A 230,686-nucleotide genomic window follows, 5' to 3' on the forward strand; every position below is an offset into this window, starting at 1 on the left:
GCTTCCGGGCCGGTCGAGGCCAACGGAAGTAGCCAAACCGTAGACACTGGTGCCTTTATTGGAGGGGACGAGACCAATCAGATGGTTGACGACCTGATCTCCTCCAAACCACTTGATATAGGCACGAGGGAGGGGGCCTCCACCCTGGGAATGCCCCACCAGGTCAACCTTTTCGGCTCCGGTCGCGGCCCGTACTTTCTCAACGTAGTGGGCCAGAAACGCGGCACTGGAACGAATGTCGCCAGCGGTGGCAGCCCATTCGCGATCAGGGTTCGTTTGAATGTTGTAGTTGAAGGTGAATACGCACAGACCGGCCAATTTGAGCTCCGGCGCGTAATATGACCACGTGGCGAATGCGTCCTCACCGGTACCAGGGATGAGGACGACGGGTCGAGTACCTGGCGCAGGCTTACACGTGAAATCGTTAGCTCCCTTTGGATTCGTACCCACATGCGCGTGTGAATACTGGGAAGCCACCGGCCAGGTGCGAAACTGCGGCCCCGTGCCACTCGACGGAACGCCATCCGGGCTGTGCGGAGCAGCGACGCCACCGGGATGATCGGGAGTGATTCCCGAGTCCGTAGCCCATGAGGTGCCGGCTGCCATCGTCATCGGTAGCGCAGTAGCTGCCGCAGTGAGGACGGCAAGAACCGACCTACGTAGCTTGGTAGATCTCATGAATGACACTCCTTGTCGATCAATAACCTGGCTCCTATGCCCAGGCGACGATCACGCTACCGAGGGGATGGTGCATTTCAGTACACCATTGCCAAAACGACCAATTGTGCAGCACAACGGCATCTCAATGCACAGTTTTTCGCTTCACGGTAGGCTCATATGTGTCATTTAACTGACATCTGAACATCCGGTTGAATAATTCATTTCATCATGCGAATGAATGACCGCCCCCATCATCTTCGCTCCGGGTTCGACGGACGATTTCACACCTCGACGCCGCGGAACCCATAACCGCAGTGGCGAGCTGCCCGGGCAAATTGCAGGATCGGATGGAGTGGGGCGTGCGGGGCTCGAACCCGCGACCCAGGGATTATGAGTCCCCTGCTCTGACCGGCTGAGCTAACGCCCCGAGACGAATGATCACCTTACCGGGTTATGCTGATGGCAGCATCCTCCTCGGTCCCGTTATGGCTATGTGACCGTGCTTCGTGCCAGCCGTCGCCAACACTTTTCACCACCCACCGTCCCCGCGAACATCCTCTCTCGTGGGCGATGAGCGGCCTCTTCGGGGCGGAATTACGCCTGATGTGAGGCCAGTTTCCCAGCCTGACGTGACCTGTGCGCCCGAGCGATGATCGCACCGATGACACCAGCCGCGAGCCAGCTGAGGCCCACGATCCGCGTCATCTCCTCGGTCTTCGCCAGGGCGATGAGCAGGGTCAGGGCACCCAGGATCGGGACGACGAGGTGACGCATCCACTTGCGTGAGCCCTCCTTGAACACGCACTGGGCAATGACGTCAGCATGCAGGAAGACGTAGCTCGACAGCGCACCGAAGGTCACCAGGGTCGTCATCGTCTCGACGTGGGAGGCGAAGGTGACGGCCAGGATGACGGTGACGGTGGCGACGACAACGGTGGCCACCCACGGCACACCCTTGGAACTGGTGCGCGAGAGCACCGAGGGCATCACCTTGTCACGAGCCATGGCGAAGACCAGCCGGGCCGTCGACGAATGGGCGACGACCAGGCAGGCGAAGATGGCGACGAAGGCATTGACGACGGTGAAGATCGAGGTGAACCAGCCCGGGCACACCTGATCGACGGTGCGGTAGAAGGCCCGATCGGTCGCCCCGCCGGGAGCGAAGTGCATGGTGTCAGAGACCAGACCGGCGGCCAACACCTGCACCCCGAAGAGGACGGCGAGCAGGCCGACGAGGAGGAGGGTGACGATGCCGACGGCTCGGCCTCCCCCACGGGCCTCCTCGTTCAGGGTGGCGACAGCGTCGAAACCGAGGTAGCTCAGCGCGGCTATGGACACCGCCGAGGCCACCGACACCCACGACGTCCCCGGACGCCACAGGGCATGCCAACTCCACGCCACGTCGCCACTGGCCAACCCTTGCCCGACGCACACCAGGAAGACGGCGATCGTCACCAACTGGATGGCCAGCAGGACGAGGCCAACCCGGGTGGTGACCGTCGCCCCTTGCAGGTTGAGGGCCATGGAGGCCAGCACGAAGACCACGGCGAAGATTCCCGTCGGGACGCTGGGCCAGATGTGGGCCAGGGCGACGGCCGAGAGCACCGTCAACAAGGAAGGCATGAGGATGTAGTCAAGCAGGATGAGCCATCCGGCGATGAACCCGGGGAATCGCCCCAGGGAGAACCGGGTGTACCCGTACACCGATCCGGCAACTGGAAAGCGCAGGGCCATCTCGCGATAGCTGATGGCCGAGAGTCCCATGACGGCAGCGGCCACCAGGTACACCAGCACCGGTACCCCACCGGAGCGGTTAACCACCGGGCCGAAGACGGCGACCGGGGCCATCGGGACGAAGAAGAGCAGTCCGTAGACCAACAGCGAACCGAGGGGAAGCTGACGGTTCAGACTGGGCTGGTAGCCCAGGTCCTCCAACTGGGAGTCGGGGGCGAGGGTTACGCTCACTGAGTTTCTCCCAGTGTCAGGGCCGTCCGCTGAACGGCGCCGGGGTCTTTCCCAATGCCGGCCGGAATGACTCCAGCCAATGGGGCTCCGGCAGCATCCTCGATCTCCTCGAGGTTGCACCTCTCGGCCAGGTCGGGCTCGGCCGGCCAGGACCCGATGATGATGGCGTCGACCTGGTGGCCGCGATCGCGGATCGCATTGCAGGTCAGTCCGGTGTGGTTGAGGGTGCCCAGCACCGAGCGGGTCGCGACGACCACGTGGGGCTCGTGTCCACGGCGTGCCAGGGAATCCATGAGATCGAGGACACCGGCTCCGTCGTTGTCCAGACCGACGAGAACTCCCCCTGCGCCTTCGACGAGAGTGACGTCGTAACCGTCGGAGTCGACAAGGACTCGCGCCGCGACCTCCTCGATGGAAGGAATCGTCATCCCAGCGCGGGCAGCCGACGTCGTCGGGGCCAGCGGCTCAGGACAGCGCGCGTACTCGAGCAGATTCTCGGAATCAATTCCTGCCAGACGTCCTGCGTCATGGACGTCGCCGGGTTCCTCGGGGGCCAAACCGGTTTGGTAGGGCTTGACGATGAGGACGTCCTTGCCGGCCTGCTTCAGGGCCGAGGCGATGACGGCCGTCGTGACGGTCTTGCCGGCATCGGTGTCGGTTCCGGTGACGATGACGATTCCGTCCAGATCGGTGATCTTCATGACTCCTCCAATGACGTGTGTGTCAGCTGATCGGTGACGACTGCCCGCATTCCGGCAGCCATCCCCACCAGGTCGTCCTCGGTGCAGATGTAGGGCGGCATGGCGTAGACGAGGTCGCGGAAGGGGCGCAACCACACCTGGTTCTCGACGGCGGTACGGGTGGCTCGTCTCATGGCGATCGGGCTGTCGACCTGAACAGCTGCGATGGCTCCGAAGACGCGCACGTCGGTGACACCGTCGAGGTCCCGCAGCGGGGTCAGCTCGCGGGACATGACCTCGTTGATCCGGGCGACATCGTCCTGCCATCCGCCCTGGGCGACGATGCCCAGGCTGGCCGCGGTGACAGCGCTGGCCAGTGGGTTGCCCATGAAGGTCGGCCCGTGCATGAGGGACCCGCCCGGGCCTCGACTGACCTCGGTGGCGAGCTCGTCGGAGCACAGCACGGCCGACTGGGTCATGTACCCGCCGGTCATGGACTTCCCGACGACCATGATGTCGGGGACGATGTCGGCCCACTCACAGGCGAAGAGCTTTCCGGTACGACCGAATCCGGTGGCGACCTCGTCAGCGATGAGAACGAGGTCCAGATCGTCAGCGCGCTGGCGGAGGTGCTTCAGACATGCCGGAGACCACGGCCACATGCCGCCCGCCCCCTGCAGGATCGGCTCGACGATGATGCCGGCCAGCTCGTCGCGGTGGGCGTCGACAATATCATCGGTCTGGTCGCACCAGGTCTCGACGGCATCGACATCGGCATCGAAGGAGGGCGGGCGAGGCAGGAAGAGCTGCCGGGGAATCGAGTCGGAGAACATGGCGTGCATGCCGCCGACCGGGTCGCACACGCTCATGGCACCGAGGGTGTCTCCGTGGTAGGCACCACGCAGGGCGGCGATACGAGTACGGGTGAGGGTACCGCCACGCGCAGCAGTGCGCGCAATTTGCACCTGACGAGCCAATTTGAGGCTCACCTCGACACCCACCGAGCCGGAGTCGGCCAGGAAGACCCGATCCAACGGTTCCGGGGCGAGGTCGACGAGGGCCTTGACGGCGTCGACGGCTGCCTGGTGAGTGAGCCCACCGAACATCACATGGCTGAACTGGGAACTCTGACGGCTCACGGCCTCGTCGAGGACAGGGTTGCGGTAACCATGGATCTGGCACCACCACGAGGCCATGCCATCAATGACCTCGTAGCGGTGTTCCCCGTCATGGAGCTGCAACCGGACCCCGTCGGCGGCCGTGACGGCAAGCATCGGATCGGCCCCGACCGTCGGAGCATAGGGGTGCCAGACATGACGTCTGTCGTATTCGAGAAGATGCTGTTCAAGACTCACAGCGAGGAATGCTAGCCGTCACCCTTGAACAGTGTTCAGGAGGGGGTGGAATTGGCCGTCCCGACGGCCTGGAGACCCCTCCTGCAGCTCGTCGAGCCACCGTCGGTGCACCCGATCATCCGTCGTCTCCTCGGGATGGAAGGACAGGGCGAGGATGTTCCCCTGCCTGACACCGACGATGGCCCCACCCGCCTCGCCGGCATCGTCGGGCAGCGTCGAGATGACCTCGACCTCAGGCCCGCTACGGGTGACGATCGGAGCGCGAATGAAGGTGGCGGGGATCCCCTCGCCCACCCCATTGATGTCCAGATGTCCCTCGAAGGAGTCGAGCTGGGATCCGAACGCATTACGACGCACGGTGACGTCGAGCCGTCCGAGAGTCTGCTGGCCTGTGGCGGCGTCCTCCACCTCTGCCGCCAGCACGACGAGACCTGCACAGGTGGCCAGCACCGGAAGGCCTACGGTGATGGCTTCTCGCAGCGGGTCGGCGAGACCGAAGGATCTCATCAGCTTGTCGATGACCGTCGACTCCCCACCGGGCAGGACGATCCCGTCGAGTCCGTCAAGATCAGCCTCCCGACGGACTCGACGGGTCGTCGCGCCGAGGGATTCGAGAACCTCGATGTGCTCAGCGAATCCGCCTTGCAGGGCGACGACCCCAATGAGTGGAGCCACCTCACCAACCCCGCTCGGCCAGACGGTGCGGCGCCGGGACGTCGGCGACATTGATGCCCACCATGGCCTCGCCCAGTCCGCGGGAGACCTCGGCGATGGTGTCGGGATCGTCGTAGGCGGTGGTGGCCTTGACGATGGCAGCGGCGCGGGCAGCAGGATTGCCGGACTTGAAGATGCCAGACCCGACGAAGACACCTTGGGCGCCCATCTGCATGACGAGGGCGGCGTCAGCCGGAGTCGCCACACCACCGGCAACGAAGAGCACCACCGGGAGCTCACCCGTACGAGCCACCTCAGCGACGAGATCGTATGGGGCCTGCAGTTCCTTGGCTGCGACATAGAGCTCGTCAGGAGACATGCTGCTCAGACGTGCCATCTCGGCTCGGATGGTGCGCAGGTGGCGGACGGCCTCCGAGACGTCACCGGTGCCGGCCTCACCCTTGGAGCGGATCATGGCGGCGCCCTCGGTGATGCGACGCAGGGCCTCACCCAGGTTGGTGGCGCCGCAGACGAAGGGGACGTCAAAGGCCCACTTGTCGATATGATTGGCGTAGTCAGCCGGGCTGAGCACCTCGGACTCGTCAATGAAGTCCACCTTGAGGGATTCCAACACCTGGGCCTCGACGAAGTGGCCGATACGAGCCTTGGCCATGACGGGGATGGAGACGGCGTCGATGATTCCCTCGATGAGATCGGGATCACTCATCCGGGCCACTCCGCCCTGGGCGCGGATGTCGGCAGGGACACGTTCCAGGGCCATAACGGCGCAGGCTCCGGCATCCTCGGCGATCCTCGCCTGCTCGGGGGTGACGACGTCCATGATGACGCCGCCCTTGAGCATGTCGGCCAGTCCACGCTTGACCCGCGTGGTCCCAGCGGTAGTTGCATTCTCAGTCATGTACCTCATCGAATCGACGATTGTGGTTCATGACAAGATCCATATATGACCACTTCTGTTGGACCACTTCTCGGATGGACGAGATGAGACCGGATCTCGTCGTCGACGTCCCGCTGGATCTTCCTCAGGATTCCCGGCCGCTCCCGGTGCGGATCTGCGAGGGGGTGCGCGGTCTCATCATGGACGGGGTGCTGGCCCCGGGGGACCATCTGCCAAGTACCAGGGCCTTGTCCGCCCAACTCGGGGTGTCCCGCGGCACGGTCGTCGCCTCCTACGAACAGCTGGAGGCTGAGGGGTACCTCGTCGCAGCGAGCGGGTCGGGCACCCAGGTCAACCCTGATCTGCGAGGTCTCCATCGGCGCTCCACGACGCCGACTCCGTCCCCGTCCCCTCACCATCGCCACGGAATCGATCTGACACCGGGAGCACCTGACACGGCTGGATTGGCGAACTCAGCCTGGCGGTCAGCCTGGCATCGCGCCTGCGTCCAACCGCGCCGGATCACCGATCCGTTGGGGTCCCCTCGGCTGCGTCATGAAGTCGCCGAGCACCTACGTCAGATGCGAAGCCTGCTCGCCAATCCGCGCCAGGTCGTCGTCACCGGTGGTGCCCGCGCCGGACTGGCCGAGCTCATTCAGGTGCTCTGTGACAGGTCCAGACACCTGATGGTCGGGGTCGAGAGCCCTGGGTACCCCAGCCTGAGGAAGGTGCCGACGGCGCTTGGCCATCGCATCGTCGGGCTGCCGACTGATGACCACGGACTTGACCCGGAGGGCCTTCCCACCGGAAGTGACGCGACGAATCTGGATGCGGTGCTCATCACCCCGAGCCATCAGTACCCCTGGGGAGGATCGTTGTCGGCGAGTCGTCGGGCTGCCGTCATCGAGTGGGCCGAGAGGGCGAATTGCTGGATTGTCGAGGATGACTTCGACTCCGAGCTGCGTCACGTCGGCGCTCCCCTTCCGGCGTTGGCGTCCTTGGACGAGGAACACACCATCTTGCTGGGTACCTTCTCGTCGGTACTGACCCCCGCCTTGGGGTGTGGTTATCTGGTGATCCCGCCCGACTTGATGGACCCTTTCGCCGAACAGCGTCAGGCTACCGGGCAGCCTGTTCCCGCCATTGTCCAGGAGGCCGTCGCCGACTACCTGTCGACCGGGGCATTACGGCGTCGCACCCAGCGGATGCGCCAGGTGTACCGACGCCGTCGCCACACCGTCATCGACATTCTCGGGTCGGTGCCAGGTGCGACCTTGCAGCCGATCGACGGTGGGTTGCATGCCGTGTTGCTCTTCGACGGGTCCGAGGAGGACGTCGTCAGACAGTGTCGTCACGAAGGGGTCGGCGTCACTCCCCTGTCGACCTACTGGGGATCAGCTGACGCCGACGCGGCTGGGATCGTGCTGGGTTTCGGAAGCCACGACGACGACACCCTGGCAATGGCCTTGACGACGATCGTTCGGGTGGTCGCCGACCGCACCGATCCGCGAATGAGCCGTCAGTCGACGAGGCCCTCGAAGAGAGCGGTCGACAGGTAGCGCTCACCGGTGTCGGCGATGACGACGACGATCGTCTTGCCGGCGAACTCCGGACGGGCCGCGACCTGGCCAGCGGCCTGCAGAGCGCCACCACCGGAGATGCCGGTGATGATGCCCTCCTCGGCGGCGGCACGGCGGGCGAGAGCAATGGCGTCGTCACCAGGGACGAGCAGGATCTCGTCGACGACGGACTTGTCGAGGTTCTCCGGCACGAAGCCCGGGCCCCAGCCCTGGATCTTGTGCGGCGCCTTCTCTCCCTTGGTGATGACCGGGGACTCGGCGGGCTCGGCGCCGAAGGTCTTCACCTCGGGGTTCTTCTCCTTGAGGTACTTGCCGGCACCGGAGATGGTGCCACCGGTGCCGATGCCGGCGACGATGGCGTCAACCTTGCCCTCGGTGTCGTTCCAGATCTCCTCGCCGGTGGCATCATGATGAACCTCAGGGTTGGCCGGGTTGTCGAACTGGCTGGCCAGGATGGCGCCAGGGGTCTCCTTGACAATTTCGGCGGCCTTGGCGTTGGCCCCCGGAACTCCATCAGCACCCGGGGTGAGCACGAGCTCGGCACCCAGCAGACGAATGATGGCGCGACGCTCCTTGGACATGGTCTCGGGCATGGTGATGATGACCTTGTAGCCGCGAGCCGCGCCGACGAGGGCCAGGCCGACGCCGGTGTTTCCAGAGGTGGCCTCGACGATGGTGCCGCCGGGCTTGAGTTGTCCAGATGCCTCGGCCGCGTCAATGATCGACTTGGCGATGCGGTCCTTGACGCTGGAGGCCGGGTTGTAGAACTCCAGCTTGGCCAACACGGTGGCCTGGGAGTCCGGGAAGAGCTTGTTGATCTTGACCAGCGGAGTGTGGCCGATGAGCTCGGTGATATCGTTGGCGATCGTCGTCATGGTGTCAGTCCTTTCGATTGAGATTCAAGTCCATGGGTGTTCGGAAAATCTCTGTGTGCGTAGGTTGATGCGGGTCATGCCTTTTCGACGGTTATCGTCCAGCCGGCATCACCCACCTTCCGGAAGCCGGTGACCGGACAACCGGCCGTGGCAGCCCATTCCGGGATGGATTCGGTGGCCTGGGTGCAGTCGAAGTTGATCGTCAGACGATCTCCGACTGGCAGCCCGGCGATGGCCTTCTGGGCCTCGACCAGCGGGAACGGGCACACCTGCCCACCGGTCTCGAGAACATGTGTGGTCATGACACTCCTTCAGTGACGGTGGCGGTTGGCAGCGTCCCCAGTGCGGGGTTGCGTCGGGTGAAGCCGAGCACGAAGACCTTCGTGCCGAGGCCCACACCCAGGAACATGAAGAGGAAGGCGATCCATCCCTGGAAGCTGAACTGTGCAGTTTCGACCATCGCGTTGCCGATGGTGCAGCCTCCGGCCCAGCTGGCTCCGATTCCCATTCCGAGCCCTCCGGCGACGGACTTGACGACCTGGGCCGAGTCAGGGACGCGGACCCGAAACTCACCGGAGGCCTTGGCTGCGATGAAGGAGCCGACGAGGATGCCGACCACGAGCAGCACTCCCCAGTCGACGTATGAGGCATCTCCGGTCACCGCCCACTCCAGCAGGTTGCCGGTCGGGGTGGTGATGCCCAGTCCGGCGTGACGACCGGTGGCCTCGCTGAGCGGGTAGGTGATGATCGCGATCACCGAGATGAGGGCGGCGGTGAGGAACGGATGCCACTTGGCCTCGAAGAGCCAGTGTGCGAGGCCGGTCTTCTCCGGCGGGAGGGTGGCGACTTTTCGGGCCGGCTTGCGCAGTTGCCGCCACACCAGGGCTCCGACGACAAGGGCCAACACGATGGTGGGAATCCAGGGTGAGATTCCCAGGGCGGAAATCGTCGTCACCGGGGCCTTGAGGGACCGCACCGACTGGTTGAGCCCCGACAGGGCGCCATACTTCATGGCCGCCGCACCGATGGCATAGAAGACCAGCGCGATCCAGGAGCCGACGAGGCCCTCACCACTGCGGAACCAGGTTCCGGTGGCGCATCCGCCGGCCAGCACGATCGAAACGCCGAAGAGCAGTCCTCCGACGATGACACCGAGCCACGGCAGCGGCTTCCAGGACAGGTGGATGACGCCGAGTTGGGTCAACGTCGTGACGCCGATGGCCTGAATGGCGATCACCAGCAGGAAAGCCGTGATCCAGGTCGTGCTCCTGGCAACCCACACCTGACGAAAGGCATTGGTCACACAGAAGCGACCACGTTGCAGAACAAAGCCGAAAGCAATTCCGACGAGTATGCCGGTAAGAATCATGGAGAATTCCGTTCAGAACAATCCGACGTCACCATTGTGGATTTTCCAAGAACACAGATGGGATCGGATTCAGGGATGGACGTGGTGCGCATGCGAGGTGCGCTGACGTGGGCTCACAACTGACCCGGATGGGGACTGCCACAGGCGCAGAGCCCGGACGACCTCACACGACCGGCGCATGAGCGATCGATATCAGCAACAACACCGACACATCGAACACATCATCATGGTGGAGCTCATGACCGATCGACCGGCACGATTACCCCAGACACGGTGTGTGTTCACCTTCTCGTCCTTCCATTCATGAACCATGATCGATGATTCCGTCACGGCGTTCACCAGCTTTCCCGGGATCTCCCCGGAGCCGCGCCACAACGTTCATCAATGGCGTCTGAGATCATGCAAGCACAGTTGACTTGAGGACTCAAGAAAAAGGCGATTTTGTCCTATAGGGTGAGATTGCGTATCACTTTGTGGAACAAACGCGATCTGCGATGGCATTGAGGAGGGAGGAGACGCCCTCTGTCTGGTCACAGATGATGTCGGCGTGATCGGCCATGGATGGCTGTTCGTCGGAGTAACTCACGACGCGTGCACCGGGGTGACCCTGCCCAATCCACTCCGAGATGACCTCCAGGGCCGGGACGTCACCCAGATCGTCGCCACACATGATGACGACCCGCGGCTCCACCTCGTCGATGAGCTCACGCAGGGCCTGGGCCTTGGTGGTGACGGCGGACTTCAACTCGATGATGTTGCGGCCGTCCTCACAGTGAAGATCGAGCTCCTCGGCGATCTCACGGACTCGCGGTACCGCGCTCGCCAGAGCATGAGCGGGATCCGCGGCCCGACGGGTGTGCAGGGCGACGGCGCGGCCCTTGTCCTCGATCCGGCAGCCGACGTCACGGGGATCCTGCTGGCCGAGCTCCTCGGCAAGCTGCTCGAGACGCCCCTTGGCGATTCGCACCGAGTCCGGCACCTCAGGATCACGCAATGCCCCCGATGCGGCGTCGTAACGCTCCACCCCGTACTGCCCCAGGACGACCAGGTGCTCCAGGCCAGGGACATCGTCGACAGCCGTCATGCGTCGCACTGCGGCGACCTCTCGGCCAGTGACGATGGCCATGGTGGCGAGCTTGCCGTCCATCCGCGACATCGCGTCGCGGGACTCCTGGGCCATCACCGAGTCAGCGGGATCATCGACGATGGGTGCCAGGGTGCCATCGAAGTCCAGGGCGAGAAGCACTGAGCTCGGATCGGCGGCGACAGCGTCGAGAATCCCCCTTCCGGCCTCAGTGAGAGGGGTCCAGGACTTTTCGGTTGGAGCAGGGCGGTCAGTCATGGCCCCATCGTCACACACATCGGTCCCATGGCGGGCCCTCAGCCGCCAAATAGCGAGGATCGTCCTCGGACGGAAACTCCTGCTTGGTAGCGTGAAAGTGGGCCTGCTGTGCAGCAGGACCTCCATGAGAGGTGTGATCAGAGATGTCGGAGACCGTCCAGGACAAGGTTGATTTCCTTGTCATCGCAAACCGCCTACCCGTGGACCGGAAGGTCGACGATGAGGGTAACGTCAGCTGGCAGTCCTCCCCCGGTGGTCTGGTGACGGCGCTTGAGCCGGTCATGCAGCGCAAGGGTGGCGCCTGGATCGGATGGCACGGTGCTCCCGACGAGGTCGTCGAGCCCTTCCACCATGACGGCTACGACATTCACCCGATTCCCCTGAGCGCCCAGGAGGTCGAGGAGTACTACGAGGGATTCTCCAACGCGACGCTGTGGCCGCTGTACCACGACTGCGTCGTCGAGCCGGTGTTCCACCGCGAATGGTGGGAGGCCTACCAGAAGGTCAACAAGCGCTTTGCCGAGCAGGGCGCTGAGCTGGCGGCCGAGGGCGCCACGGTGTGGGTGCAGGATTACCAGCTCAACCTCGTCCCGAAGTACCTGCGCGAGATGCGCCCCGACCTGCGTATCGGCTTCTTCCTCCACATTCCGTTCCCGCCGATCGAGCTCTATAGCCGTCTGCCGTGGCGCGAGGAGCTCGTCGAGGGTCTGCTGGGGGCCGACCTCGTCGGATTCCAGACCCCGGGTGCAGCCGCGAACTTCCTGCGCCTGGCCAAGCGTCGTCCGGGCGTCACGGCCTCTCGCGGTCGCGCTCACACTCCCGACGGACGCGACGTCATTGCTCGCGACTTCCCGATCTCAATCGACTCGCGTGGATTCCACGAGTTGGCCACCTCGGAGAAGGTGCAGGCCGAGGCTGCGAAGTTGCGCGAGGACCTGGGCAACCCGGAGACGATCATCTTCGGCGTCGACCGTCTGGACTACACCAAGGGTCTTCGTCAGCGCATCCGCGCCGTCGGAGAGCTGTTCAAGGAGGGCAAGCTCGATCCTCACGAGGTCGTCTTCCTGCAGCTGGCCACCCCGTCGCGTGAGCGCGTCGAGGAGTACAAGATCCTGCGCGACGACATCAACCAGCTCGTCGGCCAGATCAACTCGAAGGTGGGGACAATCGCCAACCGGGCGCTCGTCTACCGCAACGAGTCGGTGCCTCGTGAAGTCCTCGCCGCCATGTACCAGGTGGCTGATCTCATGCTCGTCACCCCGGTGCGCGACGGCATGAACCTCGTTGCCAAGGAGTACATCGCCTGCCGCTCCAACGACGACTCGGCCTTGGTGCTCTCCGAGTTCGCCGGTGCCGCTCGAGAGCTCAAGCAGGCCTACATGGTCAACCCGTATGACATCGACGGCATGAAGGCCACGATCATGAAGGCCCTCACTGACTCCCCGAGGGTCAAGGCCCGCAAGATGCGCTCCATGCGTCGTCAGGTTTTCGACAAGACGATCGACGTCTGGGCCGATGACTTCCTCACGGAGCTGGAAGGTCGCTGAGCGACAGACGGACACATTGACGTTGACGGCGGCCGGCCGCCGTCAACGTCAATGCTCAATGCTGTCTGGGCATGAAAAATCCCAGCTCCGAAATCGGATCTGGGATGATCTGCGCTCCCCCGACTGGACTCGAACCAGTAACCCTCTGATTAACAGTCAGATGCTCTGCCAATTGAGCTACAGGGGATCAGCGCCCCGGGCGCGAAATGAAACACTAGCAGCGCTCTTCGCCAGATGACAAATCGTTGGCATTTGTCGAGTTCTGGGCAACGGCGCGACCTCGTCAGTTCCACTCCTTCTTGAGAGCGTCAGTGGCCTCCAACACCTTCTGACGGGTCTCGGGGTCATCGAGGTCGGCGGACTCCCGAGCCATCGCGGTCCAGGTGATGGCTCCTTCCGGGACGGCTAGGTGGCCGGCCGGAACACGCCCGGCGATGAGGACGTCTCCGCCACGCACCGGAACGGTTCGGGTCGCGGCGATCGACTCGGTGACCCGCGCTCGAAACACCTCAGGGATCTTGCCGGGCTTCTCCAACACCGCCGAGGCACCAGATCCGTCCAGGAAGTCCCAGGTCAGCGTCGCGGTGTCGCCATTCCAGCCGCCATGGACGATCTCGTGCCAGGCGACCGCGGAGTCCGTCTCGTCGGTCAGGATGACGAGCCCCTCCGTCACCGCGATGACGGTCGCCCTCTCTCCTCTCCCGCAGGCGAGCACCTTGACGTCGTCGAACCCGAGTACGGCTCGCACTCGGGTCATCTCCTCAGAACTGGGCCCTTTCGTCCACCACATGGCGTCCATCCTGTCACGCCGCCCCAGCCTGCTGCAGATGACGTCGCAGCCGATCCAGTGCCCTCTGCTCGATCCGCCGGACGCTGGAGGCGGACATCCCCATCTCCTCGCCCACCGCCTCGAAACTCATGGGTTCTCCCTCGAATCCATGACGCAATGCCACGACTTGCCGTTCCTGCCCCGCCAGCACGGCAAGCAGGTGGAGTTCCGGGCGGACTGGTCGTCCTCGTGGGGCCGCCACGTGTTCGAGGACGTCGCTGTCGACCTCCCAACACTCGGCGCGCCGCTGCTCAACCCACATGACGTCCTTGCCCATGCACTCGGCAATCGCCTCGCTGGTCGGCACCTGCCGGGACCGCGTCGTCAACTCCTCCTCGACTCGGGCGACCTCGGCTGACTCCCTCATCGCGGCCCGGGACCTGGCGCCACGCAGGCGGACAACCTCCTCGCCGACACGACGACGGATCCAGGTCCAGGCGACCGTCGAGAATCGAGCCCCTCGGCGCTCGTCGTACCTCTCGACCGCCTCTCCCAGCCCCACGCAGCCGGCCTGGATGAGATCCTCGACGCTGCATCGATAGGTCGCAGCAGCTTGACGAGCCTGGGTGAGCACCATCGCGAGCATCTGTCGCCAGAGCTCCTGCCTGGCTACTGCTCCGTCGTCGGAAATCGCGTTCAACTCGGAGACGGTGACCGGTGTCGTAGCCAGGAACCGTCCGGACAAGATGGCATCAGCAATCACCCCGGCATCGAGTCTGCGAAAGAGCTCGCGCTCATCGGCAAGGTCCAGGGCGACGACATCGTCGATGAAATCCGTGTATCTCATGGTCTGACGATGACTCGCCCCGGGCCACGGTGGAACCCTTCCGCGGTGATCTGTGGACGGCGAATGAGCTGTCCACAGATGTCACATCAGGCTGAGGTCGCTCCACCAGCGAGAATGAGACTCTTGCGCAGCGCCTCGAGGGTCACCAGGTCGGAGAACATCGCGTCGTAGAGCTTACGATCCTGGTTCGGGTTGGTGCGTTGCAGGCGAGACTTGAGGTTGGCGATGTCGTCAGTGATGGACAGCAATCGCACCCGCGCGGCGTACGCAGCGGCGTAGCTCTGGTCCGGCTCCTCGCGCAAGATGGGCTCGACGAGGAGGGCCACCTCGAGCTGTTTCACCTGCGGGTCGCTCGTCGCCTTACCGACTTCCTCGGCCCAGTTCTCCTGACCACGAGGCACTGACAGGATGGCCTCGAAAACCGCCTGGTAGGCGGGGTGACGCAGGTCCTCGACCTCGACCTGGTCCCAGTCCTCGTCGAAGAGATCGGGGTATTGCAGGACAAGTTTGAGGAATCCGCGCTCCACGGACAGCGAGATGTCGGCCGGGTCGGGCGACGGGATACCAGCGGGTTGCTGGGGCTGGGGCGGAGGCACCACCGTCACGGCATGATGTTGCTTGCCGGCACGGGACACCTCACGACGCACCAGATCGATGTCGGCACCCACCACCTGGGAGAGCTCGCGCAGATAACCATCGACCAAGGACTGGTCACGAATACTCGTCACGAGCGGGGCTGCAGCCCTGACCGCGGCGACGCGTCCATCCGCTCGGTCGAGGTCGAACTGGCTGACCGTGTTCTCCATGACGTAGCGGTACAGCGGAATCCGTCGGGCCACCAATTCCCGAACCGCCTCCGGGCCGCGCTGCATGAGAAGGTCGCACGGGTCAAGGCCGGTGGGCTCTATGGCCACATAGGTCTGGGCGGAGAACTGCTTGTCACCACGGAACACCTTGAGGGCGGCCTTCTGGCCGGCGGCGTCACCGTCAAAGGTGAAGATGACCTCGCCATTGAGGGAACCGCTGTTGCCCATGAGCCGTTGGATGAGTCGGGTATGGTCCTCACCGAACGCGGTTCCACAGGCCGCGACAGCTGTGTCGATGCCGGACAGGTGCGCCGCCATGACGTCCGTGTACCCCTCGACGATGACAGCCTGACTCTTCTTGCCGATGTTGGCCCGAGCCATGTCCAAGCCATAGAGGACGTGCGACTTCTTGTAGACCGGGGTCTCGGGGGTGTTGACGTACTTGGCCGGCAGGCGATCGTCGTCATAGATCCGACGGGCCCCGAAACCCAGCACGGATTTTCCGGAATCCTTGATCGGCCACAACACACGTCCCTGGAAGAAGTCCCAGCCCTGGGATCGCACCAGGCCGGACTCGATGAGGGCCTTGGGTGTGAACCCTTTGGCCAACAGGTGGTCGCGCAGCACGTGGCCGCCGCGCGGCGCATATCCCATCCCGAACTGCACCGCGGCATCCTGGGAGAATCCGCGCCCGGCGACGAAATCTCGGGCTATCTGACCTTCCTTCGTCGACATCTGGGCCTGGAAGAACTCTGCGGCTGCCTCGTTGGCGGCCAGGATCTGCATGCGTAGACCTGGTTCCAGCCCGGGGCGACCGTCGTCGACGATGCGCAGCTGTACACCAACCTTGTCGGCGAGACGCTGGACGGCCTCGACGAAGGTGAGGTTGTCGATCTTCTGGACGAAGGAGATGGTGTCGCCACCTTCCCCACACCCGAAACAGTAGAACAGCCCACGGGAAGGGGTCACCTGGAAACTGGGCGTCTTCTCGTCGTGGAAGGGGCACAGCCCCTTCAGGGAACCGCCGCCGGCATTGCGCAGGGCCACATATTCGCCGACGACCTCGTCGATCCGAGCGCGTTCCCGGACCAGCGCGATGTCCTCCTCGTTGATCCGGCCAGCCATGCCCACGATCCTACCCATCTGCGCAGGACATGCTATCCATGCATGCAGGTGAGCCAAATTGGTGCCAAACTTTCCGCCGTGACAGTGAACCCCACCTGGCAGCTCGCCCTGGCGATGATCATGCTCGTCGTGCTGGCCGTCGTCGCCTCACTCCTTGGACGTCTGGGCATCGCCAAGTCGTCCGTGATCGCGTCAATCCGCGCCGTCGTGCAGCTCGGAATCGTCTCCGTCATCCTCGTCTATGCCCTCGCCCATCTGTGGGCTGCTTGCCTGTTCACCCTGCTGATGTTCGCCATCGCGGTTCGCACGACGGCGAATCGTTCCGGAGTCGGCAGGGCCTGGATCTGGGCCGCGGTGGCCATGCTTGCCGGGGTGATTCCGGTCCTCCTCATCATCTTCGCGACGGGTTGCGCGCCGTTCAGCCCCGCTTCCCTCATCCCGGTGGCCGGCATCATCATCGGCAACATCATGAGCGGTCACACCCTGGCATGCCGCCGTTTCTTCGCTGACCTGCGCGAGGGAATCGGCGTCTTCGAGGCTGGTCTGGCCGTCGGTTTCCCGCGTCGGGACGCCATCGCTCTGGTGACCGAACCGAGCGTCACGGAATCCGTGTTGCCCACCGTGGACCGCACGGCGACCGTCGGTCTGGTGACCTTGCCGGGCGCCTTCGTCGGTGTGCTGCTCGGTGGCGGTTCGGCTCTCCAGGCCGGTGCTGCCCAGGTCCTCGTCCTCATCGGCATCCTGGCGGGCCAGACCGTCACCGTGGTGGTGGCGCACGAACTGGTCAAGAGGGCGAAGCTGTTGCCCGATGATCTGGCGGGCAAGCTACACCCGTGACAACACCCTGATCAACGCCCCCTGACAGTTGTCAGAAACCCCTGCCCATACCCTTGGGCAGCCGGCTGCGATCCCATCCCAGCAGCTGGGTTGCCCGGGAGAAGGCGAACTGATCGGTCATTCCCCCCACATATGCCACGACCTGATGGATTCGGTCGGCATCGGTCTCGAGGAATTCGGCCGGCACATCATCAATGTGTCCCTGGTAGTACGCGACCAATCCGTGCAGAACCTCGATGACGGCCTCCGACTGCCCCAATGACTCGGGCCTGGTGTAGATCCGCTCATAGTTGAAGGCCCTGAGGGCCGCCAGGGCGTCCGCGACGTCGGCTGCCATCCCCACCCGTCCAGTTGCGCAGGTGGTGTCGACGACGGACCGGATGAAGACCGACAACTGTGTGCGCCGATCCGTCCCAGCCACCTCGACGACGACCTGCGGCAGATCCGCGACGGTGACGATCCCCGCCTTGATAGCGTCTTCCAGGTCATGGGCGCAATAGGCGATCCGGTCGGCGAACGAGACGACCTCCCCCTCGACGGTGCTGGGGGCCGGACGCGACCAGGAATGGTTACGGACACCGTCCAGGGTCTCCGCGCACAGATTGAGACTCGCCAGACTGACGTCCGCGCCCCACGGCCCGTGATCGAAACCCTCCGGGATGAAGGCGTCGAAAGCCTGCTCCGACGCGTGACCTCCCGGTCCATGGCCGCAGTCGTGCCCCAGTGCCATGGCGTCGGCCAGGGTGACATTAGCTCCGATGCCGGCCGCGATGGATCGAGCCACCTGGGCCACCTCGAGGGCGTGGGTCAGGCGGGTGCGCTGGTGATCAGTGGGATGGACGACGACCTGGGTCTTGCCTGCCAGTCGCCGGAAAGACGTCGAGTGGACGATCCGGTCCCGATCCCGCTCGAAGCAGGTCCGCTCGGGATCCGGCTCCTCCGGGATGGCGCGGTTCCCTGCGCCGTGGGCACTAGTGGCTCCCGGACGCAGGAGGAGGTTCTCCCTCTCCTCCCGAATCTCCCGTCCGACGACCTCTCCGGCCTCGATTCGTACGCCACCTGACGGATGGGCATGGACGACGTCATCAACGCCGCGATGACCGGCCATCGTCAGGGCCCAGGCCCGGGCACGTTCTCCCACTTCGGACATGGTTCCATCCTGTCCCACCTCGGCCCGTGGGACCAGACCCGGGTGGGATCAGCCCCCGGAAGCGTCAATCTCGGCGGCCGACAGATCGTCGTCGAGGGTGCGCGAGTCCAGCCAACCGTGGGGCATGACGACCTTGCGACGCGGGGTGCCCTGGCGGCCACGTGCCTTACCGAGTTCCTTGACGGGAAAGGGCGCATCGTGGTCGAGGGTGGCCAGCAGTGCGTCGAGTTCCTCGAAGCTGGAGATCTGCCCCAAGGCGTGACGGGTCTCCCCACCCACTGGAAAACCCTTGAGGTACCAGGCCATGTGCTTTCGCATGTCAACCAGGCCATGGATGCCCTGATACCTCACGAGCAACTCGGCGTGACGTCGGATCATCGTACAGACCTCACCCAGGGCCGGCAGGGTGGTCGTGTCGCGACCGGCGAAGGCGTCTGCTAGGTCGCGGAAGAGCCAGGGACGGCCCAGGCAACCGCGTCCGACCTCCACGCCAGCGCATCCGGTCTGCTCGACCATCGCCATGGCGTCTCTGGGCTCCCAGATGTCGCCGTTTCCGATGACCGGGACGTCGACGGTCTCGACGAGGTCGCCGATGGCCTCCCAGTGGGAGTGCCCGGCATAGGCCTCGGCGACGGTGCGAGCGTGCAGGCACACCGCAGCCGCCCCGGAGTCGACGGCGAGGCGGGCAGAGTCGAGGTAGGTGATGTGGTCGGGGTCGATGCCGATACGGGTCTTGACGGTGACGGGAACTCCGTGGGCGTCGCCGGCCTGGACGGCAGCGGAGACGACCGCGGCGAACCGGTCGAGCTTCCAGGGCAGGACTCCCCCGCCGCCTTTGCGAGTGACCTTCGGTACCGGGCAGCCGAAGTTGAGATCGACATGGTTGACCCCGTACTTCTCGCACAGGATCGACGTGGCCTCACCGACCATTCCGGGGTCGACCCCGTAGAGCTGCACGGAACGGACATCCTCGCAGTCAGCGAAGGCGAGCATGTCGTGGGTCTTGTGGTCACCATGGACCAGGCCGCGAGAGGTGATCATCTCGCAGACGTAGAGCCCTGCCCCCTGCTCGGCACACAGCTGACGGAAAGCGGCATTGGTGACACCGGCCATCGGTGCCAACACCACCGGGGTGTCCACCGAAACGGTGCCGCCAGAAGGCGCGGTCAAGGTCAGAGGGTTGGAAGGCACTCGCCCATGGTAGACGTGGCACACCGGCTCGACCGAAACCGTCGTGCCCGCCCCGTGGCACCACAAGCCGCCGCAAACGGCCTCGCCACACCATCCCGGCGACGAGCCGCGACGGGCTTCCCACTACCCTCGTGCTGTGAGCACCCCTGATGAGACCGCATCCACCAGCGAGCGTTGGGCCCGCCCGATCCCCCGGATCGGCGACACCACCTCCTCGGCCACTCGCGCCGCTGATCCCGCTGGGTGGTCCCTGGGTGACCAGGTGCAGCAGGGGCTCGACACCGCCATCGACGCCCGCCGTGACATCCGTCGTTACCGCAACGACGACGTCCCCGAAGACCTCGTCAATACCGTCCTGTGGGCTGGCCACCGCGCCCCCAGCGTCGGTCACAGCCAGCCGTGGCGGTTCATCGTGGTGCGTGACGCCGACACCCGCGATCGTGCCGCCGTCATGGCCGACCGGGAGCGACTGCGTCAGGCCGACTTGCTGACCCCGGATCGTCGCGCCCGGCTCCTCGATCTCCAGCTCGAGGGGATCCGTGAGGCCCCGGTCGGCGTCGTCGTGGCCTGCGATCGTCGCACCCCGGCGTCGGGGGTGCTGGGACGCAACACCTTCACCGACGCCGACATGTGGAGTTGTGCCTGCGCCGTGGAGAACATGTGGCTGGCTGCCCGCGCCCACGGACTCGGAATGGGATGGGTGACCCTCTTCCAGCCAGAGGAACTCGCCGCCCTGCTTCACCTGCCCGAGGGGGTGGAGACCCTCGGCTGGTTGTGCCTGGGGTGGCCTGACGAACGTCCCCCGGCCCCGGGACTCGAGCGACGCGGCTGGTCCCGTCGGCTCCCGCTGGCCGACGTCACCCTGGCCGATCGCTGGCCCGACGACGATCAGCCCGAGGCCCCCGTCTCTGCTCTTCGGGAGACCCTGCACTCACCTGACCGCCATCGGGTGGTAGCAGCCCACGACGATGCCGACCAGCTCCTCACCCCGCCTGGATCTCTCGGCCTGCTCGACCAGACCCTGGACCGCGTCGAAGCCGCAGGCGGAACTGAGATCACGGGCGGCACCCTCGTCCTCGTCGGGGCGGACCACCCGGTCGCCGACCTGGAGGTGACGGCCTTCGACCCCACAGTGACCCATGACGTCATGGCTGCCTCGGTTGCCGGAACGGGGCTCGGCGTGTCGACGGCCACGGCCGCGGAGCTCTCCCATCTCGTTGTTGACGCCGGTGTCGCACAGCCAGTGGAGGGTGCTCGCTCCATGCGCGTTCCCGGAGAACGCGGTGATCTTCTGCATACCGACGCCATGACCCCAGCCCAGGTCGAGGCCCTGCTGCGCGATGGTCGGGCCCTGGGCAAGGAGGCTGCCGAGGCCGGCCTGGTGTGCCTGGGAGAGGTCGGTGTCGGAAACACCACCGTTGCCACGGCTCTGGCCTGCGCCCTCACCGGTCTGGCTCCCACGAAGGCCGTCGGCCTAGGAGCCAGCAGCGACACCGCCATGGTTGAGCGCAAGGCTGATGTCATCACAGCTGCGCTGGCCCGCACCCAGGCCGGCCCCAACGACCCCGAGCATCTCCTGGCATCCCTCGGCGGACCGGAGTTCGTCGTCCTCGCCGGAGTGTGTCTAGGGGCCGCCCAGGCCGGGTCCCCCGTCGTCCTGGACGGGCTGGCCACCAGCGTCGCAGCCCTCATCGCCACCAAACTCTCGCCAGGTCTCCACGGCTGGCTCGTCGCCTCCCACGCGTCCCGGGAGCACGCTCACCAAGCCGTGCTGGCCGAGCTTGGGGTGGAACCCCTCATGGAATTGCGGATGCGAGCCGGTGAGGGTGTCGGCGCATGTCTTGGAGCCCAGATGATCCTCACTGGTCTTCAAGTGCGACGGACGGCCGCGCGCACGCGTTGAACTCAGCTGAGGCGTCTGGTTGAGCCACTGGGTCGCAAGGGTTCAGTCAGGCCTCAGGACTCATTGTCCCGTGAGGTTGTCCCGTGACGCCGGGCGCAGCACTGCGAAGGGATCGGTGACCTCGTAGTCGTGTCGGGTGAAGGTCCAGGTGGCCGGTGGCCGGCCTCCTCTTTCCCCCGACTCCTCCAGGTGACCGGTCTTGACGATCTGGCCACGACGACGCAGCACTCGCGAGAGGTTCGTGACGTCGACGTCATGGCCCAGACAAGCGCAATAGATGTCGCGCAACTGGGCCAGGGTGAACTCTGCAGGCGCAAGGGCATGGGCGATGTTGGTGTAGGAGATCTTGCCACGCAGCCTGACGACGGCTTCCCCGACGGCCTGCGCATGGTCGAAGGCCATCGGTACGGACTCCCGCACAGGCAGCCAGCGCGCTCCCCCGCCAGCCTCGACGTCGGGGGCCACCAGACCGAGGTATGTCGTCGCGACCGTCCTCTCGAAGGGGTCACGTCCCGGCTCGGAGCGCGTGGACAACTGCTCGTGGTGACCCAACAGTGAGACGTCCAACAGACCCTTGAGGTGGCGGACGACGGCCTGCTCCATGGTCTCACAGACCTCGAGTGGCCCACCGGGCAGAGCAGGCATCCCGGTGAACGGTTCGCGAGCACGATCTTTGACCACCACCTCGAGATCATCCCCCGCGACCCTGACGACGACGACCAGCACCTCGTGACGATACTTCGCCACCCCGCGCTGGTCTCGATAGGTCGGACGCGGGGCGGAATCTCCGGCGTCTCCGTGAGCCGTTGTCATCACGGAGTCAGCTTATCCGGATGCCTCGACGATCCCATTTTCGTCTCCGAGACGAGTAGTTCTAGACTAGACGTCGATTACCTGAAAGGAGTCGTTCCCGTGACCACCGACTGCGCCACTACCCGAGTTTCCTCGACCTGGGCCGACACTGTCCGTCGCCTCGCAAAGGAGCGCGACGCGATCATCCTCGCCCACAACTACCAGGCCCCCGAGATCCAGGACGTGGCTGACCACGTCGGCGACTCCCTGGCCCTCGCGCGCCTGGCCGCCAAGAGCTCGGCAAGCACCATCGTGCTGGCCGGAGTCCACTTCATGGCCGAGACCGCTGCCCTGCTGTGCCCCGACAGGACCGTCCTCATCCCTGACACCCAGGCCGGCTGCTCCCTGGCCGACTCCCTCACCGTCGAACAGCTGCGGGCCTGGAAGGCCGAGCATCCCGACGCTGCCGTCGTCACCTACGTCAACACCACCGCCGAGGTGAAGGCCGAGTCCGACATCTGCTGCACCAGCTCCAATGCCGTCGACGTCGTCAACTCCCTACCTGCCGACCAGGAGATCCTCTTCGGTCCTGACCAGTTCCTCGGTGCCCATGTGCGCCGCATGACCGGACGCCACAACATCCACGTCTGGATGGGCGAGTGCCACGTGCACGCCGACATCTCCCCCACCGAGCTGTGTGACCAAATCAAGGCCAATCCCGAGGCCGACCTCTACATCCACCCCGAGTGCGGTTGCACGACCAGCGCCCTGTGGCTGACCAGCAATGGCGACCTTCCCCAGGACCGTACCCACGTGTTGTCGACCGGCGGAATGCTCGATGCCGCCCGCGCCACCCGCAACAGCCACGTCCTGGTCGCCACCGAGACCGGCATGCTCCACCAGCTGCGTCAGGCCAATCCCGGCACCACCTTCACCGCGGTCAACCCGGATGCCGTCTGCCCCTTCATGAAGATGATCACTCCGGAGAAACTGCTGCGCTGCCTGGAGACCGGGGCCGAGGCCGTCACCGTCGATCCCGCCCTGGCCGAGAAGGCTCGCAGAGCCGTTGAGCGCATGATCGCCATCGGCGGGACGGCCGCCCCCGTCAAGGAGTCGGCTCATGCCTGAGCATCAATGCGACGTTCTCGTCGTCGGCAGCGGAGCCGCGGGCCTGTCCTGCGCTCTGGCCGCTGCCGAGATCGGGCGCTCCGTGACGATCATGACCCGCGAGGGGATAGACGACTCCTCCACCAATCTGGCGCAGGGTGGTCTGGCTGCGGTCTGGAGCAAGGATGACTCCTTCTCCCTCCATCTCAACGACACCCTCGCGGCAGGTGCTGGGCTGTGCCACCGCGACAACGTCGACGACCTGGTCCACCACGCCCCGGGAGCCCTGCGTCATCTCATGGGCCTCGGAGCTCACTTCGACACCGGGGCCGATGGCGAGCCGGATCTCCACCTCGAAGGGGGCCACCATGCCCGTCGAGTTCTCCATGCCGAATGCGACCGATCCGGACACGAGGTCCATCAGTGCCTCAGCGCTCAGTTGGAGGGAACCGGGATCACCGTCCTGACGGGTACCCGTCTCATCGACCTCATCATCGGTCCGAATGGGGATGTGTGCGGTGTGACGGCTCTGTCTGACGGAAATGCGGTGATGATTCCGGCGCGTTGCGTCGTACTGGCGACCGGGGGCATCGGAGCGCTGTGGTCGGCCACCTCCAACCCCTCGGTGTGTACCGGTGACGGGATGGCGGCAGCCCTGCGCGCCGGACTGACGATCCGCAACCCCGAGTTCATGCAATTCCACCCCACCGTTCTCTTCCTCCCCGGGAACGAGGGCCGATCTCCCCTCATCTCGGAGGCGGTGCGCGGCGAGGGTGCCGTCCTCCTGGACGTCAACGGTCGTCGCATCATGACCGGAGTCCACCCGCTCGCCGACCTCGCACCCCGCGACATCGTCTCCGCCGCCGAGCACGAGGCCATGATCGCCACCGGATCTGACCACGTACTCCTCGACGCGACCGGGTTCGGCGAGGACATGTGGCGGCATCGCTTCCCGACGATCCTGACCAGCTGTCGAGAACACGGCATCGACCCTTGTACCGAGCCGATCCCGGTCGCTCCAGGAGCTCATTACCACTGCGGTGGCATCGCCGCCGGCATGGATGGACGCACCTCGGTCCCCGGCCTGCTGACCGTCGGCGAGGCTGCCTGCACAGGAGTTCACGGGGCCAATCGCCTGGCCTCGAATTCCTTGACCGAGGCCCTCATCGCTGGCGAGCGCAGCGGACGCTGCTCCACCAGTCCCACTGGCCCGCTCTCCCCGACGTCCCACGTCCCTGAGCAGCTGCGCCATCGTCGCTGGCTACCGGGCGAGCATCTGGAGTCCGTGCAGGCCATCATGGACCGCGACGTCTTCATCAGTCGCAATGCCACCGGTCTGCAGCGAGCCCTCCGAGACCTGCACCGGATGACTCCCACCGAGGGTCTCGAAGACGCCACCCTCACCGCGACCAATGCCGCTCTGGTCGCGACAACCCTGGCGATCGCAGCCCTGTGGCGCACGGAGTCCCGGGGAGCTCATCGCCGCAGCGATCATCCGGGTCAGAACCCGTCCTTCCAGCTGCACACTGACTTGCGCCTCGTCGGTGGACGTCCGACGGTCATCACGCGCAGCCAGGAGAGGAGCATCGCATGACCGCACTGCCGCACGATCTGGTCCGCACCATCTCCGAACGCGGGCTCGATCCCGACCTCGTCGTCAGAACCATCGAGGCCTGTCTGGACGAGGACCTGCGCGGCGGCACTGACGTCACCACCGAGTCGATCTTCGGTGGGGCCGCCGGCCGAGCCGACATCAGAGCTCGTCAGAACGGCTGCCTGGCCGGGGTTCCAGTCGCCGCTGCCGTGCTGCACGTCCTCGCCAACCGCACCGGAACCAATATCGAGTTCACCACCCACCACGACGACGGCACCCGGGTCTCCCCCGGCGACGCCGTCGCGACCGTCTCGGGGCCGCTGCGCACCCTGCTGGTGGCAGAGCGCACCATGCTCAACCTGGCCAGTCATCTCTCCGGAGTGGCGACGGCCACCTCCCAGTGGGTTGATGCCCTGGCAAGCACCGACACCAAGGTCCGCGACACCCGTAAGACCGTCCCCGGTCTGCGTGACCTCGACAAGTACGCGGTGCGCTGCGGAGGTGGGCTCAACCATCGCATGGGACTGTCGGATGCTGCCCTCGTCAAGGACAACCACATCGCCGCGGCCGGGTCTCTGACGGCCGCTGTCGAAGCGGTGCGATCCCACCAGCCCGATATCGTCTGCGAGGTGGAGTGTGACACCGTCGACCAGGTGCGCGAGGCCGTCGAGGCAGGTGTGACGACGATTCTGCTCGACAACATGGACGACTCCCTCATGACGGAGTCAGTCAGCATCTGTCGGCCCCTCGGTGTCATCACCGAGGCCTCTGGTGGCCTGACACTCGACCGAGCCAAGGATGTGGCCGCGACCGGGGTCGACTACATAGCGGTGGGTGTCATCACCCATTCCGCCCCGGTGCTCGACCTGGGTCTGGACTTCGACTGAGCCGGATCCCGTACACATCACGCGAGAGGGCTGGTACCCGTCACGGATACCAGCCCTCTCGTCGTCTCAGCTGACCTTTCCAATCAGTTGTCCTTGCTGCGCGCCCCACGGAACCCGGCACGCCAGCGCTCCCGATTGACCCGGGCGACGGCAACCAACGGGATGCTCACCGGGCAGGCCTCGACGCATTCCCCGTAGAGAGAGCAAGGGCCGAAATTCTCGTCGAGGGCATTGACCATGCGACGCGCTCGCTTCGAGCGCTCCTGACGACCCTGCGGCATCATCGCCAGGTGCGAGAGTTTCGCGCCGGCGAAAAGCATGGCAGCACCGTTCGGGCAGGCAGCCACGCAGGCTCCGCATCCGATGCAGGATGCGAAGTCGAGGGCCTGCTCGGCCTCCTTGTGCGGCTGGGGCACCGAGTCGGCGTCGGGAGCGGTTCCCGTCATGACGTCGACGGTTCCGCCGGCCTGCACCAGGCGGTCCAGGCTCGAGCGATCGATGGCCAGGTCACGGATGACCGGGAAGGCCGCCGAGCGGAAGGGTTCGATCTTGAAGTGGGTGATCTCGGGGAAGGCCCTGAGGTGCTGACGGCACGCCGGGGTGTTCGGCAGCGGCCCGTGCGGCTTGCCGTTGACGACGAATCCGCAGCAGCCACACACTCCCTCGCGGCAGTCGGACTCGAAGACGATCGGGTCACCGTCATCCTCGACGATCTGGTCGTTGAGCCGGTCGAGCAACTCGAGGATGCTCCACTCCGGCTCGGCGTCCTCCACGACGTGGCGTTCGAAACGTCCCTTGGCCTTCGGGCCGTCCTGACGCCAAATATCCAATGTCACCCTCATCGGTAATCCCTCACCTGCAGATCGATCAACGAGAACGTCAGCGGCTCGCTGTGGCGAACCTGGGTGCCGTCGGGCCGTGTCTCCCACGCCGAGACCGCGCACCAGTCGTCGTCATTACGTTTGGCCTCGCCAGCTTCGGTGGCGTATTCGGTGCGGAAGTGCGCACCAGCCGATTCCCGGCGGTCCAGGGCGTCGAGGATCATGACCTCGCCGAGTTCGATGAAGTCGGCGACCCGGCCAGCCTTCTCCAGTTCCTGGTTGAGTCGGTCACCACTTCCGACGACTCTGACGTCGCGCCAGAACTCCTCACGCAGCTCACGCACCTTGGACAGACCCTCGAGGAGGCCCGACTCGTCACGCGAGACCCCGCAGTGCTCGTAGAGGATGTCGCCCAGCTTGCGATGGAACCACTCCGGACGGTGGGTCCCCCCACAATTGAGCAGGGCGTCGGTACGCTTCCGGACCCTCTCGATGGCCGCGGTGACCTCGGGAGCATCCAGCGGCAATACTGGCTTCCCGACGAATCCGGCCAGGTAGTTCGGCACCGTCAGGGGCAGGGTGAACCACCCGTCGACGCTGGCCGACAGCAGGGAGTTGGCTCCCAGCCGGTTGGCGCCGTGGTAGTTGTTCGAGGCCTCACCACCGACGAACAGACCCGGGATGGTGCTCATCTGGTCGTAATCGACCCACAGGCCACCCATTGTGAAGTGGGCTCCCGGGGCGATACGCATCGGCACCTCGTAGGGGTTCTCCCCGGTGGCATCGAGGTACATGTCGAAGAGGTTTCCGTAACGCTCCGCAATGGTCTTCTTGCCCAGACGCTGGATGGCATCCCGGAAGTCCAGGTACACCGAGTTCTTGAGCGGGCCCACGCCGTGGCCGCTATCGATCTGAGTCCTGGCGTTGCGGGAGGCGACGTCACGAGGCGTCAGGTTGCCGAAGGCCGGGTACTTGCGCTCCAAGTAGTAGTCACGCTCCTCCTCCGGGATGTCGTTGGCAGGACGGTCGTCACCGGCCTTCCTCGGCACCCAGATCCGGCCGTCATTGCGCAACGACTCACTCATGAGGGTCGTCTTGGACTGCCAGTACGAGCTGACCGGCAGGGCGGTCGGGTGGAACTGCACGAAACAAGGGCTGGCGAAGTAGGCACCTTGACGGTGGGCCCGCCAGGTCGCGGTGGCGTTGGATCCCTTGGCCAGGGTCGACCAGTGGTAGACCGACCCGTATCCGCCGGTGCACAGGATGACGACGTGAGCCGTCCAAGCCCTGACCTCACCGGTGAGCAGGTCACGAGTGACGATGCCCTGAGCCTTGCCGTCGGCGACGATGAGGTCGAGCATCTCGGTTCGGTTGTGCATCGTCACCGATCCGGCGTCGATCTGGGCCTGCAAGGCCTGAGAACAGGCAACCTCGAGCTGCTGACCAGTCTCACCACGGGTGTAGTAGGTGCGAGAGACCTGCACGCCGCCGAAGGATCGGGTGGCCAACTGACCGCCGTACTCGCGGGCGAACGGAGCGCCGATGGCATACATGTGGTCGATGACCTGTACAGACTCGGTGCCGAGTCGAACGACATCGGCCTCACGGCCTCGGTAGTCGCCTCCCTTGACGGTGTCCTTGACGAACCTCTTGAGGGAGTCGCCGTCAACCTTGCGGGACCGAGCGGCGTTGATACCGCCCTGAGCGGCCACCGAGTGGGCCCGACGCGGCGAGTCGTGGAAGCAGAAGGAGTCGACGTGGTAGCCGAGCTGCCCCAGGGTCGCGGCGACGCCGGAACCGGACAGTCCAGTTCCCACCACGATGACGTTCATCTTGCGTCGGTTGGCGGGGTTGACCAGCTTGTACTCGCTCTGACGACGGGTCCACGCGGTCAGCGGGTCCCCCTCGGGGGCCTTGCCGTCAAGCTCGTCCCCTACGAGGTATCCGGCCTTCTTCTGAGCCGGCCCAAGGTTGTCGCGGGCCTTGGAACCCTTGCGGGCTGCTCGTCTCGGCACGCTCACCTCAGCCTGACGTGGCTGAGGTTGCTCGGGCTTGACAAGTTCCTTGGCCGGCTCGTCGACAGTCACCTCACCGTGACGTCCGGCAATCTTCTCAAGAGGCTTGATGATGGCACCAATGACGTTTTTCATGAGATCACCCCGGCGAGAATGAGCATGGGAAGTGCGCCGTTGCACACCACGATGGCCAGTGCGATGAGCAGGCCAATCACCGTCCAGACGGCGCGGAGACGACGGCCGGTTCCGCCGAAGTCATTGATGGTGTTGCGCACGCCTTGGCAGATGTGCAACCCGATGATGATCATGACGACGGTGTAGAAGATCGCCATCCACGGCCGCGACAGACTGGCGATGAGGTTCTGGTACGCGGTGATCTGGATGTCAGGAGTTCCCTCGTTGACCGGCCCCTGGAAGGACGCGGACGCGACACCCTTACCCAAGGTCAGGTCAAGGATGTGCACCACGACGAAGGCCAAGATGACGATGCCCGACAGCACCATCGTGCGGGCCCCCCATCCCAACGCCTTCATGTTGTGCCGGGAAAACTTTCCGCGGGCTCGTCGACCCCTTGCCCAGATCGTCAGACCGGCCCACACATGCAGGACCAGACAGACGAGCAGCACGATCCGGAAGCACCACAGCACCCCACCTATGGGGAACAGTGGGTACAGGACCGTGCGGAGAAACTCCGCGTAGGCGTTGTAGTCGTCTGCGCCCATGAAGGCCTTGAGGTTTCCGACCATGTGCACGAAGACGAACAACGCGAAGATCGTCCCCGTGATGGCCATGATCAATTTCAGTGTGACGTTGGAGGGACGCGCTGCGCTGCGCGCACGAATGGCCACGGCATCCCCCCCGCGCTCAAGTTCACGTCGCTCTCGAACGTCAGGCACGCTCATGGAGTCATCACCCTTTCACTGCTGTCCGAACAGCTTAAAGGACGACGTTTTCCTAAGACGCACCGGGGCCGGGATACCTGAGATGGATACCCCGGCCCCACTGTCAGTCGGATTGGTCTGACCAGAGGATCAGCAGCCGAGCAACCTCCCGGCGAGGTAGTCCTCGGCCTTGTCGATGGCGATGCGTTCCTGAGCCATGGTGTCACGGTCCCGCACCGTCACAGCATTGTCGTCAAGACTGTCAAAGTCCACAGTGACACAGAACGGAGTACCAATCTCATCCTGGCGACGGTAACGCTTACCAATGGCCTGAGCATCGTCGAAGTCGACGTTCCACCGCTGACGCAGGCGAGCCGCCAGATCACGAGCCTTCGGAGACAAATCAGAGTTACGGCTGAGCGGCAGCACAGCAGCCTTGACCGGCGAAAGACGCGAATCCAGCTTCAGGACAGTACGCTTATCAACCCCACCCTTGGCATTCGGAGCCTCATCCTCGGTGTACGCGTCAACCATGAACGCCATGAGAGAACGCGTAAGACCAGCCGCCGGCTCAATAACATAAGGCAGGTAACGCTTGTTGTTGGCCTGGTCGTAGTAGGACAGGTCCTTGCCAGAATGCTTCGAATGGGTACCCAGGTCGAAATCGGTGCGATTGGCGATGCCCTCGAGCTCGCCCCAGTCGGAACCGACGAACCCGAACTTGTACTCGATGTCGACGGTACGCTTCGAGTAGTGGGAGAGCTTCTCCTTGGGGTGCTCGTAGTGACGCAGATTGTCCGGGTTGATACCGAGGTCGGTGTACCAGGCAGTGCGGTTGTCAATCCAGTACTGGTGCCACTCCTCGTCGGTGCCGGGCTCGACGAAGAACTCCATCTCCATCTGCTCAAACTCACGGGTGCGGAAGATGAAGTTCCCGGGGGTGATCTCGTTGCGGAAGGACTTACCGGTCTGAGCAATACCGAACGGCGGCTTCTTACGAGCGCTGGTGAGCACGTTCTGGAAGTTCACGAAGATACCCTGGGCGGTCTCGGGACGCAGGTAGTGCAGACCAGACTCGTCCTCGACCGGGCCGAGGTAAGTCTTGAGCATCATGTTGAAGTCACGGGGCTCGGTCCACTGGCCCTTGTTGCCACAATTGGGACAGTTGATCTCCCCCAGAGGGACAGAATCCGGATCGTCGATCCCGTGCTTGGCGGCGTGGCCTTCTTGAAGATGGTCAGCACGCATACGCTTGTGACACGACAGACACTCGGTCAACGGGTCATTGAAGACGCCGACGTGGCCGGACGCGACCCACACATCGCGAGGCAGGACGACCGACGAGTCAAGGCCGACGACGTCGTCACGACAGGTGACCATGTAACGCCACCACTGCCTCTTGATGTTCTCCTTGAGCTCGACGCCGAATGGGCCGTAATCCCAGGCCGCCCGGGTGCCGCCGTAAATCTCGCCGCAGGGGAACACGAATCCGCGACGCTTGCAAAGGTTGATGACGTTGTCGAGTGTGCTGGTGGAGGCCACAGCCGTCCCTTTCTTCCAAGTCCTCATTGAAGTGGACACCCAGATGGCGACTCCGTGAATTCGGCTGAGGCGCTGAGCGTGATTGTAGCCGATAGGGCGCAAATCGTTGCTACCTTTGAGTCTCGATCGACCCATCGAAGGTATGGTGCGCTTTACTAGCTGACAGAAGATACCTGATATGCTAACGTGTGGGCTATCTATGCCGGTTGACGGAATTTGTGACCACTCACAGACTCGATCGCAGCATCGAGAAGGTATAAACCAAGTGAGCGAGGACCGCTTCCAAACTTCGTCATACGTCCAAGTTTAGCGCGGCCACTACGACTGACGCCGAAAAATACCTTGCTGGAAGCGCACATGTGAATTGGCGACTCATATTCTGCCTTGGTTTCGGTCTACCTCATCGCAGCCCCGCACAATGCACCGCAGCACCGCAGTTCCCAGTTTCGGCGAGAGAGCGTTACCATGTCGGTGGGCCCTAGGCCGCTACGCTTCCTCCGTCCGATGCTCGGTACCTCCGTTTTGCCTCTAGGAAGTTCTTAAGTCTCCATGAATGAAGAACGCGCGACTACTGTCAGTTCGATACACCCGGCTCTCCGCCTCACAGGACTGCATCACCACTTCAAGTCAGGGGCCGAGGTCCTCAAGGGTATCGATCTCGATTTCGCACCGGCCACGACGACCGCGATCATGGGACCATCGGGGTCGGGCAAGACAACCCTGCTCAACTGCCTGTCCGGCATGATCCGTCCCAGCTCCGGTCAGGTCCTCTACCGCGGTCAGGATCTTGCGACGATGAGCCAGTCCAAACTCGACTCGCTCCGGCGCAAGGCGTGGGGCTTCATCTTCCAGCAGTACAACCTCATTGATGCCCTCACGGCCATCGAGAATGTCAAGCTGCCGGCTCTCTTCGACGGGACTCGCATGGCTGACGACGTCGCCACCGAGTCGCTGACCCGCGTCGGGCTGGCTGAGTTGGCTCACCGCTACCCCGACAAGATGTCAGGTGGTCAGCAGCAGCGGGTCGCGATCGCCCGAGCCATCGCGACGCACCGGGATGTCCTCTTCGCCGACGAACCGACCGGAGCCCTCGACTCCGAGTCGCGCCGCGAAGTCATGGACAATCTCGTCGCGCTGCCCGAGGTGGGAACCACCCTCGTCATGGTGACCCACGACCCAGTCGTAGCCTCACAAGCCCAGCGAGTCATCTTCCTATACGACGGCCACATCGTTGACGACACGACGGGGTTAAGCCCCCGAGAGATCTCGGACCGCCTGGTGCAGATGGAGGCGCACGCATGATCGCCACGACGCAACTGGCTACTCGTCTCGTGCGGCGTCACCGGGATCTGTATGCAGGCGTCATCGTCACCGTCGTGCTGACGATGCTCATCGGTGGCGCCGAAGTGACACTGGCCTCCGACTTCTCCGACCCCTCCCGGGTGAACGTTCCCGGCGTCAGTGCCGACGAACTCGCCGTGCAGCTGGATAACGTCAGCTGGATCCTGTGGTTCATCGCTATCCTCGCGGTGACGATCTGCGGTTTCATGCTCATATCCATCGTCACCCAAGTCGTCTCCTACCGTCAGCGCGAGTTGGCGATGATGCGCTTGGCCGGCGCGACTCGCCGGCGCCTGGGGTGGCTCATGTTCCTCGAGTGTTTCTTCGTCTCACTCGTGGCCGGCGTGCCCTCGGTGATCGTCGGGGCGCTCCTCACCCCGGCGTTCCTGCGCGGACTGCAGGCCATCAAGTTCTTCGGGCCCAACGTGTCGGTGAGGACCGGGGTCAGCGTCCGGCCACTGCTCATCCTTCTGGTGGTCATGGCTCTGCTGGCAGGGCTGGCCGGTCGCAGAGCCCTTCGACGGATCCCTGACCGCGAGCTCGTCGATTCCCACGACAACACCGTCTCCTCGATGTCGAAGTGGTCCGTCGCCCTGCGCTTGGTCATCGGTGTGGGCGGGATCCTCGCCATCATCTTCCTGGATCCCCAGACCCTCGGCGCCTGGGGCATGCTGGCCCTGCCCTTCCTCGCCATCATCCCGGCCATTGCGCTCGCCCCCCTGCTCGTGCCGGCGGGAGCGTGGCTCGTGGGTCACCTCGTCGGCCTCGTGGCACCGGGATCGGGGCTCCTGGCCGCCAAGCGGTCCTCCAAGGACCGTCTGCGTTACGCACGTCTGGCGACTCCGGTGATCGTGGCGGTGGGCATGATCGGCGGCTTCATGGTCGCGAACGTCCCCGACGAACAGGTGCAGGCTGCCAACTTTCGCGAGGCCGCCCAGTCACAGACCGTCTCCGAGGCGATCAGTCTGGACCAGACTGATCGTGCCGCACAGGCATGGTCAGGGCATGGTGGGGAGGTCGCACGATTCGCGATCCTCTCCCGGCTCGACGACAGCTATTCCTTCGCCGACGTGAAGACCATGGAAAAGCTGACGGGACTGAAGATCATCTCCGGTGACGCGAGCAAGGTCCACGGCACCGACGTCGCGGCCCTCGCGAAGGGGTACAACGTCGGCGACACCATGGACGTGACGGACGCGCAGGGACACAAGCTGACGGCCCACGTCGTAGCGACGTACACGCACCCATTCCTCGAAACCCCGATCATGAGCTGGGACCAGGTGGGCCGCTTCACCAAGGAACCCGACAAGCTCCACACGACGACGTACCTCGACGGCTTGGACGCCTCGGCGGCCGAGCAGGTTGCGACCTCCGCCGGCGCGACTGTGACAACCATGTCCAAGGAGCAGTGGGTCAGCAACGCCATCGCCAAACGCAAGGCGGACTCCTACCAAGGCAATGTGGGCATCTTTGGTACAGTCTACGTCATGTGCCTCGTCTCCGTGATCCAGATGGCCGTGAGCGAAGCCATGGCACGACACCGCGAGTTCCACGTCCTCCACTCGTTGGGGATCGGGATGCGTCGCCTGCTCAACGTCGTAGGTACCGAGACCCTCATCGTCCAGCTGACAGCCGGCGTACTCATCGCGGTGAGCATCACGGCACTGGGGATCGAGTTCGCCACGACCAACGGGACCTCAGCCGGCTCGGCGCTGGCAGAGGTGGCTCCGCTCAGCCTCGAGACGTTCGGATCGATCGTCCTGCTGGCACTCATTGCTCAACTCACCAGCGTCTGGGCTATCAGCCGTCGTAGTGAAAATCGCCAGTAACACCGGCGCTGACAGCAGATCACACCTCCGGCAACCATAACCTCTATCTCCCCGACAGGAATACAGCTCGCTTCAGGAGAAGATGAGTAGAGGACGCAGACCGCGACAGACAAGATGTTAGCTTGACGAGTCTGCCGCTTCCCATTCCTTGATACTAATCGCACACTGACTTCATAGCACTATCACCGGACGGAACGATAGATCTGATACACCCACAAAGCCATTCATGCATCACAGGAAAACTTCATCCGCATAAGGGTTAGTTGCGATCAACTACCTATCAGTAAGGCCCGAGCAATTAGCATCGAAATGCCAGTGAAGAACGCTGATACATTTTCTGGTAGATACCCAAACCATCATCAGACATCCGCCCCGTACTGCGCTCTTACCACGGATAAGATTTCCTAAGCACCAGTCAGAGAATAACTGAATACTTGCAAAAGAGTGATAACCAAGGTTCGCAAGTTTGCCAACAGTAAAAATTCACAGTTAGACAAATTGCTTGCAACGCACACGCCCCAAGATACTCAAAATCTAGCGCAAGTACGAATACAAATAAGCCACTAGGCTAGACCAAATCATTTTAAGAACATGCGGATGAAAACCAGCCCCTCCAAAAGGAAAACTCAGATGCAAAGTTACTAGTTCCCCATGAGAGAGGCGAACGGCAGTTCCCGGGAAGAGGAAAATGCAGCATCTTGTGACCCTACTGTTGCTCGGGAATAGGACGACATCACTTCGCTGAAGCAGCCCCCAGGTCGATGGCGAGCGCATCCATCGAAGTGACGTCATCCTTACAGTTGAGGAGCCGTTGCGCACCTTACTCACGGCTGAGCGCACCATGCTAAGCCTCGTCTCACACTGCCCGGGGTCACGGATATCGCCGCCTAGGTGGGTGACACCCGCAAGACCGTTCCAGTGCTGCGAGTGCTGCAGCAGTACGCGGTGCGTTGTGGCGGGGCGTCACTCACCGGGTGGGGCTGAGCGGCGCCACACTCATCAAGGGCAATCACATCGCCTCGGCGAGATCGGTACCAGTGCTGGACCTGGGGTTCGACCTGCTCAGCCAAGGACCGCCAACCTGTCTGAAAACGTTGCCTCAGGAGCGTGGTAAACGCTCGGCGAGGTAGTCCTCGGCCTTGTCGATGGCGATGCGTTCCTGAGCCATGGTGTCACGGTCCCGCACCGTCACAGCATTGTCGTCAAGACTGTCAAAGTCCACAGTGACACAGAACGGAGTACCAATCTCATCCTGGCGACGGTAACGCTTACCAATGGCCTGAGCATCGTCGAAGTCGACGTTCCACCGCTGACGCAGGCGAGCCGCCAGATCACGAGCCTTCGGAGACAAATCAGAGTTACGGCTGAGCGGCAGCACAGCAGCCTTGACCGGCGAAAGACGCGAATCCAGCTTCAGGACAGTACGCTTATCAACCCCACCCTTGGCATTCGGAGCCTCATCCTCGGTGTACGCGTCAACCATGAACGCCATGAGAGAACGCGTAAGACCAGCCGCCGGCTCAATAACATAAGGCAGGTAACGCTTGTTGTTGGCCTGGTCGTAGTAGGACAGGTCCTTGCCAGAATGCTTCGAATGGGTACCCAGGTCGAAATCGGTGCGATTGGCGATGCCCTCGAGCTCGCCCCAGTCGGAACCGACGAACCCGAACTTGTACTCGATGTCGACGGTACGCTTCGAGTAGTGGGAGAGCTTCTCCTTGGGGTGCTCGTAGTGACGCAGATTGTCCGGGTTGATACCGAGGTCGGTGTACCAGGCAGTGCGGTTGTCAATCCAGTACTGGTGCCACTCCTCGTCGGTGCCGGGCTCGACGAAGAACTCCATCTCCATCTGCTCAAACTCACGGGTGCGGAAGATGAAGTTCCCGGGGGTGATCTCGTTGCGGAAGGACTTACCGGTCTGAGCAATACCGAACGGCGGCTTCTTACGAGCGCTGGTGAGCACGTTCTGGAAGTTCACGAAGATACCCTGGGCGGTCTCGGGACGCAGGTAGTGCAGACCAGACTCGTCCTCGACCGGGCCGAGGTAAGTCTTGAGCATCATGTTGAAGTCACGGGGCTCGGTCCACTGGCCCTTGTTGCCACAATTGGGACAGTTGATCTCCCCCAGAGGGACAGAATCCGGATCGTCGATCCCGTGCTTGGCGGCGTGGCCTTCTTGAAGATGGTCAGCACGCATACGCTTGTGACACGACAGACACTCGGTCAACGGGTCATTGAAGACGCCGACGTGGCCGGACGCGACCCACACATCGCGAGGCAGGACGACCGACGAGTCAAGGCCGACGACGTCGTCACGACAGGTGACCATGTAACGCCACCACTGCCTCTTGATGTTCTCCTTGAGCTCGACGCCGAATGGGCCGTAATCCCAGGCCGCCCGGGTGCCGCCGTAAATCTCGCCGCAGGGGAACACGAATCCGCGACGCTTGCAAAGGTTGATGACGTTGTCGAGTGTGCTGGTGGAGGCCACAGCCGTCCCTTTCTTCCAAGTCCTCATTGGAGTGGACACCCGGATGGTGTCCACGCGGGCAGCGCCACCGACGGATCTACATGTCCAGGCAGCGAGGCCATTGACCAGCCTACCGGTAACCACGCGGCAGCAATCACCACCAACCCCGCCTCGGAGCCGTCCGAGATGGTGCGCCCGGGGTCATCCACAGGATGCTGGGGTACATTTGAGGCAATTCCACGCCCAGCAGTGAGGTGATCATGGTGGAGAATCGGCGGCGTACGACCAAACAGCGCCTTGCCATTCGTGCTCTGTTTGACGACGAGTCGTTCTTCCTCACTGCCCAGCAGGTCCACGACCAACTGAGGGAACGGGGGGACCAGGTCGGTCTGGCCACGGTCTACCGGAACTTGCAGACGATGGCCGAGGACGGCGAGCTCGATGCCATCCGCTCCGAGGATGGCGAGATGACCTACCGACGCTGTTCCTCAGCTCACCACCACCATCTGGTGTGCCGTAATTGCGGCAAGGCTGTCGAGATTGGCCCGGAGAAAATCCTGGAGGACTGGGCGCGCGACATCGCTGCCAAGCACGGGTTCAGCGAGACCGGACACGAATTGGAGTTGTTCGGGATCTGCTCGGAATGCTCGACAAAGCGCGACAATTCCTAATCAGCGGCGCAGCCGCGGGGTGACGAGACCCAGCTCGCAGGCTCGCACCAGCACCTCGAGACGGCTCCGCACTCCCAGTTTCTTCGCCAGATGACCAATACGCTGTTTGACGGCAGACTCACTGAGGCACAGTTCTTCCGCGATGACAGCGTTCGACAGCCCCTCAGCGAGAAGCTTGAGGACGTCGTCGTCGGCGTTAGAGAGTTCCACCGGGTTCATGTCGACCTGACGAGGTGTTGCCTTACCCCCAACCTGGGCCGAGAAGGTCTCGACAACCCCTCGGGCGATCTCTGGTGAAACGGTCACCTGGCCGACCATGACGGCGCGTACCCCAGCGATGACGGCTTCGGGCTCGGACTCCTTGAGGAGGTATCCGGCGGCACCGGCAAGGATGGCCTCGACGACGATGTCCCGGCGGGCGAAGGTGGTCAGGGCGACGACGCGAACAGAAGGATGGCGGGAGACGATCATTCGGGTGGCCGTCAGACCGTCCATCTCAGGCATCTTGAGGTCCATGAGGACGACGTCGGGCAACAGCTGGTCAACGAGCTCGACGGCTTCACGACCGTTGGAGGCCTGGCCGACGACCTCCATCTCCTCGACGCGGGAGAAATAGCCCGCGAGGGCCTGCCTCATGATCGGATGATCGTCAGTGACGACGAGTCGAACTGACATCGCACCTCCTTACGTTACTCACCATCCTCGCATGCCCGAGCAGTCCTCATGACACCGGGTTCGCCCCAGCGCCATTGACGAACAAATGATCACCGTCAGGCCACATTGCCGGCCATGTGGGCAGCCAACCGGCCCATACGCACAGCATGTCGCTGCACGTGTCAGCGACATCCACGCGACTCCCTGCACCCCGTTGTAGATGCCCCCTCCGAAGGGATACATTGTGCCCATGAAGAAAATCATCACCGGCATCGTGGCTGCCTTGGCAGTTAGCTCCTTCTCGATGGCAGCCCCCGCTCAGGCCTCCGCCGAGTCCACCCCTGTTCAGAACGCCGTCAATACACAGCCAAAGGCACATGTCGAGGGAATCATAGAAGGCTTGTGCGCCATCTACCCTAATTGGTGTGACTGATCCCATACCCAATATATAGGCCGTCTGGCCCATGGGGAAACACATCAAATGAATAGTGGTGCGTCTGGACGCCGCCTCATTCCCAAAGGGAGCAGTCGAACCTTTGGTATCACGGTTACCGTCATCACTGTGCTGGTGTTTTCCGGTGCGGACGATCTGCGTGTGGCTGTCGTAACTCACCGATGCGGCAGTACGATGATCTGGCTGGTAGCCACTTACGTCTTCACCACAGTGGCTCTGCTGTGTTGGCAGCGTCCTGCACTACAGGAATTGCTACTGCTTGTCGGCCTGGTCAGTAGCGTCGCCGCGGAAAAGGTCGCATTTAGCATTCCTCTGTTGGTCGTGCTTGCATTCTTCGCCAGCCAACACGGTCTAAGACGCCATTTCATTCCGATTATTATCGGAGCCGCTGTTGTCATGACCCGAGCGACTGCTCACGAAGAACGATGGGCTTCCATCCTATTGGTCGCAGGCCTCGCATGCGGAATCGGTGTCGGATTCGGCTCCGCATTCCGCTGGCTCGATCACCGCCGCGAGCAGGCGGAGGAACAAGCAGCTGACGCCCTCGAACAGGCAGCCCATGCCCACGAGGAAGAACGCCAACAGTTGGCAGCCGAGCTCCACGACGTCGTGGCCAAGGACCTCACCGTCATCACCATGCTGGCGGGTTCCCTTCGTCTCAATACCGCTGACGAAGACGTCATCACGGCGTCGAAGTCCATTGAGACGACCTCCCGGACGGCCCTCGACGACCTTCAGCGCCTGCTCCTGGTGCTGCGAAACCAGAATCTTCCGCTGGTGTCCTCCCCCACCCACGAGGACTCCGTCGAGGCCACCGTGGCAGCCATGGTGACGCGCCTTGAAACCTTGGGATGGCACGTCGATTGGTCGGTTGATTGTAAACCGATGCCGGTGAGCGTTTCCGACGCCGTTAACCGAATCCTCGACGAGTCGACCGCGAACGCGATTAAGCACAATGGCCCGACCACGGCAAAGATCATTGTCCGAGACGATGGCGATGACGTCGTCGCCACCGTCTCCAATCCGGTTACCGGATCCGAGATTGAACCCGTCCGTTCCACCGGGATGGGTATTGCGCGACTCAAGGAGCGGGTCTCCCTGCTCCGTGGTGAGATCTCCATTGGTCTGCGCAATGGTTGGTGGGTCGTCGATGCGCGAATCCCCCGAGCGAAGCCCATTCGCGAAACCTGACAACTACTTTCACACATATGGAAGGGGAGGCCGGTAGGATGCCGGCCTCCTCTTTTTCGTTGTGTCTGGAATCTCAGAAGAGTCCGGCGTTCTGACGGTGATTCATGTCGTTCCAGGTCCACTTCTGGGAATTGATGTCCTGGTCATTCCGCGTGGTGGTGTCATCTGGAAGACGACCAACCTGCGAGGTGGTGATCTCCTGGACGATGCGACCCTCGTGGTGCCGGGTCTGGCCATCGGCGAAGTTGAAGTTGGCGACGACCTGGTTCTCGCCCGAGCGAAGTCCGTTGGCGAGGATCACTCGGAAGGTGCGTGTGGAGGTCGACTCGTCGAACCCGAGATCCGTCACGGTGGCACCGTTGTAGCCCTTGGGAGTGATGACACGGTTGACGTCGGTTGGCCCGGAGACGGTGTGGACCTTGACGATGAACTGTACGACCGGCGAGGGGGCGTAGTAGTTCTTCGTACCGACATTGCTCACGTGCAGCGCTACCAGACCGGGATGCCCCGGCTTCTTGAGCGGGGACACGCTGTACATGACGCTGAGGTCGTGGTCAGGACGAGCCGGAGGCTCGGTATCTGCGGCCTGGGCTGCCAGCGGAGCCGATGCCAACAGTCCAGTGGCGACCAAAGACGCACCGAGTGCACGGAACTTCTTCATCAGTTGTCACCTCCGTTGACGAAGCCATCTCCGCCGGGGACGAGCTCGGTCGGATCGTTGTAGACCTTCACCTGAACAGAGGTCGTGCGAGGAGCGTGACCCTTGAAGGTCCAGGCATTTCCCCAGGTGCCATTCATGAGGCAGCGCTGTTGAGTGCCGGAGAACTGGACGACATGGAAGCCGTAGGTGGCACGGGCAGTCTTGTGAGCCGGCACCTTGTACGGGCCGATGGCCTGACCGGTGTGCCAAGACATCTCCCAAGCTATCGTCGAGCTGATCTTGGCCGTCACGCCGGAGAACTGTCCACCGACGTCACCAGTGACGCTGGCCTTGATGCTCTCGTCCTTGCCCACAGTCTGGGTGAGCGTCAACTCCTCGTCCGTGGTGTTCGTCATCTCGAAGGCCCCGTAGGGCTTGAAGGTGTCACTCACCTGCGAGATCACGGTGCGGTAGTCGCCCCGGTTGCACACCGGATGGTTGTTGCGCCGATTGGCCTTCACCGGTCCACTGGTACTGGTGTGGACGATCGGGACGTTGTAATTGATCGTCGAAGTGTCGTCGTTGTAGCCGCTGTGGGCATGAGCTTGGGAAGCAAAGGACCCAGCAAGGGTGATCCCCGCTCCCACGACACCCAGGGCGCGGCGCGTCCCGTGACCCATCATGTCCGTCTCCTTCTGGTTCGTTGTATCCAGATCCCCATTGGGATCTGATCCGAACGTTATCCAGAGCGGTGATGTAGTACGCCCCACGAGAGCCAACGGAATACTTCGGTACACAACAGTGGAACAAAGGTCTGTCCTCGCCACCCCAGATGGCCAAAAGTTGGGCCCCGGACGGGTCAGCGTTCCAGGAACGGCATCGATCGTAGTCCTCGGTCCATGTGCCAGGACACGAATGCGGCGACAAGCCCCGACCCTTCCCGGATCCTGGGCCACGTCACCTCCCGAGTCGCGGGCCAGTCCCCCACCAGCAGCGCCCGCAGGTAAACGATCGTCTCCTCATGAGGATGCGGGGTGCCAGGAGGCTGACAATTGATGCAGACCACCCCGCCCAGGCTGGGCGAGAACCCAGGGTGCGGGCCGGGCTCTCCGCAGCGGACACAATCGACCAGGTCAGGTGCATATCCCGAGGCCGACAAGGATCGCAACAGGTAGGAGTCCAACACCATCTCAGGTGGCCGTGGACCGTCAGCCGTCCCCCACCCAAGGACCCGCAACGCACCAGCAAGCAACCGATACTGGGCCGGAGCCGGCTCCCGATCCACCGGGACCAGGTGATCGGCGGCCTCGACCATGACCTCTGCGGCTGTGAAGAGCCCATAGTCCTGACGCAGTGGCGCGGAATATGGGTGAAGGCATTCCACCTGAGCGACGACGTCGAGGTTTCGTCCCTGCACCAACTGCAGATCGACGAGGTTGAAAGGGTCCAGCCGGGCTCCGAACTTGCTGGAGGTGCGTCGGACACCTCTGGCCACTGCGCGAATCTTGCCGTGTTCCCGCGACAGCATGGAGACAATGCGATCGGCCTCACCTAGCTTGTGTGTGCGCAGGACGACAGCTTGATCGCGGTAGGTGGGCATGACACCCAGTCTCCCAGCCGCGGTGCGCAACCGAAAATGCTCTGCGCAAAACTGCCATGCCCGGCCTTTCAGGGTGTCCGCCTGCCCTGACGATGCTCCCACCCAGTACCGTTGTCGAGAACCCCACACCAGGAGAAGCCCCATGGACACCTTTGTCGCACTGCTCGGCAGCGTGTGGTACTTGGTGCTTGTGGCAGCCGTCAGTCCGGTCATGATCCTCAATGCCAGCGCCGCCGTGCATGGCCAGAAACAGAACCATGGCTGGGCCTTCGTGTCCGGGGCGGGGTTGGTGCTCGGCGCCATTGGCATCACGAGTTTTGGCTTGCTCGGAAGTGCCGCCACCGACTTCGCCTCCCGTCAGCTGGCCTCCCACGCCGTCGACCGTGTACTGGGCATTCTGCTCTTCCTCTTCGGCTGTTATCTGGCGTGGAAGAAATGGGGATCCCATCGCGTCCAGAAATTCCGACACAAGAAATCGTCAGGTCCGCGATCCACGGGTGCGCACGGCATGTTCACCTGGGGTGCTCTCGGCATGGCCACCAACTTCACGACGATCCCACTGTTTATCTCGTCAAGCCAGCGCATCGGAACATCCGACCTGCCACTCATCGTGCGCATCCTGACCTTCATCGTCACGTGGTGGATCGTCCTCATCCCGGCATGGCTGCCGATCGTTGTCGATCGTCTGCGACCCAATTCCTCGGGTATCTCCGGACGGACTCGAGAACGCATCGGCCATTGGACCAGCGTCGCCTCGATCATCGCCTGTCTCGGCTCGGGAATCATCATCGTCTGGACGACGCTGTGAGGGTCGAAACAGGCTTGCCAGTTGCTGCTGGTCCGTCTGTGCAACATGGGACGTCGGCTGTAACACCACCGTCGGATCCCAAGCGAGCGCAACGCCACTACGCTGTGACCCATGGCTCACACCACACCGCGACCCCCGAAGCGCGGCCCGCTGCCGCACCCGTCCGGAGCTCGTCCTCCGGAACTGCCTCCGGAGCTCATCCCCCGACATGTCGCCATCGTCATGGACGGCAACGGACGGTGGGCCAAGCAGCGCGGCCTCAAACGAACCGAGGGGCACGCCCGTGGTGAGGACGCCCTCTTCGACGTCATCGAGGGGGCCATCGAGATGGGCATCCCCTACCTGAGCGCCTACGCCTTCTCCACCGAGAACTGGAAGCGCTCCCCCGACGAAGTGCGTTGGTTGATGGGGTTCAACCGCGACGTCATCCATCGTCGTCGTGACCAGCTTGACGCCATGGGGGTGCGTATCCGCTGGGCGGGTCGTCACCCCAAGTTGTGGAAGTCGGTCATCAAAGAGTTGGAGTCGGCCGAGCAGCAGTCAGCTGACAACACCGTCCTGACCCTGCAGTTCTGCGTGAACTATGGCGGTCGCGCCGAGATCGTCGACGCGGTGCGAGACATTGCCAGGCTGGCGGCCGAGGGGAAGATCGCTCCGGATCACATCACCGAGAAGAGCTTCCGCACTCACCTCGACGAGCCAGAGATTCCTGACGTCGACCTGTTCTGGCGTTCCTCGGGAGAGCAGCGCACATCGAACTTCCTGTTGTGGCAGTCGGCCTACGCCGAGATGGTGTTCTCCGACGTGCTGTGGCCCGACGTCGATCGCCGAGACCTGTGGGACGCCGTCCTGGAGTACGCGAAGCGGGACCGCAGGTTCGGTGGGGCCGTCCCCAATGAGGTCAGCCCCACCGCCTGATTTTGTTGGTCGCCCATCCTTGGCTGGGTCAGCGACGGGAGCGATTCACCGCGCTGACAACGGCTTTGAGGGAGGCCTGGGTGATGTCGGGATCGATTCCGACACCCCAGAGGATCTGCGAGGTTTCGCCATCTCCGATCTCACACTCGACGTAGGCGGCGGCCTTCGCGGTGCCGCCGGACGTCATGGCGTGCTCGGAGTAGTCGAGCACCTGGACGGCGACGTCGAGGGAGGCCAGGGCGTCGATGAATGCCGAGACCGCACCGTTGCCCTCACCATGGACCTGGGTGCCCTCGTCGTTGTTTCGCAGATTGGCGGTGAGCTGGTAGGAGCCAGACTCCGTGGAGGTCGTGCGGCTGACCAGCTCGATACCGGGCACCTGCAGGTACTCGCGGTTGAACAGGTCCCAGATCTCGTCGTGGGAGATCTCGCGAGCCTGGTCGTCGGTGTAGTTCTGCACCGCGCGGGAGAACTCGATCTGCAGACGACGCGGCAGGTCGACCTGGTGCTCGGTCTTCATCAGGTAGGCCATGCCACCCTTGCCAGACTGACTGTTGACACGGATGACGGCCTCGTAGGTACGACCGAGGTCGTGCGGGTCAACGGGCAGATACGGGGCCTCCCAGCCGATCTCGTTGATGTCAATGCCCTGGTCCTCGGCGCGACGGGCCAGGTCTTCCAGACCCTTCTTAATGGCATCCTGGTGGGAACCGGAGAAGGCGGTGAAGACCAGATCGCCGGAGTAGGGCTGGCGGGCCGGCACTGGCAGACCGGTGCAGTACTCGACGGTGCGGCGGATCTTGGGCATGTCGGAGAAGTCGATACCGGCGTCAACTCCCTGGCTGACGAGGTTCATGCCCAGGGTGACCAGGTCGACGTTGCCGGTGCGCTCGCCGTGGCCGAAGAGACAGCCCTCGACGCGGTCGGCGCCGGCCATCTGAGCGAACTCGGCGGCCGCGACGGCGGTGCCACGGTCGTTGTGCGGGTGCAGGGAGACGCAGACGTTCTCGCGGTCACGGATGTTGCGGCAGAAGTACTCAATCTGGTCGGCGTAGGTGTTCGGGGTGCTCATCTCGACGGTGGCCGGCAGGTTGAGGATGATCTCGCGGTCCGGACCGGGCTGCCAGACGTCCATGACGGAATGGCAGACCTCGATGGCGAAGTCCGTGGAGGTCTGGCTGAAGATTTCCGGGGAGTACTCGTAACCGAACTCGACGTCGTCCAGGTACTTCTCGGCGTACTTGACGACCCACTCGGTGCCCCGGTGAGCCAGGTCGATGCACTGCTGCTCGTCCATCTTGAACACGACCCGGCGAAAGAGCTCGGCGACCGCGTTGTACATGTGGATGGTGGCGCGGTGGGCGCCCACGAGGCTCTGCGCGGTGCGCTCGATGAGGTCCTCACGGGCCTGGGTCAGGACCGAGATGGTGACGTCGTCAGGGACGATGCCGGACTCGACGACCTGACGGACGAAGTCGAAGTCAATCTGGGAGGCCGAGGGGAAACCGATCTCGATCTCCTTGTAGCCCATCTCGATGAGCAGCTCGAACATACGCATCTTGCGAGCCGGGGTCATGGGGTCGATGAGGGACTGATTGCCGTCGCGCAGGTCGGTGGACAGCCAGCGCGGGGCGTGGTCGAGGGTCCTGTCGGGCCAGGTGCGGTCAGGCAGCTTCTGCGGGACGAAGGGCTGGTAGCGACCGATGGGCATCTCACTGGCCAGCTGACAGGGGAGGGGCTGAATTCGCGTCATCAGTAGTGGTCTCTCCGAAAGTGTGTGACTTCTCGGGCAGCCCGATCACCCGCAGCGAGGAGGCCACCCTTTCAACGGGTCTCGCTGCGGCACACAAGCAGGAGCGCGCGCGACATGTGTGTCAGAGTACACCGCAGTCGTGAAACCGTGGGATTCCTCTCAAAATCGACCGAAGACTGACATGGACCGCCGTCGGTGGGACCATCTGGTCATGCTGCTGCTTCACGACGCCCGCATTCTCGACCTGATTGACGGGTCCGCTGGCGAACCCACCGATGTGTTGCTCTCCGATCGCGTCGTCGCGGTCGGTCCGGAGGCCTGGCAACGTGCCGCTGACTCCTCGGAGGCCGTGCGCCGTGTCGACCTGGACGGACGCATCCTCATGCCCGGGCTGTGGGACGAGCACGTCCACGTCGGGCAGTGGGCATTGGCATCCCGAAAATTCCTCGTCAGCCAGACCGCTGGTTACCAACAGGTCCTCGACGAGGTCGCGACACACGTGGAACGACGCGCGGACAGTGACGAGCCCATCCTGCAAGGGTTTGGTTTCCGGTCCTCGGTGTGGGACTCGAACCCGAATGCCGCGCAGCTCGACGCCGTGACCGGCGACCGGGCGGCCGTCCTCGTCTCGGCTGATCTGCACTCGGTGTGGTGCAACACCGCCGCGATGCGCGAACTCGGCGTCCAGGGTGACGGATTCTTCCGCGAGAAGGCCACCTTCGACATCCAGACCCAGCTTTCCCATGTCGATCCCCATGTGCTGGACGGTTGGGTCGGAAGTTGCGGAGGTGCGGCTGCTCGGCTGGGAGTCGTCGGCATCCGCGACATGGAATTCGACACCGACGTCGAGACCTGGGTGCGGCGCGAGGCAGATGGACGCTGTCCGCTGCGAGTCGAGGTGAGCGTCTACCCCGAGTGTCTTGACGAGGCGATCGCGCAAGGACTGGCCACCGGGCAGTCCCCCATCACTGAGAAGCCTGGTCCCAGCCGGGTCGCCATGGGCCCGCTCAAGGTCATCGTCGATGGCTCAATGTCAACGCGCACCGCGTGGTGCATGGATTCATATCCATCGGGTGGTGGACCTGAGGGGGCCGGAATCGACTCGGTCACACCTGAGGACCTCGTCGAGCTCATGAGACGGGCGAAGGCTGCCAACCTGCAGTGTGCGGCCCACGCCATCGGCGATCGCGCCGTCCGGGAGGTCCTCGACGCCTTCGAGACGACCGGCATCTCGGGATCGGTGGAGCACGCCCAGGTCCTCACCGATTCCGACGTCCCCCGGTTCGCGAAGTTGGGAGTGCGAGCCAGCGTCCAGCCCCTGCACATGGTCGATGATCGTGACGCCACCGACGTCATGTGGGCCGACCGCGCCGATCGCTGCTTCCGATTCGCCGACATGGTGGAGGCCGGGGCCGAGTTGGCAATGGGGTCGGATGCCCCGGTCTCCCCAGTCGATCCATGGGGTGCCGTACGGGTGGCCGTCGAGCGGACCGGGGACCTTCGCCCGGGATGGCACATGGAGCATGCCCTCACCGTCTCCCAGGCCTTGCTGTCCAGTACTCGCCAGATCGCCGAGGTGGTCGAGGGCGGGCCGAGCGACGTCATCGCCGTGGGCACCAACCCCTTCGACCTCTCCGGGGAGACACTGGCAGGGTTGACCAGTGACCTGACGATCGTCGGCGGAGAGGTGACGGCCTCAGCCATATGAGGCCGTCATCGGTCTCAGAACCCCAGCCGGTTGAGGTACTTCGGGTCGGACTGCCAATTCGGCAGCACCTTGACCTGCAGGTCCAGATGAGTCGGCGTCCCCAGCAGAGCAGAGATCTGCTGCCTGGCCTGGGTGCCGACCTCCTTGATGTGGGATCCGCGGTGACCGATCATGATTCCCTTCTGAGAGTCACGCTCGACGATGAGGGATGCGTGGACGTCGAGCAGCGGACGGTCCTCCGGCCTTCCCTCACGCAGCCCCATCTCCACGATCTCCACGGCCAGCGAGTGCGGGAGCTCCTCGCGTACACCCTCCAGAGCCGCCTCACGGATGAGCTCGGCGACGAGGGTCTCGGTCGGCTCATCGGTGACCTCTCCGTCCGGGTAGTAGGCCGGCCCCTCTGGCAGCAGGGAGACGATAACGTCGTGCACCTCGTCGACCTGCTCACCGGAGACCGCCGAACAGGGGACGATCGCGGCGAACTCGATGCCGACCTCTTCCTGCATCTTGTCGATGGCGGTGAGGTGCTCAACCATCCGCGCCGAGGAGACCAGATCCGATTTCGTCGCCAGCGCGATGAGTGCAGGCTTCCTGGGAAGGTCGGCGATCTGCTTGACGAGATAGGTGTCTCCCGGCCCGATCCGCTGGTTGGACGGCAGGCACACACCAATGACGTCGACCTGAGTCCAGGTGTCGAAGACGAGGTCGTTGAGGCGTTGGCCCAGCAGGGTGCGCGGTTTGTGGAGTCCGGGGGTATCGATGACGACGATCTGGGAGTTCTCGTCGGTGACGACGCCGCGGATGACGTGGCGGGTCGTCTGGGGCTTCGAGGAGGCGATCGCAATCTTCGAGCCGACCAAGGCATTCGTCAGGGTCGACTTGCCGGCGTTGGGGCGCCCGACGAAGCACACGAACCCGGAATGGAACCCGGAGCGGGTGGACTCGGCCACCCGGGCAGCCACATAGTCGACGTCGGAGATCTCCTCGTCATCACCGTCCATGAGATAGGCCAGCGAGGGCATCTCGTCGTCACTCATCGTCGTCCTCCTCATCGGGGGTTTCCTCGGGGGCCCGCTTCACCAGGCAGGTGTCCACCTGGTGACGTCGCCCGGTTGCCTTCTCGGCGGTGATCTCCAGCCCCTCCCAGATGATGACAGATCCGGGGATCGGGACGACGGACAATTCCTTGGCCATGAGGCCGCCGACGGTCTCGACGTCGTCATCGTCGACCTTGAGGTCGAACAGCTCGCCCAGGTCGTCGACTGGCAAACGCGAGGAAATCCGGAAGACTCCGTCCTCGATCTCCTCGGTGAGGGTGGGCTCGGCGTCGTACTCGTCGACGATCTCGCCGACGATCTCCTCGACGATGTCCTCGATCGTCACCAGGCCAGCAGTGCCACCAAACTCGTCCACGACGATGACGAGGTGATTACGGTCACGCTGCATCTCGCGCAGCACCTGGTCGACCGGCTTGGAATCGGGAACGACGACGGGCGGACGCATGATCGACTCGACGGTCTCGGACGCGTAGCCCTCAGGGTTGTCGAGAACTCGACGCGAGAGGTCCTTGAGGTAGACGACCCCTTGAACATCGTCGAGGCTCTCACCAATGACCGGGACCCGGGAGAATCCGGAACGCAGGGCCAGGGACATGGCCTGACGCAAGTTCTTGGACCGCGGGATGAAGACGACGTCGGTACGCGGGACCATGACCTCCTTGGCAAGGGTGTCACCCAGCTCGAAGACCGAGTGGATCATCTCGCGCTCGCCGGCCTCGATGAGGTCGGAGGCCTCGGCGTAGTCGACCATCTCGCGCAGCTCGGCCTCGGAGGTGAACGGACCCTCGGCGTATCCCTTTCCGGGGGTCAGCGCATTGCCGATGAGGATGAGCAGGGCTGCGATCGGGCCAAGGATCTGCGCCAACACACCCCACGGTCGCGACCAGAAGGTGCAGATGGCGGTGTCATGCTGGCGACCCAGGGTGCGCGGCGCCACTCCCCAGGCCAAGAAATCGACGAAGACCATGATCGCCACGACGACAAGCACCTGCTGCCAGAGCAGATCGAAATGACCGAAGATGAGGAGAGCGACGAGGGCCGTCGCCGTCACCTCGGAAATGACTCTCACCAGCATCGCGGTGTTGATGAAGGGGGCGGGATCGGCCACCATGTCCTGCACTCGCAGGTGAGGCTTCCGCCCATCGGCGGCCAGCTCCTCGGCCTTGGAGTGGGACATATGCTGAAGGGCCGTCTCCATGGCCACGTTGAGGCTTGCCAACACCGTGAAGATGAAGGCGATCGCAAGAACGACCCATTCCTGCTGCGTCACCGCTGGCCTGCCTGTTCTCGATGACCATCCCATACGGCGATGATCTCGTCGTTGAGTCCGAACATGACGCGCTTCTCCTCCGGCTCGGCGTGGTCGTGGCCAAGCAGATGAAGCAAACCGTGGATGAGGAGGTATTCCGCCTCCCCGTCGGGGGTACGACCGTTCTCGGCCGCCTGCCGAGCCGTGACAGTCGGGCACAGCACGATGTCGCCGAGCAGACCTGACGGCGGGTCCTCGTCGTCGCCGGGAGCACGCATCTCGTCCATGGGGAAGCTCAGCACGTCGGTCGGTCCGGGGAGGCCCATGAACTTCTCGTGGTAGGCCTCCATCGTGTCCTCGTCGACGAGGATGATCGACAGCTCCGAGGAGGGATGGATGCGGAGCCGGTCGAGGGCGAAGGTCGCCAGTCCGACGAGCCCCTCCTCATCGGCCGGGGAACCGGACTCATTGGTGATGTCGATCATCGGGTCTTCCTGTTCTTGCGCGGGTTCCTGGGGCCGTATGACTCGGCGACGGTGTCGTACCGGTCGTAGGCGGCGACGATCTTGCCGACGAGACGGTGACGGACGACGTCACGGCTGGTGAGGTTGCAGAAGGCGATGTCATCGATGCCGTCAAGGATGCCCTGCACCACTCGCAGGCCGGACTTCACCCCACCGGGCAGGTCGACCTGGGTAATGTCGCCGGTGACGACGATCTTGGATCCGAACCCCAGACGGGTGAGGAACATCTTCATCTGCTGGGGCGAGGTGTTCTGGGCCTCGTCGAGGATGACGAAGGCGTCGTTGAGGGTGCGGCCACGCATGTACGCCAGCGGTGCCACCTCGACGGTTCCGGCGCCGATGAGACGCGGGATGGAGTCCGGGTCGACCATGTCGCGCAGGGCGTCGTAGAGCGGGCGCAGGTAGGGGTCGATCTTCTCCGAGAGGGTGCCCGGCAGGAAGCCGATCTTCTCCCCCGCCTCCACGGCCGGACGGGTGAGGATGATCCGGCTCACCTGCTTAGTCTGCAGGGCCTGGACCGCCTTCGCCATCGCCAGGTAGGTCTTGCCGGTACCGGCGGGGCCGATGCCGAAGGTGACGGTGTGGGCGTCAATGGCGTCGACGTAGCGCTTCTGGTTGAGGGTCTTGGGGCGAACCGTCTTGCCACGACTACTGAGGATGTCGGCCGTCATGATCTCGGCCGGCCCCTCCCCGTTGCGGGTCATCGCGACGATCCGGTCGACGTCGTCGGCGGACAGTCCCTGCCCGGTACGGATGATGGTGGTCATCTCCGTGAGGATGTCGTTGGCGTCGGCAAGATCGGCGGGATGCCCGGCGAGGTGAATCTCGTTGCCTCGCACCAGGATGTCGGCACCGAGGGCGTCCTCGAGATGCTTGAGGAACTCGTCGTTGGGGCCGACCAGGGTGACCATGGGAATCGATGCGGGCACCGTCACGACTCGGCGCGCCGGGCCGGGGTTGCCGGTATCGGTGTTGTGGGAGTGCAAGGTGGTGGTCAGGGTTCTCTCCGGTATGACGCGAATGTGTACTCTCCCACTGTAGACGTAGCCAACGACTGTATTGATCGTCGCGGTAGCCAGGAGGTGGAGATGGGACTGGGCTGGCTCGACGACGCCGCGTTCGTCCTGGGCACGGAGTTGTCCCTTGACGAGGTCTTGCGCGACGGGGTGCGCACCAGCGTCGCTCGGTGCTGGGTGGACGGTTCCACCGTGGCCAGCGAGGGAGCCCACACCGTCATTGCCAAGTGTTTTCGATCCAAGGCCATGGCCCACAACTCCGGCGGTTTCGGGATCGTGCGGGAATGGGCTGGATTGGCGACGATCCCCGGGGCGCCACGGTTGTTGGCCGCCGACCTGGATCTCGGGGTCATCGTCATGGCCGATCTCGGCGAGATGACGACCTTAGCCGATGTGCTGTCAGGATCTGATCCTGATGCCGCTGTGGAGGCGGCTCGGGCGTGGGGACGCGGACTGGGGGCGACGATGCGCGGGGCCGATGTGGCGACCTTCCGACAACTCATCAGGAAGGCCGACCCGGGGACGCTGTCCGCAGGCGGTCCGGCCTCTCCTCGGCTGCCGGGGCGTGGGGCAACGAGGCTCGCTGAGCTGTTGGACGACGGGGTGCTCAGCGCGGAGGCGTCGGCCGAGATCGGGCTGTTCGCCGAGCTCGCAGGCGGGGATGACGCCGTCCTCACCCAGGCTGATCCGTGTCCGGGAAACATCGTCATTCCCGCTGATGGGGGTGACGCCACCTTCATCGACTTCGAGGCCAGCAGCGTCCATCATCCCGCGGTCGATCTCGCACATCTGCAGGTTCCGTGGGTCAGTTGTGACGACTCTGGCCAGGTGAGCAAGCTTTTCAGGGAAGCTGCCATGGCCGGGTATCGGGAGGTCGGCCCCGAGGTGAGTGAGGACATGGTTGCCCTGGCCGCGGCAGCGGCCACCTTGCAAACCACCGAGTTGTCGCTGGGCCCGTTGCGGCGACGGGAGGCTTCCGGACGGTTCGGAAGCGGGCGTCAACGTCTGGTCTCGCGGTGGCGGTGGGTGGCCGAGCACCCAGGAAGAACTCCGGAACTGGCCCGGATGTGTGGGAGGGCGGCTGACCTGGCCGTCCAGGATTGGGGTTGGCCCGGCGAGTTGGGGACGGTCCCCTGCTTCCGTGGGTGATCAGTCTGGAGGACAGTCCGGGAGGGCCGGCACCTCTCGACGCCGGCCCTCCGAGAGTCAGATCTCAACTGCGGAACTGATCGGTGGCCTTGACCAGTTCGGAGGCGGCGAGCGGCTCGAAGGCCGAGTGACCAGCCAGCACGATGCGCAGATCCGCGTTCGGCAGGGCCTTGGACAGGCTGACGGCGGTGACGTCTGGGCAGCACATGTCGTAGCGGCCCTGGACGATGATCGTCGGGATGTCGGCGAGCTTGTGGGCATCGCGCAGCAGCTGTCCCTCGACCATGAACCCGTGGTTGACGAAGTAGTGGTTCTCGATGCGGGCGAAGGCCAGCGCGAACTCCGGATCGGAGAACTCCTTGACGTGGGATGGGTCGAAGGAAAGCGAGGTGGTCGCTCCCTCCCAGGTCGTCCAGGCCACGGCGGCGGGGCCGTGGACATCGGGGTCGTCGTCCCAGAGCAGGTCGTAGTAGGCGGCGATGTTGTCGCGGGAGAAGTCATGTCCAGCTCGACGCAGCGGCTCGCAGAACTTGTCCCACAGCTCTGGGTACACCTCGGACGCACCGAAGTTGTAATACCAGTCGAGTTCCTGCTCACGCAGAGTGAAGATGCCGCGCAGCACCAGTTCGGTCACCCGCTCGGGATGGCTCTCGGCGTAGGCCAGGGACAGACACGATCCCCAGGATCCGCCGAAGACCTGCCAGCGCTCAATACCCAGCAGCTCACGGATCTTCTCAAGATCCTCGACGAGCTTCCAGGTGGTGTTGCTGGTCATCTCCTTCGGAGTGCGAGCCTTGGCGATGTGCGGGGTCGACAGGCCGCAACCGCGCTGGTCGAGGACGACGATGCGGTAGGCCTCGGGGTCGAAGAAACGACGGCGCTCGGTACCGCCACCGCCGCCAGGGCCACCGTGCAGGAAGACCACCGGCTTGCCGTCAGGGTTGCCGCACTGCTCGACGTAGAGCTGTTGGCCATCACCCACATCGACCATCCGAGTGTCGTAAGGATCAATCGGCGGGTAGAGATCCCGATGCGGGCTGATGTTGAGTTCCGGGGTTGCAAGGGTCACGGAAACCTCCTTTGGTCGTAGTTGTCACTTCGATGGTATTCGTCAACACGGTTACCATTTCGCCGTGACATCAGACTCCACCAGCCGCAGATCATCTGCCACCGTCCGCCCGACGTATGCCGATCGCGGATCTGGGCACTACGACATCCTCCTGACCCTCATGTGTGTCGTGGTCATCCTGTCGAACATCGGTGGATCGAAGGGAGTCCAGCTCGGCCCCATCACCACCGACGGCGGGTTCTTCCTCTTCCCGCTCGCCTACGTCATGGGAGACATCACCACTGAGATCTACGGGATCAATGCGGCTCGCCGCGCCATCGTCATGGGGTTCATCTGCTCGATCCTCTCGGTGCTGTGCTTCTGGGCAATCATCGCCCTGCCAGGTTTCAACGACTCCTACTCAGTGGCTCATGACGCCGCCCTCGAGATGTCGCTAGGACCGCTGTGGCAGATGGTACTGGCCGGGGCATGCGGATTCCTCGCCGGACAGTTCACGAATTCGGTCATCATGGTACGTCTCAAGGCCAAGTGGCTGGAACGTGGCCTGGTCGGTCGTCTGATGGGGTCCACCGGCGCCGGTGAGGCCGTCGACACCATCATCTTCTGTGCTATTGCGGCACCGGTCGTCGGAATCACCAGCTTCCGACAGTGGTGCAACTACACCTTCTTCGGATTCTTGTGGAAGACCCTCGTCGAGTACGCCTGCATCCCGATCACAACCCGGATCATCGCCTCGATCAAGAAGCACGAGCCGAGCTATCAGGAGAGGCTCGCAGCGGCTCAGCATTGACGCTGTGCCTCGGAATACCGGCGAAATCTGCCAATAAACGCCGATGGTGACGTTGCCATCATGGTGTCGGGCCGATTTTTGGCAGATTTCGCTGACAGTCCCGTACACCAGCGCCTTTGAACGTCACGTCACTGATTCGTTCCGCCCCCAGGGGTTCTTGAGGCTGACTCGACCGTTGCTCTGCAAGATCGAGCGTAGGTGGATCCTTTCTCCAACGAGCACGGCGAACACCGCGAGGATGAGGGAGATGTCGTCGCCCCGAGACCTGCACCCGCTCGGACATCCTGAGGGTTTTCACCCTGGTGTAGGGAGCCGATCGAATCGACCAGCCATTGTCGGTGAACTCCACCTCGACCTCGTCCTCGGTGTCGAGGGCTTGACGAGTACCTTCAGCATCGATCCCCGCGCGATCCGACGAAGCTGCACCATGAGCAGTGGTAGAAGAAGGTCCCGATCGACTCTCGCGCGTTCGCGAACGTAACGAGTGGCGCCGTCAATCTCCTCCGTCGCGAGGATGAGATGAGGGAGAACAGGCTTGTCAGTTGGCCTTGGCTAGCCTTCCACCATTGGCATTCCAGCGACCCATGAACTCGGTCTCGAGGGCATCCAACTCCCCGTTACGCATGGCAGCGCGTATCTGGTCGACGAGCCGAACCGTCCAGCGTTCGTTGTGGATCGTCGCCAGGGTGTTGGCGAGCATCTCCTTCGCCTTGAACAGGTGGTGGAGGTAGGCACGGGAGTAATAAGTGCAGGTGTAGCAGTCGCAGCCCTCCTCCAACGGACCGAAGTCACGCCGGAATCGAGCGGTGTTGACGTTGTAGCGCCCATCGACGGTGTAGATGGCGGCGTTGCGGGCCACCCGGGAAGGGTTGACGCAGTCGAAGGTGTCGGCACCAGCACGGCAGGCGGCGAAGAGGTCGTCAGGCTCGGAGATGCCCAGCAGGTGACGGGGGCGATCCACCGGAAGCTCCTCGGCACACCAGGTGACGATCCGCCCGAGATTGACCTTCTCGATGGCACCTCCCAGGCCGAAGCCGTCGAATCGCTGGCCGTTGATCTCCATCTGCGACAGATCTCGGCAAGCCTTCCGGCGCAGGTCCTCGTACTGTGCTCCCTGGATAACCCCGAACAGAGCTTGGTAGGGCTTGCCGACCCGGGCCTCGGTGAGGCGACGATGCTCAGCCAGACAGCGTTCGGCCCACCGTCGCGTCCGCTCCAACGCCTCCTCCTGGTAGGAGCGGGTATTCATGAGCGTGGTCAGCTCGTCGAAGGCGAACATGATGTCCGCACCGAGATGGTGCTGGATCCCCATCGACACCTCAGGGGTGAAGCGATGGAGGTCACCGTTGAGCGGGCTGCGGAAGGTGACGCCGTCGTCGTCGACCATGGCCTTGCGGTCGGCGTCGGCAGCAATGACATCTTCCTCGGTGAGCTGAGAGACGTCCATCGCCAGGGTCTTCTTGAACCCGGCGCCGAGGCTGAGCACTTGGAAGCCGCCGGAATCGGTGAAGGTTGGACCGGTCCAGTTCATGAATTGCCCCAGTCCGCCAGCCTCGTCAACGAGGTCTGGACCCGGCTGCAGGAAGAGGTGATAGGCGTTGGCCAGCACGGCTTGGGCTCCCAGCTGCGCCACGGACTCAGGCAGCAAGGACTTGACGGTGGCCTTGGTCCCGACGACGACGAAGGCCGGGGTCTCGATATCACCGTGCGGGGTGTGGATGACGCCAGTGCGCCCATAGGAGTCGTTGAGGTGCGAGGTGACGTCGAATCCGAATGGCATGGGCGTCATTGTATTGACGAGTCCCCCTGGGCGCGCCGGGCCAGAGGGGACCAGGGACACCACCCTGCCCCTCTCCGGTACGGGCCCTACTGCTAACCTGTGGCTATGCTGTGAGCAATATGGCTCACCTCCGGGAAGGAAAGATACCGATGAAAGGCGTTCATACTCTGGGGATGGTCGTCGTCGGAGCGTTGCTCACCGTGACTGTACCCGTGGCACCAGCCCGTGCGACTGCTTGGGATACTGACATCGACACATTGGTGCGATTCACACCAGAATCGACGAGAACCGATGTGATCGAAGGCGTCGAATCCCTGGCTGGTCAACGTCACGAGTCACCGGAACAAACTGCTGAGTTCCTCGTTGCAGAAGTCACTCGTGAAGCCCGAGAGTCAGGCTTCGGCAGCTCCTCGACGAGATCGTCATCGAGCAGTTCCGGGCGGTGCCCCACCCATGCTCTCGATGCCAATCATCGCGGTGACATCATGTGGACAGCTGCAGGTCCTGCCGGTGTGGCGGCGTGGAATCATGTCGCCCTGTACACGGAGCCCCATCTCCTCACCGAAGCCCCCGGAGTAGGGAAAAATACTCGAAGGATTCGTCCCAAAGCGAAATGCGTATCTCGCAATTGGGGACGATATGGTCTCAAGGGTATACCTTGGTCAGCCCGAGAAAAAGCGAAAACTTGGGCGTACGCCCATCTCAATAGACCATACAAGAAACAATTCTGGAACAACAAGAAGATCGAGGACACTCATTACAATTGTTCCCAGTTCGTGTGGGCGGCATACAAGATCTCCGGATATGACCTTGATTCCGATGGCGGCCCAGGGGTTTACCCTGATGACATCCGGAACAGTCGTTATCTCGTGCACTACTGAGGACGGAAGCCGCATCAATCATCATGAAAACAGCGCATAAACGACACAAGCGCACAAGGTTCGTGACCTACATGGTCGCGATGATCTGTCTCATCACGACCACCGCCTGCGGAGCGGTCAAGACGAGTTCCATCCGTGAGACCGATATACTTCCCGGCGACGTCAGAATCGCCATGTCTTGGAGCCAACCAGATGATCCCATCTTCAACCGCGGGGCTCTTCTGACCCTCGATGGCGACACCACCCATGAATTAAAAGAACTTGACAACGCACCCCGATACACCAGCGCAAGCTCCGATAGTGATGGAAACATCGCCTTCGTTGACTTCTCTAACCTTTACGTCATGAGGCGATCTGGCACCAAGACCATACCTCGTCGAGATCCCTTTGTATCTCAAGCCGCATTCACCCAACCATACCCCCTTGGCGACGGAGAATTCGCATTCCTGTCAAACTATGGCGACGATCCATCAAACCCCGACGGATACACATTCCTTCTCGAATTCACTGACGGCACATCGATGCACGTACCACATTGGGTGTCCGACATTATGATGTGCAACGATCAGATCTACGGGCTGGCGAGCATAGAAAATACAGACCATCAAGGAATCCAGCTATTCCGCGTCGACCAACAGCGCCACAAGACAATAGACCTCGGGCCCGTTCTCACAACACGGTGGGGCCTGCATCCGGAAAGCGGCCTCGCGTGCCATGGAACCGATCTCGTCGTGCGATTGGGGGCATCTTCGTGGAACAAGAGGGCGACATATCCCCAAACCACCCTGGCATTCTTCGACCTGAAAACGGGATCAGCCCGGCAGATCCCGATCACCGATGAGCACGGGAAACCCCTCAATACGATCGACGGCGGAGACGTCAGGAAAGACAGCGGAGCTGGCGGCTCAGACGCGGTCATTATGGGACATGAATTCATCTGGACCTTCCTGTCCGGGCAAGTCGTGGCCACTGACCTGACCACTGGAAAATCCCGCCTCATCGTGAACACCCACTTGGCCGCCGATCAGGGAAAGCCACCCCGAATCCAAGGCAAAACCATCGGGGTGGTCGACACCGCCACCGACAGCCCCGTCATCAGACTTTACGACCTGGACACCGGAGCCATGATCAAAGAAGTGGACTCATCAGCAGCCAAGAAGGCGCAGGAGCGGTCCGGAGGCTTGTTCACCGGCCTGGCCCTGTCAGGATTCGCCTTGGTGACGCCGCGCTGAGGTCAGCCACAGAACCGATACACCGAGTGTGGGGCATCGATCCAGACCCTCCAGGGCGCGACGAGCCGACAGCAGCGCCATGATCGTGGCAGGTGCGCCACTATGGTGGGCCCCGTGCGCGGAGTTCTTTTCATGTTAGGAGCTGTCCTCTCAGTTCAAATCGGGGGAGCTTTGGCTGCCACCCTTATCCCTCAGGTGGGACCGCTGGGAACCGTTGCGTTGCGAATGTCGCTGGCCGCCCTTCTCATGGCCCCTGTCGTCAGACCTCATCTACACGACCACACCCGCGACGACTGGATGAGGGTGCTGGCTCTGGTCATCGCCCTGGGCGGCTTAAACACCGCCTTCTACTTCTCCCTGGAGCGATTGCCGCTGGGTGTGGCAGTGACCGTCGAGTTCCTCGGGCCACTGGGGATGGCCGCCCTGGGAAGCCACTCAGTGCGTGACTGGTTGGCGATCCTGCTCGCTCTGGGCGGTGTCGTCGGGGTCTCCGGGGCCCTCAATGCCGATTGGGCCAGCATCAGCATTCTCGGCCTCCTGCTGGCCTTCACCGCCGGTATCTTCTGGGCCCTCTACGCCAAGTCAGCACAGCTCGTCGGGGCGAGTTGGTCGAAGCTCGAGGGGTTGTGGTGGGCCATCGCGCTGAACTCGGTCGTCCTGCTGCCGATCGGATTCGTTGCCCAGGGGGTTGACCTCGTCCGGCCCCGTCACCTCCTCATGGGTCTCGTGGTGGCTCTGATGTCTTCCGCCCTGCCCTACAGCCTGGAGATGTACGCCCTGCGCCACATTGACACCACGGTCTATGGCGTCTTCACCGGTATGGAACCGGCCGTGGCCGCAACCGCAGGATTCTTCATCCTGGGCCAGACCCTCACCCCGGTGCAGATGGTCGGCATGGCTTTCGTCGTCGCAGCGGCCTGGCTCGTCATGGCCCGCGGCCGTCAGCACGACTGACTACGCTGGTCGGTACGAACCGCCACCCCGAAAGGACCATCGATGGACGTCAACTCCCCTGCGCTGCAACCGCGTGGCCTGGAGAAAGTGGCCAAGCTCATCGACAAGGGGGCGCGCATCCCCAATCCGTTGACCGTCGACATTGACGACGGCGTCGACGTCGACAACATCAGTGGCGACGGGGTCTTCATTGGCCCCGGATGTCGGATTCGTGGCCGTCGCACGGTCATCTCCGCCGGGTGCGTGCTCGGCGACGAAACCCCCATGACGATCCAGGACTGCCAGCTCGGCACCGGGGTCAAGCTCAAGGGCGGCTTCGCCCGGGACGCCGTCTTCCTGGCCGGGGCGAATATGGCATCGGGCGCGCACGTCCGTGGCGGCACCATCCTCGAGGAAGAGGCCAGTGGGGCCCACACCGTCGGCCTTAAGCAGACCATTCTGCTGCCATTCGTCACCCTCGGCAGCCTCATCAACTTCTGTGACGTCCTCATGGCCGGAGGAACCTCTCGGTCGGATCACTCCGAGGTCGGGTCGTCCTACATTCACTTCAACTTCACTCCTGACGGCGACAAGACGACGGCATCCCTCTTCGGTGACGTCCCGCATGGAGTGTTGCTCAATCAGCACCCGATCTTTCTCGGTGGTCAGGGAGGCACCGTTGGGCCGGTGGTGACCGGATTCGGAACCGTGGTCGGAGCTGGGTCGATCCTGCGTGACGACATCCCCGATGACGACCAGCTCGTCCTCACTCCTCCGCCCGCCGGTAGGCAGCGTCCGGTGACCCCGGCCAGCTACGCCAAGCTCGACAGGATCATCGCCCACAACGTCACCTACCTCGGCAACCTGTCGGCCCTGGAGGCCTGGTACCGCCAGATTCGTCGCCTCTTCATGTCGCACGACCGGCTGTCCGGGCTGGTGTGGCAGGGAGCCCTCGACAACCTCGCCTCGGCGCGTGCCGAGCGGGTCAAGAGGCTCGAGTCCCTCGTCGGCAAGCTCCGACCGACCGACGCAGGCCGAGCTCAGTTGATCGAGAACCGTGACGTCTTCCTGTCCATCTTGTCCGTCGTCGATGCGCCGGCTCCGGCTGACGTGGTGCGTTCCTGTGGTGCAGCCGCGAACAGTGGCGCCGAGTACCTCGACGTCGTGCAGGGATTCGACGAAGCCACCCAAGAGGCTGTCATCGAATGGTTGGGCAGCATCGTCTCGACCCAGCAGTCCCAGGCCCAGGAAGTCATCGACCAACTGCCGTTGCCGTTCTGACCTCGCTGTTCTCCTGGCGTTCCGGGACCGCGGCACGAAACTGTCGGTGGTTCCGGTCAGGATGAGGGGTGAGAGGAGGGACCATGACGACAACGTTGAGACACTGGACCGCGACCTGCACAGCCGCGGACTGGCAATCTTGCGCCGGCTCGTCGGTCGTGATGATGCCGAGTTCCACCCCGGACAGTGGGAGGCCATCGAAGCTCTCGTCGCCCATCATCGTCGAGCGCTCGTCGTCCAGCGCACCGGCTGGGGAAAGTCGGCGGTTTACTTTGTCGCCACCCTGCTTCAGCGTGCCACGGGTTCAGGGCCGACCCTCATCGTCTCCCCTCTCATCGCCCTCATGCGCGACCAAGTGGCTGCAGCGGAGCGCGCTGGGGTAAGGGCCGCCGCGATCTCCTCGACCAATGTCACCGAGTGGGCCGAGATCATCCAGCGGCTCGATGCTGACGAGGTCGACGTCCTGCTGGTGTCTCCGGAACGACTCGTCAATCCACAATTCGCCAATGAGCAACTGCCTGATCTGGTGAGACGACTCGGGATGCTCGTCATTGACGAGGCTCACTGCATCTCCGACTGGGGCCACGACTTCCGACCCGATTATCGACGCATCCGTGATCTCGTCTCGGCACTGCCCGACGACATCCCGGTGCTGGCGACGACTGCCACCGCCAACTCGCGGGTCGTCCAGGACGTCGCCGAACAGATCGCACCGGCTCGTGATCGTCATGACGTCTTCGTATTGCGCGGACCCCTAGCCCGAGCCTCCCTACGCTTAGGAGTGCTCAACCTGTCCAGGCCGGCCGACCGCCTGGCCTGGCTCGTGCAGCACTTGGGTGAGCTGCCGGGGTCCGGGATCATCTACTGCCTGACGATCTCCACGGCGGAGGACACCGCACGAGCACTGGTCAAGGCCGGGCACCAGGTACGCACCTACACCGGACGCACGGACCCCGAGGAAAGAGCAGCCCTCGAGGAGGCTCTGCGCGACAACCAGGTGAAAGCACTCGTCGCGACGAGTGCTCTTGGCATGGGGTTCGACAAGCCCGATCTGGGGTTCGTGGTTCATCTGGGAGCACCCAGCTCCCCCATCGCCTACTACCAACAGATCGGTCGAGCCGGTCGCGCCACTGAGAACGCTGACGTCCTGCTGCTTCCGGGTCCTGAGGACCAGGGGATATGGACCTACTTCGCAACCGCATCCATGCCTACCCAGGAACGTACCGACACCACCCTGGGAGCACTGTCCAACGGTCAGGTGCTGTCGGTGCCGGCGTTGGAAGCCCGTGTTGACATCAAACGCAGTCAGCTCGATCTGCTGCTCAAGGTGATGGCGGTCGATGGGGCGGTCGAAAAGCCGTGGGTCCATGACACCGAGCGCTACGAGCGGATCTCCCAGGCGCGACGCGATGAGCAGCAGGCCATGCTCACTTACGAACGGCTGGACACCTGCCGGATGGTCTTCCTCACCGGTCAGCTCGGCGACCCCTCACCCGCTCCCTGTGGTCGTTGCGATGTCTGCACCGGACCGTGGTATCCGACGAAGGTTGGCCCAACAGCATCATCCTCGGCGACGGCCGCCCTGGACCGAGCAGGCGTACCTGTGGAGCCTCGCACGACGTGGCCATCGGGAATGGACACCCTGGGAGTTGGGCTCAAGGGTCGGATCAGCACCGACGAGACGGCCGAGGAGGGCCGCGTCATCGCCAGGCTCTCCGATCTGGGCTAGGGTGGGCCGCTGAGAGACCTGCTTCGCAACGACGCCGACGGCGTCCCCATCGACGCCGAGATCACCCCGGCACTGGCCAAGGTCTGTGTCCGAGTACTGGCCGAGTGGGGATGGGAGCATCGTCCGGCCGCTGTGGTCCGAGTGCCATCCGCCACTCGACCTCACCTCATCGACTCTCTGGCCTCGGGACTTGCCCGGGTCGGCCACCTCCAGGACCTTGGCGGGCTCGATCTCACAGAGAATGCACCACGACTCAATTCATCGACGAATTCGGCCTACCGCCTTCGCGACGTACACAACCGTTTCAGCGTCGGTCCACAGCTCATGTCACGCCTGTCACACCTCGGGGGGTGCCCCGGTTCTCCTCGTCGATGACGTCATCTCCAGTCGATGGACGATGACTGTCGCCGCACGATCGTTGAGACGAGCTGGGTCAGGCCCTGTCCTGCCGCTGGCCCTGGCACTGACCCACTGATCCCCCGGTGTTCGCCCACGAATCACTCGTCCATGGCCGCCATCGTCCTTGAGTTGTCACCATGAAAAGAAGTGGATTCGTCACCTAAACGCGAACGTGACCACCCAAGCGAGCCTTGATGGGGCACGATGGAAGTAGCACCTAGCAGTCAGGAGGATTCATGTCCCTTGCCAAGTTCACCGCCCGTTCCGCCCTGTCGGCCATCTTCGTCACCGGGGGCCTCGCCGAGTTCAAGAATGCCGATCAGCTCTCCGGCGCTGTTGACGGGCTGCTCGAGAAGCTGCCCGAATCGGTCCGCTCTCAGATTCCTGAGGTTGACCCCTCACTGCTGGTCAAGGTCAGCGGCGGCACCATGCTGACAGCCGGTTCCCTGCTGGCCCTCGGAATCAAGCCGCGTCTGGCCGCCACCATCCTGGCCGCCCAGCTCGTCCCCGTGACCCTCACCGGACATCCCTTCTGGGAGAAGAATAGCGACGAGAAGACCGGTGAGCAGATCCAGTTCTTCAAGAACCTTGGTCTCATCGGTGGCCTGCTCGTCGTCGCTCTTGATGGCGCCACCAAGAAGAAGTGACCCCCTGAGCTGCCGTCACGCCATGGCAGCCAACGCCCTACGCCAACGATGGGGCCGGACGGATCATTCGTCCGGCCCCATCGTCATGTCAGAAATCGACTGTGCTCCGGATCATTCGGCCATGTCGGCTATGGCCCGTAACTGGGCCAGTCCGACCACGCCAGCCGTCGAGGTCCGCAGGACCCCATCAGACACGGTCACCGGATGAGCCCCGGCAGCCACGAAGGACTCGACTTCCTGGTCGGTGATGCCGCCCTCAGGCCCGACGATGACGATCACCTCACCAGACTCGGGCAGGTCCTGGTTCACCAGCGGCTCAGTGGCCGACTCGTGGAGCACATAGGCAGCGTCAGCATCCCGAATCCTCTCAACCACATCCTTGGTCTGCGCCAGCTCGACCTGGGGAACGAGGAATCGTCGTGACTGCTTGGTGGCCTCGCGGGCAGCCGCCTGCCACTTCGCCACACCCTTAGCCTGCCTGTCGCCTTTCCAGCGCACGATGCTGCGACCGGCCTGCCAGGCCAAGATCTCGTGAACCCCCATCTCGGTGAGGGTTGCCACCGCAAGCTCAGCGCGGTCGGTTTTCGGCAGGGCCTGGACGGCAACCCAGCGGTGAGCCGTGACAGGGGCCTCGAGCACCTCGGTCACCTCGACGCTCACGGATCCCTTCGTCACCTCGACGGCAGGTCCGCGCACTGCATGGCCCACGCCGTCGGTGACGAGGACGGACTCTCCCATCCGAATGCGGCGCACCGAACCGGCGTGGTGGCCTTCCGCACCGGTGATCTCGACCACCGACCCGGGCGTGGCCCCGGCAACCTCCCCGAGGAAGCAGGCGTCACTCATCCGCCGAAGGCTTCCTTGATGCGGGAGAACATGCCGCGTCCACCCGACTTCTCCACGGACGCCGACACCTTGGTCTCCCCGCGGGCCTCGGCCAACTGGCGCAGCAGGTCCTTCTGGTGGGAGTCGAGCTTGGTCGGTGTCTGAACGATGAAGGTGACGCCCAGGTCGCCCCGACCGCCACGACGCAGCCTCGGCACTCCCCGCTCAGGCACGACGATGCGGGTTCCCGACTGGGTTCCTGCCGGCACCTCGACGCTGACCGATTTCTGGGACTCGTCGAAGTCCTCGCGATCGGCCTCAAGGGTGTGCACCGGAACCTTGGTTCCCAGCGCAGCCGCCGTCATCGGGATCGTGACGACCATCTCGAGGTTGTCACCCTCGCGGGTGAAGACCTCGTGCGGGCTGATCGTCATCTCGATGTACAGGTCACCTGCTGGGCCACCACCGGGCCCCACCTCTCCCTGTGAATCCAGGTGGATCCGGTTGCCGTCGGCAACACCGGCAGGAATCTTGACGTTGATGGTGCGGGTGGTGCGCACTCGTCCCTCACCGGAGCACTCCTGACACGGATCCGGGATGACCGTGCCGTAACCACGGCAGGTCGGGCAGGGCTGGCTGGTGCGAATGTCGCCCAGGAAGGAACGCTGCACCGTGATGACCTCACCACGTCCCTGACAGGTGTTGCAGGTAACGGGCTCGGAGCCGGACTCGGCCCCCTTGCCCTGACACTTGGGACACACAACTGCGGTGTCGACCTCCAGCGGCTTGGTGACGCCGAACACCGCCTCGGCCAGGCTCAGGCGCATCCGCACCAGGGCGTCCTGACCTCGCCGGGTCCGTGAGCGTGGCCCACGTCCGCCACCACCGAAGGAGGTTCCACCACCGAACATGGCGTCAACGAGGTTGGTGAAGTCGAATCCAGCGCTGCTGAATCCTCCCTCCCCGAATCCGCCCATGCGGGCATTCGGGTCGCCACCACGGTCGAAGACGGCGCGTTTCTGCGGATCCTGGAGCACCTCATAGGCCTCCTGGACCTTCTTGAACTCGTCCTCGGATCCCGGTCCGGCCACATCGGGGTGGAGTTTCATGGCCTTGCGGCGATAAGCCTTCTTGATCTCGTCGGCGCTCGCATCGCGGGAAACACCGAGAATCTCGTAGTAGTCGTTGCTCAAGGATCATCCTTCTGCCAGGAACCGGCCCACATAACGGGCCACGGCTCGCACGGCTGCCATGGTTGAGGGGTAGTCCATTCGGGTGGGTCCGACCACGCCGAGGCTCGACAGGGTATCGTCGGATCCGTATGTGCTTGCCACCAGTGAGGTGGACTGGAAGGGCACGTCAGTGTTCTCGGCACCAATACGCACCGTGACCTCACCGGCTTCTCCAGCGGTGGCCTCGCCGAGCAGTCGCATCAGGACGACCTGCTCCTCGAGAGCCTCCAAGACCGGACGCACCGTCGTCTCCCACTGTGCACCGAATGCGGTGAGATTGGGAACCCCGGCGACCACCACGCGGGCGGATGGGTCGACGGCGAGGATCTCCAGGACGGTCGCGACGACGGAGGTCGCGCGCGGCCCCTCAGCCGGCCCGAGTTCGTCAAGAAGCCGATTGAGGGAGTCGACGGCCTCTGCCACCGTCAGACCGACGAGGGCCTGGTTGAGCCGGGTACGAAGGGCGACAAGATTCTGCTCGTCGTGACCGGGAAGCTCCACGATCCGCTGCTCCACCGACCCCGAGGACATGATGAGGACGATGAGGATGCGGTCGGTCGACAGGCTCACCAACTCGAGGTGACGGATCGTCGCCGTCGTCGCCACCGGATACTGCATGATGGCGACCTGGTGAGTGATCTGGGCGAGCAGTCGCACCGTGCGACGCACGATGTCATCGAGGTCGACGGCTCCGGTCATGAAGGCCTGGATGGCCCGGCGCTCTGGCCCGGACAGCGGTTTGAGGGTGGCGATCCGGTCGACGAAGAGGCGATACCCCTTGTCCGTCGGGATACGACCGGCGCTGGTGTGGGGGTGGGTGACGTACCCCTCCTCCTCCAGGACGGCCATGTCATTGCGAACGGTTGCCGGGGACACCCGAAGCCCGTGGCGTTCCACCAACGCCTTGGAACCCACCGGCTCCTTACTGGAGACGTAATCGGTGACGATGGCCTTGAGCACGTCGAGCTTGCGGTCGTCGAGCACAATCCCTCCTCACGCGATCCCATCGGGTACAAGTCCCACTTTGGCACTCTCAGGTGCCGAGTGCCACCTTATCGCGTTCACCTGGCGTCCTTCTGCCTCTCTCGCTGGCAGCGCACGCCTCGGGACGTGCCACACTGGTGATCATGTCGACGAATCCCGAGACTCCCCGGTGGTCCGCTCTCACTGCCCGGGTATGGACGACCGTCATCGAACCAGAAGCCGTCACCTGCGGACTGGTCGCCGGTGACGATCATGTCCTCCTCATCGACACCGGCTCGGCTCCTGAACAGGGACACGCTCTGGCGATGTCGGCGGCATGCATGCTGGGTCGTCCGGTTGATCGGGTCGTCGTCACCCACCATCATTATGACCACAGCGGCGGACTCCCTGGGATTGACGGAGCTGAGACCTGGATGCATGAGGCCGCCCTGGCTCACTGCCCTGATCTCCAGGTCGACCATCCCATCGCGCTGATGGCCTATGTCGACCTGGGCGGGATCGGCGCCGAGGTCATCCACCCTGGTCCGGCCCACACCGACGGGGACCTCGTCGTCATCGTCCGCGACGAGAAGGTGACCTTCGTCGGGGACCTGGTGGAGACCGCAGGAGAGCCACAGTCCGACGAGACGACCGATGTCCGAGGCTGGCCGCGCGCCATTGACTCGGTCATCACCGGCACCGATGGTGTAGGCGTCTACGTACCTGGCCACGGGCACCCGATCGATGCGACCGCCGTCATGAAGCAGCGCGCCGAGCTCGCCGAGAGAGTCCCCGTCGAGATCCCGCTCACCCCGGTGACCAGGCACGTTCCTCCCCAGCTGGCCTGATGCGGGCCCGGCCCCGCACGGCTAACTCAGCGCAGCAGTTCAGCAACCACCCGGTAGGCATCCTCGTCGGCTGCGACGACGAGTGTTCCCGACATCTCGCGAGGCCCGTACTCGGCCCCGTCGACAGCCCGAACGACCCCGCCGAGCTCGCGCACCATGAGGGCGCCAGGCAGGTGATCCCACGGGTGGGAGTGCTGATAGGCGGTGACGTCGTTCTCCCCCAGGCAGATCAGTGGGTAGTCCACCGCGCAGCACCACTTCGACATCCGCCATTCCACCTGTGGTGAGGCGATCTTGTAAGCCTCGTGGGTCGTCGCGGCGCGAACCGGGATGCGGGACCCGTCGCGGGTGACCGCCTGACCGTCGCAGGTGACCCCGGCGCCGCGCTCGGCACACCACATGTGGCCGTACTGGGGCTGCCAGATCCAGGCCCTCACCGTTTCGCCACGAATGAGTTGAGCGAGCATGACCCCGTGGTCCACCGATCCGTGGACGAAGTTCTTCGTGCCATCGATGGGATCGATGACCCACGCCAGGTCGGCGCCCGGAACGGCGTCGAGGATGGTCGGGTCGGCAAAGGCGGACTCCTCCCCGACGACGACTCCACCGGCGTGCTTGGTCAGCGCCGCGCCAAGCTCCTTCTCAGCCTGACGATCGGCGTCGGTGACGAAGTCTCCAGGCTTCTTCTGGTGGATCTGATGATCATGCAAGGACCGGAACCGCGGATCGATGATCCTGGCACTGACGTCCCGGATGAGGTCGCAGACCGTCTCGGCATCGATACTCATGCCGTCTCCTCATCGTCCAGCTCGTCGACGTGGTCACAGGTGACGAAGTCGATGAGTTTCTCCATCTCGGTGTTGAACCGTGGATCCAGGTCGTGCCAGTCACGCACCCTCTTCAACATGGCCTGCCAGGCCTTGCCCACGTCGGCCTGGGTGGAGTGTGGCAGGCCGAGACGTTTCAGGGTGCCGAGCTTGAAGTCCTCGTCCATCGGAACCTCCGGCCACCCCTTCCGTCCGATCCGCTCGGGCTTGATGGCCTGCCAGATGTCGATGAACCGGTGTCCGGTGATCATGACGTACTCGCCATATCCGCCGCGTCTCACCTCGTCAGCCACGCGGGATTCCTTGGTTCCGGCAACGAGATGGTCGACGAGCACTCCCAGTCGATGCCCAGGGCCCGGCTTGAACTCGGCGACAATTCCGACCAGGTCGTCCATACCGCCCATGTATTCCACGACGACCCCGACGTGGCGCAGGTCGTCTCCCCAGATCTTCTCGACGAGTTCGGCGTCGTGACGACCCTCGACGTAGATGCGGCTGGGAAGGGCAACGCGAGCTGGTCCAGCCGCTCCGGCAACGGACCCCGACGCCGTGTGTTTGATGCTGGCACTGCCCTGACGAGGGGGAATGCACAGATTGACGGGCTTGCCGTCCACCCAGAAACCCGGACCGATGGGGAAGGACTTGCGCTTGCCCTTGCGATCCTCGAGCACGACCAAGCCGTTCTGCCACGCGACGACGGCCCCGACGTATCCGCTCGATGGATCCTCGACAACCATGTCGAGTTCCAATGGCATGTCGACGCTTTTCTTCATGTGAGAGGTGCGCCAGCCGCTTGCGAGGACGTCGTGGGAATACCGGTCGATCACGGTAGCCACTGTATTGCCACGCATGGCTATGACGACAAGCCGTGCATCACCAGCTGAAATGACCCACTCGGCATGACCACCCGCGCAATGGCCTCACACCAACAGATCCGTGATGATCCTGTCTGCCACCATTCGCCCGGACAGGTTGAGCACCAGGTGACCGCCTTGGATCGCCCCAAGTCCCTGCTCCACGACGTGGTCAGACCGGTGACGTTCCACCTCTGTCAGCTGGGACAACGGCAACCCGTCAGCCAGACGCAGCTGCAGCAGCACCGTCTCCTCGTGACGCTGCTCCGCGTCGAGGACCTCATGGTCCTCGACGGGCAGACGACCCTCGGCCAGCCTGCTCCGGTACGTGGCGGGATGCTTGACATTCCACCACCTCGTCCCGTTCACGTGGGAGTGGGCTCCAGGACCAATCCCCCACCAGTCACGTCCAAGCCAGTACGCCATATTGTGACGACACCGGTGGTCGTGACCGTCGCGGGACCGGGCCCAGTTCGACACCTCGTAGTTGACGTACCCTGCCTCGGTGAGGACCCTCTCGGCGATGAGGTACTTGTCGGCGAGGTCGTCCTCGTCAGTCATCGGTAATTCGCCACGCCGAATGCGCGCTGCCAGCCTGGTGCCCTCTTCGACGATGAGGGAGTAGGCGGAGACATGATCGGGCTCGGCCGACAGCGCGGCCTCGAGACTGCACCGCCAGGAACCGAGGTCCTCCCCGGGGGCGCCGAAGATGAGGTCGAGGCTGACGTCGTCGAATCCCACCTGGCGGGCCAGCCTTGCCATCTCCACGGCACGCCCGGGCCGATGACGACGATCCAGAATCGTCAGGACGAACTCATCGGAGGACTGCATTCCCATGGACAACCGGTTGATCCCGGCTGCGAGCAACCCAGAGAGCACATCCTCGTCCAGGGTTTCCGGGTTGGCCTCCGTGGTGATCTCGGCGTCGTCGTCGATCCCCCACACAGTACGGATGTGATCGACGAGCTCTCCCAGTTGGGCCGGGGTGAGCATCGTCGGAGTGCCTCCCCCGAAGAAGATGGTGGACACCGCCGGACGCCGTCTCCACATCTGCCCAGCGAGGTCCAACTCGCGATGAGCCGCCTCTAGGTAACCAGGGATGGCGTCCTCCCCCATGGCTGCGAGCACATAGGTGTTGAAGTCGCAGTATCCGCACCGGGACGCACAGAACGGCACGTGCAGATAGATGCTCCATGGGCCGTCAGCTGCCTGGAGCTGTGGCAGGTCGCCGTTTGCGTGAGTCATGGTCCTCCTGAGGTCCAAGGTGCGAATGCGGCCCTTGCATGATGCCATCTGGGCCGGAGACGGCTCAGCCGCACGAGTTCACAGCTATTCGAATGGCGAACACCACGATCAACGGGTGAAATTTCAACAGTTTGAGGTTTAAGCTGCCGTCATGATCTTCTCTCGCCGTCACTTCCTCAGCGCATCAGCCGGTTTGGCCACTGCCGCGGTCCTAACCGGATGCGGATCGAACACTGGTAGCGTCTCCACCGGCTCGAAATCCAGCGCCGCTTCGGGTGGCTCCGGAAAAATCGTCCAGTGGTACCACGAATACGGCGAGAAAGGGGTCCAGCAGGCCGTCAATCGCTACGCCAAGGATTACAAGGACGCCACGGTTACCGTGAGGTGGAACCCCGGTACCGACTACATGAAGCTGCTGAGCACCACCCTGCTGTCCGGATCGGGCATCCCTGATGTCTTCGAGTCCGAGTACGGCGCCACCCTCGACATGATTCAGAAGGGTCAGGTCGTTGATCTCACCGACACCATCGGTGACGCCAAGTCCAAGTTCTCGAAGCCGGTGCTGGATCGCATGACCCTCGACGGCAAGGTCTACGCGATCCCGCAGGTCGTCGACATGCAGCTGCTCTACTACCGCAAGTCAGCCCTGGAGAAGGCCAAGCTGTCGGCCCCGACCACCTTCGAGCAGCTCGTCGAGACTGCCAAGGCCGTCAAGACCAAGGAGATGGGCGGCTTCTTCGCTGGCAACGACGGTGGCGTCGGTGTGCTCGGCAACCTTCTCATCTGGGCCTCCGGATTCGACCAGCTCAACGACGACCATACTGACGTCGCCTTCATGGAGCAGGCCTTCTTCGACGCCGTCGCCGCTTACCGCGACTTCTACAAGTCCGGCGCCCTGCTGACTGCCGCCTCCAAGGATTGGTTCGACGCCTCCCCCTTCACCAATGGCGAGACCGCCATGCAGTGGGGCGGCCTGTGGTCGTTGGGCGACATCTCCAAGAAGTGGAAGGACGACTTCGGCGTCATCCCGTTCCCTGCCATCGGTAAGTCCGGCAAGCAGGCCGTGCCCTTCGGCGCCTACGGTTCCTGTGTCGCCGCCAAGGGAGCGAGCAACGACGTCGAGGCCGCCAAGAAGTACGCCAAGTGGCTGTGGGTCGATCAGACCGACAAGCAGGTCGACTTCGCCAACTCCTACGGCACCCACATCCCGTCTCAGCCTGACCTCACCGACAAGTGCTCCCAGATCAACAACGGCGCAGGCAAGGCCGCTGCCGAGATGGTCGACAAGCATGGCAAGGCCGCGAGCCTCTTCTGGACCTCCAAGATCTCCGACGCCTACAGCGCCGCGCTCACGAACGTCGTCAAGAAGGGTGCAGACCCGAAGTCGGCCTTTGCCGGAGTGCAGTCGACGGCCAAGGCCGAGCTCAAGCGCGTCAACAAGTGAGTTCGTCGGCAGTCTCGGTGCCCCCCACCCGCAGTTTCTGGCAGCGGGTTCGGGGGCACCAGGGGCGTAACCTCTGGTTTGCCCTGTTCGTTGCGCCGTTCCTGATCGGGCTGCTGGTCTTCGTCTACATCCCGATCATCTGGAGCGCCTACCTGTCATTCTTCGACGCCCGGGCAACCCTATCCCCCACGAAGTTCGTCGGTTTCGCGAACTACCAGAACCTGTTGTCGGACACCCTGTTCCGCAACTCGATGCTGGTCTTCATCATCTTCGCGGTCTTCATCGTTCCGCTCACCTACGTCTGTTCCCTGGCCCTTGCGCTGGCCCTCAACAACGTCGGCAAGTTCCGGGCCTTCTTCCGCTCCTCCTTCTTCATCCCGACAGCATGTTCCTACGTCGTCGCGGCAATGGTCTGGCGACTCAGCTTCTTCAACGGAGCACGGTTCGGCCTGGCGAACTCCCTGCTGCGCAAGGTCGGCGGTAGCAACATCGACTGGCTGTCCGGAGTGGGCTACTGGTACTGGATCGCGCTGATCTCACTGCGGTTGTGGCTGCAGGTCGGCTACTACATGATCCTGCTCATCGCGGGTCTCAACCGCATCCCCACCGACAGCTATGAAGCTGCCGCGATTGACGGTGCCGGTCGCTGGGCGACCCTGCGTCACGTCACCATGCCGCAGCTGCGGGGAGTGAGTGCGGCCGTCCTCATGCTGCTGCTCATCGGTGCTTTCCAGGCCTTCGACGAGTTCTACAACTTGTTGTCCTCCTCGGGCACCTACCCGCCCTACGCTCGCCCCCCGCTGGTGCATCTGTACCTCATCAGCGTCGGTGGAGCCGACCAGGATCTCGGTATGGGTGGCGCCGGGACCGTCGCCCTCACCGCCATCATCGTGCTGTTCGGACTGGCCCAGAATTGGCTCATGAGTGGCCAGGAGCGTCGCGAGAAGAAGGCCATCAAGCAGGCCGCCAAGACCCACCGCAAGGAGGTGTTCGATGGCTGAGGAACGTTCCCACATGGTCACGGGCCGCTCGGGGAGCTTCTTGCACGGTCTCAAGATCGTCGTGCTGTTCATCCTGGCCCTGCTCTTCCTGCTGCCCTTCTACGTCATCTTCCGCAATGCCTTCAGCAGCTCGGAGGCCTTCGTCGCCGCGGACTGGAAGTGGTTGCCTGACAACCTCGACTTCTCGGTGCTGCGGGATCTCTTCTCCGACACTGACCTCAACCTGCCTGGGGCGATGGTCCACTCAGCCATCCAGGCCGTCGGCCAGACGGTGCTGACGGTCATCGTCAGTTTCATGGCTGGCTACGGGCTGGCGAGATTCCGCAGCAAGGCTGCGACGGTGGTGTTGCGTCTGACGGTACTCACCCTCATGGTACCGACCGCTGTCACCTTCGTGCCGAGTTTCATCATGACGACCCGATTCGGGTGGATCGACTCTTACCGTGGCCTCATCATCCCGATGATGTTCTCGGCCTTCGCGACCTACATGTTTCGGCAATCCCTGCTGGAGTTCCCCAAGGAGCTGGAGGAGGCTTCGAACCTCGACGGAGCCAATCCGTGGACGACGATGTGGCGCATTGTCGTCCCCAATTCCAAGGGAATCATCGCGGCCGTGTCGACGATCACCTTCATCGGGGCCTGGAACTCCTTCCTGTGGCCGCTGCTGGTGGCTCGCGACAACACCACGACCGTCCAGCTCACCTTGAGTCGGTTCATGACGAGCCAGGGAGTCAACTACTCCGAGCTCTTCGCCGGCGCTCTGGTGGCAATCGTGCCGGTGGTCATTGTCTTCCTCGTCCTGCAGCGCTACCTGGTGCAGGGCCTGGAGACCTCTGGCATGGACTAAGGAACCGTGCTCCGGCGTAGCTACGCCGTCGAGAACCATCACGAGGGCCGGGACACCATCTGGTGTCCCGGCCCTCGCACGTCAATGGAGTGGCTCAGTCCTCCAGGGTGGAAAGGTCGCCTTCATCCTGGCCGAGGGCTCAAGCTTTGAGGACCCTTCGCATGATCTTTCCGGAACGAGTCTTCGGGAGCTTCTCGACGAAGTCGAAGCTGTCCGGCTTGGCGATCGGGGAGAGCACCTCGGCGACATGAGCGCGCAGGTCGGCGGTGAGCTGCTTGGTGGGCTCGTATCCTTGGGCGAGGATCACGGCGCAGTGGATGGAGTTGCCCTTGACCTCGTGCGGCAAACCGATCGCGGCAGCCTCGGCGACGGCCGGGTGGGAGATGAGGGCGGACTCGACCTCGGCGGTGCCGATGCGATGACCGGACACCTTGATGACGTCGTCGGTACGACCAATGATCCAGACGTAACCGTCCTCGTCGATACGGGCGGAGTCGCCGGTGAGGTAGACCCCCGGATACTTCTTCCAGTAGGTGTCGAGGTAACGGTCGGGATTCTTGTAGAGAGTACGCATCATGGCGGGCCACGGGTTCTTGAGGACCAGGAAGCCATCGGTGCCCGGCGGGACCTCCTTGCCCTCCTCGTCGACAACGGCGACCTCCTGGCCGGGGATGGGTTTGCCCGCAGATCCCGGCTTCTTCGGCATCGTCGGGAGGCTGGTCAGCTGCATGGCACCGGTCTCGGTCTGGAACCAGGTGTCGATGATGGCGCACGTGCCATCGCCGACGACGTCGTGGAACCAACGCCAGGCCTCCGGATTGATCGGCTCGCCGACCGAGCCGAGCATGCGCAGGCTGGACAGGTCGTGCTTGCGCACCCAGGTCTCGCCGAAGCGCATCAAGGTACGGATGGCGGTCGGAGCGGTGTAGAAGCTCGTGATGCCGTAGTGCTCAATGGCTGCCACCAGCCATCGGGGTACGGATAGGTCGGGCCGCCTTCATGCATGAAGACGGTGGCTCCGTTGAGCAGCGGTCCGTAGACGAGGTAGGAGTGACCGGTGATCCAGCCCGGATCGGCCGTGCACCACCAGCGGTCCTCCTCCTTGATGTCGAAGCACTGTTTGAGGGTGGTATAGGTACCAACCTGGTAGCCACCGTGAGTGTGAACGATGGCCTTCGGCTTACCGGTCGAGCCCGAGGTGTAGAGGATGAACAACGGGTCCTCGGCGTCCACCTGGACGGTCTGGCACTTGCCCTTGGCAATCGGCAACTTGCACAGCTCGTGATACCAGTGGTCCCGAGTGGAGTCCATGGTGACCTCGGTGGCCGTGTTCTTGACGACGATGACGTTCTCGACGGTCGGTGAGAACTTCACCGCATCGTCGACGATCTGCTTCATTGGAAAGACCTTGCCGTTGATCCACGACCCGTCAGCGGTGATGACAACCTTGGACTCCGAACCGTCGATACGGGCGTTGAGGGCCTCCGAGGAGTAACCGGCGAAGACCACCGAGTGAACGGCACCGATCTTGGCGCAGGCCAGCATCGCGAAGAAGATCTCGGGGATCCGAGGCAGATAGATGGTGACGACGTCACCCCTGTGCACACCCATGGCCTTGAGAACGTTCGCCATCTGCTCGACCTCGCGATTGAGAGCGAAGTAGGAGAAGGTGCGCACCTCGTCGGTGTTCTCGCCGACCCAGATGAGGGCCAACTTGTTACGACGGGCGGTATCGAGATGACGGTCCACCGCATTGGTGACGATGTTCGTGCTGGCCCCGGTGAACCACTTGAAGAAGGGCTTGCCTGAATCGTCGAGGATCTTGTCCCATGGCTTCGACCATTCAAGCTCCCGGGCTCGTTCCTCCCAGTAAGCGACTGGGTCGGCCTTGGCCTTTTCCTCGAGCGTCCTCCAGTCCGAGACCCAGGCGTTGTCGATGATGCTCTGATCAGGCTCGAAGACGTCCTGCTGGTCCGCCATACGGTCCTCCTCGACGCTTCTACCGCTCTTGCGGCATCCGTTTCGTGTGTTGGGAACGATAGAACCACACCGTCAGGTTGTTTGTGAGGAAAATCACAACAATTTTCCGATTCCTCTTTGCCACACTGGATACATGACTTCCTACCTGCCTCCGTCGTCCACTCCTGTCCGCCGACGTCGGGCCGAACCACCGAGCCGCACGAACTCCATCGCCAGCAGCGCCGGGGTGATGGCTGTCGTCGTCGCGATCATGTGGGTCCTCGAGGTCGTCGACACCGTGCTCGGCAACACCCTCGATCAGTTCGGGATCCATTCCTGGACCGGTCAGGGGCTGTGGGAAATCTTCACTGCTCCGTGGCTGCATTACGGCTGGGCCCATCTGGCCGGTAACTCCGTGCCGCTCTTCGTCCTCGGCATGCTCGTCTACATGGAATCGACATCAACCTGGGTCACCTCAGGGCTCATGATCACGGTGTGCTCGGGGCTCTTCGCGTGGTTCTTCAGCGCACCGGGAACCATCACCCTCGGTGCGTCCGGGATCGTCTTCGGTTGGTTGGCGTATCTGCTGGCCCGGGGCCTGTTCACCAAGAGGCTGCGCGACATCCTGGTGGCCATCGTCGTCTTCCTCATCTACGGGTCTGTGCTGTGGGGTGTGCTTCCGGGACAGGCTGGGGTGTCCTGGCAGGCCCATCTGGGCGGTGCGGTCGGAGGTGTCATCGCGGCGTCGTGGCTGGCTCGTCGTCCCAGGTGAGACTGCCTGACCAGGGGTGGTAGCTTCCACCGGGTGAGCACCCTTCCTTTCGTCTCCGACACCTTTGACGCAGACCGTTGGCGCGAGGTCAACCTTCCCGGCGACCCCTTGACCGACATGACCTTCCACCGCCTTATCTCGCGTGGAGAGGTCGACCACGCCCCGGCCGGCGAGGACCTGCCGGTGGTGCGGATCGCCTTCGACCGTCCTGCCATCCGCAACGCCTTCCGCCCGCACACCGTCGACGAGCTGTACCGCTGTATCGACGCGGCACGCTGCACCCCTGACGTGGCAGCGATCATCCTGACCGGGAACGGTCCCTCTCCGCGCGACGGCGGATACTCCTTCTGCTCCGGCGGTGACCAGCGCATTCGCGGTGCAGCTGGTTACCAGTACGAGTCCGAGGAGACGGCCGGCGACGAGGACCTGGCCACCGACGCCCGCCGGGAGCGGATCGCCAGGGGCCGTCTGGGGCGTCTCCACATCCTCGAGGTTCAGCGGCTCATGCGCGCCACCCCCAAGCCGATCATCGCCGCCATTCCTGGTTGGACGACCGGTGGTGGCCACTCCCTCATGGTGGTGGCCGACATGGCGGTGGCCAGCCGGGAGAACGCTCGGTTCAAGCAGGTTGATGCCAATGTCGGCTCCTTCGACGCCGGATATGGTTCGGCCCTGCTGGCTCGCCAGATCGGTGACAAGAGGGCCCGCGAGATCTTCTTCCTGGCGGAGACGTACACCGCCGAGCAGGCCGAGCGGTGGGGCGTCATCAACCGCGCCGTCGATCACGTCGAGCTGGAGAGCATCGCCATCGAGTGGGGCCTGACGATCGCTGGTAAGTCCCCGCAGGCCATCCGAATGCTCAAGTACGCCTTCAACATGGTCGACGACGGCATCGCCGGTCAGCAGGCGTTCGCCGGGGAGGCAACCCGCATGGCATACATGACCGAGGAGGCCCAGGAGGGTCGCGACGCCTTCCTCGAGCACCGCTCCCCCGACTGGTCCAGCTACCCGTACTACTTCTGATTCCTCACCTCTGGACACCACGACCCGACAGGAGGCCCGATGGCCGAGACCGCACGACTGCACGTCGTCAGGGTGGAACGCACCCAGACAGACGTCGTCTGGCTGACCGAGCGCTTGACACGCTTCTTCCAAGGCTCAACGCGCTCGGTTCTCGTGCCGGCCGGGAGCGAGGAGAACCCAGTGGCCACCCTCGAGGACGTCGAGAGGAGGACGGTCTTCCTGCCCGATGAGGTCGGGCTCGTGATGCGCACGTCCGGGTCGACCTCTGCTCATGGACGCCTCGTGGGTATCTCAGCGGCTCAGCTGCTGGCGTCCATCAACGCCACGGATGCGCGACTTGGCGGGGCCGGAACCTGGGTGCTCGCCCTTCCCCCAACCACATTGCCGGTCTACAGGTCGTCGCCAGGGCCGCAGCCGGTGATCGCTCGGTGGTCGTCGTCGAGGGGAAGGTGACTCCTCAGGCCCTGTCTGACGCCATCGACGAAGCGGTACGGAGGGATCCGAACGGTCGGGTGTATCTGTCCCTGGTGCCGACCCAGCTGACCGACTGCATGGATGACTCAGTTGCCCGTGACGCCTTGACGCGGTGTTCCGCGATTCTCGTCGGGGGTGCCGCGACCTCCTCGCAGTTGGTTTCCGAGGCTCGAGCTGCGGGGATGCCGATCGTGCTGACCTATGGCATGAGCGAGACCTGTGGCGGTTGTGTCTACGACGGGGTCCCGCTCGACGGGGTGCAGGTTCGTCTGGACGAGGATGGTCGGGTGTCACTGTCTGGTCCGATGGTGATGTCGGGGTATCTCGATGAGGGACCGGCCGATGATTGGTACCTCACCGGCGACATCGCCCACTGGCGAGACGGCCGACTCGCCGTCGATGGTCGGGCCGACGACCTCATCATTTCCGGTGGACTCAAGATCTCCCCCAGCCAGGTGGCCGATGCCGTCACCGCAACCGGGTTGGTGAAGGACTGTGTCGTCGTCGGGCTGCCCGACGAGAGGTGGGGCCAGGTCGTCACGGCCGTCGTCACGGGATGTCAGGAACCGGAGCGTGTCCGGGACACCGTCAATCTGCCACGGGAACTTCGTCCGCGAATCGTCGTGACGGTCGAGGCCATTCCCATGCTGGCTTCCGGGAAAGTGGATCGTCTCGAGGTGAGGAGACTAGCCGAGCAGGCCGAGGCAGACGGATCTGCCTGGACGCGTTGACTCAGGCCGCTGCTGCCGTTCCCGCGGCCGGCCGACAGGCCCGGAGTAGCATCTCCCCTCGTGCACACCTTGTCCTGCGATGTCGACCTGTCCGCTGCGAGTGGGGCTCGGTGGTTGGATACCGCGCGTCGTTACTGCCCGCCCGAGGTCGAGCCGTGGATCTGGGTGGCTCCCGACACCGACGATGCCCCGGCCATGGTCGGGTGGGGCGAGCAGGCCCGCTTCACCGCAGGCGGCCACGGCGCTGCCGCGAAGGCGTTCAATGCCTATTCATCGTGGGCTGCGGAGCACTCTGACGCAGCTCCCGTGGCTTTCGGTTCTTTCCCGTTTTCCCGGGACGAGGACGGATTCCTCGTCGTCCCCGCTGTCCTCCTCCTCCGTCGTCACCTGGGCGAGCGCACTCTCGTCTTCTGCGCGGATCCCACCCCGATTCATCGCGGCGATTCTGACCTGCCGGTCATCGAGACCCAGCTTCCCGATCTTGACGCTGAGAACTGGGGCCAGGCCGTCAACGCCGCGACGACCCGGCTGTCCCAGGACCCCGAGCTGGAAAAAGTGGTGCTCTCGCGGTCGGTGACCGTCCAGGCGTCCGCCCCGATGGACCGTGGACTCGTCGCGTCCCGGCTATCGGGCAAGTTCAGCGGCTGCTGGACCTACTGCCATGATGGCCTGGTTGGGGCGACTCCCGAGTTGCTCGTTGACTGCCGCGATGGCCTGTTCCGTTGCCGGGTGCTCGCCGGTACCCGCAAGCCTTCCTGGTCCCATGAGTTGTTGCAGGATCCCAAGGAGCATCGTGAGCACGAGCTGGCGGTGGCTTCCGTGACAGGACGACTGACCGAGGCTGGCCTGTCCGACCCTGCCATCCGCGGGCCCTTCCTGCTGGAACTGCCCAATGTCACCCACCTGGCCACGGACATCACCGCTAGGGTCGGCACGTCGAATGCTGCACAGATCGTCGACGTCATCCACCCGACCGCAGCTGTGTGCGGCACTCCTCGAGAGCTCGCCTACCAGTTCATCGAGCAGACCGAGGTCATTGACCGAGGACGGTTCGCCGGGCCAGTGGGATGGATGTCGCCGGATGGGTCAGGCCAGTGGGCCTTGGCTCTGCGCTGTGGTCAGTTCTCCGAGGACAACCGATCCGTCCGGGTACACGCCGGTGCGGGCATCATGCCCAGCTCCGACCCGGACAAGGAATGGATCGAGACCGGAGCCAAGATGGAGGCCTTCACGTCGGCGTTGGAGGGCTGAGACCCCTCAGACCTGCGGCAATGTGGCTCTTCACAGATCGAGGTGTAGTTCGGTTGTGGCACCCGGTTGGTGACAGGGATCGAGGTCCCCTGATGATGGAAGTTCTCACGCTCGCCATCCAGAAGACCTCGACATGGACCACGCTACCTTCACCACGCCCGATCTGACCACGTTCTGCCGCCTCGACGACCACGGCCTGGCCGTGACCGGGCAACACATCACCCCTGCCAAGGCGGTGCTAGCCTGCCGGCCGGTCCAGCCGGATGACTGGTGTCATCGTTGCGGCTGCCACGGAACACCACGTGACAGCGTCGTCCGTGAACTTGCGCATGTCCCGTTCGGGTGGCGCCCCACCACCCTCCACGTTCGCCTGCGCCGCTACCAATGCACCGTATGCGGCCACGTGTGGCGGCAGAACATCACCGGCGCGGCGCAGCCGCGCTCCTGCTTGTCGAACGGCGCGTTGCGGTGGGCGCTGGAAGCGCTGGTGGTCAACCACCTGTCCATGACCCGCATCGCGGCCGCACTGGGAGTCGCGTGGAACACCGCCAATGATGCTGTCCTGGCTGAAGGCCAACGACTCCTCATCGACAAGCCCGGCCGACTCGACAAGGTGACGGTCGTCGGTGTTGATGAGCACGTGTGGCGTCATACCCGACGCGGGGACAAGTACGTCACCGTGGTCATCGACCTGACCCCGGTCAGCACGGGCACCGGGCCGTCGAGACTGTTGGCGATGGTCGAGGGCCGATCCAAGCAGGCCTTCAAGACCTGGCTCGCGGAACAACCCCAGACCTGGCGAGACGGAGTGAAGATCGTGGCGATGGACGGTTTCACCGGCTTCAAGACCGCCGCCACGGAAGAGGTCCCCACGGCGGTGACGGTAATGGATCCGTTCCACGTGATTCGGCTGGCGGGCGACGCCCTCGACACCTGCCGACGTCGCGTCCAGATCTCACTGCACGGCAGTCGGGGTCGCAAGCACCATCCGCTCTACCAAGCCAGGAGAACGCTCCACACCGGCGCCGACCTGTTGACCGACAAGCAACAGCGCCGCCTGAATGCCCTGTTCGCTGATGACCGACACATTGAGGTCGAGGCCACCTGGGGTGTCTACCAGCGCATGATCTCGGCCTACCGCACCAAGGCCAGAGCTGAGGGCAAGAAGGTCATGACCCGGCTGATCGACTCGATCGGCACCGCTGTTCCCAGCAGCCTGGTCGAGGTCTGCAAGCTCGGCCGCACCCTGGCCAAGCGCCGGGGCGACATCCTGGCGTTCTTCGACCACCAAGGTTCCAGCAACGGACCCACCGAAGCGATCAACGGCCGCCTCGAACACCTACGCGGCACCGCCCTAGGCTTCCGCAACCTCACCCACTACATCGCCAGATCACTGCTCGAGGCCGGCGGGTTCAGACCAGATCTACACCCTGGATTGTGAAGAGCCAGCAAACGTGAGACCGGGACGAAACGCCGGGTCAAAGTAGATCGTGCCGATGGATTTAACACCATTGCGATGGGCAGCGTTAGTGTAGGCGGCATTCGGGATGTCGACAATACCGAACTCGAAGTTGCGGGTGCGCCAATCACTGGTGGCGGGATCATACAACGCTTCAGGAGTGCGGGCTGTCGCAGAGCCATGCCAAGGACTCCAGTAGTCCACGTACTGCCAGAAATTAAGGACATTGTTCGCAAATCCATCATTATCCCGGAAATTCCCGAAAAATGAGTTGCCGTAGTCGCCCTGCATAAGCATAACCTCGGCCTTACCGTCAAGGTTTCGGCGAATCTGAGTGCCAGAGTCGCGGGCGATGCGCGATTGCAGCGGAACCTGAGCTCGCAGATAGGAGGCGTATGGGTCAGTCTGGGGACTCCAGGTACGGATGTCTTGCAGACGATGACCGGCATTACGGGGCTGAGCCGACGCTAACACCCGATCCCCGACAGGGGCGACGCTGTCGTCAGCCTGCGCAGTCAACCCGCAGCCGACAATCCCTCCGAGTCCAACGATGACGGCCAGACCAGCAATAAGTAGTCGCTTCATAGTGGTCCTTTCAGCGGTGAAAGTAACACTACGCTAAACCGGATTAGTATATGGCGTCAAGGCCACGCCATAACTCAAGTAACATGCCAGCCAACTATCTCCGACACCTCACCGTGCACACTGGCACAGCTGATTCTTGATCCGCCCCACGCCGCGGCGTACCGATCCGTCACGTCATGGCTCCACTGCCTCCATCCGACTGTTCGATATCTCTCTCCAACCGTCCGATTCGCGAGCAATATGACCGCCATACATCTGCTCAATCCTCAACCACCTCCGCGTGTCCACTTCGTCATCCCGACAGTGACAGGCCACAGTGGGAATCGATGAATCCCCGCCCTGACTCCCCGCGCCTTCCGAGTGCGCTCTCGGTGCCCATCGAGGACTTCTCCGATCATCTCGCAACCCTGCATCGCTCCCCCAACACCATTCGTGGCTACCGGGCTGACCTCACCGACCTCATGGAGCACGTGCACGACCACGGTGTCAACTCGATCGGACACATCGATACGGCCCGCGTGCGAGCCTGGCTGGCCGACACCCGGCTGGCTGGCGCAACGGCGGCCACCATGCAGCGCCGCTGGTCAGCGGCGCGGGTCTTCTTCCGATGGGCATCCAACGAGAGGCTCATCGACGGAGACCCGACGACCGCCCTGTCCTCGGCCAAGGCTCCGAAACGTCTGCCGACCACCCTCGGCGTCGAGCAGGCACGCCACATCCTTGACGATGCGGTTGCCGAGGCGCGCAGCGATGAGTCACCGCAGGGTGCCCGTGATGCCGCCATCCTGGAAGTGCTCTACGGAGGCGGCCTGCGCGTCGGTGAGCTGTGTGGTCTGGACCTGGGTGACGTCGACCGCTCTCGCCAGACGGTGCGAGTGACCGGCAAGGGAAACAAGCAACGCACCGTGCCGATGGGAGGGCCCGCGCTGCGCGCTGTCGACGAATGGCTGGGGCGTCGTCAGGAATGGGTCTGCTCCACCTCTGGACGGGCACTCTTCCTCGGCACCCGTGGTGGTCGGATCGATCAACGAGTGGTGAGACGCATCGTTCACACCCATCTGCGAGCCGAACCGGATTCCCCCGACCTGGGGCCCCACGGACTGCGTCACGCCATGGCGACGCACCTTCTGGAGGGCGGAGCTGATCTACGAACCGTCCAGGACATGCTGGGACATGAATCACTGGCCACCACTCAGATCTACACGCACGTATCCACCGAGAGACTACGGACGGCTTTTCGTCAGGCTCACCCCAGGGCGTGACCCCTTCGGGTCACGGCCCGAGCCACCTGGTCGTCGACGAGGAGCACCCCATCACGACCGGCTCCCAGCCATGGCGGCATCAACGTACCGGCAGACCTCATACGAGGTTTCGCGCCGGGAAGCTCCAAGGGATGGCGAGGGTCCCGTCTGACCGACACCACCCGAGCTCGCCCCTGCATTGGCAGGAGACGTACCTCGGTGTCCAACAGGGTCATCGGATTCTGATACTCAGTTCCTTTCTTGAGTCCCCAGTGCAGACAAGTCCGGGAACATGGTGGTCCCACGCCCACTAGCCCAATGACCTGACCGGGAATGACGACGTCACCGACCGCCACGACAGGAACCACCGGCATGTGGGTGGTCCGCCGTCCGTCGGGCAACATGATGCTGACCACCCCGGTGCCGGCGACTTGTCCGGCGAAGACGACGACCCCAGCTGTGACGGTCCTCACCGGCTCCCCCGGCGATGCCGAGAACTCCACCCCACGGCTGCCGGGCAACCACGGCTTGGCCGGAGGATCGAACCCCTTGATGACGGGACCGGGCACGGGAGGACGCCTCCGGGCCGGCACGCCACGATCACCTGTCGGTCGTGCTCGCCACGACAGAGCTTCCGCGGACGGAGCCGCAACGCTGCGCGTAGGGGCAGGCAAGACCAACAGGCATGTCCCGATGACGATGATCAACACACTGATACAGACAGATTTCCTCACATCTTCAGTTGTCGTCCGAGCCCGCGACATCCGCCATCATCTTTCTGGCCTGTGGACAACCACACGACATTGGATGTCATTGCTTGTGGACAACCCCACGTCCTGCGTCATGTGGCCTTATGGAAGGCTCATCGTGAGTAGGCTGCCAATCATGGCCCTCACCCCAGTTCTTGCCTGCCATCGCACCACCGATGTCTCAGTTGGAGGTATCACCGCATGGCAGCTGACCGATGATTCCGACGGGCTCCACACCGAGATCGTCGGCAGCTGCCAGCTCGGGGATGCGTCCTGGGTGACGCCGCTGTACAACGTGGTTGCCGTGCTCTGCGAACGTGACAGCACCCTGTGGCTAGTCCACCCCGGACGCCAGTTCCAGGTTGTCGGAACCGTCGAGCTGGAAGGCCAATCGCCCTGTCACGGTACCGTCGATCCCACCGGTCGACTCATGGCGATCGCCGACTACGCCTCCGGTCAGGTTGAGTTCGTGGATCTGTCGGACCTGACCCGGCCGACGGTTCGTCACGTCCTGGATCTGGGCCAGGACCGCGCCTTTCCCGGCCCGCTGCCTGACCGCCAGGAAGGGCCTCACGCCCACCAGGTGACCTGGTTGGATCGCGCTCACCTCGCCGTCACCGACCTGGGGGCCGACCGTGTCTGTTTCCTGCGCTGGAGCGAGGCTGGTCCTGAGATCATCGGTTCTCTCAAGACCCCTGCCGGTATGGGCCCTCGTCACCTCACCCTCACCGAGGACGGCCGCAAGCAGATCCTGACCGTCGCCGGAGAATTGTCCGGAACGGTTAGCACTTGGTCACGGCCCACCGGACACGACATGTGGGCTCGGGATTGGCGATTCGTCACCGAGACGCCGTCATCGCGGTGGTCAAAGGTCCCTTCTCGGGGAGGTTATCCCTCCCAAGCACCTGCCCAGCCGTCTGCAATCGTGTCCTCCCCGGATGGCCAACACTTCGTCGCCAACCGTCTGGTGGGAAGTGTCGGGGTGTTGGAAGGCCGGTTCGGACGACTCGAACTGGTTGACGAATTCGACGGCACCGGGGCCAATCCGCGTGACATCACCGTGACCACGCAGGGCGGCACCCGAGTCTGGGCCGCACTGCCGGAAGAGGGCCACATCGCGATTCATTGCCGCGACGACCAGACCAGCGAGTGGCAGGTCGAGACCACCATCGACCAACCCGGGGTCATGCGGGTGCTCGTCGGCCCAACCATCGGGTGATCACGGGCACCTGCCCACTCGTGAGACAATCACCCCCGGACATTCATCAACCTCAGGAGATCAGCCATGCGCAAGCACACCCCCAATGACGACCCCCGTTGGGAGGATCTGTTCAAAGGTGGGTCCCTGCGCCGGGTCACCCGGTGGGGGGAGCCTGTTCTCCACGCCCAGACCCGCCCCGTCACCGAGTTCAACGAGGACCTGACGACCCTCATTCGTGACATGTTCACCACCATGGACGCCGCCGACGGTGTGGGTCTGGCCGCAACCCAGGTGGGGGTTGACCTGTCTCTGTTCGTCTACATCTGCCCGGACGCCGACAACATCGTCCACCATGGTGCCTTCTGCAACCCGGTCGTCACCCTGCCGGAGGGACGCGATCGCCGCCTCGAGGCGGCTGACGAAGGCTGCCTCTCCTGGCCCGGCGGATTCCAGTCCCTGGCCCGCCCCGACCTGGCCACCTGCACAGGCCAGGATCCCTGGGGCAACGACATCACCGTCACCGGAACCGGTTTCTTCGCCCGCTGTCTGCAGCACGAGACCGACCACTGCAACGGAGTCGTCTTCGGGGACCGGCTCTCCAAGCGTTCACGTCGCAAGCTCGACGAGCAGCACGACAAGGTGGCCCATCTCTACCCCGACGACTGGCCGCTCACCCCGAAGGGCTGATTCGTGAGGGCGTGACGTCCCGCAACTCGTAGCAGGCCACCGCTGCGGCTGCTGCGACGTTGAGGGAGTCCACTCCTCCGGCCATCGGGATGCGCACCACGACGTCGGCCTGACTGATCCAGTGGGACGACAGACCCGCCCCCTCAGTGCCCATGAGCAGGGCAACCTTCCGTGGGTTGGCTCGCAGGTCCGCGGAGAACTCGTCCAGGGTGACCGAGTCGTCACTCAGGGCCATTGCCGCCACCGTGAAGCCATGGTTTCGCAGCTCGTCGAGACCACCTGACCAGTCCTCGAGCCTGGCCCAGGGCAGCTGGAAGACGGTTCCCATCGACGTCTTGATGGCTCGACGGTAGAGCGGATCGGCAGCGCGGGGGGCCAACAGGACACCGTCCCACCCGATGCCTGCGGCACACCGGATGATCGCGCCGACATTGGTGTGGTCCACGATGTCCTCGCACACCACCAGTCGGCGAGCATCCGTGAGATCGGCGGCGCTCCAGCGGGTCTGTCGACACATCGACGCCAGAGCACCACGGTGGACGTGGAACCCGGTCACCTGCTCGGCCAGGGCTTCGGAGACGACGTAGACCTCGACGTCAAGGTCGTCGAAGAGATCGCGCAGACCGTCGATCCAGCGAGGAGCCAGCAGGAATGATCTGGGCGGGTACCCCGCCTCACAAGCGCGCCGGATGACCTTGGCCCCCTCCGCGATGAAGAGCCCATGCTCAGCCTCCAAGGACTTTCGCAAGTTGACATCGCGCAAGCTGACGTAGTCGGCCAGGCGCGAGTCGGCCGGATCGTCGATGTCTATGAACGTTGCCACCGCTCCAACCTACCGGTGGCTATCGTGGGCAGGTGAGTTCCGCCAAGCCACGCCGCAAGCTGCCCATCGACGGATTCGTCATCGCCATCGTCGTGACGGCCATCATTGGGTCGATCTTTCCTGCCACGGGGCCGGCTGTACCCGTCGTCGATCACGGCGTCACTGTCCTTATTTTTATCCTGTTCTTCCTCTATGGTGCCCGGCTGGAACCCCGCGAAACTCTCGACGGTCTCAAGAATTGGAAACTACAGGGAGCGATCCTGGTCTCTACCTTCGTCGTCTTTCCGCTCGTCGGACTGGCAATGCACGGCCTAGTGCCTTGGGCGATACCCAAAACCCTGTACGTCGGGATGTTGTGGATTTGCCTGGTGCCCTCGACGGTGCAGTCGTCGATCAACTTCACCTCAATCGCCCACGGCAACGTCGCGGGGGCCATCGTTGCAGCAACCACGTCGAATCTCTTGGGGACCTTCCTCACCCCCGTCCTGGCCCTCCTCATGATGTCGACGAGCGGCGGGCTGACGATTCAGGCGTCAAGCTTTCTTGACGTCATCATTCAATTGCTGCTGCCGTTTGTGTTGGGCCAGCTGTCACGTCGGTGGACCGCAGATTTCGTCACAAGGCACCGTAAGCCACTCAAATTTGTCGATCAGGGGTCAATCATCCTCGTCGTCTATTCGGCATTTTCAGAAGGTATGCGCGAGCACATGTGGTCCTTGGTGTCACCGGCATCGATGATCGTCCTGACCCTCATATGCCTGGTCCTGTTATTCTTCATGCTGTGGTTGACCTGGACAGGAGCCGGATGGCTCGGCTTCGACCGTGACGACCGCATCGCCATACAGTTTTGCGGCACCAAGAAATCGCTGGCCACCGGCCTACCGATGGCGACGGTGCTGTTCGCGGGACAGCCGGTCGGTCTCATCGTGCTGCCCCTCATGATCTTCCACCTGGCCCAGCTCATCGCTTGCGGAGTGCTGGCGGGACGCTATGCCCGCCAGCGGGAAACCACACAATGACGCGTCATGTCGACATCCGAATTCGCACAAGCTGAAGCAGGAACGCAACAATGACCGGGATTGCGGCGACATGTGCCAGGCTTTCACCGACGAATCCTTGGTCAACCAGGGCCGCGCCAGCCATCGATCCAATCGCCGATCCCAAATAATTTGCCGACGCGTTTGCGGCAACAGCTGTCGTGCCATCATGGGGATTGTCCGCCATAAGGGTGTGCTGCTGAGGGGCGAGTGACGCCCACCCCAGCATCCCCCAGCACAAAATGCTCATGGCCACAACGATGACCGATGGGTTCCAGGCCAGTATCAGGAATGCGAGTAAGAGCAATGCGGTGATCAAGGCCGTCACGACAGTCGAACGTTGTGCCGCGTCAACCACACGACCTACAAACAATGCACCTATGGCACCACCTATCCCCCACACCCATATCAGCCATACATGGGCCGAACTCAGGCCCAGGCCGTCAAGCAGAGGTATGAAATAGGTGTACAGCCCCAGTGAAGCGATCCCGGTACATAGAGTCACCAGCATGGTAACCACGTTTGACGCCTTGCCGAGAGTCGCAAAGCGTGCACCCGCAGAGGGGGTTTCCACATTCGCTATCCGGCCACGACCAAGCAGACCTATTCCCAGCATCGCGCATAGCCCGACCCCAACGATGAGGCCAAAGGTCCACCTCCACGAGGCCCAGTCAGCCACCATCAGCCCGAGCGGAACCCCAAACACAGTGCCGCATGCCAAACCCGCAAGGATCAAGGACAACGCGCGTCCCCTCCGGTCAGCCGAAACGCTGTGTGCGGCCACCGCCGACGACAGTGGAGAGTAAACACCGGACGCAGCACCTGCAAGAAGCCGCGACGCGATAAAAACTGCAACTGTCGTCGCCAATGCGGAGATGATGTTCGATGCTACGAAGAGGGACAGCGCTAGAAGGAGTGACCGAGCGGCCCGCCTGCCAGCAACACCTGCAAGAACAGGCCCAGATATCGCGTAGGCAGCTGTGAAGGCCGCAACACCCAGCCCGACCGTGCCCGAACTGCTGCCGAGATCCGATGCGATCTTGGGCAACATGCCTGCAATGACATAAGCATCGAGACCGAGGGCGACGGTTCCCACAAAATAAGGCCACAACCTGCCGATCACGAGGCTGAGTCCTCACGGGAGACGTCGACCGCCAAACCGGCAAGGACCGAGTCGAGTAAACCCGGAAAACGGTCGTTGAGGTCTCGGGCGCGCAGAGAAATCAGGCAGGACCTGCCTTGAGAGCGGGTAAAGGTGATCCCGTTCTCCCGAAGGATACGGGTGTGATACGTCAAGGTTGAGCGCGGCAGATCATCCGCCAAGTCAAGACTGTCTGCCTCCTCGACCAGCGACAGGCGGCGCACCATCTCAAGACGAATCGGATCACTCAACGCATAGAGAACCCGCGGAAGGAGAATCTCCGACGCGTCAGGATGGACATATGTTCGAGACGGGGACATGGGACTCCTCAACACGGATACGACAACTGTGCATGTTTTCTTGCACGATAATCATGCAAGAAAACATGCACAGTGTCAATGGCCCCCATCGTCGTAGCGTGCCGCGTATCGGCGCCCCGTCCGTTGATAGCAGAGAGGCCGAGGCCATCATGGCCCCGACCCAACTACCTCACTGATCCTGTGAAGGCCGCTGCCCTCCAAAGTGCTGATCACCGACGTACTGGGTGTTGGCCGGTTGATCAACCTGGTCTCCAGGAACTCCTTGTCGCCCCTGATCAGCAGCAGTCGACTCGGACTGAGCTTCAACCTGGGCAAGGGCCGAGGCGCCAGGAACCTGGCTCGGCTCCTTGTGACGTTTGCCTGACAGCCCCGGATTCTCCAGCTTGGCAGCTTCCTGAATGGCCTGTTGGACGGTGGCCTCGGAAGCCTCCTTCTCCTCAGCCTTCTGAGCCTCGATCTCGGCGAAGACGTCAACCTTCTCCGGCGCGGTGAACCGGCTCGGATCGGCGACCGAGAATCCACCCTCGTCGGACCCCTGAGGTGCACCGCCAGCCATCGATCCCAGCCCCTTGAGGGCGTCATTGAGCTCGGACGGTACGACCCAGACCTTGTTGGAGTCACCGCGAGCCAGGGTCGGCAGCATCTGCATGTACTGGTAGGCCAACAGGCCTTGGTCGGGCTGACCGGCATGGATGGCATTGAACACCGTCGTGATGGCCTGGGCCTCGCCCTCGGCCCGCAGCATCTGGGCCTGACGGTCGGCCTGGGCTCGCAGCACGGCAGCCTCGCGATCACCCTGGGCACGCAAGATGGCGGACTCCCGGTCACCACCGGCCGACAGGATCTGAGACTGACGCTGACCTTCCGCCAACAGAATGGCGGCCCGCTTGTCACGCTCGGCCCGCGCACCCTTCTCCATCGCGTCGCGGATGGTAGGCGGCGGCTCGATAGCTCGCAACTCCACGCGATTGACCTTGATACCCCACTTTCCGGTGGCCTCATCGAGGACCGACCGAAGCTTCTGGTTGATCTCCTCGCGGCTGGTGAGAGCGGCCTCCATGTCCATGCCACCGATGATGTTTCGCAGCGTCGTCATGGTGAGCTGCTCGATGGCCGTCTTGTAGGACTGGGCCTCGTAAGCGGCGCGCTCGGGGTCAACGATCTGGAAGTAGATGACCGAGTCGATGTTCACCATCAGGTTGTCCTCGGTGATGACTCCCTGCGGCGGGAAGGGGACGACCTGCTCACGCATGTCGAGGTTGTACTGCACGCGATCGATGATGGGGATGACCAGGTGGGGGCCGGGGGTGAGTCGTCGGTTGAACTTTCCGAGCCGCTCGACCAAGCCAATCTTCTGCTGGTGGATGATCTTGATGCTCGAGGCCAGGAAGGCGACGAGCAGCGCAATGATCACCAGAACCACGATGAACTGGGGCATGGAAACTCCTGCAAGGGATCTTGGACCGTGCCGGTCACAACCCGGCACCGCCTACATCATCCCAGATCAGGGGCAAATCTCCAGATCACGGACCGAGGCTCTTGAAAACTGGATATACGACGAGGGTTGTCCCGTCCACTTCGAAGACCTCAACCTTCTCGCCTGAGGCAATTGTCACGCCGGGATCGACCGACCGAGCCGACCACTCCTCGCCGTCAACCTTGACTTGTCCGTGCCCATCGGTGATCTCACTGGTCGCGACGCCGTTGGAGCCAACCAACTTGTCCAAGGACGAACGGTATCCAGGAGCCTCTCGCACCCGTCGCAACAGGGTGGGACGCAGCACCGCCAGCATGAGGATGGCAACGGCCACGGCCACGATCGCCTGGACCAGAATCATCCCCGGCAGGAAGAAAGCTGTGAGGGCACCAGCAGCCGCTCCGCCAGCCAGCATGAGCAGGGCGAAATCGCCGGTGAGCATCTCAGTGCAGGCCAGCACCGCCGAGCCGACCAGCCAGACCAGCCACGGCCAGTCCTCGAAGGGCTCCATCACGGCGTTCTCCCGTCGTCAGATATCAGTGCGCCGCGCGAGCGTTCCATCGGCCATCAACATGGCTGACGGTCAGCGGCATTCCGAAGGCACCCGAGAGAACCTCGGAGGTCAGGATCGTCTCAACTGGCCCAGCAGCCACGATGCGGCCGTCAGCCATGATCAGGGCATGGGTGACGCCAGCCGGGATCTCCTCCAGGTGATGGGTGACGAGCACTGAGGCAGGAGCATCAGGATCGGTGAAGACGGACGAGAGCACGTCAACCAACTGCTCACGACCGGCGAGATCGAGGCCCGCCGCGGGCTCGTCCAGGAGCAGCAGCTCAGGATCAGTCATGAGTGCTCGGGCAATTTCGACCCGCTTGCGCTCCCCCTCGCTGAGGGTGCCCCAGGTGCGATCAACCATGCCGACCAGACCCATACGCTCCAGCAACTCATCGGCGCGGGTGACATCCTGCTCGTCATAGGCTTCACGCCAGCGTCCGACGACAGCCCAGGCAGCCGAGACGACGATGTTCCCGACCTTCTCCTGGGCCGGGATGCGGTGTGCCAGGGCCGAGGAGGCCATGCCGATACGTGGGCGCAGCTCAAAGACATCGACGGCTCCGAGGATCTCATCGAGGATTTCGACCAATCCCTCAGTGGGGTGAAGCTCAGCTCCCAAGACCTGCAGAAGGGTCGTCTTTCCCGCCCCATTGGGGCCAACCATCACCCAACGCTGGCCTTCTTCGACGTCGAGGTCGACATTGTCGAGGATCCATCGCTCCCCGCGTCGGACTCCCACGCCTGCCAACTGCGCCACTGCACTCATGCGTATGAACTTACCTTGTGTCGGCGACATTCACTGGCTGGCGCGACGAGGTTGGCGTGGTGTTGCCGGGAACTGTGGCCTTCGATGTCATCTCAGGCGTCTAATCTGGGCAGGTGCTCGAGATCTGCTGCCGTCTCACCTGTCTGCTCAACGAACTGTGTGCCGGTCGCACGACCGCTCCCCATGCCGAGGCGGAGCTGTTGGAGATGGTGGCGGCCCACCACGTTCATGATCCTGAGGAAGTCCTCGGCCTGTCCGAGCACGATCCGCTGTCCTCGGTCCCGATACGGATGGCCCTGGCCCGGATCTCCCACGCCCCCCACGACTCCCCGGTGTTCTGGGGCCTCCTACTGCCCGCCCCCGGCCAGCTCGCCGGTCTGCGCGGTCCAGCTCGGGTCAATCACGCGGCTCTCGACGCCGGGGCTGTCATCATTTGTCATCAAGGCTCGGCTGCCGTGCCCGCCGGTACGGCGTGGATCCCCCAGCCTGTCGGTTCTGCCATGCAGTGGACTATCGCCCGAGCAGTAGCTCCGCTGTCCCCACCAACTCCCGCCGATGCGGCTCCCCTGCTTCGTTCGGCGATGACGGCCACGGCATCCCGGCTCAGTGATCTGGGCATGGTCGCCGGGGAACGTCCTGAGGCCATTGCCCCTCATCTGACCGGTCACCGCCCCTCCGACCAGAGGCTCCTCGACCCGGCATGGACCGTGTTGACCGCCTGTGACGCCGGACTCGCCTCTGCCCACCAACTGATCACGGCCCACAGCGCACACACGCGGGAGGCGGCGCTGCGCCAGTTGCGCAACGCCGCCTCCCAAGCGATCACAGCAGCCACCTCGTGGCCGCTGACCTGATCAGGCTCCAGTCGAACCCATGCCTCCGTCGACGTGGATCATCTCGCCGGTGGTGGCGGGGAACCAGTCGGACAGCAGGGCAACGATCCCCTTGGCGGCAGGAGTGGTGTCCTTGGTGTCCCAGCCGAGCGGGGCACGCTCTCCCCACAGGTCGTTGAAGGCGTCGGCGCCGGGAATGGCTGTCTTGGCCATGGTGTCCAACGGGCCGGCCGAGACGAGGTTGCAGCGAACTCCCTTGGGACCCATGTAGCGGGCCAGATAACGGTTGGCCGACTCCAGCCCAGCCTTGGCAACTCCCATCCAGTCGTAGAAGGGCCAGGAAACGGTGGCGTCGAAGGTCAGACCGACGACGGAGGCATGCTCGGCGAGCATCCCGTCGAGGGCGGTGATGAGGGAGACGTAGGAGTAGGTGGAGGTGTGCACCGCCACCGAGACGTCCTCCCACTCGGTCTCGAGGAACTTGCCGCCCAGGGCCGTCTTCGGGTTGGCGAAGGCGATGGCGTGGACGACGCCGTCGAGCTTCTCCACCCCGAGGCCGCGCAGTTGCTGGGGCAGGGCGGCGAGCTGGTCGTCGTCGGTGACGTCAAGCTCCAGCACCTCCGGCACCGGATCTAGCTTGCGCACTGCGCGACGGGTGACCCCGACCGCCCGAGGCAGGTTGGAGACGATGACCCGTGCACCCTGCTCCTGGGCGATCTGAGCCACCTTGAACGCAATCGAGGTGTGCATCGTCACGCCGGTGACGAGGATGGTGCGTCCTTCAAGAAGCCCCATGGTGATGTCCTTCCAGTCGATGGGGATGGATGTACGTGGTGTCAGTGGCCCATGCCGAGCCCGCCGTCGACGGGGATCACGGCACCGGAGATGTACCCGGCGGGGTCGGAGACGAGGAACCGGACAGCGGCGACGACATCGTCAACCGTTCCCAACCGCTTGGCCGGGATGCGCTCCAGGTAGTCCTCGACGACCTTCTCGGGCAGTTCGTCAGTCATCTCGGTGGAGATGAAACCGGGAGCGACGAGGTTGCAGGTGATGCCACGGGAACCGAGCTCGCGGGTCACGGACCGGGCGATACCGACCATGCCGGCCTTCGACGCGGCATAGTTGACCTGGCCAGGCGAACCGAGCAGGCCGACCACCGAGGAGGTCAGGACGATGCGTCCGAACCGGGAGCGAGTCATCGCCCTGGCAGCGCGACGAATGACGCGGTAGGCACCAGTGAGGTTGGTGTCGAGAACGTCGGTGAAGTCCTCCTCCTTCATACGGGCGAGGAGTCCGTCCCGAGTGATGCCTGCGTTGGCGACGAGCACCTCGACCGGGCCGAACTCCTTCTCCACCTGGCTGAATGCTGCGTCGACGGAGTCTGCGTCGGTGACATCGCAGGCGACCGGCATCACCCCCTCAGGTGCGGTGGCCGAGCGACTCGTGGCAGCCACTCGGTATCCCTGTGCGTGCAGATCTGCGGCGATCGCAGCACCGATACCGCGCGATCCACCTGTGACGAGGGCAACGCGGCCCGAGGTGTCTGGACTCATGGAATGAACCTATCGCAGGCCACCACCAAGAGCTCGGACGGTTCGACCTGATTGGCGTCGCAGACTTAGGCTGGACGGGTGAGTGACGCTGCACGTGTTCGGTGGCACAGGGGGCATCATGACTCCCGGCACTCCATCACGTCCGCGAAGAGATCTGCCAGCGATGATCTGGAGATGCGTCAGCGTCGCTATCTGTGGTCAATGCTGGTGCGAACCTTGTGCTTCATCGGGCTCGTCATCACCCCCAGTCCCTGGCGGTGGACCTTCCTGCTGGGGGCTGCCGTCATCCCTGCCATCGCTGTCGTCCTCGGCAATGCGGCGGACCGACGCACCACTGACGCCTTGCCCTCCCAGCACGCTGAGGAAAATCGCGGGGAGCTGAACCCGGCCGTGACGATCCATGGAGAGGTCGACGAGAACTGAATCCTGGGCATGGATCGGACGGCTGAGGCCTGCCAGCAGCCAACGTGGCAGGACCAACTAGGCTCGAGGACGTGAAGAAGCTGTGGGTTCGATGGGTGGCCCTGACCCTCCTGGTCATTGCGCTGGGCCTGGTCATGGTACGCCTCGGCGAATGGCAGCTGCACCGGCTGTCGGGCCGCCGCGAGGCCAATGAGATCATCCGTACCAACGAGAACAAGCGACCGGTCGAGTGGTCGACCCTCATGGGTGAGCACCCGGTGACCGCGCAGGAACAGTGGCGCCCGGCCACCATCACCGGCACCTTCGACACGGCTCACGAGCTTCAGGTGCGTTATCGCAGCAATGGCGATGATGAAGGGTCCGAGGTCGTCACCCCCATCGTCACCAAGGATGGTCAGCGCGTTCTCATCGATCGCGGCTTCCTCAAGCGATCCTCCGCCACCGGTGACAATCAGGCCTTGCCGCCAGCGCCTTCTGGAACCGTGACGATCACCGGGCGGGTCAAGGGCAATGAACACGGCAAGCCCACCGCCACCGACCCGGTACGGGGCAAGGTCAGGCTCATCAACTCCGACGCCATCGGCAAGACGCAGGGGATCACCTACGTCAACGGTTACATCACGGCCACCTCGATGGTCCCGGCCCAGAGCGGTCTTGTTCCCCTGGAACTTCCAGAACTCGATGATGGCCCGCACCTGTCCTATGCCATCCAATGGTTCTGCTTCACCGCCATCGCGGTGATCGGTCTCTTCGTGCTCATCCGAGGTGATGTCAAGGATCGTCAGAAGCGCTGGGCCAAGGCCAACCGGATCTCGGCGCCTACTGCAACCATCGACGACGAAGGCACCATCGCAGCGCCCAAGGAGTCCGGGACCACTGAGACGAGGACGACCACCAAGTGACGCCGACGTTGTCCCTGGCCCTGCCGTGGCTGGTGTGCCCGACCTGTCAACGCCGTGGCCACGAAAGACCCATGAACCTCGATGGGAGGTCCCTGCGCTGCGAGGAAGGCCATTGTCTCGACATCGCCAAACAGGGCCATGTGACGATGATGACCTCCCCGGCCGGGGCGAACGCTGACACCCCCGCGATGGTCACGTCACGTCAGCGGGTACTTGACGCCGGTCTCTTCCACGACCTTGACGGTCGTCTCACCGAGATCCTCGCCGACCGCGGGAGCATCGTCGAGGTCGGGGCTGGAACGGGACATCATCTGGCACAGGTCCTCGAAGGTCACCTTACTGCCCACGGACTAGCCACCGATGTCTCATCAGCAGCCATTCGCAAGGCAGCGAGAACCCATCCTCGGATGGCAGCTGTCGTCGCCGACACCTGGGCCGGTCTACCGATCCGCACCGGGTGCATGGACGCCGTGTTGTGCGTTTTCGCGCCGCGCAACCGCGACGAGTTCAAGCGCATACTGCGTCCCGACGGCCTCCTCGTCGTCGTCACTCCCCTACCCGAGCATCTGCACCAGTTGCGCGAGGTGACCGGGATGATCGGTATTCAACCCCACAAGCATGACGAACTCGTGGCCGGTCTGGAATCACAGTTCAAGATTGCCGGACATGAGGAGATCAGCACCGTCGTCGGCCTCGACGGGCCGACGGCCTCAGACGTCGTCGCGATGGGGCCCAGCGCCCACCACGTCCAGGACGTTCATGTGGATGCGGTGGAAGTCACCTCAGCGGTGGAGATCACCACCCTGGTCCCGCGCTGATCACGGTCGACGCGTACGACCCTCAGAACTGACGAGGCTCTGCTGCGTGTTCGACCTCGTCGAGGCGACGACGAGCCTTGCGCACCTTGCGGTCAGCCTTCTCGGCCTTGGCACGATGCTTGTTGAGGGTCGCCTTGGCCTCCTTGCGGCGGGACTTCCCGGCTCCCTTGCGACGCAGCTTGCGCAATGCCTTCTCAGCCTTGCGTGCCTTGCGGTCGGCCTTCTCCGCACGGGCCACTGCGGTCTCGACGGCCAGGCGGAGGGCCTCGACGTCGGGCTGATCATCTGCCTGTTCCTGCTGCACGGTCTCACGCTCGGCCTTGGTCTCAGGCGACGCCGGGTCCGCACCACCACGAGGACGAAACTCCACCCCGGCTTCCCGCAAGAGCTTCTGCACCAGTCCGTAGGACCGTCCGGACTCGCGTGCCAACGACCGGATGGACGCACCTTGGTTGTACCGACCCGCCAATTCCTCGGCCATCGCCTGCCTGGCCTCACCAACCAGTCTGGGCGCACGTGTGACCATCAGCCCTCCTCGACAACGTCCTGTGCGCCCTCATGCTACGGCATGTCATGGTCGTCGGGACTGCAATATCAGGCCAGACTGATGAGCTCGGCGTAGTCAGCGCTCCACATGTCCTCAGTGCCGTCGGGCAACACAAGCACCCGATCAGGGTCGAGGGCATGGACGGCTCCCTCGTCGTGGGTGACGAGAATGATCGCCCCACCGAAGTGGCCGATGGCGTCGAGGACCTGCTCTCGGCTGGCCGGATCGAGGTTGTTGGTCGGCTCGTCGAGCAGCAGCACATTGGCCGAGGAGACGACGAGGGTGGCCAGGGCAAGACGGGTCTTCTCGCCGCCGGAGAGCACCCCGGCCGGTTTGTGGACGTCGTCGCCGGTGAAGAGGAAGGAGCCCAGCACCTTGCGCATCTCGGTCTCGTCGAGATCAGCTGCTGCGCTGGCCATGTTCTCCAGCACAGTGCGATCCATGTCCAGCAGGTCGTGCTCCTGGGCGAAATAGCCCAGTTTGAGGCCATGCCCGGCGATGACCTCGCCGGTGTCGGGGGTCTCCTTGCCTGCCAGGATCCGAAGCAGGGTTGTCTTTCCGGCACCGTTGAGCCCCAGGACGACGACTTGGGATCCCCGGTCAATGGCCAGGTCCACCCCGGTGAAGACCTCCAGGGAACCGTAGGTCTTGGTGAGGTTGCGGGCCGTCAGAGGCGTCTTGCCACAGGGGGCCGGGTCGGGGAAGCGGATGGCAGCCACCTTGTCGACAGCTCTCTCTCCCTCTACCCCGGCAAGCAGCTTCTCGGCGCGCCGGGCCATCTGCTGGGCGGCAACGGCCTTCGTCGCCTTGGCATGCAGCTTGTCAGCCTGGACCTGCAGGGCAGCAGCCTTGCGCTCGGCGTTGATCCTCTCCTTGTGACGACGCTTCTCGTCAGCAGCCCGCTGCTCCAGATAGAGCTTCCACCCCATGGAGTAGATGTCGAGGGTGGCGCGGTTGGCGTCGAGGTGGAAGACCTTGTTGACGGTGGCCTCCACCAGACCGGTGTCGTGGGAGATCATGAGGACCCCGCCCGAGTAGGACTGCAGAAAAGCTGCGCAGCCAGACGATGGAGTCGGCGTCCAGGTGGTTGGTCGGCTCGTCCAGGAGGAGGGTGTCTGCCCCGGAGAACAGGATGCGCGCCAGCTCGACTCGACGACGCTGACCACCGGAAAGGTTCTTGAGTGGCTGGGACAGCACGCGATCGTCAAGTCCCAGGTTCGACGCGATCCGAGCAGCCTCGGCAGAGGCTCCGTAACCGCCAGCGGCGATGAGACGGTCCTCCGCCTTGGAGTACTTGTCCATCGCGACCGCCCGCTCCTCGTCGGAGCCGTTGGCCATCTGGTGCTCCAGGGTACGCATCCGTTCGAGCATGTGGTCCAGGCCACGGGCCGAGAGGATTCGTGCTCGGGCAATGGTCTCCATGTCAGGATCGCGGGGGTCCTGAGGCAGGTAGCCGAGTTCCCCGGTACGTCTCACCGAACCTGCGGCGGGTAGCCCCTCACCCGCCAGGATGCGGGTCAGGGTCGTCTTGCCGGCACCGTTTCGACCCACCAAACCGATCTTGTCCCCAGCGGTGACCTGGAAACTCACTGGGTTGAGCAGGAGCCTGGCTCCGACCCGCACCTCCACATCCTTGACCTGCAGCACCGGCCCATCTTCCCCCGTCCTGACGACTTGGACCAAATGGAGAGCCTGGATGAATCAGCGTCCCAAGGTCATGGGGACGTGATCGATACCTGCCTCGTCGAAGTGCGGCCCGGTGACGACGAAACCGAAATCGCCGTACCAGTTCTCCAAGTACGACTGAGCGTGCAAGGTGATCTCCTTGTCAACAGCGCGCGCAAGTTCAAGGGCCAGATCCATCATGCGCCGGCCAATGTGGAGGCCGCGGTGGTTGTCGTCGACGACGACTCGTCCGATGACGATGTGGTCGTCGTCAAGGATGCGCAGGGTTCCAACCGGATGCCCATCGACCGCGGCCCACACCAGGACCGTGGTGGGTTCGAGTTCTCGTCCGTCCAGGTCCGGCTCAGTGCACTGTTGCTCCCCGTTGAACACGGCGCTGCGCAGCCACAGGCATTCGTAGAGGGTGGTGGCGTCCATCCGCGTGGCGTGATCGTGATGAAGGGTGACAATGCCTTTTCCAGGGTCTTTCCGGGCGACATTGGGTTCATTTCCCCGCGCGAAAGGAGACATCATGCCCCACATCTTGACAGAATGTCAGGCATGAGTACGCCACGCCGAGCAGCACCAGAGGATGACGACGACCTTGAAGACGTCGCCCGTTCATGGCGCCGATACCTGATTCTCGTCATCTGCGGTGTTGTCGTCGCCGTGCTTGGATTGGGGATTTTCGGATATCTCGCGTGGTGGTCCCTCTGCGACCAGGCCGCCGACGTGTGCCAGCGTGGTGAGCCCGTCACCTACTGGTGCTCGGTGGTTGCCCTGGGCGTTCTTGGCCTCATCATTGGCGTCCTGACGCAGATCTGGTTGGAGAAACGGTGGTGGCACCTGTTGGCCATCATCATTCCAGCCGCGCTGGTCATCGCTGGCGTCATCTGCTGGTTCGCCGTCTGAGACGGGGCGTCATGGATTTCAAGGACGACGCAGGTATTGATCCCGGTTCCATCGGCTCCCCCGGTGGCGGTGGCGGCGGTGGGCGTGTCGCCATCGGAGGAGGTGCCGGGGTCGTCGTCCTTCTCATTGCGGTTTTGCTGGGCGTCAATCCTGGCGATCTGCTCGGTCAGAACGATCAATCACAAACCACCCCGGCCAACTCGACGACCGCAGTGTCGCGCTGCCGTACCGGAGCCGACGTCAAGAGGGACCCCAACTGCCGCTGGGCGGCCTACGCCACCAGCATCAACCAGTACTGGGAAACCCAGATCGAGGGCTACACCAAGGCCAAGACGACCCCATTCAGCCGTTCGGCGCGCACCGGGTGTGGTCACGCCGACGCCCAGACTGGGCCTTTCTACTGCCCGCCGGACAAAATGGTCTACCTCGACACGAACTTCCTCGGCACCCTGTTGCAGCAGCTTGGTACTGAGTCCTCCACCGCTGCCGAGGCCTACATCATGGCCCACGAATACGGTCATCACGCCCAGGACCTGCTGGGGACATTGTCCGAGGCTCACGCATCGGGTAACCAGACCGGCCCGAAGTCGGCGTCAGTACGCCTCGAGTTGCAGGCTGACTGCTATGCCGGCACCTATCTCAAGTGGACCTCGGAGAACGAGGACGACGTCATCGACAATGTCACCCGTGACGACCTGGCCAAGGTCGTCGAGGCCGCTCGAGCCGTCGGAGATGATCACATCCAGCGTCAGTACGGTGGCGGCGTGCAACCCGACAAGTGGACCCACGGCTCGTCGGGGATGCGAGTTCACTGGGCCCAGCGCGGCTTCGACACCGGCGACCCGGCCAAGTGCGACACCTTCTCCACCAATGACCTGGGGTGACGTGTGAGCCGTCGGCTCACACGACCTGACCCATAGCCCTCAACGCAGCGTCTGAACGGATTCAGCCACCGCGTTCGCGTCCAGCGAATACAATAGGGACGCACACGGCATCCAATTCAGTGCGTCATCGATGACGCCGGCCGGGGAGGTTGTTGTGAGCGAGATCCATCGAATTCTGTTCGAGCCGACGACCATCGGCTCCATCCACGTCAAGAACCGCTACGCCATGGGCCCGATGGGCCCACTGGGCATGTCCACCGCTGAGGGCGGCTGGAACCAACGAGGAATCGACTACTACGTCCGGCGAGCTGCCGGCGGTATCGGCCTCATCATCACCGGCGTCTGTCAGGTGACGAACCCGATCGAACACCTGCCCAGCGGCACGCTGCCCAATCCGACGCTGTCTCCTGCCTGCTTCCTGCGGACGTCACGGGAGATGACGGAACGGGTTCACGCCCATGACTCCCGCATCGTCCTGCAGGTCGGTGCCGGGTTCGGACGAGTCATCATGCCTGTCGTGCTGCGTCCCGGTGAGAAGCCGGCAGCCCCGTCGGAAATCCCCTACATGTGGAATCCGAGAGTTACCTGCCGCGAGATCACCAAGGACGAGATTCACCAGATCGTCGCCCAGTTCCGGATCGCCGCGAAGGTTGCCTATGAAGCTGGCTTCGACGGCATCCAGGTGCATGCCTGCCATGAGGGCTACCTCATTGATCAGTTCGCCATCGAGAGGTTCAACCACCGCACCGACGAGTACGGCGGATCGCTGGAGAACCGCCTGCGGTTCCCGCGCGAGATCGTCGAGACCATCCACGAGGCGGTCGGGGACGACTTCCCGGTCCAGATCCGCTTCTCGCCGAAGTCCATGATGAAGGACTGGAACGTCGGTGCCCTTCCCGACGAGGACTTCGAGGAAGTCGGTCGTGACATGCCTGAGGGCATCGAGGCCGCTCGCCTGCTGCACTCTTATGGATACGAGGCCCTCGACATCGACGTCGGCTGTTACGATGCCTGGTTCTGGAACCATCCGCCGATGTACCAGGCGAAGGGGCTCTACCTGCCCTATGCCTCCGAGCTCAAGGAGGCTCTGCCGGACATCCCGCTCATCGTCGCAGGACGGATGGACGATCCTGACCTTGCCGCCAGTGCGGTCTCCGACGGGATCGTCGACATGGTGTCCTTGGCCCGACCAACCCTGGCGGACCCAGACATCGTCATCAAGTTGCAGACCGACCATCCGGAACGGGTACGTCCGTGCATCTCCTGCCAGGAGGGCTGCATCGGTCGTATCGGCAAGTACACCGTGCTGAACTGCTCGGTGAACCCGGAGACCGGACGCGAGGCCGACACCCATCTGCATCCGGTGTTGCCGCACCGCGCCAAGAGGGTGCTCATCATCGGTGCTGGTCTGGCGGGCATGGAGGCAGCGCGAGTCCTCAGCGAACGCGGACACGAGGCCGTCATCGTCGAGGCCAGCGACCACATCGGCGGTGTCGTACTCGCTGGTGGCCAACCCTCCTTCAAGGAGGACGACCTGGCCCTGCTCGACTGGTACCGAACGACCCTGGAGGAGCTGGGTGTGGAGATCCGTCTCAACACCCCGGCAACCGCCGACCTCATCGCGTCCTTCGGGGCCGATCACATCATCCTGGCCACCGGGTCAACGCCACGTCGACTCGATCTGGGTGATGACACCACGGTCGTCGACGCCACCGACGCCCTGCTCCATCGTGACTCACTGGGTAAGAGGATCGTCATCATCGGAGGCGGCCTGACGGGTTGCGAGCTGGCTCTGGCGATGCGGGAAGCCGAGGCCGAAGTGACGATCGTCGAGGCCGAACCCGACATTCTCACCCGAAATGCCCCGCTGTGCGCTGCCAATGAGGACATGCTGCGTCGCCTGGTTCCCTTCCGTGGGACCGAGGTGATGGCTGATGCCAAGGCCCTGCACACCACGCCGAAGGGGCTCATGGTCGAGGTCAACGGCCACGAGAAGGAACTGCCCGCCGACTCGGTCGTCGCCGCCATCGGCTATCTGCCCGAGCAGGACCTGCGTGGCGCCGTCGAGGCGACCGGATTGCCGTTCAACATCATCGGGGACGCCCGCAAGCCCGCCAACATCATGTACGCGATCTGGGACGCCTACGAGGTGGCCTCCAGTATTTGAGTGTGCCCAGGGAGGGGCTGGGTCTTCCCCGGCCCCTCCCGTCAGTCCCCGCGGGCACAGGGGCGTGACGACAGACTCAGACGTTGAAGCCAATCGCCTGGAGCTGCGCCCGGCCATCATCGGTGATGCGCTCCAGACCCCACGGCGGCAGCCACACCCAGTTGATCGTCGCGGACTTGACGATCCCCTCCAGCACCGTCTGGGTGTCATACTCCAGCCGATCCGTCAGCGGGCAGGTGGGGCTGGTCAGCGTCATGTCGATGGCGACATTGCCCTCGTCGTCGATGTTGACCCCGTAGACGAGGCCGAGGTCAACGACGTTGACCATGAGTTCGGGGTCGATGACGTCCTTCATCGCCTCGATGACGTCGTCGACGGTCGGCATGGCCGTCAGCGTCACTTCCTGGGCGGGCACGGCGTTGTCATCGCTCATCAGCCCTCCTCCTTCGTCTCGTTCTTCTCAGAGATCGCATCGGCAGTGGCCGGAGCCTTCTCGGTCGCCTTGAGCAGACCGTCCTCCAGTGCTGACCAGCCGAGCATCGCGCACTTGACTCGCGCCATGAGCTTGGCGACTCCCTCGAAGGCAATGGCATCCTCGTAGGTGTCCTCGTCGAGCTCGATGGTGCCGCGAGAGCGCATCATCTCCTGGAAGCCGCGGTAGAGCTCCTGGGCCTCGTCGATGGTCTTGCCGATGACGAGATCGGTCATGACCGAGGTCGACGCCTGGGAGATGGAGCACCCCACCGCGTCATAGGACACGTCGGAGATGACGTCGCCATCCAGGTGAACCCGCAGCAGCAACTCGTCGCCACAAGACGGGTTGACCTGGGTCACCTCGGCGTCGTAGTCCTCGCGCAGACCACTGTGGTGCTTCTCCCGGTAGTGATCCAGGATGATCTGCTGATACATCTCCTCGACGTTCATGCGACACCTCCGGCAAAGAAGCTCCGAGCGTACTCGACGGACTCGACGAGCCGATCCACCTCGTCCGTGGTGGAGTACAGGTATGACGACGCACGAAGGGACGACTGTATTCCCAGCCGCTCGTGCAACGGCCTGGCACAGTGGTGGCCACCGCGCACTGCAACCCCGTGACCATCCATGAGGCTCATGGCGTCGTGCGGATGTACTCCCTCGATGGTGAAGGACACCGTGCCGGTACGGGCGGTGGCGTCGATCGGTCCGAGGATGTGCACCCCCTTGACGGTCTGCAGACCCTCGAGCATCCGGGCCGCGAGCTCGTGCTCGTGCTCGGCAATGGCCTCCATCCCGATGCCATCCAGATAGTGAGCGGCCACGCCGAGGGCGGCGAGCTGAGCGATCGGCGGGGTGCCTGCCTCGAAGCGATGCGGGGGCTCGGCGTAGGTCGATCCCTCCATGCGCACGACCTCGATCATCTCGCCACCGCCGAGGAAGGGCGGGAGCTCGGCGAGCAGGTCGTAGCGCCCCCAGAGAATGCCAATGCCGGTCGGGCCGCACATCTTGTGACCGGTGAAAGCCACCAGGTCAGCTCCCAGGGCCGACACATCAACAGGCATCTGTGGGACGGCCTGGGATGCGTCGACCACCATGACGGCACCGACGGCATGGGCCTGCTCGGCGATCATCCCGATCGGGTTGATCGTGCCGAGCACGTTGGAGGCCAGGGTCAGGGAGACGACCTTGGTGTGCTCGTTGATGAGGCCCTCCGCCTCGGCCTTCTCGAGGTCGAGACGGCCCTCATCGGTGATGTCGAACCACCGCAGGGTGGCTCCGGTGCGCTGACACACGAGCTGCCATGGCACCAGGTTGGAGTGATGCTCCATCACCGAGATGACGACCTCGTCGCCGGGTCCGAGACGCTCACCCAAAGTGTGGGCACACAGGTTGAGAGCCTCCGAGGCGTTCGACAGGGCCACCACTTCCTCGGGACGAGACGCCCCGAGGAACCGCGCGATGCGTTCACGCCCGCCCTCGTATGCCTGGGTGGACTCCAACCCGAGCTGGTGCATGGCCCGAGCAACGTTGGCGTTGTGTCGGGCGTAGTGCTCGCTCAGGGCGTCGATGACGACCTGCGGTTTCTGGGAGGTGTTGGCCGAGTCGAGGTACGTCAGCGGGTACTCCCCCACCCTGGTGGACAGGATGGGGAAATCCTTCCTGATCTTCTCGACGTCGTAGCTCATGATCAGGAGTTGGCCTTGACAGCGGACACGTACTTCTCGTAGCCCTCGGCCTCGAGCTCCTCACCCAGTTCCGGACCACCGGTGGCAGCCACCCGGCCATCGACGTAGACGTGAACCTGGGTGGGCTTAACGTAACGCAGGATGCGGGTGTAGTGGGTGATGAGCATGAGCCCGTGCTCGGGGTCGGTCATGTACCGGTTGACGGTGTTGGCGACGACCTTGAGGGCATCGATGTCCAGGCCGGAGTCGGTCTCGTCGAGGATCGCGAACCTCGGGTGGAGCAGCTCGAGCTGGGCCATCTCGGAACGCTTCTTCTCACCACCGGAGAATCCCTCGTTGACGGACCGCTCGGCGAAGTCGAGGTCGAGCTCCTGACGGGTCAGGGCCTCATTGACCTCCTTGACCCAGGTGCGCAGTTTCGGGGCCTGACCGTCGGTGGCGGTACGAGCGGTACGCAGGAAGTTGGCGACGGAGACGCCGGGCACCTCGACCGGGTACTGCATCGACAGGAACAGACCGGCGCGGGCACGCTCATCGACGGTCATCGCCAGCAGGTCCTCACCGTCGAGGGTGACGGAACCACCGGTGACGGTGTACTTGGGGTGACCGGCCAGGGTGTAGGCCAGGGTCGACTTGCCGGAACCGTTGGGGCCCATGATGGCGTGGACCTCTCCGGAGTTAATGGTCAGGTCGACTCCCTTGAGGATCTGCTTGGGACCGGCCTCGGTCTCAACGTCGACGTGAAGGTCATTGATCTGCAGGGTTGCCATGGTGGTTCAGGACTCCTTGGTGATGGGGTTGGCGACGTCGACGAGGACGTCGTCGCCGTCGATGGTCACGGGATAGACGGGAAGCGGCTCGGTGGCCGGAAGGTTGCGGGGTTTGCCGGTGCGCAGATCGAAGATCGACCCGTGCATGTAGCACTCGAGGCCACAGTCCTCGACGTCACCGTCAGCCATTGGCACCTGAGCATGGGTGCAGATGGCTCCGATAGCGTGGACCTCACCCTCGGTGCGTACCAGGACGATCTCGGTGCCGTCGACCTCAAACTCCTGCGGGGAATCCTCGTCGAGGGCCGAGAAACTGGTGACGACCGGCATCAGTCCTCCTCCGCTGTGGTGGAGGGGCCGAGGTTCTCGACGAGCTCGGCCTCGATGCGGGCGACGAGCTCCTCGGAGATCTCTGGCACGCCGATCCTGCGGACGATGTCGGTGAAGAAGCCATGCACGACGAGACGACGGGCCTCGGCCTCCTCGACACCACGCGACTGCAGGTAGAACAGCTGTTCGGCGTCGAAGCGTCCGGTGGAGGCGGAGTGTCCGGCGCCACGGATGTTGCCGGTCTGGATCTCCAGGTTCGGCACGGCGTCGGCACGGCAGCCCTCGGTGAGGACGAGGTTCTTGTTGGACTCGTAGGTCTCGATGTCCTCGGCCACCGGACGGATGAGGACGTCACCGATCCACACCGAATGCGCGTCCTTGCCCTGCAGACAACCACGGAAGTCCACGTGGGACTCGGTGCTGGGGGCATTGTGGTCGACGAACAGGCGGTGCTCGATGTGCTGGCCGGCATCGGCGAAGTAGGCACCGAGCTGGGTCAGGTTGCCACCGGGGCCGTCGTAGGAGGCGGTCTGGGAAATGCGCACGGCCTTGCCGCCGAAGCTGGCCTGGGCAGTGCGGACGGTAGCGTCACGACCGATCTCGAAGGAGATCTGGGCACCGTGAATGGCGGTGTCGTCCCACTCCTGGACGAAGAGGACGGTCACCTGGGCACCGTCACCGACGCGGAAGGTCCAGTTCTCACCGAGACGGGCCACACCACGGTGACGAACGATGACGGTGGCCTGGGCATGGTTGCCGATCTCGACGACCACGTTGTGGTGGCAGGAGATCTCGTCGTTGTGACCATTGACGGTGATCTCGACCGGAACCTTGAGCTCGGCCTCGGCCGGGATGACCAGACGATGATTGACGGCGTGCGGGTCGGCTGCGGCCAGAGCCGACAGACGGTCCTGCGGGGTCTCGGCCAGGTCATTCAGCTCGCTGGCGGCCAGGTCGGTGACGGTGATGCCCTCGGCCCCCCTGACGTCGACGTCGATGACGTCGGCCTCCTGGCTCGACTCGAGAGCGAGCTCGGAGAGGATCGGGGTGAAGGTCTTGATCGGGGTGAACCGCCAGATCTCCTCACGCCCGGTGGGCATGGGGTGATCGGCGACTTCCCACGACGGGGTGGGGTGCAGATGGGATTCGACGTCGTTCTCGATGGCGACGTTGTGGCCCTTTCTGGGCGCGGCGGCTGGTGCGCTCAACGCAGTGTCTCTCTTTCTGGGAAAAGTGGGGTTCGTCTGGGCGGGGGTCGGATCAGCCGACCGCACCCTCCATCTGCAACTCGATGAGCCGGTTGAGTTCCAGGGCGTACTCCATCGGCAGCTCCTTAGCGATCGGCTCGATGAATCCGCGCACGATCATGGCCATGGCCTCCTCCTCGGTCAGACCACGCTGCATGAGGTAGAACAGCTGATCCTCGCTGACCTTGGAGACGGTGGCCTCGTGGGCCATGGACACCTCGTCGGTACGGATGTCGTTGTACGGGTAGGTGTCCGAGCGCGAGATATCGTCCACCAGCAGGGCGTCACAGCGTACTGCTGAGGAGGAGTGGTGAGCGTCCTTGCCTACGGCGACGAGGCCGCGGTAGGCCGAGCGTCCACCGCCCTGGGAGATCGACTTGGAGACGATCGTCGACGAGGTGTACGGGGCGTTGTGGACCATCTTGGCGCCGGTGTCCTGGTGCTGTCCCTCGGCTGCGAAGGCGACCGACAGAGCCTCACCCTTGGCGTGCGGGCCCATGAGGTAGCAGGCGGGGTACTTCATGTTGGCCTTGGAACCGATGTTGCCGTCGATCCACTCCATCGTGCCGCCCTCCTCGACGTAGGCACGCTGGGTGACGAGGTTGTACACGTTGTTCGACCAGTTCTGGATGGTCGTGTAACGGCAGCGGGCGTTCTTCTTGACGATGATCTCGACGACTGCCGCGTGCAGTGAGTCCGACTTGTAGATCGGGGCGGTGCAGCCCTCGACGTAGTGCACGTAGGCACCCTCGTCGACGATGATCAGGGTCCGCTCGAACTGGCCGAGGTTCTCGGTGTTCATGCGGAAGTAGGCCTGCAGCGGGATGGTGCAGTGGACGCCCTTCGGCACGTAAATGAAGGAGCCACCGGACCACACGGCGGAGTTCAGCGCGGAGAACTTGTTATCACCGAGCGGGACGGCGCTGGCGAAGTGCTCACGGAAGAGCTCGGGCTCCTCCCTGAGGGCCGTGTCGGTGTCGAGGAACAGCACTCCCTGCTTGCCGAGCTCCTCGTTAATCTTGTGGTAGACGACCTCGGACTCGTACTGGGCGGCCACACCGGCAACCAGACGATCCTTCTCGGCCTCCGGGATGCCCAGACGGTCGTAGGTGTTCTTGATGTCGGTCGGAAGGTCCTCCCAGGACTGGGCCTGACGCTCCTGGGCGCGCACGAAGTACTTGATCTGGTCGAAGTCGATCGTGCTGATGTCGACGCCCCAGGTCGGCATCGGCTTGCGCCCGAAGAGCTTGAGGGCCTTGAGACGCATGTCAAGCATCCACTGCGGCTCATGCTTCATGGCCGAGATGCCGCGCACGACATCCTCGGACAGTCCGCGCTGAGAAGCTGCTGCGTAGGCATCGGAGTCGTGCCAGCCGTATTTGTAGCCGCTGAGGGCAGCCAGGTGTTCGTCCTGGCTGGCGCCGGTGCCCGGGAGGCTTGTGGGGGTGTCAACCTGGGTCATGAGTGATCCTTTCGGATGGATGGACGCTTGGACGGCTCGGAGAGTGCTCGACGGGTGATCTCGACGTCGACGGGAATGTGGGTGGTGCACACCCCGTCACCGTGAGCGATCGTTGCCAACCGCTGGACGTGCGACCCGAGGAGTTCGGAGAACAACTGGGTCTCGACCTCGCACAGCTGCGGAAAGACCTTGGCCACCTCGGCAACCGGGCAGTTGTGCTGGCAGATCTGCTGCCCGGCGCCCGCCGGCTGAGCGGTCGCCACGTACCCGTCTGCCGACAGGGCCTCGGCCAACAACTGGGCAGGAACCTCGTCGGGACATTTCTCCCGCAGGGCGCGATACCGCGACTCGATGTCATCGACTCGGGCCTTGGCCACCGCATCGAGTGCCGACGGTCCGACGGCGTCGGCAAGTTGCCGTAGAGCCGAGATCGCCAGGTCGTCATAGGCGGTGTAGTAATCAGCCCTCCCATGATCGGTGAGGAAGAAGACGCGGGAGGGGCGACCCCTGCCGCGGGCCCCGAAGACCCTCTTCTCGCGGGAATCGACGAGGCCCTCGTTGACGAGGGAACTGAGATGGCGGCGCACTGCCGCTGCTGTCAGACCGAGACGATCGGCCAGCTCACTGGCCGTCGACGGGCCATTGTGCAGGATGGACGACATCACACGATCCCTCGTGGAGCTATCCGCTCCCCCCTGCTGGTGCTCGCCGACGACGTCGCGACCTGCGGCGGCCACCTCGGTGTCGGTCGAATTTTTCACAACTCCATTGTTACTTAAACCGACCCTGATGCAAGTTAGGCAACCCTATGCCGATGCCGACCCGCCGGTGGGCACCCCGGGCACCAAAAGGCGGGGCCAGGCCTGGACCACATGCGGCTCGGGTTTACTGATACGAAGCCGGACCACCTGCGCAACGCCAAGAGAATCACTTCTCGTCGGCATAGGTGCACTCGACCACTCGATGCTGGAAGACACGGCCATCGTCGAGGAAGAGGACCGTCACCTCGTTGGTGACCTCACAGTTGGGTCCCTTGGAAAACGGGACATCAGCCATGATCGGGGCTTTTTCTCATCGAGTCGACGTCAGACTGGGCGAAGGACTCAAACTGCAGAACCTCGCCGTCACCCTCCCCCGCCAATCACACAGCCCCATGCCTTGTGTCCTTTGAGGGAATCAACATTCGAGATGGTGAGTTTCTCCGCCCGAGACATGACGCTGGTGTCCTGACATGCGGAGCGGACATCTGCAGACGAGGTCACCTTGATGCTCGGAGAAGGAGAGACCTCAAGAGTCGCCACACCCCGACAGGCCGACGAGACCAGCCATCAGAACTGGCAGCACAGCTAGCTTTCTCACCACGTCACCGACTTCTTCCACGCTCGAAGGGTCCTTGACGTAAATCCTCAAGCCAGAATAATCACGACAAAACTCGCCCCCACCCCATACGTCACGATACCGATCGAAAACGCTCGCCAATTCATCACTGGCGTCATTGACTTCCCTGAAACGAGAGCCATCAAAGGAATAATCCCCATCAGCAGACCGAGGACTCTCACAGATCGCACGGACCAGCTCCCCCTCTTCTGGTGACGCTTGGGACACCCCTGCCTGAAGTACACCACAGCAGAGAATCCCCACAAGAACCAAAGCCAATCATGAATTCTTGTTCATAACCATCATCATTCTCACCGTTGAACGGGGTAACAGCACTAGCAGACACAGGTGTCATCGATGACCAAAGGGCGTCGTTACCCTTTTCCCGAAATTAAATGCCGCAACACCAGAACACCCACTCCGTCAAGCCTGCGACGACACTCACATAAAGTCCCCGCGTAGCAAGGGTCCGTACCCCACACATTTTTCCCCGCGAAGTGAGTGTCGGCCACGATGGGGTGTGAGCACCAAGAAGTATGCCCGGGCCTACCAGGCCGCTTCGGAGAAGGACAAGGGCCGGATCTTGGATCAGGTCGTGGAGGTGACCAGCTGGAACCGTGACCATGCCAGACAGCAGTTGAAGGCCCGTGCCGTCGACGGGCCGTTGTGCAGGATGGACGACCTCACGCGATCCCTCGTGTAGCTGTCATCACTGGCCTGCTGGTGCCTGCCGACGACATCGCGACCCGCGACTGTCAGGTGGCTCTCGGTCGTCAGCTCAAGTTCTCCCCGCACTCCACGATCCGATGCCACCACACCTGTCCATCGTCAGTCAGTATGTACACCTTGCCTGGCGCGACATGGCAGTCCGCGTCAGTGGGAACGGGTGTGTCGCCCAGGATTCCGGACTTGCGGATCTCACGCATATCGGCGTCACTGTAAGGGCCTTGAGGCACGACCCCCTCCGCTTGACTTGACGGTTTTACCCAGCACACCCAGGCCTTGTGTCCCTTGATGTGGGCAAGATTGGATGTAGTCAGTTCTTGAGCGCGGTCAAGCTGACCTCGGTCTCGGCACATAGCCAGTGCCGCTGATGATGTCGTCGCGACAGGTGATGAGGCCGGACCGTCGGGCTTCGGGGTCGAGGTGCACGCCGTGGCCATCAGTACGATCACGACGATGGCACCCCACCATGCCGAGCTTCTCCTCACCATCGGACTGAGCTTTTCCACGCGCGAACTCCACTCAATTGCGTGGCGTAGCAGGTGCATCGTTTTTGTGTCCCCGGCTTCCACCACGAGTAACCTCTAACCAGGTCGGCATAGACCATCTTTCCAGATCCATTGTTATACTACACGGGGTCGCCTGAATCTGGCTCATCCGAATCCAGGGTGTAGTCGGGGTCTGAACCCGCCGGTCTCGAGCAGGGATCTGGCGATGTAGTTGGTCAAGGTTGCGCAACCCCAGTGCCGAGCCGGGCAGGTGCTCGAGCCTGCCGTTGATCGCCTCGGTGGGCCCGTTGGAGGTGCTGGGCCGGTCGAAGTAGGCCAGGACGTCGGCGGCGCGCTTCTTCAGCGTCCTGCCGAGCTTGGTGATCTCGACCAGGGCCTTGGGGACGCCGGTGCTGATCGAGTCGATGAGCCGGGCCATCAGCTCGGGCCGTGGCGCCGGTTCTCGTGGCGGTAGGCGGCGATCATGGGCTGGTAGACGCTCCGTGACCTCGACCTCGACGTGGGCGTCGTCGGCGAACAGGGTGTCCAGTCGGTCCTTGTGCTTGTCGTTGAGCAGGTCGGCGCCGGTCGACAGGGTCCGGCGGGCGGCATAGAGCGGGTCGCCCTTGCGGCCGCGGTGCCCACAGATGGCCTGCTGAACTCGCCGTCGGCACTCATCGAGCGCCTCGCCAGCCAGGCGCGTGACGTGGAAGGGATCTAGCACGCTCACCACGTCGGGCAGTTCCTCGACGGCGGCGGTCTTGAACCCGGTGAAGCCGTCCATCGCGACCACTTCCACGCCGTCGCGCCACTGCTGCGGGCGGTCGGCCAGCCAGGTCTTGAACGCCTGCTTGGAGCGTTTTTCGACCATGTCCAGCAGCCGGGCGGGGCCGGTGTCATCTCGTGCTGGGGTGAGGTCGATGATCATGGTGATGTACCTGTCGCCGCGACGGGTGTGGTGCCACACGTGCTCATCGACCCCGACGACCTTCACCCCCTCGAAGCGGTGCTCCTGGTCGATCAGTACCCGCTTGCCCTCGGCCAGAACGGCATCGTTGGCGGTGTCCCAGGCCACCGCGAGCCCCTCGGCGACCCGAGCCACGCTCAAGTGCTGGACCACGATCTTTTCCAGCGCCCACCGCAGAGCGCGCCGAGACAACGTGGCCCGCGGCTCGGCCGCGGCGGTGGTGTCCTGGCGCCACACATACCCGCAGCCGCTGCAGCGGTAACGGCGCACGACGACCTCCAGCGTCGTGGGCTGCCAGCCCAGTGGTTCGTGGGCAAGCCGTCGGACCACGGTGTCACGTGGTCTTTCTTCGCAGCCGCAGCGCCGGCACCACTGGTCGGGCTGGACCACCTGGCAGGCCAATACGGCACGATCCGGCTCGAGTCGCTGCCCGGTGACAACGAGGCCGAGTTCGTCGAGGCGGCAGAAGACAGTCAGGTCGGGGCTGGCCAACGCATCAGCGCGCCCGCCGACGGTAGCGTCATGCACGTCGAGGTCTTTCGGGCTGAGTGTGTAAGAGCTCTCATCCTCAGGAGACCTCGACCTCTATCCGGCCACCGACGCGCCGGCCCGCCGCGCGACATGCGCTACACCCTCATCTGGGAAGAGCCCGATATCTAGCACATTCGGTCCTCACTCAAGGGGTCTTGATTCGTTCTATTGTAAGAAAGACAATGCTCTGTACTCGGGCCGCCTCCCGAGAACCTCAAGCACCAATTGCTTGGTCGCCGCGCTTGTGTCGCGCATTTGACTGGCGCTTTAGCTCGATCGCTCCGGCGGTGGGGCGCCGATGGAGCCATTGAAGGCCTGCCGCGTTCTTTCCACGCCGTGAACCAAGGAAGTAACCTCGAAGGCAAGGATCCCTTTAGCTCGGCGGACGCCCGACTCCTGAGCCATGCCGCGCTCTAGTTCGTTAATTTCTTCGCTGCCGAGAAATGTGAAAGTCTTCAGTAGTCCGATGATGATTGATTCATGTTGATCCAACCAAAATCTCACCATCTCCGCGGGGCTAGTCATGTCCGCATCTAGCCAAACGGCGTTGCCCTCGCTCTTTCCGAACTTGCGCCCGGTGGCGTCCGTAATCAGCGGGGTTCCAACAGCATGCAGGGAAACCCCCTCCACACGTTTGGTCAATTCAATTCCAGCCGTGAGGTTTCCCCACTGGTCACTGCCTCCTGTTTGGAGAAGGCAACCGTAGCGCTTGTAGAGTTCGAGGAAGTCCATTCCCTGAAGGGCTTGATAGCTAAATTCCGTAAACGAAATCCCGTCCTCCGCGGCTAGCCTAGACGACACGATCTGCTTCTTGATCATTGTGCCAACACGGAGATTCTTTCCCACGTCACGAAGAAAATCGAGGGCGGTCAGGGGAGCGGTCCAATCTAGATTATTCACGAGTCGCGCTGGATTGGGGCAGTCAAAGTCTAAAAATCGGGAGATCTGCGCTCGAAGGCTTTCGACCCACTGTTCAACTACCGTGCGATCGTTGAGCCGGCGTTCGGATGTTGGTTTGGGATCGCCGATTAGGCCCGTTGATCCCCCCACTAACGCGATGGGCCAGTGGCCAGCCAATTGAAGCCGTCGCATCAGGATCAGCTGGACCAGGTTGCCCAAGTGGAGGCTGGGAGCGGTAGGGTCAAACCCGCAGTAAAATGTGATGGGAGGGCCGTCTACTACGTCGCGTAACGCGTCCGCATTGGTAGAGACATGTACTGCGTCACGGTAGACAAGCTCTTCCCACAGGCTCGCAAAGGCTGGGTCGCGCCGGATGGGGGCTGGGCTGCTGGGCATGGGCCAGCTTGAAAATGATCGAGCTCTCTCCCCCCCCGTTGCCCCACTCTCGGTTGCGTGATCGACGTCCACGTCGCCTGAGGATACCGCAAGTCTCCGACGGGTTGAGCCGTGGTGACATCGGGTGACCTCCACGGGTGAACCCGCAATCGGGTCTACTCCACCCGGGGCTCGTTGCGCGATGTTTCGGCGCCTTCGATGGCTTGGGTCACTTGCCGCATCTGATTGAGCACGGGGCTCATCCGTGTTGGGCCCTTGCGGTGTGCATTGAGGGCAGTGGAGACCTGGCCTGTGGCCCCCGGAGGCTGTTTGGAGGATGCCGCTATGCCCGCTGCGTGTCCGAAGGAGTTCCTCGACGATGTCGTGGCCGTCGCCCGCTGGGGTGGCGTGAGCGTCAAGCAGGGGAGTAGGCCGGCAACTCCTGCACGGGGTTCTCGTCCTTCGTCCGGCAGCTCGGGCCACCGGCCGATGTTCGCGGCTTCGTCCAGCACGAACAGCACCGGTCGCGGCACTTGGCCACCGCGCAGGCACAGCATCGGCGCGCTCACCCTCGACGCCGCGGCTTGTTGTGGATAGGCCAACCATCGGAGGAACTCTGTCTTCTCCTCAGCGGAGAACCGGCGAGGACTGGCCCGTTGCATTCGTCAGACCCGGCCCGCGTAGCCACGTGGAGGCCGCACGGGATGCATTCGCAACTTCCAACCCAATCTTCGGTTTCGATGCCATGAGTTGGTAGATGAACTCAGCCTCGGTGGCGGCCGCGAGAAGAACAAGAACCCCGAGCCGATCAAGGCCTTCGCACGGACGAGTTGCGCGGCACCACCCGGTCCGACACCGCTACCTCGCCCGTCTCATGGGCGTGCTCGAACGCGCGTTGCGCCTCGACCGGATTCCTGCTGAAGGCTTCTGTCGGACACCGCAGTTGCGCTCGAAGGCTGGCTGTCCCCGGGAGAGCAAGAGACCGCAAGGGCGGTTCGAAGGTCGGGGAAGTCTCGGCGTCTCGGCGTCGTTCACGCATCCATCAACAGCTGCTGTATGCCGTTCTTGTTGCTCCGGATACCAGCGCGCGTGAGCACCGACCGGGAGACCCCGCGCTGCCGAGCCATAGCAGGTACCGGCACCCCTGCCCCCACCAGCTCACGCGCCTTGTCGAGCTTTGCCGGGTCGGTCGGCGTGCGGCCCTTGTACGTCTTACGCTGCCTCGCCTAGCCGATGCCCTCGCGCTGGCGCCGTAGCAGAATGTCGCGCTCGAAACTCGCCACAGCACCCAGGAGCACGAGCCTCAAACCGGCCCACCAGTCGTCGCCACCGGTAAACGTCAACGGCGGGCTCAGGAACCGGATCGTGCAGCCCTTCCCGGTGATCTGCTCCACCAAGGCCAACAGGTCCGGTAACGACCGCGCCAGCTGGTCGAAGCTGGGCACCACCAGTTCGTCACCGGCCCGCACGTAGCGCACTATCTCCGGGAGCTGCGGCCGGTCGGTGTCCTTCCCGCTCGCCACGTCGACGAACGAGCGCGAGACGCCGGCCTCACGCAATGCAGCATCCTGTCACGCGAGGTTCTGGCTGTCCGACGACACCCGCGCATAGCCCACGCACTCCCCCGCCCCGGCACTCCCTCCAACTGCTGCATCAGCACGACACGGACCGCGGTGCGTTCGTTCCCGGGCATCCCTGCATCGTGACCTCCACCGCCGGTGACCTGTACACCTGCCTGTACATCGATCGCGGCGGGCTGCTCACCACCGGCCAACCCGACCACCTGCAGGACTTGGTGGTCCTCCAGCCAGGGCAGTTCCTGCGCCGCGCCATCAACCTCGTGGACTCCAACTGGCAAGGATTCGCCACCTCGCCCGACGCGGGTGGCCTGCCCGATTACTAAGGCGATCGTTAGTAAGTAGACTCCTGGGAATCCATGGGCCGGCATTCCTTGTGGGTTCAGGCGGACACTTTGATGTAGGCCAGGTTCAGGGGCTCTTCCCAGATGAGGGTGTAGCGCATGTCGCGCGGCGGGCCGGCGCGTCGGTGGCCGGATAGAGGTCGAGGTCCCTGAGGATGAGAGCTCTTACACACTCAGCCCGAAAGACCTCGACGTGCATGACGCTACCGTCGGCGGGCGCGCTGATGCGTTGGCCAGCCCCGACCTGACTGTCTTCTGCCGCCTCGACGAACTCGGCCTCGTTGTCACCGGGCAGCGACTCGAGCCGGATCGTGCCGTATTGGCCTGCCAGGTGGTCCAGCCCGACTAGTGGTGCCGGCGCTGCGGCTGCGAAGAAAGACCACGTGACACCGTGGTCCGACGGCTTGCCCACGAACCACTGGGCTGGCAGCCCACGACGCTGGAGGTCGTCGTGCGCCGTTACCGCTGCAGCGGCTGCGGGTATGTGTGGCGCCAGGACACCACCGCCGCGGCCGAGCCGCGGGCCACGTTGTCTCGGCGCGCTCTGCGGTGGGCGCTGGAAAAGATCGTGGTCCAGCACTTGAGCGTGGCTCGGGTCGCCGAGGGGCTCGCGGTGGCCTGGGACACCGCCAACGATGCCGTTCTGGCCGAGGGCAAGCGGGTACTGATCGACCAGGAGCACCGCTTCGAGGGGGTGAAGGTCGTCGGGGTCGATGAGCACGTGTGGCGCCACACCCGTCGCGGCGACAGGTACGTCACCATGATCATCGACCTCACCCCAGCACGAGATGACACCGGCCCCGCCCGGCTGCTGGACATGGTCGAAAAACGCTCCAAGCAGGCGTTCAAGACCTGGCTGGCCGACCGCCCGCAGCAGTGGCGCGACGGCGTGGAAGTGGTCGCGATGGACGGCTTCACCGGGTTCAAGACCGCCGCCGTCGAGGAACTGCCCGACGTGGTGAGCGTGCTAGATCCCTTCCACGTCACGCGCCTGGCTGGCGAGGCGCTCGATGAGTGCCGACGGCGAGTTCAGCAGGCCATCTGTGGGCACCGCGGCCGCAAGGGCGACCCGCTCTATGCCGCCCGCCGGACCCTGTCGACCGGCGCCGACCTGCTCAACGACAAGCACAAGGACCGACTGGACACCCTGTTCGCCGACGACGCCCACGTCGAGGTCGAGGTCACGGAGCGTCTACCAGCCCATGATCGCCGCCTACCGCCACGAGAACCGGCGCCACGGCCCGAGCTGATGGCCCGGCTCATCGACTCGATCAGCACCGGCGTCCCCAAGGCCCTGGCCGAGATCACCAAGCTCGGCAGAACCCTGAAGAAGCGCGCCGCCGACGTCCTGGCCTACTTCGACCGGCCCAGCACCTCCAACGGGCCCACCGAGGCGATCAACGGCAGGCTCGAGCACCTGCCCGGCTCGGCACCGGGGTTCGGCAACCTGACCAACTACATCGCCAGATCCCTGCTCGAGACCGGCGGGTTCAGACCCCGACTACACCCTAGATTCGGATGAGCCGTTCTAATTCCCAGAATACGCGGTAGTGTATTGATTTCCAACTGGCCTTTTCGCCGGGGTGTAGGGAGTACCACGACGAAGCCCCGACTGGAGCCCATCGTGGCGACGAAGCGCCACGATGCAGACCAAGACCGCAACACTTTCATCAGGCGCGGTCCTCGTCGTCAGAACCCATTAGAACGCCGCCCGGGACTCGTAGCTGCTAGACAGTGATAAATCTCACCTCGCTTGGACTAGACAACCGTGTAACATTTTGCAACACTGACACCACGCTGCAAACGACCGACAACGATACGTCGGCCTGATGCACAACTACGTGCTCGACGATGAGCGTCGAGCTGCCTCGAAAGGTGTACCCACATGCCTGACATCACGCGTCGCTCAATGCTTTTTGGAGGTCTCGGTGTTGCTGCCGTCGGCGTCCTGTCCGCATGCGGCGGCAATGACTCCCCCTCGTCATCCACCTCGTCAGCATCCGGTGCTGCGTCCTCGGCCGCCGGAGCTGCCGGCTCAATCCTGGTGTGGACTGACTCCAACCGTGAACCCGTCCTTCGGAAGGTCGCCGAGCAGTTCAAGTCCGACACCGGGGTCACCGTCAAGCTGGCCGTCAAGGACTTCGCCAAGATCCCCGACGACTTCATCACCCAGGTCCCGACCGGTAAGGGCCCTGACGCCGCCATCGCTGCCCACGACGGCACCGGTCGCATGGTCGAGAACGGTGTCGTCGCCCCACTGGAGCTCGACGACACCTCCGCCTACCAGGGCGTCGCCATCCAGGCCTTCACCGTCAACGGCAAGATCTACGGCGTTCCTTATGCCACCGAGAACATTGCTCTGGTTCGCAACACCAAGCTCGTCACCGACGCCCCGAAGACCTTCGACGAGATGATCGAGATGGGCAGGAGGTCCGGCGCGAAGTACCCCTTCCTCGTGGGGCTTGACCCCAAGGAGTCCGATCCGTACCACCTGTACCCATTCCAGGCCTCCTTCGGTGCCCCGGTTTTCGAGTTCAAGGACAATGGCTTCGACGCCGCCAAGGTCGCCATGGGCGGTTCCAATGGCGAGAAGTTCGCCGCATGGCTGGCCGAGCAGGGGAAGGCCAAGAACCTCAACCTCAACATCTCCCAGGACATCTCCAAGGATCTGTTCGGCAAGGGCGAGGCTGCCTTCATCCTCACCGGACCGTGGAACCTCGACGGCTTCAAGAAGGCTGGCATCAGCTACGAGATCAGCGAAATCCCTTCTGCCGGTGGCCAGCCCGCCACCCCGTTCGTCGGCGTCCAGGGATTCTGGATGAGCGCCAAGACCAAGAACGCCGTCGCCACCCAGAAGTTCCTCGTCGAGTACGTCGGCAACCCGGACGTCCAGGCCGAGCTGTTCAAGGTCGGCAATCGTCCACCGGCCAACAAGCAGGCCTTCGAGAAGGCCAAGGCGGACAAGGACGTCGCTGCATTCGGCGCCGTCGGCCAGAAGGCCGTCCCGATGCCGAACATCCCCGCCATGGGATCGGTGTGGGCTGACTGGGGCGTCGCCGAGGCTCAGATCATCAGCGGCAAGGTCTCCAACCCCAAGGCCACCTGGGACAAGGCCGTGACGTCCATCAACGACAAGATCAAGAAGGGCTGATCTCAGCCTCCAGGTGGGGGCGCACGATGTCGCGCGCCCCCACCTCCCGCAACGCTAGTGCCGGCGTTTCCTCACATGCCCCGCTGAACCGGAGAACCCCACATCATGTCGTCATCATCAACCGTCGACCACGAGTCACGGGAAAAGCGTGTCGCCGCAGCCAGCGGCAAGTACTCCGGGTCACTGTGGGCCTGGATCCTCAAGATCGCACTTCTCGGCGTCCTCGACGCGATCGCCGTCTACGGCGTCATGACTGCCATCGCCCATGGATCCTCTGCAATGGCCATCGGCATCGGCGTCATCGGCGTCATCATCACCCTCATCTACCTGCCACCCAACCGGATGCTGCCGGCCAAGTACCTGGCTCCCGGCATCGTCCTCATGCTCGTCTTCTCGGTGGGCGTGATGGCCTACACGATCTACGTGGGCTTCACAAATTACGGCGATGGGCACAACGGCAGTCATGACGACGCCGTCGCAGCCATCCAACGAGACAACCAGCAACGTGTCCCCAACGCTCCGGTCTATGACTCGAGCGTCGCCGAGAAGGATGGCAAGCTGGCCCTGATCATCATCGATCCCAGTACCAAGAAGGTACGAGCTGGCACGTCCGATCAGCCCCTGGAACCCGTCGATGGGGCACAGCTCAACTCTCTGGGAAGGATCAAAGATCTTCCGGGCTACCGCGTTCTCCCGTTCTCTGAGGTGTCCCAACGCAGCGATGAGATCTCTCAGTTGCAGGTTCCCGTCTCCAAGGGCGCATCAGCCCGATTCATCCGCACCACGACTGGCTCACAGGCCTTCGAATTCACCTCGACGATGACCTACGACGAGAAGACCGCGACGATGACTGACACGAACGGCACCGTCTACAAGGACAACGGTCACGGCAACTTCGTCTCAGCCTCCGGCAAGGCGTTGGAGCCCGGTTGGAAGGTCACCGTCGGGTTCGAGAACTTCAAGAAGGCTCTCACCGACCATGATGTCCGCGGACCGTTCCTGAGGGTGACCGCGTGGACCTTCGCCTTTGCCGTGCTATCGGTGTTGACGACCTTCGCCCTCGGTCTGGCCCTGGCCCTGTTGTTCAACGACACCTCCATGAAGGGACAGAAGTTCTACCGCATCCTCATGCTCCTGCCCTATGCCTTCCCAGGGTTCCTGTCAGCCCTGGTGTGGTCGGGGATGTTCAACCAGGAGTTCGGCTTCATCAACCAGGTGTTGCTGGGTGGAGCATCCATTCCCTGGTTGACAGATCCCTGGATCGCCAAGGCAGCGGTCCTCATCGTCAACCTGTGGCTGGGTTTCCCCTACATGTTCATCGTCTCGACGGGCTCTCTGCAGTCCATCCCGGGAGACATCCTGGAAGCCTCTCGGATCGACGGTGCGAGCGCCTGGCGCACCTTCACGAAGATCAAGCTGCCACTGCTCATGGTGCCGCTGGCACCGCTGCTCATCAGTTCCTTCGCCTTCAACTTCAACAACTTCGTCCTCATCTACATGCTGACCCTCGGTGGCCCCCGATTCACCGACACCAGCCTCGATGTCGGCGCCACCGACATCCTCATCTCGATGGTGTACAAGGTCGCCTTCTCCGGTGCCGGTCGTGACTACGGCCTGGCCAGCGCCTTCTCCGTCATCATCTTCATCATCGTCGGCGTGATCTCCTGGCTCGGATTCCGCCAGACCAAGGACCTTGAGGAGGTCAACTGATGAGCACCGCAACAGTGTCCTCTGCCATCAAGGACGCCAACTGCCGCACGCCGTTCTCCAAGCGACTCAAGTCGCAGTGGTGGCGTCATCTGCTCGGCATCATCGCTGTTGTCTTCGCGGCCTTCCCACTGGTCTACGTGCTCTCGGCGTCCCTGTCGCCAGGCGGCACCCTGACCGGCTCCAACCAGCTGTTCTCGAAGATCGACTTCTCGAACTATTCCAAACTCATGAGCGACCCTGTGCGTCCGTACGGTCGGTGGTACCTCAACACCGTCATCATCGCCGCGGTCACCGCGATCTTCACCGTCTTCCTGGGAGCTCTGGCTGCCTACAGCTTCTCCCGGATGCGCTTCAAGGCGCGTCGCGGTGGTCTGTTGGCTCTCATGCTGGTGCAGATGTTCCCCCAGCTTCTGACGGTGGTGGCCATCTTCCTGCTACTGACATGGCTCGGTGACGTCTACCCGGTGCTGGGCATCGGGTCCCGGCTGGCGCTCATCATGGTGTACCTGGGCGGAGCCCTGGGAGCGAACACCTACCTCATGTACGGCTTCTTCAACACCGTGCCGCAGTCCCTCGACGAGGCTGCCCGGATGGACGGTGCAGGCCATGCCCGCATCTTCTTCACCCTCATCCTGCCGCTGGTGGCCCCGATTCTGGCGGTCGTCGGTCTGCTGAGCTTCATCGGCTCCTTCACCGAATACGTGGTGGCCTCGGTCATTCTTGGTGCCGACCCACATACCTCGACCCTGGCCATCGGTTTGTACCAGTATGTCTCCACTGAGACCAGCTCCAACTGGGGAGTCTTCGCGGCCGGCGCCGTGCTCGCCGCCCTTCCCCCAATGGTGCTGTTCCTCTGGCTGCAGAAGTACATCGTCTCCGGGCTGACCGGTGGGGCGGTGAAGTGACGTGACACACTGCCGGGAGGAGAAGAGATGAGCGGACCAACCCTTGCCGAGATCGCCGACCAGGCAGGTGTCAGCCAGGCCACCGTCTCCCGGGTCCTCAATGACAAGCCCGGGGTCTCAGACTCCACCCGGCAGTGTGTGCTCACCGCCCTCGACGTCCTGGGGTATCAGCGCCCCACCCACCTCAAGCCCGTCACGACGGGGCTCGTCGGACTCATCGTTCCCGAGCTCACCAATCCCGCCTTCGCAAGCTACGCCCAAGCTATTGAGACCCTGCTTTCGCGGAAGGGGTACGCCACCGCCGTATGTACCCAGGCCCCCGGCGGCATGCGCGAGGACGACTACATCCGGGTGCTGCGATCACGTCAGGTCTCGGGAATCATCGTCATGTCAGGGTCGCATGCCGACACCACTGCGGACATGTCCACTTACCACCACCTCGTTGACGTCGGGTTACCGTTGGTGCTTGTCAACGGGTATTCGCCCACCATTGCGACGCCGCAGATCAGTGACGACGACGTGTCCGCCATGGATCAGGCCATCGCCCATCTCGTCAGCCTTGGGCACGAGCACATCGGCCTCGCGGTGGGTCCTCGCAGATACGTCCCGGCACAGCGCAAGGAACAAGGTGTACGCGCGGCCATGGATCGTCGGCTCGGCGGGCATGGCAAGGTCACCGTCAGCAACACCGTGTTCTCCGTCGACGGCGGAGCTCATGCGGCTGTCGACCTCCTCGGTCAGGGGGTCAGCGCCATCATCTGTGGCTCCGACCTCATGGCTTTGGGAGCAATCCGGGCCGTCCGCGCACAGGGCCTGTCGGTCCCCCGTGACGTCTCCGTCATCGGTAGCGATGACTCAGCCCTGATGCGGTACACCGATCCCCCGCTCACGAGTCTGCATCAGGACGTCGGGCTCATCTCGACGATGGCGGTGCAATCTCTCATCGGTCTAGTGCGCGGTGACGCGGTTTTCCTCAGAGAGAGACTGGTGCGCCCGGAACTGGTCATACGCGCTACGACGGGGCCCGCCCGAGGCGCATGAGCATCCTGAAAACCCTGAAGTAACGGCGCGAGAGTGAGTCTCACACGATACGGGGCCCAGCTCCGTTGACGCGGAGCCGGGCCACAACCACAGCGAACGGCCAGATCACTTCTCGTCGTTATACGAACACTCGACCAACCGATGCTGGAAAATACGGCCATCCTCAAGGAACAATAGATACACGGCACCGTGAGGGACGTCACAGCTGGATCCCGTCGGGACGGGGACGTCAGCCATAATGGGGTCTTTCTTCATTGCGTCGACGTCAGCCTGAGTGATGGTCTCAAACTGCATAACCTCGCCGTCATCATCTCCACCAATTGCACAGCCCCACGCCTTGTGCCCCTTGAGGGAATCAACATTCGAGGTGGTGAGCTTCTCTGCCCGAGAGGTCATAGAAGAGTCTCGACATGCAGAGCGAGCCGCTGCCGACGAGGTCACCTTGACCTCCGGAGAAGGCGAGGTCTCGCCCTGCTGACCGCCACACCCTGATAAGCCGACGACCCCAACCGCCAAGGCTGACATCAAGGCTACTCTTCTCACCACTTCACCGACCCCTTCCACGCACGAACACCGCTCAGTTGAGTGACGTATTCATTCTGGACATTATCCCCCACATATACGACGGGGACGACGGTATGTGAAGCTTTCCGCTCGGAATACCGGAGTCGGCGTAGGCGCCTGCATAGCCCCAGCCGGGGGACTTGGATCAGTTCGGAATAGCAGGAAATCTGTGCCGACAACGACTTCGGGGTCCGGTCGTTTTCCATCAAGATTCGGGCATACGGCGCGATCTTCCTGGCTCGAGCACTCTTGAGTGGCTCGGTGATGCGTTCCGTTGTCGCCATCACCACGCTTTTTTCTTTGACTAGAGATTTTATATCGTTCGCACGTCTATACCCCGCTCTGATCGACGGTTAAGTCAACCAAGGTTTGTGCTTTCAACGTCCCGATTTCCGCACCCCTATCAGCGGCGAACCGACCGGCGATACGAGCCATCTGTGCCCCGGTGAAGACACCGGATCGCTGAAGGTGGTCGAGTCGGGCGAGGGCGAGTGCCATTGCCGCCTCGACACGGGGCTGAGTGGACGTCATAGGCGTGCGCCTTTGGCGCCGAAGCGGTGGCGGATGTAGCAGGTGCGGCTGCAATACACGCGGGTCTGCCGCGAGTGTGGTTGACACGGTAGCTCAGGCGGCGGTAGCTGCCTGTTGTGATCGAAGCATCTCAAACTCGGGCCTTCGCCCCGGATCGTGGACACGGTGGTGGTTGATTACGCTGCGGTTGGCAGCGTAGCGGCCCGGCGGGCCTCATAGGTGTTCGGGGACAGGTAGCCGCACCAGGAATGGCGACGGCGAGTGTTGTAGCGGGTGACCCAGCGAAAGACCTGACGGCGACACAATTCAGGCCCAGCGAACGTGGCCTGCCCGGCAAGGAGTTCGCGTTTGAGGGTGGCGTTGAACGACTCGGCCAGACTGTTGTCGGCGCTGGTCCCCACGGCCCCCATCGACTGGGTCACCCCGAGACCCTTGCAGAGTTTGGCGTAGGCCTTCGAGGTGTAGACCGACCCATGGTCACTGTGGAAGATCGCACCCCGGAGACTGCCGCGCTGCGCGCAGGCGGCTTTCAGCGCGTCTTCGACCAGTTCGGTGCGCATGTGGTCCGCGACCGCCCAGCCGGCCAGTTTGCGGGAGTAGCAGTCGATCACGGTGGCCAGATAGAGGTTCCCGCCACCGGCCAGCGGAAGGTAGGTGATGTCACCGACGTAACGCTGGTTCGGCTTCTCGGAGGTGAAGTCCCGCTGCAGCAGGTCACCGAACTTCTCATCAGCCGGTTCCGGGACCGTGGTGCGAACCCTGCGACGCAGCCGGGTCCCCGCCAGCTGGTGGGCACGCATCACCCTGGCGACGCGCTTGTGGTTGACACGATCCTCGCGGGCGGCGCCGTCGTTCAGTTCGACGGTCACCCGCGGTGCCCCGTAGGCCGGGTCCCCACCAGCTTTCGGGTCCTGGACCCGTCGGATCCGTGCAGCCAGGACAGCGTCGTCCTCAGCGCGCTGCTGACGGGCCGGGCCGGCTTTCTGCCAGGCATAGAACGAGGAGCGGGACAGCTCCAACACCTGGCACAACCGCTTCACCTGGTAGGTGGTCTGGTGGTCGGCGACGAACTGGAAGCGGTTCACCAGCTCGTCTCCCCGGCGAAATACTTGGCCGCCTTGCGCAGGATGTCCCGTTCGGTCTCCACCCTGGCCTTGTCCGCCCGCAACCGGGCATTCTCGGCCTCCAGCCGGGCGATCCTCGCTACTGGTGACTCACCGGAAGGGGGCGTGGCTGGGGTCGGTCCGTCGCTGGTGCGGACACCGTTGCCCAAGTCCTTGACCCACAACGACAGGGTCCCACGGGAGACCCCCAACTCCCCAGCGATCTGCTTCAACGTCGCACCGGGCGTGGTCTCGTACAAGTCAACGGCCTGCTGACGAAACTCCATCGAGTAGTTCTTCCTGGCCATGGTGATGATCATCTCGCTTCCTCCAGCCCATGCTGGATTCCACGTGTCCACAACCAAGGGTCAAGGCCCCTCGACCGGTGCCACGCGTCCGAGACGGGCTCGTCAGCGTCGCCGATGGTAGTTGCGTTCGATCCAGGTCACGATCGCGATGCGGAGCCGGTCGAAGCTGGCACACGAGAGCGTCCGGTTCCGCCAACGTCCGGGATCGAACATCATCCATTGGCGTCTGTGGTGCGTCAACGTGGTCCACGCACTCCTCCGGTGGGACGGCGGGGCAATATCGCTCGATCGCCGGAATCACTCTGAGAACGCTGACGCCCGACACCCCGGGTGCAGAGAGCCAACGCACCCGGCATACCGAGACGCACTGAACCCATGAGCGATACCGGCCCGACACGGTGACATTCTGCACATCGTGATCCCGACTGCTGACAATGCGACCAGCAAGTCATACCGTTGGGGATAAGGCCTGCACCGAAGCAGGTGCACGAGAGTTCTCAGGGAAGAGACAGGATCGTGAACACGATTGACAAGGGGGTTTCCCCCATGAAGCGCCTACTAGGCTGCACACTGCCCGCACTTCTCACCACCCTCGCTCTGACCGGATGTGGCTCAAGCGACGGGGAACCGAAGGGAGGTGGTGGTGAGGCCAATCTGAAACTGCCTCCTCTCAATGAGCAAGTCGGAAACGTCTCCGGAACCGCACTGCTGTGGATCGGTCTGGTCATCTGCCTGTTCGGTCTGGTGTTCGGTCTGGTGACGTACTCCAAGCTGCAGAAGCTGCCCGTCCACGAGGCGATGCACGAGGTTTCCGAGCTCATCTACGAAACCTGCAAGACCTACCTCAAGCAGCAGGCCAAGTTCCTCATGCTGCTGTGGGCCTTCATCGCGGCAGTCATCGTCGTGTACTTCCTGTTCCTGGAACATATGGGCGCCAAGGTGCTCATCATCCTGCTGTTCAGCCTCATCGGCATGGCAGGATCGTTCGGAGTCGCCTGGTACGGCATTCGCGTCAACACCTTTGCCAATTCCCGTACTGCCCACGCCTCACTGCGTGGCTCCCCATGGGAAACCTTCGACATCCCGATGCGTTCCGGCATGAGCATCGGCATGGTCCTCATCAGCGTCGAGCTGACCCTCATGCTCTTCATCATGCTGGTGCTGCCCGGTGACCTCGCCGGCCCGTGCTTCATCGGATTCGCCGTTGGTGAGTCCCTCGGAGCCGCCTGCCTGCGTATCGCCGGCGGTATCTTCACCAAGATTGCTGACGTCGGCGCCGATCTCATGAAGATCGCCTTCCACATTAAGGAGGACGACGCCCGTAACCCCGGCGTCATCGCTGACTGCACCGGTGACAACGCGGGTGACTCGGTTGGCCCCTCCGCTGATGGATTCGAGACCTACGGCGTCACCGGCGTCGCCCTCATCACCTTCGTGCTGGGAGCCGTCCCGGACCAGACCGAGCAGGTCCAGCTGCTGGTGTGGATCTTCGTGGTACGCGTCGTCATGCTGATCGCCTCCTTCGTGTCGTACCTCATCAACAACGCGGTCGCCAAGGCCCGCTACGGCAAAGTCCCCGAGATGGACTTCGAGAAGCCGTTGAGCTCCTTGGTCTGGATCACCTCGGTGATGTCGATCCTGCTGACCGTCCTCACCACCTGGTGGATGCTCGGCTCGATGGGCGACGGGACGATGTGGTGGAAGCTGTCCATCATCATCTCCTGCGGCACCCTGGCCGGCGCCCTCATCCCAGAGCTCGTCAAGGCCTTCACCTCGACGAACTCCCGGCACGTCCGTGAGGTCGTCACGAGCGCCCGCGAAGGCGGCGCCTCCTTGGACATCCTGTCCGGTCTGGTTGCCGGTAATTTCTCCGGATTCTGGTTGGGCATCATCATCGTCGCCCTCATGGGCATCTCCTTCCTCGTCTCCGGCACCGGTTCCGGCTTGGGCGACATGGGAGCCATGAGCGAGGTCAAGTGGGCTGTCTTCGCCTTCGGCCTGGTGGCCTTCGGCTTCCTCGGCATGGGAGCGGTGACGATCGCCGTCGACTCCTACGGCCCTGTCACCGACAACGCCCAGAGCGTCTACGAGCTGTCGACCATCGAGGAGATCCCGAACGTCTCCGAGAACATCGAGAAGCAGTACGGATTCGCACCCCGGTGGGACGTCGCCAAGCACATCCTGGAAGCCCAGGATGGCGCTGGCAACACCTTCAAGGCAACGGCCAAACCGGTACTCATCGGGACTGCCGTCGTCGGTGCCACCACGATGATCTTCTCGATCATCATGATGCTCACCGAGGGCCTGTCGAATGCTGCCGAGGTCAACAAGCTCGGTCTGACCCACGCTCCGTTCCTGCTCGGCATGATCGCCGGCGGTGCCATCATCTACTGGTTCTCCGGAGCCTCGATGCAGGCCGTGACGACCGGTGCCTACCGAGCCGTCGAGTTCATCAAGAACAACATGCAGCTTGACGAGAACGCCACGAAGGCCTCCACCGAGGATTCCAAGAAGGTCGTCCAGATCTGCACCGAGTACGCCCAGAAGGGCATGCTCAACATCTTCCTGGGCGTGTTCTTCGCAGCCTTGGGATTCGCCTTCGTCGATCCGTACTTCTTCATCGGGTATCTGATCTCGATCGCTATCTTCGGCCTGTACCAAGCCATCTTCATGGCCAACGCAGGCGGCGCTTGGGACAACGCGAAGAAGATCGTCGAGGTTGACCTGGACGCCAAGGGCACCGAGTTGCATGATGCCTCCGTGGTTGGTGACACCGTCGGTGACCCGTTCAAGGACACCTCCTCGGTGGCCCTGAACCCGGTCATCAAGTTCACAACCCTTTTCGGTCTGCTGGCCGTCGAGCTGGCAGTGTCGATCGGTGCCGGACCGCTCACCAACATCCTCGCTGCGGTGTTCTTCCTCATCGCCTGCTTCTTCGTCTACCGCTCCTTCTACGGCATGCGGATTGACTCAGCCGGCGGCAACGACGAGTACGACGACGTCGCCAAGGAGGCTGGCAGCGGGCTGTGACTGGTGGAAGGGTTCTACACTGGCCGTCGTGCCAGGAACCCCTTTGACCCCGAGTGGTGACCCTCACGCTCCGAGAGAAGCTCTGATTCTCGACGACGTGAGGGTCACCTTTGGTCGTGTCACGGCCCTCGACGGGCTGAGTCTGTCCGCCGCCACCGGCGCCATCACCGCTGTGCTGGGCCCCAATGGTGCGGGCAAGACGACGATGATGCGCTGCTGCACCTCTCTCGTCTCCCCCGACTCCGGGCGTATCGACGTCCTCGGCCACGCCCCGGGCAGCCCCGAGACCACCGCCGCCACTGGTCTCATGCCGCAAAGCGCGGGCGCCTGGAGCGGTATTCGGGCCGGTGAGCTGCTGCAGTACATGGCAGGTCTGCATGCCGACCCGATCGATCCCGATCTCCTCATCGACGCCCTGGCGATCACGCCCTTCGTGCGCACCACATACCGACGTCTCTCCGGTGGTCAGCAGCAGGCCGTCAACCTCGCTGCCGCCCTGATAGGACGTCCCCAGCTGGTCTTCCTCGATGAGCCGACGTCGGGAATGGATCCCCACGCGCGTCACCACACCTGGGACATCATCGAGCAGATGCGACACGACGGGGTCTCCGTCGTCCTCACCACCCATGCCATGGACGAGGCCCAGCGGCTGGCCGACCACGTCTGGATCGTCGATCGGGGAAAGGTCGCCGTCCACGGGACGGTGCCGGAGCTCACCGTTGAGGCGAGTCTGGAAGACGTCTTCCTGACACACACCAGTGACCGCGCGGCGGGGAGGAACTGACGTGACGACACTAGACCTTCACCCCGCACCGCAAGCGGCACCGGCGGCTGCGCGGATCCGCAATCATGCCCGTACCGAGATTCGCCTCGTGATGCGCAATGGTGAACAGCTGCTGCTGGCCCTCGTCATCCCCATCGGGATCCTCGTCGCAGGACGATTCCTCGGCGACCGAGTCGGACTGACGATGGACCTGCTGGCTCCGTCGGTCCTCGCACTAGCCATCTGGTCGACCTGCTTCACGTCCCAGGCCATCATGACCGGATTCGAACGCAGGTACGGCGTGCTGGAACGTCTGTCCGCCACTCCCCTGGGAAGATCGGGCCTGCTGGCCGGCAAGGCCATGGCTTACTCCGTCATCAGCCTGGTCCAGGTGATCCTGCTCGTCATCGTCTCCTCGACACTGGGATGGCATCCCCACGGGTCAGCTCTGGCCTGGTTGCCAGCCCTCGGGAACGTCATCCTTGCCATGCTGGCGTTCGGTTTCCTGGCCCTGGCGATGGCTGGTTCCCTCAAGGCCGAGGTCACCCTCGGGTTGGCCAATCTGGTCTACATCGTCGGTCTGGTCGCAGGCGCCATCCTGTGGCCACTGGCCGATTACCCGAAGGCCATTCGCCCCATCATCGCCGTCCTGCCAACCACTGCGCTCGGGGAGTCCCTACGAGCCTGGGGCGCCGGACAGACTCTCTGGTCGCCACTGGCAAGTCTGCTGATCTGGGCGATTCTGCTTGGCCGGCTGGCACGAAAGGTGTTCAGGTGGATCTCATGACCTCCCGAGATGGCCGTTTGTACGGCTGGTGCATCGCTGCCCTCGTCACCAACATGGGCATCATCGTCACCGGTGCGGTGGTACGCCTAACCGGTTCAGGACTGGGATGCAACACCTGGCCCCATTGCACCGCCGGGACGTTCACCCCCCATGAGGCGATGGGGATCCACTCCTACGTCGAGTTCGGCAACCGCCTGCTGACCTTCGTCCTGGTGGCGGTGGCGATCGGCCTGCTCGTCCGCTGCTACCGGGTCCGCGTCACGGCCCAGCTCATGGCCTTGGCATGGATCAACCTGGTGTCCATCGCTCTGCAGGCTGTCATTGGCGGGATCTCGGTACTCCTCAAGCTCAACCCGTTCGTCGTGGCGCTGCACCTACTGTTGTCGGTGGCGATCATCCTCGTTGACGTCAAGATGATCTGGTTGACCGGACCTCATTCGAGCGAGGCCGTCGACGGACTAACGATGGGGTTGGTGCGCGCCACCGTGGCGATGATGTGCGTCGTGATGTGGCTGGGAACAGTGGTAACCGGATCTGGTCCCAACGCCGGGGACTCCGGCTCGGCACGGACCGGGTTCGACATTGAGGCTGTGGCACGACTGCATGGCATCTCAGTGTGGATCACCGTCGCCCTGACGATCGCCTGCCTGGCCGCCGCTACCACCCGCCACCTGGCCATGATGCGTCGCTGGAGCATTGCCTTGGTGGCTGTCGAGATCTACCAGGCCATCATCGGATACTCCCAGTACTTCACCCATCTCGACCCGTGGCTGGTCATCTGGCACATGGTGGGCGTCGCGCTGTCAGCAGCGGCGGTTGGGGCCCTGTGGTGCAGCGTGCGTCCGACCCCTTCCCCGGTACTCAAGCGGTCCTGACGACTCATGACGACGGCGGGCGGGCCAAGGAGTGTTCCCTGGCCCGCCCGCCATGTTCGTCTGTGCGACTACAAGTCTGTGCCCGTCGAACGACCAAGCGTGCTCGGCGTCAGTCCTTCTGCACGCGGCCACCACTGCGCGGCCTCGTCGGCATCATCGTGGGATCGTAATCCAGGTCACCCGGATCGATGTTGATTCCCGGCTGGCACAGGGCCGAGACGGTGGCAGCCAGCTCCGTGACAGCGACCTTCTCCCCTGGGCAGCGGTGGCCGGTGGCGACGTCTCCACCACCCTGCGGGATGAAGGCCTTGATGGCCTCGGCGTCCTCGACACCCAGGAAACGCTCTGGCTTGAAGCGCAGCGGCTCCTCCCACTCGCTCGGGTCGGTGTTCGTGCCGAGTATGTCGATGATGACTCGCTGACCTTCCTTGATCTGGTGGCCTTCCCACTCAAAGTCCTCACGGGCGAAGGCCGGCAGCATCGGCACGAAGGGGCTGAGACGGCGTACTTCCTGAGCGAAGGCAATGGCGTGCTCGTTGTCCACGAGGGTTCCCGAGGTCTCCACCTCGCGAGCAATGTCCTCGCGGTACTGGGGGTAGAGGACGAGGAACCGAGCGGCGAAGGCGGCAAACCGGCTCACGGCGATCGCGGGACGGGTGGAGTTCTGCAGCTCGATTCCGGCCAGCTTGGCGTCGAGGAGTTTGCCGTCCGTGCCGCGGTAGCGAGCCCACTCGCACAGGGCCGAACCCTCGGGCGCGTTGATCTGGCCGCTGCGCTGCTTCTCGATGAGACCGGCAGCCCACTTGTCACAACGGGCACGGTTCACCCAGGCCAGCGTGTGTCCGGCAGGCATGTGACCGAATCCCTCGACGATCTGACCGAGGCGCTTGGCCCACGGGTCGAGGTCGACGTCGCTGCCGGGAACTCCGGCCCACTTGAGGACGGCACGACCGTAGGCCACCACGGTGTCGTCGTAGACGTTGCCCTCACGACGGCCCCAGGTCTCAACCATCTTGCGCATCTCGTCCTCGATGAGTGGTTTGAACCGCTCGACCTGAGCATCGTCGTAGACCACCTTGATGAAGTTGTCCTTACGAGCCTGATGCACCTCATCGTCAGTGCCGTGAATGGCTCCAGCTCCGAAGAGGGGGCCGCGCACGGGAAGAGGCATGGCCTCCTCGCGCATCATGCGCTTGGCGTTGTAAAAGAGGTCAACTCCCTTGCTGCCACGGACCAAGGTGGCCGGCTTGCCCATGAAGGTGAAATCAATGGGGCATCCGTCCCCGGCCTTACGGCCCTTCGACGCCCGCAGCCTCTCCTGGAACAAGTAGCCGTCGGCAAGCAACTTGGCTGCCTGGTCGACCTTCGTGCCCAGAGCCGATCGGATGGTTGACATGGTGGTCATAAATACTCCTCGGGTCATATGTTCACGCGCTGTCACAGCCACGTTGCTTAATCCGACGCTACCGGATGCAGTGGCACGGCGGTGCCGAAATATGCTCCTCTCGGTGGTGGCCGGAGCGAGGCTCGGATCCTGAGTGGATGCCATCACGCTCCCATGCCACGCCACCGGCCCCGACGGCTCCTGTACTCGTCGATGGCCTCGTGGGAAGGCCAATTGAGGACCTTGACCGTCACAGATGGATGAGCGGATCGATCGCAATGGCCAGGAAGAGCAGGGACAGATAGGTGTTCGACCAGTGGAACAGCCGCATCGGCTTCAACAGAGCGTCACGTAGACCAGCGTTGGCACGACGCAGCAACTGGATGGCCTCGAGGATGAAGATCGCCCCTGCGAGTACTGCGACGACGCCGTAGATCCACCCCATCTGGGCCACCGGCCACAACACCAGGGAAATCGCAACGGTGGCGACGGTGTAGACGAGAACCTGGATGGCGACCGCTGGTGCCCCCTTGACGACCGGGAGCATCGGCACACCGGCTGCTTGGTAGTCCTCACGGTAGCGGAAGGACAATGCCCAGGTGTGCGGCGGTGTCCAGAAGAAGATGATGAGGAAGAGGACGAGGGGCTCCCAGCCGAGATGTCCGGTGACGGCTGTCCAGCCGATGAGGGGCGGGAAGCATCCAGCGATACCACCCCAGATCGTGTTCTGCCAGGTACGACGTTTGAGGAGCATCGAGTAGACGAAGACGTAGAAGAGGTTGGCAACCAGAGCCAGGACGGCCGACAACCAGTTCGTGCCGAATCCCAACACGAGGGTGGCCACGACACCGAGGACCACTCCGTAGATCAAGGCACTCCGGCGCGGCACCTGATGGCGCGGCAGGGGGCGACGCCGGGTCCGGCGCATCTTCTCGTCAATGTCGGCGTCAATGACGCAGTTGAAGACGTTTGCGCTCGCCGCAGCAAGCAAACCACCAAGCATCGTCGCGACAGCCAGCTCGAGCATGGGCAACCCGTGGGACGCCAGGAACATCACTGGCAGGGTCGTCACCAGAAGCAGCTCAATGATGCGTGGCTTGGTCAAGGAGATGTAAGCACCCACGACGTCACGGGCCGACAGCCGGGTACGTTCCTGCGTCTGCTCCACCTTCGTCTCGACAGGGTCGGGACGCTGCGAGGCTGGCGCCGTCGCCACGTGCGTCGTCTGGTTGCTCACGGTGTCCTTCGAAATCGGAAGATGTGCTGAGGCCGCCTCTGGGCGTGGTACACCCGTGAGACAGGGTGTGCCGCGAAAGGTCGTCCTCACAATTTTAGGCTCTCCTGCCCCGGATGTCCTCATCGTCGAGTGCGGCAACGGGACATGTCCGTCCGCCTGTCGCTGAACACGGTAACCAGCCGGACAGCTCGACCGACTACCGTTGGGCTGGTGGAACCTCAGTTCCGCAACATGACAACCGGTTTCGGAAGGACGGGTGAGGTGGCGGGTCGAGACGCTTCAGGAAGCACCACCAGAGCGACCAGTAGGCTGCGCGGCGATCGCATCAATCCGTTACGCGATCCAGCCGACCGCAGGTTGCCCCGCGTGGCAGGCCCGTGCGTCTTGGTGATGTTCGGTGTCACCGGCGACCTCTCACGCAAGAAGCTCATGCCGGCCGTGTACGACCTGGCCAACCGCGGCCTGCTACCACCAGGGTTCGGGCTGGTGGGATTCGCCCGACGCGACTGGGAGGACGAGGACTTCGCCAAGGTCGTTCATGACGCGGTGGCCGAGCACGCTCGTACCCCCTTCCGCGAGGAGGTGTGGGAACAACTGCTCGAGGGAATCCGGTTCGTTCGCGGCGAATTCGACGACAACGAAGCCTTCGAGCGACTGGCAGGCACGATCCGCGAACTCGACGAGGAACGCGGAACGGGCGGCAACCATGCCTTCTACCTGTCGATCCCGCCGAAGTCCTTCGAGTCCGTGGTGAGCCAGCTCAAGCGCCACGGCATGACCGGCCACGACTCCTCCCATTGGAGCAGGGTCGTCATCGAGAAGCCCTTCGGCCATGACCTGGAAAGCGCGCGAGACCTCGACGAGATCGTCGGAAGCGCGTTCAGCCCGGAGTCGGTCTTCCGCATCGACCACTACCTGGGCAAGGAAACCGTCCAGAACATCATGGCGTTCCGGTTCGCCAACCAGATTTTCGAGCCCATCTGGAACAACCATTACGTCTCCCATGTCCAGATCACCATGGCTGAGGACATCGGCATTGCGGGACGAGCGGGGTACTACGACGGCATCGGTGCTGCCCGCGACGTCATCCAGAACCACCTGCTACAGCTCATGGCCCTGACCGCCATGGAGGAGCCGACGAGCTTCGACGCCGAGCAGCTGTGTGCCGAGAAGACCAAGGTCCTGGCCGCCATCCAGCCCCCTGAAGACATGGCCACCCAGACCTGCCGCGGGCAGTACGTTGCCGGTAGTCAGGGAGGAGAACGGGTACGCGGCTACCTCGAGGAGGACGGCGTCGATCCGCACTCCCGCACCGAGACCTACGCAGCCGTCCGGCTGACCATCGACAACCGTCGGTGGGCAGGAGTACCGTTCTACCTGCGCACCGCCAAGCGGATGCCGCGACGGGTCACCGAGGTAGCCCTCAACCTGCAACGAGCCCCACACCTGCCGTTCTCCGACACCGCGGCCCTGGGTACCAACGCTGTCGTCCTGCGTATTCAGCCCGATGAAGGAGTCACCCTGCGCTTCGGCGCGAAGGTGCCGAGCACCCAGATGGAGATCCGCGACGTCACGATGGACTTCGCCTACGGATCTTCCTTCACGGAGGCAAGCCCAGAGGCTTACGAACGGCTCATCCTCGACGTCCTGCTGGGCGATCCACCGCTGTTCCCCCAGCACGAGGAGGTCGAATTGGCGTGGAAGATCCTCGATCCGGTGCTCGACTTCTGGGCAGAGTCCGACACTCCCCCGTGCGACTATCCGTCCGGCAGCTGGGGTCCGTCCGAGGCTGACGAGATGATCGCCCGGGACGGCTTCGTCTGGCGCAGACCCTGAGGAGGAGACATGATCGTCACACTCAACGACACCACCGCGTCGAAGATCGGCGCCACCATCGTGGAGGCCCGTCGCACCGTCGGGTCCGGTTCCGGATTGGTTCACACCCTCATCTGTGTCTGTGATTCCTCCGACTTCGACGCCGCTTTCGATGCTGCCCGAGACGCTGCTCGTCAGCACCCGTCGCGTCTTCTCATGGTGGTCACGACCCGTTCCCGCAAGGACAAGCTCGACGCCGAGGTACACGCTGGCGAGGGAACTCCCGGCGAGGTCATCGTGCTGCGGTTCTCCGGAGCCATGGCCAAGCGACCGGCCTCGGTCATCCTTCCGCTGTTGTTACCGGACTCCCCCGTCATCGCCTGGTGGCCCTTCTCGGGTCCCGACGATCTCGCCGCTGATCCCATCGGGGCCCTGGCTGACCGCCGCATCACTGATTCGGCCGCTGACAAGGATCCCTGCAGGACGCTGGCACGACGTGCCGCCCATCTGTCGCCAGGCGATTCTGACCTCTGCTGGCCTCGCACGACGGGATGGCGGGCGCTGGCTGCCGCTGCTCTGGATCAGCATCCCGCCACCGTCAGGGCTGCCCGGGTGGAATCGGCCGTCGATAACGCACCGGCCATGCTGCTGACAGCCTGGTTGGGGCTCCGGCTCGGTGTTCCGGTGGAGAGGGTGTCCACGGATGCCCCCGGAATCTCGGCCATCGTCATGTCGACCTCCGGCGGCGACATCGAGATTCGACGCCGCAGCGGTCGGTATGCCGTCTACCGGATACCGGGTGAACCTGCTCGTGGTGTGGCCCTGGACCGCCGGGAGGTCCAGATGCTCATCGGCGAGGAGCTTCGCCGCCTGGATTCCGATGAGGTCTTCACCGCTGTCATGGCTGAGGTTCACGACGGAGCCGGCCGTGTCTCGTCGACGGGTGAGGGGGATGAATGATGACGAACCGACGACTCATGCGATACCGGTCCGCCCAAGGACTGGCTGAAGGCGTTGCCCACCGCCTCGTCCAGACCATCGTCAAGGTGCAGGCCGACCAGGAACGTATCGACCTGTGCCTGACCGGCGGACGGATCGCCAATACCGTCTATGCCGCGATGGGTGACGTCCCAGAGTGCACCCAGATCCGTCCGGACCAGTTGCACGTGTGGTGGGGTGACGATCGGTTCGTCCCCACCGGCCACCCCGACCGCAACTCCCTGCAGGCCCTGCCTCTGCTGTCGGCTGCCATCCGGCTGGACCCCTCGAAGACCCACGTCATGCCGGCTGCCGATGGCAAGGCCGATCCCGACGAGGCCGCCTACTCCTACGCCCAGGAACTCAGCGACGTGGTCTTCGACATCTGTCTGCTCGGAATGGGCCCGGACGGCCACGTCGCATCGCTCTTCCCGGGCCATCCTTCCTTCAATCCCACGACGACCGCACTGGCTGTCGGCGTCACGGATGCTCCGAAGCCCCCGCCGGACCGTCTCTCGGTGACGATGCCGGTCATCAATCGGTCGAAGCGGGTGTGGTTCCTCGTCAGCGGGTCGGAGAAGGCAGACGCCGTCGAGAAGGTCTTCGCCGGGGATGACTCCCTGCCGGCCACCTGGGCCAACGGCACGATCGAGACGAGCTGGATGGTCGACCACGACGCCTCGATCGGGTTGCCGCGGTACAACTGCTCGCTCTGACGCCGACGCCCACCTGGCTGGCCCCGCCCGGGGATGATCCCGACAGCCGCTGGGAGCGGTGGCTACCATCGAGGGTGTCAGCTGGCCATGTGTGAGAGGACCCCGGACCGATGACGAACAAGAAGACCCCGACAAGTACTTCGAGACGCGCTGCGCTGCGAGCCCAGCAGGAAGCTCAGGCAGCTGCCCAGAAGCGTCGACGGATCATCGCCGTCATCGTCGGGGTCGTCGTCGTGGCAGCCATCATCCTCGCCGTCGTCCTCGGCATCAACCACAAGTCCGACAGCAGCGCCTCGTCAACACAGATCACCCCACCCTCGGCCACCAAGACCGGTGTGTACACCCTCAACCCGGACAAGGTGAAGAAGGGCGCTCCCACCGTGACGGTCTACCAGGACTACCAGTGCCCCGGATGCAAGGCTGTTGAGGACGCGTTGGGCAAGCAGTTCAACGAGCTGTCCACCAGGGGAGAGATCAGGCTCCAGTACCACACCATGGCCTTCCTCGATCAGAACATCGAGGGTGAGAACTCTCAGCGCGCTGCTATGGCAGCCGCCGCAGCTGACGTCGTCGGTAAGTACGAGGCCTACCACGACGTCGTCTACTCCCACCAGCCCAAGAAGGAGGGCGCCGGCTACACCGATGAGCAGTTGCGCACGAAGTTCGCCGCCGAAGCCGGAATTACAAGGGAGAACCTCACCAAGTTCCAGCACATCTATGACACCCGTCAGACCGAGCAGTTCGTCACCGAGGCCAACGACAACGGTCTTCGCAAGATGCAAGATCTCGATGCTGATAGCACCCCGGCCTTCGCGGTTAACGACAAGCTGTGGGAGGGGTGGAAGCAGCTCGGCAACAACACCACTCCCGACGAGCTCCTCAAGGCCATTGACGCGGCCAAGTGATCTCGGCGCCAATGCGGACATCTGATCGCCCACGCCGACGGCAATTCGCCGTCCGCAGGGCGGATGACCCACAGATCGCGGCCGGGGAACCCAACTAGGATGGCAGCCATGGATTCTCAGCCGTCGTCGCGATCCGCCAAGGTCCGTGACTGGGTGGGCTTTCTGGCCCGGATCATCCTCGGTGGCACCCTCCTGGTGGCCGGAATCATCAAGGCGACCGACATCGACTCGACCACCTGGTCCGTACGCGCCTACCAGATCGTTCCGTGGGACTTCGCCCCGGTCGTCGGCTGGGCGATGCCAATTCTGGAGATCATCGTCGGTCTGATGCTTGTGTTCGGCATTGCGACGCGGTGGTCCGGCCTGCTCGGGACCCTGGCCATGGTCGTCTTCATCATCGGTATCTCGTCGGTGTGGGCTCGCCACATCTCCCTGGACTGCGGTTGCTTCGGAAACGGTGGGCCCGTCGAACGCAGCTGGGCCCACACCCAGCGCACCTATGCCCTGGACATCCTGCGTGATCTCGGCCTTGCGCTGTGCGGCGTCTGGCTGGTCGTGCGCCCCCGCACCGCCCTGTGCGTGGACCGCTGGATCAACAGCTGATACGCGAGCGGGATACGGCGGTGGTTGACCGACCGGCTACCATCATGTGCGACACATCATTGATTGCATGAGGGGACCTCAACCGATGGCTGACAAGAAGTCAACCGCCAGCACCTCGAAGCGGGATGCCCTGCGCGCCCAGCAAGAGGCCCAGGAATCAGCGAAGAAACGTCGTCGGATCATCGGCGTCATTGCTGGAGTCGTCATTGTGGCGGCCGTCGTCGTCGCTGTCGTCCTTGGGCTCAACCACAAGTCCGACGACGTGCCGACCACCGGCCAGATCACTCCTCCCTCAGCCACCAAGGACGGCGTCTACACCTTGAACAAGGACAAGGCGAAGGGCGGCGTTCCGACGGTGACGGTCTTCCAGGACTACCAGTGCCCGGCCTGCAAGGGAGCCGAGGATCTGCTCGGCAAGCCGCTCAATGATCTGTCCTCCAAGGGCGAGATCAAGCTGCAGTACCACACCCTGACCTTCCTGGATCGCAACCTGCGCAACGACTCCTCGTCCCGCGCCGCGATGGCGGCGGCTGCGGCCGATGTCGTCGGTAAGTACGAGGCCTACCACGACGTCGTCTACTCCCATCAGCCCAAGGAGGAGGGCGCCGGCTACACCGATGAGCAGCTGCGCAAGGAATTCGCCTCTGAGGCCGGGATCACTGGCAAGGATCTGACGACCTTCCAGCGGGTCTACGACAACAAGCAGACCGAGCAATTCGTCAAGAATGGCAATGACCAGGGTCTTCAGGAGCTACAGAAGTTCGGCAGCGCTGGTACCCCGACCTTCCTCGTTGACGGCAAGCCGTGGGAGGGCTGGGGAGATTTCCAGGCCGTCCCCTCTGCCGACGAACTCCTCAAGGCCATCAAGAAGGCCCACTGATTGTGACCGGCCGCTGGCTCCCAGCGGCCTGTTGATCAACCCAAATCCGGGCGGTTGGCGAACGCCGCTCGCCTGGCAACCTGTCCGAGTCGAACATTAGAGTTTGGAACATGACCTCACAGACCTCTGCGCCCTCATCCGCTACGTCCCCGGCGCGTGGCGTCGTACCTGACAAGCCGGTCCTCGAGGGCCTCGAGGACAAGTGGGGTCAGGTCTGGGAGGACCAGCAGCTTTACGCCTTCGCCGCCACCTCGGTGGACTCCCGTGACCAGGTGTTCTCGATCGACACCCCGCCTCCCACCGTCTCGGGACACCTGCACCCGGGGCACGTCTTCTCCTACACCCACACCGACACCGTCGCCCGCTACCAGCGGATGCGCGGTAAGAAGGTCTTCTACCCGATGGGTTGGGACGACAACGGTCTTCCGACCGAGCGACGCGTACAGAACTACTACGGTGTGCGCTGCGATCCCTCGCTCCCCTATGACCCGGACTTCACTCCGCCGGCCAAGCCCGACCCCAAGCACCAGGTCGCGATCAGCCGTCGGAACTTCGTCGAGCTGTGCGTCGAGCTGACTGCCGTCGACGAGAAGACCTTCCAGGACCTGTGGCGTTCGGTCGGCCTGTCGGTAGACTGGAACCAGCTCTACACGACGATCTCCCCGGAGTCCCAGCGGATCGCCCAGTTGGCCTTCCTGCGCAACCTGTCGCGCGGCGAGGCGTACATGAACGACGCCCCCACCCTGTGGGACGTCACCTTCTCCACGGCCGTCGCCCAGGCCGAGCTCGAGGCCCGCGACTACCCCGGCGCCTACCATAGGCTCGCCTTCCACCGCACCGACGGTCATGGTGACGTCTTCATCGAGACGACCCGTCCGGAGTTGCTGGCCGCCTGCTGCGCCCTCATCGCTCATCCGGACGACGAGCGGTACCAGCACCTCTTCGGCACCACCGTCACCACTCCGCTGTACGGGGTCGAGGTCCCGGTCCTGGCTCACACCGCCGCCGAGATGGACAAGGGCGCCGGTATCGCCATGTGCTGTACCTTCGGTGACCTCACTGACGTCGCCTGGTGGCGCGAGCTGCAGCTGCCGACTCGTACCATCATTGGTCGCGACGGACGTGTCCTCGGTGAGACCCCGCAGTGGATCATCGACGCCGGCTCCGCCGACAGGTACGAGGCCATTGCCGGCAAAACCACCTTCACCGCCCGCAAGCTCGTCGTCGAGGCCCTGGTGGAGTCTGGCGAGATGGACGGTGAGCCCAAGCCCACCCAGCGCAAGGCGAACTTCTACGAGAAGGGCGACAAGCCGCTGGAGATCATCGGTACCCGTCAGTGGTACATCCGCAACGGCGGACGTGACGCCGATCTGCGCGAGGCACTGCTGGAGCGTGGCCAGGAACTCGAGTGGGTGCCCGAGCACATGCGTCACCGGTACGAGAACTGGGTCGAAGGCCTCAACGGCGACTGGCTCATCAGCCGTCAGCGTTTCTTCGGCGTTCCCTTCCCGGTCTGGTACCCGCTGGACGCCGACGGCGAGCCCGACTACGACCACCCGCTGTTGCCCGAGGAGTCGGCCCTGCCAGTCGACCCGGCCTCCCAGGCACCGGCCGGCTACGAGGAGTCCCAGCGTGGCGTTGCTGGCGGCTTCATCGGGGACCCGGACGTCATGGACACCTGGGCCACCTCGTCCCTGACCCCCCAAATCGTCACTGGCTGGGAGCGCGACGCCGACCTGTTCGCCAAGACCTTCCCGATGGACTTCGCGCCCGAGGCTCACGACATCATTCGTACCTGGGTGTTCTCCCGTGTGGTGCGCGCGCATCTGGAGAACGGTGTGCTGCCGTGGAAGCGTGCCGCCATCTCTGGCTTCGTCACCGACCCCGACCGTAAGAAGATGTCGAAGTCGAAGGGCAACACCGTCGTCCCGACCGAGATCATTGAGGAGTTCGGTGCCGACGCCGTGCGCTGGCGTGCTGCCATGGCCCGGCCCGGTATGGACTCCCCCTTCGACAAGGCCCAAATGAAGGTCGGACGCCGCCTGGCCATGAAGATCCTCAACGCCTCGAAGTTCGTCCTGGGCTTCGGTGAGGGTGGAGACGTCACCGCTGTGACGAACCCAGCCGACCTGGCGATGCTGTCGCAGCTGCGCACCCTGGTGGAACAGGCCACCGCCAGCTTCGAGGAGTTCAACTACACCGCCGCCCTCGAGGCCTCCGAGCAGTTCTTCTGGACCTTCTGCGACGACTACCTCGAGCTGGTCAAGGAGCGAGCCTACGACTCAGGGGACGACGACCCGACCGGGGCCACCAGCGCCCGGACAGCCCTGCTGCTGGCCCTGGACGTGCTGCTGCGGCTCTTCGCCCCATTCCTGCCGTTCGTCACCGAAGAGGTGTGGAGCTGGTGGAAGACGGGCTCGGTGCACACCTCGTCGTGGCCGCTGGCCGAGGAGCTGCCGAGCCTCGGCGACGTGGAGTTGCTCGAGGACGTCTCGGCCGCCCTCGTCGAACTGCGAGGCGTGAAATCGACTCACAAGGTGCCCATGCGCACGCCGATCCTCCACGCGACCATCACCGCTCCGGCTTCGGTCATCGCCCATCTGCAGGCGGTCGAGTCGGACCTCGCTCACGTCTCGAAGACGGAGGAGTTCACCTGGCTCGAGGGCGGCGAGGCCATCACCCTCGACGCCAAGCTGGGACAGGTACCGGCCAAACGTTGACGGATCTGGCGTCGTCCGCGGGCTCCTGCGGTCCTCGCCGTCGTCAGAAGAACCCTCCGGCACAATGCCGTACTCCGGTCACGCAGGTGACCGGAGTACGTCGGTGGTGTGCGCTATACGCGGCCCTCGAGCAGGCACATTGCCGGTGAGCGTTCTCAGCGTGAGCACTTCCCATGAGTGACTTCCTCACCCTCTGCGCACGTGTTGTACACGTGTTCATAGACTGTCCTCGGACGACTCGCATCGATGCGCTCGTCGCCACCAGAGGGAAGGACACTGATGTCACAGTCACGACGAAGGAGAGCGCTGGGCGCCGGCGTGGTCTCGGTGGGCATGGTCGCCGCCGTCGCCATCACGACAGCTCCGGCCATGGGTGCGCCTCAGTACACGCGGATCGACCAGTCGTCAATGACCGCTGTCGCGGCCGACTCGGTCGAGAACAGCGGTGAGGGCGCCAACGGCCCGATCGGACTCGTGCTCGACGGGGACGACTCGACGTACTGGCACACCCAGTGGAAGGACACGGTGGCCCCGACGCCGCACTGGTTCGTCATCAAACTCGCCGACAAGGCGGTCGACCTGGCCAGGGTCGACCTCACGCCGCGACAATCGTCGAACGGGTCGGGGCGCGTCCACGAGTACAAGCTGTTCGCCGTCAACACCCCGCAGTGCACCAAGGACTCCTTCGGCACCGCCTCCCCAGTGACCTCCGGCCAGTTCGACGGCCTCGTCGCCAACAAGGCCCAGGTGCGGTCGATCGTCCTCGACAACCCGGCCAAGGCGACCTGCGTCAAGGTGCAGTACGACTCATCCTGGGGCGGAGCGAGCGGCTCGGCGGACACGTCCCCCACCGAACAGGTCGCCTCCCTCGCCGAGTTCAACGCCTTCACCGCCTCGACCTCCTCGGCGACGCCGACCACCCCCGCGGCGTCGCTCACCCCCCAGGTGCCCAAGGGGACACTGTCGATCGGTGACGGCACCCTGTCGGTGCGTCTACGACCCGACTTCCCCCAGGTCATCGACTACTCCCTGGCCGGTCGGACCCTCGTCGGCCGATACGGCGGCGCGCTGTCGTCCATGACCATCGACGGAAAGGTTCAGAAGGTCAAGGTCAGCGCACCCACTGTCTCGGCCGACAAGCACTCGGCGAGTTATCCGGTCACCGTACCGGGACTGCGCGGCGTCCACCTCACAGCGGTCGTCTCAGTCGCCGAGGGCACCCTCACGTACAAGCTCACCGACATCGTCGACCCCGGCAAGCTCGTGCATCGCATCGCCATCCCCGGTCTCGACCTCGTGAGCCTCACCGGCGCCGACGCGAAGTCCCGGATCCTCGCCGCCGGAATCTCGGTGAGCCGCGACACCTCCGGTGACAAAGTCATCGACGTGGCGAAGGCGAGCCCCGGAACCGGCAGCGCGTGGATGGTCACGGTCAACAGCTCCACCTTGGCAGCAGGCTTCGAGACCAACGCCATCGGCGACAACACCGTGCCTCACGGTGGTGGCACGACCGCACGCTTCGTCCACACCGTCAAGGATGTCTCCGGTACGACGGTGGCCTCCGTCTCCCCCGCCCAGTGGACCTACCGCTCGGGTGCGGTGACGACCCATGACGACGGGTCCGGGATCGGCCCCGACGACGACCCCACCATCCAGGTCCGGCTCACCGCCGACGCCAATGCCGACGGCACCGTCGACTGGCAGGACGGCGCCATCGCCACCCGGCACATCCTCGCGCCGATCGTCGGGGCCGCCGATGTGCCGAACGACGTCATCGCGCACATTCCGTTCAACATCGTCTCCCAGGCGACCCACCCGTTCCTGCGAACCCTCGACGACGTCAAGCGGATCTCCCTGGCCACCGACGGGCTCGGCCAGCAGGTCCTGCTCAAGGGCTACCAGGCCGAGGGGCACGACTCGGCCCAAGGCGACTACGCCGGCCATTACAACGGCAAGGCCGGCGGCCTCACCGACCTGCGCACCCTGGTGAACCAGGGCAAGTCGTGGAACGCCACCTTCGGCATCCACGTCAACGCCACCGAGTCGTACTCCGAGGCCAAGGCCTTCGGGCCCGACCTGCTGCAGATGCCCCCGCAGAAAGCCTGGGGCTGGATGAACCAGGCGTACTACATGAACAGCCCCAAGGACCTGGCCACCGGTGCCGTCCTCCAGCGGCTCACGCAATTGCGCAAGGACTTCCCGGCCGACAGCAACCTCAACTGGCTGTACTGGGACGTCTACTACCCGCGCGGCTGGCAGGGTGACCGGTTCGCGGCCGAGGTGGCCAAGCAGGGGTGGCGTCAGGGCTCCGAGTGGGCCGACGCCATGCCCCGCTCGAGCACCTGGTCGCACTGGGCCAATGACGAGAACTACGGCGGGTCCAACAACAAGGGCCTCAACTCCCAGCTCATCCGGTTCGTCGAGAACTCCTACCGTGACACGTGGAATCCCGACCCCATGCTCGGCAACACCAACGTCGTCGAGTTCGAGGGCTGGACGGGCCACAACGACTACAACGCCTTCATCGCCAATGTTTGGCAGCGCAACCTGCCGACGAAGTTCATGCAGCGCTCGCCCATCGTGGGCTGGTCCAACCACGAGGTGAAGCTGGCTGACGGCACCGTCGCCACCTCACCGCTGGATTCCATCGACGGGCGGACCATACCCACCGACCGCACGATCACGACTGACGGGGCGGTCGTCTACCACGACGGCACCTATCTGCTGCCGTGGAAGGACGGCGGCTCGAACCGGCTGTACTCCTGGAACCCGTCGGGCAAGGCCACCACTTGGCAGCTGACGAAGGCCTGGGCCTCGCAGTCCAGCCTCACGCTGTTCAAGCTCACCGACACCGGCCGGGTCAAGATCGCCGACCTGCCCGTCTCGGACGGCAAGGTCACCCTACCGGCCACCGAGGCGGACACGGCGTACGTCCTGTACCCGACCTCGGCCGTCCCGGAAGCCGCCACCCCGAACTGGGGAGCCGGCAGTCACATCGCCGATCCCGGGTTCTTCTCGGGAACGACGAAGGCCTACCGGACGAGCGGGTCGGTCCACGTGACGAAGTCTGACCGGGGCAACTTCCAGGCTGAGCTCGGCACCGGGGCGTCCTCTCTGGCCCAACAGCTCACGTTGCCTGCCGGGACGTACAGCGCCTGGGCGTGGGTACAGGTCCAGCCGGGTGCCACACGTCACGTCGAGGTGTCGGTGTCCGGGTCTGATATCGCTCCTGCCGGTCACCAGGGCGGGCGCAAGGGTGAGGCGGTGACGTCGATCGGCGCCTCAACGGCGCCCAACGCGACCGCCTCCGACGAGAAGGTCGGCACGTACTTCCAGCGGGTGCCGGTACGCTTCTCCACGAACGGGGCGCCCGCGACCCTCACGGTGCGTGCGGGCGAGGGCTCGGCGATCGTCTCTGTCGACGACCTGCGCGTCGTCCCCACCACGATTCCCAAGGATCCGGCACCAGCTGCCTCGACCGTCGTCTACGAGGACTTCGAGCACATCGACGACGGCTACGGGCCGTTCGTCACGGGGTCGGCGAATGCGAGCGGCGACGCTCGCACCCAGCTCGCCGAAAGACACGCCCCGTACTCACAGTCGGGTTGGTACGGTCTCGTCGACGATTCGGCACGCACGGCCACGCAGGGCCAGAAGTACCTCGACAACGTCCTGGACGGCCACTGGTCGCTCATGGCACACCAGGAGAATGGCGGACTCATCCTGCGCACCACCCAGAGCCTCGTCCCACTGGCCAAGGGCCACACCTATCGGGTGAGCTTCGACTACCAGACCGCCTACGACGACGACTACTCGCTGGTCGTCGGACACGACTCGGCCACCGGCGGGACGTGGAAGGCGACCACCGACCGTACCGTGCCGATCACCCGGGCTCGCGGCGCCGGGTGGCACTCGGGGAGGACCACCGGCTCGGGGACGAAGGTCTTCAGCACCGAGTTCACCGCCAGTGACAACGCCTTCCTCGGGGTCGTCAAGCAGGGCAGCAAGGTGCAGGGTGACCTGGTCATCGACCGGTTCCGGGTCGATGACCTCGGTGCGAAGCCGGTCCTCTCGGTCTCCTCGAAGGCGGTGACGTCGTCCGATCCGACGATGCGCGAGCTCACTGTCACCGGATCGCTGGCCCTGTCGCAGGGCTCCGCGACCGACGTGCGTCTGGCCCTCACTGGCCCGCGGGGATGGACGGTGACGCCTGTGACCACGGCAGCCTCGAACGTCTCGACCGGGCATGACGCCATCGCATCGTGGACGGTCAAGGTGCCGCGGAATGCGGACCCCGGCAATCTCGTGGTCAAGGCGACATGGACCCTGGCTGGCAAGGCCGGGAAAAGCACCGAGTCAATCCCGATCGACCCTGAGCACTTCCCGCTCGTGGACCCGATCGGTGGGTCGGACCTCACGCTCGTCGAGGCGAGCTCGGAGCAGACCGGGGACGCCGAGCCGGCACCGAACGGCCCGGCGGCAGCCGCCATCGACGGCGATCCGTCGACCTACTGGCACACCCAGTGGGACCCGACCGTCGACAGCTACCCGCACTCCATCGTCATCCGGCCGACCGCCTCGCTCACCACGGGGACGACCTGTCAGATCAACGCGCTGGAATACACGGCGCGGCAGAACGCCGCCAATGGCCGGGCCAAGGGGTATCAGGTGTTCGCCTCCCGCGATGCCAAGACGTGGGGCGACCCGGTGGCCTCGGGTGACTTCGCCGACGTGACGACGCCGCAGGTGGTCGAGTTCACCAAGCCGGTGCCCGGTCCGTTCGTCAAGCTCGTGGAGACCTCCTCGCAGAACGGGGCGCAGTTCGGCGGAGCCGGGGAGATTCGGCTCTCGGCGAGCTGCTCGGGGCCGGTGGCCCCGACCGTGACACCCGTGCCCACCGTGACCCCGACTCCGACAGTGGCACCCACGACGGCTCCGACGTCGGCCAAGCCGAGTGACTCGGCATCACCCAGCCACCCGGGAACGTGGGATCGCCCCGAGGCCACGAGGCACCCGGGCGAATCCGGTCGTCCGAAGGTGCCGCGGCACCCCGCCGGCAGGCCGGACACGCTGCCGCACACGGGTGCCTCCGGTGACCACGCCAGCCTGCCCCTGGCTGCGGTGGTCCTGCTGACTTCGGTCGCAGTGGTGCATTTGCCCCGACGCTAAGACGCACCGAGCGAGGTGAGCCGACGGGCGGGGTCTTCGGGCCTCGCCCGTCGGTCTTCTCATTGGCGCTTGACGTGATTCGTCCGCAGGCTCCTACGACCCCGACGTCGGAAGGATCCCGTGAGCGCGTCAGTCCTGCCGCGGCTGACCGAAGACCGGGGCCGGGAACGCAGGCGCCGTGGCGGCAGGATGCTCTCCCAGCTCGGACAGGCAGACGTCGATGGCGGCGTCGAGCTGGATGTCGCGGTCGGACTCCCAATCCTCCGGCGAGACGACGGCCTCGATGTCAGGGTCAACGCCGTGGTTCTCCACGCCCCACCCGTAGTCGCCATACCACCCGGCGTACCGCGGCTGGGTCACCGAGGTGCCGTCGACGAGGTCGAATCGTCCATCGATCCCGACGACACCTCCCCAGGAGCGTTCCCCGACGACGGTGGCGTACCCCATGGCCTGGGTGACGGCCGAGACGATGTCGCCGTCGGAGCCCGCCCACTGGTTGGTGACCATGACGATCGGTCCGCGCACCGCGTTCTGCGGATAAGTGGTAGGACTCTCGCACCAACGGCTGAAGTCCCATCCGACGACCTTGCGAGCCAGCCTCTCGACGACCAGCTGGGAGGTGTGGCCACCGTGGTTGAACCTCACGTCGGCGATGACGCCCTCATGGCTGGTCGCCTCGTTGATCTGACGGTGCAGCTCGGCCCAGCCGTCGGACACCATGTCCGGCACGTGCAGGTAACCGAGCCGTCCGCCCGAGTGTTCCTCGACATAGCGGCGACGAGACGCCACCCAGTCGTGGTAGCGCAGCGGGGCCTCGTCGGCCATCGGCACGACGGCGACCTGCCGCTGGTCCTCGCCCCGGCACATCGTCAGCTCGACGACCCGTCCGGCGGATCCCTCCAGGAGCTCGCCAAGGGTGCCGTCGACGCCAACCTTGCGGCCGTCCACCGCGACGACGACGTCACCGTCGGCCACTGCGACCCCAGCCGCCCGCAACGGGGACCAGGCGCGCGGGTCCGAGGACTCACCGGGAACGACGCGAACGACCTTGGCCCCATCGCCTTCGCTGCTGACATCAGCGCCCAGCAGACCCGCACGCATGTCGGGATCACCGGAAGCCCCCGCTGCAGAGACGTAGGAGTGCGAGGTGTTGAGCTCCGCGACGGTCTCCCACAGGATGTCGTGGAGGTCGTCGACGACATGGCACAGATCAACGAGCGGACGGTACCGATTCAGCACGCCGTCCCAGTCGACGCCGTTCATGTCCTCACGCCAGTAGTGGCTGGCCATCAGGCGGCCATTCTCGTCGAACATCTGACGCCATTCGGCACGCGGATCAATGGTTCGACGCAGCCGGGACAGGTCGACGCGAATGTACGCCGGGTCGTCGTCGTCCACCTTGTGGGAGGAGGGAACGACGATGACGTCATCCTTGTAACGCACCACCAGACGCTCCCCGTCACCGGAGACCGAGTAGGAGTCGACGTGCTCGCAGAGCTTGTCGAGATGACGGTTGACGAGGTTGTAGTGCCACAACACGTCGCTGGGGACTTCCCCGCTGACACCGGCACGAGTAGCTCCGAGTTCGCCACCACGATCGGCAATCTCGATCCAGACCAGGCCATCCTTGACCGCTGCCAGTCCGCGATAGGAGCCCGAGGGCACCGGGAAGGGCACCATCCTCTCCTCGAAGCCATCAGCGGTGAGGTTGCAGACGACCTCGGGAGTCTTGTCGCCGTCATTGCCAGCCTCAGCGGTGGCCTTGGCCTTGGCGTCCTGGACCTCGCTGATCTGCCATCCCTGGGAGGACGGACCGAAGGGGGACACCTCGGTGGCGCTCAGCGGAACCAACCACGGACGCTGCGTGTGTCCGAAGGACAGGTCGAAGGTCTGGCCGTCGTAGTTCGGGTCAAAGGTGCGGGCCGACAGCATGACGAGGTACTTGCCGTCGGCGGTGAAGACCGGGCATGAGTCGTCGAAGGCACCGCGAGTGAGGGCGAAGGACTCCCCCATCCCCTGTTCGTCCCAGCAACGAATCTGACCGATCATGGCGTCTCCGGAGGCAACCGGTGAACGCCACACCAGATAGCGCGAGTCCGGGGACCACACCAGACCGCTGGCCTCACCCTCCGGGGAATTCGCAATCTGGCGGACGGCACCGTCGGCCATGGTGACGATGAGGATGCGACCGTCATGGCTGACGAGGGCGACCTTCGTACCATCGGGGGCTGGTGCCATGTGCAGTACACGACCGATCTGTCCCTGCGCCACGCGATGGACATCGCCGGTGCCGTCGAGATTGGCGATCTCGAGGCAGTCCTCTCCCTCGACGTCGCTGGCCCACACCCCCTGACCAGTCTGGCCAAGAACGCGCGGTTCACGGATCCTGACCCCGTCTGCTGCCGAAAGGGCTCGAGCCGGGCCGGAGCGGTGGGTGAGGAAGTAGGCAGCTCCCCGCCACTCCAGCAGGGATCCGTCGCCGCCGTGGTCGGAGACGACGGCCTCCAGACGGTCGGTGGGGTCCAGTGGAACACGCTGGGGTGCTCCAACACCAAGATCGATCTCGAGACGCTGAGGCTCGGCGTCGAGGCCAGTCATTGCCCAGAGCGCACCGTGAGCGTGGTAGACGATCGTCCTTCCATCAGTACGAGGGTCGCGAACGTAACCCTGATCCTCGCCGTGATGGGTGTGCTGACGCAGGTCATGGCCCTGACCGTCGACCGACCAGAGCTGGGCCTGGGCGCGCGGGCAGTCGTCTTCACTCATGTCGGAACTGAAGAGGAGTCGACCGTCGACCCAGCCAACGCCGTAACGTCCAGCGGCGGCGTATCGACCGTCGTGGTCGTCGTTGCCGTCCCGCAGCACGCGCAGGAAGCTGCCCACCCCAGCAGGACGCAGCCAGATCTGGGCGGCCGTGCCACCCCGATAGCGCTTCCAGCGCGAGCAGTCTCCGGAGTTCGGGGTGACGACGGCGACAGCACCGTCCGCGTTCACGGCCAGGTCCATTCCTGGCCCGTATCCAAGACGCTCGACGTGGCCGTCCAGAGAGACCGTGTACAGCCAGGACAGACCGACGTCATTAGTCTGATGCGGAGACGAGAACACCACGTGCTCGTCGTCCTGCCATCCCACCACGAGGTTGCGAGCAGCTCCCAGCCAGGTCAGCCGACGCTGGTCGCCCGTGGCCAGGTCGATGACGAAGACTTCGGGTCGCTGACCCAGGTAAGAGGTCCACGCAATCTTCGTGCCGTTCGGACTGAAACGAGGATTACGGACCATGACGTGATCGCTGGTGAGCCGACTTGCCCGTCCTCCAAGGACGGGGACCAACCACAAGTCGTTGTCAGCAGTGAAAACCACGAGGTCACCGTGGACATCGGGGTATCGCAGATATCCGGTTGCCATAGGTGTCAGGGTACCGTCTTGTCAGGAGAGCAACAGGAGGAGTAACCCCATGGCAGGTACGCGAAAGTCCGCGAAGTCGAAGCTCGTCAAGACGGCCATGGCCGCCGGAACACCGCTGGCCAAGGATCTGTGGGATTCCATCAACACGGACGGCCGTGCCGAGGCATGGGCGAAATCAGGCTACGACAAGGCCCGTAAGTCGGCGACCTCGAAGACAGCGCTGGGACGGGTTCAGCTCACCGTGGATCGCGTGCTGGAGTATGCCGACCGCTCGCCCAGCTCCAAGGCCCAGGAATGGCGCGACGAGGCCAACGACATCGCATCCCGCATTCCGCTGGTTAAGGTGCAACGCGGCAAGGAACGCCGCAAGTCCGTCTCGAACCTGCAGAAACGGGCTGACAAGCTGCTTGCCGAAGTTCTCGACGAGCACTGAGGTCAGGCCGACAACCGTCCTCGCCCGTGCGCCAAGCTCGGTGAGGACAGGTACTGGCACTTCCCCTCCCCCTCGATGGCTTCGCGGGTCACGACAACACGGGCGACGTCATCACGGGAGGGTACGTCGAACATGACGTCCATGAGGGTCTCCTCGATGATGGCTCGCAGACCGCGAGCACCGGTCCCCCGGGCCACGGCCTTGTCGGCGATGGCTTCCAGGGCTCTGTCAGTGAAGGTCAACTCGACGCCGTCGAGTTCGAAGAGCTTCTCGAACTGACGGGTCAGGGCGTTGCGCGGTTCAGTGAGGATACGCACCAAGGCGTGGCGATCCAGCGGATGAACGGCCGTGACCATGGGCAGACGACCGATGAACTCCGGGATGAGCCCGAACTCGTGAAGGTCCTCCGGGCAGGCCAGGCTCAAGGCCTCCGGTCCTTCGATGGCGTCGCGAACTCCTGGATCGTTGTTGAACCCGAGCGGACGAGTACCGATCCGCTTCGTGATGATGTCTTCCAGACCAGCGAAGGCGCCGCCCACGATGAAGAGGATGTTGGTGGTGTCGATCTGGATGAAGTCCTGCTGGGGATGCTTGCGTCCGCCCTGGGGCGGCACCGAGGCGACCGTCCCCTCGAGGATCTTCAGCAGAGCCTGCTGGACTCCTTCACCAGAGACGTCACGAGTGATCGACGGGTTCTCCGACTTGCGAGCCACCTTGTCGATCTCGTCGATGTAGATGATTCCCCGCTCGGCACGCTTGACGTCGAAGTCAGCGGCCTGGAGCAGTTTGAGCAGGATGTTCTCGACGTCCTCACCGACGTAGCCGGCCTCGGTCAGAGCCGTGGCATCAGCCATCGCGAAGGGAACGTTGAGCTGACGAGCCATCGTCTGGGCGAGATAGGTCTTGCCGCAACCCGTCGGCCCGAGCATGAGGATATTCGACTTGCCGAGCTCCACCCCATCGTCCTCGGCGCGGCGGGCGTGCGGCACGTCGACCTCGGACTGAATTCGCTTGTAATGGTTGTAGACAGCCACCGAGAGGGTGCGCTTAGCCTCCTCCTGCCCAATCACCCACGCATCAAGGAACTCACACAGTTCACGAGGACGGGGCAACTCGTCGAGGCCACCGACCTCCTCAGAGGAGCAGAACTCCTCCTCGATGATCTCGTTGCACAGATCGATGCACTCATCACAGATGTAGACCCCGGGGCCAGCGATGAGCTTCTTGACCTGCTTCTGGCTCTTTCCGCAGAAGGAACACTTGAAGAGGTCCCCGCTCTCACCAATCCGCGCCATCCGGCTCTCCTCCTTGTCGGCAGGCCAACATCGTCACGTCCCTCCGGGCGTTCGTTCCCCGAGGTGTGCGCCGTCCACCATAGCCGTGGACGGTATCTACCCCGTCGTTGTCGCCTCCCGTGTTGGGTGACGACAAGGAACCCTGCAGTGGCCCTCGAGACTCGAGGGCCACCACACGCCGGACGAGAACTAGTCCGGCGACCTCACAGAGAGGTGAGGACGTCGTCGATCAGGCCGTACTCCTTGGCGCCCTGGGCGGTCAGGTACTTGTCGCGGTCGATGTCCTTGGACACCTGCTCGACGCTCTGACCGGTCGCATCAGCCAACATGCCCTCCATGAGCTTGCGGATGCGCTGAATCTCGTCGTCCAGGATCTCGATGTCGGTGGCCTGGCCATAGGTGGCCTGACCCATCGCCGGCTGATGGATGAGAATGGTCGAGTTCGGCAGGGACAGACGCTGCCCCTTCGCCCCCGCAGCCAGCAACACGGCCGCAGCCGAGGCTGCCATGCCCAGACAGATCGTCTGAACATCGGGACGCACGTAATTCATGGTGTCGTAGATCGCCGTCATCGCGGTGAAGGAGCCACCGGGCGAGTTGATGTACATGCTGATCTGGCGATCGGCATCCATCGACTGCAGGCACAGCAGCTGAGCCATCACGGCATTGGCGATGTCGTCGGTCACCGGGGTGCCGAGAAAGATGATGCGGTCCTCGAACAGCTTGGTGTACGGGTCGACACGACGCACGCCGTAGGAGGTGCGCTCCTCCCACTGCGGGATGTAGTAGTCGTTGCGCGGACTTGCCGGGGCCAGCCCACCAGGAGCAGCCTGCTCGGCCTGCTCGGCGTTCAAGGCGGCCAGCCGACTCCTGTCAAAGGCGTTGAATCCCATGGTCACCTCACTGATTGGGGGCGTCGCCGCGGAGCTGCGACGCGTTGCTGTAGACGTGGTCGATGAGCCCGTACTCAAGAGCCTCCTGAGCGGTGAACCAATGGTCACGGTCGGAGTCCTCGAGGATCTGCTCCAAGGTGTGGCCGGAGTGGTCGGCATTGAGCTGGGAGAGCTCCCGCTTGGTGTCCTTGAGCATCTTGGCGTTGATGGCGATCTCCGTGGCGGTACCACCGACGCCACCCAAAGGCTGATGCATGAGGATCTTGGCATGCGGCAGGGCGTACCTCTTGCCGGGGGTACCGGCAGTCAGCAGGAACTGGCCCATCGAGGCAGCCATACCCATCGTCACCGTGGCGACATCGTTGGAGATCCACTGCATGGTGTCGTAGATCGCCATTCCGCCGGTGACCGAGCCACCCGGGGAGTTGATGTACAGGTAGATGTCAGCCTCGGGATCCTCGGCGTTGAGCAGCAACATCTGGGCGCACAGCGCGTTGGCATTCTCGTCCTTGACCTCGGACCCGAGGAAGACGATGCGGTTGCGCAGCAACGACTGGTAGACGTTGTCGGTCATCCCGGCACCGCCGGTCTCGGGGCCAGCCATGGCGGGCATGCCCTGGGAAGTGATCGAAGTGTTGTGGTTCACGATTCTGAACCTACCTTGTGGGAACGACAGTTCCAGGAGCTTTCGCCTTCAGCGGTCCTCGACGAGGTCGGCATGCTCCTCATCCGGGTTATCCTCAAGGCCCTCAGTAGGTCGGGAGGAGATGAGAGCATTGGCCCACCGGGCGCCCGGGTCGTGGTCGATGAGGGTCGCCTTGACGAGCAGCGAACACGGTAGAGCGATGAGGGTTCCCAGCGCACCGAAGACCCAGCCCCACAACAACAGGGAGACAAAGGACATCGTCGGAGTCAGGCCGACGGCGTCACCCGCGAACTTCGGCTGAATGATGGACTGGATGACGAAGTTGAGCACGGAATAAGCGATGATCACAGCAAGTGCCGCAACCCAACCGTCGCCGAAGAGAGCCAGCAGGGCCGGCGGGATGACACCGATGATGAAGCCGATGTTCGGGATGTAGTTCGTCAGGAAGCTGAACAACGCCCACACCCCGGCAAGAGGGACACCAATGATGAGCAGGGCCGCCCAGTCGAAGAGCGCAACGATGAGACCGAACACCGTCGTGACGAGCCAGTACTTGCGAATACCGCTGGCAAAGGACTCGAGGGCGATGACGACGTCGGGTTTCCGCTTACCAGCCAGACGAAGACGATCGTGCATCTGCGGGGTGTCCATGACCATGAAGATCATGCCCGTCAGGATGACGACGATCATCGTCACCACACTCGTGGTGTCCGAGGCCAAGGATGTCACGACCGACATCACCTGCTGAGGATCAATCTTCTTGAGTTTCTCGGTGATGACCTCTTGGGAGTAGCCGAGCTGCGTCGACCAGTTCAACAGCTGGGTGTAGGTCTTCTCCATCTGCGGGATGTAGCTCTGCAGCTGGTTGATCATGGCCGCGACCGACCACACCATTCCAGCCATTCCCGCTGCCAACACGATGACGACGACGGTGCCGGCTGATGTGGCGGAAATCCACCTCGGGCACTTGTGCTTCACGAGCCAGGTGTGGATCGGGTATGCCGTGATGAGCAGGTTCAGGGCGAAGAACAGCGGCGCAATGACGCTGGAGAGTTCGTGGAGGAAGCTCAGCCCGAGCCACGCTGCGGCCAGGGTGAGAAGGACGATCGTAACCTTGGGCAAGCCGTGCTTGCTGGACGCAGCCTTGGCCTTCTCCTCGTCCTTGGGCTGAGGCTGAAGACCGGACTCAGCAGCCATCTTGGCACTCGTCGCGCCATGAGTCGGCCGCTCCTCGAGCGTTGCTTCGTCGGTCTCGACCTCGCCGCGCTCGACAGCGCGGGCCACCGCGATGTCGTCGGCCACCATCTGGCGCACATTGCGCAACTGACGGGTGGCGGGAGCAACGGAGATCCGGCGTCGAGGCCGTGGGGTGCGTGAGGGGCGTTTGCTCATCGGACTTCCTCAGGTTGACATGAAGCCGGCGCCGCGCGGAAAACCCGCACGACGCCGGTCATCAACGGATCATGTCGATCCTAGGGGACTGCCGTCCCGGATCGTCACTCAGACTTGTCCTCCTTGGCAGCCGACTTGGTCGACTTGGCCGCAGTCGACTTCTTGGCGGCCGGCTTCTTGGCAGCAGGCTTCTCGTCAGCCTTGTCCTTATCGGCGGCCTTCTTGGAGGTCGTCTTCTTGGCAGCGGGCTTCTTGGCCGGAGCCTTCTTCGCAGCGGGCTTCTTGGCAGTGGGCTTCTTCTCGGCCTTGGCCTCCTCGGCGGAAGCCTCAGTCTTGCCTTCGGCCTCCTCGTCGGAGTTCTCGGTCTCCGCCGGCTTGTCGGCAATGGTGCCGTCGGGCTGGATGCGGTCGAGCTCGAGGGCCTCACCCTTCGAATCCTTGACGGTGGCAGTACCGACCATCGAGGCCAGAGCCTTGCCACGACGGATCTCCTGCATCCAGTCTGGCAGGTGGTTGTGCTGCATCATGTGCTGGGCCTCCTCCTCAGGGGAGGTTCCGTTCTGCTGAGCCTTGCGGAAGAGCAGTTCGGTCAGCTCATTCTGCTCGACGCCGATCTCGTCGTCGTCAGCCATCTTGTCGAGGACGACCTGAGCCTTGAGGGCGTCGAGGGAGCGCTTCTCGATCTCAGCCCAGAAGTCGTCGGCGTTGTCGGCCTCCTCCTCGGACTCCTCGAGGTACTCCTCGACCGTCATGCCAGCCTGGGTCAGCTGCTGGCTGACCTGCTGACGACGGGCCTCAAGCTCGGCGTCGACGAGGGCGGTCGGCAGCTCGATGTCAATCTTGGAGATAACTTCCTCGAGGACCTTGTCACGAGCGTCGGCAGCCTGGTCCAGACGGGCCATGTTCTCGAGGGCGGTGCGCAGGTCGGCACGCATCTCGTCGACGGTGTCGAACTGGCTGACGAGCTGGGCGAAGTCGTCGTCAACGGCCGGGAGCTCCTGCTCGCAGACCTTGGTGACGGTGACCTTGATGTCGGCCTCCTGGCCGCGCAGCGGGCCACCGACGAGAGTGGAGTGGAAGTCGGCGGACTCGCCGGCCTTCAGACCGGTGACCGCCTCGTCGAGTCCCTCGAGCATGCCCTCAGAGCCGACCTTGTAAGTGACGCCGGAAGCGGTGGCGTCCTCCAGGGCCTCACCGTCGCGGGTGCCAGCCAAGTCGATGGTAACGAGGTCATCCTTGGCGGCAGCGCGCTCGACTTCAGTGTTGGTGGCGAAACGCTGGCGCAGGGTCTCGACGCGCTCGTCGACGTCCTCGTCAGGCACCTCGACGGCGGGCACCTCGACGGAGATGGCGGAGAGATCAGGCAGGTCGAACTCAGGACGGACGTCCACCTCCGCGGTGAACTCAACGACCTCACCGTCCTCCAGCTTGGTCACCTCGATCTCGGGCTGACCAAGGGGAACGACCTTATTCTCCTCGACGGCCTTGCCGTAAGCGGCGGGCAGCGCGTCGTTGATGGCCTCCTGAAGGACGACGCCACGGCCGAAACGCTGGTCGATGACCGGAGCCGGCACCTTTCCCTTACGGAAGCCGGGGACGTTCACCTGGTCGGCAATGTCCTTGTAGGCCTTGTCAAGGCTGGGCTTCAGTTCATCGAAGGGCATCTCGATCGTGAGCTTCACACGGTTGGTGCTGAGCTTCTCAAGGGTGCTGGGCACGAAGTTTCTCCTGTGGTTCCGATTCTGTCGTCCCCGTTTCAGGGAACACACATTCCATCCGATTCTAGCGATGTGGTGGCATGCGAGCCAATGAGACGCCTTCGAGGTGATCTGATGGTCCGCTACCCGCGTTTTTCCAGTGTCACCACGCCCATGCCGACTATTCCCCTCGGCCGCACGCAGATTCTGGAATGATCCCGATGATGATTCGTCCGTGCATTCGTCCATGAGAGGAAGCCCGCCGTGACCACTGCATCCATCGAACTCCAGGACGCTCTCGCCACTCGTTTCCTGCGCTACAGCGCAATATCCAGTCAGAGTGACGCCTCCGCCACCGTTGTTCCCTCCTCGCAGGGGCAGTGGGAATTTGCGCAGTTGCTGGCCATGGAACTCGAGGAAGCCGGCGTCGAGAACATTCATCTCAGCGACACCTGCGTGCTGACGGCACGGATCCCATCGACCCTGCCTGATGGCACGAAGGCGCCGACAATCGGCTTTTGCACCCACCTTGACACCGCTGACTCAGGCCTCAGCCCAGACGTCCACGCCCGGATCATCGAACACACCGGTGGGGACATCCACCTGGGTGGTGACCAGTGGATCCGCCGTGAGGAACACCCAGAGATCGACGCCTACGTGGGCCAACGCATCCTTGTGACCGACGGAACCAGCGTGCTGGGGGCCGACGACAAGGCTGGCGTGGCGTCGGTGATGGAGGCTGTCGTCACATTGATGGCCGATTCGCGCCCCCATCCGGAGGTGTACCTCTCCTTCGTACCCGATGAGGAGATCGGACTGCGCGGAGTACGGACGATGGACCTCGAGCGATTCCCGGTCGACTGGGCGTACACCCTGGACTGCTGCGAGCTCGGTGAGGTGGTCGAGGCCACCTTCAACGCCGCCTACGCGACGGTGGTGATCGAGGGAGTTGCAGCCCATCCGATGAGCGCATTTGGCGTTCTGGTCAATCCGATCCTCGTTGCCCACGACCTCATCGGGAGGTTCGACCCGGCCCAGACTCCGGAGTGCACCAAGGACCGCGAGGGCTACATCTGGGTCGATGCCATCCACGGCGACCAGTCGGCGACGACAGTTGATCTGAACATCCGTGACCACGACCGTGCCCGTTTCGAGGAGCGCAAGGACGAGATTCGACATGTCGTCGAGCAAGTGCGCGCAGCTCATCCTCGGGCGCGGATCGACGTCACCTTCGAGGACGTCTATGCCAATCTCGAGGACTCCAAGACCCCCGACAACGCGATCGCTGCCCAACGATTGCTCGACGCCATGTCGGCCGTGGGAGTCGAGCCCATCCACCGGTCAATGCGTGGTGGGACCGACGGCTCCTGGCTGTCCACCCAAGGCATCTTCACCCCGAATTTCTTCACCGGCGCCCACAATTTCCATTCCCGATGCGAATTTCTGCCGCTGCCGAGCCTGGAACGCAGCCATCAGGTCGTCATGGAGCTGATGCGGGGAGCCTCGTGCTGATAAAAGAAATTCGCCCCGTGCCAGACGGCTCGGGGGCGATCAGCGAGCGGATGACGGGAATCGAACCCGCGTAGCCAGTTTGGAAGACTGGGGCTCTACCATTGAGCTACATCCGCATGTCCCCAACGGGACCCCGACAGCATACATGGATTGACCGTTGACGTCACATCCGTCGTGGCACGGTACGTCGGAACGTCCTGAACCCGTCCGCTCGTCACCCAGATATCAACCTTTCGGACCATGTCCACAACTCATTCCCATGATGTGATGGCCTCATGACACCATTGAAGAAGCTTGCCACCTGCGCGACCACCTGGTTGGTCATCGGTCTGGTCGGCGGAGTGTTCTACCGTGAGTTCACCAAGGCCCACGACTTCACCGGCTGGACCCAGCTCAAGGTGGTACACACCCACAGCCTTGCGCTGGGGTTCATACTCACCCTCATCGTGCTCCTCTTGGAACGCGCGTTCACCCTGTCGCAGCACCGCGGCGCCTTCGCCACGTATTTCTGGGGATTCAACCTTGGCCTGGTGGTGACGATCACCATGCTCGTCGTCCACGGCATCATGCAAGTTAACGGACATACCGACGTCTCCCCTGCCATCTCCGGCATCGCCGGCCTCGGGCACATTGGCCTTTCTGTCGGCCTCGTCGGGCTCATGGTGGCCCTGTTCACGTCACTGCCCGCAGGCAAGAATCAGGATCAGCTCACGACCCCTCAGTGACCACTCAGCGGAGTGACCCTTGGACAAGGGGTGAACGCTCGTCGTATATCGTTCGCATGCAGATACCGTCACGACGGTGTCTGCCAGCGCAACGAGTGATCGAGTCCGCCCGATCGGCGACGGACGCGTCGTCATTGGCGCCGAGACGGGCGGTAGCAATCACGAGGATGGAGTTGACCATGACGATCACCGTCGCGCCAGGTTCCGTCGTCCAAGTGTGTGACGAGGAGTGGCTCGTCAGCACTGTTGAGCAGACCGACGACGGACAGCTCGTGACGGTTCAGGGCTTGTCAGACCTCGTCCGTGGCACCACGGCGACGTTCTACGAACACCTGGACACCACCGCTGGATCCGCGAGAAGCGACCCCGGTAGCCGCAACACACGCCTGAGGATACGCGCATCTGGTGGAGTGAGGACAGCCTCTTGAGCATTCGGACCCGACTACGACCGGTCAGCTTCCCACCGGCCAGCGACATCTGCGTTGTTCTCGACGACGACGCCGCCAACGAGTCCGATTTCTTGGACGCGTGGCGTCGGTGGCTTGCGCTGAGCAACGCACTCATGCTGCGCGATGCATCGGACCAGACGGTCATCCTCGGCTGTGCCACACCGCAGCAGCCGAGTGGGCAGGAGACGGCCGTCACCACGCCGGCGATCGACATTGCACACGTCCCCTGGCCCGCCGTCTTCGAGATCCTCGACCCCTCACCCGAGCATTCCGATCTGTTGCAGGATCTCGCGGCGCACGGGGTAGCTGAACCGGTGGCCGGCAAGGAGATCGGTTCCGAGGGCATCATGCTTGACCTGTCATGGCCCGAGGAGGGTATAGCAGTCATCTTCGAACCGGAATCCGGCGACGAGGAACTACTGGCCAAGGACGGATGGACACTGGTGCAGGCAACAGCACACGACATCACCGCGGCGTTGGAAAACGTGGAGTCGGGGGAAGGACACCATGGCTGAGTCGACGATCGTCATGTCGAAGCAGGCGAACAAGCTCGACGGATTCCTCAAGGCGAAGACGTACACCTTCCTGGCCAAACTCGCCGCCGATGACGCGATGCCCGGCCTGAATGTCGAGAAGGTGAAAAACTGCCGCGACAGCAGAGTACGGACCGGCCGCGTCGACAACCAGTACCGCGCCGTGCTGTTCAAGATCACCGGTGAGGGGCGTAACCACTATGTCCTCGAGGGCATTTACAACCACGACCAGGCCTACAACGTGGCCTCGCGCGTCGAACTCGCCATCAACCCTCTCAACGGAATCCCTGAGATCAAAGAGGCTGAACCGTCCAGCGACGCCGACACTACGAGTGTCAGCAAGCCATACGTCAGCGCCCCCTGACGAGCCCCGTCCAAGGATCCTCTCCCATCATCACCGCTGATCGGGCAGACATGCTGTCCCTCGGGCTCGACGCCAACCTCGTCGATGCCGCACTCACTCTCACCAGCGAAGACGCCATACTCGACATGGCCGCGCCGCTGAGTGGGTGGCAGGGGGCCGCACTCATCGATCTGGCCACCGGCAAGACGCCAGACCAGGTGCGCGAGGAGCTGCTCGAGCCGCCGGAAGAGTCCGAGGCAGAACAGGAACCGGCGCCCCACAAGGACGTGTCTCGCGAGTCTGACGCCGCGCTGCTCAATAGTCTGCGCAGCCCTGCGGCGGCCATGGAATTCGCCATGATTGAGGGTAAGGACGAGCTGCGACGGGTCATCGAGGACGGAGACTTCGGGGCGTGGCGAGTGTTCCTGCATCCGACACAGCATCGATTCGTCAACGGCCGGTGGAACGGGCCGTTTCGGTTGGGCGGCGGGGCCGGAACCGGCAAGACTGTTGTCATCCTTCACCGGGCTGCATCGCTGGCTCGCGAGAACCCCGATGCCCGCATCGTCGTCACGACTTTCACGACGAACCTCGCCAATGAACTGTCGGAGACCCTGAAGTCACTTGATCCGACCCTGCCGCGAGCGTCCGCGCTGGGGCAGTCAGGGCCGTCCTCGGAGCCCCCCGCACTGATCTGACCGGGCGCACGCCGTCGCGGCTGTGGCGCGACGCCGTTAATCAGGCTCGCGGCACCGTACCCGAGCGGCTGGCTCACCACCGACTGCTCGAGACCGAGTACGAGCACATTGTCTTGCCGAATCTCATCACGACGCAGGAAGAGTATCTGCGGGTGCGACGCCCCGGGCGAGGTTTCCGACTCAATCGTCGCGATCGTGATGAGGTGTGGCAGCTGGTGAATGCGTATCGCGAGAGATCTCGTATGGATGGCACCATCTCGTTCGCCGAGGCGGCAGCTATTGCCGGGCAGTACCTCACCAGCCATCGTGACGTCGCCGATCATGTCCTTGTCGATGAGGGCCAGGACCTCGCCCCGGCCCACTGGAGGCTCATCCGGTCACTGGTGCCCGAGGGGCCGAATGACATCTTCATCGCTGAGGACTCTCACCAGCGCATTTACGGGCACCGGTTGGTGCTGTCGCGCTACGACATCATGACGAGAGGTCGTTCGCGGCGGCTCACCCTCAATTACCGCACCACGGCGCAGATACTTCGCTGGTCGGCCAAGGTGCTCAAGGGCGGGTCCTACGTAGACCTGGATGGTGGCGACGACGAGCTAACGCAGTACCGGTCGGCTCGACGCGGACCTGAGGTTTCCACCCACCCGTGTGGCACAATCACCGAGGAGTTCAACGTCCTGGCCCAGGTCGTCGGACAATGGGCGAGGGGCGAACAACCCGAGACCACGGCAGTACTGGTGAGAGACCGGTCACAACGCGATCGAGTCGTCGATGCACTGCATGAACGGGGAGTACAGACCCGAGCTTTTGATCATGGCTCAATACGGCCCGGGACACCGATCGTCACGACGATGCACCGTGCCAAGGGCATGGAGTTCAGCAGGGTGTTCCTCTTTGGAATGTCCTCACGGTCCATCCCGATGGGGATCAAGGCTTACGACTTCGATCAGGACGAGAAAGACCAAGCTCTGCTCCGGGAACGGTCACTGCTGTACGTCGCGGCATCGCGGGCCCGCGATGAGCTTGTCGTGAGTTGGTCCGATCAGCCCAGCCCGTTGCTGAGCGCCTCCGTTTCGGCTGGGATGCCCAGCACATCATGAGAACGCTCGAGCCTTGGAATACCGGTCAATGGCTGCTCCGAACAGTGAACTCGAGACATTCTCGCATTGCCATGAGCTGCCGTGGCCGATCAGAGTCCCGGCGAGACGCTCAGCATGAATTCACCTGATGGATGGATTCACCGGTATGGCGAAGACACCGGAGCTCCCGCTTCTCCGACGGGCTTGTTGGCGTGCCCATGTACGTTGTCGTCGACCCACTCTGGAGGTAATTCGCTGCCTTTGGCAGCCTCGAGGACGAGATCGACTTTCAGCTGGTTACCGGTGACCCTGCCGTGACAGACCAACGCAATTCCTGCGTCCTCGCACACTTCGACGACCGGAAGAAAGTGCTGACTCGTCTGGGTTGACAACAAGCCCACCATCTCACCGCACACCTTGACGCCAACCACTGTTTTCTGAGTCGTCTTGAGTTGTTTTATGCAGGATTCAAGTTCTGCCACCACTGGCACGGAATGCTCGCCGTCAAGTAGGCCCGACAGTGCCTCCATGTGGTCCTCTTCTCGGGTCACCTGCACCTTACGACCCCGCGGCAAGACTGCGACTGGCCCCTGTGGCATTCCGACGGGGGTCGCAATCTCATCGGGTAGCGGCAATGCGATGCTCGCTCCGGCTCGAAAACCGCGCTGATACGTCATCCAGATCGATGCCGGAACTGACAAGCATCGATCCGAGGAGTCAAGAGCCTCGACCACATTGAGATACGATTCCCTCACTTCATCTGGGACCATTCCAACTTGGACATCGTCGATGAAAACGGCAAGTTTGTGATTCACGGTCAGCCTTATGTGGGCGTCGAGATCATCCAGCCGAGCCTTGTCATGCTTACCGTTCTGACCATAAGACTGACAGACTCGAGAAATGCCAGCTTTGGATTTCTTCGTCACCACCAGCTTACGGCTACGGGTACATGGCCCCCACGGGTGAACTGGCACTTGTGTGCGAGCCATCACCGATGCCGACGGTAATGACAATGCGTGACCCCTCAGCAGGATGGGGCGTCGGCCCTGGTCCGTACCTTGTCGTGACAGCGCCGCACGGAGGGCATCATTCGTCGGCACCTCGACATAAGCGCCGAGGGTGCTCATGACGCGTCCGTGAACCTCCATTGACGTCACACCGAGGGCATCCCATTCTGGAGCTATTTCGGCGGCGGCCCATACCGACATGTAACCGATCTGATGACCATTTATGCTTACCTTGAGAGCGTTGTGGTCGTGACTATTCCGAGGTTCACGCTCAACGCATAACGTTGTTAATCCAACAATCGATCGGGGAACTGTGTAATAGCACATCCCGAAAACATCGTACCGTGTAACTCTGTCCCCGACGTAATAATTCGTCGAAGGCCCCAAAGAATCTACCTTGACAGCCACCCTTGCGGCAGGCAATACATTCTTGCTCCCAATACGATTACCAATGATCGCGAGCCAAAACCCAGCAGCTAACCATATTCCCGCTCTCGGTATGAGAACCATGGCAGAGACAACGAGAGCACACCACCACGGGTGGCGCGCCATGAAGTCCCTCACCACGTTCGTACCTTTGATCATACTTCGACCCATCGACCACTGGCCTGATTGACCTTGCCTGCCCCGTTCCGTTGACCACAACGACCAGTCTTGGATGTTGTTGTCGCCCGTATCGTCGTGGCAAGCACACAGCGGACCGGGACGATCCACGGGCCTTCGCCCCGGATCGTGGACACGGTGGTGGTTGATTACGCTGCGGTTGGCAGCGTAGCGGCCCGGCGGGCCTCATAGGTGTTCGGGGACAGGTAGCCGCACCAGGAATGGCGACGGCGAGTGTTGTAGCGGGTGACCCAGCGAAAGACCTGACGGCGACACAATTCAGGCCCAGCGAACGTGGCCTGCCCGGCAAGGAGTTCGCGTTTGAGGGTGGCGTTGAACGACTCGGCCAGACTGTTGTCGGCGCTGGTCCCCACGGCCCCCATCGACTGGGTCACCCCGAGACCCTTGCAGAGTTTGGCGTAGGCCTTCGAGGTGTAGACCGACCCATGGTCACTGTGGAAGATCGCACCCCGGAGACTGCCGCGCTGCGCGCAGGCGGCTTTCAGCGCGTCTTCGACCAGTTCGGTGCGCATGTGGTCCGCGACCGCCCAGCCGGCCAGTTTTCGGGAGTAGCAGTCGATCACGGTGGCCAGATAGAGGTTCCCGCCACCGGCCAGCGGAAGGTAGGTGATGTCACCGACGTAACGCTGGTTCGGCTTCTCGGAGGTGAAGTCCCGCTGCAGCAGGTCACCGAACTTCTCATCAGCCGGTTCCGGGACCGTGGTGCGAACCCTGCGACGCAGCCGGGTCCCCGCCAGCTGGTGGGCACGCATCACCCTGGCGACGCGCTTGTGGTTGACACGATCCTCGCGGGCGGCGCCGTCGTTCAGTTCGACGGTCACCCGCGGTGCCCCGTAGGCCGGGTCCCCACCAGCTTTCGGGTCCTGGACCCGTCGGATCCGTGCAGCCAGGACAGCGTCGTCCTCAGCGCGCTGCTGACGGGCCGGGCCGGCTTTCTGCCAGGCATAGAACGAGGAGCGGGACAGCTCCAACACCTGGCACAACCGCTTCACCTGGTAGGTGGTCTGGTGGTCGGCGACGAACTGGAAGCGGTTCACCAGCTCGTCTCCCCGGCGAAATACTTGGCCGCCTTGCGCAGGATGTCCCGTTCGGTCTCCACCCTGGCCTTGTCCGCCCGCAACCGGGCATTCTCGGCCTCCAGCCGGGCGATCCTCGCTACTGGTGACTCACCGGAAGGGGGCGTGGCTGGGGTCGGTCCGTCGCTGGTGCGGACACCGTTGCCCAAGTCCTTGACCCACAACGACAGGGTCCCACGGGAGACCCCCAACTCCCCAGCGATCTGCTTCAACGTCGCACCGGGCGTGGTCTCGTACAAGTCAACGGCCTGCTGACGAAACTCCATCGAGTAGTTCTTCCTGGCCATGGTGATGATCATCTCGCTTCCTCCAGCCCATGCTGGATTCCACGTGTCCACAACCAAGGGTCAAGGCCCCACGCCTGCTGTGGAGATGGGATACCATCACCACGACTCGCCGGAGAACCTCCGTGGGAGTACCCAGGTGCCCAATCCCTGCCCGTGGCGCCTACCCCCTCCACCAACGCTGATACTGGTAGACACCCGGAATGGCTTGCCGCGTACCAGCATGACCTTTGACTGCAATGGCATCAGGTGTCCTTGCAGACACGACGTAGCTATAAGCTTACACGAAGGAGCATCACTCAGGACGCGCTGGATGCAGTCCGAGGCTGTTCATTTTTCCTCACCGTTGTGGCATCACATTCCGCGCACAGCCGCACTTCGACTGAACACGAGGCGGTCGGGGCGACAGGACTCGAACCTGCGGTCTCCTGCTCCCAAAGCAGGCGCGCTAGCCACTACGCTACGCCCCGTCTCGTCACGTCTATCGCAACGAGAACATCGACAGCTTAGTGGAACACCCCGTCACTCGGCCAATGAAACACCTCTCCAACGCCAATTCCGTCACTTCGACACCGATCGGATGGCGTCGGCGATGACTTCAGGGCGATCCAACATCATGAGGTGATGGGAGTTCTCAACGACGACCAACTTCGCGCCGAGCATCGGAGCCAGACGCTCGTGAAGCTCCAGCTCCTGTTCCTGACCCGAATACACCGCTGACAGCAGCACCGTGGGCAGTCCCGGCCATGGATGGTCTGAACGAACGGCCATGAGGTCCCATGCCTGCCGGTCGTAGCCAATCCACTCAGCTACCGCCATCGCCATGGCGTCAGGACTTCCGTAAACCCGGTACAGCCGATGCTCGTGGAATTGGTGCCACACCAACTTCCCGGACCTCATCGTCTGTGCCGCCACGCCAACGGCAAAAGCGGCGCGGCCCAACGAGCCCGCTACCGAATCCATCACTTTGTGGACGGCCTTGGGCAGCGCAATGCTGTGTTCGCGCGGAGGATGAGTCGGCCATTCCACCGACGGATCCACGAAGACGATTCCGGCGACGGTGTCAGGATGGATACGAGCGAAGGCTTCGGCATGGAAAGCCGCCATGGAGTGGGCGACGAGAATGACCTTCCGTGGTTCCTTGGTGTCCCAATGCCCTTGAATGACCCCGACCAAGTCCCTCAGGCTGGCGACCTCTTCGTCGAGGTCCGGATAGTGTCCGGGCCAGACCGTTCCGCCGAGCCCTGGTCTGTCATAGCTGACGACGTCGAGATTCTGCAGACGGTCCACGACCGGTGTCCAGAAGTCGCTCGACGCCGCGGCGCCAGCCATGAGGAGGATAACCGGGTCGTCGACGTTGTGATCGGGCCCTTCACCATCGTCGTAGACGACGCGAATTGGCCGTCCACCCAGCTCCCGAAACGACGTCAAGGCGTCGTGGGCAGAGTCAAGAACCTTGTGACCGCACCCGTCGGAACAGCTGGCGTCAGTATTCTCACTCATGACAATCTCCTGTCTCACACCACACTTGTCTGGACCCTCACGAGATGCGCGGACGCACGAGTGGAAAGGCAATCGTCTCGCGAATTGACGCATTCGTCAGCATCATCACCAAACGGTCCAGGCCCATGCCCATCCCACCCGATGGCGGCATGGCGTATTCGAGAGCCTCCAGGAAGTCCTCATCGAGCTCCATGGCCTCCGGATCACCACCGGCTGCCAGCAATGACTGGGCGGTGAACCGCTCGCGCTGGATCACGGGATCGACGAGCTCGGTGTAGGCGGTACCTACCTCAGACCCGAAGATGATGAGGTCCCACTTCTCGGCCAGGCGCGGATCGTCGCGATGCTGGCGGGTCAGTGGGGAGACGTCGGTCGGGAAGTCACAGAAGAAGGTCGGCTCGACGGTGACGTGCTCACTCAGGTGTTCGTGCAGCTCGAGGACGACGTCACCGCGGCTCCACTTCGGCATCGTCGCGATACCAAGCTTGTCGGCGTATTCGAGGAGTTTCTCCTTGGGGGTGTCGGCGTTGACCTCCTCCCCCAGTCCTCGCGAAATTCCCTCGTTGACGGTGATGACGTGCCAGTTGTCTGCCAGGTCGATCTCGTGCTCAACGCCTTTGCGGTCGCACCCCCGAATCACGGTGCCACCGATGGCGTTGCGCGCCGCTGCCAGGATCATCGCGCGCGTGAGATGACGCATCTGCACGTAGTCGCCATAGGCCTGGTAGGCCTCCAACATCGTGAACTCGGGGTTGTGCGTGGCGTCAGCTCCCTCGTTACGGAAGTTCCGGCCGATTTCGAAGACTCGTCCAGCTCCGCCAACCATGAGCCTCTTGAGGTAGAGCTCCGGGGCAATGCGCAGGTAAAGGTCCAGATCGTAAGCGTTGATGTGGGTGCGGAACGGCCGGGCATTCGCGCCACCATGGATCGTCTGCAGAATCGGGGTCTCGACCTCGATGTAATCGTGACTCAGCAGGGTTTCTCGCACCGCACGAATGGCGTTCGAGCGAGCTCTCAACTGATCACGAGCGCCCGGGTTGACGATGAGATCGAGGTAACGCTGTCGAACCTTCGCCTCAGGGTCGTTGAATCCCGACCGCCGCGACGGCAATGGTCGCAGGGACTTCGCCGCCAATCGCCACGACGCCGTCTCCAAACTCAGCGTTCCATTGCGGGAAGCCCCCACGGTCCCGGATGCCACGAGGTGGTCTCCCAGAGACACCGCATGCCGGAATTCCCGAAGCCTGTCGGCCCCCAGCGAGTCACGCTCCATCACCAACTGGCATGACCCGGTCCAGTCGAACAGATCGACGAAGATGACACCGCCGTGATCGCGGCAGGCACCGATCCGCCCGGAGACCGTCATCTCCTGACCGGCCAGCTCGACGATGACGTCGCCAGGACGGTGATCGGGCTTGCAGTCGGGAGGGTAGGCCTCCACCCCGGACTCGAGGAGCCGCTCACGCGTGGCCATTCGGACACGAACCTGCTCCGGAAGCCGCCGCTGAAGAAGGGCGGGAGTGCGTTCCTCAGCCAGAAATTCCGCGATCTCGGGGTGACCACTAATCGAGTAAATTGGCTGCGGCGGCGGCTCCGCCGGGTAGATCCAACTCGGAATGTCGAGCTGGCCCTCGGCAATACCCATCGCCAGACCGATCTGCGCCAGGTCAGAGGTATCGGTGAAGTTGAGGTAGCGGGTCTGCCAGCTCGGCTTGTACTTGACGTTGGAGCGGTAGAGCTGCTCGATCTGGAACCACTTCGACGCAACGAGCACGAGCCAGCGATTGAGACGACGCACCGGGGAGGCACCGACGCGGGCACCCTCCTCGATCGCCTCGCGAAAGACCGCGAAGTTCATCGACACGCGCCTGATACCAATCTCCGGTCCGGCAGCCATGAGACCGGCGACCATGAGCTCGGTGACTCCGTTGTCGGCTCCGTCCAGGTCACGACGCATGACATCCAGGGACAATCCGTCATTGCCCCAAGGGGTGAAGGAGAGAATTCCTGCCGTCTGGCCAGCACGCGGACCGTCGTCGGGGTACAGCGCCTCCACCATGACGCATCGCCCGTCGAGCGGGTCTCCCAGACGGGAAAGAGCCATTGAAAACCCTCGTTCGTCACCATTCTGACGCCATTTGTCAGTGAGGTCGATGAGCCCCTGAAGCTCCTGCGGGTCGATGTCCTCATGACGACGCACTCGGGTGGTGTACCCCATTGCGCGCAACTTGGTGACGGTGTGGCGGACCGGCTTGAGGTCGGGGTCATCGAGGCTGAACGCGGCGGGAGAGATGATGGCCTCGTCGCCGATGCGCATGGCCTTGAGTCCGGCCTGGGTCCATGCCGTCGCACCTACCTCAGAAGTGCCGATGACGGCCGGAACCCAACCATAGGTGTGAGCGACGTCAAGGAATGCCTCAATGGCACCGGGCCACTGATCCACTGGGCCGACGGGATCTCCCGAGGCCAGTGCGACCCCTGCTTCGGTTCGATAGCACACTGCCGCATGGCTGTTTCGCGAGAACACGACGGCCTTGTCACGACGCAGTGCGAAATAGCCGAGGGAGTCCGCCGGATTTTCCTCGAGGAGCCGACGCAGGCGCAGCTCATCGGACAGGCTCATCATGGCGATGTTGCGCTGAGATCGCAGCATGACGACAAGAGCGGCCACCAGCACGAGGGCGAGAAGGAAGGAGATCACTTCCTGCACCCAGTGCGGAGACGTGGGAGCAGGTGCAATTTCGGCACCATTTCCGCGAATGATCCGACCGACAATGCGCACCAACCGGTTACGAGGCCGTCCGACACCGCCGGTCAGGGAGACCAGCAACCAGCCAATAAAGCCGGTCGCCAACAACCCGCCAATGAGGACGGCGATGGCCTTGCCGAGATTGGTCCGAACTGTGTGTGCCGCAAAGTCCTTTCGATGAGTCAGCAGGGCGACGAGGATCCAGCCGACTGAGAAGACGTTGAACAGATACCCCGCGAGATCGAGGTCATTGAAGGTGTCCGTCGGGCCACCCATGATGACCTCGGCAACAACAACGACGAAAAACGTGGCCGCAACGAGCCACATCAGCCCGAAGAGGATGATGCTCACCCACCAGGCGAATCTCTTGCGCCTCGACAGCGCATCCGCCAGCACCACCAGGACGACGGCCCCCGCCCAACCGAAACCGTCGATCGGGAAGATGAACACCGAGAACAGGTTGTTCGCGACTCCAACCCACGTCGTGCGGCTGAATACCAGGCGCAGCACGATGAGGAGGACGGCAACATTCATCAATCGCGGTATGACGACAACCGGCATCGACCTCGGATTCGGGGTCGACTGCGAACCGGATCGCGTCCGGGCTGTCGTTGCTGCTCGCGTCTCAGGTACGAAATGGGACGAAGTCACGTCCTAACTGTGCCACGTGCTGCGGACACAACCAGAACCTCACTCGCTGCACAGCCGTTCTTGCCTACTGAAAATGGCACAACCGAGGCAAAATGAGACTTTTCCAACGGATTCATGATCCTGACAAATCTCGTTTCGGCGACATCACCATGTCAGGAGAGCCAGATCCTCGTCGTCCAGATGCTCACTAACGAGGAGGCGTCGCAACGTCCGCTGGCGCAATTCCCCCACCCGGGGCGAGCCGAACGAACTCGTCAGCTCCTCTGGCCACACCGTCGTCATGGCATGAGCGAGCGCGGCCCGGCGTCTGGAGACGCGATGGCCCTGCGCGTAAAGAGGCCCGCCAGGAACGGTCGGGAGGAAAGCTCCCAGCTCCCACACGGCCTCGTCGGCATCCCGGCTCGCGCACCTGCCGGTCCAAATGGCCCTCTCGGCACGTACCAGCGGGTCTTCCCCCTCGCCCGAGACGACATTGACCCACACGTGTTCGGGCACCAACGTCGCCAGCTCGGCCGAGGCGATACAGCGGGACATGAACGTTCCCGGCTCGTCCAATGACAGTTCCCACAACCGGCGCAATCCCTCGTCGCGCAGTTCGGGATCACTCATGCGATGGCCCAGCCTGAATGCTGCACAGCAGGTGAGAAGCCGAGCAACGTGATCATCAGCAGAACCGAACGGCCGTGACAAGACATTCTCGAGGCCCTCGACAGCCATCTCCAGAGCGGAAAATGGTGCGACCCTCATACCAACTGCGCTCATGAGGAGCCACATCTGTGGTCCAGTGACGGTACGTGGGTCAAAACCGGAAAGAATCTCGTCGACCCGTGCGCCCACAGCCGTGGCCAGATCGGGTGACCAACCGATCAACACTCGGGTGGCTCCCCTGGACTCATGAATTGCCAGGTCATGCGCCCCCACCGGCAGCGGGCCAATCGTCTCGCTGGTGTGTTCGGCCCCATCGACGAGAATGCCCGCATCGGGGGTGTGACACACCATCTCTTCGGGCTGATCGACAATGGTCTCGGCCGGCAACCACGCAGGAAGGGAGCCCAGCGCCTCCCCGATGTCGTCCGTGAGCCGACCACGCCACAACGCCATCCGGGAATTGCCCGGGGCCAGGGCAATCTCGCTGCCAAGGAGGCTGACGCCCTCGTCCACCGCGCATGAATCACCCATGTCTTGCCGCCAAACCATGAGTGCCGGATGCTCGTCGCGGCATGTTCTGGTGACGACGAGGCCGTGAGCCCCAGCCGCCCACACAGCAGCAGGGAGCGGATCGTCAGGGATCCAGATCGGACCGGGGACCGTCATTTCCGCAGTGTCGATGCCAGGAGGCATGGTGATTCCCGCAATGAGCTCGGCCTCGTCGGATTGGCGTAGCCGGGCGGACAGCACCGCCCCGCACGGGTGAGTCCACATCCACGAAGAATCGTCGGCGGACTCCTGGCATGACACCAGGGTCCACGGCTGACCGACGCTGATGTGGCTCACCTTGACCTCCAGACCTAACTCAACCGTCAGTGATGCCGACGTTGGCACCGTGGACACCAGAACAGGTGACGCCCTCCCCGTACGACCATCTTCACCGGCGTGTTGCACACCAGACATGGCTGGTTCTCTCGTCGGTAGACGTAGACCTCGCCACCGTGGCGATCAACGCGAGGCGGTCGCCCCATCGCCTCCGGGGTGTGCTCTGGCTGGACGGTATCAATGCGTCCTGCCTCGACCCCGGCGCGCATGAGCATGACCAGATCATCCCACATTGCCCGCCATGTCGAGCGGGAAATCTGCTTGCCAGGGGTCGCTGGATCGATCCGATGCCGGAAGAGGACCTCGGCTCGGTAGATGTTGCCAACCCCTGCTGCAATCTTCTGGTCCAACAACAGGTCACTGATCCGGCGGGAGGACCGTCGCACCTTGTGCCAGGCAATCTCGGGATCTGCGTCGTCACGAATGGGGTCTGGACCGATCGTGGCCGCGACCACCGCCCAGTCATCGTCATTGATGAGTTCGCAGGTCTGGGGCCCGCGCAGGTCCGCAGCCGTGACTCCGTCGGTAATGCGCAATCTGACTTGTCCGACCACCGGAACTGATGGTCCCACCGCAAGCTTCCCGATGAGCCCCAGGTGGATGTGGAGCAGGTGGTCGTCACGATGATTGTCGAAATCGATGACAAGGTGCTTGCCCCGTGCCTGGGCCGACGCCAGTACCGTTCCGTCGAGCATGGCTGCGGACTCGGCGAAACGGCCTTGTGGCGAGGTGACCTCGACCGGTTCTCCGGCGAAGGCGGTACCGATGGCGTTGGCAAGACGATGGATGACGTGGCCTTCGGGCACAGACGGTTGTCCTCTCGAGGTCGATGAGATGGCGAGGTTATCGCGGAAATCGTGGATTGATGAGTACGGCGACGAGCACTTGAGGCAGGATGGTCACATGAATGCCCCTGGCCACGGCAAACACCGACACACCCACGACCACGGACGCGGCCGTGGGCCCATTCTCGATGGAGACCGCGCCATGAGGGCACGCGAACTCGCCGAGCAATCAGAGCCCGCCGCTGGCTCCCAGATGCCCGATCCGGGTCAGGAATGGCCGACCGTGCTGGCGGATCTTCGTCGTCGAGCCACCGCCAGTACGGTCAAGGAGTCTGATGAGGTCGGCTCAGCCCAGTGAGCCCTCGTCCTCCCAACGCGTGAGCTTGTCAATACGGCGCTGGTGACGATCCTCGTGGGAAAAGTCCGTCGTCAGGAAGGTCTCGACGATCTTCCAAGCCTCCTCGTGGGTCTGCATCCGGCCCCCCAAGGAGACGACGTTGGCGTCATTGTGAAGACGGGCCAGCTCGGCAATCTCGACGGTGTAGGCCAGCGCAGCACGAATTCCCTTGACCTTGTTGGCCGCGATCTGCTCGCCATTTCCCGAGCCGCCCAGAACGACGCCCAGGGAACCAGGCTCAGCCACCACGGCCTGAGCGCACGGAATGCAGTAGTCCGGGTAATCGTCGAGGGAATCGTAGGTCGACGCGCCGTGGTCGACGACCTGATATCCGGCCTCGGTCAGCTTGCCGACGAGGAACTCCTTGAGCTCGAAGGCCGCGTGATCAGTACCAATATGAACGTGTGAAGGCTTGAAGGTCATGGTTCAATCATGGCACCAACCTCCAGCCCGTTGGCTGCTCAGGAGGGACCAACTCCGCTAGCGTGAAGGATATGGCTGAAAGCACCTCATCCGTTCAGGTCCCCGACCCCTACCGCTTGGAGCTCGTCACCAGCGACGGTTCCCGCAGTGACGAGGTCGACAATGTGGTACGCGCCGTGGCACTGGGTTTCCACCTGGCACAACCATCCGACGCCGAGCTCGAGCACTACGCCACCTGTGTCGAGGGTGAACGGTTGTGGACGATTCGGCAGCCTGACCCCGATCCGGAGTTCCCGGGTCTCCCGGTCGCCACGATGGCCGCGTACCCCAGCACCATCAACACCGGACACGGTCATCTCGAACCGGCCACCTTCATCACCGACGTGACCGTGCGCGCCAGCCACCGCCGCCGCGGGCTGCTTCGCACCCTCATGACGAATGCCCTCACCCGGTCCATGGAGGAGGGCCTGCCTTTCGCCGCACTGACAGCCACCGAGGGAAGCATCTACGGACGCTTTGGCTACGGCATCTCGACTCGAGCTCAGAACGTCGAGATCATTGCGGATGGTCGGTTCAAGCTCAACCACGAACCGAGCGGAACTGTGTCGATGGCCGATCCGCTGGCCATCGATGATCTGCGCCTCAAGGTGTTCTCCGAATTCCATCAGGCCCATCGTGGTTCCCACAACCGCCAGCCCTGGCATGTCGATTTCTCCTCCGGGCGCTGGAGCTCCCAGAAGGGCGGTCCCAACCGTCGAATCCGTTCGATCGTCCACCGCAATGACGAGGGAGAGCCTGATGGCGTCGTGTCTTACGAGATCGACAAGGACTTCGGCTCACAGATCACCGTCGTTGACATGGTGGCAACCACCCCGAACGCCGAGGTGGCTCTGTGGGAGTTCCTGGCCTCCGTCGACCTTATCGAGACGATCAAGGCACCGCAGGTCGATCCCGCCACGCCGCTGCCGTGGGCGGTCGAGGACCCGAGGGTGGTCACGTTCACCCGTCACACTGATCTCGGGTGGCTGCGCATCCTTGACGTCGACCGGGCGATGGCAGTGCGAGGTTGGGATCACCAAGGCTCAGTGACCTTCCACGTCACCGACTCGATGGGCTACGCCGAGGGTACGTGGCGTGTCGACGTAGATGCCCCGGGGGCACCGGCCACGGTGACTCGGGTCGACGATTCAACCGATGCTGCAACCCTCGATGTGGCTGCCCTCGGATCGCTGTACTTCGGCATGGGACGTGGATTCTCGCTGGCCGCCGCCCACCGCATCACCGGTACTGACGAGCAGATCGCGGCGGTCGACCGAATGTTCTCAACCGTCGACGTGGCTCACAACATCTCGGAGTTCTGAGCCCTCATCTCGACAACGTGGGCCGGGCACTCATGCCCGGCCCACATGTATGTCCTACCAGCAGTGTCCTTCCCGCGTGGCGACCCGGGAAGATCGACCATCATGCGACGGTTGTGATTCCCTGTGGGCCGTTTTCAAGCAGGTATTGGAATCCCGCCTCGTCGAGAATCGGACGACCCAGCTCACGTGCCTTCGTCTCCTTGGACCCGGCGTTCTCTCCCACCACGACGTAGTCAGTCTTCTTCGACACTGATCCGGCGGCCTTGCCTCCTCGGGAAACGATGGCTTCCTTGGCCTCGTCACGGGTGAATCCCTCCAGACCTCCCGTGACGACCACAGTCAGCCCTTCCAGGGTCTGCTCAGGTGCCTCGTCGCGATCGTCGGCCATTCGCACCCCAGCCGCAGCCCACCGGCTGACGATTTCCTGATGCCAGTCGACCTCGAACCACTGCTGGACTGATTCCGCAATGATCTCGCCGACCCCGTCGATCCCGGCGAGCTCCTCCACGGATGATTCTCGAATGGCCGGGATCGAACCGAAGTGGGTGGCCAGAGCCCGGGCCGCCGTCGGACCAACGTGACGGATCGACAATGCCACCAGCACCCGCCACAGGGGCTGGGACTTGGCCTTGGTCAACTCGTCGAACATCTTCCTGGTCGTGGCAGTCGGAACAGAGGGCTTCTTCGTTGTCGGCTTCGTGAAGAAGTAAGGCTCGAGCTGCCAGGGCCCCAACTTCCCGCGCACCTTCCGACGACGCCACACCTTGACCTCGGCCAGGTCGTCGGGCTGTAGGTCGAAGAGCCCTGCTTCTGAGTTGAGCACCGGGACCTGTCGGTCCGGAAGCCCCTCGGCAACCTCACCCTCATCCGGTCGCTGATTCTCCGGGTCGACCAGAGCGATGGCGGCTTCCCATCCGAGCGCCTCGACATCGAGGGCGCCGCGCGACGCCAGCCCGAAAACACGTTCTCGCAGCTGAGAAGGGCATTCCTTGGCGTTCGGACAGCGAAGATCCTTGTCACCGTCCTTTTCGTACGCCAACTCAGCGCCGCAGCTGGGGCAGTGATCGGGCATAACGAACTCCCGCTCCGAACCGTCACGCAGTTCGACCACCGGACCCAAGATCTCGGGAATGACGTCGCCGGCCTTCCGCAATACCACGGTGTCTCCGATGAGGATTCCCTTGCGTTTGACCTCGAAGGCATTGTGGAGGGTGGCCATCTCGACAGTCGATCCCGCAACGGTCACCGGTTTCATGACCCCGTACGGCGTGACGCGGCCCGTTCTTCCGACATTGACACGAATGTCGAGAAGTTCGGTATTGACCTCTTCCGGCGGGTACTTGTACGCGATGGCCCACCGGGGAGCTCGAGAAGTTGCACCAAGCTTGCGTTGCAGAGAGACATCATCGACCTTGACCACCACACCGTCGATCTGGTGGGAGGCCTCGTCACGCGACTCTCCCCAGGAAGTGACGAACTCATGCACCTGCTCGGCGTTCTCGACGATCTTGAGGTACGGCGACACCGGCAAGCCCCATTCGGCGAGCTTGTCGTACGCGTGTCCCTGGCTGGGAAACTCATGTCCTTCAACGGCGCCAATCCCGTGAACGATCATCGACAGGGGACGTGAAGCCGTCACCCGCGAATCCTTCTGTCGCAACGATCCCGCGGCCGCGTTACGCGGATTGGCGAAGGGATTCTTGCCAGCCTCGACGAGAGCGGCGTTGAGGTCGGCAAAGTCGGCGACCGGGAAGAAGACCTCACCTCGTACCTCGAGCAGGCTTGGGATGTCGTCGCCAGCCAGTTTCTGCGGGATCGCCTTGATGGTACGGACGTTCGCAGTGACGTCCTCACCGATGCGACCGTCGCCACGGGTGGCCCCCGAGACGAGTTCACCATCGCGATACACGAGATCGACGGCAAGACCATCAATCTTGAGCTCACACAGGAAATCCGGGACGTTTCCGACGGACGTGGCGACCCTGTTCATCCACTCCGAGAGCTCGTCACGGGTGAAGACGTTATCCAGGCTCAACAGACGCTCCAGATGCTCCACCGGGGCGAAGTCGGTCACCCGCTGTGGAGCTCCAACTCGCTGAGTGGGCGAATCCGGACTCCTCAACTCAGGGTGATCGTCCTCGAGCTTTTTCAGCTCAATCATGAGCTGGTCGTACTCGGCGTCGGAGATCGTTGGGGCGTCGTTGGCATAGTAGGCGTCCTGGGCGTCCAGGATGCGTTCGGCCAGCTCAGTCCAGCGATGGCGCGCCTCGGACTCGGACTCGCTTGCCTCCAACTCATCGCCTCGGATGGGATCGTCAACCATGGTCCCATCCTTGCGCAGTTCCCATACCTGTGCATTCGGGTATCAGTCGACCTGCCTCCCACAACGAGGTGTGGTGGCCGCGGAAGCTCCGCGGCCACCGGTCCCCACAGTGGTTTTCAGACTCCGGTAGCCGGAAGTGCCCCGGCGAAGTCTCCTGGCCTGCTCGGCGTCACGGTCGGAGCGGTGGAGGAAGGAGCCGGCGTGGTCGGGGCCGACGGCCCGTCACCAGACGGCTTAACCAACCAACCACCATCAGCAATGGAAGCACCAGTCAGGCAATGTTTGAGCTCGTCGAGAGTGTAGAAGAATGAGTTGACCGAGATCGGACGACAGCCACGTCCGAAAGTAGCCTGCTGCTCGTTGAGGAGCATCCGGACGACCTTCTGCCCTGACCCCGACTCGAAGACGTCCCACTGCACGTTGGAGGCCAGCGGAGCCACCTTGGCACCCCGCCAATCTGTGGCCTGCCAGAAATTGGTGTCCTGCGGACTGATCTGGGTACGAGATCCAGGTGCGCCGATGAGCGCCTCGAAGGGAACGAGGGTCTCAGCGTGGGCGAACCGCAAGGTCGCCGATCCCTTGGGATGGTCCTTGGTCTGCTGATCGATCTGGGCCAGGAAATCGTTAAGAAGAGGGCGGGCATTGCGATGGGCGATGTCCGATCCCTTGAAGCCGGGACCCTTCTCGGCGTAGTCCTCAGCGTCGAGGGACATCGCGAAGACATTGGCCTGGTCCTTCGTGAAGTACTTGGCGAAGTCGACCTTGGTCTCAGCAGCCATCGAGGGAGCGATGATGTACAGGTTGTACAGGTTGAGGGCCGCGTCGACGTCGTTCTTGGCCTTCTTGCCCTCGGGGGTCTCGAAGGTCCACGCCCCTGCTGCCAGTCGGTCGATGAAGTCCTTTGTATAGATCTTTTCCAGAACCTCACGGGCGGCCTTGCGAACCTCCGGACGCGAATTCACCGCATCGACGTAATCAGAGAGTTCCTTGCTGTCCTGGTACTCCTTGTAAGCCTTGTAGTCCGGGTTCGACTTGTCCTTGTGGAAGTACAGCGTCTTGGTGTCGGCCTTAATGGCGCGTGACATATGCCCGCTCATCTGCGGGGCACCATGGAGCAATCCAGTGACAAAGTCGTATCCGGACTCCGCAGCACGCGGTTCTCCCGAGGACTCCACGACGACCGTGTTGTCTTCCCCGTTGAAGATCTCGGGCATCCGGTGGGCCAGACGCTCACCCAGTTGACGATGCTGATCAGCTCCCACCTCGGTGATGTTGCCGTACCCCCTCTCGAGCTTGTTGCCCTTGCTGAGCTCAACTCCGTCGGCCTCCATGTGGGCCCAGGTGTCCTCGTTGCCGAGATTTTCATTGGCCTCATGAAGTTTCATGGCCTGGGCGTGAACATCCTGGCCGAGGGGAGTCACAGCTCCCAACTCATTGGCCTTTTCCCAGATCGCCATCGTCAGGGCGTCGTACTTGAAGCTCGACAGGCCACGAGAGCCGTGGCGGGCAACGACCTGAGTGTTGACGGGGTGAAATCCGGCGGGCGGGGCCTGCAAGGTGCCACCGGAATAGCGATACGGAGTCTTCGTCGACAGCGAGTCGTCGGTGTCAGCATGAGCAATTGGCGCACAGGTGATGGCCAGACACCCGACAGCCATGGCGCCAAGAACACGGAAAGGTCTGGAAGGCATGGTGTGCTCCCGAGAAGATCGATCAGTTTGGCCATACCCTCGCTGATTCGGACGTCACCTCCATGTACGGCAGGTGACGCCCGATCAACGCTTCAATGACCTTCCGGGGGACAGCTCCAGAGGGGATCAGTCCAGGATCGGTCCAACGGTACGGGTCCGCTTCAGCTCGAAGAAACCGGGGTAGGCCGTCACCTTCTCGAACCCGTCGAAGAGCTCACCGGCCTCCTCCCCCTTGGGAGCCGGCGACATCACCGGACCGAAGAGCGCCATGCCGTTGATGTGGAGAACAGGGGTACCGACATCCTGTCCGACCGGATCCATGCCTTTGTGATGCGAAGCGCGCATGGCCTCGTCGAACTCACCCTTGCCAGCACGATCCGCGATGGACTCGTCGTAGCCGCTCTCCACCAACGCCGCCTTGACGGTCTCGATGCTGCGCTCCTCCTTGCCAAGGTGGTAGCGGGTTCCAAGGGCGGTGTAGAAATCACGAACAGCCTCCTGTCCATGCACCTCGACAACGCCAGTGGCAGCCTGAGCGCCGATCCACGCCTTGTCCATCTCGGCACGATAGTCGTCCGGCAGATCACGTCCTTCATTGAGGACGGCCAGGCTCATGACGTGGAAGACGGTATGGACGTCACGAACCTTCTCCACCTCGAGCATCCAGCGCGACGTCATCCACGCCCAGGGGCAGGACGGGTCAAACCAAAAATCAACTGTTGTGGTCATGGCACCAGCCAACCGCACGCGCCCGCGCACGCAAAGACTGACCCCGTCATTGTTCGCGTAAGGCGCAGTAATGACGCGAGATACAGTTCCCGCTTAACGAGACAGCGAAAGGCAAGAACCGATAGAGTTTCATGGGAATTGTTGGGTGCTTTTGTACGCCCTTAACTAACATATGTTCCACGGAGGCATGATGAGTTCGGTCAACATCACTCGTGAGGAGGCGCAGCAGCGCTCCCAGGTCATCACGGCGCACAACTCCAAGGTGCTCGTTGATCTTTCTGGACGTGACCCCAACGGCGATCCGCTCGCCGAGCCGACCGAAACCTTCGTCTCCTCGTCAACCATCGAGTTTTCGTCGACCGGCGGCGAGAGTCATCTTGACCTCATTGCTGACGGTGTCTACGCTGCAGATCTCGACGGCACCCCGCTGGATCCGGCTGCATTCTCGAATAATCGTTTCCCGTTCACCACGGAAGCGGGAACTCACGAAATCACGGTTACGGCGCTGTGCCGCTACTCCCATTCGGGTGAAGGCCTGCATCGTTTCGTCGACCCTGCTGACGGCAAGGTTTACCTCTACACCCAGTTCGAGATTGCTGATGCCAGGCGTATGTACGCTGATTTCGAGCAGCCCGATCAAAAGATGACATTCGAACTGCAGGTCATCGCTCCGACTGGTTGGACCGTCGTCTCGAACTCCCCGACCCCAGAGCCGAAGGAAGGCCCCTGGGAAGGGATGTCACGGTGGTCTTTTGAGCCCACCCTTCCAATTTCGACATATCTGACAGCCCTTGTCGTCGGCGAGTACCACGTCGATCACGGAACCATTCACACATTGTCCGGCGAAATGGACGCCGACATTCTGTGCCGTCAGTCAATGAAGGAACACCTCGACGCCGACCGAATCCGCACCACCACACAACGTGGATTTGAGGTTTACGAGTCTGAATTCGGCTACCCGTACCCATTCGGCAAGTACACCCAGTCCTTCGTGCCGGAATTCAACGCCGGGGCCATGGAGAACGCTGCCTGCGTCACTCACCGTGACGACCTGCTGTTCCGTTCCCGCGTTACCTCGGCCGCCTACGAGAACCGCGACAACACCATCCTTCACGAGCTCGCTCACATGTGGTTCGGCGATCTCGTCACCATGAAGTGGTGGGACGACCTCTGGCTCAACGAGTCCTTCGCCGAGTGGGCGTCGCATCACTGTCAGGAGAAGATCGTCGAGAAGCACGGCGGCATTGACCCATGGGTCTCCTTCGCGAACCAGCGCAAGACGTGGGGTTACACCCAGGACCAGCTGCCAACCACTCACCCGATCGCCGCTGACATGGTCGATCTCGACACCGTCGAGCAGAACTTCGACGGCATCACCTACGCCAAGGGTGCCTCGACCCTGAAACAACTGGTTGCCTTCGTCGGGGAGGCCGAGTTCCTGGCCGGCGTGCGCACGTACTTTGCCCAGAACGCCTTCTCGAACACTGAGCTCAAGGATCTCCTCCATCAGCTCCAGGTGGCGTCGGGACGCGATTTGTCGTCCTTCACCGAGCAGTGGCTGCGCATCCCAGGGGTCAACACCGTCCGTCCGGACTATGACGTCGATGAGAACGGCAACTTCACCCGCTTCGACATCGTACAAACGGCCATCGAGAAGTACCCCACCCTACGGACCCATCGTCTGGGCATCGGCATCTACACACTGACCGACGGCAAGCTCGTCCGGACCGAACGCCTCGACGTTGACATCCATGACGAGCGCACCCCGATTGCCGCCCTCGTCGGACATTCCCGCGGTGATCTGGTCCTGCTGAACGACGGTGACCTGACCTACGCGAAGGTCCGTCTGGATGATCACTCGATGGCCACCCTCATCGAGCACATCGACGCCCTGTCCGATCCGCTGGCCCGCGCATTGTGCTGGAGTTCCGCCTGGGACATGTGCCGCGACGCCGAGATGAAGGCCCAGGACTACGTCACCCTGGTTGGCAAGGGGCTTCCCAGCGAGACAGACCTGACGGCCGTCACCTCCCTCCTTCGCCAGGCCACCACCGCCGCGATCTCATACACCACTCGTGAGGCTCGCCAGGATGTGCGCGATCATCTCGTTGCGATCTCGGCGGCGGGACTGCGTGACGCCGAGCCCGGTTCGGACCATCAGGTGGCCTACGCCAACGGTCTGGCCGCTGCTGCCACGAAGGACGCCGCTGACCTGCTCGAGGGGTGGCTGAATGGCGAAGAGGTGCCTGAGGGCCTCGACATCGATCAGGGAGTGCGTTGGCGTCTCCTCATCGCCCTGGCCGGTATGGGCCGAGTCGGCGAACCGGAGATCAATGCCGAATTGCAGCGTGACAACACCATCTCGGGATCGGAGCAGGCAACTGGCGCTCGCGCCGCGATGCCCACGGCCGAGGCGAAGCAGGCTGCTTGGCAGCGCGCCACCACCGACGACTCGGTGCCCAACGAGACCTACCGGCAGCTCGTCAGCCAGTTCATTCAGCCTGATCAGGCCGAGGCGCTCTCGCAGTACGTCGATCCCTACCTCGAGCTGTGCAAGTCCATCGACTCCCGCGACGGCCAGTGGGCCAAGGCCGGTCACGCCCAGGTCCAGAACGCCCTGATGTGGCTCTTCCCGAGCACCGAGGTCATCGACGAGGCTTGGCTCGACAAGCTCGATGGCTGGGTTTCCGACAACAACCCGGGCAGCACTGTGCGACGCGTTCTTGCCGAGCGCGCCGACAACGCTCGCCGCACCCTGCGTTGCCAGGAGGCCAGCCGTCACTGAGCTGTGACGCATTCGTCCTCGTGCTCAGCACTCAGGCTGCGTGACGAGGATCAGTCCGAGTTCTTGCCGCCGCGTCCCTTGGCGAAATGGACTCCCCAACCAATGAGGGTGAACAGGACAGCCGTGGCGATCGGCCACACGACACACAACATGAGTAGGTGCACGGAGCTGAATTCGGCTTCGGGCCAGCCAGGCAGGGTTTTCATCGGCACAAGGGCCAGCGCATCGATCATGGGCTCAGCGTAGCGTCTTCGCACCAGTTTTGGACCGACCTTGGGGGGAGAGATTTCACGGAGAAGTACGTTGGCGAACACGGACATATGGCGCGTCGCGAACTCTTCCCGATCATGGACGGTCCGTCTTTCCTGAGTTACCACGCCGGATAAGGGGCAACCCGAAACCTTGGGATCTCTCTCATCTTCATGGAGGACGGTGGGCTTCCTTGGTGGTTGTGCCGCGAATTCCTCTCCAGCCGGATCCCAGGACCCCATTCCTCGAGGTTATCCACAACCTTCTCGGTGGTTCTCCCGACGATGTCCACAGATCTTGATTTGGCTGACGGATTCTCTGGTGTCCCGCCGATAAATAGTGGTGTGAACGAACTTGAACTGGACATGAGGGACTGCGGCGGTGTCGTGCGGATACATCGCTTCAGCAGAACTCGCGGGCAAGCTGACCGCGCTGTGAAAGCCGGCCGCGCGATACGCATGCTCCCGGGAGTCGTTGCGGATGCCGGGCGAGCTGACGATTCTCGAGTGAAGATGCAGGCGATACACATGTGGCATCGAGACGCGGTCATCATTGGCAAAGCCGCCCTCGTCGCGCAAGGAATGATTCCCCCGGGGAGCCGGACGCGAGATTTCAGCGCCATTCACTTGGTGGAGGCGTTTTCACGGACGAGGGGCATCAAGCGAGAGGGAATCCTCGTGCACCGATGGCGAGTTCCGCGCCGATACGTCACCCAATACCGCGATGTCCCCATGGCAATTCCTGAGGCGTCCGTCCTCCTTCTGGCCGTTCGGGGAGAATGGGAATGGGTCTGCGAGGCGCTGAGACAAAAACTCGTCACTCCACGTTCCTGCAGGTCGGCTCGTTCCTGCCTGTCCTGGAAGTTCGGCCGTCACCGCATCACAGCAGCCTTGGCCGATATTTCCTTCAATCCCTGGTCGGTGCCGGAATTGTGGTTGTCTCGGGCGCTCCGCGCGGTCGGGTTCACCGGGTGGCACTCCAACACACGGGTGGACACCGCCGAAGGAGCCTTCACCCTCGACCAAGCCTTCGATGCGGAACGCGTTGGGGTTGAGGTCGACGGCCGCTGCGTGCACGGCACACCCGAAGGTTACGAAGCGACCATGATGCGATCAGCGAGTTTGGATCGACATGGCTGGCGGATGCTGCACATCACTCCGACGATGCTCAGGCAACGACCACGATTCGTGCTGGAGTGGCTGGCACAGCGGATCCACAAGCGGCATCGCCCAAAGGTCATGATGTCAGACCACGAGCTTTCGCGGATCATGCTTGGTCTGGCCCCGACCTGATCGTTGCCTGGGCGCTTTCGTTGGACCTCTCTGAGGAATACTCGCCGTCGTCAAACCGTCACTGCACCTGACACCGTTGCGTCTCTGGTCACGATGTGTCATCAGCCCGGGTTCGGCCACGCCTGTCGTGGTGATCTCGGAAACACCGCAGGATTCCGTCACCAAAACTTCTATCATCCTCGCTGTCTCACGTCATCCCCACCCATCCGCGCCTGCACCACGCGGAAATGCCTGGAAGGATGGAAGCGAGACATCTAGGAGGAATCGCATGAGTGACACTGCGCCGCAGACCGCCGAGGTCGGCGTCATCGGGATGGCCGTGATGGGGTCTAACTTGGCCCGCAACATGGCCCACAAGGGTTTCCGGGTCGCCGTTTACAACCGCACAGCTTCACGCACCGACGAGGTCATGGCCGAGCACGGGAACGAGGGAACCTTCCTGCCGTTCCATGATCTGGCTGGCTTTGTCGCATGTCTCGAGCGCCCGCGCCGCATCGTCATGATGGTCAAGGCCGGTCGTGGCACGGATGCCGTCATCAAGGAGATCACTCCCCTGCTCCAGCCGGGTGATGTTCTCGTCGACGGCGGCAACGCCTACTTCGGCGACACCCGACGTCGGGAGGAAGAAATCCGCCCGACCGGCATCCATTACGTCGGCACCGGCATTTCCGGTGGCGAGGTCGGAGCGTTGGAGGGACCGTCAATCATGCCAGGCGGCTCCCCAGAGTCGTACGAAGCCATAGGTCCGGTTCTGGAGAAGATCTCGGCACAGGTCGACGGCGAGCCCTGCTGCGCATGGATGGGCACCGATGGCGCCGGACACTTCGTCAAGATGGTCCACAACGGCATCGAGTACGCCGACATGCAGTTCATCGGTGAGGCCCACGCCCTGTTGCGCGCTGCCGGTCTGACGAACGCCGAGGCCGGAGACGTCTTCGAGTCCTGGAACCATGGTGATCTCGACTCCTACCTCGTCGAAATCACCTCCCGGGTGCTGCGTGCCAAGGATCCTCGCGACCCTGCCACCGACCTCCTTGACGTCATCCGCGACGAGGCAGGGATGAAGGGAACGGGCACCTGGACCGTGCAGACGGCTCTTGAGCTCGGAGTTGGCGTCTCCACCATCAGTGAGGCCGTCTTTGCTCGCTCAGTCTCCAGCGCCCTGCCGCTGCGCACGGTGGGCCAGCAGACCCTCGAGGGGCCGGACCGCACCATCTCGGTCGATGACCGTCAGGCCTTCATCGACGACGTTCGTGACGCTCTGTGGTCCGCAAAGGTCGTCGCCTACGCCCAAGGGCTCGACGAGATCCGCACCGCGGCGGTCGAGTACAACTGGGAGGTCGACATGGGCCAGGTCGCCTCCATCTGGCGCGATGGCTGCATCATCCGAGCCCGCCTCCTTCAGCGCATCAAGGACGAGTACGCGGCCAGAGACCTCACCACCCTTCTGGAGGCACCTTCCGTCAAGGCCGAGCTCGCTCGCTGCCAGCAGGCATGGCGTCGTGTCGTCGCCCGAGCGGTCGAGGCCGGAGTGCCAGTTCCGGGATTCTCCTCAGCCCTGGGCTATTACGACCTGGTTCGCGCGCCACGTCTCAACGCCGCCCTCACCCAGGGCCTGCGCGATCTCTTCGGCGCCCACACCTACCGCCGTGTCGACGACGAGGGTTCCTGGCACGTCAACTGGTCCGGCGACGGACGAGAGGTCCGCGCAGACTGACCCTCCAACAGCTCCGCGGCGGCGGACATCGTCGGGCACGCCGCGGGCCCACCCCGCCCCTGACAACCCTCACAACCCTTCAAGGACCCCCATGACCACTATCCCCACGACCCATGACTGGTGGAAGTCCGCCGTTGTCTACCAGGTGTACCCGCGTAGTTTCGCCGACTCGAACGGCGACGGCATCGGCGACGTCCGCGGCATCATCGAACACCTTGACCATCTCGTCGCTCTGGGCGTCGATGCCCTCTGGATCTCACCGTGGTACCCCTCCCCGCTGGCCGATGGCGGCTACGACGTCAGCGACTACTGTGCCATCAACCCTGACTTCGGCACTCTCCACGACGCTGACACACTCGTGGCACGGGCCCACGAATTGGGCCTGCGAGTCATCATCGACCTCGTCCCCAACCATTCTTCCGAGGAGCATCCGTGGTTCAGGGATGCCCTCGCTGCTGCCCCCGGTTCGCCTGAGCGCGACCGCTACATCTTCCGAGATGGCCGCGGAGAGAACGGCGAACTCCCTCCGAACAACTGGCCATCGGTGTTCGGAGGTGGTGCATGGCAACGCATCACTGAGCCCGACGGCACCCCTGGGCAGTGGTACCTGCACTTCTTCGACGTCTCACAGCCCGACTGGAACTGGGAGAACCCCGAAGTCGTCGAGGAGTTTGACCGCGTTCTGAGGTTCTGGTTCGACCGCGGTGTCGATGGTTTCCGCATTGACGTCGCCAACTCGATGGTCAAGGAATCCGGCCTGCCCGACCTACCCGAGAACGAGGAGATCGGCGAGCTCGTTGGCGACAGCCCGATGTGGGATCAGCCTGGACTGGCGCCCATCCAGCGCCGCTGGCGAGCCATCGCCGACGAATATGCCGACACCCCCGAGGGGCCGCGCATGTTCGTCGCCGAGGCGTATCTCCCCCATGACCGTCTGGTGCGCTACCTCGAATCGGACAGGCTGCACACCTCGTTCAATTTCGAGTTCCTCATCTCGGCGTGGTCGGCCCGTTCGCTTCGCACCACCATCACCGAATCCCTGGCGGCCCACGAGTCAGTGGGCGCAAGTGCCACCTGGGTGCTGGGCAACCACGACAACTTCCGCCCCGTCTCCCGCTACGGCAAGGAGATCTCGGGTCTGGACTTCTCGGATCCCGCTGCTCCCCATGCCACGTTCCACGGCACACCGACCGATGTTGCTCTGGGACGTCGTCGCGCCCGCGCGGCCGTCATGCTCGAACTCGCCCTTCCTGGTGGCGCCTACGTCTACCAGGGTGAGGAGCTCGGTCTGCCAGAGGTGGAGGATCTCCCCGACGACGTCCTGCAGGATCCTACCTGGGAGCGTTCTGAACACAATGACCGCGGACGTGACGGTTGCCGCGTCCCGATTCCGTGGAGCGGTTCCGAGGCCCCTTACGGATGGTCGTCAACGAGCGACACCTGGCTTCCGATGCCGCACGACTGGGCTGATTGGACGGTCGAGGCCGAGCAGGACGATCCGTCGTCCTTCCTGACCCTCTACCGCACTCTGCTGGCTGAGCGCCGGGTCAACCCTGCCCTGGGAGCCGGGACGATGACGTGGAACGAGTCGTCCGACGATGTCCTCGACTTCTCCCGCGAGCCCGGCTTCCGTTGCGTTGTGAACTTCGGTGACGACCCAGTGACCGTGGACCCAGACAAGATCATCGTCACCTCGACCTCGCTGAAGATCCACCACGGACTCGCATCCGTCGGCCGTGACCAAGCCGTGTGGCTGCGAGCCTGAACGCTGATCAGACCGTGACGAGGTGGGCTGCCAACGCCTCCCTCGTCCGGTCGTCAATCGGGACCGAGGCTCCGGTGTCCGGATCGACGCAGACGAGCACGGTGGCGGCATCGAGGGCAGATCCCTCGTCTGTGGCAATCGACCCGGCGAGGGTCATTGACGAGGTTCCCAGCCGTGTGAGCGCAGTATGCACCTTGCATGACCGCTGCGACGGTGGAACCTGGCGTCGATAACGTATGTCCTGACGCACGACGACCCACAGGTGGTCCCCAGCTCGCCTCATCCCTGGCGACCACGACGTCGTCGCGAGGATCCTGGCCTCCTGGAGGTAACCAGCCATGCTGACGTTGTTGACGTGACCCTGCCGATCGACGTCAGACCACCGGATAGGTACGTCGACGATGTCGCCGATCCCGGAGACGTCGACGACCTTGATCGGCTTCCACGGAGTCTCGTCGACCTTCATGGCCTCGAAGGCGCCTCGCTCGCCGTCGGTGAGCCGGCGAGGGCGTCCTGCGTCGAAATCGAAGGGGCAGATGATCCCGCGTGCCCGAGCGACCTCGATGTCATGGTGCCAGGCGCGGTAATCCAGGATGGTTCGTGCCGCACCGACCTTGGAGCAGCCGACCTCGACCCGCAGCGGGCTCCCATCCACGACGAACGGCGCCAAGAACTCGACATCCTGAGTGACGACGACGATCCCGGTCTCGAGCATCTCCTGGGCGCCGTTCGTGTAGAACGCCTGATTTCGAGATTCCTGAACCAGCTCGCTGATGCGAACGTTGTTGACGTGTCCCTGCGCATCCATGTCGGACCAACGCAGTGGAATATCGACGACGACAACGCCCGTCACGACGCGTCGTCTCCCCTGGCCACACTCGATTGTTCATTCTCGTCGGCAAACATCTCGTCAACGATGTCGGAATACTTCTCGGCCACGACGCCGCGACGCACCTTGAGGCTGGTCGTCACCGAGTGGGAGTCCTCGGTCAGCTCGTGGTCGAGGATCGCGAACTTCTTGACGGTCTCCCAGCGCTCGAGGCGGGAGTTTGCGCGATCAACATACCGCTGGATGCTGCGCCGCACGTCCGGGTCTGCCGTAAGCTCGGCGTAACTGGCGTCGGGACGTCCATGCCGGCGTCCCCACGTCATGAGAGCACCCTTCTCGAGGGTGAGGAGGGCCACTGCATACTTGTGTCCCTCACCCAGAACCACCGCGTTGGACAGGTACGGGCAGTTGGCCATCAGGGTGGCCTCGACCTTCTGTGGGGCGACATATTTTCCGCCCGAGGTCTTGAACAGGTCGCGCTTGCGGTCGGTGATGCGCAGGTAGTTCATCTCATCGAGTTCGCCGATGTCGCCAGTGTGGAACCAGCCGTCGGTGAACGCCTTGGCCGTCTTCTCGGGCATGCTGTGGTAGCCACGAGCAACGATCGGTCCGGAGACCAGAATCTCACCATCCTCAGCAATCCGCGCGAGGCAACCAGGAGCGACCGGTCCCACTGTGCCAGGCCGAATGGCATCAGGCCCGCTGAAGAACGCGACTGCCCCGACCTCAGTCGCCCCATATCCCTCGATGATGGGAATCCCCGCGGAGGAGAACCATTGCTGAACCTGCTCCGACAACTTGGCACCGCCGCAGATCATGAACTCGATGCCGCCAAGCTTGCGACGCAGGGTCGAGAAGACCAGCGCATCAGCGATCTTCCGCTTGGCCTCGAGCACGGTCGGTACCCGATCGCCAGCGTTCCGGTAGCGCTGGGCGTCGCGTCCGGTAGCGAAGGCCCACCGCGAGACACGACTTGCCAGACGTCCTTGTGGGTATGCCGTCATGACACCGGCACGGATCTTCTCGAAGATGCGCGGCACACCACACATGACGCGTGGCTTCACCTCGCCCAGGCTACGGGCCAACCGCGAGATCCGGGGCTCAACGGCCTGCGTGATCCCGATCTCGACGCAAATGGCGATGAGACACTTCCCGAAGGCATGGGACAACGGCAACCACAACATGTGGACGTCCCCACCACGGAACATGTCGAGGTTCTTCCACGCCTGGCCCATGTACGTCCACGCCCGGTGAGTCAGCTCGACTCCCTTGGGCGTGCCGGTCGTACCAGAGGTGTAGATGAGGGTACACAGGTCGTCGGGTTCGACGGAATCGATCATGCGACGCACGAGATCCGGCTCGACGGCCAGGCGTCGACGTCCATTCGCAATGATCTCGGCCATGGTGGTGAGCCGGTCATCTCGGACGCCGGTCTCCTCGGAATCGTCGGCAAAGCTGATGATGTGCCGAACCACCGCGTCGACCTCGGGCCTGCCCTGGATCTTGGCAACCTGGGCGGTGGAATCGACGAAAAGAATGGATGACTCGGAGTCCACCAGGATGAAACTTGCCTCGTCCGGCCCGGAATTCGGGTAGATCGTCGTCGTCGCGCCACCGGCGGAGGAGATGGCCATGTCGGCAATGATCCACTCGGTGCGCGTTCCGGACAGCAGGGCGACACGGCCCTCCCGAGGAAGCCCCAACTCCATCAGTCCAGCAGCCACCTCGTGGGCCTGACGACGGAATTCAGCAAAGGTCATGGGGAGCCAGGCGTTGGGCTCATCGTCAGCGCCGGAAGGAGTGAGAAAGGCGATGCGATTCGGATGGGCATCGGCCTGTCGATCAAGCATCGCCGCGAAGTTCTTGGCCGAGGATGCAATGAGTTTGTGCTGCAGAGCAAGGGACTCCTCGTCACTGGTACGCCTCATCAACTCACCCTCTCCTCGGTCAAAAATGACTTCTGCCACGCTATTGCATGGCGCACTGGCCGGTCCCCACAATTCCCGATGACACCCGTAGGTAGGTGTCCACAGGAGCGGGCAGGAGGACGTTCCCCGCACCACAGGTACGATAGTGATCATGTCACAGGGCGGTTCCAGGCGCAGCATCCATGATGGCGATGCCTCGAAGACGCCATCGATGGCGTCTTTTGACGATGTCGGGCCTGAGGTAGAGCGGTCGGCGGCTGCCCCTTGGCTGAGCATCGAGCAGCAACGAATCTGGCGAGCCTGGCTCCTCGGATCAGCTCGTATCACGGCGCATCTTTCGGAGGATCTGCGACGCCATGGCCTCGAGCTGTGCGAGTACGAGATCCTCGTCAGTCTTTCGGAAGCCCCCGATCACGCAGTTCGGATGTCTGTCCTCGCCATCGAGGTGCATCAGTCACGGTCACGACTCACTCACGCCATCGAACGGCTCGAGGCACGCGGACTTGTCGTGCGTGAGCCTGACGTGCGGGATCGCCGCGGAGTGGTCGCAAGGCTGAGCTCTGGCGGCATGGACCTGCTGCGGCAGGCTGCCCCCGACCATGTCCGCGCGGTCCGGCATATTTTCGTTGACCCGATCGATCCAGAGGATTTCTCGGCCTTGGGACGGGCCATGAAGGCTGTCCTTTCCGTGTCAGACTGAGTCCATGACGGCCACCACGGACATTCTTCAGGACTTTCACTCAACCCTGAGGGGTCTGGACGCCTCTGCCGTAGAAATCCTGGACGATTCCCGGCTGGCGCGCGCCCTGTACTCCTCCGATGCCTCGATCTACCGCGTTGTCCCTGCCGCAGTTGCCCATCCACGAAGTACTGACGAGCTCTGTGCCTTGGTCACGGCAGCCAGTCACGTCGGGCTACCCGTGACAACCCGTGGCGCCGGTACGACATGTGCTGGCAATGCCGTTGGAACCGGACTCATCATCAATACCTCGGCGCACCTCAACCGCATCCTTTCCCTCGATCCCGAATCGGCTACCGCAGTCGTCGAGCCGGGTGTGGTCCAGGACTGGCTTCAACATGCCGGAGCTCCCCATCAATTGCGGTTTGGCCCGGACCCCTCCACATCGACTCGCTGCACCATCGGCGGGATGATCGGAAACAACGCCTGCGGACCGCGGGCCTTGGGGTACGGACGTACCGGGGACAACATCGTCGACCTTGACCTCCTCACTGCTGACGGCCACGTCACGACCCTCCGCCCCGGGGACCTCACGACTCCTTTCGCGGAACGCCTGGGTGATCTGGCAGACGCGAACCTTGCGACCATCCGGACCGAATTCGCGACCTTCTCCCGCCAAGTTTCCGGGTACTCCATGGAGTGGCTGCTACCCGAGCGTGGTCGCAATTTGCCCGCCTTCATCGCGGGCACAGAAGCTACCTTGGGCATCGTCACGAAGACGACGGTCCGGCTCGTCCGCGAAGCTCCCTACGGATTGACGGCGGCACTGGGCTACCCATCAATGCCCGAGGCCGCCGATGCCGTCACGGCCTTGTTGCCCTTCTCCCCCGTCGCTTGCGAAGGATTCGGGCGACGGATCGTCGACGTGGTCTCCCGGGCAGGACGCCCGGTTCCCGATCTCCCGCGTGGCGACGGCTGGATGTTCGTGGAGCTTCGCGGCGATGACGAGGCCGAGGTGGCATCGCGAGCCAAAGACATGGTCGCTGCCAGCGGATGCCTCGATGGCTGGGTGGTCTCCGATCCAGTACAGGCCGCGGCCCTCTGGAAAATCCGTGCTGACGGAGCAGGGTTGGCCGGCGTCAGCCTCGACAAGCCCGCCTGGGCCGGGTGGGAGGATTCGGCCGTTCCCGCTGCCGACCTCGGTGCCTACCTCCGCGACTTCGAGTCCTTGTTGGAGGACCACGGTCTCCATGGCCTGCCTTACGGCCACTTCGGCGAGGGATGCCTGCACTGCCGCATCGACTTCCCCCTCGATCAGTCCGACGGACCCCAGCGCTACCGCTCCTTCGTCACCGAGGCGGCGCAACTGGTCGCACGGCATGGTGGGTCAGTCTCCGGTGAGCACGGCGACGGCCGGGCACGCTCGGCCCTGTTGGACACGATGTACTCCCCTGATGCCCTGAGCCTCTTCGGCAAGGTCAAGGCGATCCTCGACCCGGACAACGTGTTCAACCCGGGGATTCTCGTCGATCCCGCACCGCTCGAGACCAATATCCGAACCCACGAATCAGCTCTTTCCGCGATCACCATTTCCCATCCTGAATTCGCCGCCGACGTCCATCGCTGCACCGGAGTCGGAAAGTGCGTCGCCCACACTGCCCCAAGCGCGGTGATGTGCCCCTCGTACCAGGCCTCCGGGCTCGAGGTGGACTCCACCCGAGGCCGCGCCAGCGTCCTCAAGGAGATGGTCAATGGCACCCTCATCGACGGTTGGGACTCCCCCGAGGTGGAACGCGCCCTCGACCTCTGTATGGCATGCAAGGGATGTGCCCGCGACTGCCCTACCGGAATCGACATGGCCAGCTACCGCAGCACGGTCCTCAACGAGAAGTACCGCCACCGGCTTCGCCCCCGCTCCCACGTGACCATGGGCCTGCTTCCTCTCTGGGAGCGCCTTCTCAACCGCATCCCGGGAGCGCCTGCCCTGGCCAACAAGGTACTGGCGGTCTCACCCTTCGCTCACCTGGCCCGATGGACGGCCGGTGTCGATCAGCGCCGTCCGCTTCCCCGGTTCCAGCCCTCGTCCAGACTGGCCAGCAAGCAGGCGACCTCAGCCCGAACCATCGTGGCGGATCAGGAAACTCCGACCTCGCCTGCTACCAAAACCCCCTCAACCGGATCGACCTCACCGACTCGCCGCAGCGGGGACAGGGGAGACGTCGTCATTTGGGTGGATTCCTTCTCCGACATGTTGGAAGGCTCGGACCTCCCCGCCGTCGTCACGGTATTGGCCGACGCCGGCTACCGCCCGAAGGTCCTTTCCGATGACGTCTGCTGTGGGTTGACCTGGATCACCACTGGCCAGCTCAACGGCGCTCGTCGCCGGCTGCGCGCAGGACTGGCGGTGCTGGCTCCCCTGGCCGACGCCAACATCCCGGTCGTTGGGTTGGAACCGTCCTGCACGACCGTCTGGCGCGACGACGCCCTACGCCTCCTTCCGGACGATCCACGGGTTGGTCGCGTCGCCCGGAACATGCACACCGTCGCTGAGATGCTGGAGGCAGCGAACTGGGTCCCGCCCTCCCTGGCCGGCCACACTGTTGTCGCCCAGCCCCACTGCCACCATGCGTCGATCCTCGGATTTGGCCCGGACAAGCGCCTGCTCGAGGCTGCGGGGGCGAAGGTCACGGTGGTCGGCGGTTGCTGCGGTTACGCCGGAAACTTCGGCGTCGAGAACGGTCATTACGACTTCTCGGTGAAGGTTGCCCAGCACGACCTCCTCCCGGCCATCGAGGACGCCGGCCAGCAGGCCATCATCGTGGCCGACGGATTCTCCTGCCGGCGCCAGACTTCTGACCTGACGGGACGACGGGCCCTCACCTTCTCGGAACTGTTTGCCTCGCACCTGCCGTCCCACGCAACACGCTGACGGCACGACGTCGAAAGGACACAACGCGGCAGGGGCCACACGACAAGTCGGCCGGACCACCATTGGCCCGGCCTGAGCCCTACCTCACGCAGAGCTCACGCGGTGATCGCGACGACCGCAGACTTCTTCTCGGTGGGCACTTGGGCCATGACAGCCTCGGGCAGGTGTGGTGCGGGAGGAAGCTCAACCTTGTTCGCCGACTTGACGACTAGTTCGGCGACCGTCTTGTCCAGGTCGGCAGAGGTCCTGGCGATGCTCGACTGGGCGACGAGGATCGCGGCGACCACCTCCTGACGAGCCGACTCGCCGTAACGAACCGCGTCCTCCAGACCGGTGGCCTGCTGATCAAGGGACTCAGCGACGTCGAGGATCGTCTGCGGATCCAGGGTCGGGGTCTGCATCGTGCGGGAGATCTCGCCAACGGTCTGTCCAGAAGCCGCGGCATAGGCCGATAGCACCTCGTTGGCACCCTCGGCGACGGCCTTCTGCATACCTGCGGCCTGCTGGGCCTCGAGCAGCAGACCCCACTGGGCGATGGTGAGCTTCATCGTCGGGATGGTGAGGTTGACCATGAGGGCCAGACGCTGGCCGAGCCCGTAGTGCAGGGCGCGGATGTTGCGAATCTGCGGGCTGGTCGACCATGCCACGAACAGACGCTGCTGGAACTCGTTGATGCGCGTTTGCATCGCCGTCATGAATTCGGTGATCCGAGCCCTCTCCTCCTGCTTGGCACGGCCATCTGGGGCAGACGGCTCGACGACGATCGCAGCCTGCGCCTTGGCAGCCTCGTCGAGTATGGCCTCCATCACGGCGATGGCGCCGACGAGTTGGGCGATCGAGGCCTCGTTGGCCTGGTAGAGCTCGTCACACAACACGACGTTGCGACGCAGCTCGTGCTGCTTGGTGGCGAGCTGCCCGGCAATGCGGTCAAGCTGCTGATCGACCGAGCGAGCCTCCTCGAAGAGCATCTCGACGATGTCGCGGCCACGTCGGAAGATTCCCTTGACGGCGTCGGCGAACTTGTCGAACGTCTCGCGCACCTCGCGGTTGAGGCTCGGGTCATAGTTGCGGCGGAAGGCACGCATCCGGTCGTTGATCTCGTTCATGATCGAGGTCAGCTCGGGAATCTGCACCGGGCCGACCTCCTGGAAGATCCGATTCACCTGGCTATTGACGGCTGACAGCGCCTGGTCGCCGAAGGTCCCCAGCGCATCGGTGTCAGCGAGCAGGTGCGGAAACTGCTGTGCAGCCACCTTTCTCGCCGCCTCCTGCTGCTCAGGAGTGAGCATGGCCAAACATGAGAGGGTGTGACCGGGCTCAGCCCCCTGCGCGGCTTGGACGGCGAGTTCTCCCACACTGGACTCGGCCGCTCCCCTGTCAGGAGTCTCAGCTCCCGCCAAGGCATTGAAATCGATCGACATCTCGGACATGGTCAACCTTTCGGTGGTGCTGTTCTCGTGGTTGTATTCAGGAACACTTCTTGGCGTCAGTGAGGCAGGACATCAGGGCCTGAGTTACGTCCGCGTTGGTGGCGGGAATGGTCCGCACCCGTGACGCGAGAGGCAAGTCCTTGAAGGTTGACGTGGTGTTTATCCCAGCATTCGTCGTGGATCGGAAACCGTATTTCTTCCACGCGATCTTCTGAATCTCGTCGTCACGCATGGCGCTGATGAGCCTCCGGCCGTCCGTGTCCAATGCCAGGATCGGGTGATCCGAGTAGATCGTCGGGCTGGGGTACAGCACCGTGACATCCTTGAGGATCTCCTTCGAGTTCGAATTGGTGGCCGCCAGCTGGATGATCTGGTTCTCGTACCCGGCGAACAGCGGGGCCGCGTACTCACCGCCCTGGGTGAGCCACTGGCTGAAGCCATTCTCGGAACTGGCTGCCTGCAGACCCGAGGTCGCGTACAGCTGCCTCATCTGCGGCAATACCGCCTTGGCCTGGGCCAAGGTCGGCGACGAGGTGCTGTCCTTGGTGGCCAGGATCGTCAGTTCGAGCTGCATCATGGTGAATCCGGAGTTGGAGCTTCGAGCATCGGTGCTACGGATTCGCACCGGACCGGCCAGATTCCCGGCCTTGAGCTTCTGCCACGTGGTGCTCTTCGTGGCGTGGTCAAGTAGGAAGGCCTTGATGTCGAACTCGTAATGATTGTCGACCTTGGTGACGACCTTGGCGCGCTGTAACGCGGCCGTCGCCTCCGGACCGGAGTACACCACCTCAGGGGATTGCAGGACCGTCTGGGCACGGTATCCGGAGAACTGGCCGAGATGGTCGGCCTCGAAGATCCGCTGTGCCGAAGCGCTGGAGGGCCATAGACAGTTGTATCCGCCCTTCTTGATGTCATCGGTCGGCATCTGGACCTGGGAGTAGGAGCCCATCGGCACGAACTCGAGCTTGAGGTGGTACTTGTCGGCGAGCACCTTGGTGACTTCGGGGTCGGCCATGAGTTCGGTCTTCTCCGAACCACCGGCACACTTGATCTCGGTGATCTCGGACGACGACGTCGCCTTGCCACTACCGGCAGACGAAGATGAGTCCGGTCGCAGGTACAGGTACGACGCTCCCCCGACGACGCACACGAGGAGCAGGATGACGACCCCGATGATGAAACGTGGTTTGGACATCATTTCTCCTCGATGGCGAGAACGGGCATTTCAGGCGGGGCGACGGTCGCGAGATTTGCGCGGTATTCCGCCAAATCACCCTGGTTGATGAGTCGGATCGAGTCGACGGCGAAGTCAAGGAATCGCCGCGTCGCCTGCTCCCCTTCCAGCAACACCTCGTCAGGCTGCTTGTAGTAGGACGGATGCTCCTCAACGTCGCAGTAGGTGCTCACCACCCCCGACAGTGAGCGCAGGTGCCCTTCCAGCTGGCTGGCCGAGGAATACAGGGATGACGGCGACGCCCGCTTCACCCGATCCAACAGATCCGGAACAACCTTGGAGATCTGCTGCACCAGTGACTTCATGGACGCCGAGTGCAAGGAGTGACCTTGACTGCTGATCTCGTCGACAATCCGACGACATGACCTCACCTTGTCCTCGGCATCGTCGTTGTAGGAGTCGTCGCTAATTTGGGCCGGGGAGCGCCACATGACCAGGCTGACACCAACTGCGGTGGCGATGGCCAAGCCGGTCGAGATGGCCAGACGAGGGACCGTCGCGGCTCCGTCAAGAAGGATCATCATGACGATGAAGACCACGGCGATCGCAGCCAGGGCGGCCACGGAGGCGACGGTACGGGCGCGTCGTCGACTCACTTGTATCCCGCAGCTTCCCGCAATGCCGACACCATGTTCTCGTTGCTCACGTAGCTACCACCACTGGCCTTCGCGACCTCTTGAAGCTGTCCGGGCGAAGCACTCTTTCCAAAGGCGATCGTCACGACGGGGATGTGCGCCTTCCTGAGCGCATCGATGGACGGGTCTCGCGAATCGTCCTCGGACTGACCGTCGGACATGACAACGATCAGCTTCTTGCTCACCGAGAACGTCGACAGTTGTTGAACTGCACGGTCGAGGCAGGTGTACATGTTCGTTCCGCCATGAGGGTCGTAACCGTCAATCTTCTCGCGCAGATCGGTGAGTTTGCTGGGGTCATTGCCGGTGACCGTCCATGGTCCGGCGGTAAGGTTCCTGTTGAAGATCGCAACCGTGGTGACGTCCTTCTCCGCTGTTTGCAGCCTGTTGCGCTTGGCCTCGGCGGGATCAAACAATGCCCTCGCCGCATCCTTGACGCCGTCCCAGCCGCCATTGCTGTCCATCGATCCGGACCCGTCGAGGCAGTAGTAGGTGTTCACCGGCTTGCGGTACAGGGAGTGGTAATTGTCCAGAGCTTGGTCGATCACCTCGGAACTGGGGAAGGTGACTCCCTGCTCCTTGAGGGTGGTCTTGATACCCCAGTCAGGATTGAAGACCTTGGTGTCGGCGTTGCTCATGGACAGGCCGACACCATTGCCCGGACGCCGTCCGATGGCGGCCAACTTCTTCAGTGCGGCATCGTCCTCGAGCAGGTAGTTCTGCAGCTCGGTGAAGATCTTGTGATGTTCCTCGGCATTGGCCTGACCATGGTCCACGAAACCGAGTGGAGCATCCGAGATCGCCAGAGCACCGCGTGGATAGGCGACGTAGAGAGGGTCCTTCCCCTCCCTGACCAACTTCTGGTTCTCCTCAATGACGAGGTCCTCGTAGGTGAACATCGTCTGGCAGAGGTTGGGCTCCTTGACGCACTGACTGGTCATGGTGCCGGTGGAAGGAGGGGTGCGATCCATGGCATTGAAGAACTTCTTCATGCCCTCGACAACCTTGGGATCCTTGAGCTGAGTCGCTGTCAGGGCCTGACCAGGTGGGTTGCCTGCGAAGTGGTTGAGGAAGCTGAACAGGACCGTGGCACCGGAATTCGACTGGGTCGGGTTGGTTGCCCACACCTTGGCCTTGCCGGATTCGAGGCTGTCGATGATCTGGACTGCGGTGACGTCCTTCCCGACGAGGCCAAGCCTGTCCATCACCGGCTTGTACCCGGCGTAGACGACCGGTGTGAGGAACATCGGCTTGACGTCGCTGAGGACGTGCTTGGTGTTGGCGAGCTGGGAGAACACCGAGGATGCGAACCAGTAGGCATCGGCCTCGACCTGCCCAGCCTGGAGGTCACGGGCCTGATCAACCGATCCCTTGAGCTTCCACGTACAGGTGTACCCCTTGTCCTTGCACCACGGACCGACGATGGTTTCGAGCACCGTCTTCTGCTCAGACCCAGCGACGATACGGAGAACCGCCGGACCCGTTGCCTCTGCGGCCTCAGGCGCACTCGGGTCACGGGACGTCAAGGAGCCCATTGAGCATCCTGTGACGGCCAGACACACCGCGGAGACAAAAGCGATGACGACGGTGGGAACATAACGACGCCGACCCATAACAGCGTTATAGCAATGAGCCGGCGCCGTGAACGGTGCCAACAGGAAGAGTTCATTGACTCTTCACCAGTGTGTCACCGCTCAGTCACGAGTGAGTCGACGATGCTTCGAGGCATGTGGACGAGCCGCCTCCGGCCCGAGGCGCTCGATCTTGTTGACCTCGTAGTCGGCGAAGTTGCCCTCGAACCAGAACCAGCGCGGTACACCGTCCTCGTCCTCGCCCTCCCAGGCCAGGATGTGGGTGGCGATGCGGTCGAGGAACCAGCGGTCGTGGGAGACGACCACGGCACATCCCGGGAACTCCAGGAGGGCGTCCTCGAGGCTCGAGAGGGTCTCGACATCCAGGTCGTTGGTCGGCTCATCGAGCAGGAGGACGTTGCCGCCCTGCTTGAGGGTCAGGGCCAGGTTCAGGCGGTTGCGCTCACCGCCGGAAAGCACACCGGACTTCTTCTGCTGGTCCGGTCCCTTGAAGCCGAAGCTCGCCACATAGGCCCTCGAGGGTTCCTCAAAGTTGGCGACCTTGATGTAGTCCAGTCCGTCGGAGACGACCTCCCAGACGTTCTTCTCCGGGTCGATGCCAGTACGGTTCTGGTCGACGTAGGAGAAGCTGACTGTCTCGCCGACCTTGAGGTCGCCGGAATCGGCCTTCTCCAGTCCGACGATGGTCTTGAACAGGGTCGTCTTTCCAACACCGTTCGGGCCGATGACGCCGACGATGCCGGCTCGCGGCAGGGTGAAGGACAGGTCCTTGATGAGGACACGGTCGCCGAACCCCTTGGTGAGGTGGTTTGCCTCCAGCACGACGTTGCCAAGGCGCGGGCCCGGCGGGATGTTGATCTCGGCGGTGTCGATCTTGCGGTTGCGCTCGGCCTCGGCAGCCAGCTCCTCGTAACGGGCCAGACGGGCCTTGTTCTTGGCCTGGCGAGCCTTCGGCGAGGAGCGCACCCAGTCCAGCTCCTTCTCGAGGATCTTGGCGCGCTTGGCGTCCTTCTTGCCCTCGATCTGGAGACGCTTGCGCTTGGTGTCCAGATAAGTCGAGTAGTTACCCTCGTAGGGGTGCAGCTGACCGCGGTCGACCTCACAGATCCACTCGGCCACGTGGTCAAGGAAGTAACGGTCGTGGGTGACGGCCAGGACGGCACCTGGGTAAGACTTGAGGTGGCCCTCCAGCCAGTTGACGGACTCGGCGTCCAGGTGGTTGGTGGGCTCGTCGAGGAGCAGCAGGTCAGGCTGCTCGATGAGGAGCTTGCACAGGGCGACGCGACGACGCTCACCACCGGAGAGCACGTCGACCGGGGTGTCGCCGGGAGGGCACTGCAAGGCATCCATCGCCTGCTCGAGGCGGGTGTCGATGTCCCAGGCGTTGGCGTTGTCGAGCTCGGTTTGCAGCTCGCCCATCTCGGCCATGAGGGCGTCGAAGTCGGCGTCCGGGTTGGCCATCTCGGCCGAAACCTCCTCGAACCGTGCGAGCTTCGCCTTGATGTCGCCGACGGCCTCCTCGACGTTCTCGCGAACCGTCTTGTCCTCGGTGAGCGGGGGCTCCTGGAGCAGGATTCCGACTGTGGCTCCCTTGGCGAGGTTGGCGTCACCGTTGTTCGGCTTGTCGAGCCCAGCCATCAGCTTGAGCATCGTCGACTTACCAGCGCCGTTCGGTCCGACAACACCAATCTTGGCGCCCGGGAAGAACGACAGCGTGACATTGTCGAGAATAACCTTGTCACCCACCGCCTTTCGGACGTTGTGCATGGTGTAGATGAACTCGGCCATCGGCACTCCTCCAGAATCTGCGGGAACGGGGCGGCCGGCACTTCACCGACCGTTGCACAGTATGCCAGTCGTTGTAACGACCCCGTCACCAACTCATTCCCGATGGATCACCTCGGACTTCAGGAACCGACCAATTCGACGTCGTCGATCTCGTCGCCGTCAACCGCATCGTGTGATTCCTGGAAGCGCAGCACGCGATCGTCGTCCAGCGGCGCCTCGGCTCGTTTCTCGGGACGGCGGCACACCGCCGACACTCGAGACAGATCTGGTCCGACATTGCTCGCGACCACGATGAGTTGCGCGTGGGAGCCCTCGTCGTCGATCCAGTTACGGGTACGTAGTCGTCCGGTCACCATGACCGGATCCCCCTTGTGCAAGGAGGCGGCGCAGTTGTCCGCGAGACGCCCGTAGACGTGCACCGACAGCCACGTCGTCGTCCCGTCAACCCACTCCCCCTGCCTCATGACGCGAGGAGTGTGAGCAACCCGGAATCGGGCTCCCCGCCAACCCTCGCCAGTCTTCATCTCGACGTCAGTACCGAGATTTCCGGTGAATGACACGTTTGCGTCCATCTGTGAGCTCCTTTCCGCTCACACACAGTTATCGTCGTGGACCCGCGAAACCCGTCAGACAATTTCAGATCTGTGGACAACTCCGATATCGCTTGCCGAGGGCCCTGTGGACAACGCGGGCCCGCCACTGGCCCCGAACCCGGATCAGGACGCCTTGGACAAGATCTTGACAACCTCGTCGTGGTGATCGAGCTCCACATTGACCGGATCGACGACCGATTGCCATGCCACCTCGGTGAGGTTGGCCCGCAATTCAGACCTGGCATGATGCGCAGCTGCCCGCGCCCCCACCTGCACACCGACCTGGCACAGCAGTGACACCACGATCCCCGCGACGGCGCCCCCCACCACGATGAGGGGCGGCACCGGGACGTTGCGCCATCTCACCGGTGGAACCCGGAATTGGAAGTAGGCCGTCAAAGCATCCACCAGCCACCAGGCCGCCCCGACAACGACGATGACGATGAGAATCCACTGCACCACCGTCACCAACTTCCACCAGCCGGTCCCGCGATGCACCCCCAAATCCGTGGCGGCGACAGCTCGATCGATGTCGTCGGGTAGGTCCTTGCGGTTCGACAATGAGGCAGCCCGCACCGAGTCGGCCCACGGACGAGGTAGTCCATTGGACGCCTCCGACGCCAGAGAGCGCACTGCCGTGTCCACCTTGGCTCCTGCGACGCCGACGCGTGCCGTCATGGCGCTTCGCTGTACATCGGTGGGTTCCGTCCCGCGCGACAGCCCTTTCTTCCTCCTCGGCACCAGGTCCAGGTGCAGCCGATGCAACGGATCCTGACGAATCTTCGACACCCAGGACGTGACCGGCCAGCCAGTGGCGTAGTGCCCTCTCTTTCGGTAGGCCTCCCGGGTTGCCTCAACGACGGGGTCAACACCTCCGGCAGTGCACAATGCCTCGATCAATTGGTCGACGGAGTCCTGGCTCACCTGGCCTGCCTCGTCACCGGTTGCCCCCGACAATTGCTGAGAGACGCTGTCGAGGTCAGCATGGAGACGAGCTGCCTGAACCTTCTTGGCACGCACGGCACGAGCCAATGCGACGCGCATGTCTTCCACGCCCTCACCGGTGGTGGCCGAGATCGCCATGATCTTGGCCTTGTCCAGGCCTTCAGAGTCCAGCAGCCGACGCAGATCGCGCAGGCAGTTCTTGCGCTGCTCCTTGTCGAGCCGGTCAACCTGGTTGAGAATGACCGTCATGACCTCGGAATGGGTCGCTAACGGCGCCAGATAACGAGTGTGCAGAGCGGCGTCGGCATATTTCTGGGGATCGACGATCCACACGATCATGTCGACCATCTCGACCAGCCGGTCCACCTCCAGGCGATGCTCGATTCGCACCGAATCGTGGTCGGGCAGGTCAAGCAGCACCAGACCGTCGAGGGCATCGTCGCTGCCCATGTGGTGTCGCCGAGGGACATCGAGCCAGTCCAGCAAGGACTCGGCCGACTCGCTTCCCCACACTGCTGACGTGGCTTTCGAGGTCGTCGGACGACGCACGCCGGGATCCGCCAGTTCCGCACCTGCCAGTGCGTTGAAGGTGGATGACTTCCCCGAGCCTGTGGCGCCGGCAAGGGCAATGACGGTGTGGTCCCCACCGATTCGGCAGCGTTGGTCAGCACGATCCAGAACCGTACGGGCATGGTCTGCCACATCGTCGGGGACACGTCCAGCAGACAGCTCCACCGCCTTGCTCAGCATCTCGATGCGCTCGGCAAGGTCGACGCGTTGTCTCCTCATCGTTCCTCCTGACGAGGCTCAGGTTCCAGGACAGCCGACGGTTCGACGATCTCGGCGTCGAGGACGGGCATGCCAGCTCTCATCTGCCCGAGTTCAGGAGCCCCGGACGCCTCCACCTCCCGGATCTTCGGACGGGTTCGAATCGTCACCTCGCCATCGCGAGATTCCGGCGCCTCCTGGGCCTGCCGCACCTCCTCGATCGAGGTGCGGATCCGAGCAGGCAGCTCCTCATCAACCCCCAATGATCCGAGCACGTCTTGATAGCGCGAAACCTCATTGGCGAGCAGCCCCTCGACACTGGCGTCAAGCTGTTCCTTGGCGACTTTCGCCAGACGCCGCACCGCGTCGTCGCCAAAGAGGGCCTCGAGAAGCCGCTGCGCGACGATGGCCGAGCCGCCGGCAATTCCGGCCTCCGCCCCGGAGAGTCCGCCAGTGTGGGCGAAGACGACGAGCATCAGTGCGACGGAAACCCCGTTGACGCCGAAGGCCATGAATCGGGCCTTGGATCGTTTGTCCATGCCCTCCCCAGCAACCAATTCCATGACGTCGCCCTGCCAGTCCCTCACCATGCGAGAGACGGATTCCTCAAAACTCTGCGACGGGCGGGCCAGATCCTCGTCCGCCCGTTCCAGGACACTGCGGCCGGCCGGGTCAGCTTGCCACACGGCCTCGATTCGCTCACACCCAGCTTGGGTTTCCGCGATGATGAGGTTTTCCAGGCCAGATTCCACCGCGACACTGACCTTCTCGACCTCCGGCGGTGCTCCCTTGAATGCCCGGACGACGCGGTCTCTGAGCCACGAGACCTTCGCCTCCATGGCCCGCATGAATTCACCAGTTCCCACGAATTCGTGCCACCGTGCCAGCACCTCGCCTCGTAGCAGGGTACCGTCGGCCGACTGCGCAGCAATCGATTGCGACTCCTCGGCCATGATCGACTGAGCATCCTCAGCCAGCCTGGATGTGGCATCCGCCTGGGCTTCCAGGCCAGCGGCGATGTAGGACGACCGTTCGCACACCGAGCCGATGGCCCCGGACAAGGTGGACGCGATGACCTCACGCCGCTTCTGCTGATCCTGGGCCAGGCTCGACAGGAAGAACCGTAGCGGTGAAACGGCCTGGTCAGGAAGGAGGCCATCGGCATTGGTCTTGGTCTCCGGCACGGCGAAGAGCGGGGAATCGGCCAGCCCACGCTCTGTCATAAGCCGACCGAGATCCGGGGGAACCTCCCTCATGGCCTCCGGCGGAACGCGGTCGCACACCACCGCCACCGAGGCATGTCGCTCCTGGGCCTCGTTGAGGAAGTCCCAGGGCACGGCGTCCGCGTAGCGAGCAGCCGAGGTGACGAAGACCCACAGATCTGCGGCCTGCAACAGCTGGGCAGCCAGGTCGCGATTTCGCGCTACCACGGAATCGATGTCGGGGGCGTCCAAAATGGCCAACCCTTTCGGGATCCCAGGCTCAGCGACCAGTTGGAGGCTCGAGGCGTCATTGCTGGCAACTCGGGAGCGCACCAGCGTGGGCAGCACCCGGTCACCGTCGAACCACGCTGCGTCGTCAGGGTGGTGGACGAGAACCGGAGAGGTCGTGGTGGGACGAATGACGCCGGGCCGTGTCACCACTCGTCCGACCAGCGAATTGACCAGGGTGGACTTTCCGGCACCTGTCGACCCACCGACCACGGCGAGCAGCGGTGCGTCGACGGTCTCCAGCCGAGGAAGGACGTAGTCGTTGAGCTGGTTGGAAATTCGACGAGCCAAACCTGCCTGGGTGATGGCCTCGGGCAGATCAAGGGGAAACTCAGCCTGACGCAGGTCGTGCCGCAGATCCGTAAGCGACAGCAGCATCTGCTCGGTGTTCATGGTGATCCTTCCTGGTCACTCGTCAGGCCTGTGGCGGTGCCCACTGCAACTCGTTGTTGACCGGCTGGTTCCGACGTCGTCTGAGGAATGCGGGCAGTCTCGGTTTGGACAGTTTCGCGCCTCGGGCCACGGTGACAGACATGGGACGCAGCGAGTTCATGTGATTGATGAGTTGGATCTGACGCGTTCCCGGGTCATCGTCGAGTCCTCGCACAACGGCGTCACGCAGATAGGCCAGATCAGTGCCGGTACGCAGGAACTCCAGCGTGTGCCACCACCGACGCGGGCCCTGGCTGAGAGCGACCAGAGCCGCCCACTGACGACGCCGCAGCGCCGAGAGGGTGTCGGCATCGTGTTCCGGCAACCATCCGGCCTTGACGTAGTCCTCGAGACGGTTCCGAATCGTCCTGCCCTCGCGCACCATGCGGATGATCACGAAAACCACGACGGACGCGACGATGGCAAGGGCGACATACCAGAGGTTCTTCAGAGTGCCGATCGGCAGTACCGAGGAGAAGCCGTTGAAGAGCATGTGCCCCAGCACAGCGATGACGAAGCCGGTGGTCGGGGCCAGGACCCGCACGAGGCGGCTACGCGATCTCAGCCCGAGAGCCAGACCGATACCCGTCATGCTGGTGAACAGGGGATGGCCGAAGGAGGTGTACACGCCGCGCAGCATGACCATCTCCATGACAGCCTGTTTCGGGTCTCCGGCCGCGGCGGTCACGCGAGCATAGTTGTCAGCGCGGGCGTAATACATGATGTTCTCGACGAAGGCGAAGCCGATCGCCGAGAGCCCGGCCACGCTGACCGTCTGAACGACCGAGGTCATCCGTCGCCCGGTGACCACGGCCAGCCCGAAAAGCACCATGGCCTTGCAAGACTCCTCGACGAAGGGAGCCGAGTACACCGCAGGACCTGCACCTGAAGCCGGATCGACCCCGCCTGTCACCGAGAGCATCCCCGCCATCCAGGTGTTGACGTGCAGGCTGATCCAGGTCGCTATGCACGCTCCCCAGCAGAAGCAGAGGAACCACACGTGAAGATGCCGGGTCCTGAAACGGTCGATGAGGATGAAGATCGCCGACCAGACCGCTGCCGTCGGCCATGCGTAGTGGAAGGCAAGTTTGAACGACTGATTGGTGATGCCGGGAACGACACCCTTCTGGCCGTCGCGCTCCACCTCGGTGTCCGCATGCATGCTCACGTAGGTGTGAACCACACAAGCAGCTGACACCAACACCAGGACGAGCAGCACCCAGAACCACGGATTACGCAACAGACGCTGCCACCAGGGACGACGCACAACGGGCGCGGGGGCAACGTAGGACATAGTTGAAAGACTACCGGGCACCTGGGACAGTTTCCGCTGCGTCAATTCCTCGCCCCGCGGAACGCGGAAGGATGATGGCGGCCCGGGTGGGAATCGAACCCACGCGCGACAGATTAGAAGGCTGCTGCTCTATCCGCTGAGCTACCGGGCCATGGTTGACATCCTAACGGGATCCGGCCACCATCACCCAGCCCGCCCCAATCAGGTGGCGAGCAAGGCTGCACACATTTGTTCGCCGTCCTAACCTTTCTCCGTGATTGATTCGACGCGCACCGAGTCCCCGACCCCACCGGTGAAATGGTCGTCAATCATCGTCTCCGCCTACCTGCCGACATTGATGTCGTCCCTGGGATACGGCGCGGTAATCCCGCTCATTCCGCTCACCGCGGTTCACAACGGTGCATCCGCTGCCCTCGCTGCCGCGATCGCCGCTCTCGTCGGCATCGGCCAGATCATCGGTGACGTACCTGCAGGGTGGCTGGTCACGAAGATCGGCGAGAAGTGGTCCTTGGTCATCGCCATGCTCATCGACGCGATGGCCCTGGGGTCCATGGGGCTGGCCCATCACCTTGGACTGCTCGCCATCGCGGTACTCGTCAATGGCATGGCCGGTGCCGTCTACGGCATCGCTCGACAGAACTACCTGACGGTCGCCATCCCCTATCGCTACCGCGCCCGTGCCCTGTCCACCCTGGGAGGGGTATTCCGGGTAGGTTGGTTCGTCGGCCCCATGGCGGGGTCATGGATCCTCCGGGAATCCTCGATGGCATGGGCATATGGATTTGCATCCATCGCCAGTGTGCTCGCAGCCGCCGTGACCACCGTCATGCCCGACCTGCCACCGGTCGACACCCCGGAACTCGCCGAGGAAGGAGCTCCCGACAAGGTCTCGACCTGGACCATCGCCAAACAGAACGCGAGAGTCCTCTCGACGACTGGTCTGGGAGTGACGGCCCTCATGCTCGTTCGGTCGGCCCGCCGCTCTCTGCTGCCGCTGTGGTGCCATGCGAGCGGACTCACCCCGGCCACCACGGATCTCATCTACGCCTGGTCGATGGCTGCCGACGTCCTGCTCTTCCTGCCCGGCGGTGCCCTCATGGACAAGTTCGGACGCTGGTGGGTGGCAGTGCCGTCGATCTTCATCCAGGCCGTCGCACTGTTGACCCTGCCGCTGGCCCACACTGCGACGACGATTGGCATCGTCGCCCTCATCATCGGCATCGGAAATGGCGCCAGCTCCGGCATCGTCATGACCCTGGGGTCCGACGCGTCTCCCGCCATCGGACGGCCTCAGTTCCTGGCTGCATGGCGACTGCTCTCGGACACCGGCTCGGCGATGGGGCCGATCGTCGTCACCCTCGTCACCCTGGTCTGGCCGCTGTCGGCAGCCAGCATCGTGATAGCGATTATCGGTCTGGTCGGCAGCTACTGGATGGGCCGCTGGGTGCCGCGCGGCAAACGGTAAGGACCTCTTCCTCATCAACCGCTCAAAAGTGGCATGTCGTCACCACCAACTAGTCTGTTGTGACGTGAAAGACATGTTGGTGTGGATCGATTGCGAGATGACCGGGCTCGACCTGGCCCACGACGGACTCATCGAGGTGGCCGCCCTGGTCACCGATGGGCAGCTCAACGTCCAGGGCGAGGGTGTGGACGTCATCATCAAGCCTGAGCCCGAATGGCTCGAGCACATGAATGACTTCGTGCGCGGCATGCACACCAAGTCCGGACTCCTCGAGGAGCTCGACAAGGGACTGACGATGGCCGAGGCCCAGGATCAGGTGCTTGACTACATCCGTACCCACATCCCGCAAGCCGGCAAGGCCCCCTTGGCCGGAAACACCATCGGCACCGACCGCTCCTTCCTGGCCAAGGACATGCCGGAGTTGGAGTCCTACGTGCACTACCGCAATGTCGACGTCTCCTCCATCAAGGAACTGGCACGACGCTGGTACCCGCGCGCCTTCGGCCACACCCCGGAGAAGCAGGGCAACCACCGTGCCCTCGCTGACATCCAGGAGTCGATCGAGGAGCTGATGTACTGGCGCGAAGCCCTCATGGTTCCCTCCCCCGGCCCGGACGCAAACCGGTGCGACGAGATCGCTGCGAAGTACCAAGGCTTCCTCACTGGAGCCGGCAGGGACTGACGCCGACGACCGGGAGGGGAAGGCCGGGTTGCATTCACACTCCGAAAACCGGTACTCTTCTCGGGTTGTCTGATGAAGGCACATGGTGGCTATAGCTCAGTCGGTAGAGCACCTGGTTGTGGTCCAGGGGGTCGCGGGTTCAAGTCCCGTTAGCCACCCCAGTTCTTGCCAAAAGGGAAGCCGACTCCCCTTGGACGCCAGCGAAGGCGCGCTGCCAGGCCCCGCAGGAGCCAGCAGCCGCACCGCGTGCTCAACTGGCCCCCGCATGACGACCTGCCTGGCCGCGTCACCCATCTATTCGCCTCGCCGCCGACGTCGTCACCGGCGCAAGGTGTCGAGCAGCTCGTCGATCTCGCCGAACCTCTCCACCGTCGGGGTGTCAATGACATCGCCCCTAACGACAACCGTCTCAACTCCCTCAAGTGCCTTGAGATCGTCAAGAGGATTGGCTCCCAGCACCAACAGATCAGCCGACAGCCCTGGCTCCACCGCACCCGTCACGGATTCCAGATCAAGCATCTTGGCATTGACCCGGGTCACGGCCTCCAGAGCCCGTGCCGGGGACAACCCAGCCCGCGACACCACAAGGTCGAGCTCACGCCACATGGCGTAGTGGGGAGCAAAGGTCATCGAGGAATCCAAACCGGATCCGAGCACCACATCGTTCGTGATCGCATCGCGAATCCCCTGAACCATCGAGTCCAGGACGATGCGAGCATTCTCCTTGACGACTTCGCTGGCCCCGGTGATCTCCGTGTCGATCTCGACCAGAGGAGCGGCAGCCAACAGGGTGGCGTCGAAAGCCGACCAACCTCGCAGCGACCTGGGATTGTCGTGAAACAGTTCGACGATCTCGTCGGTCATGGCCGAGCCGTGCTCAATGGTGTCGACTCCAGCCTTGAGGGACCTCAGCACCCCTTCAGGGCTCTGGGCATGCGCAGCGACAAGCACGCCAGCTGAGTGAGCCTCCTCGCAGATCGCCGTCATTTCCTCGACCGTCATCTGCGGACGCCCGGCCTCCCCGACAACCTTCGCATCGGTGACCCCGCCGGTCGCGGCAATCTTGATGGACGTAACCCCCAGACGCAGGTTCTGACGCACCGCCTTGCGTCCCTCCCAGGGAGCATCGACGATCCGGGCGACGCCCAGCTCCGCGCCATGGCCTCCCGTAATGGCCAACAGTGGGCCTGACGCCATGATGCGAGGGCCGAGCCACTGTCCGGACTCGCTCTCCCGGCCCAAAACAACGGCCTCGTTGTCATACTCACCGAGGCCACGGAGGGTGGTCACACCCGAGTTGAGCTCGACGTCCGCAAATCCCCGCGCACGTTCGCGCAGCATGGGACTCCCCAACGGAGTTCTCCAGAACCCCACGATCCCCCGCGCGAGCGCCGGGTTCGTCAACGCTTTGGGCAGAGGACGTCCGTCAGCCACGAGGTGAGCATGGGCATTGATGAGCCCCGGCATGACCCATTTGCCCGCGCAGTCAATACGACGCTGAGCCGTCCTTGCTCGATCAGCGAGCTGCTGGGCGGGTCCGACGGCCTCGATCGAACCGTCTTCGCCAACGAGCACGGTGTGATCGGCCAGCACGGTTCCATCTCGGTCGCATGTCAGGACGCTGGCACCGGTCAGAGCTACGGTCGTGGTCATCGTCATCATCTCCTCGCAGAACGACGCTCACTCCAACATTCCCCGGAATGCCGAAGATCGGACAGTAGTTGCACAATGTGAGATGACACGCTGTACCTGGCCCCTTCTCGCGTAACAATCCTCCCCATGAACCGCGAGAACAACGATGTGGCTGGAGACATGCAGCACCTGCGCCGCAGCCTGAGCAACCGCCACATTCAGCTGATCGCCATCGGTGGCGCCATCGGAACCGGCCTGTTCATGGGGTCCGGAAAGTCCATCAACACCTCGGGCCCGAGCATCGTGGTTGCCTATCTCGTGATCGGCACGATGCTCTTCTTCGTCATGAGGGCCATGGGCGAGCTGTTGCTGCACAACCTGCAGTGGAAGTCCTTCCAGGATTTCGCGGCTGATCTCCTGGGCCCTTGGGCGGGATTCTTCCTCGGCTGGTCGTACTGGTTGTGTTGGGTCGTCACCGGTATGGCTGACGTGATCGCCATCACCTCATATTGGGGTTACTGGACCCACGACCGAATGTGGGCCTTCATCCTCACCGCGGCCACCTTGCTTCTCCTGCTGGTCCTCAACCTGCTCACGGTGAAGCTCTTTGGTGAGCTTGAGTTCTGGTTTGCGCTCATCAAGATTGTCGCGATCGGCATCCTCATCGTCGTGGCTGTGGTGCTCATCATCATGGGGTTCACCTCGCCGGGCGGATACAAGGCCTCAGTGTCGAACCTGTGGACCCATGGCGGATTCGCGCCGAAGGGCTGGAGCGGATTCTTCGGCGGCTTCCAGATTGCTGTTTTCGCCTACGTGGGCATCGAGTTGGTCGGTACTACCTCCGCGGAAACCCGTGATCCCCGCAAGACCATGCCCAAGGCCATCAATGCCGTCCCCGTGCGCGTCCTGGTGTTCTATGTGGTTGCCCTGCTCGCCATGATGTGTGTCATCCCGTGGAATCTCATCGAGAAGGACTCCTCGCCGTTCGTCCAGATGTTCGGACTCGTCGGTTTCACCGCGGCTGCCGGCATCATGAACTTCGTCGTTCTCACGTCTGCCGCATCCAGCGCCAACTCCGGGGTCTATTCGACCTCTCGGATGCTCTACGGACTGGCCCACAAGGGCATGGCGACGAGGGTCTTCGGCAAACTCACCCGCAATGGCGTCCCCGGTTGGGGCCTGGTGTGCACCGTCATCCTCATTGGTTCGGCCCTCATTCTTGCCGCGAAAGACACCGTGATGGGGGCCTTCACCCTGGTGACGACGGTCTCCGCCGTGCTGTTCATCTTCGTGTGGAGCATGATCCTCGTCAGCTACAACGTGCACGTGCGTCGTAACCCGCAGGCCCATGACGAGTCGATCTACCCGATGCCTGGGGCCCATTTCATGCCGTGGGTTGTCCTGGCCTTCTTCGTCTTTGTCGTCGTCCTTCTGGCTGGGGCTGACGACACCCGCCAGGCTCTCCTTGCCACCCCCGTGTGGTTCATCGTGCTCGGCATCGCCTGGGTGATCGTGCGTCGTCGCTCCCACAGTGACGACTTGAAAGACGTCACCGGCTGAGGGCCGCTATGTCCTCGGCCGAGCTGTGGTCGCTACAGTGAGAGTGGTTGCCGAGCGATCATTAAAGGGGTGAATCATGTCCGAGGAGGACGCCACCGGCGGGTCGACAGTACGTCAAATTGGCAGCCATCACATCCTCGACGAGGTGCTCGGCCAAGGCTCGATGGGAACGGTTTGGCGTGGGCATGATCTCAACGACGGGTCACCTCGAGCCATCAAGGTCCTCAAACCCGAACTGACGAATGACAAAGGCGCGACGCGGCGCTTCATCCAGGAGCGCGACATCCTGATGACCGTCGCCGACGACGCGGTCGTCCGAGTGACTGACATGGTCGTCGAGTCCTCCACCTTCGCCATCATCATGGAATTGGTTGACGGCCCCGACCTTGCACACGTGCTGGAGTCCATTCCCGACCACCGCCTCGAGCCAGCCACGGCGGTCCGCCTCGGAATCGAAGTCTGTCAGGCCCTTACCGCGATTCACCGGGTCGGCATTCGTCACCTCGACATCAAGCCGGCAAATATCCTCATCGAGGACCGAGAGGAGGTCCGTGGGGCACGAATCACAGATTTCGGCGTCTCGGAAATGGTCGCTTCAGGCAATCCCCACGAAATCGTCGGGACTCCCTACTATCAGGCTCCAGAAGTAGCTGCAGGACGAACGCCATTGGCGGCAAGCGACCTCTATTCCTTCGGCGTCACCTTGTACCAATTGCTGGCCGGCCGCGTTCCGTTCCAGGCAGATTCAGCTGGAAATATTCTGCGTGACCAACCCCCGGACCACATTCCCGGGGTTGATCCACGACTGTGGAACACCATCATGACGTGTCTGGCGCCTGATCCGGCCGGACGCCCTGCCAGTGCGGAGTTACTGGCATCTGAGCTGCGCTCATGGCTCGACGGCGGACCGCCGGTCCAGCTCGTTGTACCTCGTCCGCTACCGCCTCCTCCGACGCCGCCAGCCCCGGTTGCGCCGCCACAACCGGTTCCACCGTACTCGGCGCCCTCGGCGACGCGGCCTCCGTCAGCGGTGAGCATGGCAACCCAGGCTCCGTCCGCGCCAGCAGCACATGCGGCGACAAACCAGCGCGGCAGCGACGCTGGATGGTTCATCGCTCTGTTGGCTTTGCTTCTGTTGGTCGGAGCCGGCGCGTTCGTCTATCTCAAAGGGATGCCCGGATCTCATTCCGAGGCCACCGCTCAGCCAATTCATACCGCGACCCCGGCACCCAGCCAGACGCCTGAGGTCAGACCGATGCGAACAGTAACGGCCCATGCCACGGTGACGACCACCGCTGCACCGCCCCCGGCTCCGGCCCAGGTCGGCGTCCCCGCCCACGTCAACCTCCCCGCCGGGGCCTCCGAGTGTGGTCCGGGGACATGGGTCGCCAACACGCGTACGGATTGCTCCTTGGCTCTGAACCTCGCTCAGTCAGTGCCGCCGAATCATCCGTCGAACTTCTGTGTCAGTACGCGAAACCCGCAAACTGGGCGCTCTCACAAGTTCTTCTGCAATGTTGTCGGCGAATACCTCGACTGTAGTAACATCGATTTGGAGGTGTACCTCGTCATTCCGAGGTAACGTTCTTGGGCACTGTCAGCAATGGAAAGGCTGTGGAAATACTGCGACCATGAGACGCCGAACAATCATCACAGCCGCTTTGAGCGCACCATTGGCTGGCTGCGTTTCAAAAGCCGAGCCCCCAGCCGAATCACCCTCGCCTGCACCCGTGACGTCGTCGTCTCCGTCTGACACGCCAACTCCCAGCCCGTCCTCAGCCACCCCCACCCCTACCCCGAGCCCTACCTCGACGCCGACGGAGAAGGTGACCCCAATCCCGATGGATCCACGGGCCGCCCATATCGTGGCGGATATGTCGCTCGAAGAGCGTGCTGGTCAGTGCATTCTCGTCGGGGTGGTTCCCTCAGATTCTCCGGAGTACATCGCCAACCTCATTGACTCCAAGTGCCTTGCCGGCATCTTCATCTTGGGTCATTGGACCAAGAGGTCGAAGCTCGAGGCCATGCTTGACGCCGTCAACAGTGTCAGCCCGCACGGCATGAAGCCCATCGTCGCGAGCGACCATGAGGGCGGCGAGGTTCAGAACATCCGGATTCCGGGAGTCGACCGGCTGCCGAGCCAGGAAGCTCTGGCCCGGATGTCCCCGGCCAAGGCTCAGTCGGTGGTGATGAGAGGTGCCCGCCAACTCGCCGACCTCGGCGTCCACATGATCTTCTCCCCCGTCGCTGACGTCATCGATCCTGAACTTGGCGTCAAGAACAAGCCGATCGCCAAGCACCATCGTGGGTTCGGCACCGATCCTCAGACGTGTGGCCGGTACGCGGCCTCCGTTATTGCGGGGCATCGCAAGGCCGGGATCATCCCGACGGCTAAGCATTTCCCCGGAATTGGGCGCATCGTCGAGGACACGGATTTCAAAGCTGACGGAATTACCGACCACAAGACAATTCGCCATGACCCGTATCTCGAATCGTTCCGAATGGCATTCAATGCTGGGTCTGAAGCGGTCATGATCGCCTCCGCGACCTACTCGAAGATCGATCCAGGAACTCTCGCGTTGTTCTCGTCGAAGGTTATGACCGACATGCTTCGCGGCGACTTCGGATACCAGGGCCTCATCGTTTCAGATGACCTGGGTAGCTCAGTGTCGGTGTTCTCGGTCGACGGTGGACGCCGTGCAAGCAAATTCGTGTCTGCTGGCGGTGACCTGGCGATTACTGCCGATCCTGGCCTGGCAGGCCCCATGATTCAGGCGTTGACGTCGATGGCGGCGTCCTCGTCGGGCAAGAAGCGTCTCAGTGACGCTGCTCACCATGTCATCAACGTCAAACTGGCGCATTCACTGACACGCTGAGAGGGAGAATGAATCGTGGCTGACGATGGATTCGACAAGGGGAATCACCCCGACGATGCGCACTCTGACGACAATGAGACAGAGCTGATCCCTGAGCAGTCCGATTCAGGCTCTGCTGAGGGGCAGGGCCATGAACCCACCCAGGAGCTGCCAGAAAACAACGACGCGACACAACAGATCCCTGCCGAGCCGGACGGTTCGCAAACCCCCTACGCCGATCAGCAGTATCCGCAGCAGGGTGACTTCCCGAACGGCCAGTACCCGCAGGACTGGAACCAGTATCCGCAGGGCGGTAACGCGCCAGAGTGGAGTCCTCAGACAGGTCAGTATGACGGCTGGAATGCCCAGTACCCGCAGCAAGGTTGGGAACAGCAGCCCGGCCAACAGGGCTGGGTGGGAGATCCTTCCCAGCAGGGATGGGACCCCAACCAGTACCCCCAGCAAGGCTGGGATCAGCAGCCCGGCCAGCAAGGCTGGGTGGGAGATCCTTCCCAGCAGGGATGGGACCCCAACCAGTACCCCCAGCAAGGCTGGGAACAGCAGCCCAGTCAGGAAAGCTGGGAAGGCCAACCCGCCCAACAGGCATGGACCGCTGATCAATACAGCCAACAGGGATGGCAGGAGTCCCAAAACCAGCCGGGGTGGGACGAGCAGCAGGATTCGGACGCCAATCAGAATCCGCAGGGCTGGGATCCCAATCAACACCAGCAAGGCTGGGCGGGCACTGAGCCAACCGGAAACTGGGATGGCACATATCCCCAGGAACAGCAACAGCTGGGCGACGGTCAACAGGCCGCCGGGTACCTGCCTGACGGGTCCGCAGGACTGGCGGGTGCGACTGTCGCTGATCGCCCAGACGTTAATGAGTCGATAGGCGGCATCCCCTTCAGCGATGGGCCCCAACCGAAACGTAAGAACCAGTACTGGATCGTTGCCGTCGCCGCAATCCTCGTCGTGGCTCTGGGAGTTGGCCTCTTCTACTTCCTCAAGCCCAAGAATGATGATGCGACGAAGGCAGTCCCCGCGCCGGCCTCCAAGCCTGCCGCGTCAGCCTCCCACACCCCGACCCCAGAGGTGACGGTTACCTCGACGTCGACGGCGACCGCTTCGTCTGCGGCTACCGCTTCATCGACAGCATCAACACCAGCCGCACCGAAGCCGAGCGTTCCGAACAATGCCTCGGTCACGCCGACGCCGGATCTCGTGCGACAGCTCTTCAACGCGCCCGACGCCCAGGTCCAGTGGGTCTCCTTGGCCGCCGACGGTCAGAACGCCGCTGTGGCGTATGCACCCAATTTCAACATCAACGGCAAATCGGCCGGCCCTAATGGCGGCCACCTCGTCATGAGGAAGAACGGAGGGCATTGGGAGCCTCTCCCCCAAGGCGGGGTCATTGCTGACGACAATGACTGCGATGCCATGCTCAAAGTGCTGGGAGACAAGGCTGCTGTCGCTGCCAGCCAGGTCATGAGCAGCAAGCAGTGCGATGCGGCAATCGTCTACGACTTGGCGAAGAAGGGCTCAATCCGACTCGGCGATATGGCAGGTGTCGGGCCTCTTAACCTAGCCAAGTCCACCGCGGAACTCGCCGGTACGATCCATGTCATCCCGGACGGCGTCAGCGGAGTATGTACCCGCAACACCCCGGTGTATGCGCGTTACAACGGCTTCCTCGGCGGAGTATGGACGAGCGGAGACGATGTCCAGGCCTACCTGTTCGTTGGTGGTACTAACGCCAGCTCTAACGGTGCGCGGATCGGCATCACCGAGGCACAGCTGCGGTCCGATTACTCCAAGCTCAAGCTGACCGACGTCACCTCGGACTTCCATGGAATGGGATACGAGAAGGCCCTTGCGTTCTCCAGCGATGGCAAGGAAGTCGACTACCTATTCAACGGCGGCAGGGTCGTTGCCTACATGATCAGGAACTCCAGCTTCATCCCGACTACCTGCTGACGACCTCCTCCAAAACTGACGTGTCCCTTCTCACAGAGAGGGGCCACGTTTTGTATCCTCACTTTCTCGTCGGGACATTCCTGCCCCAGGCTCTGGACCTCAGCCGCCACCCATGCATTTGCCACTCTCGGCTTCTCCGCACCTCACGAGTGGGGCGATGTGCCGGTACGCGAGCGTGGTGAGGACGCGAGTCCAGGTCCCGGTTGCCGGGGGAAGGAAGCACTGCGGTCAGTTTTCCCGAGGATGCATGTCGCCTTCAAGGCCCATGTTCTTGAGTTCGACTCAGCGCTGCTACCGCCTCGGCCGAGAGACCCTGACCCCGTGTTTTGAAGGCAGAAAGCCCGCTTCTGGAGGAAACGGCATCAATTACGGGAGGGCGTCTTGAGGATGAACAATCTCCTCAGTGCTATGCCCGCTCTGTCCGTATTTACCGGCTCATCCCAGTGAACGGTGGGTGGTGAGGTTGTAGGCAGGGGTCGAGGCCCTCGATGATGGAGGTTCCTACCCCGTCCATACCGAGAGCCTCGATGTGTTCAACGCTACCTTCTGTCGTCCGGATCTGACTACCTTCCTCGGCTTGGCCGACCTCGGCTTGGAGGCGATCGGGCTCCGTCTCGAGGCTGGTCGTGCTGTGATTGAGTGCGTCCCGATTAGCGACGACAGTTGGTGCCATCGCTGCGGATGTCGGGGTGTTCGGCATGGGGTCGTGGACCGTTGGTTGGCGCATATTCCGTTGGGTTGGCGCCCCACGATGCTGCTGGTTCGCCTGCCCAGGTATCGCTGTCGCGGGTGTGGTTGCTGTTGGCGTCACGACCTGGAGTTGGCTGCTGGGCCGCGAGCCAAGATGACTCGTGCCGCGGTCTGCTGGGGGCTGGAAGCACTGGTGGTGGATCGGCTCTCTATCTCGCGGATAGCGGCGGCGCTCGGGGTCGCTTGGGACACCGCGAACACCGCGATCCTCGACGCCGGGCAGCAGTTGCTCATTGAGCATCCTGGCCGTCTGAACGGGATCGAAGTCCTGGGTGTTGATGAGCATGTCTGGCGCCACACTCGGCTGGGCGACAAGTACGTCACGGTCATCATCGACCTCACACCGGTCCGCGATGGCAGCGGTTCGTCCCGGCTGCTCGCGATGATTCCCGGGCGCTCCAAGGCAGTGTTCAGGACTTGGCTCGATCAGCAGTCCCAAGACTTCCGTCAAGGAGTCGAGATCGTGGCGATGGACGGCTTTACTGGGTTCAAGACCGCGGCCGCTGAGGCGATCCCTGATGCGGTCACGGTCATGGACCCTTTCCATGTCGTCAAGCTCGCCGCAGACGCTTTGGACGCGACCCGACAGCGGGTCCAGCAGGAAGTCCATGGGCATCGCGGCCGCAACCATGATGCGCTCTATCAGGCCCGGCGGCTACTCCATACCGGCTTGGATCTGCTCCGACCACGACAGATCGAGCGACTCGAGGACCTGTTCGCCTGCGATGATCACGTCGGCGTCGAGGTGACATGGAGCGTCTATCAGCAGCTGGTCTCGGCTTACCGGAGCAAGGACGCCACAGCCGGGAAGGCCTCGCTCGCCCGCATCATCGAGTCGCTGGCCCACGGGGTCCCCAAGGCTCTGCCCGAGTTGGCAAGACTTGGCAGGACGCTCAACAAGCGCCGCAGCGACGTCCTGGCGTTCTTCGATCATCCCGGCACCAGCAACGGCCCTACCGAAGCGATCAACGGACGGCTCGAGCACCTCCGCGGGACCGCTCTCGGGTTCCGTAACCTGACCAACTACATCCGAAGGGCAATACTCGACACCGGCGGTTTCAGACCCGCCTTCCACCGATGATTGGGAAGAGCCTATTTACCTAGCGCCTAAGGGGAAACCGAAAACAGATCTGCGTTGGTGTGGGTGGTTGTGGGTAGACGGCACGGGGCCGGGGGTTGATTGGTGTCATCGCCCCCGGCTGTTGGGTGTGTGGGTGTGTGAAAAAAGCGTGTGGAGACAAGGATGATCCTTGTCTCCACACGCATACAAATATGATTCCGGCGGCGTCCTACTCTCCCACACGATCCCTCGTGCAGTACCATCAGCGCTGGAAGGCTTAACTACCGGGTTCGGTATGGGACCGGGTGTTTCCCTTCCGCTATGGCCACCGGAAAAACTATGGGGCCAGTCAGGCTTGGCGCAACCCCCGCGTGGGGGCTGGGAGCCGTACAGTGGATGCGATCATCACAATTCTTCTTGGACGTGAAAGTGTGTGTTTGTAAGTCCTCGGTCTATTAGTACCAGTCAGCTCCACACCTTACGATGCGTCCACGCCTGGCCTATCAACCCGGTCGTCTACCGGAGACCTTACCAGATTCATCTGCAGGAACCCTCATCTTGAAGCGTGCTTCCCGCTTAGATGCTTTCAGCGGTTATCACAACCCGACGTAGCCAACCAGCCATGCTCTTGGCAGAACAACTGGCACACCAGAGGTCAGTCCGTCCCGGTCCTCTCGTACTAAGGACAGCCCTTCTCAAGATTCCTCCGCGCGCAGCGGATAGGGACCGAACTGTCTCACGACGTTCTGAACCCAGCTCGCGTGCCGCTTTAATGGGCGAACAGCCCAACCCTTGGGACCGACTCCAGCCCCAGGATGCGACGAGCCGACATCGAGGTGCCAAACCATGCCGTCGCTATGAGCGCTCGGGCAAGATCAGCCTGTTATCCCCGGGGTACCTTTTATCCGTTGAGTGACGGCGCGTCCACAAGCCACCGTCAGATCACTAGTCCCGACTTTCGTCCCTGCTCGACCTGTCAGTCTCACAGTCAAGCCCCCTTGTGCACTTACACTCGACACCTGATTACCAACCAGGATGAGGGAACCTTTGGGCGCCTCCGTTACCTTTTAGGAGGCGACCGCCCCAGTCAAACTACCCATCAGGCACTGTCCCTGAACCGGATCACGGCCCAAAGTTAGATAACCAGAACGACCAGAGTGGTATTTCAACAATGACTCCACAACCACTGGCGTGGCCGCTTCACAGTCTCCCACCTATCCTACACAAGTCGTCCCAATCACCAATACCAAACTATAGTAAAGGTCCCGGGGTCTTTCCGTCCTGCTGCGCGTAACGAGCATCTTTACTCGTAATGCAATTTCACCGAGTTCATGGTGGAGACAGTAGGGAAATCGTTACTCCATTCGTGCAGGTCGGAACTTACCCGACAAGGAATTTCGCTACCTTAGGATGGTTATAGTTACCACCGCCGTTTACTGGGGCTTAAGTTCACCGCTTCGCCAACGCTAACAGTTCCCCTTAACCTTCCAGCACCGGGCAGGAGTCAGTCCGTATACATCGTCTTACAACTTCGCACGGACCTGTGTTTTTGGTAAACAGTCGTTTCCCCCTGGTCTCTGCGCCCCTCACCGCTACCAGCTGTAAAAGCCTTGACAGTTCAGGTCCCCCTTATCCCGAAGTTACGGGGGCATTTTGCCGAGTTCCTTCACCATGATGATCTCGATCGCCTCGGTATACTCTACCTATCCACCAGTGTCGGTTTAGGGTACGGGCGGACCAGCCACCTCGCTCACGAAGATTTTCTCGACAGTACAGGATCACTCACTCACCCACGTTCCGTGGGCTCGCCATCATGCCTCAACCACAACCCTGGCGGATTTACCTACCAGACGGTCCACACATTTAGCCCCGGACAACCATCGCCGGGGATGAGCTACCTCCCTGCGTCCCTCCGCAGCTTGCCTACTACATGATCGGTTCACACACTCACCACACCACCACAACATCAAAGACATCACAATGGCAGGCTCGCACGCTTAGCATCACACACCTCGACACGGACGGTGACAAGCCGGTACCAGAATATCAACTGGTTATCCATCGACTACGCCTGTCGGCCTCGCCTTAGGTCCCGACTCACCCAGGGCAGATTAACTTGACCCTGGAACCCTTGGATAATCGGCGGACGGGTTTTCCACCCGTCATTCGCTACTCATGCCTGCATTCTCACTCCCGCACAATCCACCACACGGTCACCCGGCAGCTTCACCTCGCACAGGACGCTCCCCTACCCAAACCCCCACAAAGGAGATCTGCCACAGCTTCGGCGGATAACTTAAGCCCCGCTACATTGTCGGCGCGGAATCACTTGACCAGTGAGCTATTACGCACTCTTTCAAGGATGGCTGCTTCCAAGCCAACCTCCTGGCTGTCTACGCAACTCCACATCCTTTTCCACTGAGTTACCACTTAGGGGCCTTAGCTGATGATCTGGGCTGTTTCCCTCTCGACGACGAAGCTTATCCCCCGCCGTCTCACTGCTACGCTCCACTTGCCGGCATTCGGAGTTTGGCTGATTTCGGTAAGCTGATAGGCCCCCTAGACCATCCAGTGCTCTACCTCCGACAAGAACCACGCAACGCTGCACCTAAATGCATTTCGGGGAGAACCAGCTATCACGGTGTTTGATTGGCCTTTCACCCCTATCCACAGCTCATCCCCTCCATTTTCAACTGAAGTGGGTTCGGACCTCCACGACGTCTTACCGACGCTTCATCCTGGCCATGGATAGATCACACCGCTTCGGGTCTAGAACACGCGACTCACGCCCTTATCGGACTCGCTTTCGCTACGACTCCCCCACACAGGTTAACCTCGCCACGCATCACTAACTCGCAGGCTCATTCTTCAAAAGGCACGCCATCACCCCACAAGGCTCTGACGGCTTGTATGCGACCGGTTTCAGGTACTATTTCACTCCCCTCCCGGGGTACTTTTCACCATTCCCTCACGGTACTGATCCACTATCGGTCACCAAGGAGTATTTAGGCTTGACGGGTGGTCCCGCCAGATTCACGCGAAATTCCACGAGTTCCACGCTACTTGGGGTAACCCTCACCAGTGCCACGCTTACAGTTACGGGACTCTCACCCACTCCGGTACGCCTTCCCAGACGCTTCACCTTCACGCAACATTTATCACTGGCCAATCCTGCGGCAGCAGAACCCAAAGGCCCCCACAACCCCGCACATGCAACACCTGCCGGCTTGAACACACACACGGTTTAGCCTCATCCACTTTCGCTCGCCACTACTCACGGAATCACGGTTGTTTTCTCTTCCTACGGGTACTAAGATGTTTCACTTCCCCGCGTTACCTCCCACACCCCTATACATTCAGGGCAGGGTCACCGGACACTACTCCGGACACTCCAGGTTTCCCCATTCGGACACCCCCGGATCACAGCTCGTTTACCAACTCCCCAGGGCTTATCGCAGGTTACAACGTCCTTCATCGGCTCTTGGTGCCAAGGCATCCACCGATCGCACTTAACAACTTGCACAACAACACAAGACACAAAAAATTAAGATGCTCGCATCCACTATACAGTTCTCAACCACCACACGAATCAACACCACACCCACCACACAGCAGACGCAGCATCACCGCACCAGGCCACCACACACCAGTGTGATACCCCAGAACCCCAACAGCATGCCCCAGACCGTCCACCACAAGATGAACACGCCAATGTTCCACAAGAAGCTAACCCATCCACCAACGACTCACAACGAGCCACACAGCAATGATGAGTCCTGACAATGAAGTGCTCCTTAGAAAGGAGGTGATCCAGCCGCACCTTCCGGTACGGCTACCTTGTTACGACTTAGTCCTAATTACCAGTCCCACCTTCGACGGCTCCCCCACACAGGTTAGGCCACCGGCTTCGGGTGTTACCGACTTTCATGACTTGACGGGCGGTGTGTACAAGCCCCGGGAACGTATTCACCGCAGCGTTGCTGATCTGCGATTACTAGCGACTCCGACTTCATAGGGTCGAGTTGCAGACCCCAATCCGAACTGAGACCGGCTTTCCGAGATTCGCTCACCCTCACAGGCTCGCAACTCTTTGTACCGGCCATTGTAGCATGCGTGAAGCCCTGGACATAAGGGGCATGATGACTTGACGTCATCCCCACCTTCCTCCGAGTTGACCCCGGCGGTCTCCACTGAGTCCCCACCATAACGTGCTGGCAACAGTGAACGAGGGTTGCGCTCGTTGCGGGACTTAACCCAACATCTCACGACACGAGCTGACGACAGCCATGCACCACCTGTGAACCAGCCCCACAAGGAGGCATACCCATCTCTGAGCACTCCCAGTCCATGTCAAACCCAGGTAAGGTTCTTCGCGTTGCATCGAATTAATCCGCATGCTCCGCCGCTTGTGCGGGGCCCCGTCAATTCCTTTGAGTTTTAGCCTTGCGGCCGTACTCCCCAGGCGGGGTACTTAATGCGTTAGCTACGGCACGGAATCCGTGGAATGGACCCCACACCTAGTACCCACCGTTTACAGCGTGGACTACCAGGGTATCTAAGCCTGTTCGCTCCCCACGCTTTCGCTCCTCAGCGTCAGGAAAGGTCCAGAGAACCGCCTTCGCCACTGGTGTTCCTCCTGATATCTGCGCATTCCACCGCTCCACCAGGAATTCCATTCTCCCCTACCTTCCTCAAGTCAACCCGTATCGAAAGCACGCTCAGGGTTAAGCCCCAAGTTTTCACTTCCGACGCAATCAACCACCTACGAGCTCTTTACGCCCAATAAATCCGGACAACGCTCGCACCCTACGTATCACCGCGGCTGCTGGCACGTAGTTAGCCGGTGCTTCTTCTGCAGGTACCGTCACAAAAGCTTCGCCCCTGCTGAAAGCGGTTTACAACCCGAAGGCCGTCATCCCGCACGCGGCGTTGCTGCATCAGGCTTCCGCCCATTGTGCAATATTCCCCACTGCTGCCTCCCGTAGGAGTCTGGGCCGTATCTCAGTCCCAATGTGGCCGGTCGCCCTCTCAGGCCGGCTACCCGTCAAAGCCTTGGTAAGCCACTACCCCACCAACAAGCTGATAAGCCGCGAGTCCATCCAAAACCGCCGAAGCTTTCCAACCCCCACCATGCAGCAAGGATTCCTATCCGGTATTAGCCCCAGTTTCCTGAAGTTATCCCGAAGTCAAGGGCAGGTTACTCACGTGTTACTCACCCGTTCGCCACTCGAGTACCCCCAAAGGGGCCTTTCCGTTCGACTTGCATGTGTTAAGCACGCCGCCAGCGTTCGTCCTGAGCCAGGATCAAACTCTCCAATGAAAAAATATCACCCACCCACACACACAATGCAGGCAACGGTGTCACAAGAGAATCCAAAACACTAACCCCAAACACTGACCAAAAAAATTCAGTCCATGTCCAGAATCACAAAGGAATTCATAAACAAATCCGACACATCCATAGATGCATCAAAAAATCATTGACTATCAAAGACACACTGTTGAGTTCTCAAGCATCACACCCACCAGAACAACCCCACCGCTTAACCAGCAGGACCACCCCAAGGCGACCCGACCGACCCTACCACACCAACCCCAACCCCGCAAAACCCGCGGTTTCAAGATCAGCCAGCAAAACCAGCCAAAACCGTGCCACCACTCCGAAAAGCAGCGACCCGATCAACCCTACCAGATCAACCTCGACTCATCAAAACCATCGGGCTGAGATCCAGTTCGGCTGCTATCTGGGAGCCGCTTCAAGCAGTCCCTGACAGCTCGGAAAACGTTACACATGGATGAACGATGATGCAAATTAGGGTGCCGCTGTCATCGTATCCCCTTGTCAAAGGCTGTTCAGCGGAAGTCACGGGATCTCGTGGGTACTGATAAATCGAGGGCTTCCAACCGATCTGCTTGCAAACTCGTCACTCCCTCGTCGCTTCTTTCCAAGATCCCCCGCACCACCAAAGCTCGCGACGTCCGGGCCACACGTCGGTGATGCTTCCATGCACCCGGAGTGACGATGACGTTGAGCAGGCCGGTTTCGTCCTCCACGTTGAGGAAGGTCACTCCCCCTGCTGTCCCAGGTCTCTGTCTGTGGGTGACGACTCCAGCAACTTCTATACGCCGTCCAGCCTCGACGTCGCCCAGCCGGTCAACTCGCACCACACCTCGCCGATCAAGGACGCCCCGGACGTGGCGAACAGGATGGTCGGCCGTACTGACTCCGGTGGCACGGATGTCGTCACCCAATAACTCCAACTGAGTGGGTTCGGGAAGCAAAGGTGGCTGGGTGGCCACCTGAACATCCAGCTGGCCCGGTGCTACACCGTCGATCTGACCGATCTGCCACAGAGCGCCCCGTCTTGACCCCACGAGATCGTCGAAGACACCAGCCAGGGCAAGGGCCTCCACCTCTTCCTTGCCCAGTTCAACGCGCCGAGCGAGGTCGTCGAGGCTGGTGAAGGGTTCGCGTTCCCGCTCCGTAATGATCCGAGTGGCTGTCTCGGTACTGATACCGGAGACGTCAGAAAGGCCCAACCGCACCGCGAAGTGAGTATCCCGACGATGGTCACCGTCATCACGATCGGGGTCAAAAGGACCGGTCTCGGACTCGTCGTGGTCATGAAGACAGTCGTCCATCCCTGTCTCCACGTCATCGCCTCCACGATCCAGTGCTTCCAGATCTGCCCCCACTGACGACTTCGTCAGGTCTGGACGTCGCGTCACCACACCGTGTCGTCGAGCATCCGCCACCAGAGTCGCCGGGGAATAGAACCCCATCGGCTGGCTGCGCAGCAAAGCCGCAAGAAAGGCTGCCGGGTAATGCAGCTTGACCCAAGCTGAGGTGTAGACCAGTCCGGCGACGCTCAAGGCATGGGACTCGGCAAATCCAAAATTCGCGAAAGACTCGATGCGGGCATAGATGTCCTGGGCAGTGTCGTCGTCAATCCCATTGGCTGCCATCCCCTCGAAAAGCTTGGCGCGTAGCGAGTCAATGCGTTCGACCCCGCGTTTGGATCCCATCGCTCGGCGCAACAGGTCAGCGTCGGCAGCCGTGCAATTGCCGACCGTCGTGGCCATTTGCATGAGCTGCTCCTGGAAGAGCGGGATCCCCAGGGTGCGCTTGAGCACTGGTTCAAGCAGAGGGTGGGGATAAGTGATCGGTTCAGCACCCGTGCGTCGTCTGATGTAGGGATGCACCGCGCCTCCCTGCACCGGACCAGGACGGATGAGCCCGATCTCCACGGCCAAGTCGTAGAAGCAGCGCGGCTTGAGCCGCGGCAGAGTGCCAATCTGGGCCCGGCTCTCCACCTGGAAGACACCGATGCTGTCACCACGGCACAACATGTCGTAGACCCCGGGCTCATTGCGCGGGATCGACGCCAGGGTCCAAGATCGTCCGCAGTGCCGGGAGATGAGATCGAAGGAAATGCTCAGTGCCGAGAGCATTCCCAACCCCAGCAGGTCGAACTTCACCAACCCCATCCAGGCACAGTCCTCCTTGTCCCACTGCAGCACCGTGCGACCAGGCATCCGGGCTGGCTCGATCGGACAGATGCGTTCCACTGGTTCCTGGGTCAGCACCATTCCGGCCGAGTGGATGCCCAGGTGACGCGGTAGCCCCATCACCTGCTGGGCGAGGGCGACGACCTCGTCAGGAATCTCGGAGCTCCGGGAGCCCGGCACCACTGATCGTCTCTCCATCTGACGCGACCACGCGTCCTGCTGCCCTTGGGAATAACCGAGGGCTTTGGCCGTGTCCCGGATGGCACTGCGCGGCCGATAGGTGATGACGTCAGCCACCTGGGCAGCGTTGCGCCGCCCGTACTTGGCGTAGACGTACTGGATGACCTCCTCACGACGTCGAGCGTCGAAGTCGACATCGATGTCAGGCTCCTCCTCGCGCAGCACCGACAGGAACCGCTCGAAGGGCAAGCCGTAAAACACCGGATCGACGACGGTGATGCCCAGCACGTAACAGACCGCCGAGGCCGCTGCTGATCCACGTCCTTGACACAAGATCCCCCGGGACCGAGCGAACTCCACGATGTCGGAGACGATGAGGAAGTAGCCGGCAAAATCCCGAACCTCGATGAGGTCGAGTTCCGTGGCCAGGCGGTCCTTGGCCACTGGGTCATCCCCGTAGCAGCCTCGACGCCCCTCCTCCACCAGATGACGCAGCCAACTGATGGGAGTGTGTCCCTCGGGCACCTTCTGGTCGGGCAGACGGGGACGCACCGACCTCAGTTGGAAAGCCGTCCTCTCAGCCACCGCTACGGTGTTGTCCACCGCATCTCGGTGACGGCTGAACAGGTCTGCCATCTCCGCGCCGCTGCGCAACCTCGCCACCGGGCCGGGAGGAAGCCAGCCGTCCATCTCGTCAAGACTGCGTCGAGCCCGCACCGCTGAGAGAGCGCAGGCCAGCTCGAACTGTTCAGCACCGGCGTAGTGGGCGGCTGTCGTCGCCACCGTCGTCAGGCCATGGCGGCCTGCCAGCTCAGCAAGGACGTCGTTGTCACGGGAATCGGTGGGAGCGCGATGATCGGTCAACTCGACCATGACATTGTCGATACCGAAGAGATCAACCAGGTGATGGAGCTCGGCCTCAGCTTGAGCCACCCCCTTGACCAAGCCCTGCCTCACTGCTCCCTTCCGACATCCGGTGAGGACAGTCCAGTGCTCGTCGGCCACCTCGGCCAAATGGTTGAGATCATGGACCGGATGCCCTTTCTGCCCACCCTCGGCCAGATAGGCGTCCGTGAGGGCACCGGCCAAGCGGCGATAGCCCTCCGGGCCGTTGGCCAGCACGAGCAGGTGGCTGCCCACCGGATCAGCCACCCCGTTCTGAGGCTCCGGCACTCCAATGGACAACTCCGACCCGATGATGGTGGGAAGACCACAGGCTTCAGCCGCTTCAGCCATTCTGACGACCCCGTAGAGGCCGTCATGATCAGTCAGGGCCAGCCCTGACAGGCCCAGCTCCACCGCTCGGGTGACGAGGTTCTCCGGACTGGAGGCACCGTCAAGAAAGCTGTAGGAGGAGTGACAGTGCAGCTCGGCATAGGGCACCACTGGCCCCTCGGGTCGGAGGGGACGACAGTCAAAGGGTTTACGGACGCGGCGATAGCCGGTCTGATCAGCATGGCTGTCCTGATGGCCATTGGGAGGACGCCGTCCCGAGATGCGTCTTTCCAACTCTCGCCACGGAATCAGAGGATTGTGGTAACTCACCCCGATCACGCCTCGTCGTAACGAGCCTCGACCCACCAACGGTCAGCCGATCCCGCCAACACCCACGCCTGTTGGTCCTCGGTGACCAGCTGCATTCGCTCAACGGAGACGGCCGGGGTGCTCCACCACCTCTGGTGCACCGGCCATGGCCCGGCCCACGCGATGACACGCCGTCGCGAAGTGCCGTCATGAAACCATCCAGGGCTGATCGTCGGCAAGTCGGACGACGTCGTCAGTGGCATACCGTCAGTCGTCTCCAACCGAGCTGGCAGCGGACGGGAATACACAATCCCGGGAGCGGGACCGTCGAGGTGGCCCGGCCAGGGGCGATCCACCGGACGCGCGTCCTCGGCAACCGTCCCGAAAGGAACCAGTCGGCGTCGGTCCTTGAGCATCCGACCACCGGCGACTTCTCCCACTAGGACCCCTTCGGGGCCCAGCCTCTCCTGTAACTGGGAGATGACGTGGACGAGGTGCTCGGCGGGCCTGGCCCCAAACAATCCTTCGGCCGCCTCACCCGCACGATGGATGGTGGGAACGATCCGCACCGCCTCAACACCGGACTGGCAGAACTCATCAGCACCGAACTCGCCAATGCCCCGGGAAAGGTCGTCGAGCTGACGGGACAGTCGAGCCAACAGATCATCACCGCTGAATTGCCACGGTTGACGCCAGGTGCGCTCAGACAACCCAGCAGTGGCCCGGATGAGAATGCGGGCCTGGGAACATACCCGACCGCTGGCTGCCAGGCCGGCCATGAACTCCTCCACCACAGGACGCACCACGGCCACCACCTGTGCGCCGGAAGATTCCGGATCGTCGAGGACGACTTCCATGGCATCGTCGGCCTCGGGCCGGTGCGCCGACAGCACCGCGACGTCCATGCCACGTGCCCAATCGTGGGCGCGCTGACCGACCTCCGCGAACCGCCAGACGACATGCTGACGGTCCAGACCGGCGAAGGAGCCGACAGTCGTCAGACCGAGCTGACGCAAGGTCCGCACCAATGCCTCATCGGCTCGTCCGGTACGCGCCAGAACCGAGACGTCGCGGGGAGCCAGAAAGGCCGTGGACATGCCGGGACTGAGGATCTTGGGGCCATGACTCCCGGGGCCGGCCACTGCGGTGGCAGCCACCTCTGCCGCGAACAACCCGTCCGCCACCGAAATCCCCGTATCCGTGTACCCGATCCGAGCCAACACCTCGGACATGCGCTGCGCAGCGGCGCGTTCACCACCGTAGAAACGAGCAACTCCGCGAGCAGCCACCGCAGCCACCCCTGGGCGCACCACGTGGACCGAAGGGGCTACTGACTTCTCGATCTCACGAACCACCTCGTCGAAAAGGATCTCCTCAGAGGCGGGATCGTGGGGAACGACGACGGCCTCCGGGCACCGCAACTGGGCAGCCCTCACTCGCAAACCAGGGACCACTCCTTCCTCGGCCGCCCTGGGACAGCAGTCGACGACGACCCCGCGATCGACGACCAGAAGAGGGGCATCCCCAGGCTGACGTCGAGACGCCACCACGATTCGCCACCCGGGAATCACTGCCATGAGGACTCGAACCGGCGCGGCACTGAGTGGTTCAGCAGACATCAGCCACCTCCTCGGCGGGGTACACCCCGGTGCCGGTACGGATGAGCCGCACGGAACGGTTGTGGTGATGCCTCACCACGGTCACCTCAAGCTCCTGGGCCGACAAACAGCCGTACCCCTGACCAAGTCCCTGCCACCCCACAGTGCGGACATCGATTCGAGCGGCAGGGCTGGGCCAAGGCCCCAGCACCACCAAGGACGAGCCGCGAGAACGCAGCCTGGCCGTCAATCGCCTGCTGGCCGTCATCGGCAACGGCGGCGGAGCTGCAGCAAGAACGACATCGAGGCCCTCGATGAGAGTGGCCACCGTCTCAAGCCAGTTTCCTGGATGAGGCACGAGCACCAATCGTGACAGCTCCACCCCCCACTGCCGAGCCGCCTCAACACTGAGTTCGGGCAGCCCGACCACCCCACACCAGCCATGGGTGAGCAGCCCCAGCCCGACCGAGGAAGCCCCGTCCAGACGATAGACGGCGGGCATGAGACCACCGGGGAAAAGAGGTTGAAGCAATGGGTGGATGGCATGGCCACCGGGAACTTCCAGACCGTCGACACCACGGCTCACCAACTCATCGATGTCAACCATCACACACCCCCTCGTCCGGCGTCCGTCAGCCCGTCGCAGCCGACGGGAATTACCGTGACACGCGTGCCCGACAGGTTTCTCGACGACTGCCTGGAACAACAGCGAACACCCTTGCCAGCCAGCGTTTGGAGGTCATAGAGCCGTCCTCGTCACCGGCCGGGCACACCAGGGCCGTCATCCCTTCCTGCCATGATTGGGGCCATGACCTCGTCACCTCGAAGACACCGCACCTCCCCGCGGCTGCAACTGGCCCTGCTGGCCGGGCGGACAGCCGCAACAGCCTCCCGCCTGACGGGGAAGGGCTCAGGAGCATCAATTCGTGGTCGGGTGACGATGACGTTGGCTCCCCACGCCTTGCCTGAACTGCTGGCAGACCGTCGCATCGCCAGTGTCACCGGCACCAACGGCAAGACCACGACAACTCACTTCCTCACCGCCGCAGTGCGAGCTGGGACTCCTGACGGCCAACGAAGCGTCGTCACCAACGCCGATGGGGCCAACCTGCATCACGGCATCGTCTCGGCCCTGGGAGAGGCCCCTGCCGCCACCGTCGCCGTGCTGGAGACCGATGAGCGAGTCGTCGCCGACGTCGTTGCGATGGGCCGCCCGGAAGTGTTGGTGTTGCTCAACTTCAGCCGCGACCAGTTGGACCGCAACCACGAATTGACCTTCCTGGGACGCGACTGGCGTGATGCCCTGGAGAAAGCCGCTGAGCACGGTCCGACGGTGGTCGCCAATGCCTGCGATCCGCTCATCGTGTGGGTGTGCCAGAAGGCTCGTCACGTCATCTGGGTGGACACCAAGCCTCGCTGGACCGCCGACTCGACGCTGTGTCCCAACTGCGGCGCCGTCCTCACCCATGGCGAGGGCGGATGGGACTGCCCCGGATGTGAGCTGAGTCAGCCTGCTGCCGATTGGTGGGTGGAGGGTGACGAGGCCGTCGAGGCTTCCGGGAGACGATTCCACCTCGATGTCCAGGTGCCCGGTTCCTTCAACCTCACCAACGCCATCTGCGCCCTTGCCGCGGCCATCCACATGGGTATTCAGCCCGAGGACGCGCTGCGCGGAATTGCCACGGTGGAGTCCCCCGCCGGCCGCTATGCCACCTGCACCATCGGCGGCACCCATTGCCGTCTGCTGCTGTCGAAGAACCCTGCCGGCTGGACCGAATCCCTGCCGCTGACGACCTCCGATCCGCTGGTGCTCGCCATCGACGCGGTGGCCGCCGACGGCAAGGACGTCTCATGGCTGTGGGACGTCGATTACGAGCAACTGGCCGGACGAACCGTCATCTGCACCGGCCCGCGCGCACTCGATCTGGCCGTCAGGCTGCAATACGCCGGAGTGGAGCACGTCGTCATCGAGGATCTCGCCCAGGCCCTCAGCTCCCCACTGCTGGCCGGCACTTGGGACGCTGACCACCCCGTCGACGTGCTGTCGACCTACACCCCCTTCCAGAAACTGCGCCGACTCGGAGGACTGGCATGAACACCGACCGTCCCAAGATCGTCCTGCTGTACCAGTCCTTGTTGGGCATCTACGGCGACCACGGCAATGCAGTCGTCCTCACCAAGAGGCTGCAATGGCGCGGCATCGACGCCGAGCTCGTCACCGTCGAGCCCGGTCAGAAGGTGCCCACTGACGGGGCCGTCTATCTGCTGGGAGGCGGCGAGGACACCGCCCAGATCACCGCTGTCCGGGAACTCAAGGCCGATGGCGGACTGTTCACCGCCCTCGACGACGGCGCAATGCTCTTCGCGGTGTGCGCCGGCTACCAGATCTGCGGCAGGTCCTTCACCATCGGAGCCCGTGACGAGGTCATTGCGGGACTCGGTCTTCTCGACGCCGAGACCCGACGCGGCCCGGAGCGTGCCGTCGGGGAGGTTCTGCACATCTGGACCCAGCCCGACGGGAACACCTGCCCGATCACCGGTTTCGAGAACCACGGCGGCTGGACAGAACTTGGTTCTGACGCCAAGCCGCTGGCTGCTGTCGAGGTTGGTTGGGGCAACGGCAACCATCGCGACGAAGGAGCCGTGCAGGGGCGTGTCATCGGCACCTACCCGCACGGACCAGTTCTCGCACGCAACCCTCAGCTCGCCGACCATGTGCTCGAAATAGCCCTAGGACGCCATTTGGAGCCCCTCGACCTGCCCGAGATCACGGCGTTGAGACAGCGTCGAATCGATGCCGCACGCACTGGTCGGCCATGAACTCGTCACCTCGATTTTGCATCTT

Annotated in this window: 180 protein-coding genes, 6 tRNA genes, 3 rRNA genes and 12 pseudogenes (1 of these 201 only partly in view); 89 read left to right on the plus strand and 112 right to left on the minus strand. The window is 63.2% G+C overall.

The window, feature by feature from the left end:
- The 7 genes from ACP8LP_RS07165 to pdxS form a co-directional block, all read right to left on the minus strand.
- Positions 1-678, minus strand: partial view of an esterase/lipase family protein gene (locus tag ACP8LP_RS07165; RefSeq protein ID WP_016667463.1) — the 5' portion only. 357 nt of this gene lie to the left of the window's left edge; only the first 678 of its 1,035 coding nucleotides appear in the window; it begins with the start codon at positions 676-678; its stop codon lies off the left edge, out of view.
- Positions 679-1,013: 335 nt separating this feature from the next.
- Positions 1,014-1,087 (minus strand) — tRNA-Ile (locus tag ACP8LP_RS07170).
- Between the two features lie 167 nt (positions 1,088-1,254).
- Positions 1,255-2,625 (minus strand): APC family permease, encoded by a 1,371-nt coding sequence (locus ACP8LP_RS07175; protein WP_063279691.1) that lies wholly within the window; start codon positions 2,623-2,625, stop codon positions 1,255-1,257.
- The gene (gene bioD, locus ACP8LP_RS07180) at positions 2,622-3,326 is read right to left on the minus strand and encodes a dethiobiotin synthase (protein WP_016667461.1); all 705 of its coding nucleotides are present in this window, start codon (positions 3,324-3,326) and stop codon (positions 2,622-2,624) included. The genes ACP8LP_RS07175 and bioD overlap by 4 nt, the downstream gene beginning before the upstream one ends.
- Entirely contained in the window at positions 3,323-4,660 is a 1,338-nt protein-coding gene (bioA, locus tag ACP8LP_RS07185; protein WP_063279690.1) for an adenosylmethionine--8-amino-7-oxononanoate transaminase, read from the minus strand. Before bioA ends, bioD begins: the two co-directional genes overlap by 4 nt.
- Positions 4,661-4,678: 18 nt before the next feature.
- A complete protein-coding gene (gene pdxT, locus ACP8LP_RS07190; RefSeq protein ID WP_117189565.1) occupies positions 4,679-5,386 on the minus strand; it encodes a pyridoxal 5'-phosphate synthase glutaminase subunit PdxT in 708 nt (235 codons plus the stop codon).
- Positions 5,337-6,233 (minus strand): pyridoxal 5'-phosphate synthase lyase subunit PdxS, encoded by an 897-nt coding sequence (gene pdxS / locus ACP8LP_RS07195; protein ID WP_083940471.1) that lies wholly within the window; start codon positions 6,231-6,233, stop codon positions 5,337-5,339. Before pdxS ends, pdxT begins: the two co-directional genes overlap by 50 nt.
- 83 nt (positions 6,234-6,316) lie before the next feature.
- Here pdxS and pdxR point away from each other — a divergent pair, with 83 nt between their 5' ends.
- Positions 6,317-7,771 (plus strand): MocR-like pyridoxine biosynthesis transcription factor PdxR, encoded by a 1,455-nt coding sequence (gene pdxR, locus ACP8LP_RS07200; protein ID WP_016667457.1) that lies wholly within the window; start codon positions 6,317-6,319, stop codon positions 7,769-7,771.
- Here pdxR and cysK read toward each other — a convergent pair.
- From cysK to ACP8LP_RS07215, 3 genes are all read right to left on the minus strand, one after another.
- Positions 7,732-8,667: a cysteine synthase A gene (gene cysK / locus ACP8LP_RS07205; RefSeq protein ID WP_016667456.1), complete on the minus strand. Its 936-nt coding sequence runs from the start codon at positions 8,665-8,667 to the stop codon at positions 7,732-7,734. The two genes, pdxR and cysK, sit on opposite strands and share 40 nt — an antisense overlap.
- 74 nt (positions 8,668-8,741) lie before the next feature.
- On the minus strand, positions 8,742-8,969 hold the full coding sequence (locus ACP8LP_RS07210) for a sulfurtransferase TusA family protein (protein ID WP_016667455.1): 228 nt from the start codon (positions 8,967-8,969) through the stop codon (positions 8,742-8,744).
- Positions 8,966-10,036: a YeeE/YedE family protein gene (locus ACP8LP_RS07215; protein WP_462574919.1), complete on the minus strand. Its 1,071-nt coding sequence runs from the start codon at positions 10,034-10,036 to the stop codon at positions 8,966-8,968. The genes ACP8LP_RS07210 and ACP8LP_RS07215 overlap by 4 nt, the downstream gene beginning before the upstream one ends.
- A 189-nt stretch (positions 10,037-10,225) precedes the next feature.
- On the opposite strand from ACP8LP_RS07215, the pseudogene ACP8LP_RS07220 reads away from it, so the two are divergent.
- Positions 10,226-10,322, plus strand: a pseudogene (locus ACP8LP_RS07220) (kinetochore protein); the annotation flags it as partial.
- A gap of 180 nt (positions 10,323-10,502) precedes the next feature.
- On the opposite strand, the gene otsB reads toward ACP8LP_RS07220, so the two are convergent.
- Positions 10,503-11,396 (minus strand): trehalose-phosphatase, encoded by an 894-nt coding sequence (gene otsB, locus ACP8LP_RS07225; RefSeq protein WP_187117032.1) that lies wholly within the window; start codon positions 11,394-11,396, stop codon positions 10,503-10,505.
- 125 nt (positions 11,397-11,521) lie between these two features.
- Between otsB and ACP8LP_RS07230 the strand changes: the two genes are divergently transcribed.
- Positions 11,522-12,925 (plus strand): alpha,alpha-trehalose-phosphate synthase (UDP-forming), encoded by a 1,404-nt coding sequence (locus ACP8LP_RS07230; protein WP_065672627.1) that lies wholly within the window; start codon positions 11,522-11,524, stop codon positions 12,923-12,925.
- Positions 12,926-13,039: 114 nt separating this feature from the next.
- Here ACP8LP_RS07230 and ACP8LP_RS07235 read toward each other — a convergent pair.
- The 4 genes from ACP8LP_RS07235 to dnaG all read right to left on the minus strand — a co-directional run bounded on the left by ACP8LP_RS07235 (position 13,040) and on the right by dnaG (position 16,490).
- Positions 13,040-13,112 (minus strand) — tRNA-Asn (locus ACP8LP_RS07235).
- A gap of 96 nt (positions 13,113-13,208) precedes the next feature.
- A complete protein-coding gene (locus ACP8LP_RS07240) occupies positions 13,209-13,724 on the minus strand; it encodes a hypothetical protein (RefSeq protein ID WP_179856516.1) in 516 nt (171 codons plus the stop codon).
- 4 nt (positions 13,725-13,728) lie between these two features.
- Positions 13,729-14,541: a sigma-70 family RNA polymerase sigma factor gene (locus ACP8LP_RS07245; protein ID WP_016667450.1), complete on the minus strand. Its 813-nt coding sequence runs from the start codon at positions 14,539-14,541 to the stop codon at positions 13,729-13,731.
- 86 nt (positions 14,542-14,627) lie between these two features.
- Positions 14,628-16,490, minus strand: a complete 1,863-nt coding sequence (gene dnaG, locus ACP8LP_RS07250) for a DNA primase (RefSeq protein ID WP_279186658.1) — start codon at positions 16,488-16,490, stop codon at positions 14,628-14,630.
- Between the two features lie 24 nt (positions 16,491-16,514).
- Here dnaG and ACP8LP_RS07255 point away from each other — a divergent pair, with 24 nt between their 5' ends.
- Complete coding sequence (locus ACP8LP_RS07255; RefSeq protein ID WP_484483059.1) at positions 16,515-17,309, plus strand: ABC transporter permease; 795 nt, start codon at positions 16,515-16,517, stop codon at positions 17,307-17,309.
- 31 nt (positions 17,310-17,340) lie between these two features.
- Here the strand turns inward: ACP8LP_RS07255 and ACP8LP_RS07260 are convergent, their stop codons facing one another.
- Positions 17,341-18,459, minus strand: a complete 1,119-nt coding sequence (locus ACP8LP_RS07260; protein ID WP_117189558.1) for an HD domain-containing protein — start codon at positions 18,457-18,459, stop codon at positions 17,341-17,343.
- A gap of 48 nt (positions 18,460-18,507) precedes the next feature.
- Positions 18,508-19,599 (minus strand): tRNA dihydrouridine synthase DusB, encoded by a 1,092-nt coding sequence (gene dusB, locus ACP8LP_RS07265; protein ID WP_484483366.1) that lies wholly within the window; start codon positions 19,597-19,599, stop codon positions 18,508-18,510.
- A 187-nt stretch (positions 19,600-19,786) separates the two neighbouring features.
- Between dusB and bluB the strand changes: the two genes are divergently transcribed.
- Positions 19,787-21,553: a 5,6-dimethylbenzimidazole synthase gene (gene bluB, locus ACP8LP_RS07270; RefSeq protein WP_484483060.1), complete on the plus strand. Its 1,767-nt coding sequence runs from the start codon at positions 19,787-19,789 to the stop codon at positions 21,551-21,553.
- 60 nt (positions 21,554-21,613) lie between these two features.
- Here the strand turns inward: bluB and ACP8LP_RS07275 are convergent, their stop codons facing one another.
- Complete coding sequence (locus ACP8LP_RS07275; protein WP_484483367.1) at positions 21,614-22,366, minus strand: NUDIX hydrolase; 753 nt, start codon at positions 22,364-22,366, stop codon at positions 21,614-21,616.
- A gap of 99 nt (positions 22,367-22,465) precedes the next feature.
- Between ACP8LP_RS07275 and nadA the strand changes: the two genes are divergently transcribed.
- The 3 genes from nadA to nadC are packed head-to-tail and all read left to right on the plus strand — an operon-like array spanning position 22,466 to position 25,933.
- Entirely contained in the window at positions 22,466-23,473 is a 1,008-nt protein-coding gene (gene nadA, locus ACP8LP_RS07280; protein ID WP_016667443.1) for a quinolinate synthase NadA, read from the plus strand.
- The gene (nadB, locus tag ACP8LP_RS07285) at positions 23,466-25,046 is read left to right on the plus strand and encodes an L-aspartate oxidase (protein ID WP_016667442.1); all 1,581 of its coding nucleotides are present in this window, start codon (positions 23,466-23,468) and stop codon (positions 25,044-25,046) included. Before nadA ends, nadB begins: the two co-directional genes overlap by 8 nt.
- Entirely contained in the window at positions 25,043-25,933 is an 891-nt protein-coding gene (gene nadC / locus ACP8LP_RS07290) for a carboxylating nicotinate-nucleotide diphosphorylase (RefSeq protein ID WP_016667441.1), read from the plus strand. The genes nadB and nadC overlap by 4 nt, the downstream gene beginning before the upstream one ends.
- An 83-nt stretch (positions 25,934-26,016) precedes the next feature.
- Here the strand turns inward: nadC and ACP8LP_RS07295 are convergent, their stop codons facing one another.
- From ACP8LP_RS07295 to ACP8LP_RS07310, 4 genes are all read right to left on the minus strand, one after another.
- Positions 26,017-26,775, minus strand: coding sequence for a succinate dehydrogenase/fumarate reductase iron-sulfur subunit (locus tag ACP8LP_RS07295; protein WP_021108587.1), 759 nt, complete (start codon positions 26,773-26,775; stop codon positions 26,017-26,019).
- Positions 26,772-28,904 (minus strand): fumarate reductase/succinate dehydrogenase flavoprotein subunit, encoded by a 2,133-nt coding sequence (locus ACP8LP_RS07300; protein ID WP_004811650.1) that lies wholly within the window; start codon positions 28,902-28,904, stop codon positions 26,772-26,774. The genes ACP8LP_RS07295 and ACP8LP_RS07300 overlap by 4 nt, the downstream gene beginning before the upstream one ends.
- The gene (locus ACP8LP_RS07305; protein WP_004811651.1) at positions 28,901-29,671 is read right to left on the minus strand and encodes a succinate dehydrogenase cytochrome b subunit; all 771 of its coding nucleotides are present in this window, start codon (positions 29,669-29,671) and stop codon (positions 28,901-28,903) included. The genes ACP8LP_RS07300 and ACP8LP_RS07305 overlap by 4 nt, the downstream gene beginning before the upstream one ends.
- Before the next feature lie 129 nt (positions 29,672-29,800).
- Positions 29,801-31,219, minus strand: a complete 1,419-nt coding sequence (locus tag ACP8LP_RS07310) for a glycine--tRNA ligase (RefSeq protein WP_036910289.1) — start codon at positions 31,217-31,219, stop codon at positions 29,801-29,803.
- 522 nt (positions 31,220-31,741) lie between these two features.
- Here ACP8LP_RS07310 and ACP8LP_RS07315 point away from each other — a divergent pair.
- The 3 genes from ACP8LP_RS07315 to ACP8LP_RS07325 all read left to right on the plus strand — a co-directional run bounded on the left by ACP8LP_RS07315 (position 31,742) and on the right by ACP8LP_RS07325 (position 35,346).
- Positions 31,742-32,494, plus strand: coding sequence for an ABC transporter ATP-binding protein (locus ACP8LP_RS07315; protein ID WP_484483061.1), 753 nt, complete (start codon positions 31,742-31,744; stop codon positions 32,492-32,494).
- Complete coding sequence (locus tag ACP8LP_RS07320; protein WP_279186647.1) at positions 32,491-34,362, plus strand: ABC transporter permease; 1,872 nt, start codon at positions 32,491-32,493, stop codon at positions 34,360-34,362. The genes ACP8LP_RS07315 and ACP8LP_RS07320 overlap by 4 nt, the downstream gene beginning before the upstream one ends.
- 891 nt (positions 34,363-35,253) lie before the next feature.
- Positions 35,254-35,346, plus strand: a complete 93-nt coding sequence (locus ACP8LP_RS07325; RefSeq protein WP_484483062.1) for a hypothetical protein — start codon at positions 35,254-35,256, stop codon at positions 35,344-35,346.
- A 115-nt stretch (positions 35,347-35,461) separates the two neighbouring features.
- On the opposite strand, the gene ACP8LP_RS07330 is transcribed toward ACP8LP_RS07325, so the two are convergent.
- A complete protein-coding gene (locus ACP8LP_RS07330) occupies positions 35,462-36,880 on the minus strand; it encodes a glycine--tRNA ligase (protein WP_484483063.1) in 1,419 nt (472 codons plus the stop codon).
- 212 nt (positions 36,881-37,092) lie between these two features.
- Between ACP8LP_RS07330 and ACP8LP_RS07335 the strand changes: the two genes are divergently transcribed.
- Positions 37,093-37,503, plus strand: coding sequence for a Fur family transcriptional regulator (locus ACP8LP_RS07335; RefSeq protein ID WP_004811653.1), 411 nt, complete (start codon positions 37,093-37,095; stop codon positions 37,501-37,503).
- On the opposite strand, the gene ACP8LP_RS07340 is transcribed toward ACP8LP_RS07335, so the two are convergent.
- The gene (locus ACP8LP_RS07340; RefSeq protein ID WP_004811654.1) at positions 37,504-38,178 is read right to left on the minus strand and encodes a response regulator; all 675 of its coding nucleotides are present in this window, start codon (positions 38,176-38,178) and stop codon (positions 37,504-37,506) included. It abuts the gene before it with no gap.
- A gap of 229 nt (positions 38,179-38,407) precedes the next feature.
- Between ACP8LP_RS07340 and ACP8LP_RS07345 the strand changes: the two genes are divergently transcribed.
- Positions 38,408-38,590 carry a hypothetical protein gene (locus ACP8LP_RS07345; RefSeq protein WP_021108589.1) on the plus strand — a complete coding sequence of 61 codons (183 nt, stop codon included), beginning with the start codon at positions 38,408-38,410 and terminating at the stop codon, positions 38,588-38,590.
- 48 nt (positions 38,591-38,638) lie between these two features.
- Positions 38,639-39,802 carry a sensor histidine kinase gene (locus ACP8LP_RS07350; RefSeq protein WP_016667438.1) on the plus strand — a complete coding sequence of 388 codons (1,164 nt, stop codon included), beginning with the start codon at positions 38,639-38,641 and terminating at the stop codon, positions 39,800-39,802.
- Positions 39,803-39,875: 73 nt separating this feature from the next.
- Here the strand turns inward: ACP8LP_RS07350 and ACP8LP_RS07355 are convergent, their stop codons facing one another.
- From ACP8LP_RS07355 to recO, 3 genes are all read right to left on the minus strand, one after another.
- Entirely contained in the window at positions 39,876-40,463 is a 588-nt protein-coding gene (locus tag ACP8LP_RS07355; protein ID WP_063280015.1) for a hypothetical protein, read from the minus strand.
- Positions 40,463-41,125 (minus strand): hypothetical protein, encoded by a 663-nt coding sequence (locus ACP8LP_RS07360; protein ID WP_279186644.1) that lies wholly within the window; start codon positions 41,123-41,125, stop codon positions 40,463-40,465. The genes ACP8LP_RS07355 and ACP8LP_RS07360 overlap by 1 nt, the downstream gene beginning before the upstream one ends.
- Before the next feature lie 176 nt (positions 41,126-41,301).
- Positions 41,302-42,042 carry a DNA repair protein RecO gene (gene recO / locus ACP8LP_RS07365; protein WP_279186643.1) on the minus strand — a complete coding sequence of 247 codons (741 nt, stop codon included), beginning with the start codon at positions 42,040-42,042 and terminating at the stop codon, positions 41,302-41,304.
- 142 nt (positions 42,043-42,184) lie between these two features.
- On the opposite strand from recO, the gene ACP8LP_RS07370 reads away from it, so the two are divergent.
- Entirely contained in the window at positions 42,185-42,850 is a 666-nt protein-coding gene (locus ACP8LP_RS07370; protein WP_016667434.1) for a hypothetical protein, read from the plus strand.
- Between the two features lie 222 nt (positions 42,851-43,072).
- A complete protein-coding gene (locus ACP8LP_RS07375) occupies positions 43,073-43,768 on the plus strand; it encodes an isoprenyl transferase (RefSeq protein WP_036976558.1) in 696 nt (231 codons plus the stop codon).
- Between the two features lie 28 nt (positions 43,769-43,796).
- Here the strand turns inward: ACP8LP_RS07375 and leuA are convergent, their stop codons facing one another.
- On the minus strand, positions 43,797-45,521 hold the full coding sequence (gene leuA, locus ACP8LP_RS07380; RefSeq protein ID WP_434286116.1) for a 2-isopropylmalate synthase: 1,725 nt from the start codon (positions 45,519-45,521) through the stop codon (positions 43,797-43,799).
- Between the two features lie 211 nt (positions 45,522-45,732).
- Here leuA and ACP8LP_RS07385 point away from each other — a divergent pair, with 211 nt between their 5' ends.
- Positions 45,733-47,229 (plus strand): amidohydrolase, encoded by a 1,497-nt coding sequence (locus ACP8LP_RS07385; protein ID WP_484483064.1) that lies wholly within the window; start codon positions 45,733-45,735, stop codon positions 47,227-47,229.
- A gap of 14 nt (positions 47,230-47,243) precedes the next feature.
- Here the strand turns inward: ACP8LP_RS07385 and era are convergent, their stop codons facing one another.
- From era to ACP8LP_RS07405, 4 genes are read right to left on the minus strand one after another with little or no spacing between them, the layout of a single operon-like run.
- Positions 47,244-48,266: a GTPase Era gene (gene era, locus ACP8LP_RS07390; RefSeq protein WP_484483065.1), complete on the minus strand. Its 1,023-nt coding sequence runs from the start codon at positions 48,264-48,266 to the stop codon at positions 47,244-47,246.
- Entirely contained in the window at positions 48,259-49,557 is a 1,299-nt protein-coding gene (locus tag ACP8LP_RS07395) for a hemolysin family protein (RefSeq protein ID WP_016667429.1), read from the minus strand. The genes era and ACP8LP_RS07395 overlap by 8 nt, the downstream gene beginning before the upstream one ends.
- Complete coding sequence (gene ybeY, locus ACP8LP_RS07400; RefSeq protein ID WP_279186640.1) at positions 49,554-50,021, minus strand: rRNA maturation RNase YbeY; 468 nt, start codon at positions 50,019-50,021, stop codon at positions 49,554-49,556. The genes ACP8LP_RS07395 and ybeY overlap by 4 nt, the downstream gene beginning before the upstream one ends.
- Positions 50,018-51,046: a PhoH family protein gene (locus tag ACP8LP_RS07405; RefSeq protein ID WP_169311836.1), complete on the minus strand. Its 1,029-nt coding sequence runs from the start codon at positions 51,044-51,046 to the stop codon at positions 50,018-50,020. The genes ybeY and ACP8LP_RS07405 overlap by 4 nt, the downstream gene beginning before the upstream one ends.
- A 36-nt stretch (positions 51,047-51,082) precedes the next feature.
- Here ACP8LP_RS07405 and ACP8LP_RS07410 point away from each other — a divergent pair, with 36 nt between their 5' ends.
- Positions 51,083-52,225 carry a phosphotransferase family protein gene (locus tag ACP8LP_RS07410; RefSeq protein WP_484483066.1) on the plus strand — a complete coding sequence of 381 codons (1,143 nt, stop codon included), beginning with the start codon at positions 51,083-51,085 and terminating at the stop codon, positions 52,223-52,225.
- A gap of 64 nt (positions 52,226-52,289) precedes the next feature.
- Here the strand turns inward: ACP8LP_RS07410 and pip are convergent, their stop codons facing one another.
- Positions 52,290-53,294, minus strand: a complete 1,005-nt coding sequence (gene pip, locus ACP8LP_RS07415; protein ID WP_279186636.1) for a prolyl aminopeptidase — start codon at positions 53,292-53,294, stop codon at positions 52,290-52,292.
- Between the two features lie 37 nt (positions 53,295-53,331).
- Between pip and ACP8LP_RS07420 the strand changes: the two genes are divergently transcribed.
- Positions 53,332-54,084: a queuosine precursor transporter gene (locus ACP8LP_RS07420; protein ID WP_279186663.1), complete on the plus strand. Its 753-nt coding sequence runs from the start codon at positions 53,332-53,334 to the stop codon at positions 54,082-54,084.
- A gap of 538 nt (positions 54,085-54,622) precedes the next feature.
- On the opposite strand, the gene tgt is transcribed toward ACP8LP_RS07420, so the two are convergent.
- The gene (tgt, locus tag ACP8LP_RS07425; protein WP_334353234.1) at positions 54,623-55,864 is read right to left on the minus strand and encodes a tRNA guanosine(34) transglycosylase Tgt; all 1,242 of its coding nucleotides are present in this window, start codon (positions 55,862-55,864) and stop codon (positions 54,623-54,625) included.
- A gap of 149 nt (positions 55,865-56,013) precedes the next feature.
- Between tgt and ACP8LP_RS07430 the strand changes: the two genes are divergently transcribed.
- The 6 genes and pseudogenes from ACP8LP_RS07430 to ACP8LP_RS07455 all read left to right on the plus strand — a co-directional run bounded on the left by ACP8LP_RS07430 (position 56,014) and on the right by ACP8LP_RS07455 (position 62,966).
- Entirely contained in the window at positions 56,014-56,745 is a 732-nt protein-coding gene (locus ACP8LP_RS07430) for a hypothetical protein (RefSeq protein ID WP_279186671.1), read from the plus strand.
- A gap of 71 nt (positions 56,746-56,816) precedes the next feature.
- Complete coding sequence (locus ACP8LP_RS07435; RefSeq protein WP_063280048.1) at positions 56,817-57,977, plus strand: hypothetical protein; 1,161 nt, start codon at positions 56,817-56,819, stop codon at positions 57,975-57,977.
- A 102-nt stretch (positions 57,978-58,079) separates the two neighbouring features.
- Positions 58,080-58,931, plus strand: a complete 852-nt coding sequence (locus ACP8LP_RS07440; RefSeq protein WP_004811672.1) for an EamA family transporter — start codon at positions 58,080-58,082, stop codon at positions 58,929-58,931.
- Positions 58,932-58,973: 42 nt separating this feature from the next.
- Entirely contained in the window at positions 58,974-60,191 is a 1,218-nt protein-coding gene (locus ACP8LP_RS07445; protein ID WP_279186672.1) for a UDP-N-acetylglucosamine pyrophosphorylase, read from the plus strand.
- An 83-nt stretch (positions 60,192-60,274) separates the two neighbouring features.
- Positions 60,275-62,395 (plus strand): annotated as a pseudogene (locus tag ACP8LP_RS07450) (RecQ family ATP-dependent DNA helicase).
- Positions 62,396-62,555: 160 nt separating this feature from the next.
- On the plus strand, positions 62,556-62,966 hold the full coding sequence (locus tag ACP8LP_RS07455) for a DoxX family protein (RefSeq protein WP_279186673.1): 411 nt from the start codon (positions 62,556-62,558) through the stop codon (positions 62,964-62,966).
- A gap of 111 nt (positions 62,967-63,077) precedes the next feature.
- Here the strand turns inward: ACP8LP_RS07455 and ACP8LP_RS07460 are convergent, their stop codons facing one another.
- The 3 genes from ACP8LP_RS07460 to hrcA are packed head-to-tail and all read right to left on the minus strand — an operon-like array spanning position 63,078 to position 66,007.
- A complete protein-coding gene (locus ACP8LP_RS07460) occupies positions 63,078-63,812 on the minus strand; it encodes a 16S rRNA (uracil(1498)-N(3))-methyltransferase (RefSeq protein ID WP_279186674.1) in 735 nt (244 codons plus the stop codon).
- A complete protein-coding gene (gene dnaJ / locus ACP8LP_RS07465) occupies positions 63,809-64,984 on the minus strand; it encodes a molecular chaperone DnaJ (protein WP_004811677.1) in 1,176 nt (391 codons plus the stop codon). The genes ACP8LP_RS07460 and dnaJ overlap by 4 nt, the downstream gene beginning before the upstream one ends.
- A gap of 3 nt (positions 64,985-64,987) precedes the next feature.
- Positions 64,988-66,007, minus strand: a complete 1,020-nt coding sequence (hrcA, locus tag ACP8LP_RS07470) for a heat-inducible transcriptional repressor HrcA (RefSeq protein WP_004811678.1) — start codon at positions 66,005-66,007, stop codon at positions 64,988-64,990.
- A gap of 143 nt (positions 66,008-66,150) precedes the next feature.
- Here hrcA and ACP8LP_RS07475 point away from each other — a divergent pair, with 143 nt between their 5' ends.
- On the plus strand, positions 66,151-66,834 hold the full coding sequence (locus ACP8LP_RS07475) for an MBL fold metallo-hydrolase (protein ID WP_063280049.1): 684 nt from the start codon (positions 66,151-66,153) through the stop codon (positions 66,832-66,834).
- Between the two features lie 26 nt (positions 66,835-66,860).
- Here the strand turns inward: ACP8LP_RS07475 and ACP8LP_RS07480 are convergent, their stop codons facing one another.
- From ACP8LP_RS07480 to hemW, 3 genes are all read right to left on the minus strand, one after another.
- Positions 66,861-67,622, minus strand: a complete 762-nt coding sequence (locus ACP8LP_RS07480) for an inositol monophosphatase family protein (protein ID WP_279186676.1) — start codon at positions 67,620-67,622, stop codon at positions 66,861-66,863.
- Positions 67,619-68,497, minus strand: coding sequence for a DUF3097 domain-containing protein (locus tag ACP8LP_RS07485; RefSeq protein ID WP_171048644.1), 879 nt, complete (start codon positions 68,495-68,497; stop codon positions 67,619-67,621). The genes ACP8LP_RS07480 and ACP8LP_RS07485 overlap by 4 nt, the downstream gene beginning before the upstream one ends.
- An 84-nt stretch (positions 68,498-68,581) precedes the next feature.
- On the minus strand, positions 68,582-69,760 hold the full coding sequence (gene hemW, locus ACP8LP_RS07490) for a radical SAM family heme chaperone HemW (RefSeq protein WP_334353235.1): 1,179 nt from the start codon (positions 69,758-69,760) through the stop codon (positions 68,582-68,584).
- A 151-nt stretch (positions 69,761-69,911) separates the two neighbouring features.
- Between hemW and ACP8LP_RS07495 the strand changes: the two genes are divergently transcribed.
- Genes ACP8LP_RS07495 through ACP8LP_RS07505 form a run of 3 tightly spaced genes read left to right on the plus strand, consistent with a single transcriptional unit; the run spans position 69,912 to position 73,052 of the window.
- On the plus strand, positions 69,912-71,204 hold the full coding sequence (locus ACP8LP_RS07495) for an ABC transporter substrate-binding protein (RefSeq protein WP_279186678.1): 1,293 nt from the start codon (positions 69,912-69,914) through the stop codon (positions 71,202-71,204).
- Positions 71,201-72,205: a carbohydrate ABC transporter permease gene (locus tag ACP8LP_RS07500; protein WP_063280026.1), complete on the plus strand. Its 1,005-nt coding sequence runs from the start codon at positions 71,201-71,203 to the stop codon at positions 72,203-72,205. The genes ACP8LP_RS07495 and ACP8LP_RS07500 overlap by 4 nt, the downstream gene beginning before the upstream one ends.
- Positions 72,198-73,052 carry a carbohydrate ABC transporter permease gene (locus ACP8LP_RS07505; RefSeq protein WP_023032590.1) on the plus strand — a complete coding sequence of 285 codons (855 nt, stop codon included), beginning with the start codon at positions 72,198-72,200 and terminating at the stop codon, positions 73,050-73,052. The genes ACP8LP_RS07500 and ACP8LP_RS07505 overlap by 8 nt, the downstream gene beginning before the upstream one ends.
- A gap of 139 nt (positions 73,053-73,191) precedes the next feature.
- On the opposite strand, the gene ACP8LP_RS07510 is transcribed toward ACP8LP_RS07505, so the two are convergent.
- The 3 genes and pseudogenes from ACP8LP_RS07510 to ACP8LP_RS07520 form a co-directional block, all read right to left on the minus strand.
- Complete coding sequence (locus tag ACP8LP_RS07510; RefSeq protein ID WP_417033798.1) at positions 73,192-73,629, minus strand: AMP-binding enzyme; 438 nt, start codon at positions 73,627-73,629, stop codon at positions 73,192-73,194.
- A gap of 51 nt (positions 73,630-73,680) precedes the next feature.
- Positions 73,681-74,801 (minus strand): annotated as a pseudogene (locus tag ACP8LP_RS07515) (AMP-binding protein); the annotation flags it as partial.
- A 60-nt stretch (positions 74,802-74,861) separates the two neighbouring features.
- A pseudogene (locus ACP8LP_RS07520) lies at positions 74,862-75,032 on the minus strand (acetyl-coenzyme A synthetase N-terminal domain-containing protein); the annotation flags it as partial.
- A 229-nt stretch (positions 75,033-75,261) separates the two neighbouring features.
- Here ACP8LP_RS07520 and ACP8LP_RS07525 point away from each other — a divergent pair.
- The 5 genes and pseudogenes from ACP8LP_RS07525 (at position 75,262) to ACP8LP_RS07545 (ending at position 80,703) form a co-directional block, all read left to right on the plus strand.
- Positions 75,262-75,783 carry a rhomboid family intramembrane serine protease gene (locus tag ACP8LP_RS07525; protein WP_279186743.1) on the plus strand — a complete coding sequence of 174 codons (522 nt, stop codon included), beginning with the start codon at positions 75,262-75,264 and terminating at the stop codon, positions 75,781-75,783.
- A gap of 33 nt (positions 75,784-75,816) precedes the next feature.
- Positions 75,817-76,806: a 1,4-dihydroxy-2-naphthoyl-CoA synthase gene (locus tag ACP8LP_RS07530; protein ID WP_004811696.1), complete on the plus strand. Its 990-nt coding sequence runs from the start codon at positions 75,817-75,819 to the stop codon at positions 76,804-76,806.
- A 39-nt stretch (positions 76,807-76,845) separates the two neighbouring features.
- Positions 76,846-78,011, plus strand: a pseudogene (locus tag ACP8LP_RS07535) (AMP-binding protein).
- A 60-nt stretch (positions 78,012-78,071) separates the two neighbouring features.
- On the plus strand, positions 78,072-79,262 hold the full coding sequence (locus ACP8LP_RS07540; protein WP_279186680.1) for an isochorismate synthase: 1,191 nt from the start codon (positions 78,072-78,074) through the stop codon (positions 79,260-79,262).
- A 133-nt stretch (positions 79,263-79,395) separates the two neighbouring features.
- Positions 79,396-80,703 (plus strand): ISL3 family transposase, encoded by a 1,308-nt coding sequence (locus ACP8LP_RS07545; protein WP_484483067.1) that lies wholly within the window; start codon positions 79,396-79,398, stop codon positions 80,701-80,703.
- A gap of 9 nt (positions 80,704-80,712) precedes the next feature.
- On the opposite strand, the pseudogene ACP8LP_RS07550 reads toward ACP8LP_RS07545, so the two are convergent.
- A pseudogene (locus ACP8LP_RS07550) lies at positions 80,713-81,306 on the minus strand (endo-beta-N-acetylglucosaminidase); the annotation flags it as partial.
- Between the two features lie 326 nt (positions 81,307-81,632).
- Between ACP8LP_RS07550 and ACP8LP_RS07555 the strand changes: the two are divergent.
- Positions 81,633-82,568 carry a tyrosine recombinase XerC gene (locus tag ACP8LP_RS07555; protein ID WP_334353358.1) on the plus strand — a complete coding sequence of 312 codons (936 nt, stop codon included), beginning with the start codon at positions 81,633-81,635 and terminating at the stop codon, positions 82,566-82,568.
- Here the strand turns inward: ACP8LP_RS07555 and ACP8LP_RS07560 are convergent.
- A pseudogene (locus ACP8LP_RS07560) lies at positions 82,530-83,281 on the minus strand (peptidoglycan DD-metalloendopeptidase family protein). The gene ACP8LP_RS07555 and the pseudogene ACP8LP_RS07560 overlap by 39 nt on opposite strands.
- Before the next feature lie 151 nt (positions 83,282-83,432).
- On the opposite strand from ACP8LP_RS07560, the gene ACP8LP_RS07565 reads away from it, so the two are divergent.
- Positions 83,433-84,515, plus strand: coding sequence for a lactonase family protein (locus ACP8LP_RS07565; protein ID WP_016665754.1), 1,083 nt, complete (start codon positions 83,433-83,435; stop codon positions 84,513-84,515).
- A gap of 66 nt (positions 84,516-84,581) precedes the next feature.
- Positions 84,582-85,184: a peptide deformylase gene (def, locus tag ACP8LP_RS07570; RefSeq protein WP_016665755.1), complete on the plus strand. Its 603-nt coding sequence runs from the start codon at positions 84,582-84,584 to the stop codon at positions 85,182-85,184.
- On the opposite strand, the gene ACP8LP_RS07575 is transcribed toward def, so the two are convergent.
- A complete protein-coding gene (locus ACP8LP_RS07575) occupies positions 85,168-86,007 on the minus strand; it encodes a TrmH family RNA methyltransferase (protein ID WP_016665756.1) in 840 nt (279 codons plus the stop codon). The two genes, def and ACP8LP_RS07575, sit on opposite strands and share 17 nt — an antisense overlap.
- A 32-nt stretch (positions 86,008-86,039) precedes the next feature.
- Here ACP8LP_RS07575 and ACP8LP_RS07580 point away from each other — a divergent pair, with 32 nt between their 5' ends.
- A complete protein-coding gene (locus ACP8LP_RS07580; protein WP_016665757.1) occupies positions 86,040-87,026 on the plus strand; it encodes a bile acid:sodium symporter family protein in 987 nt (328 codons plus the stop codon).
- A 4-nt stretch (positions 87,027-87,030) separates the two neighbouring features.
- Here the strand turns inward: ACP8LP_RS07580 and ACP8LP_RS07585 are convergent, their stop codons facing one another.
- The 5 genes from ACP8LP_RS07585 to ACP8LP_RS07605 form a co-directional block, all read right to left on the minus strand.
- Complete coding sequence (locus ACP8LP_RS07585; protein WP_016665758.1) at positions 87,031-88,167, minus strand: MFS transporter; 1,137 nt, start codon at positions 88,165-88,167, stop codon at positions 87,031-87,033.
- Positions 88,164-88,505: an ArsR/SmtB family transcription factor gene (locus tag ACP8LP_RS07590; RefSeq protein WP_016665759.1), complete on the minus strand. Its 342-nt coding sequence runs from the start codon at positions 88,503-88,505 to the stop codon at positions 88,164-88,166. The genes ACP8LP_RS07585 and ACP8LP_RS07590 overlap by 4 nt, the downstream gene beginning before the upstream one ends.
- Positions 88,506-88,674: 169 nt before the next feature.
- Positions 88,675-89,943, minus strand: coding sequence for an SPFH domain-containing protein (locus ACP8LP_RS07595; protein WP_004808720.1), 1,269 nt, complete (start codon positions 89,941-89,943; stop codon positions 88,675-88,677).
- A gap of 85 nt (positions 89,944-90,028) precedes the next feature.
- Positions 90,029-90,493, minus strand: a complete 465-nt coding sequence (locus ACP8LP_RS07600; protein ID WP_016665760.1) for an NfeD family protein — start codon at positions 90,491-90,493, stop codon at positions 90,029-90,031.
- A gap of 25 nt (positions 90,494-90,518) precedes the next feature.
- Positions 90,519-91,304, minus strand: a complete 786-nt coding sequence (locus ACP8LP_RS07605) for an ABC transporter ATP-binding protein (RefSeq protein ID WP_016665761.1) — start codon at positions 91,302-91,304, stop codon at positions 90,519-90,521.
- 113 nt (positions 91,305-91,417) lie between these two features.
- Between ACP8LP_RS07605 and ACP8LP_RS07610 the strand changes: the two genes are divergently transcribed.
- Positions 91,418-92,158: an Rv1486c family protein gene (locus ACP8LP_RS07610; RefSeq protein WP_016665762.1), complete on the plus strand. Its 741-nt coding sequence runs from the start codon at positions 91,418-91,420 to the stop codon at positions 92,156-92,158.
- Here the strand turns inward: ACP8LP_RS07610 and fabI are convergent, their stop codons facing one another.
- Positions 92,159-92,932 carry an enoyl-ACP reductase FabI gene (gene fabI / locus ACP8LP_RS07615; protein WP_016665763.1) on the minus strand — a complete coding sequence of 258 codons (774 nt, stop codon included), beginning with the start codon at positions 92,930-92,932 and terminating at the stop codon, positions 92,159-92,161. It abuts the gene before it with no gap.
- Between the two features lie 41 nt (positions 92,933-92,973).
- Positions 92,974-93,693, minus strand: coding sequence for a beta-ketoacyl-ACP reductase (locus ACP8LP_RS07620; RefSeq protein ID WP_016665764.1), 720 nt, complete (start codon positions 93,691-93,693; stop codon positions 92,974-92,976).
- Positions 93,694-93,828: 135 nt separating this feature from the next.
- Here ACP8LP_RS07620 and ACP8LP_RS07625 point away from each other — a divergent pair, with 135 nt between their 5' ends.
- From ACP8LP_RS07625 to ACP8LP_RS07635, 3 genes are all read left to right on the plus strand, one after another.
- A complete protein-coding gene (locus ACP8LP_RS07625) occupies positions 93,829-94,116 on the plus strand; it encodes a DUF3099 domain-containing protein (protein WP_315968719.1) in 288 nt (95 codons plus the stop codon).
- 71 nt (positions 94,117-94,187) lie between these two features.
- Positions 94,188-95,018: an SURF1 family cytochrome oxidase biogenesis protein gene (locus ACP8LP_RS07630; RefSeq protein WP_252908560.1), complete on the plus strand. Its 831-nt coding sequence runs from the start codon at positions 94,188-94,190 to the stop codon at positions 95,016-95,018.
- Complete coding sequence (locus ACP8LP_RS07635; RefSeq protein WP_334338822.1) at positions 95,015-95,836, plus strand: methyltransferase domain-containing protein; 822 nt, start codon at positions 95,015-95,017, stop codon at positions 95,834-95,836. The genes ACP8LP_RS07630 and ACP8LP_RS07635 overlap by 4 nt, the downstream gene beginning before the upstream one ends.
- Before the next feature lie 22 nt (positions 95,837-95,858).
- Here the strand turns inward: ACP8LP_RS07635 and ACP8LP_RS07640 are convergent, their stop codons facing one another.
- From ACP8LP_RS07640 to ACP8LP_RS07650, 3 genes and pseudogenes are all read right to left on the minus strand, one after another.
- On the minus strand, positions 95,859-96,362 hold the full coding sequence (locus tag ACP8LP_RS07640) for a helix-turn-helix domain-containing protein (RefSeq protein WP_016665769.1): 504 nt from the start codon (positions 96,360-96,362) through the stop codon (positions 95,859-95,861).
- Between the two features lie 68 nt (positions 96,363-96,430).
- A pseudogene (locus ACP8LP_RS07645) lies at positions 96,431-98,030 on the minus strand (ABC-F family ATP-binding cassette domain-containing protein).
- Positions 98,031-98,084: 54 nt separating this feature from the next.
- Positions 98,085-98,582 (minus strand): GNAT family N-acetyltransferase, encoded by a 498-nt coding sequence (locus tag ACP8LP_RS07650; RefSeq protein WP_179856566.1) that lies wholly within the window; start codon positions 98,580-98,582, stop codon positions 98,085-98,087.
- Between the two features lie 18 nt (positions 98,583-98,600).
- On the opposite strand from ACP8LP_RS07650, the gene ACP8LP_RS07655 reads away from it, so the two are divergent.
- The 3 genes from ACP8LP_RS07655 (at position 98,601) to ACP8LP_RS07665 (ending at position 102,011) form a co-directional block, all read left to right on the plus strand.
- Positions 98,601-98,960, plus strand: coding sequence for a hypothetical protein (locus ACP8LP_RS07655; protein WP_036975351.1), 360 nt, complete (start codon positions 98,601-98,603; stop codon positions 98,958-98,960).
- Between the two features lie 11 nt (positions 98,961-98,971).
- Positions 98,972-99,844, plus strand: coding sequence for a KPN_02809 family neutral zinc metallopeptidase (gene ypfJ, locus ACP8LP_RS07660; RefSeq protein ID WP_484483068.1), 873 nt, complete (start codon positions 98,972-98,974; stop codon positions 99,842-99,844).
- Positions 99,845-99,998: 154 nt separating this feature from the next.
- On the plus strand, positions 99,999-102,011 hold the full coding sequence (locus ACP8LP_RS07665) for an oxidoreductase (protein ID WP_484483069.1): 2,013 nt from the start codon (positions 99,999-100,001) through the stop codon (positions 102,009-102,011).
- 76 nt (positions 102,012-102,087) lie between these two features.
- Here the strand turns inward: ACP8LP_RS07665 and ACP8LP_RS07670 are convergent, their stop codons facing one another.
- The 9 genes from ACP8LP_RS07670 to ACP8LP_RS07710 all read right to left on the minus strand — a co-directional run bounded on the left by ACP8LP_RS07670 (position 102,088) and on the right by ACP8LP_RS07710 (position 109,038).
- On the minus strand, positions 102,088-102,444 hold the full coding sequence (locus ACP8LP_RS07670; protein ID WP_016665775.1) for a metal-sulfur cluster assembly factor: 357 nt from the start codon (positions 102,442-102,444) through the stop codon (positions 102,088-102,090).
- Complete coding sequence (gene sufU / locus ACP8LP_RS07675; RefSeq protein WP_484483070.1) at positions 102,444-102,935, minus strand: Fe-S cluster assembly sulfur transfer protein SufU; 492 nt, start codon at positions 102,933-102,935, stop codon at positions 102,444-102,446. Before sufU ends, ACP8LP_RS07670 begins: the two co-directional genes overlap by 1 nt.
- Complete coding sequence (locus tag ACP8LP_RS07680) at positions 102,932-104,173, minus strand: aminotransferase class V-fold PLP-dependent enzyme (RefSeq protein WP_063279289.1); 1,242 nt, start codon at positions 104,171-104,173, stop codon at positions 102,932-102,934. Before ACP8LP_RS07680 ends, sufU begins: the two co-directional genes overlap by 4 nt.
- A 2-nt stretch (positions 104,174-104,175) precedes the next feature.
- Positions 104,176-104,943 carry a Fe-S cluster assembly ATPase SufC gene (gene sufC, locus ACP8LP_RS07685; protein WP_004808738.1) on the minus strand — a complete coding sequence of 256 codons (768 nt, stop codon included), beginning with the start codon at positions 104,941-104,943 and terminating at the stop codon, positions 104,176-104,178.
- A gap of 6 nt (positions 104,944-104,949) precedes the next feature.
- On the minus strand, positions 104,950-105,273 hold the full coding sequence (locus ACP8LP_RS07690; RefSeq protein WP_016665777.1) for a non-heme iron oxygenase ferredoxin subunit: 324 nt from the start codon (positions 105,271-105,273) through the stop codon (positions 104,950-104,952).
- On the minus strand, positions 105,273-106,373 hold the full coding sequence (gene sufD, locus ACP8LP_RS07695) for a Fe-S cluster assembly protein SufD (RefSeq protein WP_036976103.1): 1,101 nt from the start codon (positions 106,371-106,373) through the stop codon (positions 105,273-105,275). Before sufD ends, ACP8LP_RS07690 begins: the two co-directional genes overlap by 1 nt.
- A gap of 160 nt (positions 106,374-106,533) precedes the next feature.
- On the minus strand, positions 106,534-107,982 hold the full coding sequence (gene sufB, locus ACP8LP_RS07700) for a Fe-S cluster assembly protein SufB (RefSeq protein ID WP_015582398.1): 1,449 nt from the start codon (positions 107,980-107,982) through the stop codon (positions 106,534-106,536).
- Positions 107,979-108,743: a helix-turn-helix transcriptional regulator gene (locus ACP8LP_RS07705; RefSeq protein WP_334353372.1), complete on the minus strand. Its 765-nt coding sequence runs from the start codon at positions 108,741-108,743 to the stop codon at positions 107,979-107,981. The genes sufB and ACP8LP_RS07705 overlap by 4 nt, the downstream gene beginning before the upstream one ends.
- Positions 108,744-108,909: 166 nt before the next feature.
- Entirely contained in the window at positions 108,910-109,038 is a 129-nt protein-coding gene (locus ACP8LP_RS07710) for a hypothetical protein (RefSeq protein WP_334353373.1), read from the minus strand.
- An 841-nt stretch (positions 109,039-109,879) separates the two neighbouring features.
- On the opposite strand from ACP8LP_RS07710, the gene ACP8LP_RS07715 reads away from it, so the two are divergent.
- Positions 109,880-110,062, plus strand: coding sequence for a hypothetical protein (locus ACP8LP_RS07715; RefSeq protein ID WP_334353375.1), 183 nt, complete (start codon positions 109,880-109,882; stop codon positions 110,060-110,062).
- Here ACP8LP_RS07715 and ACP8LP_RS07720 read toward each other — a convergent pair.
- From ACP8LP_RS07720 to ACP8LP_RS07735, 4 genes and pseudogenes are all read right to left on the minus strand, one after another.
- Positions 110,008-110,136, minus strand: a pseudogene (locus ACP8LP_RS07720) (transcriptional regulator); the annotation flags it as partial. The gene ACP8LP_RS07715 and the pseudogene ACP8LP_RS07720 overlap by 55 nt on opposite strands.
- 468 nt (positions 110,137-110,604) lie before the next feature.
- Positions 110,605-112,065 (minus strand): ISL3 family transposase, encoded by a 1,461-nt coding sequence (locus ACP8LP_RS07725; RefSeq protein WP_484484199.1) that lies wholly within the window; start codon positions 112,063-112,065, stop codon positions 110,605-110,607.
- Positions 112,066-112,335: 270 nt separating this feature from the next.
- Positions 112,336-113,949, minus strand: coding sequence for a tyrosine--tRNA ligase (gene tyrS / locus ACP8LP_RS07730; RefSeq protein ID WP_484484200.1), 1,614 nt, complete (start codon positions 113,947-113,949; stop codon positions 112,336-112,338).
- Positions 113,950-114,569: 620 nt separating this feature from the next.
- On the minus strand, positions 114,570-114,902 hold the full coding sequence (locus ACP8LP_RS07735) for a recombinase family protein (protein ID WP_252909483.1): 333 nt from the start codon (positions 114,900-114,902) through the stop codon (positions 114,570-114,572).
- Positions 114,903-115,045: 143 nt separating this feature from the next.
- Between ACP8LP_RS07735 and ACP8LP_RS07740 the strand changes: the two genes are divergently transcribed.
- The 3 genes and pseudogenes from ACP8LP_RS07740 to ACP8LP_RS07750 all read left to right on the plus strand — a co-directional run.
- Positions 115,046-115,246, plus strand: a complete 201-nt coding sequence (locus tag ACP8LP_RS07740) for a hypothetical protein (protein WP_252909484.1) — start codon at positions 115,046-115,048, stop codon at positions 115,244-115,246.
- 211 nt (positions 115,247-115,457) lie between these two features.
- Positions 115,458-115,613, plus strand: a complete 156-nt coding sequence (locus tag ACP8LP_RS07745; RefSeq protein ID WP_462581637.1) for a hypothetical protein — start codon at positions 115,458-115,460, stop codon at positions 115,611-115,613.
- Between the two features lie 12 nt (positions 115,614-115,625).
- Positions 115,626-116,786: pseudogene (locus tag ACP8LP_RS07750) on the plus strand (ISL3 family transposase); the annotation flags it as partial.
- Positions 116,787-117,022: 236 nt separating this feature from the next.
- Here ACP8LP_RS07750 and ACP8LP_RS07755 read toward each other — a convergent pair.
- Positions 117,023-117,325, minus strand: coding sequence for a hypothetical protein (locus tag ACP8LP_RS07755; RefSeq protein ID WP_417033807.1), 303 nt, complete (start codon positions 117,323-117,325; stop codon positions 117,023-117,025).
- Here ACP8LP_RS07755 and ACP8LP_RS07760 point away from each other — a divergent pair.
- From ACP8LP_RS07760 to ACP8LP_RS07775, 4 genes are all read left to right on the plus strand, one after another.
- A complete protein-coding gene (locus ACP8LP_RS07760) occupies positions 117,309-118,415 on the plus strand; it encodes a sugar ABC transporter substrate-binding protein (RefSeq protein ID WP_065673448.1) in 1,107 nt (368 codons plus the stop codon). The genes ACP8LP_RS07755 and ACP8LP_RS07760 overlap by 17 nt on opposite strands.
- Before the next feature lie 105 nt (positions 118,416-118,520).
- Positions 118,521-120,125: a maltose ABC transporter permease MalF gene (malF, locus tag ACP8LP_RS07765; RefSeq protein WP_484483072.1), complete on the plus strand. Its 1,605-nt coding sequence runs from the start codon at positions 118,521-118,523 to the stop codon at positions 120,123-120,125.
- A complete protein-coding gene (locus tag ACP8LP_RS07770) occupies positions 120,125-121,030 on the plus strand; it encodes a sugar ABC transporter permease (RefSeq protein ID WP_016665788.1) in 906 nt (301 codons plus the stop codon). The genes malF and ACP8LP_RS07770 overlap by 1 nt, the downstream gene beginning before the upstream one ends.
- 27 nt (positions 121,031-121,057) lie before the next feature.
- A complete protein-coding gene (locus ACP8LP_RS07775) occupies positions 121,058-122,071 on the plus strand; it encodes a LacI family DNA-binding transcriptional regulator (protein WP_221267985.1) in 1,014 nt (337 codons plus the stop codon).
- Between the two features lie 105 nt (positions 122,072-122,176).
- Here ACP8LP_RS07775 and ACP8LP_RS07780 read toward each other — a convergent pair whose 3' ends face one another.
- A complete protein-coding gene (locus ACP8LP_RS07780; RefSeq protein ID WP_334353541.1) occupies positions 122,177-122,596 on the minus strand; it encodes a hypothetical protein in 420 nt (139 codons plus the stop codon).
- Between the two features lie 746 nt (positions 122,597-123,342).
- A protein-coding gene (locus ACP8LP_RS07785) for an IS3 family transposase (protein WP_147612108.1) occupies positions 123,343-124,577 on the minus strand; the annotation gives its coding sequence in 2 pieces (ribosomal slippage) (positions 123,343-124,268 and positions 124,268-124,577; 1,236 coding nt in all).
- Positions 124,578-125,123: 546 nt separating this feature from the next.
- On the opposite strand from ACP8LP_RS07785, the gene ACP8LP_RS07790 reads away from it, so the two are divergent.
- Genes ACP8LP_RS07790 through ACP8LP_RS07805 form a run of 4 tightly spaced genes read left to right on the plus strand, consistent with a single transcriptional unit; the run spans position 125,124 to position 130,032 of the window.
- Positions 125,124-127,607, plus strand: a complete 2,484-nt coding sequence (locus ACP8LP_RS07790) for a sodium-translocating pyrophosphatase (RefSeq protein WP_334353499.1) — start codon at positions 125,124-125,126, stop codon at positions 127,605-127,607.
- Between the two features lie 28 nt (positions 127,608-127,635).
- Positions 127,636-128,391 carry an ABC transporter ATP-binding protein gene (locus tag ACP8LP_RS07795; RefSeq protein ID WP_252908567.1) on the plus strand — a complete coding sequence of 252 codons (756 nt, stop codon included), beginning with the start codon at positions 127,636-127,638 and terminating at the stop codon, positions 128,389-128,391.
- A complete protein-coding gene (locus ACP8LP_RS07800; RefSeq protein WP_334353498.1) occupies positions 128,366-129,157 on the plus strand; it encodes an ABC transporter permease in 792 nt (263 codons plus the stop codon). Before ACP8LP_RS07795 ends, ACP8LP_RS07800 begins: the two co-directional genes overlap by 26 nt.
- The gene (locus ACP8LP_RS07805; protein WP_484483073.1) at positions 129,154-130,032 is read left to right on the plus strand and encodes a COX15/CtaA family protein; all 879 of its coding nucleotides are present in this window, start codon (positions 129,154-129,156) and stop codon (positions 130,030-130,032) included. The genes ACP8LP_RS07800 and ACP8LP_RS07805 overlap by 4 nt, the downstream gene beginning before the upstream one ends.
- A 109-nt stretch (positions 130,033-130,141) precedes the next feature.
- Here ACP8LP_RS07805 and ACP8LP_RS07810 read toward each other — a convergent pair whose 3' ends face one another.
- Complete coding sequence (locus ACP8LP_RS07810) at positions 130,142-131,428, minus strand: cytochrome P450 (RefSeq protein WP_484484201.1); 1,287 nt, start codon at positions 131,426-131,428, stop codon at positions 130,142-130,144.
- 238 nt (positions 131,429-131,666) lie between these two features.
- Positions 131,667-132,653: a heme o synthase gene (locus ACP8LP_RS07815; protein WP_334353495.1), complete on the minus strand. Its 987-nt coding sequence runs from the start codon at positions 132,651-132,653 to the stop codon at positions 131,667-131,669.
- A 261-nt stretch (positions 132,654-132,914) separates the two neighbouring features.
- Here ACP8LP_RS07815 and zwf point away from each other — a divergent pair, with 261 nt between their 5' ends.
- The 8 genes from zwf (at position 132,915) to ACP8LP_RS07855 (ending at position 146,439) form a co-directional block, all read left to right on the plus strand.
- Positions 132,915-134,489: a glucose-6-phosphate dehydrogenase gene (gene zwf / locus ACP8LP_RS07820; protein WP_083940438.1), complete on the plus strand. Its 1,575-nt coding sequence runs from the start codon at positions 132,915-132,917 to the stop codon at positions 134,487-134,489.
- Positions 134,490-134,498: 9 nt separating this feature from the next.
- The gene (locus ACP8LP_RS07825; protein ID WP_484483074.1) at positions 134,499-135,428 is read left to right on the plus strand and encodes a glucose-6-phosphate dehydrogenase assembly protein OpcA; all 930 of its coding nucleotides are present in this window, start codon (positions 134,499-134,501) and stop codon (positions 135,426-135,428) included.
- The gene (pgl, locus tag ACP8LP_RS07830) at positions 135,428-136,162 is read left to right on the plus strand and encodes a 6-phosphogluconolactonase (RefSeq protein ID WP_065673445.1); all 735 of its coding nucleotides are present in this window, start codon (positions 135,428-135,430) and stop codon (positions 136,160-136,162) included. Before ACP8LP_RS07825 ends, pgl begins: the two co-directional genes overlap by 1 nt.
- A 110-nt stretch (positions 136,163-136,272) precedes the next feature.
- Complete coding sequence (locus tag ACP8LP_RS07835; RefSeq protein ID WP_117188716.1) at positions 136,273-137,067, plus strand: DsbA family protein; 795 nt, start codon at positions 136,273-136,275, stop codon at positions 137,065-137,067.
- A 99-nt stretch (positions 137,068-137,166) separates the two neighbouring features.
- Positions 137,167-137,670: a DoxX family protein gene (locus ACP8LP_RS07840; protein ID WP_334353494.1), complete on the plus strand. Its 504-nt coding sequence runs from the start codon at positions 137,167-137,169 to the stop codon at positions 137,668-137,670.
- Between the two features lie 85 nt (positions 137,671-137,755).
- On the plus strand, positions 137,756-138,550 hold the full coding sequence (locus tag ACP8LP_RS07845; RefSeq protein ID WP_016665803.1) for a DsbA family protein: 795 nt from the start codon (positions 137,756-137,758) through the stop codon (positions 138,548-138,550).
- Positions 138,551-138,660: 110 nt separating this feature from the next.
- Positions 138,661-141,270, plus strand: a complete 2,610-nt coding sequence (gene valS, locus ACP8LP_RS07850) for a valine--tRNA ligase (RefSeq protein ID WP_334338643.1) — start codon at positions 138,661-138,663, stop codon at positions 141,268-141,270.
- Between the two features lie 279 nt (positions 141,271-141,549).
- Positions 141,550-146,439, plus strand: a complete 4,890-nt coding sequence (locus ACP8LP_RS07855; RefSeq protein WP_484483075.1) for an endo-alpha-N-acetylgalactosaminidase family protein — start codon at positions 141,550-141,552, stop codon at positions 146,437-146,439.
- 129 nt (positions 146,440-146,568) lie between these two features.
- On the opposite strand, the gene ACP8LP_RS07860 is transcribed toward ACP8LP_RS07855, so the two are convergent.
- The gene (locus ACP8LP_RS07860; RefSeq protein ID WP_334338645.1) at positions 146,569-149,844 is read right to left on the minus strand and encodes a S41 family peptidase; all 3,276 of its coding nucleotides are present in this window, start codon (positions 149,842-149,844) and stop codon (positions 146,569-146,571) included.
- A gap of 49 nt (positions 149,845-149,893) precedes the next feature.
- Here ACP8LP_RS07860 and ACP8LP_RS07865 point away from each other — a divergent pair, with 49 nt between their 5' ends.
- On the plus strand, positions 149,894-150,277 hold the full coding sequence (locus ACP8LP_RS07865) for a hypothetical protein (RefSeq protein ID WP_334338671.1): 384 nt from the start codon (positions 149,894-149,896) through the stop codon (positions 150,275-150,277).
- 2 nt (positions 150,278-150,279) lie between these two features.
- On the opposite strand, the gene clpX is transcribed toward ACP8LP_RS07865, so the two are convergent.
- From clpX to tig, 5 genes are all read right to left on the minus strand, one after another.
- Entirely contained in the window at positions 150,280-151,572 is a 1,293-nt protein-coding gene (clpX, locus tag ACP8LP_RS07870) for an ATP-dependent Clp protease ATP-binding subunit ClpX (RefSeq protein ID WP_334338646.1), read from the minus strand.
- A 203-nt stretch (positions 151,573-151,775) separates the two neighbouring features.
- Complete coding sequence (locus ACP8LP_RS07875) at positions 151,776-152,465, minus strand: ATP-dependent Clp protease proteolytic subunit (RefSeq protein WP_016665810.1); 690 nt, start codon at positions 152,463-152,465, stop codon at positions 151,776-151,778.
- A gap of 7 nt (positions 152,466-152,472) precedes the next feature.
- Positions 152,473-153,078: a ClpP family protease gene (locus ACP8LP_RS07880; protein WP_002516946.1), complete on the minus strand. Its 606-nt coding sequence runs from the start codon at positions 153,076-153,078 to the stop codon at positions 152,473-152,475.
- Between the two features lie 81 nt (positions 153,079-153,159).
- Positions 153,160-154,416 (minus strand): AI-2E family transporter, encoded by a 1,257-nt coding sequence (locus ACP8LP_RS07885; RefSeq protein ID WP_036976114.1) that lies wholly within the window; start codon positions 154,414-154,416, stop codon positions 153,160-153,162.
- A gap of 191 nt (positions 154,417-154,607) precedes the next feature.
- The gene (gene tig / locus ACP8LP_RS07890; RefSeq protein ID WP_202725596.1) at positions 154,608-156,221 is read right to left on the minus strand and encodes a trigger factor; all 1,614 of its coding nucleotides are present in this window, start codon (positions 156,219-156,221) and stop codon (positions 154,608-154,610) included.
- Positions 156,222-156,464: 243 nt separating this feature from the next.
- Here tig and ACP8LP_RS07895 point away from each other — a divergent pair, with 243 nt between their 5' ends.
- Positions 156,465-157,712 (plus strand): peptidase T, encoded by a 1,248-nt coding sequence (locus tag ACP8LP_RS07895; RefSeq protein WP_063280087.1) that lies wholly within the window; start codon positions 156,465-156,467, stop codon positions 157,710-157,712.
- Between the two features lie 45 nt (positions 157,713-157,757).
- Here the strand turns inward: ACP8LP_RS07895 and ACP8LP_RS07900 are convergent.
- Positions 157,758-157,828 (minus strand) — tRNA-Gly (locus tag ACP8LP_RS07900).
- A gap of 159 nt (positions 157,829-157,987) precedes the next feature.
- Between ACP8LP_RS07900 and ACP8LP_RS07905 the strand changes: the two genes are divergently transcribed.
- The 4 genes and pseudogenes from ACP8LP_RS07905 (at position 157,988) to ACP8LP_RS07920 (ending at position 161,560) form a co-directional block, all read left to right on the plus strand.
- Positions 157,988-158,437 (plus strand): DUF2871 domain-containing protein, encoded by a 450-nt coding sequence (locus ACP8LP_RS07905; RefSeq protein ID WP_334338649.1) that lies wholly within the window; start codon positions 157,988-157,990, stop codon positions 158,435-158,437.
- A 179-nt stretch (positions 158,438-158,616) separates the two neighbouring features.
- Positions 158,617-158,812 (plus strand): annotated as a pseudogene (locus tag ACP8LP_RS07910) (DEAD/DEAH box helicase); the annotation flags it as partial.
- Positions 158,813-158,861: 49 nt separating this feature from the next.
- Positions 158,862-159,401, plus strand: a complete 540-nt coding sequence (locus ACP8LP_RS07915; protein ID WP_484483076.1) for a hypothetical protein — start codon at positions 158,862-158,864, stop codon at positions 159,399-159,401.
- Positions 159,394-161,560: pseudogene (locus ACP8LP_RS07920) on the plus strand (3'-5' exonuclease). The gene ACP8LP_RS07915 and the pseudogene ACP8LP_RS07920 overlap by 8 nt, the downstream one beginning before the upstream one ends.
- Before the next feature lie 137 nt (positions 161,561-161,697).
- On the opposite strand, the gene ACP8LP_RS07925 reads toward ACP8LP_RS07920, so the two are convergent.
- The 7 genes from ACP8LP_RS07925 to ACP8LP_RS07955 form a co-directional block, all read right to left on the minus strand.
- Positions 161,698-163,131 carry an HIRAN domain-containing protein gene (locus tag ACP8LP_RS07925; protein ID WP_334338650.1) on the minus strand — a complete coding sequence of 478 codons (1,434 nt, stop codon included), beginning with the start codon at positions 163,129-163,131 and terminating at the stop codon, positions 161,698-161,700.
- A 167-nt stretch (positions 163,132-163,298) separates the two neighbouring features.
- Positions 163,299-164,533, minus strand: a protein-coding gene (locus ACP8LP_RS07930) for an IS3 family transposase (protein ID WP_147612108.1) whose coding sequence is annotated in 2 segments (ribosomal slippage) — positions 163,299-164,224 and positions 164,224-164,533 — 1,236 coding nt in all. Because the reading frame shifts where the segments join, the coding sequence is not laid out codon by codon here.
- A gap of 394 nt (positions 164,534-164,927) precedes the next feature.
- Positions 164,928-165,000, minus strand: a tRNA-Pro gene (locus ACP8LP_RS07935).
- A 91-nt stretch (positions 165,001-165,091) separates the two neighbouring features.
- Positions 165,092-166,033 carry an alpha/beta fold hydrolase gene (locus ACP8LP_RS07940; protein ID WP_021107697.1) on the minus strand — a complete coding sequence of 314 codons (942 nt, stop codon included), beginning with the start codon at positions 166,031-166,033 and terminating at the stop codon, positions 165,092-165,094.
- 37 nt (positions 166,034-166,070) lie between these two features.
- Positions 166,071-169,316: a bifunctional lysylphosphatidylglycerol synthetase/lysine--tRNA ligase LysX gene (gene lysX / locus ACP8LP_RS07945; RefSeq protein ID WP_484483077.1), complete on the minus strand. Its 3,246-nt coding sequence runs from the start codon at positions 169,314-169,316 to the stop codon at positions 166,071-166,073.
- 261 nt (positions 169,317-169,577) lie between these two features.
- Complete coding sequence (locus ACP8LP_RS07950; protein WP_334353437.1) at positions 169,578-170,855, minus strand: hypothetical protein; 1,278 nt, start codon at positions 170,853-170,855, stop codon at positions 169,578-169,580.
- A 98-nt stretch (positions 170,856-170,953) separates the two neighbouring features.
- Positions 170,954-171,772 (minus strand): Fpg/Nei family DNA glycosylase, encoded by an 819-nt coding sequence (locus tag ACP8LP_RS07955; RefSeq protein WP_021107701.1) that lies wholly within the window; start codon positions 171,770-171,772, stop codon positions 170,954-170,956.
- A gap of 97 nt (positions 171,773-171,869) precedes the next feature.
- Between ACP8LP_RS07955 and ACP8LP_RS07960 the strand changes: the two genes are divergently transcribed.
- Complete coding sequence (locus ACP8LP_RS07960) at positions 171,870-172,109, plus strand: hypothetical protein (RefSeq protein WP_021107702.1); 240 nt, start codon at positions 171,870-171,872, stop codon at positions 172,107-172,109.
- Here ACP8LP_RS07960 and ACP8LP_RS07965 read toward each other — a convergent pair.
- Positions 172,098-172,571 (minus strand): ribose-5-phosphate isomerase, encoded by a 474-nt coding sequence (locus ACP8LP_RS07965; RefSeq protein ID WP_016665831.1) that lies wholly within the window; start codon positions 172,569-172,571, stop codon positions 172,098-172,100. The two genes, ACP8LP_RS07960 and ACP8LP_RS07965, sit on opposite strands and share 12 nt — an antisense overlap.
- 71 nt (positions 172,572-172,642) lie before the next feature.
- Between ACP8LP_RS07965 and ACP8LP_RS07970 the strand changes: the two genes are divergently transcribed.
- Entirely contained in the window at positions 172,643-173,932 is a 1,290-nt protein-coding gene (locus tag ACP8LP_RS07970) for a GNAT family N-acetyltransferase (protein ID WP_334338653.1), read from the plus strand.
- A gap of 100 nt (positions 173,933-174,032) precedes the next feature.
- On the opposite strand, the gene ligA is transcribed toward ACP8LP_RS07970, so the two are convergent.
- The 3 genes from ligA to ACP8LP_RS07985 form a co-directional block, all read right to left on the minus strand.
- A complete protein-coding gene (ligA, locus tag ACP8LP_RS07975; RefSeq protein WP_021107704.1) occupies positions 174,033-176,255 on the minus strand; it encodes an NAD-dependent DNA ligase LigA in 2,223 nt (740 codons plus the stop codon).
- Between the two features lie 116 nt (positions 176,256-176,371).
- Positions 176,372-177,946, minus strand: coding sequence for a histidine-type phosphatase (locus ACP8LP_RS07980; protein WP_023033498.1), 1,575 nt, complete (start codon positions 177,944-177,946; stop codon positions 176,372-176,374).
- Positions 177,947-178,072: 126 nt separating this feature from the next.
- Positions 178,073-178,675 (minus strand): mycothiol-dependent nitroreductase Rv2466c family protein, encoded by a 603-nt coding sequence (locus tag ACP8LP_RS07985; RefSeq protein ID WP_200860638.1) that lies wholly within the window; start codon positions 178,673-178,675, stop codon positions 178,073-178,075.
- A 172-nt stretch (positions 178,676-178,847) separates the two neighbouring features.
- Here ACP8LP_RS07985 and pepN point away from each other — a divergent pair, with 172 nt between their 5' ends.
- Entirely contained in the window at positions 178,848-181,460 is a 2,613-nt protein-coding gene (gene pepN / locus ACP8LP_RS07990) for an aminopeptidase N (RefSeq protein ID WP_484483078.1), read from the plus strand.
- A gap of 50 nt (positions 181,461-181,510) precedes the next feature.
- Here the strand turns inward: pepN and ACP8LP_RS07995 are convergent, their stop codons facing one another.
- Positions 181,511-181,693: a hypothetical protein gene (locus ACP8LP_RS07995; RefSeq protein ID WP_036910500.1), complete on the minus strand. Its 183-nt coding sequence runs from the start codon at positions 181,691-181,693 to the stop codon at positions 181,511-181,513.
- 381 nt (positions 181,694-182,074) lie between these two features.
- Between ACP8LP_RS07995 and ACP8LP_RS08000 the strand changes: the two genes are divergently transcribed.
- The 3 genes from ACP8LP_RS08000 to ACP8LP_RS08010 all read left to right on the plus strand — a co-directional run bounded on the left by ACP8LP_RS08000 (position 182,075) and on the right by ACP8LP_RS08010 (position 186,483).
- Positions 182,075-183,001, plus strand: a complete 927-nt coding sequence (locus ACP8LP_RS08000; protein ID WP_036910498.1) for a hypothetical protein — start codon at positions 182,075-182,077, stop codon at positions 182,999-183,001.
- 268 nt (positions 183,002-183,269) lie between these two features.
- Positions 183,270-184,718 carry an NADP-dependent phosphogluconate dehydrogenase gene (gene gndA / locus ACP8LP_RS08005; protein ID WP_021107708.1) on the plus strand — a complete coding sequence of 483 codons (1,449 nt, stop codon included), beginning with the start codon at positions 183,270-183,272 and terminating at the stop codon, positions 184,716-184,718.
- A 91-nt stretch (positions 184,719-184,809) separates the two neighbouring features.
- Complete coding sequence (locus ACP8LP_RS08010; RefSeq protein ID WP_021107709.1) at positions 184,810-186,483, plus strand: glycoside hydrolase family 13 protein; 1,674 nt, start codon at positions 184,810-184,812, stop codon at positions 186,481-186,483.
- 7 nt (positions 186,484-186,490) lie between these two features.
- Here ACP8LP_RS08010 and ACP8LP_RS08015 read toward each other — a convergent pair whose 3' ends face one another.
- Together ACP8LP_RS08015 and ACP8LP_RS08020 are read right to left on the minus strand one after the other, a co-directional pair.
- Entirely contained in the window at positions 186,491-187,336 is an 846-nt protein-coding gene (locus ACP8LP_RS08015; RefSeq protein ID WP_016665842.1) for an acyl-CoA thioesterase, read from the minus strand.
- Positions 187,333-189,240: an AMP-dependent synthetase/ligase gene (locus ACP8LP_RS08020; RefSeq protein WP_016665843.1), complete on the minus strand. Its 1,908-nt coding sequence runs from the start codon at positions 189,238-189,240 to the stop codon at positions 187,333-187,335. Before ACP8LP_RS08020 ends, ACP8LP_RS08015 begins: the two co-directional genes overlap by 4 nt.
- A gap of 142 nt (positions 189,241-189,382) precedes the next feature.
- Between ACP8LP_RS08020 and ACP8LP_RS08025 the strand changes: the two genes are divergently transcribed.
- Together ACP8LP_RS08025 and ACP8LP_RS08030 are read left to right on the plus strand one after the other, a co-directional pair.
- Complete coding sequence (locus ACP8LP_RS08025) at positions 189,383-189,940, plus strand: MarR family winged helix-turn-helix transcriptional regulator (RefSeq protein WP_036910476.1); 558 nt, start codon at positions 189,383-189,385, stop codon at positions 189,938-189,940.
- 4 nt (positions 189,941-189,944) lie between these two features.
- Positions 189,945-192,848, plus strand: a complete 2,904-nt coding sequence (locus ACP8LP_RS08030; protein ID WP_016665845.1) for an FAD-binding and (Fe-S)-binding domain-containing protein — start codon at positions 189,945-189,947, stop codon at positions 192,846-192,848.
- Between the two features lie 95 nt (positions 192,849-192,943).
- On the opposite strand, the gene ACP8LP_RS08035 is transcribed toward ACP8LP_RS08030, so the two are convergent.
- The 10 genes from ACP8LP_RS08035 to ACP8LP_RS08080 form a co-directional block, all read right to left on the minus strand.
- Positions 192,944-194,269, minus strand: coding sequence for a toxic anion resistance protein (locus ACP8LP_RS08035; protein ID WP_252906155.1), 1,326 nt, complete (start codon positions 194,267-194,269; stop codon positions 192,944-192,946).
- A 46-nt stretch (positions 194,270-194,315) separates the two neighbouring features.
- Positions 194,316-195,473, minus strand: a complete 1,158-nt coding sequence (locus ACP8LP_RS08040) for a hypothetical protein (protein WP_016665847.1) — start codon at positions 195,471-195,473, stop codon at positions 194,316-194,318.
- Complete coding sequence (locus ACP8LP_RS08045; RefSeq protein ID WP_016665848.1) at positions 195,473-196,108, minus strand: hypothetical protein; 636 nt, start codon at positions 196,106-196,108, stop codon at positions 195,473-195,475. Before ACP8LP_RS08045 ends, ACP8LP_RS08040 begins: the two co-directional genes overlap by 1 nt.
- On the minus strand, positions 196,105-197,760 hold the full coding sequence (locus ACP8LP_RS08050; protein WP_036975385.1) for a vWA domain-containing protein: 1,656 nt from the start codon (positions 197,758-197,760) through the stop codon (positions 196,105-196,107). Before ACP8LP_RS08050 ends, ACP8LP_RS08045 begins: the two co-directional genes overlap by 4 nt.
- A gap of 81 nt (positions 197,761-197,841) precedes the next feature.
- Positions 197,842-199,527, minus strand: coding sequence for an energy-dependent translational throttle protein EttA (gene ettA / locus ACP8LP_RS08055; RefSeq protein WP_016665850.1), 1,686 nt, complete (start codon positions 199,525-199,527; stop codon positions 197,842-197,844).
- A gap of 119 nt (positions 199,528-199,646) precedes the next feature.
- Entirely contained in the window at positions 199,647-200,099 is a 453-nt protein-coding gene (locus ACP8LP_RS08060) for a single-stranded DNA-binding protein (protein ID WP_016665851.1), read from the minus strand.
- Positions 200,100-200,243: 144 nt separating this feature from the next.
- Positions 200,244-201,854, minus strand: coding sequence for a YfjP family GTPase (locus tag ACP8LP_RS08065; RefSeq protein ID WP_063280078.1), 1,611 nt, complete (start codon positions 201,852-201,854; stop codon positions 200,244-200,246).
- Positions 201,851-203,716, minus strand: a complete 1,866-nt coding sequence (locus ACP8LP_RS08070) for a GTPase family protein (protein WP_063280077.1) — start codon at positions 203,714-203,716, stop codon at positions 201,851-201,853. The genes ACP8LP_RS08065 and ACP8LP_RS08070 overlap by 4 nt, the downstream gene beginning before the upstream one ends.
- A 22-nt stretch (positions 203,717-203,738) precedes the next feature.
- Positions 203,739-205,049, minus strand: coding sequence for a PrsW family intramembrane metalloprotease (locus tag ACP8LP_RS08075; protein ID WP_063280076.1), 1,311 nt, complete (start codon positions 205,047-205,049; stop codon positions 203,739-203,741).
- Between the two features lie 75 nt (positions 205,050-205,124).
- A tRNA-Arg gene (locus ACP8LP_RS08080) sits at positions 205,125-205,200 on the minus strand.
- A gap of 141 nt (positions 205,201-205,341) precedes the next feature.
- Here ACP8LP_RS08080 and ACP8LP_RS08085 point away from each other — a divergent pair.
- The 3 genes from ACP8LP_RS08085 (at position 205,342) to ACP8LP_RS08095 (ending at position 207,357) form a co-directional block, all read left to right on the plus strand.
- The gene (locus ACP8LP_RS08085) at positions 205,342-206,514 is read left to right on the plus strand and encodes an MFS transporter (protein WP_200860639.1); all 1,173 of its coding nucleotides are present in this window, start codon (positions 205,342-205,344) and stop codon (positions 206,512-206,514) included.
- Positions 206,515-206,587: 73 nt separating this feature from the next.
- Positions 206,588-207,196: an oligoribonuclease gene (gene orn / locus ACP8LP_RS08090; RefSeq protein WP_021107717.1), complete on the plus strand. Its 609-nt coding sequence runs from the start codon at positions 206,588-206,590 to the stop codon at positions 207,194-207,196.
- Positions 207,197-207,281: 85 nt separating this feature from the next.
- Positions 207,282-207,357 (plus strand) — tRNA-His (locus ACP8LP_RS08095).
- 157 nt (positions 207,358-207,514) lie between these two features.
- Here ACP8LP_RS08095 and ACP8LP_RS08100 read toward each other — a convergent pair.
- Positions 207,515-208,849 carry an amidohydrolase family protein gene (locus ACP8LP_RS08100; protein WP_462575157.1) on the minus strand — a complete coding sequence of 445 codons (1,335 nt, stop codon included), beginning with the start codon at positions 208,847-208,849 and terminating at the stop codon, positions 207,515-207,517.
- Between the two features lie 117 nt (positions 208,850-208,966).
- Here ACP8LP_RS08100 and ACP8LP_RS08105 point away from each other — a divergent pair, with 117 nt between their 5' ends.
- The 5 genes from ACP8LP_RS08105 to ACP8LP_RS08125 all read left to right on the plus strand — a co-directional run bounded on the left by ACP8LP_RS08105 (position 208,967) and on the right by ACP8LP_RS08125 (position 217,051).
- On the plus strand, positions 208,967-210,388 hold the full coding sequence (locus ACP8LP_RS08105) for an amino acid permease (RefSeq protein ID WP_036932174.1): 1,422 nt from the start codon (positions 208,967-208,969) through the stop codon (positions 210,386-210,388).
- A gap of 76 nt (positions 210,389-210,464) precedes the next feature.
- Positions 210,465-211,970 (plus strand): serine/threonine-protein kinase, encoded by a 1,506-nt coding sequence (locus ACP8LP_RS08110; RefSeq protein ID WP_023033504.1) that lies wholly within the window; start codon positions 210,465-210,467, stop codon positions 211,968-211,970.
- Between the two features lie 259 nt (positions 211,971-212,229).
- Positions 212,230-213,264: a glycoside hydrolase family 3 N-terminal domain-containing protein gene (locus ACP8LP_RS08115; RefSeq protein WP_021107722.1), complete on the plus strand. Its 1,035-nt coding sequence runs from the start codon at positions 212,230-212,232 to the stop codon at positions 213,262-213,264.
- 15 nt (positions 213,265-213,279) lie between these two features.
- Complete coding sequence (locus ACP8LP_RS08120; RefSeq protein ID WP_484483079.1) at positions 213,280-215,220, plus strand: hypothetical protein; 1,941 nt, start codon at positions 213,280-213,282, stop codon at positions 215,218-215,220.
- A gap of 529 nt (positions 215,221-215,749) precedes the next feature.
- The gene (locus ACP8LP_RS08125; protein WP_221268287.1) at positions 215,750-217,051 is read left to right on the plus strand and encodes an ISL3 family transposase; all 1,302 of its coding nucleotides are present in this window, start codon (positions 215,750-215,752) and stop codon (positions 217,049-217,051) included.
- 195 nt (positions 217,052-217,246) lie between these two features.
- Here the strand turns inward: ACP8LP_RS08125 and rrf are convergent.
- From rrf to ACP8LP_RS08155, 6 genes are all read right to left on the minus strand, one after another.
- Positions 217,247-217,363: ribosomal RNA gene (gene rrf / locus ACP8LP_RS08130) — 5S ribosomal RNA — on the minus strand.
- A 102-nt stretch (positions 217,364-217,465) separates the two neighbouring features.
- A 23S ribosomal RNA gene (locus ACP8LP_RS08135) occupies positions 217,466-220,553 on the minus strand.
- 275 nt (positions 220,554-220,828) lie between these two features.
- Positions 220,829-222,350: ribosomal RNA gene (locus ACP8LP_RS08140) — 16S ribosomal RNA — on the minus strand.
- Together the 16S, 23S and 5S rRNA genes form the textbook arrangement of a ribosomal RNA operon.
- 533 nt (positions 222,351-222,883) lie before the next feature.
- Complete coding sequence (locus ACP8LP_RS08145) at positions 222,884-226,264, minus strand: error-prone DNA polymerase (RefSeq protein WP_484483080.1); 3,381 nt, start codon at positions 226,262-226,264, stop codon at positions 222,884-222,886.
- Between the two features lie 5 nt (positions 226,265-226,269).
- Positions 226,270-227,862: a Y-family DNA polymerase gene (locus ACP8LP_RS08150; protein ID WP_484483081.1), complete on the minus strand. Its 1,593-nt coding sequence runs from the start codon at positions 227,860-227,862 to the stop codon at positions 226,270-226,272.
- Positions 227,852-228,448, minus strand: a complete 597-nt coding sequence (locus ACP8LP_RS08155) for a hypothetical protein (protein ID WP_063279764.1) — start codon at positions 228,446-228,448, stop codon at positions 227,852-227,854. The genes ACP8LP_RS08150 and ACP8LP_RS08155 overlap by 11 nt, the downstream gene beginning before the upstream one ends.
- A 333-nt stretch (positions 228,449-228,781) precedes the next feature.
- Between ACP8LP_RS08155 and ACP8LP_RS08160 the strand changes: the two genes are divergently transcribed.
- Together ACP8LP_RS08160 and ACP8LP_RS08165 are read left to right on the plus strand one after the other, a co-directional pair.
- A complete protein-coding gene (locus ACP8LP_RS08160; RefSeq protein ID WP_484483368.1) occupies positions 228,782-229,936 on the plus strand; it encodes a MurT ligase domain-containing protein in 1,155 nt (384 codons plus the stop codon).
- The gene (locus ACP8LP_RS08165) at positions 229,933-230,661 is read left to right on the plus strand and encodes a type 1 glutamine amidotransferase (protein WP_065673691.1); all 729 of its coding nucleotides are present in this window, start codon (positions 229,933-229,935) and stop codon (positions 230,659-230,661) included. Before ACP8LP_RS08160 ends, ACP8LP_RS08165 begins: the two co-directional genes overlap by 4 nt.
- The last annotated feature ends 25 nt before the right edge of the window (positions 230,662-230,686 follow it).

The sequence above is a fragment of the Cutibacterium sp. LaCa_89 genome (genome assembly GCF_058177555.1).

What these genes read in the sequence shown, in the direction of transcription:
- ACP8LP_RS08150 (WP_484483081.1), bottom strand. Translation starts at nt 227,862, where the DNA reads ATGTCTGCTGAACCACTCAGTGCCGCGCCGGTTCGAGTCCTCATGGCA.
- ACP8LP_RS07845 (WP_016665803.1), top strand. Translation starts at nt 137,756, where the DNA reads ATGGCTGACAAGAAGTCAACCGCCAGCACCTCGAAGCGGGATGCCCTG.
- ACP8LP_RS07710 (WP_334353373.1), bottom strand. Translation starts at nt 109,038, where the DNA reads ATGGCTGATGTCCCGTTTTCCAAGGGACCCAACTGTGAGGTCACCAAC.
- hemW (WP_334353235.1), bottom strand. Translation starts at nt 69,760, where the DNA reads ATGACTCACGCAAACGGCGACCTGCCACAGCTCCAGGCAGCTGACGGC.
- ACP8LP_RS07790 (WP_334353499.1), top strand. Translation starts at nt 125,124, where the DNA reads ATGAAGCGCCTACTAGGCTGCACACTGCCCGCACTTCTCACCACCCTC.
- nadC (WP_016667441.1), top strand. Translation starts at nt 25,043, where the DNA reads ATGACCGCACTGCCGCACGATCTGGTCCGCACCATCTCCGAACGCGGG.
- sufB (WP_015582398.1), bottom strand. Translation starts at nt 107,982, where the DNA reads ATGACCCAGGTTGACACCCCCACAAGCCTCCCGGGCACCGGCGCCAGC.
- ACP8LP_RS07475 (WP_063280049.1), top strand. Translation starts at nt 66,151, where the DNA reads ATGTCGACGAATCCCGAGACTCCCCGGTGGTCCGCTCTCACTGCCCGG.
- ACP8LP_RS07435 (WP_063280048.1), top strand. Translation starts at nt 56,817, where the DNA reads ATGGTCGCGATGATCTGTCTCATCACGACCACCGCCTGCGGAGCGGTC.
- ACP8LP_RS08165 (WP_065673691.1), top strand. Translation starts at nt 229,933, where the DNA reads ATGAACACCGACCGTCCCAAGATCGTCCTGCTGTACCAGTCCTTGTTG.
- gndA (WP_021107708.1), top strand. Translation starts at nt 183,270, where the DNA reads ATGAGTGACACTGCGCCGCAGACCGCCGAGGTCGGCGTCATCGGGATG.
- ACP8LP_RS07875 (WP_016665810.1), bottom strand. Translation starts at nt 152,465, where the DNA reads ATGGGATTCAACGCCTTTGACAGGAGTCGGCTGGCCGCCTTGAACGCC.
- ACP8LP_RS07865 (WP_334338671.1), top strand. Translation starts at nt 149,894, where the DNA reads ATGGCAGGTACGCGAAAGTCCGCGAAGTCGAAGCTCGTCAAGACGGCC.
- ACP8LP_RS07440 (WP_004811672.1), top strand. Translation starts at nt 58,080, where the DNA reads ATGGTGGGCCCCGTGCGCGGAGTTCTTTTCATGTTAGGAGCTGTCCTC.
- sufC (WP_004808738.1), bottom strand. Translation starts at nt 104,943, where the DNA reads ATGGCAACCCTGCAGATCAATGACCTTCACGTCGACGTTGAGACCGAG.
- tgt (WP_334353234.1), bottom strand. Translation starts at nt 55,864, where the DNA reads ATGCCATTCGGATTCGACGTCACCTCGCACCTCAACGACTCCTATGGG.
- ACP8LP_RS08010 (WP_021107709.1), top strand. Translation starts at nt 184,810, where the DNA reads ATGACCACTATCCCCACGACCCATGACTGGTGGAAGTCCGCCGTTGTC.
- ACP8LP_RS07260 (WP_117189558.1), bottom strand. Translation starts at nt 18,459, where the DNA reads ATGTCCGAAGTGGGAGAACGTGCCCGGGCCTGGGCCCTGACGATGGCC.
- pepN (WP_484483078.1), top strand. Translation starts at nt 178,848, where the DNA reads ATGTTCCACGGAGGCATGATGAGTTCGGTCAACATCACTCGTGAGGAG.
- pdxS (WP_083940471.1), bottom strand. Translation starts at nt 6,233, where the DNA reads ATGACTGAGAATGCAACTACCGCTGGGACCACGCGGGTCAAGCGTGGA.
- ettA (WP_016665850.1), bottom strand. Translation starts at nt 199,527, where the DNA reads ATGGCCGAGTTCATCTACACCATGCACAACGTCCGAAAGGCGGTGGGT.
- sufU (WP_484483070.1), bottom strand. Translation starts at nt 102,935, where the DNA reads ATGAACGTCGAGGAGATGTATCAGCAGATCATCCTGGATCACTACCGG.
- tyrS (WP_484484200.1), bottom strand. Translation starts at nt 113,949, where the DNA reads ATGGTTGGCCTATCCACAACAAGCCGCGGCGTCGAGGGTGAGCGCGCC.
- ACP8LP_RS07255 (WP_484483059.1), top strand. Translation starts at nt 16,515, where the DNA reads ATGCAGGTGAGCCAAATTGGTGCCAAACTTTCCGCCGTGACAGTGAAC.
- ACP8LP_RS07905 (WP_334338649.1), top strand. Translation starts at nt 157,988, where the DNA reads ATGACACCATTGAAGAAGCTTGCCACCTGCGCGACCACCTGGTTGGTC.
- ACP8LP_RS08020 (WP_016665843.1), bottom strand. Translation starts at nt 189,240, where the DNA reads ATGAGGCGTACCAGTGACGAGGAGTCCCTTGCTCTGCAGCACAAACTC.
- ACP8LP_RS07690 (WP_016665777.1), bottom strand. Translation starts at nt 105,273, where the DNA reads ATGCCGGTCGTCACCAGTTTCTCGGCCCTCGACGAGGATTCCCCGCAG.
- ACP8LP_RS07775 (WP_221267985.1), top strand. Translation starts at nt 121,058, where the DNA reads ATGAGCGGACCAACCCTTGCCGAGATCGCCGACCAGGCAGGTGTCAGC.
- ACP8LP_RS07855 (WP_484483075.1), top strand. Translation starts at nt 141,550, where the DNA reads ATGTCACAGTCACGACGAAGGAGAGCGCTGGGCGCCGGCGTGGTCTCG.
- ACP8LP_RS07860 (WP_334338645.1), bottom strand. Translation starts at nt 149,844, where the DNA reads ATGGCAACCGGATATCTGCGATACCCCGATGTCCACGGTGACCTCGTG.
- ACP8LP_RS07590 (WP_016665759.1), bottom strand. Translation starts at nt 88,505, where the DNA reads ATGTCCCCGTCTCGAACATATGTCCATCCTGACGCGTCGGAGATTCTC.
- ACP8LP_RS07835 (WP_117188716.1), top strand. Translation starts at nt 136,273, where the DNA reads ATGACGAACAAGAAGACCCCGACAAGTACTTCGAGACGCGCTGCGCTG.
- orn (WP_021107717.1), top strand. Translation starts at nt 206,588, where the DNA reads ATGTTGGTGTGGATCGATTGCGAGATGACCGGGCTCGACCTGGCCCAC.
- def (WP_016665755.1), top strand. Translation starts at nt 84,582, where the DNA reads ATGCGCAAGCACACCCCCAATGACGACCCCCGTTGGGAGGATCTGTTC.
- ACP8LP_RS07370 (WP_016667434.1), top strand. Translation starts at nt 42,185, where the DNA reads ATGGACACCTTTGTCGCACTGCTCGGCAGCGTGTGGTACTTGGTGCTT.
- ACP8LP_RS07460 (WP_279186674.1), bottom strand. Translation starts at nt 63,812, where the DNA reads ATGAGTGACGCCTGCTTCCTCGGGGAGGTTGCCGGGGCCACGCCCGGG.
- ACP8LP_RS07245 (WP_016667450.1), bottom strand. Translation starts at nt 14,541, where the DNA reads ATGAGATACACGGATTTCATCGACGATGTCGTCGCCCTGGACCTTGCC.
- leuA (WP_434286116.1), bottom strand. Translation starts at nt 45,521, where the DNA reads ATGACGCGAATTCAGCCCCTCCCCTGTCAGCTGGCCAGTGAGATGCCC.
- ACP8LP_RS07480 (WP_279186676.1), bottom strand. Translation starts at nt 67,622, where the DNA reads ATGAGTATCGATGCCGAGACGGTCTGCGACCTCATCCGGGACGTCAGT.
- ACP8LP_RS07980 (WP_023033498.1), bottom strand. Translation starts at nt 177,946, where the DNA reads ATGCCTTCCAGACCTTTCCGTGTTCTTGGCGCCATGGCTGTCGGGTGT.
- ACP8LP_RS07385 (WP_484483064.1), top strand. Translation starts at nt 45,733, where the DNA reads ATGCTGCTGCTTCACGACGCCCGCATTCTCGACCTGATTGACGGGTCC.
- ACP8LP_RS08070 (WP_063280077.1), bottom strand. Translation starts at nt 203,716, where the DNA reads ATGAACACCGAGCAGATGCTGCTGTCGCTTACGGATCTGCGGCACGAC.
- ypfJ (WP_484483068.1), top strand. Translation starts at nt 98,972, where the DNA reads ATGGATTTCAAGGACGACGCAGGTATTGATCCCGGTTCCATCGGCTCC.
- ACP8LP_RS07565 (WP_016665754.1), top strand. Translation starts at nt 83,433, where the DNA reads ATGGCCCTCACCCCAGTTCTTGCCTGCCATCGCACCACCGATGTCTCA.
- ACP8LP_RS08160 (WP_484483368.1), top strand. Translation starts at nt 228,782, where the DNA reads ATGACGTTGGCTCCCCACGCCTTGCCTGAACTGCTGGCAGACCGTCGC.
- pdxT (WP_117189565.1), bottom strand. Translation starts at nt 5,386, where the DNA reads ATGTCGCCGACGTCCCGGCGCCGCACCGTCTGGCCGAGCGGGGTTGGT.
- ACP8LP_RS07995 (WP_036910500.1), bottom strand. Translation starts at nt 181,693, where the DNA reads ATGATCGATGCGCTGGCCCTTGTGCCGATGAAAACCCTGCCTGGCTGG.
- ACP8LP_RS07275 (WP_484483367.1), bottom strand. Translation starts at nt 22,366, where the DNA reads ATGACAACGGCTCACGGAGACGCCGGAGATTCCGCCCCGCGTCCGACC.
- ACP8LP_RS07770 (WP_016665788.1), top strand. Translation starts at nt 120,125, where the DNA reads ATGAGCACCGCAACAGTGTCCTCTGCCATCAAGGACGCCAACTGCCGC.
- ACP8LP_RS07505 (WP_023032590.1), top strand. Translation starts at nt 72,198, where the DNA reads ATGGCTGAGGAACGTTCCCACATGGTCACGGGCCGCTCGGGGAGCTTC.
- ACP8LP_RS07330 (WP_484483063.1), bottom strand. Translation starts at nt 36,880, where the DNA reads ATGAGGACTTGGAAGAAAGGGACGGCTGTGGCCTCCACCAGCACACTC.
- ACP8LP_RS08115 (WP_021107722.1), top strand. Translation starts at nt 212,230, where the DNA reads ATGGATCCACGGGCCGCCCATATCGTGGCGGATATGTCGCTCGAAGAG.
- ACP8LP_RS07600 (WP_016665760.1), bottom strand. Translation starts at nt 90,493, where the DNA reads ATGGAGCCCTTCGAGGACTGGCCGTGGCTGGTCTGGCTGGTCGGCTCG.
- sufD (WP_036976103.1), bottom strand. Translation starts at nt 106,373, where the DNA reads ATGCCCACCGGGCGTGAGGAGATCTGGCGGTTCACCCCGATCAAGACC.
- ACP8LP_RS07670 (WP_016665775.1), bottom strand. Translation starts at nt 102,444, where the DNA reads ATGAGCGATGACAACGCCGTGCCCGCCCAGGAAGTGACGCTGACGGCC.
- ACP8LP_RS07360 (WP_279186644.1), bottom strand. Translation starts at nt 41,125, where the DNA reads ATGATGGGTCACGGGACGCGCCGCGCCCTGGGTGTCGTGGGAGCGGGG.
- ACP8LP_RS07455 (WP_279186673.1), top strand. Translation starts at nt 62,556, where the DNA reads ATGTCCCTTGCCAAGTTCACCGCCCGTTCCGCCCTGTCGGCCATCTTC.
- ACP8LP_RS07335 (WP_004811653.1), top strand. Translation starts at nt 37,093, where the DNA reads ATGGTGGAGAATCGGCGGCGTACGACCAAACAGCGCCTTGCCATTCGT.
- ACP8LP_RS07805 (WP_484483073.1), top strand. Translation starts at nt 129,154, where the DNA reads ATGACCTCCCGAGATGGCCGTTTGTACGGCTGGTGCATCGCTGCCCTC.
- fabI (WP_016665763.1), bottom strand. Translation starts at nt 92,932, where the DNA reads ATGGGGCTTCTTGAAGGACGCACCATCCTCGTCACCGGCGTGACGATG.
- ACP8LP_RS07605 (WP_016665761.1), bottom strand. Translation starts at nt 91,304, where the DNA reads ATGAGTGCAGTGGCGCAGTTGGCAGGCGTGGGAGTCCGACGCGGGGAG.
- ACP8LP_RS07340 (WP_004811654.1), bottom strand. Translation starts at nt 38,178, where the DNA reads ATGTCAGTTCGACTCGTCGTCACTGACGATCATCCGATCATGAGGCAG.
- valS (WP_334338643.1), top strand. Translation starts at nt 138,661, where the DNA reads ATGACCTCACAGACCTCTGCGCCCTCATCCGCTACGTCCCCGGCGCGT.
- ACP8LP_RS07840 (WP_334353494.1), top strand. Translation starts at nt 137,167, where the DNA reads ATGGCAGCCATGGATTCTCAGCCGTCGTCGCGATCCGCCAAGGTCCGT.
- ACP8LP_RS07430 (WP_279186671.1), top strand. Translation starts at nt 56,014, where the DNA reads ATGAAAGGCGTTCATACTCTGGGGATGGTCGTCGTCGGAGCGTTGCTC.
- bioD (WP_016667461.1), bottom strand. Translation starts at nt 3,326, where the DNA reads ATGAAGATCACCGATCTGGACGGAATCGTCATCGTCACCGGAACCGAC.
- ACP8LP_RS07320 (WP_279186647.1), top strand. Translation starts at nt 32,491, where the DNA reads ATGATCGCCACGACGCAACTGGCTACTCGTCTCGTGCGGCGTCACCGG.
- ACP8LP_RS07825 (WP_484483074.1), top strand. Translation starts at nt 134,499, where the DNA reads ATGATCGTCACACTCAACGACACCACCGCGTCGAAGATCGGCGCCACC.
- ACP8LP_RS07940 (WP_021107697.1), bottom strand. Translation starts at nt 166,033, where the DNA reads ATGAGTGAGAATACTGACGCCAGCTGTTCCGACGGGTGCGGTCACAAG.
- ACP8LP_RS07525 (WP_279186743.1), top strand. Translation starts at nt 75,262, where the DNA reads ATGGCTGTCGTCGTCGCGATCATGTGGGTCCTCGAGGTCGTCGACACC.
- ACP8LP_RS07315 (WP_484483061.1), top strand. Translation starts at nt 31,742, where the DNA reads ATGAATGAAGAACGCGCGACTACTGTCAGTTCGATACACCCGGCTCTC.
- ACP8LP_RS07640 (WP_016665769.1), bottom strand. Translation starts at nt 96,362, where the DNA reads ATGGTCACACGTGCGCCCAGACTGGTTGGTGAGGCCAGGCAGGCGATG.
- ACP8LP_RS07305 (WP_004811651.1), bottom strand. Translation starts at nt 29,671, where the DNA reads ATGAGCGTGCCTGACGTTCGAGAGCGACGTGAACTTGAGCGCGGGGGG.
- ACP8LP_RS07230 (WP_065672627.1), top strand. Translation starts at nt 11,522, where the DNA reads ATGTCGGAGACCGTCCAGGACAAGGTTGATTTCCTTGTCATCGCAAAC.
- ACP8LP_RS07445 (WP_279186672.1), top strand. Translation starts at nt 58,974, where the DNA reads ATGGACGTCAACTCCCCTGCGCTGCAACCGCGTGGCCTGGAGAAAGTG.
- ACP8LP_RS07650 (WP_179856566.1), bottom strand. Translation starts at nt 98,582, where the DNA reads ATGATGTCTCCTTTCGCGCGGGGAAATGAACCCAATGTCGCCCGGAAA.
- ACP8LP_RS07345 (WP_021108589.1), top strand. Translation starts at nt 38,408, where the DNA reads ATGAAGAAAATCATCACCGGCATCGTGGCTGCCTTGGCAGTTAGCTCC.
- ACP8LP_RS07350 (WP_016667438.1), top strand. Translation starts at nt 38,639, where the DNA reads ATGAATAGTGGTGCGTCTGGACGCCGCCTCATTCCCAAAGGGAGCAGT.
- ACP8LP_RS07780 (WP_334353541.1), bottom strand. Translation starts at nt 122,596, where the DNA reads ATGTCAGCCTTGGCGGTTGGGGTCGTCGGCTTATCAGGGTGTGGCGGT.
- ACP8LP_RS08110 (WP_023033504.1), top strand. Translation starts at nt 210,465, where the DNA reads ATGTCCGAGGAGGACGCCACCGGCGGGTCGACAGTACGTCAAATTGGC.
- dnaG (WP_279186658.1), bottom strand. Translation starts at nt 16,490, where the DNA reads ATGGGTAGGATCGTGGGCATGGCTGGCCGGATCAACGAGGAGGACATC.
- ACP8LP_RS08000 (WP_036910498.1), top strand. Translation starts at nt 182,075, where the DNA reads ATGAGGGACTGCGGCGGTGTCGTGCGGATACATCGCTTCAGCAGAACT.
- ACP8LP_RS08060 (WP_016665851.1), bottom strand. Translation starts at nt 200,099, where the DNA reads ATGGACGCAAACGTGTCATTCACCGGAAATCTCGGTACTGACGTCGAG.
- ACP8LP_RS08075 (WP_063280076.1), bottom strand. Translation starts at nt 205,049, where the DNA reads ATGTCCTACGTTGCCCCCGCGCCCGTTGTGCGTCGTCCCTGGTGGCAG.
- ACP8LP_RS07885 (WP_036976114.1), bottom strand. Translation starts at nt 154,416, where the DNA reads ATGGTGGCCGACGACATCGCGGTGGCCCGCGCTGTCGAGCGCGGCGAG.
- ACP8LP_RS07310 (WP_036910289.1), bottom strand. Translation starts at nt 31,219, where the DNA reads ATGAGGACTTGGAAGAAAGGGACGGCTGTGGCCTCCACCAGCACACTC.
- ACP8LP_RS07950 (WP_334353437.1), bottom strand. Translation starts at nt 170,855, where the DNA reads ATGTGGACTCACCCGTGCGGGGCGGTGCTGTCCGCCCGGCTACGCCAA.
- ACP8LP_RS08155 (WP_063279764.1), bottom strand. Translation starts at nt 228,448, where the DNA reads ATGGTTGACATCGATGAGTTGGTGAGCCGTGGTGTCGACGGTCTGGAA.
- ACP8LP_RS08100 (WP_462575157.1), bottom strand. Translation starts at nt 208,849, where the DNA reads ATGACCACGACCGTAGCTCTGACCGGTGCCAGCGTCCTGACATGCGAC.
- lysX (WP_484483077.1), bottom strand. Translation starts at nt 169,316, where the DNA reads ATGAATGTTGCCGTCCTCCTCATCGTGCTGCGCCTGGTATTCAGCCGC.
- ACP8LP_RS08065 (WP_063280078.1), bottom strand. Translation starts at nt 201,854, where the DNA reads ATGAGGAGACAACGCGTCGACCTTGCCGAGCGCATCGAGATGCTGAGC.
- pdxR (WP_016667457.1), top strand. Translation starts at nt 6,317, where the DNA reads ATGAGACCGGATCTCGTCGTCGACGTCCCGCTGGATCTTCCTCAGGAT.
- ACP8LP_RS07810 (WP_484484201.1), bottom strand. Translation starts at nt 131,428, where the DNA reads ATGTCAACCATCCGATCGGCTCTGGGCACGAAGGTCGACCAGGCAGCC.
- ACP8LP_RS07300 (WP_004811650.1), bottom strand. Translation starts at nt 28,904, where the DNA reads ATGAAAAACGTCATTGGTGCCATCATCAAGCCTCTTGAGAAGATTGCC.
- ACP8LP_RS08030 (WP_016665845.1), top strand. Translation starts at nt 189,945, where the DNA reads ATGACGGCCACCACGGACATTCTTCAGGACTTTCACTCAACCCTGAGG.
- ACP8LP_RS07545 (WP_484483067.1), top strand. Translation starts at nt 79,396, where the DNA reads ATGGACCACGCTACCTTCACCACGCCCGATCTGACCACGTTCTGCCGC.
- ACP8LP_RS07295 (WP_021108587.1), bottom strand. Translation starts at nt 26,775, where the DNA reads ATGAGGGTGACATTGGATATTTGGCGTCAGGACGGCCCGAAGGCCAAG.
- ACP8LP_RS07960 (WP_021107702.1), top strand. Translation starts at nt 171,870, where the DNA reads ATGAATGCCCCTGGCCACGGCAAACACCGACACACCCACGACCACGGA.
- ACP8LP_RS07655 (WP_036975351.1), top strand. Translation starts at nt 98,601, where the DNA reads ATGTCAGGCATGAGTACGCCACGCCGAGCAGCACCAGAGGATGACGAC.
- ACP8LP_RS07555 (WP_334353358.1), top strand. Translation starts at nt 81,633, where the DNA reads ATGAATCCCCGCCCTGACTCCCCGCGCCTTCCGAGTGCGCTCTCGGTG.
- ACP8LP_RS08050 (WP_036975385.1), bottom strand. Translation starts at nt 197,760, where the DNA reads ATGGGTCGGCGTCGTTATGTTCCCACCGTCGTCATCGCTTTTGTCTCC.
- recO (WP_279186643.1), bottom strand. Translation starts at nt 42,042, where the DNA reads ATGCCCACCTACCGCGATCAAGCTGTCGTCCTGCGCACACACAAGCTA.
- ACP8LP_RS07970 (WP_334338653.1), top strand. Translation starts at nt 172,643, where the DNA reads ATGGCTGAAAGCACCTCATCCGTTCAGGTCCCCGACCCCTACCGCTTG.
- ACP8LP_RS07355 (WP_063280015.1), bottom strand. Translation starts at nt 40,463, where the DNA reads ATGAAGAAGTTCCGTGCACTCGGTGCGTCTTTGGTCGCCACTGGACTG.
- ACP8LP_RS07925 (WP_334338650.1), bottom strand. Translation starts at nt 163,131, where the DNA reads ATGATCAAAGGTACGAACGTGGTGAGGGACTTCATGGCGCGCCACCCG.
- ACP8LP_RS07965 (WP_016665831.1), bottom strand. Translation starts at nt 172,571, where the DNA reads ATGACCTTCAAGCCTTCACACGTTCATATTGGTACTGATCACGCGGCC.
- ACP8LP_RS07620 (WP_016665764.1), bottom strand. Translation starts at nt 93,693, where the DNA reads ATGAGTCCAGACACCTCGGGCCGCGTTGCCCTCGTCACAGGTGGATCG.
- ACP8LP_RS07375 (WP_036976558.1), top strand. Translation starts at nt 43,073, where the DNA reads ATGGACGGCAACGGACGGTGGGCCAAGCAGCGCGGCCTCAAACGAACC.
- ACP8LP_RS08035 (WP_252906155.1), bottom strand. Translation starts at nt 194,269, where the DNA reads ATGTCGATCGATTTCAATGCCTTGGCGGGAGCTGAGACTCCTGACAGG.
- pgl (WP_065673445.1), top strand. Translation starts at nt 135,428, where the DNA reads ATGACGAACCGACGACTCATGCGATACCGGTCCGCCCAAGGACTGGCT.
- ACP8LP_RS07215 (WP_462574919.1), bottom strand. Translation starts at nt 10,036, where the DNA reads ATGATTCTTACCGGCATACTCGTCGGAATTGCTTTCGGCTTTGTTCTG.
- ligA (WP_021107704.1), bottom strand. Translation starts at nt 176,255, where the DNA reads ATGGTTGACGATCCCATCCGAGGCGATGAGTTGGAGGCAAGCGAGTCC.
- cysK (WP_016667456.1), bottom strand. Translation starts at nt 8,667, where the DNA reads ATGACGACGATCGCCAACGATATCACCGAGCTCATCGGCCACACTCCG.
- ACP8LP_RS07880 (WP_002516946.1), bottom strand. Translation starts at nt 153,078, where the DNA reads ATGCCCGCCATGGCTGGCCCCGAGACCGGCGGTGCCGGGATGACCGAC.
- era (WP_484483065.1), bottom strand. Translation starts at nt 48,266, where the DNA reads ATGAGTGACGACGAGATGCCCTCGCTGGCCTATCTCATGGACGGTGAT.
- ACP8LP_RS07210 (WP_016667455.1), bottom strand. Translation starts at nt 8,969, where the DNA reads ATGACCACACATGTTCTCGAGACCGGTGGGCAGGTGTGCCCGTTCCCG.
- ybeY (WP_279186640.1), bottom strand. Translation starts at nt 50,021, where the DNA reads ATGATCGACATCACCAATGAGTCCGGTTCCCCGGCCGATGAGGAGGGG.
- nadB (WP_016667442.1), top strand. Translation starts at nt 23,466, where the DNA reads ATGCCTGAGCATCAATGCGACGTTCTCGTCGTCGGCAGCGGAGCCGCG.
- ACP8LP_RS07510 (WP_417033798.1), bottom strand. Translation starts at nt 73,629, where the DNA reads ATGATGCGTACTCTCTACAAGAATCCCGACCGTTACCTCGACACCTAC.
- clpX (WP_334338646.1), bottom strand. Translation starts at nt 151,572, where the DNA reads ATGGCGCGGATTGGTGAGAGCGGGGACCTCTTCAAGTGTTCCTTCTGC.
- ACP8LP_RS07495 (WP_279186678.1), top strand. Translation starts at nt 69,912, where the DNA reads ATGATCTTCTCTCGCCGTCACTTCCTCAGCGCATCAGCCGGTTTGGCC.
- ACP8LP_RS07985 (WP_200860638.1), bottom strand. Translation starts at nt 178,675, where the DNA reads ATGACCACAACAGTTGATTTTTGGTTTGACCCGTCCTGCCCCTGGGCG.
- ACP8LP_RS07595 (WP_004808720.1), bottom strand. Translation starts at nt 89,943, where the DNA reads ATGCCCCAGTTCATCGTGGTTCTGGTGATCATTGCGCTGCTCGTCGCC.
- malF (WP_484483072.1), top strand. Translation starts at nt 118,521, where the DNA reads ATGTCGTCATCATCAACCGTCGACCACGAGTCACGGGAAAAGCGTGTC.
- ACP8LP_RS08040 (WP_016665847.1), bottom strand. Translation starts at nt 195,473, where the DNA reads ATGTCCAAACCACGTTTCATCATCGGGGTCGTCATCCTGCTCCTCGTG.
- ACP8LP_RS07680 (WP_063279289.1), bottom strand. Translation starts at nt 104,173, where the DNA reads ATGAGCTACGACGTCGAGAAGATCAGGAAGGATTTCCCCATCCTGTCC.
- ACP8LP_RS07240 (WP_179856516.1), bottom strand. Translation starts at nt 13,724, where the DNA reads ATGGACGCCATGTGGTGGACGAAAGGGCCCAGTTCTGAGGAGATGACC.